This is a genomic window from Aquisalinus luteolus (genome assembly GCF_009712425.2).
GTDB lineage: Bacteria > Pseudomonadota > Alphaproteobacteria > Caulobacterales > Parvularculaceae > Aquisalinus > Aquisalinus luteolus.
Genome location: NZ_VCJR02000001.1, coordinates 924344 through 1151466, shown reverse-complemented (window position 1 = coordinate 1151466; position 227123 = coordinate 924344). Strand labels below are relative to the sequence as shown.

Annotated in this window: 221 protein-coding genes, 2 tRNA genes and 6 pseudogenes (1 of these 229 cut by a window edge); 107 read left to right on the top strand and 122 right to left on the bottom strand. The window is 59.7% G+C overall.

Annotation, left to right across the window (positions count from 1 at the left end; translation table 11 throughout):
- Both rpoC and rpoB read right to left on the bottom strand, forming a co-directional pair.
- Positions 1-1938: the beginning of a DNA-directed RNA polymerase subunit beta' gene (gene rpoC, locus FF098_RS05315; protein WP_155138164.1), read on the bottom strand. 2307 nt of this gene lie to the left of the window's left edge; only the first 1938 of its 4245 coding nucleotides appear in the window; it begins with the start codon at positions 1936-1938; its stop codon lies beyond the left edge, outside the window.
- Positions 1939-2048: 110 nt separating this feature from the next.
- Positions 2049-6125 carry a DNA-directed RNA polymerase subunit beta gene (gene rpoB, locus FF098_RS05310; protein WP_155138162.1) on the bottom strand — a complete coding sequence of 1359 codons (4077 nt, stop codon included), beginning with the start codon at positions 6123-6125 and terminating at the stop codon, positions 2049-2051.
- Positions 6126-6480: 355 nt separating this feature from the next.
- On the opposite strand from rpoB, the gene FF098_RS05305 reads away from it, so the two are divergent.
- The 4 genes from FF098_RS05305 to FF098_RS05290 all read left to right on the top strand — a co-directional run bounded on the left by FF098_RS05305 (position 6481) and on the right by FF098_RS05290 (position 11903).
- On the top strand, positions 6481-7041 hold the full coding sequence (locus FF098_RS05305) for a sigma-70 family RNA polymerase sigma factor (protein ID WP_155138160.1): 561 nt from the start codon (positions 6481-6483) through the stop codon (positions 7039-7041).
- 41 nt (positions 7042-7082) lie between these two features.
- Positions 7083-7793 (top strand): anti-sigma factor, encoded by a 711-nt coding sequence (locus tag FF098_RS05300; protein ID WP_155138158.1) that lies wholly within the window; start codon positions 7083-7085, stop codon positions 7791-7793.
- Between the two features lie 248 nt (positions 7794-8041).
- The gene (locus FF098_RS05295; RefSeq protein WP_155138156.1) at positions 8042-11353 is read left to right on the top strand and encodes a YadA-like family protein; all 3312 of its coding nucleotides are present in this window, start codon (positions 8042-8044) and stop codon (positions 11351-11353) included.
- 25 nt (positions 11354-11378) lie between these two features.
- Positions 11379-11903 carry a hypothetical protein gene (locus FF098_RS05290; protein ID WP_155138154.1) on the top strand — a complete coding sequence of 175 codons (525 nt, stop codon included), beginning with the start codon at positions 11379-11381 and terminating at the stop codon, positions 11901-11903.
- 76 nt (positions 11904-11979) lie between these two features.
- On the opposite strand, the gene rplL is transcribed toward FF098_RS05290, so the two are convergent.
- The 4 genes from rplL to FF098_RS05270 all read right to left on the bottom strand — a co-directional run bounded on the left by rplL (position 11980) and on the right by FF098_RS05270 (position 15988).
- Positions 11980-12360 (bottom strand): 50S ribosomal protein L7/L12, encoded by a 381-nt coding sequence (gene rplL / locus FF098_RS05285; protein ID WP_155138152.1) that lies wholly within the window; start codon positions 12358-12360, stop codon positions 11980-11982.
- A gap of 27 nt (positions 12361-12387) precedes the next feature.
- Complete coding sequence (gene rplJ / locus FF098_RS05280) at positions 12388-12903, bottom strand: 50S ribosomal protein L10 (RefSeq protein ID WP_155139418.1); 516 nt, start codon at positions 12901-12903, stop codon at positions 12388-12390.
- 343 nt (positions 12904-13246) lie between these two features.
- The gene (locus tag FF098_RS05275; protein WP_155138150.1) at positions 13247-14395 is read right to left on the bottom strand and encodes a fumarylacetoacetate hydrolase family protein; all 1149 of its coding nucleotides are present in this window, start codon (positions 14393-14395) and stop codon (positions 13247-13249) included.
- 24 nt (positions 14396-14419) lie between these two features.
- Positions 14420-15988, bottom strand: a complete 1569-nt coding sequence (locus FF098_RS05270; RefSeq protein ID WP_155138148.1) for an aldehyde dehydrogenase (NADP(+)) — start codon at positions 15986-15988, stop codon at positions 14420-14422.
- A gap of 184 nt (positions 15989-16172) precedes the next feature.
- On the opposite strand from FF098_RS05270, the gene FF098_RS05265 reads away from it, so the two are divergent.
- Complete coding sequence (locus FF098_RS05265) at positions 16173-17360, top strand: hydroxymethylglutaryl-CoA reductase (protein WP_155138146.1); 1188 nt, start codon at positions 16173-16175, stop codon at positions 17358-17360.
- A 98-nt stretch (positions 17361-17458) separates the two neighbouring features.
- Here FF098_RS05265 and rplA read toward each other — a convergent pair whose 3' ends face one another.
- Complete coding sequence (rplA, locus tag FF098_RS05260; RefSeq protein WP_155138144.1) at positions 17459-18157, bottom strand: 50S ribosomal protein L1; 699 nt, start codon at positions 18155-18157, stop codon at positions 17459-17461.
- Positions 18158-18161: 4 nt separating this feature from the next.
- A complete protein-coding gene (gene rplK, locus FF098_RS05255) occupies positions 18162-18590 on the bottom strand; it encodes a 50S ribosomal protein L11 (protein WP_155138142.1) in 429 nt (142 codons plus the stop codon).
- Positions 18591-18917: 327 nt separating this feature from the next.
- Here rplK and FF098_RS05250 point away from each other — a divergent pair, with 327 nt between their 5' ends.
- Genes FF098_RS05250 through FF098_RS05240 form a run of 3 tightly spaced genes read left to right on the top strand, consistent with a single transcriptional unit; the run spans position 18918 to position 21953 of the window.
- Positions 18918-19466, top strand: a complete 549-nt coding sequence (locus FF098_RS05250; protein WP_155138140.1) for a heme NO-binding domain-containing protein — start codon at positions 18918-18920, stop codon at positions 19464-19466.
- Positions 19463-20833, top strand: coding sequence for a PAS domain-containing sensor histidine kinase (locus FF098_RS05245; RefSeq protein ID WP_155138138.1), 1371 nt, complete (start codon positions 19463-19465; stop codon positions 20831-20833). Before FF098_RS05250 ends, FF098_RS05245 begins: the two co-directional genes overlap by 4 nt.
- Positions 20817-21953, top strand: a complete 1137-nt coding sequence (locus tag FF098_RS05240) for a sensor histidine kinase (RefSeq protein WP_155138136.1) — start codon at positions 20817-20819, stop codon at positions 21951-21953. The genes FF098_RS05245 and FF098_RS05240 overlap by 17 nt, the downstream gene beginning before the upstream one ends.
- A gap of 874 nt (positions 21954-22827) precedes the next feature.
- Here FF098_RS05240 and nusG read toward each other — a convergent pair.
- The 6 genes from nusG to FF098_RS05210 all read right to left on the bottom strand — a co-directional run bounded on the left by nusG (position 22828) and on the right by FF098_RS05210 (position 27345).
- Positions 22828-23361 (bottom strand): transcription termination/antitermination protein NusG, encoded by a 534-nt coding sequence (nusG, locus tag FF098_RS05235; protein ID WP_166426342.1) that lies wholly within the window; start codon positions 23359-23361, stop codon positions 22828-22830.
- A 21-nt stretch (positions 23362-23382) separates the two neighbouring features.
- Positions 23383-23679 carry a preprotein translocase subunit SecE gene (gene secE / locus FF098_RS05230; RefSeq protein ID WP_155138135.1) on the bottom strand — a complete coding sequence of 99 codons (297 nt, stop codon included), beginning with the start codon at positions 23677-23679 and terminating at the stop codon, positions 23383-23385.
- A 143-nt stretch (positions 23680-23822) separates the two neighbouring features.
- The gene (locus FF098_RS05225; RefSeq protein WP_155138133.1) at positions 23823-25598 is read right to left on the bottom strand and encodes a sodium:solute symporter family protein; all 1776 of its coding nucleotides are present in this window, start codon (positions 25596-25598) and stop codon (positions 23823-23825) included.
- A 4-nt stretch (positions 25599-25602) separates the two neighbouring features.
- The gene (locus FF098_RS05220; RefSeq protein ID WP_155138130.1) at positions 25603-25887 is read right to left on the bottom strand and encodes a DUF4212 domain-containing protein; all 285 of its coding nucleotides are present in this window, start codon (positions 25885-25887) and stop codon (positions 25603-25605) included.
- A gap of 119 nt (positions 25888-26006) precedes the next feature.
- Positions 26007-26082, bottom strand: a tRNA-Trp gene (locus tag FF098_RS05215).
- Between the two features lie 144 nt (positions 26083-26226).
- Positions 26227-27345: a peptidoglycan-binding domain-containing protein gene (locus tag FF098_RS05210; RefSeq protein ID WP_166426341.1), complete on the bottom strand. Its 1119-nt coding sequence runs from the start codon at positions 27343-27345 to the stop codon at positions 26227-26229.
- A gap of 251 nt (positions 27346-27596) precedes the next feature.
- On the opposite strand from FF098_RS05210, the gene FF098_RS05205 reads away from it, so the two are divergent.
- The 4 genes from FF098_RS05205 (at position 27597) to FF098_RS05190 (ending at position 31288) form a co-directional block, all read left to right on the top strand.
- Positions 27597-28799: a glycine C-acetyltransferase gene (locus FF098_RS05205; RefSeq protein WP_155138126.1), complete on the top strand. Its 1203-nt coding sequence runs from the start codon at positions 27597-27599 to the stop codon at positions 28797-28799.
- Positions 28800-28809: 10 nt separating this feature from the next.
- Entirely contained in the window at positions 28810-29838 is a 1029-nt protein-coding gene (tdh, locus tag FF098_RS05200; protein WP_155138125.1) for an L-threonine 3-dehydrogenase, read from the top strand.
- Positions 29839-29957: 119 nt separating this feature from the next.
- Complete coding sequence (locus FF098_RS05195) at positions 29958-30590, top strand: hypothetical protein (protein WP_155138123.1); 633 nt, start codon at positions 29958-29960, stop codon at positions 30588-30590.
- Between the two features lie 17 nt (positions 30591-30607).
- On the top strand, positions 30608-31288 hold the full coding sequence (locus tag FF098_RS05190; RefSeq protein WP_155138121.1) for a hypothetical protein: 681 nt from the start codon (positions 30608-30610) through the stop codon (positions 31286-31288).
- A gap of 53 nt (positions 31289-31341) precedes the next feature.
- Here the strand turns inward: FF098_RS05190 and FF098_RS17540 are convergent, their stop codons facing one another.
- The 3 genes from FF098_RS17540 to FF098_RS05175 all read right to left on the bottom strand — a co-directional run bounded on the left by FF098_RS17540 (position 31342) and on the right by FF098_RS05175 (position 34065).
- Positions 31342-31857, bottom strand: a complete 516-nt coding sequence (locus tag FF098_RS17540) for a J domain-containing protein (RefSeq protein WP_205967394.1) — start codon at positions 31855-31857, stop codon at positions 31342-31344.
- Positions 31858-31931: 74 nt separating this feature from the next.
- Positions 31932-32867 carry a division plane positioning ATPase MipZ gene (locus tag FF098_RS05180; protein ID WP_155138119.1) on the bottom strand — a complete coding sequence of 312 codons (936 nt, stop codon included), beginning with the start codon at positions 32865-32867 and terminating at the stop codon, positions 31932-31934.
- A 115-nt stretch (positions 32868-32982) separates the two neighbouring features.
- Complete coding sequence (locus tag FF098_RS05175) at positions 32983-34065, bottom strand: SPOR domain-containing protein (RefSeq protein WP_155138117.1); 1083 nt, start codon at positions 34063-34065, stop codon at positions 32983-32985.
- Positions 34066-34115: 50 nt separating this feature from the next.
- Here FF098_RS05175 and panC point away from each other — a divergent pair, with 50 nt between their 5' ends.
- The gene (gene panC / locus FF098_RS05170; protein ID WP_155138115.1) at positions 34116-35009 is read left to right on the top strand and encodes a pantoate--beta-alanine ligase; all 894 of its coding nucleotides are present in this window, start codon (positions 34116-34118) and stop codon (positions 35007-35009) included.
- 7 nt (positions 35010-35016) lie between these two features.
- Here panC and FF098_RS05165 read toward each other — a convergent pair whose 3' ends face one another.
- The 4 genes from FF098_RS05165 to FF098_RS05150 form a co-directional block, all read right to left on the bottom strand.
- The gene (locus FF098_RS05165) at positions 35017-35580 is read right to left on the bottom strand and encodes a hypothetical protein (protein WP_155138113.1); all 564 of its coding nucleotides are present in this window, start codon (positions 35578-35580) and stop codon (positions 35017-35019) included.
- 107 nt (positions 35581-35687) lie between these two features.
- A complete protein-coding gene (locus FF098_RS05160; protein WP_155138111.1) occupies positions 35688-36773 on the bottom strand; it encodes a serine hydrolase domain-containing protein in 1086 nt (361 codons plus the stop codon).
- A 70-nt stretch (positions 36774-36843) separates the two neighbouring features.
- Positions 36844-37260, bottom strand: a complete 417-nt coding sequence (locus tag FF098_RS05155) for a DUF1489 family protein (protein WP_205967393.1) — start codon at positions 37258-37260, stop codon at positions 36844-36846.
- A gap of 22 nt (positions 37261-37282) precedes the next feature.
- Positions 37283-38260, bottom strand: a complete 978-nt coding sequence (locus FF098_RS05150; protein WP_155138108.1) for a lysozyme — start codon at positions 38258-38260, stop codon at positions 37283-37285.
- 361 nt (positions 38261-38621) lie between these two features.
- On the opposite strand from FF098_RS05150, the gene FF098_RS05145 reads away from it, so the two are divergent.
- On the top strand, positions 38622-39818 hold the full coding sequence (locus tag FF098_RS05145; protein ID WP_155138106.1) for a hypothetical protein: 1197 nt from the start codon (positions 38622-38624) through the stop codon (positions 39816-39818).
- A gap of 73 nt (positions 39819-39891) precedes the next feature.
- Here FF098_RS05145 and mgtE read toward each other — a convergent pair whose 3' ends face one another.
- The 17 genes from mgtE to FF098_RS05060 form a co-directional block, all read right to left on the bottom strand.
- Positions 39892-41328: a magnesium transporter gene (mgtE, locus tag FF098_RS05140; RefSeq protein WP_155139415.1), complete on the bottom strand. Its 1437-nt coding sequence runs from the start codon at positions 41326-41328 to the stop codon at positions 39892-39894.
- A gap of 146 nt (positions 41329-41474) precedes the next feature.
- Entirely contained in the window at positions 41475-41723 is a 249-nt protein-coding gene (locus FF098_RS05135) for a DUF1467 family protein (RefSeq protein WP_155138104.1), read from the bottom strand.
- Between the two features lie 3 nt (positions 41724-41726).
- Positions 41727-43400 (bottom strand): ribonuclease J, encoded by a 1674-nt coding sequence (locus tag FF098_RS05130; protein ID WP_205967392.1) that lies wholly within the window; start codon positions 43398-43400, stop codon positions 41727-41729.
- Between the two features lie 19 nt (positions 43401-43419).
- On the bottom strand, positions 43420-44190 hold the full coding sequence (locus tag FF098_RS05125; protein WP_155138102.1) for a type III pantothenate kinase: 771 nt from the start codon (positions 44188-44190) through the stop codon (positions 43420-43422).
- Positions 44191-44245: 55 nt separating this feature from the next.
- The gene (locus FF098_RS05120) at positions 44246-44983 is read right to left on the bottom strand and encodes a biotin--[acetyl-CoA-carboxylase] ligase (protein WP_188544062.1); all 738 of its coding nucleotides are present in this window, start codon (positions 44981-44983) and stop codon (positions 44246-44248) included.
- Between the two features lie 7 nt (positions 44984-44990).
- Complete coding sequence (gene nuoN, locus FF098_RS05115) at positions 44991-46439, bottom strand: NADH-quinone oxidoreductase subunit NuoN (protein WP_155138098.1); 1449 nt, start codon at positions 46437-46439, stop codon at positions 44991-44993.
- 9 nt (positions 46440-46448) lie between these two features.
- Positions 46449-48002: an NADH-quinone oxidoreductase subunit M gene (locus tag FF098_RS05110; RefSeq protein WP_155138096.1), complete on the bottom strand. Its 1554-nt coding sequence runs from the start codon at positions 48000-48002 to the stop codon at positions 46449-46451.
- Complete coding sequence (gene nuoL / locus FF098_RS05105) at positions 47999-50173, bottom strand: NADH-quinone oxidoreductase subunit L (RefSeq protein ID WP_155138094.1); 2175 nt, start codon at positions 50171-50173, stop codon at positions 47999-48001. The genes FF098_RS05110 and nuoL overlap by 4 nt, the downstream gene beginning before the upstream one ends.
- An 8-nt stretch (positions 50174-50181) precedes the next feature.
- The gene (nuoK, locus tag FF098_RS05100) at positions 50182-50487 is read right to left on the bottom strand and encodes an NADH-quinone oxidoreductase subunit NuoK (RefSeq protein WP_155138092.1); all 306 of its coding nucleotides are present in this window, start codon (positions 50485-50487) and stop codon (positions 50182-50184) included.
- 2 nt (positions 50488-50489) lie between these two features.
- The gene (locus FF098_RS05095; protein WP_155138090.1) at positions 50490-51119 is read right to left on the bottom strand and encodes an NADH-quinone oxidoreductase subunit J; all 630 of its coding nucleotides are present in this window, start codon (positions 51117-51119) and stop codon (positions 50490-50492) included.
- A gap of 146 nt (positions 51120-51265) precedes the next feature.
- Entirely contained in the window at positions 51266-51754 is a 489-nt protein-coding gene (gene nuoI, locus FF098_RS05090; RefSeq protein ID WP_155138088.1) for an NADH-quinone oxidoreductase subunit NuoI, read from the bottom strand.
- Complete coding sequence (gene nuoH / locus FF098_RS05085) at positions 51754-52833, bottom strand: NADH-quinone oxidoreductase subunit NuoH (protein ID WP_155138086.1); 1080 nt, start codon at positions 52831-52833, stop codon at positions 51754-51756. Before nuoH ends, nuoI begins: the two co-directional genes overlap by 1 nt.
- Before the next feature lie 39 nt (positions 52834-52872).
- Positions 52873-53406, bottom strand: coding sequence for a hypothetical protein (locus tag FF098_RS05080; protein ID WP_155138084.1), 534 nt, complete (start codon positions 53404-53406; stop codon positions 52873-52875).
- Between the two features lie 51 nt (positions 53407-53457).
- On the bottom strand, positions 53458-55566 hold the full coding sequence (gene nuoG, locus FF098_RS05075; RefSeq protein ID WP_155138082.1) for an NADH-quinone oxidoreductase subunit NuoG: 2109 nt from the start codon (positions 55564-55566) through the stop codon (positions 53458-53460).
- Positions 55567-55923: 357 nt separating this feature from the next.
- Positions 55924-56577, bottom strand: coding sequence for an OmpW/AlkL family protein (locus tag FF098_RS05070; RefSeq protein WP_155139413.1), 654 nt, complete (start codon positions 56575-56577; stop codon positions 55924-55926).
- Between the two features lie 141 nt (positions 56578-56718).
- On the bottom strand, positions 56719-58053 hold the full coding sequence (locus FF098_RS05065; protein WP_166426339.1) for a GDSL-type esterase/lipase family protein: 1335 nt from the start codon (positions 58051-58053) through the stop codon (positions 56719-56721).
- Positions 58054-58088: 35 nt separating this feature from the next.
- Positions 58089-58628, bottom strand: coding sequence for a GNAT family N-acetyltransferase (locus FF098_RS05060; RefSeq protein ID WP_166426338.1), 540 nt, complete (start codon positions 58626-58628; stop codon positions 58089-58091).
- 163 nt (positions 58629-58791) lie between these two features.
- Between FF098_RS05060 and FF098_RS05055 the strand changes: the two genes are divergently transcribed.
- On the top strand, positions 58792-59376 hold the full coding sequence (locus FF098_RS05055) for a fasciclin domain-containing protein (RefSeq protein ID WP_155138076.1): 585 nt from the start codon (positions 58792-58794) through the stop codon (positions 59374-59376).
- A 65-nt stretch (positions 59377-59441) separates the two neighbouring features.
- Here FF098_RS05055 and FF098_RS05050 read toward each other — a convergent pair whose 3' ends face one another.
- The 15 genes from FF098_RS05050 to ndhC all read right to left on the bottom strand — a co-directional run bounded on the left by FF098_RS05050 (position 59442) and on the right by ndhC (position 71630).
- Positions 59442-59801, bottom strand: coding sequence for a bleomycin resistance protein (locus FF098_RS05050; protein WP_155138074.1), 360 nt, complete (start codon positions 59799-59801; stop codon positions 59442-59444).
- 56 nt (positions 59802-59857) lie between these two features.
- Complete coding sequence (locus tag FF098_RS05045) at positions 59858-60217, bottom strand: hypothetical protein (RefSeq protein ID WP_155138072.1); 360 nt, start codon at positions 60215-60217, stop codon at positions 59858-59860.
- 400 nt (positions 60218-60617) lie between these two features.
- Complete coding sequence (nuoF, locus tag FF098_RS05040; RefSeq protein WP_155138070.1) at positions 60618-61916, bottom strand: NADH-quinone oxidoreductase subunit NuoF; 1299 nt, start codon at positions 61914-61916, stop codon at positions 60618-60620.
- 100 nt (positions 61917-62016) lie between these two features.
- Positions 62017-62475, bottom strand: coding sequence for a PaaI family thioesterase (locus FF098_RS05035; RefSeq protein ID WP_155138068.1), 459 nt, complete (start codon positions 62473-62475; stop codon positions 62017-62019).
- A gap of 72 nt (positions 62476-62547) precedes the next feature.
- Positions 62548-63204 (bottom strand): class I SAM-dependent methyltransferase, encoded by a 657-nt coding sequence (locus FF098_RS05030; protein WP_166426337.1) that lies wholly within the window; start codon positions 63202-63204, stop codon positions 62548-62550.
- Between the two features lie 75 nt (positions 63205-63279).
- Complete coding sequence (locus tag FF098_RS05025; protein ID WP_166426336.1) at positions 63280-64263, bottom strand: polysaccharide deacetylase family protein; 984 nt, start codon at positions 64261-64263, stop codon at positions 63280-63282.
- Between the two features lie 59 nt (positions 64264-64322).
- Positions 64323-66404, bottom strand: coding sequence for a TonB-dependent receptor plug domain-containing protein (locus FF098_RS05020; RefSeq protein WP_155138062.1), 2082 nt, complete (start codon positions 66402-66404; stop codon positions 64323-64325).
- 134 nt (positions 66405-66538) lie between these two features.
- Positions 66539-67198, bottom strand: a complete 660-nt coding sequence (gene nuoE / locus FF098_RS05015; RefSeq protein WP_155138060.1) for an NADH-quinone oxidoreductase subunit NuoE — start codon at positions 67196-67198, stop codon at positions 66539-66541.
- Positions 67199-67315: 117 nt separating this feature from the next.
- Positions 67316-67747, bottom strand: a complete 432-nt coding sequence (locus tag FF098_RS05010; protein WP_155138057.1) for a hypothetical protein — start codon at positions 67745-67747, stop codon at positions 67316-67318.
- A 25-nt stretch (positions 67748-67772) separates the two neighbouring features.
- Positions 67773-68993 carry an NADH-quinone oxidoreductase subunit D gene (locus FF098_RS05005; RefSeq protein WP_155138055.1) on the bottom strand — a complete coding sequence of 407 codons (1221 nt, stop codon included), beginning with the start codon at positions 68991-68993 and terminating at the stop codon, positions 67773-67775.
- Between the two features lie 2 nt (positions 68994-68995).
- The gene (locus tag FF098_RS05000) at positions 68996-69598 is read right to left on the bottom strand and encodes an NADH-quinone oxidoreductase subunit C (protein WP_155138054.1); all 603 of its coding nucleotides are present in this window, start codon (positions 69596-69598) and stop codon (positions 68996-68998) included.
- A 6-nt stretch (positions 69599-69604) separates the two neighbouring features.
- Complete coding sequence (locus FF098_RS04995; RefSeq protein ID WP_155138053.1) at positions 69605-70378, bottom strand: energy transducer TonB; 774 nt, start codon at positions 70376-70378, stop codon at positions 69605-69607.
- On the bottom strand, positions 70378-70692 hold the full coding sequence (locus FF098_RS04990) for an antibiotic biosynthesis monooxygenase (RefSeq protein ID WP_155138051.1): 315 nt from the start codon (positions 70690-70692) through the stop codon (positions 70378-70380). The genes FF098_RS04995 and FF098_RS04990 overlap by 1 nt, the downstream gene beginning before the upstream one ends.
- A gap of 6 nt (positions 70693-70698) precedes the next feature.
- A complete protein-coding gene (locus FF098_RS04985) occupies positions 70699-71292 on the bottom strand; it encodes a NuoB/complex I 20 kDa subunit family protein (RefSeq protein WP_155138049.1) in 594 nt (197 codons plus the stop codon).
- Positions 71283-71630, bottom strand: coding sequence for an NADH-quinone oxidoreductase subunit A (gene ndhC, locus FF098_RS04980; RefSeq protein ID WP_155139412.1), 348 nt, complete (start codon positions 71628-71630; stop codon positions 71283-71285). The genes FF098_RS04985 and ndhC overlap by 10 nt, the downstream gene beginning before the upstream one ends.
- Before the next feature lie 222 nt (positions 71631-71852).
- Between ndhC and FF098_RS04975 the strand changes: the two genes are divergently transcribed.
- Positions 71853-73643, top strand: coding sequence for a B12-binding domain-containing radical SAM protein (locus tag FF098_RS04975; RefSeq protein WP_155138047.1), 1791 nt, complete (start codon positions 71853-71855; stop codon positions 73641-73643).
- Between the two features lie 14 nt (positions 73644-73657).
- Here FF098_RS04975 and FF098_RS04970 read toward each other — a convergent pair whose 3' ends face one another.
- Positions 73658-74065 (bottom strand): GFA family protein, encoded by a 408-nt coding sequence (locus FF098_RS04970; protein WP_205967391.1) that lies wholly within the window; start codon positions 74063-74065, stop codon positions 73658-73660.
- 188 nt (positions 74066-74253) lie between these two features.
- Here FF098_RS04970 and FF098_RS04965 point away from each other — a divergent pair, with 188 nt between their 5' ends.
- Positions 74254-75234: an LLM class flavin-dependent oxidoreductase gene (locus FF098_RS04965; protein WP_155138045.1), complete on the top strand. Its 981-nt coding sequence runs from the start codon at positions 74254-74256 to the stop codon at positions 75232-75234.
- A 76-nt stretch (positions 75235-75310) separates the two neighbouring features.
- A complete protein-coding gene (locus FF098_RS04960; RefSeq protein ID WP_155138043.1) occupies positions 75311-75559 on the top strand; it encodes an MJ0042-type zinc finger domain-containing protein in 249 nt (82 codons plus the stop codon).
- A gap of 8 nt (positions 75560-75567) precedes the next feature.
- On the opposite strand, the gene FF098_RS04955 is transcribed toward FF098_RS04960, so the two are convergent.
- A complete protein-coding gene (locus FF098_RS04955) occupies positions 75568-77451 on the bottom strand; it encodes a hypothetical protein (protein WP_155138041.1) in 1884 nt (627 codons plus the stop codon).
- Between the two features lie 102 nt (positions 77452-77553).
- Positions 77554-78531 (bottom strand): NAD(P)/FAD-dependent oxidoreductase, encoded by a 978-nt coding sequence (locus FF098_RS04950; protein ID WP_155138039.1) that lies wholly within the window; start codon positions 78529-78531, stop codon positions 77554-77556.
- 360 nt (positions 78532-78891) lie between these two features.
- Between FF098_RS04950 and FF098_RS04945 the strand changes: the two genes are divergently transcribed.
- Together FF098_RS04945 and FF098_RS04940 are read left to right on the top strand one after the other, a co-directional pair.
- Complete coding sequence (locus FF098_RS04945; RefSeq protein ID WP_155138037.1) at positions 78892-79200, top strand: type II toxin-antitoxin system TacA family antitoxin; 309 nt, start codon at positions 78892-78894, stop codon at positions 79198-79200.
- A complete protein-coding gene (locus FF098_RS04940) occupies positions 79190-79732 on the top strand; it encodes a GNAT family N-acetyltransferase (protein ID WP_155138035.1) in 543 nt (180 codons plus the stop codon). Before FF098_RS04945 ends, FF098_RS04940 begins: the two co-directional genes overlap by 11 nt.
- Before the next feature lie 436 nt (positions 79733-80168).
- On the opposite strand, the gene FF098_RS04935 is transcribed toward FF098_RS04940, so the two are convergent.
- Both FF098_RS04935 and FF098_RS04930 read right to left on the bottom strand, forming a co-directional pair.
- Positions 80169-81110, bottom strand: a complete 942-nt coding sequence (locus tag FF098_RS04935; RefSeq protein ID WP_013301472.1) for a nucleotidyl transferase AbiEii/AbiGii toxin family protein — start codon at positions 81108-81110, stop codon at positions 80169-80171.
- Positions 81107-81700 (bottom strand): hypothetical protein, encoded by a 594-nt coding sequence (locus FF098_RS04930; protein WP_084394437.1) that lies wholly within the window; start codon positions 81698-81700, stop codon positions 81107-81109. Before FF098_RS04930 ends, FF098_RS04935 begins: the two co-directional genes overlap by 4 nt.
- A 617-nt stretch (positions 81701-82317) precedes the next feature.
- Here FF098_RS04930 and FF098_RS04925 point away from each other — a divergent pair.
- The 12 genes from FF098_RS04925 (at position 82318) to FF098_RS04870 (ending at position 93124) form a co-directional block, all read left to right on the top strand.
- Positions 82318-82704, top strand: coding sequence for a hypothetical protein (locus FF098_RS04925; RefSeq protein ID WP_155138033.1), 387 nt, complete (start codon positions 82318-82320; stop codon positions 82702-82704).
- Positions 82705-82762: 58 nt separating this feature from the next.
- Positions 82763-84604 (top strand): copper resistance system multicopper oxidase, encoded by a 1842-nt coding sequence (locus tag FF098_RS04920; protein WP_155139408.1) that lies wholly within the window; start codon positions 82763-82765, stop codon positions 84602-84604.
- Complete coding sequence (locus FF098_RS04915) at positions 84601-85404, top strand: copper resistance protein B (RefSeq protein WP_034813580.1); 804 nt, start codon at positions 84601-84603, stop codon at positions 85402-85404. The genes FF098_RS04920 and FF098_RS04915 overlap by 4 nt, the downstream gene beginning before the upstream one ends.
- Before the next feature lie 9 nt (positions 85405-85413).
- A complete protein-coding gene (locus tag FF098_RS04910) occupies positions 85414-86508 on the top strand; it encodes a DUF2231 domain-containing protein (RefSeq protein ID WP_155138031.1) in 1095 nt (364 codons plus the stop codon).
- Between the two features lie 135 nt (positions 86509-86643).
- A complete protein-coding gene (locus FF098_RS04905; RefSeq protein ID WP_034798659.1) occupies positions 86644-86898 on the top strand; it encodes a hypothetical protein in 255 nt (84 codons plus the stop codon).
- A 53-nt stretch (positions 86899-86951) separates the two neighbouring features.
- Entirely contained in the window at positions 86952-89177 is a 2226-nt protein-coding gene (locus tag FF098_RS04900) for a copper-transporting P-type ATPase (protein ID WP_084419937.1), read from the top strand.
- 17 nt (positions 89178-89194) lie between these two features.
- Positions 89195-89695: a DUF411 domain-containing protein gene (locus FF098_RS04895; protein WP_034827461.1), complete on the top strand. Its 501-nt coding sequence runs from the start codon at positions 89195-89197 to the stop codon at positions 89693-89695.
- Positions 89692-91035 carry an APC family permease gene (locus FF098_RS04890; RefSeq protein ID WP_155138029.1) on the top strand — a complete coding sequence of 448 codons (1344 nt, stop codon included), beginning with the start codon at positions 89692-89694 and terminating at the stop codon, positions 91033-91035. The genes FF098_RS04895 and FF098_RS04890 overlap by 4 nt, the downstream gene beginning before the upstream one ends.
- A complete protein-coding gene (locus FF098_RS04885; RefSeq protein WP_155138027.1) occupies positions 91032-91481 on the top strand; it encodes an ion channel in 450 nt (149 codons plus the stop codon). The genes FF098_RS04890 and FF098_RS04885 overlap by 4 nt, the downstream gene beginning before the upstream one ends.
- A gap of 78 nt (positions 91482-91559) precedes the next feature.
- Positions 91560-92114 (top strand): DUF305 domain-containing protein, encoded by a 555-nt coding sequence (locus tag FF098_RS04880; RefSeq protein WP_155138025.1) that lies wholly within the window; start codon positions 91560-91562, stop codon positions 92112-92114.
- 115 nt (positions 92115-92229) lie between these two features.
- A complete protein-coding gene (locus FF098_RS04875; RefSeq protein ID WP_229714511.1) occupies positions 92230-92742 on the top strand; it encodes a rhodanese-like domain-containing protein in 513 nt (170 codons plus the stop codon).
- A gap of 106 nt (positions 92743-92848) precedes the next feature.
- Entirely contained in the window at positions 92849-93124 is a 276-nt protein-coding gene (locus FF098_RS04870) for a metal-sensitive transcriptional regulator (RefSeq protein ID WP_155138023.1), read from the top strand.
- A gap of 469 nt (positions 93125-93593) precedes the next feature.
- On the opposite strand, the gene FF098_RS04865 is transcribed toward FF098_RS04870, so the two are convergent.
- On the bottom strand, positions 93594-96143 hold the full coding sequence (locus tag FF098_RS04865) for an NAD-dependent epimerase/dehydratase family protein (protein WP_155138021.1): 2550 nt from the start codon (positions 96141-96143) through the stop codon (positions 93594-93596).
- A gap of 486 nt (positions 96144-96629) precedes the next feature.
- On the opposite strand from FF098_RS04865, the gene FF098_RS04860 reads away from it, so the two are divergent.
- The 7 genes from FF098_RS04860 to FF098_RS04830 all read left to right on the top strand — a co-directional run bounded on the left by FF098_RS04860 (position 96630) and on the right by FF098_RS04830 (position 104739).
- Positions 96630-97034 (top strand): hypothetical protein, encoded by a 405-nt coding sequence (locus FF098_RS04860; protein ID WP_205967388.1) that lies wholly within the window; start codon positions 96630-96632, stop codon positions 97032-97034.
- 72 nt (positions 97035-97106) lie between these two features.
- The gene (locus tag FF098_RS04855) at positions 97107-98321 is read left to right on the top strand and encodes a TolC family protein (RefSeq protein ID WP_166426335.1); all 1215 of its coding nucleotides are present in this window, start codon (positions 97107-97109) and stop codon (positions 98319-98321) included.
- Positions 98318-100180 carry an efflux RND transporter periplasmic adaptor subunit gene (locus tag FF098_RS04850; RefSeq protein ID WP_166426334.1) on the top strand — a complete coding sequence of 621 codons (1863 nt, stop codon included), beginning with the start codon at positions 98318-98320 and terminating at the stop codon, positions 100178-100180. Before FF098_RS04855 ends, FF098_RS04850 begins: the two co-directional genes overlap by 4 nt.
- Entirely contained in the window at positions 100173-103388 is a 3216-nt protein-coding gene (locus tag FF098_RS04845; RefSeq protein WP_155138017.1) for an efflux RND transporter permease subunit, read from the top strand. The genes FF098_RS04850 and FF098_RS04845 overlap by 8 nt, the downstream gene beginning before the upstream one ends.
- Complete coding sequence (locus FF098_RS04840) at positions 103385-103600, top strand: hypothetical protein (RefSeq protein ID WP_013301490.1); 216 nt, start codon at positions 103385-103387, stop codon at positions 103598-103600. Before FF098_RS04845 ends, FF098_RS04840 begins: the two co-directional genes overlap by 4 nt.
- Positions 103601-103694: 94 nt before the next feature.
- Positions 103695-104195 (top strand): copper-binding protein, encoded by a 501-nt coding sequence (locus FF098_RS04835; protein ID WP_013301491.1) that lies wholly within the window; start codon positions 103695-103697, stop codon positions 104193-104195.
- Between the two features lie 100 nt (positions 104196-104295).
- Positions 104296-104739, top strand: a complete 444-nt coding sequence (locus FF098_RS04830; RefSeq protein WP_158084498.1) for a copper-binding protein — start codon at positions 104296-104298, stop codon at positions 104737-104739.
- A 70-nt stretch (positions 104740-104809) separates the two neighbouring features.
- Here the strand turns inward: FF098_RS04830 and FF098_RS04825 are convergent, their stop codons facing one another.
- The 5 genes from FF098_RS04825 to FF098_RS04805 form a co-directional block, all read right to left on the bottom strand.
- The gene (locus tag FF098_RS04825) at positions 104810-105148 is read right to left on the bottom strand and encodes a YnfA family protein (RefSeq protein ID WP_013301493.1); all 339 of its coding nucleotides are present in this window, start codon (positions 105146-105148) and stop codon (positions 104810-104812) included.
- Positions 105149-105208: 60 nt separating this feature from the next.
- Positions 105209-106660: a mercury(II) reductase gene (gene merA, locus FF098_RS04820; RefSeq protein WP_084391407.1), complete on the bottom strand. Its 1452-nt coding sequence runs from the start codon at positions 106658-106660 to the stop codon at positions 105209-105211.
- Entirely contained in the window at positions 106617-106919 is a 303-nt protein-coding gene (locus FF098_RS17680) for an FAD-dependent oxidoreductase (RefSeq protein ID WP_255342009.1), read from the bottom strand. Before FF098_RS17680 ends, merA begins: the two co-directional genes overlap by 44 nt.
- 175 nt (positions 106920-107094) lie before the next feature.
- Positions 107095-107418: a heavy-metal-associated domain-containing protein gene (locus tag FF098_RS04810; protein WP_034798642.1), complete on the bottom strand. Its 324-nt coding sequence runs from the start codon at positions 107416-107418 to the stop codon at positions 107095-107097.
- 14 nt (positions 107419-107432) lie between these two features.
- Entirely contained in the window at positions 107433-107807 is a 375-nt protein-coding gene (locus FF098_RS04805; protein ID WP_034813607.1) for a mercuric transporter MerT family protein, read from the bottom strand.
- 80 nt (positions 107808-107887) lie between these two features.
- Between FF098_RS04805 and FF098_RS17535 the strand changes: the two genes are divergently transcribed.
- Positions 107888-108304, top strand: coding sequence for a MerR family transcriptional regulator (locus tag FF098_RS17535; RefSeq protein ID WP_158586664.1), 417 nt, complete (start codon positions 107888-107890; stop codon positions 108302-108304).
- 9 nt (positions 108305-108313) lie between these two features.
- Here the strand turns inward: FF098_RS17535 and FF098_RS18020 are convergent.
- The 3 genes and pseudogenes from FF098_RS18020 to FF098_RS04790 all read right to left on the bottom strand — a co-directional run.
- Positions 108314-108720 (bottom strand): annotated as a pseudogene (locus FF098_RS18020) (cation transporter); the annotation flags it as partial.
- Positions 108721-108792: 72 nt separating this feature from the next.
- Positions 108793-109041, bottom strand: coding sequence for a hypothetical protein (locus FF098_RS04795; RefSeq protein ID WP_034813609.1), 249 nt, complete (start codon positions 109039-109041; stop codon positions 108793-108795).
- Positions 109025-110275, bottom strand: a pseudogene (locus tag FF098_RS04790) (efflux RND transporter permease subunit); the annotation flags it as partial. The gene FF098_RS04795 and the pseudogene FF098_RS04790, both read right to left, overlap by 17 nt.
- Positions 110276-110316: 41 nt before the next feature.
- Here FF098_RS04790 and FF098_RS04785 point away from each other — a divergent pair.
- Positions 110317-110640 (top strand): hypothetical protein, encoded by a 324-nt coding sequence (locus FF098_RS04785; protein ID WP_155138015.1) that lies wholly within the window; start codon positions 110317-110319, stop codon positions 110638-110640.
- A gap of 75 nt (positions 110641-110715) precedes the next feature.
- On the opposite strand, the gene FF098_RS04780 is transcribed toward FF098_RS04785, so the two are convergent.
- From FF098_RS04780 to FF098_RS04770, 3 genes are all read right to left on the bottom strand, one after another.
- Positions 110716-111864, bottom strand: coding sequence for a UvrD-helicase domain-containing protein (locus FF098_RS04780; protein ID WP_166426333.1), 1149 nt, complete (start codon positions 111862-111864; stop codon positions 110716-110718).
- Positions 111861-113495 (bottom strand): ATP-dependent nuclease, encoded by a 1635-nt coding sequence (locus FF098_RS04775; protein ID WP_155138013.1) that lies wholly within the window; start codon positions 113493-113495, stop codon positions 111861-111863. The genes FF098_RS04780 and FF098_RS04775 overlap by 4 nt, the downstream gene beginning before the upstream one ends.
- Before the next feature lie 137 nt (positions 113496-113632).
- Positions 113633-114079 carry a hypothetical protein gene (locus tag FF098_RS04770; protein ID WP_155138012.1) on the bottom strand — a complete coding sequence of 149 codons (447 nt, stop codon included), beginning with the start codon at positions 114077-114079 and terminating at the stop codon, positions 113633-113635.
- A gap of 8 nt (positions 114080-114087) precedes the next feature.
- Here FF098_RS04770 and trbB (FF098_RS04765) point away from each other — a divergent pair, with 8 nt between their 5' ends.
- The 8 genes and pseudogenes from trbB (FF098_RS04765) (at position 114088) to FF098_RS04730 (ending at position 118096) form a co-directional block, all read left to right on the top strand.
- A complete protein-coding gene (gene trbB, locus FF098_RS04765) occupies positions 114088-115068 on the top strand; it encodes a P-type conjugative transfer ATPase TrbB (protein ID WP_155138011.1) in 981 nt (326 codons plus the stop codon).
- Positions 115069-115080: 12 nt separating this feature from the next.
- Positions 115081-115413: a TrbC/VirB2 family type IV secretion system protein gene (locus tag FF098_RS04760; protein WP_155138010.1), complete on the top strand. Its 333-nt coding sequence runs from the start codon at positions 115081-115083 to the stop codon at positions 115411-115413.
- A complete protein-coding gene (locus FF098_RS04755) occupies positions 115413-115667 on the top strand; it encodes a VirB3 family type IV secretion system protein (protein WP_084393370.1) in 255 nt (84 codons plus the stop codon). The genes FF098_RS04760 and FF098_RS04755 overlap by 1 nt, the downstream gene beginning before the upstream one ends.
- A 230-nt stretch (positions 115668-115897) precedes the next feature.
- A complete protein-coding gene (locus tag FF098_RS17675; RefSeq protein ID WP_308419372.1) occupies positions 115898-116830 on the top strand; it encodes a hypothetical protein in 933 nt (310 codons plus the stop codon).
- Positions 116806-117021: pseudogene (locus FF098_RS04745) on the top strand (TrbI/VirB10 family protein); the annotation flags it as partial. The gene FF098_RS17675 and the pseudogene FF098_RS04745, both read left to right, overlap by 25 nt.
- Entirely contained in the window at positions 117021-117257 is a 237-nt protein-coding gene (locus FF098_RS04740) for a DUF2274 domain-containing protein (RefSeq protein WP_084393364.1), read from the top strand. The pseudogene FF098_RS04745 and the gene FF098_RS04740, both read left to right, overlap by 1 nt.
- 2 nt (positions 117258-117259) lie before the next feature.
- The gene (locus FF098_RS04735) at positions 117260-117571 is read left to right on the top strand and encodes a DUF736 domain-containing protein (protein ID WP_013301538.1); all 312 of its coding nucleotides are present in this window, start codon (positions 117260-117262) and stop codon (positions 117569-117571) included.
- A 195-nt stretch (positions 117572-117766) separates the two neighbouring features.
- Complete coding sequence (locus FF098_RS04730) at positions 117767-118096, top strand: recombinase family protein (RefSeq protein ID WP_155138009.1); 330 nt, start codon at positions 117767-117769, stop codon at positions 118094-118096.
- Here the strand turns inward: FF098_RS04730 and FF098_RS04725 are convergent.
- Positions 118060-118452, bottom strand: a complete 393-nt coding sequence (locus FF098_RS04725) for a LysR family transcriptional regulator (RefSeq protein WP_155138007.1) — start codon at positions 118450-118452, stop codon at positions 118060-118062. The two genes, FF098_RS04730 and FF098_RS04725, sit on opposite strands and share 37 nt — an antisense overlap.
- A gap of 107 nt (positions 118453-118559) precedes the next feature.
- Here FF098_RS04725 and FF098_RS04720 point away from each other — a divergent pair, with 107 nt between their 5' ends.
- The 4 genes from FF098_RS04720 (at position 118560) to FF098_RS04705 (ending at position 122237) form a co-directional block, all read left to right on the top strand.
- Positions 118560-120203: a glutaredoxin domain-containing protein gene (locus FF098_RS04720; RefSeq protein WP_166426332.1), complete on the top strand. Its 1644-nt coding sequence runs from the start codon at positions 118560-118562 to the stop codon at positions 120201-120203.
- A 76-nt stretch (positions 120204-120279) separates the two neighbouring features.
- Positions 120280-120753, top strand: coding sequence for a hypothetical protein (locus FF098_RS04715; protein ID WP_155138003.1), 474 nt, complete (start codon positions 120280-120282; stop codon positions 120751-120753).
- A gap of 613 nt (positions 120754-121366) precedes the next feature.
- Positions 121367-121675, top strand: coding sequence for a type II toxin-antitoxin system TacA family antitoxin (locus tag FF098_RS04710; protein ID WP_155138001.1), 309 nt, complete (start codon positions 121367-121369; stop codon positions 121673-121675).
- Complete coding sequence (locus FF098_RS04705; RefSeq protein ID WP_155137999.1) at positions 121665-122237, top strand: GNAT family N-acetyltransferase; 573 nt, start codon at positions 121665-121667, stop codon at positions 122235-122237. The genes FF098_RS04710 and FF098_RS04705 overlap by 11 nt, the downstream gene beginning before the upstream one ends.
- Before the next feature lie 425 nt (positions 122238-122662).
- Here the strand turns inward: FF098_RS04705 and FF098_RS04700 are convergent, their stop codons facing one another.
- The 5 genes from FF098_RS04700 to FF098_RS04680 form a co-directional block, all read right to left on the bottom strand.
- Positions 122663-123358, bottom strand: coding sequence for a GSU2403 family nucleotidyltransferase fold protein (locus FF098_RS04700; RefSeq protein WP_166426331.1), 696 nt, complete (start codon positions 123356-123358; stop codon positions 122663-122665).
- Positions 123333-123665 carry a GSU2403 family nucleotidyltransferase fold protein gene (locus FF098_RS18015; RefSeq protein WP_155137995.1) on the bottom strand — a complete coding sequence of 111 codons (333 nt, stop codon included), beginning with the start codon at positions 123663-123665 and terminating at the stop codon, positions 123333-123335. Before FF098_RS18015 ends, FF098_RS04700 begins: the two co-directional genes overlap by 26 nt.
- A 248-nt stretch (positions 123666-123913) precedes the next feature.
- Positions 123914-124327 (bottom strand): hypothetical protein, encoded by a 414-nt coding sequence (locus tag FF098_RS04690; protein ID WP_155137993.1) that lies wholly within the window; start codon positions 124325-124327, stop codon positions 123914-123916.
- A 1-nt stretch (position 124328) separates the two neighbouring features.
- Complete coding sequence (locus tag FF098_RS04685; protein ID WP_155137990.1) at positions 124329-126290, bottom strand: conjugal transfer protein TraG; 1962 nt, start codon at positions 126288-126290, stop codon at positions 124329-124331.
- A 176-nt stretch (positions 126291-126466) separates the two neighbouring features.
- Entirely contained in the window at positions 126467-126733 is a 267-nt protein-coding gene (locus FF098_RS04680; RefSeq protein ID WP_155137988.1) for a metal-sensitive transcriptional regulator, read from the bottom strand.
- Positions 126734-126796: 63 nt separating this feature from the next.
- On the opposite strand from FF098_RS04680, the gene FF098_RS04675 reads away from it, so the two are divergent.
- The 5 genes from FF098_RS04675 to FF098_RS04655 all read left to right on the top strand — a co-directional run bounded on the left by FF098_RS04675 (position 126797) and on the right by FF098_RS04655 (position 131440).
- Entirely contained in the window at positions 126797-127210 is a 414-nt protein-coding gene (locus tag FF098_RS04675) for a DUF2946 family protein (RefSeq protein ID WP_155137985.1), read from the top strand.
- 89 nt (positions 127211-127299) lie between these two features.
- Positions 127300-129204 carry a copper resistance system multicopper oxidase gene (locus FF098_RS04670; protein WP_268235250.1) on the top strand — a complete coding sequence of 635 codons (1905 nt, stop codon included), beginning with the start codon at positions 127300-127302 and terminating at the stop codon, positions 129202-129204.
- Entirely contained in the window at positions 129204-130025 is an 822-nt protein-coding gene (locus FF098_RS04665) for a copper resistance protein B (protein WP_155137981.1), read from the top strand. The genes FF098_RS04670 and FF098_RS04665 overlap by 1 nt, the downstream gene beginning before the upstream one ends.
- Before the next feature lie 81 nt (positions 130026-130106).
- Positions 130107-130661, top strand: coding sequence for a DUF305 domain-containing protein (locus FF098_RS04660; protein WP_155137979.1), 555 nt, complete (start codon positions 130107-130109; stop codon positions 130659-130661).
- An 11-nt stretch (positions 130662-130672) separates the two neighbouring features.
- Positions 130673-131440 (top strand): MauE/DoxX family redox-associated membrane protein, encoded by a 768-nt coding sequence (locus FF098_RS04655; RefSeq protein WP_205967387.1) that lies wholly within the window; start codon positions 130673-130675, stop codon positions 131438-131440.
- 27 nt (positions 131441-131467) lie between these two features.
- Here the strand turns inward: FF098_RS04655 and FF098_RS04650 are convergent, their stop codons facing one another.
- Entirely contained in the window at positions 131468-132130 is a 663-nt protein-coding gene (locus tag FF098_RS04650) for an SOS response-associated peptidase (protein WP_166426329.1), read from the bottom strand.
- Between the two features lie 72 nt (positions 132131-132202).
- On the opposite strand from FF098_RS04650, the gene FF098_RS04645 reads away from it, so the two are divergent.
- From FF098_RS04645 to FF098_RS04635, 3 genes are read left to right on the top strand one after another with little or no spacing between them, the layout of a single operon-like run.
- On the top strand, positions 132203-132790 hold the full coding sequence (locus FF098_RS04645) for an ImuA family protein (RefSeq protein WP_166426328.1): 588 nt from the start codon (positions 132203-132205) through the stop codon (positions 132788-132790).
- Positions 132738-134198 (top strand): Y-family DNA polymerase, encoded by a 1461-nt coding sequence (locus FF098_RS04640; protein WP_166426327.1) that lies wholly within the window; start codon positions 132738-132740, stop codon positions 134196-134198. Before FF098_RS04645 ends, FF098_RS04640 begins: the two co-directional genes overlap by 53 nt.
- Positions 134195-137407 carry an error-prone DNA polymerase gene (locus FF098_RS04635; RefSeq protein WP_205967386.1) on the top strand — a complete coding sequence of 1071 codons (3213 nt, stop codon included), beginning with the start codon at positions 134195-134197 and terminating at the stop codon, positions 137405-137407. Before FF098_RS04640 ends, FF098_RS04635 begins: the two co-directional genes overlap by 4 nt.
- 245 nt (positions 137408-137652) lie before the next feature.
- On the opposite strand, the gene FF098_RS04630 is transcribed toward FF098_RS04635, so the two are convergent.
- Entirely contained in the window at positions 137653-138543 is an 891-nt protein-coding gene (locus FF098_RS04630; protein WP_155137971.1) for a LysR family transcriptional regulator, read from the bottom strand.
- A gap of 111 nt (positions 138544-138654) precedes the next feature.
- Between FF098_RS04630 and FF098_RS04625 the strand changes: the two genes are divergently transcribed.
- The 7 genes from FF098_RS04625 (at position 138655) to FF098_RS17520 (ending at position 144385) form a co-directional block, all read left to right on the top strand.
- Positions 138655-139725 (top strand): alpha/beta hydrolase, encoded by a 1071-nt coding sequence (locus FF098_RS04625; RefSeq protein WP_155137969.1) that lies wholly within the window; start codon positions 138655-138657, stop codon positions 139723-139725.
- A gap of 39 nt (positions 139726-139764) precedes the next feature.
- A complete protein-coding gene (locus tag FF098_RS04620) occupies positions 139765-140505 on the top strand; it encodes a carboxymuconolactone decarboxylase family protein (RefSeq protein WP_155137967.1) in 741 nt (246 codons plus the stop codon).
- A complete protein-coding gene (locus tag FF098_RS04615) occupies positions 140498-140986 on the top strand; it encodes a (R)-mandelonitrile lyase (protein ID WP_155137965.1) in 489 nt (162 codons plus the stop codon). The genes FF098_RS04620 and FF098_RS04615 overlap by 8 nt, the downstream gene beginning before the upstream one ends.
- A 4-nt stretch (positions 140987-140990) precedes the next feature.
- Positions 140991-142070 carry an alpha/beta hydrolase gene (locus tag FF098_RS04610; protein ID WP_155139401.1) on the top strand — a complete coding sequence of 360 codons (1080 nt, stop codon included), beginning with the start codon at positions 140991-140993 and terminating at the stop codon, positions 142068-142070.
- A gap of 100 nt (positions 142071-142170) precedes the next feature.
- Positions 142171-142662, top strand: coding sequence for a nuclear transport factor 2 family protein (locus FF098_RS04605; RefSeq protein ID WP_155137963.1), 492 nt, complete (start codon positions 142171-142173; stop codon positions 142660-142662).
- Between the two features lie 137 nt (positions 142663-142799).
- Entirely contained in the window at positions 142800-143465 is a 666-nt protein-coding gene (locus FF098_RS17525) for a carboxylesterase family protein (RefSeq protein ID WP_205967384.1), read from the top strand.
- Positions 143466-143473: 8 nt separating this feature from the next.
- The gene (locus FF098_RS17520) at positions 143474-144385 is read left to right on the top strand and encodes a carboxylesterase family protein (RefSeq protein ID WP_205967383.1); all 912 of its coding nucleotides are present in this window, start codon (positions 143474-143476) and stop codon (positions 144383-144385) included.
- A gap of 9 nt (positions 144386-144394) precedes the next feature.
- Here the strand turns inward: FF098_RS17520 and FF098_RS04595 are convergent, their stop codons facing one another.
- The 6 genes from FF098_RS04595 to FF098_RS04570 all read right to left on the bottom strand — a co-directional run bounded on the left by FF098_RS04595 (position 144395) and on the right by FF098_RS04570 (position 148417).
- Positions 144395-144643 carry a HipA N-terminal domain-containing protein gene (locus tag FF098_RS04595; RefSeq protein ID WP_155137961.1) on the bottom strand — a complete coding sequence of 83 codons (249 nt, stop codon included), beginning with the start codon at positions 144641-144643 and terminating at the stop codon, positions 144395-144397.
- Positions 144643-144987 (bottom strand): helix-turn-helix domain-containing protein, encoded by a 345-nt coding sequence (locus tag FF098_RS04590; protein WP_155137959.1) that lies wholly within the window; start codon positions 144985-144987, stop codon positions 144643-144645. Before FF098_RS04590 ends, FF098_RS04595 begins: the two co-directional genes overlap by 1 nt.
- Positions 144988-145081: 94 nt before the next feature.
- Positions 145082-145969, bottom strand: a complete 888-nt coding sequence (locus tag FF098_RS04585) for an AraC family transcriptional regulator (protein ID WP_155137957.1) — start codon at positions 145967-145969, stop codon at positions 145082-145084.
- Positions 145941-146924: a phytanoyl-CoA dioxygenase family protein gene (locus FF098_RS04580; protein ID WP_155137955.1), complete on the bottom strand. Its 984-nt coding sequence runs from the start codon at positions 146922-146924 to the stop codon at positions 145941-145943. Before FF098_RS04580 ends, FF098_RS04585 begins: the two co-directional genes overlap by 29 nt.
- An 18-nt stretch (positions 146925-146942) precedes the next feature.
- Positions 146943-147560, bottom strand: a complete 618-nt coding sequence (locus tag FF098_RS04575; protein ID WP_166426326.1) for an acyl-homoserine-lactone synthase — start codon at positions 147558-147560, stop codon at positions 146943-146945.
- 80 nt (positions 147561-147640) lie between these two features.
- The gene (locus tag FF098_RS04570; RefSeq protein ID WP_155137951.1) at positions 147641-148417 is read right to left on the bottom strand and encodes a helix-turn-helix transcriptional regulator; all 777 of its coding nucleotides are present in this window, start codon (positions 148415-148417) and stop codon (positions 147641-147643) included.
- Positions 148418-148664: 247 nt separating this feature from the next.
- Between FF098_RS04570 and FF098_RS04565 the strand changes: the two genes are divergently transcribed.
- The 4 genes from FF098_RS04565 to FF098_RS04550 all read left to right on the top strand — a co-directional run bounded on the left by FF098_RS04565 (position 148665) and on the right by FF098_RS04550 (position 152091).
- A complete protein-coding gene (locus FF098_RS04565; protein WP_166426325.1) occupies positions 148665-149309 on the top strand; it encodes a GntR family transcriptional regulator in 645 nt (214 codons plus the stop codon).
- 180 nt (positions 149310-149489) lie between these two features.
- Positions 149490-149636, top strand: coding sequence for a benenodin family lasso peptide (locus FF098_RS04560; RefSeq protein WP_155137946.1), 147 nt, complete (start codon positions 149490-149492; stop codon positions 149634-149636).
- A gap of 56 nt (positions 149637-149692) precedes the next feature.
- Positions 149693-150343: a lasso peptide biosynthesis B2 protein gene (locus FF098_RS04555; protein WP_155137944.1), complete on the top strand. Its 651-nt coding sequence runs from the start codon at positions 149693-149695 to the stop codon at positions 150341-150343.
- Positions 150340-152091 carry an asparagine synthase-related protein gene (locus FF098_RS04550; RefSeq protein WP_155137942.1) on the top strand — a complete coding sequence of 584 codons (1752 nt, stop codon included), beginning with the start codon at positions 150340-150342 and terminating at the stop codon, positions 152089-152091. The genes FF098_RS04555 and FF098_RS04550 overlap by 4 nt, the downstream gene beginning before the upstream one ends.
- Here the strand turns inward: FF098_RS04550 and FF098_RS04545 are convergent.
- The 5 genes from FF098_RS04545 to FF098_RS04525 form a co-directional block, all read right to left on the bottom strand.
- Entirely contained in the window at positions 152088-154118 is a 2031-nt protein-coding gene (locus tag FF098_RS04545) for an Atxe2 family lasso peptide isopeptidase (protein WP_155137940.1), read from the bottom strand. The two genes, FF098_RS04550 and FF098_RS04545, sit on opposite strands and share 4 nt — an antisense overlap.
- A gap of 28 nt (positions 154119-154146) precedes the next feature.
- Positions 154147-156810, bottom strand: a complete 2664-nt coding sequence (locus FF098_RS04540; protein ID WP_155137938.1) for a TonB-dependent receptor — start codon at positions 156808-156810, stop codon at positions 154147-154149.
- 170 nt (positions 156811-156980) lie between these two features.
- Positions 156981-158042 (bottom strand): FecR family protein, encoded by a 1062-nt coding sequence (locus FF098_RS04535; RefSeq protein ID WP_166426324.1) that lies wholly within the window; start codon positions 158040-158042, stop codon positions 156981-156983.
- Positions 158014-158613: an RNA polymerase sigma factor gene (locus tag FF098_RS04530; protein WP_155137934.1), complete on the bottom strand. Its 600-nt coding sequence runs from the start codon at positions 158611-158613 to the stop codon at positions 158014-158016. Before FF098_RS04530 ends, FF098_RS04535 begins: the two co-directional genes overlap by 29 nt.
- The gene (locus tag FF098_RS04525) at positions 158603-159172 is read right to left on the bottom strand and encodes a helix-turn-helix domain-containing protein (RefSeq protein WP_155137932.1); all 570 of its coding nucleotides are present in this window, start codon (positions 159170-159172) and stop codon (positions 158603-158605) included. The genes FF098_RS04530 and FF098_RS04525 overlap by 11 nt, the downstream gene beginning before the upstream one ends.
- A 53-nt stretch (positions 159173-159225) precedes the next feature.
- Between FF098_RS04525 and FF098_RS18010 the strand changes: the two genes are divergently transcribed.
- Positions 159226-159480 carry a helix-turn-helix domain-containing protein gene (locus tag FF098_RS18010; RefSeq protein ID WP_373291481.1) on the top strand — a complete coding sequence of 85 codons (255 nt, stop codon included), beginning with the start codon at positions 159226-159228 and terminating at the stop codon, positions 159478-159480.
- A gap of 172 nt (positions 159481-159652) precedes the next feature.
- Positions 159653-159886, top strand: coding sequence for a helix-turn-helix domain-containing protein (locus tag FF098_RS18005; protein WP_188544058.1), 234 nt, complete (start codon positions 159653-159655; stop codon positions 159884-159886).
- 105 nt (positions 159887-159991) lie between these two features.
- Here the strand turns inward: FF098_RS18005 and FF098_RS17925 are convergent, their stop codons facing one another.
- Entirely contained in the window at positions 159992-161716 is a 1725-nt protein-coding gene (locus FF098_RS17925; RefSeq protein WP_155137925.1) for an ATP-binding cassette domain-containing protein, read from the bottom strand.
- A gap of 551 nt (positions 161717-162267) precedes the next feature.
- Here FF098_RS17925 and hxsB point away from each other — a divergent pair.
- The 5 genes from hxsB to FF098_RS04480 are packed head-to-tail and all read left to right on the top strand — an operon-like array spanning position 162268 to position 167145.
- Complete coding sequence (gene hxsB, locus FF098_RS04505) at positions 162268-163656, top strand: His-Xaa-Ser system radical SAM maturase HxsB (protein WP_155137923.1); 1389 nt, start codon at positions 162268-162270, stop codon at positions 163654-163656.
- Positions 163653-164738, top strand: coding sequence for a His-Xaa-Ser system radical SAM maturase HxsC (gene hxsC, locus FF098_RS04500; RefSeq protein WP_155137921.1), 1086 nt, complete (start codon positions 163653-163655; stop codon positions 164736-164738). The genes hxsB and hxsC overlap by 4 nt, the downstream gene beginning before the upstream one ends.
- Positions 164735-165532, top strand: coding sequence for a peptidoglycan-binding protein (locus tag FF098_RS17515; protein ID WP_205967382.1), 798 nt, complete (start codon positions 164735-164737; stop codon positions 165530-165532). Before hxsC ends, FF098_RS17515 begins: the two co-directional genes overlap by 4 nt.
- A gap of 58 nt (positions 165533-165590) precedes the next feature.
- Entirely contained in the window at positions 165591-165902 is a 312-nt protein-coding gene (locus tag FF098_RS04485; protein ID WP_166426321.1) for a TIGR03982 family His-Xaa-Ser system protein, read from the top strand.
- Positions 165886-167145, top strand: coding sequence for a His-Xaa-Ser system-associated MauG-like protein (locus tag FF098_RS04480; RefSeq protein ID WP_155137917.1), 1260 nt, complete (start codon positions 165886-165888; stop codon positions 167143-167145). Before FF098_RS04485 ends, FF098_RS04480 begins: the two co-directional genes overlap by 17 nt.
- A gap of 251 nt (positions 167146-167396) precedes the next feature.
- Here FF098_RS04480 and FF098_RS04475 read toward each other — a convergent pair whose 3' ends face one another.
- From FF098_RS04475 to FF098_RS04415, 13 genes are all read right to left on the bottom strand, one after another.
- Entirely contained in the window at positions 167397-170012 is a 2616-nt protein-coding gene (locus FF098_RS04475; RefSeq protein ID WP_155137915.1) for a S8 family peptidase, read from the bottom strand.
- Positions 169981-170997, bottom strand: coding sequence for an AAA family ATPase (locus FF098_RS04470; RefSeq protein ID WP_155137913.1), 1017 nt, complete (start codon positions 170995-170997; stop codon positions 169981-169983). Before FF098_RS04470 ends, FF098_RS04475 begins: the two co-directional genes overlap by 32 nt.
- Positions 170998-171254: 257 nt before the next feature.
- The gene (locus tag FF098_RS04465) at positions 171255-173318 is read right to left on the bottom strand and encodes a DUF3363 domain-containing protein (protein ID WP_155137911.1); all 2064 of its coding nucleotides are present in this window, start codon (positions 173316-173318) and stop codon (positions 171255-171257) included.
- A gap of 193 nt (positions 173319-173511) precedes the next feature.
- A complete protein-coding gene (locus FF098_RS04460) occupies positions 173512-174045 on the bottom strand; it encodes a S26 family signal peptidase (RefSeq protein ID WP_155137909.1) in 534 nt (177 codons plus the stop codon).
- A complete protein-coding gene (locus FF098_RS04455) occupies positions 174015-174248 on the bottom strand; it encodes a helix-turn-helix domain-containing protein (protein ID WP_188544057.1) in 234 nt (77 codons plus the stop codon). The genes FF098_RS04460 and FF098_RS04455 overlap by 31 nt, the downstream gene beginning before the upstream one ends.
- A gap of 203 nt (positions 174249-174451) precedes the next feature.
- On the bottom strand, positions 174452-174775 hold the full coding sequence (locus FF098_RS04450) for a DUF736 domain-containing protein (RefSeq protein ID WP_155137905.1): 324 nt from the start codon (positions 174773-174775) through the stop codon (positions 174452-174454).
- A 500-nt stretch (positions 174776-175275) separates the two neighbouring features.
- Entirely contained in the window at positions 175276-177045 is a 1770-nt protein-coding gene (locus tag FF098_RS04445; protein ID WP_155137903.1) for a ParB/RepB/Spo0J family partition protein, read from the bottom strand.
- An 82-nt stretch (positions 177046-177127) separates the two neighbouring features.
- A complete protein-coding gene (locus FF098_RS04440) occupies positions 177128-177607 on the bottom strand; it encodes a hypothetical protein (RefSeq protein WP_155137901.1) in 480 nt (159 codons plus the stop codon).
- A 2-nt stretch (positions 177608-177609) separates the two neighbouring features.
- Positions 177610-178173, bottom strand: a complete 564-nt coding sequence (locus FF098_RS04435; protein ID WP_155137899.1) for an antirestriction protein ArdA — start codon at positions 178171-178173, stop codon at positions 177610-177612.
- A 533-nt stretch (positions 178174-178706) separates the two neighbouring features.
- On the bottom strand, positions 178707-179186 hold the full coding sequence (locus FF098_RS04430) for an EF-hand domain-containing protein (RefSeq protein WP_155137897.1): 480 nt from the start codon (positions 179184-179186) through the stop codon (positions 178707-178709).
- A gap of 23 nt (positions 179187-179209) precedes the next feature.
- The gene (locus FF098_RS04425; RefSeq protein WP_205967381.1) at positions 179210-180022 is read right to left on the bottom strand and encodes a DUF4198 domain-containing protein; all 813 of its coding nucleotides are present in this window, start codon (positions 180020-180022) and stop codon (positions 179210-179212) included.
- Positions 180023-180057: 35 nt separating this feature from the next.
- Entirely contained in the window at positions 180058-180714 is a 657-nt protein-coding gene (locus FF098_RS04420) for a PepSY-associated TM helix domain-containing protein (protein ID WP_155137895.1), read from the bottom strand.
- Positions 180711-182189 (bottom strand): DUF2271 domain-containing protein, encoded by a 1479-nt coding sequence (locus FF098_RS04415; protein ID WP_155137893.1) that lies wholly within the window; start codon positions 182187-182189, stop codon positions 180711-180713. The genes FF098_RS04420 and FF098_RS04415 overlap by 4 nt, the downstream gene beginning before the upstream one ends.
- A gap of 161 nt (positions 182190-182350) precedes the next feature.
- Between FF098_RS04415 and FF098_RS04410 the strand changes: the two genes are divergently transcribed.
- The 6 genes from FF098_RS04410 (at position 182351) to FF098_RS04385 (ending at position 187189) form a co-directional block, all read left to right on the top strand.
- On the top strand, positions 182351-184348 hold the full coding sequence (locus FF098_RS04410) for a TonB-dependent receptor domain-containing protein (protein ID WP_155137891.1): 1998 nt from the start codon (positions 182351-182353) through the stop codon (positions 184346-184348).
- A gap of 116 nt (positions 184349-184464) precedes the next feature.
- Positions 184465-185109, top strand: coding sequence for a MotA/TolQ/ExbB proton channel family protein (locus FF098_RS04405; protein ID WP_155137889.1), 645 nt, complete (start codon positions 184465-184467; stop codon positions 185107-185109).
- Complete coding sequence (locus FF098_RS04400; RefSeq protein ID WP_155137888.1) at positions 185106-185492, top strand: biopolymer transporter ExbD; 387 nt, start codon at positions 185106-185108, stop codon at positions 185490-185492. The genes FF098_RS04405 and FF098_RS04400 overlap by 4 nt, the downstream gene beginning before the upstream one ends.
- Positions 185489-185869: an ExbD/TolR family protein gene (locus FF098_RS04395; RefSeq protein ID WP_155137886.1), complete on the top strand. Its 381-nt coding sequence runs from the start codon at positions 185489-185491 to the stop codon at positions 185867-185869. Before FF098_RS04400 ends, FF098_RS04395 begins: the two co-directional genes overlap by 4 nt.
- Complete coding sequence (locus FF098_RS04390; protein WP_155137884.1) at positions 185866-186696, top strand: TonB family protein; 831 nt, start codon at positions 185866-185868, stop codon at positions 186694-186696. Before FF098_RS04395 ends, FF098_RS04390 begins: the two co-directional genes overlap by 4 nt.
- A 34-nt stretch (positions 186697-186730) precedes the next feature.
- Positions 186731-187189, top strand: coding sequence for a hypothetical protein (locus tag FF098_RS04385; protein WP_155137882.1), 459 nt, complete (start codon positions 186731-186733; stop codon positions 187187-187189).
- A 28-nt stretch (positions 187190-187217) separates the two neighbouring features.
- On the opposite strand, the gene FF098_RS04380 is transcribed toward FF098_RS04385, so the two are convergent.
- Positions 187218-187673 (bottom strand): Fur family transcriptional regulator, encoded by a 456-nt coding sequence (locus tag FF098_RS04380; protein WP_205967380.1) that lies wholly within the window; start codon positions 187671-187673, stop codon positions 187218-187220.
- A 165-nt stretch (positions 187674-187838) separates the two neighbouring features.
- Positions 187839-188672 (bottom strand): hypothetical protein, encoded by an 834-nt coding sequence (locus FF098_RS04375; RefSeq protein WP_155137880.1) that lies wholly within the window; start codon positions 188670-188672, stop codon positions 187839-187841.
- Between the two features lie 79 nt (positions 188673-188751).
- Between FF098_RS04375 and FF098_RS04370 the strand changes: the two genes are divergently transcribed.
- A complete protein-coding gene (locus tag FF098_RS04370) occupies positions 188752-189429 on the top strand; it encodes a Fe2+-dependent dioxygenase (protein WP_155137879.1) in 678 nt (225 codons plus the stop codon).
- A gap of 5 nt (positions 189430-189434) precedes the next feature.
- Here FF098_RS04370 and FF098_RS04365 read toward each other — a convergent pair whose 3' ends face one another.
- Positions 189435-190499 (bottom strand): Fe(3+) ABC transporter substrate-binding protein, encoded by a 1065-nt coding sequence (locus FF098_RS04365; RefSeq protein ID WP_373291480.1) that lies wholly within the window; start codon positions 190497-190499, stop codon positions 189435-189437.
- 77 nt (positions 190500-190576) lie between these two features.
- On the bottom strand, positions 190577-191608 hold the full coding sequence (locus tag FF098_RS04360) for an ABC transporter ATP-binding protein (RefSeq protein WP_205967379.1): 1032 nt from the start codon (positions 191606-191608) through the stop codon (positions 190577-190579).
- A 127-nt stretch (positions 191609-191735) separates the two neighbouring features.
- Between FF098_RS04360 and FF098_RS04355 the strand changes: the two genes are divergently transcribed.
- Positions 191736-193364, top strand: a complete 1629-nt coding sequence (locus tag FF098_RS04355) for an ABC transporter permease (RefSeq protein WP_205967378.1) — start codon at positions 191736-191738, stop codon at positions 193362-193364.
- Positions 193365-193676: 312 nt separating this feature from the next.
- Here FF098_RS04355 and FF098_RS04350 read toward each other — a convergent pair.
- From FF098_RS04350 to FF098_RS04340, 3 genes and pseudogenes are all read right to left on the bottom strand, one after another.
- Positions 193677-194965: pseudogene (locus tag FF098_RS04350) on the bottom strand (ISL3-like element ISPpu12 family transposase).
- A gap of 21 nt (positions 194966-194986) precedes the next feature.
- On the bottom strand, positions 194987-195499 hold the full coding sequence (lspA, locus tag FF098_RS04345; protein ID WP_004863699.1) for a signal peptidase II: 513 nt from the start codon (positions 195497-195499) through the stop codon (positions 194987-194989).
- A gap of 3 nt (positions 195500-195502) precedes the next feature.
- Positions 195503-196399: a cation transporter gene (locus tag FF098_RS04340; protein ID WP_004574643.1), complete on the bottom strand. Its 897-nt coding sequence runs from the start codon at positions 196397-196399 to the stop codon at positions 195503-195505.
- Between the two features lie 95 nt (positions 196400-196494).
- On the opposite strand from FF098_RS04340, the gene cadR reads away from it, so the two are divergent.
- Together cadR and FF098_RS17665 are read left to right on the top strand one after the other, a co-directional pair.
- Positions 196495-196902, top strand: a complete 408-nt coding sequence (cadR, locus tag FF098_RS04335) for a Cd(II)/Pb(II)-responsive transcriptional regulator (RefSeq protein WP_004364961.1) — start codon at positions 196495-196497, stop codon at positions 196900-196902.
- 110 nt (positions 196903-197012) lie between these two features.
- Positions 197013-198140, top strand: a complete 1128-nt coding sequence (locus FF098_RS17665; RefSeq protein ID WP_155137871.1) for an endo-1,4-beta-xylanase — start codon at positions 197013-197015, stop codon at positions 198138-198140.
- 52 nt (positions 198141-198192) lie between these two features.
- On the opposite strand, the pseudogene FF098_RS04325 reads toward FF098_RS17665, so the two are convergent.
- Positions 198193-199491: pseudogene (locus tag FF098_RS04325) on the bottom strand (alanine/glycine:cation symporter family protein); the annotation flags it as partial.
- Between the two features lie 413 nt (positions 199492-199904).
- The gene (locus FF098_RS04320; protein ID WP_155137869.1) at positions 199905-200777 is read right to left on the bottom strand and encodes a LysR family transcriptional regulator; all 873 of its coding nucleotides are present in this window, start codon (positions 200775-200777) and stop codon (positions 199905-199907) included.
- Positions 200778-200919: 142 nt separating this feature from the next.
- On the opposite strand from FF098_RS04320, the pseudogene FF098_RS18000 reads away from it, so the two are divergent.
- Both FF098_RS18000 and FF098_RS18080 read left to right on the top strand, forming a co-directional pair.
- Positions 200920-201738: pseudogene (locus FF098_RS18000) on the top strand (alpha/beta fold hydrolase).
- A 300-nt stretch (positions 201739-202038) separates the two neighbouring features.
- Complete coding sequence (locus tag FF098_RS18080) at positions 202039-202710, top strand: GFA family protein (RefSeq protein WP_229714509.1); 672 nt, start codon at positions 202039-202041, stop codon at positions 202708-202710.
- A 44-nt stretch (positions 202711-202754) separates the two neighbouring features.
- On the opposite strand, the gene FF098_RS04305 is transcribed toward FF098_RS18080, so the two are convergent.
- Together FF098_RS04305 and FF098_RS04300 are read right to left on the bottom strand one after the other, a co-directional pair.
- Complete coding sequence (locus FF098_RS04305; protein WP_155137867.1) at positions 202755-203003, bottom strand: hypothetical protein; 249 nt, start codon at positions 203001-203003, stop codon at positions 202755-202757.
- A gap of 146 nt (positions 203004-203149) precedes the next feature.
- Complete coding sequence (locus tag FF098_RS04300) at positions 203150-204097, bottom strand: helix-turn-helix transcriptional regulator (RefSeq protein ID WP_155137864.1); 948 nt, start codon at positions 204095-204097, stop codon at positions 203150-203152.
- Positions 204098-204194: 97 nt separating this feature from the next.
- Here FF098_RS04300 and FF098_RS04295 point away from each other — a divergent pair, with 97 nt between their 5' ends.
- Positions 204195-204950: an SDR family NAD(P)-dependent oxidoreductase gene (locus tag FF098_RS04295; protein ID WP_155137862.1), complete on the top strand. Its 756-nt coding sequence runs from the start codon at positions 204195-204197 to the stop codon at positions 204948-204950.
- Positions 204951-205129: 179 nt separating this feature from the next.
- On the opposite strand, the gene FF098_RS04290 is transcribed toward FF098_RS04295, so the two are convergent.
- Positions 205130-205972: a DUF2285 domain-containing protein gene (locus FF098_RS04290; protein ID WP_155137859.1), complete on the bottom strand. Its 843-nt coding sequence runs from the start codon at positions 205970-205972 to the stop codon at positions 205130-205132.
- Positions 205973-206293: 321 nt separating this feature from the next.
- On the bottom strand, positions 206294-207178 hold the full coding sequence (locus FF098_RS04285; protein WP_155137856.1) for a hypothetical protein: 885 nt from the start codon (positions 207176-207178) through the stop codon (positions 206294-206296).
- 486 nt (positions 207179-207664) lie between these two features.
- Here FF098_RS04285 and trbB (FF098_RS04280) point away from each other — a divergent pair, with 486 nt between their 5' ends.
- From trbB (FF098_RS04280) to FF098_RS04225, 12 genes are read left to right on the top strand one after another with little or no spacing between them, the layout of a single operon-like run.
- A complete protein-coding gene (gene trbB / locus FF098_RS04280) occupies positions 207665-208660 on the top strand; it encodes a P-type conjugative transfer ATPase TrbB (RefSeq protein WP_155137853.1) in 996 nt (331 codons plus the stop codon).
- Positions 208657-209028: a TrbC/VirB2 family type IV secretion system protein gene (locus FF098_RS04275; RefSeq protein ID WP_155137850.1), complete on the top strand. Its 372-nt coding sequence runs from the start codon at positions 208657-208659 to the stop codon at positions 209026-209028. The genes trbB (FF098_RS04280) and FF098_RS04275 overlap by 4 nt, the downstream gene beginning before the upstream one ends.
- Positions 209028-209282, top strand: coding sequence for a VirB3 family type IV secretion system protein (locus tag FF098_RS04270; protein ID WP_155137847.1), 255 nt, complete (start codon positions 209028-209030; stop codon positions 209280-209282). Before FF098_RS04275 ends, FF098_RS04270 begins: the two co-directional genes overlap by 1 nt.
- Positions 209276-212005 (top strand): conjugal transfer protein TrbE, encoded by a 2730-nt coding sequence (trbE, locus tag FF098_RS04265; protein ID WP_229714508.1) that lies wholly within the window; start codon positions 209276-209278, stop codon positions 212003-212005. Before FF098_RS04270 ends, trbE begins: the two co-directional genes overlap by 7 nt.
- Positions 212005-212715 carry a P-type conjugative transfer protein TrbJ gene (trbJ, locus tag FF098_RS04260; protein ID WP_155137844.1) on the top strand — a complete coding sequence of 237 codons (711 nt, stop codon included), beginning with the start codon at positions 212005-212007 and terminating at the stop codon, positions 212713-212715. The genes trbE and trbJ overlap by 1 nt, the downstream gene beginning before the upstream one ends.
- A gap of 5 nt (positions 212716-212720) precedes the next feature.
- Positions 212721-214157 carry a P-type conjugative transfer protein TrbL gene (trbL, locus tag FF098_RS04255; protein ID WP_155137841.1) on the top strand — a complete coding sequence of 479 codons (1437 nt, stop codon included), beginning with the start codon at positions 212721-212723 and terminating at the stop codon, positions 214155-214157.
- Positions 214158-214847: a conjugal transfer protein TrbF gene (trbF, locus tag FF098_RS04250; protein WP_155137838.1), complete on the top strand. Its 690-nt coding sequence runs from the start codon at positions 214158-214160 to the stop codon at positions 214845-214847.
- Positions 214848-214852: 5 nt separating this feature from the next.
- Positions 214853-215941 carry a P-type conjugative transfer protein TrbG gene (trbG, locus tag FF098_RS04245; protein WP_205967374.1) on the top strand — a complete coding sequence of 363 codons (1089 nt, stop codon included), beginning with the start codon at positions 214853-214855 and terminating at the stop codon, positions 215939-215941.
- Between the two features lie 2 nt (positions 215942-215943).
- Positions 215944-217293 (top strand): TraB/TrbI/VirB10 family type IV secretion system protein, encoded by a 1350-nt coding sequence (locus FF098_RS04240; RefSeq protein WP_155137832.1) that lies wholly within the window; start codon positions 215944-215946, stop codon positions 217291-217293.
- A complete protein-coding gene (locus FF098_RS04235) occupies positions 217290-217538 on the top strand; it encodes a DUF2274 domain-containing protein (RefSeq protein WP_155137829.1) in 249 nt (82 codons plus the stop codon). The genes FF098_RS04240 and FF098_RS04235 overlap by 4 nt, the downstream gene beginning before the upstream one ends.
- Before the next feature lie 5 nt (positions 217539-217543).
- Positions 217544-217858: a DUF736 domain-containing protein gene (locus FF098_RS04230; RefSeq protein WP_155137826.1), complete on the top strand. Its 315-nt coding sequence runs from the start codon at positions 217544-217546 to the stop codon at positions 217856-217858.
- 20 nt (positions 217859-217878) lie between these two features.
- On the top strand, positions 217879-218172 hold the full coding sequence (locus FF098_RS04225) for a hypothetical protein (RefSeq protein WP_155137823.1): 294 nt from the start codon (positions 217879-217881) through the stop codon (positions 218170-218172).
- Positions 218173-218201: 29 nt separating this feature from the next.
- Here the strand turns inward: FF098_RS04225 and FF098_RS04220 are convergent, their stop codons facing one another.
- Positions 218202-219203: a DNA/RNA non-specific endonuclease gene (locus FF098_RS04220; RefSeq protein ID WP_155137820.1), complete on the bottom strand. Its 1002-nt coding sequence runs from the start codon at positions 219201-219203 to the stop codon at positions 218202-218204.
- A gap of 401 nt (positions 219204-219604) precedes the next feature.
- On the opposite strand from FF098_RS04220, the gene FF098_RS04215 reads away from it, so the two are divergent.
- Together FF098_RS04215 and FF098_RS04210 are read left to right on the top strand one after the other, a co-directional pair.
- The gene (locus tag FF098_RS04215) at positions 219605-220198 is read left to right on the top strand and encodes a hypothetical protein (RefSeq protein WP_155137817.1); all 594 of its coding nucleotides are present in this window, start codon (positions 219605-219607) and stop codon (positions 220196-220198) included.
- Positions 220198-221130, top strand: a complete 933-nt coding sequence (locus FF098_RS04210; RefSeq protein ID WP_155137814.1) for a nucleotidyl transferase AbiEii/AbiGii toxin family protein — start codon at positions 220198-220200, stop codon at positions 221128-221130. Before FF098_RS04215 ends, FF098_RS04210 begins: the two co-directional genes overlap by 1 nt.
- 26 nt (positions 221131-221156) lie before the next feature.
- On the opposite strand, the gene FF098_RS04205 is transcribed toward FF098_RS04210, so the two are convergent.
- The 5 genes from FF098_RS04205 to FF098_RS04185 all read right to left on the bottom strand — a co-directional run bounded on the left by FF098_RS04205 (position 221157) and on the right by FF098_RS04185 (position 225324).
- Positions 221157-222566, bottom strand: coding sequence for a DUF6538 domain-containing protein (locus FF098_RS04205; protein ID WP_166426319.1), 1410 nt, complete (start codon positions 222564-222566; stop codon positions 221157-221159).
- A gap of 115 nt (positions 222567-222681) precedes the next feature.
- Positions 222682-222758: transfer RNA gene (locus FF098_RS04200), tRNA-Asp, on the bottom strand.
- 151 nt (positions 222759-222909) lie between these two features.
- Positions 222910-223953, bottom strand: coding sequence for an NADP-dependent oxidoreductase (locus FF098_RS04195; protein ID WP_155137808.1), 1044 nt, complete (start codon positions 223951-223953; stop codon positions 222910-222912).
- An 84-nt stretch (positions 223954-224037) separates the two neighbouring features.
- Positions 224038-224325, bottom strand: a complete 288-nt coding sequence (locus FF098_RS04190) for a hypothetical protein (RefSeq protein WP_155137805.1) — start codon at positions 224323-224325, stop codon at positions 224038-224040.
- A 54-nt stretch (positions 224326-224379) separates the two neighbouring features.
- Positions 224380-225324, bottom strand: coding sequence for an alpha/beta fold hydrolase (locus FF098_RS04185; RefSeq protein ID WP_155137802.1), 945 nt, complete (start codon positions 225322-225324; stop codon positions 224380-224382).
- Positions 225325-225666: 342 nt separating this feature from the next.
- Between FF098_RS04185 and FF098_RS04180 the strand changes: the two genes are divergently transcribed.
- Positions 225667-227097 (top strand): DEAD/DEAH box helicase, encoded by a 1431-nt coding sequence (locus FF098_RS04180; protein WP_155137799.1) that lies wholly within the window; start codon positions 225667-225669, stop codon positions 227095-227097.
- Positions 227098-227123: the final 26 nt, after the last annotated feature.

Genomic DNA, 227123 nt, shown 5'->3' with positions numbered 1-227123 from the left:
GATGACCATGTCGTCCTTGCCGAAGGAGATACCGGCCTTGCAGGCCTCTTTAAAACCAAGATCCATGATCTGGTCGGCGAAAATGACCGTCGCTTTCTGGCCGGTGTGGCGATAGACGACGTCGATCAGCGACTGGATCGTTTTCTTGGTCAGCAGCTGGTTGATCGCGTCGAACGGGATCAGCGAGGTGCGCGGCAGCAGGTTGGCAACCTTCATCCGGCCCGGCGTGGTCTCGACCAGTTCGGTGACCGGCTCGCCATTCTCGTCGACCGTCTTCCACAGGCACTTGACCTTGGCGTGCAGGGAAACGGCACCGGAATCGAGCGCGTGGTCGATTTCCGACAAATCGGAGAAGATCATCCCCTCGCCCGGCTCTTTTTCCTTCTCGATGGTGATGTAATAGAGACCGAGAACGATGTCCTGAGACGGCACGATGATCGGCTTGCCCGATGCCGGCGTCAGGATGTTGTTGGTCGACATCATCAGTACACGGGCTTCAAGCTGCGCTTCCAGCGACAGCGGCACGTGGACGGCCATCTGGTCGCCGTCGAAGTCGGCATTGAACGCGGTACAGACCAGCGGGTGCAGCTGGATCGCCTTGCCCTCGATCAGTTTCGGCTCGAACGCCTGGATGCCGAGACGGTGCAGCGTCGGCGCACGGTTCAGCATGACCGGGTGCTCGCGGATGACCTCGTCGAGGATATCCCACACTTCCGGACGCTCTTTCTCGACCAGTTTCTTGGCCTGCTTGACGGTGGCCGACAGGCCCTTGGCGTCAAGGCGCGAATAGATGAACGGCTTGAACAGCTCCAGCGCCATCTTCTTCGGCAGGCCGCATTCATGCAGCTTCAGGTCAGGCCCGACCACGATGACCGAACGGCCCGAATAGTCGACGCGTTTACCCAGAAGGTTCTGACGGAAGCGGCCCTGCTTGCCTTTCAGCATGTCGGACAGCGATTTCAGCGGACGCTTGTTGGTGCCGGTGATGACACGGCCACGGCGGCCATTGTCAAACAGCGCATCGACGGATTCCTGCAGCATGCGCTTTTCGTTGCGCACGATGATATCCGGCGCGCGCAGCTCGATCAGGCGCTTCAGGCGATTGTTGCGGTTGATGACCCGGCGATAGAGATCGTTGAGGTCGGACGTCGCGAAACGGCCGCCATCGAGCGGCACAAGCGGGCGCAGTTCCGGCGGGATCACCGGAACGACCGTCATGATCATCCATTCCGGCTTGTTGCCGGAGGTGATGAAGCTCTCGATCAGCTTCAGGCGCTTGGCCAGTTTCTTCGGCTTCAGCTCGGATGTCGTCTCGGAAATCTCGATACGGATATTCTCGGCGACCTGCTCCAGGTCCATGGAGGACAGGATATCGCGGATCGCCTCGGCACCGATGCCGGCGGTGAACGAGTCATCGCCATACTGCTCCTGCGCTTCGATGAATTCTTCTTCGGTCAGCAGCTGGTGCGGCGTCAGCGGGGTCAGGCCCGGCTCGATGACGATATACTGCTCAAAGTACAGAACGCGCTCGACATCCTTCAGCGTCATGTCAAGGAACAGCGCAATCCGGGACGGCAGCGATTTCAAGAACCAGATGTGAGCAACCGGTGCGGCCAGCTCAATATGGCCCATGCGCTCGCGGCGCACCTTGGACAGGGTCACCTCGACGCCGCATTTCTCGCAGACGACGCCTTTGTACTTCATGCGTTTGTACTTGCCGCACAGACACTCATAGTCCTTTACCGGACCGAAGATCCGGGCACAGAACAGGCCATCCCGTTCCGGCTTGAACGTGCGGTAGTTGATGGTTTCAGGCTTCTTGATCTCGCCATAGGACCAGGACAGAATCTTCTCCGGCGATGCCAGGGAGATACGGATCTGGTTGAAGGTCTGCGGCGCTGCCAGCGGATTGAATACGTTAGCAAGTTCCTGGCTCATAAAGCGTCTCCTTAAGACGGGTGCTGATCGCTCAGCAAAAACACTTATTTAAAAATGCCTTCCTCCGGGGAAGGCGGAAGGCCGGGAGCGCGCAGCCCCCGGCCCTGCCATTATCGGTTCTGCAGTTCCACGTTGAGGCCGAGGGAGCGCATCTCCTTGACCAGAACGTTGAAGCTTTCCGGGATACCGGCCTCGAACGAGTCGTCGCCACGGACGATCGCCTCGTAGACCTTGGTCCGGCCGGCGACGTCGTCGGACTTGACTGTCAGCATTTCCTGCAGCGTGTAAGCCGCGCCATATGCTTCCAGGGCCCAGACCTCCATCTCGCCGAAGCGCTGGCCGCCGAACTGCGCCTTGCCGCCCAGCGGCTGCTGGGTAACGAGCGAGTACGGGCCGATCGAACGGGCGTGGATCTTGTCGTCGACCAGGTGGTGCAGCTTGAGCAGATACTTGTAGCCGACGGTGACCGGACGGGCGAATTTCTCGCCGGTGCGGCCATCATACAGCGTGACCTGACCGGACTCATCCAGCCCTGCCTTTTTCAGCATCTCGACAATATCCGGCTCGCGGGCACCGTCGAAGACCGGCGTGCCGATCGGCACACCGCGCACGAGGTTCGAGCCAAGCTCAGCCAGCTCCGCATTGGTGCGCGGCAGCTCCTGATCCTCGCCATAGACCTCTTTCAGCTTGGCGACATACTCGTCCTTCTTGCCTTCACGCTCGAACGCTTCGAGCAGCTCGCCGATCTGGACGCCGAGACCACGGCAGGCCCAGCCCATGTGTGTCTCGAGGATCTGACCGACGTTCATGCGCGAGGGCACGCCCAGCGGGTTCAGCACGATGTCGACCGGCGTCCCGTCTTCCAGGAACGGCATGTCTTCCATCGGGGCGATCTTGGAGATGACACCCTTGTTGCCGTGACGGCCGGCCATCTTGTCGCCCGGCTGCAGCTTGCGCTTCACGGCAACGAAGACCTTGACCATCTTCATGACGCCCGGAGGCATCTCGTCACCACGACGCAGCTTGTCGACCTTGTCTTCGAAGCGTGCTTCGAGACGGGCACGGCTCTCGTCATATTGCTTCTTGAGCGCCTCGACCTCTTCCATGGCGGCTTCGTCGTCGAGTGCGATCTTCCACCACTGGCCTTTCGACAGGTCGTCCTCGAGGATCTCCTCGGTGACGGTGCCGCTCTCGAAGCCTTTCGGACCGGAGACGGCGTTCTTGCCGACGAGGATTTCCTTCAGGCGACCGAAGATGTTGCGCTCGAGGATCGCGAGTTCGTCGTCGCGGTCTTTTGCAAGACGCTCGATTTCCTCACGCTCGATGGCGATGGCGCGTTCGTCCTTCTCCACACCGTGGCGGTTGAAGACGCGGACCTCCACGACCGTCCCGGCAACGCCCGGCGGCAGTTTCAGCGAGGTGTCGCGAACATCGGAGGCTTTCTCACCGAAGATGGCGCGCAGGAGTTTCTCCTCCGGCGTCATCGGGCTTTCGCCCTTCGGCGTGATCTTGCCGACGAGGATATCGCCCGGGTGGATTTCCGCGCCGATGGCAACGATGCCGGCCTCGTCGAGGTTGCGCAGGGCTTCCTCGGAGACGTTCGGGATATCGCGGGTGATCTCTTCCGGCCCCAGCTTGGTGTCGCGGGCCATGACCTCGAATTCCTCGATATGGATCGAGGTGAAGACGTCATCGCGCACGATCCGCTCACTGATCAGGATCGAGTCCTCGAAGTTGTAGCCGTTCCACGGCATGAACGCGACAAGCACGTTCTTGCCCAGCGCCAGCTCGCCAAGATCCGTGGACGGACCGTCGACGATGATGTCGCCGCCCTTGACCTTGTCACCGATCTTCACCAGCGGACGCTGGTTGATGCAGGTGTTCTGGTTGGAGCGCTGGAACTTGCGCAGGTTATAGATGTCGACACCCGGCTTGGTCGGGTCTTTCTCTTCCGTCGCGCGGATAACGATACGGGTCGCATCGACCTGCTCGACGATACCGGTGCGGCGGGCTGTCAGCGCGGCCCCGGAGTCGCGGGCAACAACCGATTCCATGCCGGTCCCGACATAGGGTGCTTCAGCCTGCAGCAGCGGCACGGCCTGGCGTTGCATGTTCGAGCCCATGAGCGCGCGGTTGGCGTCGTCGTTCTCCAGGAACGGGATCAGCGCGGCGGCAACGGAAACGAGCTGCTTCGGCGAAACGTCGATATAGGCAACTTCCTCACGAGGCACGAGCAGCGCATCGCCCTGATAACGGCAGTTGACCAGCTCATTGGCCAGCGAGCCGTCCTCGTTCAGCTCTGCGTTCGCCTGGGCGATCGCGTGGCGCTGTTCTTCCATGGCGGACAGATAAACGACTTCGTTCGTCACCTTGCCGTCGATCACCTTGCGATACGGGCTTTCGATGAAGCCGTACTTGTTGACCTGTGCGTGGGTGGCAAGCGAGTTGATCAGACCGATGTTCGGGCCTTCCGGCGTCTCGATCGGGCAGATCCGGCCATAGTGGGTCGGGTGAACGTCGCGCACCTCGAAGCCTGCGCGTTCGCGGGTCAGGCCGCCCGGCCCGAGCGCGGACATGCGGCGCTTGTGGGTGATTTCCGACAGCGGGTTGGTCTGGTCCATGAACTGCGACAGCTGCGAGGAGCCGAAGAATTCACGAACGGCAGCGGCAGCCGGTTTCGCGTTGATCAGGTCATGCGGCATGATCGTCTCGATCTCTACCGAGGACATGCGCTCCTTGATGGCGCGTTCCATGCGCAGAAGACCAATGCGGTACTGGTTCTCCATCAGCTCGCCGACGGAACGGACACGGCGGTTGCCGAGGTTGTCGATGTCGTCGATTTCGCCCTTGCCGTCGCGCAGGTTCGCGAGCGTCTTCAGGACAGCCAGGATGTCTTCCTTGCGCAGGATGCGCGGCTCGTCTGTCGCCTCGAAGCCGAGACGCATGTTCATTTTTACCCGGCCAACGGCGGACAGGTCATAGCGCTCGTCATCGAAGAACAGGCCGGAGAACAGCGCCTCTGCCGTTTCCAGTGTCGGCGGCTCGCCCGGACGCATGACACGATAGATATCGATCAGCGCCATGTCGCGATTGGCGTTCTTGTCGGCGTTCAGCGTGTTGCGCAGGTACCCGCCGATATTGGTGTGGTCGATGTCGAGGGTCTCGAACTCGTCGATTCCGATTTCGGCCAGCTCTTCCAGCTTGTCGGCAGTGATTTCGTCACCGGCTTCGGCATAGATCTCACCCGTCTCGCGATTGACGAGATCCTTGGCGAAATAACGACCGATCATGTCATCATCGGTCAGCAGCAGGCTTTCGACACCTTTCTCGGCGAGTTGCTTGGCCGTGCGGGCCGTGACCTTCTTGCCGGCCTCGACCAGTACGTCGCCGGTCTTGGCATCGATAAGGTCGCGATCGGCCTTGACGCCCTTCATCCGGTCAGCATTGAACGGACGGGTCCAGCCTTCTTTTACTTTCGTGTGCGGCACGCGGTTATAGAAGGCCTCAAGGATGTCTTCCTGGTCCATGCCGAGGGCATAGAGCAGCGTCGTCGCCGGCAGCTTGCGGCGGCGGTCGATGCGGACATTGACGATGTCTTTCGGGTCGAACTCGAAATCGAGCCAGGAGCCGCGATACGGAATGATCCGCGCAGCAAACAGCAACTTGCCCGATGAGTGGGTCTTGCCCTTGTCGTGGTCGAAGAAAACGCCCGGCGAGCGGTGCATCTGGGAGACGATGACGCGCTCTGTCCCGTTGATCACGAAAGTACCGTTGTCGGTCATGATCGGGATGTCGCCCATATAGACATCCTGTTCCTTGATGTCCTTGACCGACTTGGCGCCCGTGTCTTCATCGACATCGAACACGACCAGGCGCAGGGTGACCTTCAGCGGCGCGGCATAGGTCATGTCGCGCTGCTGGCACTCTTCCACGTCATATTTCGGCTCTTCGAATTCATAGGAAACATATTCGAGATATGCCGTCTCGGTGAAATCGGTGATCGGGAATACCGACTTGAACACCGCTTCGAGACCATCCCTCACCCTGTCTTCCGGTTTGACGAAGCGCTGGAGGAAATTCTCATAAGAGTCTTTCTGCACCTGGATCAGGTTGGGCATGGTTGCCGCATCACCGATCCGGCCAAAACTCTTGCGAATGCGCTTTTTCTCGACGAAAGATTGGGCCATGTAGTCCTCACATTGAATGGAACGCCGTCCGGTTCGCCCGCTTGTGACTCTTGCGCAAATTGTCCATGCGCAAAAACACGCGGGTCACGCAAGCAGACCGCGTTCTTGGAATTCCAGATTTTATTTAACGAATAATTCTCGCACGTGCCGCAAAGCCTTTTCCCCCACGCAATCGCTCACGCAGGGAGATGGTGTTAATAATCACCTCGGCACAGCACCGCAACCCCCTGATGTGGATTTTTTTGCCCTAATTCGAGGGAAATCGTCACATAACATGATGGAACATGGTGGTCCGCCTCGCCGCGCGCCTTAAACTCCTCTACTCTATGGAAAAACCATCGAGGGGGATGCCTGCATGAGCGACCGTGAAACGATCGAGGCCCTGCTGTCACGCGTGACACTGAAGGACCGGCGGGCCTTCGACGAGTTATATTCTCACACCTCCGCGAAACTTTTCGGCGTAACCCTGCGTATTCTCCATGACAGGCAGGAAGCGGAAGAAGCACTGCAGGAATGCTTCATCAAGATATGGCGCAAGGCGGATTCCTACGCCGTGAGCAAGGCATCTGCCATGTCGTGGCTGATGGCGATTGCCCGGAACTCGGCTATTGACCGGCTGCGCAAGCGCCGCGAGGTGACCGGCGATGGCGAGTCGGAAAAGTATATGGAGGATGAGCGCCCGTCCCCGGAGGACAGCGCCGTGCTGACGGGAGAAGTCTCCCGGCTTCACCAATGCCTCGACGAACTGGATGCCGACCGGGCAGAAGTGATCCGTGAAGCTTATCTGGGCGGGCTGAAATACCAGCAGCTCGCCGACATGACCAAGCGGCCGCTCGGCACGATAAAGAGCATGGTGCGCCGCGGGCTGATGGCCCTGAAGCAGTGTATCGAGGCCGAGCCCGAAAACGCGAAGTAATCAACGCCGCATGGCATAACTGAAAAGACCCCGCGCACATCATGAGCGACACGACACAAGACATTCCTGAAGACGAAATCTTCGCCGGCGAATACGCCCTTGGCGTGCTCGATACCGATGAGCGCCGCCATGCCGAGGCCCGGCTGGAATCCGACGCAGGTTTCGCAGCGATGGTCTGGCGCTGGACGAATTACTTCGTGCCCTTCCTTGACGAGGTTGCCGCCATCGCCCCCTCACCACGCGTCAGGGAGCGCGTGATGGCCTCATTGTTCGGTGGCGAAGACCAGATTTCGGAGCAACGCGGCCTGTGGCATTCGCTGGCCTTCTGGCGTGGCGCGAGCATCGCGTTGGGCGCCCTCGCCGCCATCTTCCTGGCCGTCATGATCAGCAGCCCGCCGAGCAAGCCTGCTACCAGCGCGCCCATCCTGATCGCTTCGCTGACACCACCAGCTGTGGAGGGCATCCTGTCCGTGCGGATCGACCCGGCAACGGGGCTTGCTTCCATAGATGTCCAGAACCTCGCTGTGGAAGACCTCTACACCGAGCTGTGGGTGATACCGGCGGATGGCACGCCGCGTTCGCTAGGTGTCTTCCCGGCTGATGGCGGTACGATCACCCTGTCCGAACAGATCCTGCAATACCTGGAGGCCGGGGTCGCCCTCGCCGTCAGCCTGGAGGAGTTGCCGACGGGTTCTGCCAGCGGCCTGCCGTCCGACCGCGTCATCGCAATCGGCCAAGTCCGCACTTATTGATAAGATTCGCTCTTGTTACTATTGACCTGCTGCATATGCGCACTATTCGCGTGCGTACTTATTAGTATGGGCGGTATGCGCATCATTACGTCAGAATTACCGTAATCTGAATATTTTTTTAAAATTCTTTGCAACCCTTTTCGTCATGGACCCGTATCTCCCTAAGCCTGCCAAACAGGCTTGAGAGAGAAACTGCCCGTCATCGCAATCAAAGAGCGATGCTCTACGGGTGATCAGGAGGATTTTCCATGACTAGATTGAAACTGTCCGCCCACAAACGGGTGGGGCTTCTCGCTGCCTCGAGTGCACTCGCGCTTGCTGTCAGCAATGGCGCATATGCTGACGCCACGGCTGACTGTAATGACGGCACTGGTACAGGCGCGACCGAATGCGGCGTCAATGCCACGGCATCCGGTGAAGGCTCCACTGCCGTTGGCGGCGACGCCGACGGTGATGGTACCGGCGCTTCTGCAACTGGCGTCGATGCCACTGCCATTGGTGAAGACTCTGTTGCCAATGGCAACTCGACAACTGCCGTAGGCGGAGAAAGTGTCGCCGACGGTCTCGCCGCTACTGCTTTCGGCTGGCAGTCCATGGCGATGGGTGAACGTGCCCATGCCTTTGGTCACCTTGCCACGGCAACCGGCGACTTCTCGCTGGCTATCGGTGAAGCGGCCATGGCAACATCTGCCAATTCAACCGCCATCGGCAATGGTGCAATGGCTGACGGCGTCGATGCCCTGTCCATCGGTGACATGGCTTCGGCGACCGGCACTTCGAGCACGGCAGTAGGCGGCGAGAGCGTTGCCAATGGCACCGCAGCGACCGCGTTCGGCTGGCAGGCCAATGCCACCGGCGTTCGCGCCCATGCCTTCGGTCACCTCGCCACCGCTACCGGTGACTTCTCGCTGGCAATCGGCGAAGCGGCAATGGCTGCCTCGGCGAATTCCACCGCTATCGGCAATGGCGCCATGGCAGACGGCACCGATGCCCTGTCCATCGGCGACATGGCGTCTGCCACCGGCACGTCCACGACCGCTGTCGGTGGTGAAAGCGTCGCCAATGGCACGGCCGCAACTGCCTTTGGCTGGCAGGCTGATGCAACGGGCGAGCGCGCCCATGCCTTCGGCCACCTGGCTTCGGCACAAGGCGATTTCACCCTCGCCATCGGTGAAGCAGCCATGGCTGCCTCGGCAAACTCCACGGCCATCGGCAATGCTGCCATGGCTGACGGGGTCGATGCCCTGGCGATCGGCGACAGTGCCTCGGCGACCGGTACATCGACAACATCCGTAGGCGGAGAAAGCGTTGCAGACGGCATCGCCGCAACAGCCTATGGCTGGCGTGCTAATGCCACCGGCGAACGCGCCCATGCTTTCGGCCACCTGGCCTCTGCGCAAGGTGACTTCACCCTTGCCATCGGCGAAGCCGCGATGGCTGCCTCGGCGAATTCCACGGCTATCGGCAATGCTGCCATGGCTGACGGTGTCGATGCCCTGTCCATCGGTGACAGCGCAATGGCAACCGGCACCTCGACGACAGCAGTCGGCGGCGAGAGTGTCGCCAATGGCACGGCCGCCACAGCCTTTGGCTGGCAGGCCAACGCAACCGGCGAGCGCGCCCACGCATTCGGTCACCTTGCAAACGCCCAGGGCGATTTCTCCCTTGCCATCGGCGAGGCAGCGACCGCAATGTCGGCCAATGCGACGGCGATCGGCAATGGCGCGATGGCTGACGGCACGGATGCTCTTTCCATCGGTGACATGGCCTCGGCTGTCGGCACGTCAACGACCGCTGTCGGCGGTGAAAGCGTTGCAGACGGCACGGCCGCAACAGCCTTTGGCTGGCAGGCGACAGCAACCGGTGAACGGGCTCACGCCTTTGGCCACCTGGCCAATGCAGATGGCGACTTCACCCTCGCTGTCGGCGAAGCGGCAAGCGCGACCGGCAACAATGCCGTTGCCATCGGCTCGAACGTGACCGCCTCGGGCGACAATATGTTCGTGCTCGGCAATGCCGATCATCTGTACTACCTGACCGGCATGGGCAGCGGCGTCGCCACCGGCGAGCGCAACTATGTCACCGTCGACGAGAACGGCCAGCTGCGCTCCGTTGCCATGGCATCCGGTACGATGATCACCACGAATGGTTCCGGCATGGACTCCACCGCTATCGGTGACAATGCCGTTGCTGACGGTACCGGCTCGACCGCCTTTGGCGATGACAGCACGGCAACCGGTCAGGACGCTGTTGCGATCGGTAACGAGGCAAGTGCAACCGGCACATCGTCCACGGCCATCGGCGGCGAAAGCGTTGCGACGGAAGCCGGCACCACAGCTGTCGGCTGGCAGTCCTCTGCCACTGGCGTCCGCGCCCAGGCCTTCGGTCACCTCGCCGCCGCATCGGGCACCCGCTCGACGGCTGTCGGTGAAGCCGCAACCGCTGACGGCGCCTATTCCTATGCCGGCGGCGACAACGCCCAGGCCAATTCCGACGGCTCCATCGCCCTTGGCGGCAATGCCAATGACGATGACGGCATCGGCGCATCGGCAACCGGCGTAGACGCCATCGCCATCGGTGCTGACGCCATGGCCAATGGCACCTCCACCACTGCAGTCGGTGGCGAAGCCATGGCTGACGGCATCGCGGCAACGGCCTTTGGCTGGCGCTCCAGTGCCGTGGGTGAACGCGCCCACGCCATCGGTCACCTTGCCTCGGCAAATGGCGACTACTCCATGGCTGTCGGCGAAGCGGCCACGGCGATGAGTGCCAACTCCACAGCCATCGGCAACCAGGCCATGGCGGACGGCACGGATGCCCTCGCAGTCGGCGACAGCGCCTCTGCAACCGGCACATCGACAACCGCAGTTGGTGGCGAAAGCGTCGCCGATGGAACGGCAGCAACCGCCTTTGGCTGGCAGGCCAATGCAACGGGCGAACGCGCTCACGCCATTGGTCACCTTGCCAGCGCCAATGGCGAACGCACGCTCGCCGTCGGTGAAGCGGCAAGTGCCACGGGCCTGAATGCCACGGCAGTCGGCTCCAACTCCACCGCCGGTTTTGCCAACTCCATGGCCCTCGGTGCCGGTGCCACAACGACCCGGGAGAACCAGGTCGCTGTCGGTACGGCATCCAACACCTACACCATGGCCGGTATCACCTCGCAGGCCAGCCGCGACGCCCAGTCCGGCAGCGTGCAGGTCGTGACATCGGATGCCAACGGCAACCTCGCCACGGATGGCGGCATGATGTGGGACATGATCGGCAATAACGGCATGCGCATTGACGGTGTCGTCGCCTACACTGCCGAGAGCCGCGAAATGATCGAGGAGAACCGCCTCGGTGTCGCCATGGCGATGGCGATGGACACGCCGTATATCCCGGTCGGCAAGACATGGGGCATCTCCGGCGGTGTCGGTCACTTCGCTGACGAGAACGCCGTTGCCTTCTCCGGCGCCTACCGTGTCGATGACACGTGGTCCCTGTCCGCAGGTGTTGCCACTGGCTTCGGCTCCAACAGCGAAATGGGCGCCCGCGCCGGTTTCAACGCTGCCTGGTAGAGCGATCATGAACGGGTCACAGAAATTGACAGCACCTGCCACCACCCATGGCTGCCTCTCTGGCCACCGGGTGCTGTCAAAAGCGGCGAGCGCCTTCCCCCTGGCGCTCGCTGTCCTTTTCATGCTGTTGCCACTCAAGGCAGCAGCGCAAGACATGTCAAACGAGAACATGCCGGACGAGAACACCCTCGCCCGGCTTGTCTGGTCGACCATGATCACCCTTGACGATGCCAACGAGACCGGCAATTACGCCGTGCTGCACCAGAGCGGTGCGCCGGAATTCGTTCGCAGCCAGTCACCGGAAAAGCTGGCGGGGCTCTTTTCTGAAATAAGAAGCAAGAATGTAGACCTCAGCCGTACGCTGAGCATTTCCCCGACATGGGACATGCCACCGGCGATCAACGAGGCAGGCTATCTACGCCTGCGCGGCGGGTTCGAATTCCGCCCCCGTGCAGTGCGCTTCGATATTCTCTTCCGCCTGTCCGAGGGCGACTGGAAAATCCTCGGCCTGTCAGTGGTGGAGATGGACGCCTCTCCAGTGCCGCAATAAATCCTCCCCCGATCGAGCGGCACAAAAAAAGGCCCGCCAATATGGCGGGCCTTTTCCGTAACAGTCTCTAAAAAGACTATTTCAGTTCGACGGTTGCGCCGGCTTCTTCGAGCTTTTTCTTCAGCTCTTCGGCTTCGGCTTTGTTCACGCCTTCCTTGACCGGCTTCGGTGCGCCTTCGACCAGGTCTTTGGCTTCTTTCAGGCCGAGACCAGTGATGGCACGGACTTCCTTGATGACGTTGATTTTCTTGTCACCGGCAGAAGCGAGAATGACGTCGAATTCGTCTTTCTCTTCAGCGGCGCCAGCGTCGCCACCGCCAGCACCCGGAGCGGCAACGGCAACAGCGCCGGCAGCCGGCTCGATGCCGTACTCGTCTTTCAGGATGTTTTTCAGCTCGCCAGCTTCCAGCAGGGTCAGGTTGACGAGTTCTTCAGCAAGTTTCTTCAGATCAGCCATTGTAATGGTTCCTTGAGGTTAAAAGTGTTACGCGGCTTCGCGTTCTTCCAGAGTTTTGAGAATGGAGGCGATGTTGCTTGCCGGTGCGCCGATGGCCCCTGCAAGGTTGCTTGCCGGTGCGCCGAGCATGCCAGCGATGGAGGACAGGATCTCTTCGCGCGACGGCATGTTGGCGAGGGCCTGAACACCAGACTCGTCAAGCGGGGTTTCCCCCATGATGCCGCCGAGGATGACAACCTTGTCGTTACCCTTGGCATATTTGGTCAGCACTTTCGGCGCCGTTACGGGGTCTTCGGAGTAAGCAAGAACCGTCGGACCCTTGAACAGGTCGGAGATCTTCTCACCCGATTTGCCGCTGACGGCGATCTTGGCAAGGCGGTTCTTCACCACCTTCACGCCACCGCCTGCTTCACGCATTTGCGTACGCAGTTCGGCGACCTGGGAAACGGAAAGACCGGTATTGTGGAAGACCAGAACGACTTCGTTCGAGTCAAACACATTGCCGATCCAGTCGACCATTTCCGATTTCTGGCTTCTGTCCATTGGCATAAGTACAGACTTTCCAGGTTATGGCCCCGCCCATGATGGCCCGGGACCGGTTACAGGCGACACATGGACCATCCATGCATCGCGGCATCGAAATCGCTGGAATGATCGGGGCATTAAAAAAGGCCCGTCGCATCACAGCGAGAGCCTGTCCTGAACAAGGTCTGAACGCCAAAGGCTTGCGCCCGGCTGATCTTTCCCCACAGTCTATGCCGGAAATTAAGAGGAGAACCTCACCAGCAGTCTCGGACAGGGTGCGAGGTTGCCCTCGCGAAGTGGCGATATGGCTGAAAATCGCGCCGATGTCCACCCCCTGCAGGGGCAGAGGATGGAATTTCCCTTACGCGCTCTTCAAGAGACCGCGTGAAGCAAGATTACCCATCAACGCGCGGATACCGAATTCCCAGGCCGGTGCCTCCTTGCTGGTGGTCACGCGATTGACGAGTCTACCTAGACGCTCCGACGAGATCGAGACCACATCGCCCATGTGATGAGTAAAGCCCTGCCCCGGCCCGTCGCGGTCATCGGTCGGGGCGAACATGGTACCGAGGAACAGTGCGAAGCCATCGGGATAATGATGCTCGCTCATCGCCTGCGCCGCGATATCGGCGGGGTCGCGGCTGATCTGGCCCATGGAATTGACGCCCGATAGGGTGAAGCCCTCAGGCCCTTCGATCTCCAGAGTGATATCCATCTGCCGCACATCATCAAGGCTGAACCCATCATCGAACAGGCGGATGAACGGCCCGATGGCACAGGACGCGTTATTGTCCTTGGCCTTGCCCAGCAAAAGCGCCGAGCGGCCCTCGAAATCGCGCAAGTTCACATCATTGCCGAGGCTCGCCCCGACGATCTTGCCCGCGCCGGTGACGAACAGCACCACCTCTGGCTCGGGGTTGTTCCAGCGCGAATCCGAGCGCACGCCGATATCCTGCCCCCAGCCAACGCTGGACAACACCGGCCCCTTGGTGAAAATCTCCGCATCCGGACCGATGGCGACTTCCAGATATTGCGACCACAACCCATCGGCGATCAGCGCCTCTTTCAGCGCCATGGCGGCGGGCGAGCCGGGCTCGACGGTCTTCATCGCCCCGCCAACAACGCCTTCCAGCCGGGTACGGATATCGGCAGCGGCAGAGGCATCGCCCCGCGCCCGCTCCTCGATCACACGCTCCAGCGTTGACACGGCAAAGGTCACCCCCGCCGCCTTCAGGCACTGCAGGTCCGGCGGCGGCAACAAACGTGTGGAAGCATCAGCCGCAACCGAAAGGCCCAACTCTTCCAGCGGGCCTAGCGACTTGCCCGAAAGGCTCGCGGCGTCCACCTCCAGCAGATCTGCAACGGTCGGCACCTCGGCGGAGACATCGAACGCCTCGCCGCCGCGGATCAGAACCGGCATAGGCCCCTCACCCCTGTCGATGCGCCCGGCGAACAACCCCTCGCGCCAGTCAGCCGGCATGTGCGTGGCCGGATCGAATGTGAATATCATGGCCCTCTCCCTCTTGTTTTTCTCTCAGTACTCGCCGTTAACCCGGCGGTACAGACCTTGCGGATTGTCGTCGCGCAGCGCCTCCGGCAGCAGCTCTTCCGGGAAATTCTGGTAACAGACCGGCCGCAGGAAGCGATTGATCGCCAGCGACCCGACCGACGTCGTGCGCCCGTCGCTCGTTGCCGGGAACGGACCGCCATGGACCATGGCATGACAGACCTCGACGCCTGTCGGGAAGCCATTGACCAGCAGGCGGCCCGCCTTCTGCTCCAGCACCGGGATCAGGGGACGGACGGTTTCGATGTCGCTGTCTTCCATCTGCAGGGTGATGGTCAGCTGGCCTTCCAGCCCGGCCAGCACCGGCAGCGCCCGGTCGATGCTCTCACACCGCACGATCAGGGAGACGGCCCCGAACACTTCCGCCTGCAGCGCCTTGTCACCGGCGAAGGTGTCGAGATCGGTCTCGAACAGCGCCGCCGGCTGACCGCAGTCGGACGTGCCGCCTCTCGCTAGTTCCGTCACACCCTTATGCTCGGCAAGCGCGGCAATGCCGCTGGCATAGGCATCAGATATGCCACCGGTCAGCATCGTGCCCGGCGCGGCGTCCTTGATCGCGCCCGCCGCCGCATCACGAAACGCGTCATAGCCATCTTCGCCGAAAGCGAAGACCAGCCCGGGATTGGTGCAGAACTGGCCCGCGCCCATCGTCGTCGACCCGGCGAGGCCGGTGCCGATCTCGGCACCCCGCTCGCGCAAGGCACCCGGCATCAGCAGTACCGGATTGATGCTCGACATTTCCGCATAGACCGGGATCGGTTCAGGCCGTGCCGCCGCCCGCGCGGCGATGGCAAGGCCACCCGAGCGTGAACCGGTAAACCCGACCGCCTTGATGCGCGGGTTCTCGACCAGCGCGCCTGCACCGTCATTGTCCGTATGCACCAAAGCAAAGCAGCCATGGGGCAGACCGCATTTGGCGAGCGCCTTGACGATGGCCCGCCCGACCAGTTCCGACGTGCCCGGATGGGCGGGGTGCGCCTTGGCGATCACCGGGCACCCGGCGGCAAAGGCCGACGCCGTATCGCCACCGGCAACCGAAAAGGCAAGCGGGAAGTTGCTGGCGCCGAACACGGCGACGGGCCCGAGCGGCACCATGCGCTGGCGCAGATCAGGCCGTGGCAATGGTTCACGATCCGGCAGCGCATGATCGATCCGTACACCCTGCCAGTGCCCTGCCCTCACTTCCTCCGCAAACAGCCGCAGCTGGCCGCAGGTGCGCCCCAGCTCGCCCTCGACCCGCGCCTGCGGCAGTGCCGTTTCCTGCATTACCCGCCCGACCAGATCCTGCTTGATCGCCTCGAGGCCCTCCGCGATCGTCTCCAGAAGATCGGCCCGCGCATCCGGCGTCATCGCCGCCATGTGCCCCGCCGCCGAGCCCGCCAGCTGGCAGGCCTCCTCGATGTCTTCTTTTGTCGCGTGATGATATTCCGGTTGAAGCGTCTCTCCCGTCATCGGATCGACGGCAGCAAACGCCCCGCCCGCGCCGGCACGGGCCTCGCCCGCGATGAGATTGGCCCCTGTCAGTGTCTGGGTCATGACCGCTCTCCTTCCCTGGATTGCTTTATCGCTTATCGTTGGCAGCATGATAGCGCTCCCAGCGCCTTATGCCAATGTCGGTCCCGGACTGCCCGGAATATGCAGTTGCAACTGCATGCCACTGTGCACAGCACCGGAGGCTTTGGCTATGGTCGCGCTCGACAACGACGAAGGAGCGCCAGAAATGACCGAGAAACCGGACCGCAAATCGATCCCGCGCCTGTCGGGCAATGACTACGACCCCGGCATCATCAGGGAGCGGCAGGACTTCGTCGCGCGGGAGACCGGCGTCACCCTCGACCACGTCACGCGCTTTTCCTACGAGCCGGAAATCCTGAAAGGCAATATCGAGCATGCCCTCGGCGTGGCGCAGGTGCCGATCGGCCTTGCCGGGCCACTGGTCATCGACGGCGAGCATGCCAAGGGTGAGTTCTATGTGCCGATGGCGACGACGGAGGGCACGCTCGTCGCCAGCTATAATCGCGGCATGCGTCTGCTGGCCGAATGCGGCGGCATCAGGACGACCGTGCTGGAGCGCTATATGCAGCGCGCGCCTGTCTTCCATTTCGACAATGCGCTAGACGCCCGCAGCTTCGGCGCGTGGCTGGAGGCCAATCTCGACCGCGTCCGCGCCGCCGCCGAGGCGACCACCAGCGTCGGCAAGCTCTCCCATATCGAGCAATATGGCGTCGGCCCGCTGCGCTACCTGCGCTTCAACTACACCACCGGTGATGCCGCCGGGCAGAACATGTGCGGCAAGGCGACCTTCGCCGCCTGCGAATGGATCATGGAGGCCTATGACGGCAAGGTGCAGCGCTACACCCTGTCGGGCGCCATCGACACCGACAAGAAGCACTCCCAGCTCAACACGCTGCATTCGCGCGGCGCCCGCGTCGTCGCCGAGGCGGTCATCCCAAACGAGGTGTTGCAGCGGGTCATGCGTGTCGACACGGAGCGCGTCTATCGCCAGCGCCATATTTCGACAACGGGCAGCTATCTCGCCGGCTCGTCGAATAATGGTCCGCATGCGGCCAACGGGCTGACGGCGCTGTTCATCGCCACCGGCCAGGATGTCGCCAATATCGCCGAATCCCATGCGGGCATCACCTATGTCGACCTGCTCGACAATGGCGATCTCTACTGGTCGATCACCCTGCCCTCGCTGATCGTCGCAACCTATGGCGGCGGCACGGGGCTGGCGACCCAGAAGGAATGCCTCGACATGCTCGGCTGCTATGGCAAGGGCAAGGTAGAGAAGTTCGCCGAGATCTGCGCCGCGACGGTGCTGGCGGGCGACCTGTCGCTCTCCGCCGCTGTGCTCGCCGGGGACTGGGTCTCGAGCCACGACAAGTATGGCCGCAACAGACCCTGATCCCTTTAAAGGAAGATCATTGGCATAACGAAAAAGGCCGCGCACCCGGCGCGGCCTCATCATTCGTGTTCTGACGAAAATCCTTACGCGGCCCCTACCTATGCAGACAGCGCGTCGGACGTGTCGATCTTCAGGCCCGGGCCCATGGTCGAGGAAATGGCGATCTTCTTGATGTAGATGCCTTTCGCGCCAGAGGGCTTGGCCTTGTTCACGGCGTCGATGAAGGCGCGCACGTTCTGGGCCAGCTTGTCATTGTCAAAGGAAGCCTTGCCGATACCGGCATGGACGATGCCAGCCTTCTCGACGCGGAACTGTACCGCACCGCCCTTGGCGTCCTTGACGGCCTGGGCGACGTTCGGCGTGACCGTGCCGACTTTCGGGTTCGGCATCAGGCCGCGCGGGCCCAGTACCTTGCCGAGACGACCGACGAGCGGCATCATGTCCGGCGTCGCGATGACGCGATCGAAGTCCGACTTGCCGTTCTGGATCTCTTCGACCAGGTCTTCCGCACCGACAATGTCGGCACCGGCGGCGCGGGCCTCATCGGCCTTTGCGTCCTTGGCGAAGACTGCGACGCGCAGGGTCTTGCCCGTGCCGTTCGGCAGGTTGACGACGCCGCGGACCATCTGGTCGGCGTGGCGCGGGTCGACGCCGAGATTCATGGAGATTTCCACGCTCTCGTCGAACTTGGCGCTGGCATGTTCTTTCAGCGTGCTGACGGCATCAGCGACCGTATAGACCTTTTCGAAGTCGAGGGCTTCGCGGCGGGCAGCCATTTTCTTGGTGAATTTCGCCATTGGATCAGCCCTCCACTTTCAGGCCCATCGCGCGCGCCGAACCCTTGATGATGTTCGTGGCGGCGTCGAGGTCGTTTGCGTTCAGGTCTTTCATTTTCGCTTCGGCGATTTCGCGGCACTGGGCCTCGGAAACCGTGCCGGCGACTTCCTTGCCCGGGGCGGAGCCGCCCTTGGACAGCTTGGCTGCCTTTTTCAGGAAGTAGGACGCAGGCGGCGACTTGGTCTCGAACGTGAACGATTTATCAGAGAAGATCGTGATCACGGTCGGGATCGGCATGCCCTTTTCCATCTCCTGCGAGGCCGCGTTGAACGCCTTGCAGAATTCCATGATGTTCAGGCCGCGCTGACCGAGAGCCGGACCGATGGGAGGGGACGGGGTAGCAGCACCCGCCGGCACCTGAAGCTTCAGGTAGCCAGTGATTTTCTTAGCCATTATATAGCCTTCCGTTTGGCATGACGCCCAGCCAAGAGCGCCACAGATGAAGGGGTTGCGGTACGGCCCGGCTGGTCTTCAAACCGGAAACCTCCCGCATGTGAAGCGCGGCGTATAGCTGAGGATCAGGGTGAAATCAAGCGGGATGTGGGTGTGTCTCCCGGTCGTATCATATGCCATCCAGCTAAGCGCAGCGCGAACTAAATCGCTTTCGAGCAGCGCGCGCCCATCGAAACCCTACCTATGCTTAACAAGCGTTAAATAAAAAAATACACTTTTATTCAATTTTTCGGGGTCATTTTTAGCTCCATAAGCAAGGGGCGAACCATGAAGGGTGTTGTTTTTGTCGAGCTGTTCGAATTCATCGAGCAAAACTATGACACGTTCTTTCTGCAGGATGTGATCGAGGCCGCCGACCTGCCATCCGGCGGGGTCTACACGGCGGTCGGCACCTATCCGGGCTGCGAGATGGCGCGCCTCGCGGCGGCGTTTTCGCAGCGCACCGGCCTGTCGGTGCCGGAGATCATGAAGAAATTCGGCCAACACCTGTTCGGCCGGTTTGCAGTCAATTATCCGGGCTTTTTCGGCGAAAGCCAGGACGCCCTCGCCTTCCTCGCCTCGATCGAGGAGCAAATCCATCGCGAGGTCTACAAGCTATATCCCGACGCCGAGCTGCCGCGCTTCGACATCGGTGACCGCACCGAAGACGGCATGACGCTGATTTATCACTCGACCCGGCATCTCGGTGATCTGTGTGAGGGCCTGATCAGGGGCTGCCTCGACCATTTCGGCGGCCGGTTCACGTTGACGCGGGAGACCCTGAAGGTCGACCACGAATCGTCGGTCCGGTTCGATATACGAAAGGTCGCGGCATGAGTGACCTTGAAGACAGGATGAATGCGATCATCGCTCGAGAACGGGCTAGCCGGAAACAGGCAGAGGCGCTGCTGGAGTCGAAAAGCCTGGAGCTGTTCGAGAATAGCCGCAGGCTTCAAGCCTCGCAGGCGAAGCTGGAGTACTCGATATCGGTGCTTTCGGAATTTATGAACCACGCCCCTGACGGGGTCATCTTGTGCACTGATGATTTCAGGATTCATATCTGCAACAGGCACTCCTGCCAGTTGACCGGCCATGTGCATGATAGCCTGATCAACCAGTCGGTCGACAAGCTGGTGCATAATCTGAGCCTGATGTTGAACAGGACGAAGAGCGGGAATTTTACCTTTGACCGCCAGCTCTTGACACGCGCCGACGGGGAAACGCGGGTCGTGGACATCAAAGGATACAAGGGCCCGATCGGACGTGAATGCCACTACATCCTGATCATACAGGACATCACCGAGAAGCTGGAAGAAGAACGCCAGCACCAGAAGATGGCAAGCCAGATGGAGGAAGCCCGTCGCCTTGAAGCCATCGGCGCCCTGTCCAGCGGTATAGCCCACGAGATCAATACGCCGATACAGTTCATCGGCGACAATATCGATTATCTGGGCGAAGCCCTGCAGTTGATCAACCAATCCTATCAGCGCTATGAGAAACTGCGTGCCGCCGCCAGCGACATCGAACCGCTAAATGATCTCGTATCGGAAATTGACGCATTCAATTCGTCTGTGAACCTTGTGACGATGATCGGGGAAATCCGCGCTTCCCTTGACGATGCCCGCGCCGGTATCCGGCAAGTTCGCGACATTGTAAGGCTCATGAAGGAATTCGCTCACCCGGGCACGGGCGACAAGTCACCGGTCGACTTGAACGAAGTCGTGCGCAACGTTGTCACCATCAGTCGGAACCAGCAGAAAAACATTGCCACGATCAGCCTGCAGCTCGACGAGACCCTGCCTCCTGTCTTGTGCCGGCGAAGCCAGATCCAGCAGACCGTGTTGAACCTTGTGCTCAACGCGATCGACGCCGTGGCGGAGACACAGCAAGGAACGGGCGATGTCGCCATACGATCCTGTTACGACGAGGAACAGGCTCATCTGTTCATTTCCGACACCGGCAATGGCATCCCACCCGCTCTGCGCGAGCGCATATTTGATCCATTTTTCACGACGAAACCGGTCGGCAAGGGTACCGGTCAGGGGCTGGCGTTGGCGCAGGACTATATCGTCACTGGCCATCAGGGTCGCTTGAGCCTTGTAGAAATTGAGGGGTTCGCCACGACCTTCCGCATCAGCCTGCCACTGCACACCGCCGACATCACCCCATACCCTGAGGAGTTTGAGTATGAGTATGCCTCCTGAAAAAATCCTGCTTGTCGATGACGAACCTAGATTGCTCACCGCGCTAAAGCGCCGTCTTTCGTCCGAGTTCAGTGTCGAAACCGCCCTAAACGGCGAAGAGGCATTATCAATTCTTGAAAGGGACGGCCATATCGCCCTCATCGTTGCGGATATGCAGATGCCCGGCATGAACGGGATCGACTTGTTGAAGCAAACACGAGATCGTTGGCCGGATATCCGCCGTATCATGCTGACCGGCAATTCCGATCAGAACACTGCCATCGCCGCAATCAATGATGGCCACGTTATGCGTTTCCTGCGCAAGCCGACAGAATTCGTCGAATTGCGTCGTGCCATCGTCCATGCGCTGGAGGATTTTCGTTTTGCCAGGGATGGCAGCGAGATCGCGAATGACGAGAGTGTGGATGAAAAAGCGCGAAAGGCATTCATGTCCATCATTAGCCACGAACTACGCACACCCCTGACGCATATCATCGGCCTGTCCAGCATTTTGCAGGAACAGGCCGAGGCAGGCCAGAAGGATATCTCTACTGATTATCTGGGGCATATTCGCACCAGCGGTGAGGAGTTGCTCTCCCTCATAAACCGCGTTTTGTTCTATACACGGATTATCTCAAGCCCTACCCACGAAGCACCAGTCAGTGTTTCGGTCGCAGGCTGTCTGAAGGATGCAATACAACCCTGTCGCATGGAGATCGCGAAACGGAATATCACCCTGTCGATCGACGGTCAGAAAGACAACGTGGCATTCCTGGCTCGCCCGGACGAAATGGTCATGGCCTTGCGCGAAATCATCTCTAATGCCGTCAGATTCAATCGCGAAAACGGCCATATCTCGATCGGGATCCATCAAGACGCGACAAGCGTGTCACTGCGTATTGCCGATACAGGCTTGGGTATGTGCGAGAATACATTGGCGCGTGTGATGGAACCGTTTCGCCAAGGCGATGAGAAACTAAACCGTCAATTTGAAGGGATTGGCATGGGTCTATCATTAGCGCATGCGATCGCAATTCTGAATAGTGGTCAGTTGAACGTGCAAAGCATACCGGGCGAAGGCACGACAGTAATCCTCAAGCTGAATCGCGCCGATGCGCCAAGTCGAACGATAGCGGCATGAGGTTCAGCTGCTCTTCTTTACTTGGAAGCATCCCACCTCGACCGAATGGCGAGTCGGAAATCGATACGCAGGAGCCTGGAGGCCTGCCATTACTTGATAAAGTCCAACGGTTCCATGGCTCTTTGATAGCCGCATTCGGCGGCCCCGCCACCCTCCTTCTCGTCATGCGGGAGGCTGGCTCGGCAGACTTATCCCCGCGCCCTCGCCTGCCCCTATTCTACCGCCAAGCCGGGTGAGGACCCGGTGGTGGGGATGGGTCCCGCCGGTGACCTGCCGGCGGCCTGTCCTGTCAGGTTTCGGGAGGCCGACGTTCCGGTGGGGAACTGGCGAGGGTGTGCACAGCTTTGCATCGTCCTTTCGAACGGCGACCCGGGGTAGCCCCCGGGCGGGAGAGCTATGCAATCTGGCCCCGCATCGATCGCCGCCGTGCATGGCGAGAGCTATGCCAGTCATTTTTATTATTCAGAGGCGATGGCCGCCATGCACGGGCCCCCTCGATTGGTCAGACGCTCGCAGCCAGACGGCTGGCGGCGCTTTTGGCGCATGCCCTTCGTGGGCCGCTTCGCGGCCACCTCAGGGTGAGGAGGAAAGAGCCTCATCCTGAGGTGCTCCGAAGGAGCCACGAAGGACGAGGCGACATTGGTACAGGAAAAGTCTCGCCAAGTGCCTGTAAGGCACATTGTGCCTTACAGGCATTGCTGCCAATTGTCGTGCCGGTGTTTCGCTGTCAAGGCCGCGCCTTTGGCGCGTCGCGAAGCGGGTGCCGCCTTGACAGTGAAACACCGGTGCGGCACCGCCCAAAACAAGAACGCCGCAAGCGTCATGCTCGCGGCGTTCCTGAATTCTGCAGTGTGGCTCTTGGGGTAGCCCTGCCTCAGCTGCCCTTTTCGACCTGGGAGTATTCCAGCTCGACCGGGGTGGCGCGGCCGAAGATCGAGACGGCGACCTTCAGGCGGGCATTGTCCTCGTCGACTTCTTCCACAACGCCGGAGAAGGACGCGAACGGACCGTCGGTGACGCGGACATTCTCGCCGATCTCGAACAGGATCGTCGGACGCGGACGCTCGACACCCTCTTCCATGACGCCAAGGATGCGGTCGACTTCCTTCTGGCTGACGGGCAGCGGTTTCTTGCCGGTGCCGAGAAAGCCGGTGACCTTCGGCGTGTCGTTGACGAGGTGATAGGTGTCGTCATTGAGGATCATCTTGACCAGCACGTAGCCGGGGAAATAGCGGCGCTCGGTGTTGATCTTGCGGCCCCGGCGCACCTCGACCACTTCCTCGGTCGGCACCAGGACTTCCTCGATGTATTGCTCCAGGCCCTTCTCGGCGGCCGACATCTTGATCGAGTCAGCGACCTTCTTCTCGAAGTTCGAATAGGCGTGAACGATGTACCATTTATGTGCCACGGGCTTGATCCTGACTATTGGTTAGAGGCCGAGAATGAACTGGACGACGATGCGCAGCAGCTGGTCGACCAGGAGGAAGAACAGCGACATGATCACGACCATGATCAGCACCATGATCGTGGAGGCGAACGTCTCGTTGCGCGAGGTCCAGGTGACCTTCTTGCCTTCGCTGATCACCTGGTTCCAGAACTGGACCGGGCCGACGGATTTCTTCCTGGGCGCATTTTCCTGCGTTACCTTGATATCCGGATCGCGCTCGCGGCCCTTGTTGGCCTTGCCTGATGACGACTTGGTCGATTTGCCTGGTTTCTTGGCCATGTTTCCTGTCCAGCGTTGCGTCACTGAAAGATACGGTTTGATAGTGCCCTTACAAGGGTTTTGGCCGATCTTTCCTTTTGGGAGATGCGCTTCAATCGGTCATCTCGGATGATCTGTCAAGAATATTCCGCTTATACCTTTGGTCAGCCGGGCGGCATGGCGGCGTCGCCCTCCCCATGGCCGGTGCGGCTGCCCGGCACGCGGATATCCTCGACCAGGTCCTGGATTTCCTGCGACGGCGCCCGGGTCATGAGCGCGGTGACGATCCCCGCGATGAGCGCCACCCACATGAAGAGGAAGCCAATCCCCTCCGGCGAGATGCCGAACAGGTACTGGTCGGGCGTGCCGCCGCCGAACTTGAAGAAGTAGATATAACCGAAAGTGGTGATCAGGCCGGTCAGCATGGCGACGATGGCCCCTTCCTTGTTCATGCGCTTCCAGAAGATACCGAGGAAGATCACCGGGAACAGCGAAGCTGCCGCGAGCCCGAAGGCGAAGGCGACCACCTGGGCAACGAAGCCGAGCTTGTCGGCGAACAGCCCGACGAGGCCTGCGGCGAACACCGCCCCTGCCGCCGCGACGCGGGCGATCCTCAGTTCGGTCGTGTCGCTCATTCCCTTGAATAGGGTACGGCGGCAAAGGTCGTGACTGACGGCTGACGAGATGACCATCAACAGGCCCGCTGCCGTGGACAACGCGGCGGCCATGCCACCGGCAACGACGAGGCCGATAACCCAGCCGGGCAGCCGGGCAATCTCAGGATTGGCAAGCACGAAGATGTCATTATTGGCCGTCACCTCGTTCTCCAGCCCATCGGGCGCGTTCGGGCCGCGGATCTGCATCTGTCCGTCGCCATTCTTGTCCTCGAAGGAGACAAGCCCCGTAGGCTCCCAGTTCTTGAACCATGCCGGCACGGCCTTTCCGCCCTCTGCCTCGATCTCAGCGGAGCGGGTCTCGTAATCCTCGTCGCTCACATAGGTCGCTTCATTGACCGTATCGATGAAGTTGAGGCGGGCAAACGCACCAACCGCCGGAGCGGTGGTATAGAGGATCGCGATGAACAGGAGGGCCCAGCCGGCGGAGATGCGGGCCGCCTTGGCGCTCTTCACGGTGAAGAACCGCACGATCACATGCGGCAAACCGGCGGTACCGAACATCAGCGCGGCGGTGATGCAGAAAATGTCGATCATCGTCTTGTTGGTCGAGGTATATTCAGCAAAACCGAGATCGGTCAGTACACCGTTCAGTTTCGCCAGCATGGAGATATCCTCGCCCCGCACGTCTGAGATGAACCCGAGCTGCGGGAAGACATTGCCGGTGATCGTCAGCGAAATGAAGATCGCCGGTACGGTATAGGCGAAGATCATCACGCAGTACTGCGCGACCTGGGTATAGGTCACACCCTTCATACCGCCGAGCACGGCATAGAAAAAGACGACGACCATGCCGATGACGATGCCCCACTCGAATGGAATGCCGAGGAAGCCGGAGAAGGCAACGCCGACGCCTTTCATCTGCCCGGCAATATAGGTGAAGGAAACAAACAGTGCGCAGATCACGGCGACGATACGGGCGAAGGTCGAATAATACCGGTCGCCGACGAAATCAGGCACGGTGAACTTGCCGAACTCGCGCAGATATGGCGCCAGCAGCATGGCGAGCAGCACATAGCCGCCGGTCCAGCCCATCAGGTAGACAGATCCGCCATAGCCCAGAAAAGCGATGAGACCTGCCATCGACAGGAAGGAGGCCGCCGACATCCAGTCAGCCGCCGTCGCCATGCCGTTCAGCGTCGGGTGGACGTCGTGACCGGCGACATAGAAATCATTGGTGGACCCTGCCCGGGCCCAAATCGCGATACCGACATAAAGGGCAAAGGAAAGCCCGACGAAGAGATAGCTCCAGAATGCCTGATCCATGTCCCTACCCCTTGATGCCGTGCTTGCGGGCAATGCGGTTCATGCCGATGCAATAGATGAAGATCAGTACAACGAAGACATAGATCGCGCCCTGCTGGGCGAACCAGAAGCCCAGCGGTGCGCCGCCGATGGAGAACTGGTCCAGGAAGTCACGAAGCAGGATGCCTGCGCCAAAGGAAACGACGAACCAGACCGCCAGCAAGGACAGGGTGAGCGTCAAGGTCGCCCGCCAATAGGCGGAATGATCGGGGCGTGAGCCAGCGGCTACGGGCTTTTCCGTGTCAGACATATCGTTACCTCCCGGGCGCGCATGTTAGCGCTTGTCATTTTTTACAAGCGTAACCGCAACCGGCTGTAACACAAACGATTTTTCCGGAGATTTTCGCATGCCGGGCCGAAATGCCAAAATGGCAGGGGCAGCAGGATTCGAACCCGCGACCCTCGGTTTTGGAGACCGATGCTCTACCAGCTGAGCTATACCCCTATCGGTCCCGGCAAAGGGAGAGCTTCTGATACAGAAGCCACCCGTAATTCGCAATCCCGTTTTTCGCCTATTGCAGAAAACAAAAAAAAAACGGCCGGACGCTATGCCGGCCGCTTTTTCCCTCTGATGGCCTTCCGGCGTTTGTTACATCACGCCAAGGCTGCGCACAGTCGCCATAGTCAGCCCCCCTGTGCCCAAATTCTCGCGCCGTTGATAGGCTTCGATCGCCCTCATCGTACTCGGCCCGAGAACACCGTCAACGGTGACATCATACCCTTCGCGGCGAAGAGAGGTCTGGACGCGTCGAATTACGTCGGGTGTTGTATTTGTCTCACACAGCACTTCACGCCAGACGAGCCGTTCCTCACCAACCTTGCGCTGCTTGGTTACGGTCTTATAGGTCTCAGGGATCGGAATGCGGCGTTCGGATGCCGGGGCAACCTCACGACGAACACGGACCGTGTCATAGGTTGCCGGGATCGGCACCACACGAGTTGTGGCCGGTGTGTCGACAACACGTTTCGTCACCGTGCGGGTCACAGCCGGCACCTGGATCTGCTCGGTCCGGGCCGGTGATACCAGCACCTGCTTTTCGATCGTGTTGTACTCGGCCGGCACTTCGATCAGGCACATGATCTCGCCCGTCGGTGTACCGCGTACGTCCGTAACAGTACCGCCATGCATGGACTGGCCGATAATGCCCTGCCCCTGCACCCATTTGGTATAGCTCTCTTTTACCAGCACACGCTCGGTGCGGGTCTCGTAGCGGGCCGGAATGGTTTTCAGCTCGATGCGCGCCGGTTCGACAACCACCGTCTCGGTCACCATTCGATAGGTTGCCGGAACGACTTCGATACGCTCGCCGCCCTCGTTCACGACGACGCGTTCTTCCGCCCATTCATACTGGGCCGGGATGATCTCGACACGTTCTGATGCTTCGGAAGCAAGCAGACGGTCAGTGTAGGACTCATACTGCGCCGGGATCAGGATGCGGGCATAACACTCGCCCGGCTTTGCCGGCGGCAGGTCGGCATAAGCGCCAGTGCTGTCGGCCGATGACATGCTCGTCTGCGTTTCCAGCGATGATTGAAGGCTGGCGTTCTGCTGGCGAAGCGCAGAGTTCTGGCGCTCAAGCTCGCTCATCCGCTCGGAATCTACAGAAGGCGCAGCGATACTCGGTGCCGGTTCCATCGTGCTCTCGCACCCGGCCAGCATTGCCGCAACGGCCAAAGGCGCAATGGCATATTTGAATTTCTTCATCATGATACTAAACCCCACAACACTCTCCCCCGGGTCACTATGACCGGGCTGGCGGGTGGCCATGATCCCACCCGTTTAATCGAGGTTAATTTGAATTAACTATTTCACACAGTCAAACAAAATAGCGCGTTACTGCCATAAAGACCTGATTTCTCACAACTTTATGGCGTTCTTCTCAATTGCCCCTCCCTTGAGTGGGGCAAATATTGTTCGTCCCGGTCATTACATCTACATTCCCGCCAAAGGAGACCAGAATGTCCGACAGCTTTCTTTCCCGGATCAGCCAGACCCTGCAGGAAATCGAGGAGCAAGGCCTGTACAAGGTCGAGCGTGAGATTACCTCCCCCCAGTCTGCCGAGATAACGGTCAAGAAGGACGGACAGGAAAAGCGCGTCCTGAATTTCTGCGCCAATAATTATCTGGGCCTGGCCGACCACCCTGCCCTGATCCGCGCCGCCCATGATGCCGCCGAGAAATACGGATATGGCATGGCCTCCGTCCGTTTCATCTGCGGCACCCAGGATATCCACCGCGAGCTGGAGCACACCATTGCCGACTTCCTCGGCTATGATGACTCGATCCTGTTCGCTGCCTGCTTCGATGCCAATGGCGGCGTCTTCGAGCCCTTGCTGACCGCCGAGGATGCGATCATCTCGGATGAGTTGAACCATGCTTCGATCATCGACGGTGTGCGCCTGTGCAAGGCCAAACGCTATCGCTTCAAGAACAATGACGCGGATGACCTCGAAGCACAGCTGAAACAGGCCGATGCCGATGGCGCGCGGACCAAGCTGGTCGTGACTGACGGCGTTTTCTCGATGGATGGCTATATCGCCCATCTCGACCGGCTCTGCGAAGTCGCCAAGAAATACGACGCCCTCGTCATGGTCGATGACTGCCATGCGACCGGCTTTATGGGCGATGGCGGCCGCGGCACGCCGGAGCATCACGGCGTGATGGACAAGGTCGATATCCTGACCGGCACACTGGGCAAGGCGCTGGGCGGGGCCATGGGGGGCTATATCTGCGCGGCCCAGCCGGTAATTGACCTGCTGCGCCAGCGCGCCCGCCCCTATCTCTTCTCCAACGCCCTGACGCCCTCCCTCGTCGGGGCGTCGATCAAGGCCATAGAACTGGTGCGCGAGGGCGATGACCTGCGCAAGCAGCTGTTCGAAAACGCAAAACACTTCCGTACCGGAATGACCGATGCCGGGTTCGAGCTGTTGCCAGGCGAACACCCGATCATCCCTGTCATGCTGCATGACGCCGCCCTGTCGCAGAAGATGGCAAACCGCCTGTTCGAACTCGGCGTCTATGTCACCGGCTTTTTCTATCCGGTCGTTCCCAAGGACAAGGCGCGCATCCGTACACAGATGTCTGCCGCGCATACGCCTGAGCAGATCGACCGCACCATCGACGCATTCACCACCGCCGGCAAGGAACTCGGCGTCATCTGAGGATCAATCCATGAAGTCTCTCGTCAAGTCGAAGCCAGTGCAAGGCATCTGGCTGGAAGAGGTCAAGGCACCGTCGGTCGGGCACAATGATGTTCTGATCAAGGTCAGGAAGGCTGCGATCTGCGGCACCGACATACACATCTATAACTGGGATGAATGGGCGCAGAACACGATCCCCGTGCCGATGACTGTTGGCCACGAATTCATGGGTGAAATTGTCGAGCTGGGTTCTGAAGTGAAGGGCCTGTCTATCGGCGACCGCGTCTCGGCCGAGGGCCACATCACCTGCGGCCATTGCCGCAACTGCCGCGCCGGCAAGCGACACCTGTGCCGCAACACGGTCGGCATCGGGGTCTCCCGGGCGGGGGCCTTCGCTGATTACATCGCCGTTCCCGCCATCAATATCTACAAGCTGCCGGACGCCGTGACTGATGATCTCGGCGCGATCCTCGATCCGTTCGGCAATGCCGTGCACACCGCCCTCACCTATGATCTCGTCGGCGAAGATGTGCTGATCACCGGCGCCGGGCCGATCGGTGCCATGGCCGCTGCCGTCGCCGCCCATGTCGGTGCACGGAACATCGTCATCACCGATGTGAACGACTACCGCCTCGACTTGGCAAAGACCATGGGCGCGACCCGCACGGTCAATGTCGCCAAGGAAAACCTGCGCGACGTGATGTCGGAACTGGGCATGACCGAGGGCTTCGACGTTGGCCTTGAGATGTCAGGCGTGCCGTCAGCCTTTCAGTCTATGCTGGACACGATGAACCATGGCGGCCATGTCGCACTGCTCGGCATACTGCCGAAAGGCGCAGGCATCGACTGGGACAAGGTCATCTTCAAGGGCCTGCAGGTGCAGGGCATCTATGGCCGGCGCATGTTCGAGACCTGGTACAAGATGGGTGCCCTGCTCCAGAGCGGGCTGAACCTGAAGCCGATCATCACCCATCATGTGAAGGCGGATGATTTCCAGAAAGGCTTCGACGTGATGCGCTCCGGCCAGTCCGGCAAGGTCGTCATCGACTGGGCCGCCTGACGATATCAGGCAGGTATTCTGGCTCCTGACGAGGCTGCTTGGTCGCGTCATCGATTTAACTTGTCCGCCACCTCAACTCATGGTTACGTCCTCCCGGGCACGAATGAGGGACAGGGTAAGTGAATACTCGCGTTGGATTATTTCTGGCTGTTTTCGTGACAGCCTTTTTCGCGACTGCGTCAGCACAGGAAAAAGACGATCTGGGTGGCGTCGATATCAAGGCTCTCCATGTCGAAATGGAAGACGCCGTAGGCAACTACACAGTTATCAATGAACGCATGGACGAAACTGCGACGGCGGCCGTCCTCTTCGGCGTTGCCGGCGCTGTCGTCAATTCTGCACAGAACAATGCGCAGGACAACGAGACGGCAGATATCTGGCGGGGAACAGCGGAAGGCCTAGAAATAGGTGCGCTTATCGAGGCAGCACTCCTGGCCAAGCTAACGTCGAGCAACAGCGTTTCGCTTACTGACGATGCAAACGCCGCCAGCCACAAGCTTGTCATAGATCTGCAGGACTGGGGTCTGACGAGACGGTCGAAAGACTCCGAGGAATTGCGAGCCTTCATCAATGTCAACGTCAAGGTACTGGATGAGAAGGACCGCACCATCTGGCGGGATTATCCAAACCGGGTCGGCAAGTTCAGCTCCACCAACACACTCGACTTCACCGATGAGGTGTTTGCCAGCGAGCTTGAAGAGCTTGCCCGCAAGACCGGTGAATCCATCGCATACGGAATCATCTACCGTTAACAAGGAGATCACGGGGAATGAGACTTTTACTGATACTGGCCATGGCGCTGGGCATGTCCGCCTGCGCATTCGGGGATGAGGAACTTACCCTCGCCTATACCAGCGATGTTGCCAAGCCTGGCGTCATTTCCGAGGCACCGTCGACAGACATCATGATCGCAGATGTCACCGATGCGCGGCCGGACCGCAAACCCGTCGGCAAGCCGGAAACGGCAGACCCGAAACGGTCTTACCTGATCGGCTACAAGCGTAATGGCTATGGCCAGAACACCGGCAATATCGTCAACGACAAACCGGTCGAGGATCTGGTGCAGACAACACTGGAAACCATGCTCGCTGCGAACGGTCACTCCGTGGTTAGCGACAATGCTCCGTTCACGCTGCAAACCACGGTCAACGACCTGTGGTTCGACTACAAGACAGGCCTCGTCACGGTAGAATTCTTCGGCACTGTCGAAGCTGATGTTTCCCTGGTCGACAATACTACTGGCGAAGTCGTGTTCAGCGACTCCTTCACCGGCTACAACTCAGCCAAGACAGGCGGCGGCCTTAGCGGTACGTGGACGACTATCATGAATGCCGCCCTGGAAGATCTGGCGCGCCAGATCAGCTTCTCGACCGACCTGAAAGATGCGCTGGAAAGCGCCGACATGCCGGCCATGAGCCAGCTTCAGATGAGCATCACGACAGGCTCGTAGACCTGCATTCGAACAAGTAACTAGCAAAAGGCCGCGCATTGAACGCGGCCTTTTCATTTACCCGGGCTGCCCTTCAACTGGTGCCTCAGCACATCCCGAGCCTCGTTCAGCTTTGCAGCGAGATAGTCTGTACCGCCACGGTCCGGATGCAGCTGCCCGATGAGGCGCTTGTAAGCGTTATCCACTTCCTCGAGACTTGCCCCCTCTTTCAGGCCAAGTACCGAATAGGCTTCCGAGATTTCCATTGCCCCGCTGCGTGGCCGCCATTCAGCCCGGCTATTGCTGCTTTTTCCGGGCCTGGCGTCTTCGCGCAAGTCTTCATTATCCAGCAGCGCCTCGCGGATTCGCTCCATCACCATCACGCCGATGGCTATAACCCCCAAGATCAGCGCGAACGGTATGATTTTCAGGTAGAGCGCGATAGCGATCAGCGAGAAAAAGAAAACGCCCTGATAGAGGCGCTTCGTCTTGCGCGGCCGCGGCAGCTTTAAACCAAAACGGTCAGTGTACCGCGGTGGCAGCAGGAAAACGCCGGATATTGCGGCAATGATGATCAGAATGGCCAGCACGGGATGCCCTCGATTTAGTGACCCACATCATCGGGCCAGTGCAGGTCGCCTGTAAAGCCCGTTAAACCCGGCCCTCAGGCGACCTTCTTCAGGCCGCGCTTGTCTGGCAGGTTGAGCGAGGCCAGGAAGGTCCTGATCTCGAACCGCGCAGTGACATGGCTCATGGATGTCATGGATTTCGGCACGCCCTCAGCTCCAAGATCGAGCAGCGTCAGCCCCATCGGGAACAGCTCGCGATAGATCACCCGCTCACCGAAGCCTTTCGACAGGCGAAACCCGATCCGCTTGGACAGCTGGTCCAGCATCTTGCCGACGCGCTTCTTGTTGTTCGCGTTGACTGCGCCCATGCGGTTGCGCATCACGACCCAGTCTATGCCCCCCATGATCCCTGCGCGAGCACGGGTCTGGCGTGCTTCCCAGACCATCTCGGCATAGAGGCTCGGCCCCTCGATCTCGCCGGTCTGGCTGTCGATGCGCGCGAGCAGGTCGAAATCGACGAAGCTGTCATTCATCGGCGTGACGATCGTGTCCGCATGGGCATGTGCCAGACGGGAAAGATGCGTATCGGCACCGGGGCAGTCGATGACAAGGAAATCGCAACGGGCAAACTTCATCAGGATATCCTGGAAACCCTTTGTCTCAGCTGCATAAGCCTGCTCACGGCTGTCGAGCTTGCTGAAGGGCGGCGGCAATATCAGGGGTACAGGCAGCGCGGCCTGATCGACCTCGTTCTGGATCGCCCATTTGACCCGGTTCTCCAGATAGCGCGACAGGCTCTTTTGCCGGATGTCGAGGTCCAATGCGCCAACCTCGTAGCCCGCTTTCATCAGCGACACGATAAGATGCATTGCGGCGGTCGTCTTGCCGGAGCCGCCCTTCTCGTTACCGATGACGATCACATGGGTCTCGGCCTGCTGATCGGACCCGGTGTGATCACCTTCGCGCACAGCCTCGGCTGCATCGACAGTATCAGGCTTGTAGTCCGGAACGGATCTGAACGGGTTCGACATATAGAGTACCGATCTGGGTAAAACGCAACGGGAATGCAACCGACAGGTGCATGACGCAGAGCTTACGTTGATTCATGTGACAGGAAGTGATTTTCGCGAAGATGCGGAACCTGCGTCAGAGCGGCTCGCCATCGAACGCCATGACGGCGCAGTAGTCGCCACCGGCCTTGATCCGCTCACACAGGGATATCGCCTCTTCACGGGTGGCAAGCGGCCCTGCCTTGAGGCGGTAGTGAAGGCCCAGCCCGGGGATATCTTCTGCAGCGATGCGCGGCTCGAGTATGCCAAGTTCATCCGTATGCCGCCCGAGCAGGATATCCCAACCGGAATAGGCATTGTCGATGACCCGGTAAGACGCAAGGTGCAGACCATATCGTCCGCCCGGCGCGGGCATCACGGCTTGCGGGCTCACTGATTGAGGTACCGGTGGGGCGCTCCTTGGCGGCAGGGTATCTTCCTGCGTCTCGCCATAGACGGGCAATCCGTCGCTGCCACGTTGTGGCACAGCGCTCCGCCCGCCATAGGCCGGTGTAGAGACTGGTGCTTCCGGTATCTCATCACTGGCATAAGCCGGTTGGGAAGCAGTCGCCCGTTGTGGCGCCTGTTGCACCGGTGGTGGCGCCAGACCAGCCGGATCCGTGTAAGTTGTACCGGCATAGTGCTGGCTGCCATATCCCTGCACCTGTTGCTGCCCTTGAGATTGCCCCTGTTGCTGCCTTGGCCGTGAGGGCATTGCCGCCCCGTCTGTCACTACGAGCCCGTCGCGCTGAGCCCGGGCCAGATCACCGCCACTGGCGCTGCCCTCCTGCACGCTCTCCCAGTAATCGGGATACTGGCTGTCATAGCGCGGCGTCGACGTGTATGGCGCGGCGGGCACGCCCTGAGAGGAGCTGCCCTGAGATGAACTGCCCTGTGCCGTTGCCGTCCCTTGCGGCATTGTGCCTTGCGCAGGAGCAGTCCCTCGCGGCGGCGTACCCGCGTACTGGCCTTGCGTCGTGTACAGTTCAGTCGAGCGCGCCGTGCCCTGCATTGATGGTGAAGTGGCGGATATACTGACGGGGTCGGTCGGCGCCGCTGGCAGGTCATCGCTGAAGGATTCACAGCCTGTCAAAGCCAGCCCTGAGGCTATCAGGGCGGCCATCCCTGCCCCGCGCATGGCGCGTCGGCTGATAGGAGTTGGGTAGCGGTTCATCTTCATCTATATCACCCGTCAGGCGCAGAGGTTCAGCAGGTTTCCGGAACACGACAATGGCAGAGCAAGTAGAGAACGATTCTATCCCCGACAGCACACAAACGGTGGCTGGCCTGCGCGATCGCATCGCGCAGTACCGCCGTGCTGGCGAGTCTATCGCCTTCGTGCCCACCATGGGCGCCCTGCATGAAGGGCATCTTTCCCTTGTTCGGCTGGGCAAGCAACGGGCCGATCGCTGTGTCGCCTCCATCTTCGTCAACCCGAAGCAGTTTGCCGCCCATGAGGATCTGGGAACCTATCCGCGCCGCGAGACCGAAGACATGAAGATGCTTGCCGGCGCAGGGTGCGATTTCGTTTTCCTGCCCCAGCCTGAAGAAATGTATCCGGAGGGTTTTGCGACTTCCGTCAAGGTAGAGGGATTGTCGGAGCCGCTGGACGGCCAGTCACGCCCGCATTTCTTCGGTGGCGTTGCAACGGTGGTCGCCAAGCTGCTCAACCAGGTACGGGCTGACGTCGCCATTTTTGGCGAGAAGGACTACCAGCAGCTTCTCGTCATCCGACGCCTCAACGAAGATCTTGATATAGGAAGCGAGATTATCGGCGGGCCGATCGTGCGCGAGGAAGACGGCCTCGCCATGTCATCGCGCAATGCCTATCTTTCTTCCGTAGAAAGACGGATAGCCGGTCAGCTGAACAAGGTTCTGCGCCAGACAGCCCTCAAGCTCACCCAGGGCGGCGACGTTCTCGGCTCGATCGAGGATGGCCATGCCCTGCTCAAGCATGCCGGCTTCGGCGCTATCGATTATTTCGAGGCCCGCTCGGGCAAGGACCTGTCCCCGCTCGGCCCCGGGAAGCTGACAGAGGAGGAACTGGCGCACGCCCGGGTCTTCATCGCCGCGATGCTGGGCCGCACTCGGCTGATCGACAACATGAAAGTCACGGAAGCCTGAGAACTACTCAGGCTGTTTGTGCTGCCTCCTGCTCCAGCCGACTTACGATAGCATCCTTCAGCTGGCCGGCCCGCTCGCTTGTCGAGAGAACTTTCTGCTGTCCTGTCACCGGGTCATCCCAGATTTTCTCACTGATTTTCTTGAGCGCGAGCAGGCCCTCGATGTCATCACCAGGCGTCAGCATCAAAGCCAGATGTCCGGCAATGAGCCACTCCTGCTTGTGTTCGTCGGTGGAGATTTCTTTCGCAGCAGCCGACATGACACTGATATAGCTGTCGAAACGGTCGGCATCATTGGCGACACCCTTCATTGCTTCTGCGCCCAATTGCGGTTCGTACCGATCGCCGAAAAGCTCCTTGCCAACAACCTCCATTATGCCCGGCGCGAGGGAAACCGCCTCACCGCCCTGTAGAACGAGCATGCGATGAGCTACAGTCAGCCCGATCTCCACATGTGGCCCGCGCCCGTCAGCCAGCTGTCTTTCGACATGCTTCTTTCCGCCCGATGACAACAGTACAGCAGCGATGATGGCCGCGATGACAATTCCTGCGATGATGGCGATAAGTAACACTCGACGCTCCCGTTTCATGCCTGCTGAGATGCGGCACACTTTCCCTTTATCCGGCTATCAGGGGATCATCTGGCCGATTTGACAAGCAGTTTTTGTCGCTGGCTGGCTCAGTCCACATCGCCCGGCGCGCCATAGCCGAGCCAGTCGATTACCGGCGACAGGTCGCCAACCACCGGCCCCGCCAGAGGACCGATCAATTTCAGTCCGCCTTGGGCATTGGCAAAATAGACAACCCCATCGCAGCTGTCGCCACGAAACGCGACGAAGGCCTTGAACACATCATTGTCACCCCAATGGAAATAGATGGGCTTGCCACCATCTGGCACGACACCCCATCCCAATGCCCAGTAGACGGATGACTTTTCCTCGACAGGCCCTTGTGGCTTCAGCATCGCCCTGTGTGCCTCAGGACCAAGCCCCTCGCCCCGGCAGACGCGGGACACGAAGCGGGCGTAGTCGGCAGCAGATGTCAGCGCTGAATAGGCCCCACCCGGTGCAGAAGCGACATCGAGTGTCCTGCTGCGAAAACCTTTCTGGCCTTTCCCATCGTGGCCATAGGCTGGCACGGCACCATCAGGCACATGATCCAGCGCCGTGCCGTACATATCTCCGGCCAGCACGCAGTCAAAGAAGCCACCGAACGTCTCCCCGGTCTCCGCCGCCATATAGGCCTGCAGCAGCATGTAGGCCTCGCCGGAATAGCCGAAGGCCTCGCCCGGGGGCCATTTGAACGGGATAGCCTCCCATGTTTCCGGATCGCGCGGATCGCCCGCCCAATTCGGCATGCCCGTGCGATGGGAGAGGATGAGGCGCGGCGTCAGCATCGGATAATACTCCGTGTCCGTCACGCGCGGCGACTGCCATGTCTCGGCTAGCGGTCGATCGAGGTTTATCCGCCCCTCATCATTAAGACTGACCGCCATATATGCGAGCATCGGCTTGGTCAGGGACGCCGCCTCGAAGACCGTGTTGTCTGTCACTGGCTCGCCGAGGTCTATGTCGCTGACACCGTAGTAACGGACATCCACCACTTCCCCGCCTGTCAGCCACGCGATGGCGAGACCCGGAACATGAGCCTGCCGCATAAATTCTTCGACTTCCGCATCATCCGGTAGCTCAACGGCACTCGCCTGAGCGGCAATGAGAAGGGAGAAAAAAGTGGTGAGGATTGGGAGGATTCTGGCGAAAAGCATGGAAGGCTTTACTTCTGCTATCTTGATAGAAGAGATAGCCTACCGCTCCCTGCCGGCCGCGCAAGGTAAATCAGATCAGTCCCAGCTCAGCCAGGTCACGGGCCAGTTCCGGCTCCATGTTCTGTTCGCTGGCAGAGAGGTCACGCGGCGCCTCTTCGGGCTTCAGGTAACGCCATCCCTGAAACGGCCGGTGCGGGCGTGGGTCAACCTGGATCAGGTCCGGCTTGAGCAGGATACGGCAATAGCGGATGCCCTCCCCGGAGAAGCACTCCTCGAACCCGGCAATCGGCTGGCGCACGCACATCATGCCCTTTATGATCCAGAAGAGAGACCCGCCATCGAGCAACTCGTCCTCGCGTTTCGGCCACATGCGTGTTTCATGGGCATGGGTGTGCGACAGGCCGGCCTTTTTACGATGGGCGACGCGCTTGTCGATATAACGGGAAAGGTCGTCGATGCTTTCCGCACCAACGCAGAGTTTTCTCAAATGGATGGTCAATGTTTCCTGGTCAGCTTTGCAGGTTTACCCGGGCGACTTCCTTGGCCCGACGCTTTTTAAGGTCGTGGCGTGCGGCCCGTTTTACAAGCACATAAAGGATGAAGTAGCACATTGCCGCACCTATGGCCGCGAGCCATGCCGGCATGTTGTCGAGCAGCAGCGCCAATCGATCCGGGCTCAACCCCAACGCATCGGCAACGGAAGGCCAGCGCAGGCCCAGCATCAGCGCTGCGCCGAGAATGGTCAGCGTGAAAGCGAGAATGCCCGCCAGGGCGGCACCGATGGTAACACCGATATCCTCACGCTCTTCCGCCTTGGTGATGATCATCTTCGACGGGTCACCGGACAGGCTCTGCGAGGCAGCGAACAATGCGCGCATGCGCGAGGCCTGTTCCTCCTCCGACAATTCCTGGGACTTGCGGTCGCGGAATTCGTCAAAGTCGACGAGCGGCGTCGCCTTCAGCTCCTCATCGGATAGAAGCGCGCCATCGCATTCAGCTGCGGGCGCCACATCGGAGGTCGGCACGACCAGCGAGGCGTCAGTCGGCATCAGGAACAGCGACTTCTCGGCTGCCCGGCGGCGAACAAGCCCATCAAGCGTAACCAGCTCGCCGTTTACCTTGGCCTTTGTCCATTTTTCGAAAGCTTCCGCGGCGCCCAGCTTGTCGCCGGCATTCAGCTTGCGCAATACCGTGGAGCGTTTGAAATTCTCTTCGCCGATATTGAAAATCAGCGAGACCAGTGCGTCATGCTCGTTCTGGTTCAACGGCGCGCGCACGGTATTGCTGATGACCTGCTCGAGCGGCTTTACGTCATCCTTTAACAGGCGGATCGCGTCGCCCTCGGTCACGCTCATGCCGTGGCGCGCTGTCGAGCGGTGACCATAGCCGACAGACCATTCTTGGCTTGGCGTATACTGGGCAGACATACGCAGGCCCTCATAGGCCTTGATGAGATTCAGACCAGTCTCCCCGGTATTATTGGCCATACCAACCCCGTCCTTCGCACATCCACGACAATGAGCAAACTATAACCCCCGTTAACGTTGGTTACCAAGTTGTTTTTATGAGACGGGTCCGAGGAAATTCTGGTTACCGGTCTCGAACTTGCAGAACCGGTAGCGGGCACACACCGGACCGCTCTGGCTGTCCCGGGCTTGAAGTCGACAATATCAACTCATTGTTTCCAATGCAAAAATCGAGAATTTTCCATCTTTTACGGTCGTTTTTGGACAACTGGCATCAGATTTGTGTGGTTACCGATGAGTTTTCCATTTGTGGAGGACAGTTGCACCAATCCGGGACAATTCCGTTCCGCCATTGGGTAAAGGCAGCTGACAAGGTGAGAGTATGAACGGTCTTTTCAATCTTCTGGCGGCCCTGCTGATTGGTGGTGCTATCGTCGTCACCGGCTATGCGCTGACACGGGACGGCGATGATGAAGCGGATCAATCCCAGATCGAACAACTGGCAGACAAGACGCTTGCCGAGGCCGAGGAAAAATTCCGGCAGACTGCCGATGCAGCGGAAAACCTGCTCAGCGATGCCGATGATGACGGCCGCGAAGACCCTTACACGGCCGATGTCAACGGCAGTGCCGACGATGCCCGCGACGTAAGCAGCGATGACGCCGAAGAGGCGCCGGCTCGTTTCGCCTCGAGTGAAGATGCAGCAGAGCAAGGCGACGCTGCCACCTCACAGACCGCTGACCAGCCGGATGCCACCTCATCGCGCACGGAAAGCCGCACTTCGACACAAGCTGAAGGCACCGCAGAAGAAGCTTCGACACGGACGGCGCTGCGCGGCAGCGAGACCAGCCGGACTGCCAGCAATATTTCCCAGGCCAAGGAAGACAATCAGGACAGGGAAAACAATCAGTCTGCCACGGCGGGCATCAATACCACTGACCGCAAGATCGGTGTCGACAAGAAAGACACAAAGTCGTTCTACACGGAGAATGGCAAGCCGGTCGACAAGCCTGACACCCAGCGCTTCTACACCGAGAACAAGCCGATCGATAAACCGGATAGCCAGCGCTATTACACGGAGAACAAGCGTATCGACAAGCCGGACACGGACCGTTACTTCACGGAGAACCGTCGCCTGGACAAGCCGGACAGCCCGAACTTCTACACGGAGAACCAGCCCCTGCCGGAAAACCGTTATACGCCGCTGGACAATCCCTGCCTGCGTGAAGACGGCACCGTCTATACCGGCCCGGGCACTGTCGACAATCCGTTTGCCGACACCAATCCGTGCCTCGTCGAGCAGATCCCGCCGGTTCTGGTGACCGAACTGCCGCCGGAGCAACCGCTGATCCCGCGTGTCGACCTGCCGGAAACCCCGGTCACCCCGATCGTGCCGGAACAGCCGATCGTCGTTGCCGAGCGCTGCGAATATCGTCCGGGCCAGTACACGCAGAACCCTTATACCGATGGTTCGGGCTATGGCTGGCTGTCTGATGTCGGCTGCTACGGCACCTTCCCGTGGACCGGCTTCGGACCGCAGCCGTCGATCCCGCCGGGTGGTTCCGATTACATCATGTAAGGGTCATAGCCCTCACAGACTTGCACAAGAAAAAGCCCCGCCGAACCGGCGGGGCTTTTGCGCTTCGGTCCAGCTATCCGACGATGAAGATCGCTGCGAGCCCCAGAAAAGCGAAGAAGCCGACGATATCCGTAACTGTGGTCACGAATACGGCGGAGGAAACAGCCGGGTCAGCACCGGCGCGCTGAAGGACAAGCGGGATCAGGATGCCGGAAAGCCCGGCCATGATCATGTTGATGATCATCGCAGCAGCAAGAACCAACCCCAGCACCAGACCGGCATCGGCCCCGCCGCCGCCGCCAATGGTGCCATACCAGACACCTGCAATAGTCCCCATCAATACCGCAAAAGCGCAGCCATTGATCAGTCCGACCAAGGTTTCTCGCCCGACGATGCGCAAGGCATTGGCTGCCGTCAGTTCGCGCGTGGCCAGGTTCCTGACGGCAACGGTCAGCGTCTGCGTACCGGCATTGCCGCCCATGGAGGCAACGATCGGCATCAGGATGGCAACGGCCACCGCCTGTTCCAGCGTCGCGTCGAAAAAGGAGATGACGACAGAGGCAAGGATCGCGGTGAAAAGGTTCACCGCCAGCCATGAAAAGCGGGAAGATACGGTTGCCCGCAGGGAGCCGGAAATACCGCTCTGTTCAGCCTCGACACCGGCGAGAGCGAGCATGTCTTCGTGCGTTTCCTCATGGACGATTTCGACCACGTCATCGACGGTGATCATGCCGACCAGCCTGTCGCCCTTGTCGACGACAGGGGCGGAGATGAGATTGTATTTCTCGAACAGGTAGGCGACCTCTTCCTGGTCCATGTCGGCCGGGATGCGGCGCAGTTCCTCTTCGCCAACCAGGTCGCCGATGACCGTCTCGCGCGGATTGCGCAGGAACTGGGCCAGTGGCACCGAGCCGATGACCTTGAATGCCGGGTCGATGACGAAGACCTCGTAGAACGTCTCCGGCAATTCCTCGGGCGAGCGCAGCCGGTCGATGATCTGGCCGACGGTCCAGTAGGCCGGCGCCGCAAAAACTTCGCGCTGCATGAGGCGACCGGCGGTCTCGTCCTCGTAATCAAGGGCTGACAGGAGCGCCAGGCGCTCTGCAACAGGGACCTCGGCGAGGACCTCCAGCCGTGCCTCCTCGTCCATGTCTTCCAGAACGAAAGCGGCGTCGTCGGTATCGAGTTCGGAGACGGCGTCGGCAAGCTGGCCGGTCGGCATCGCCTCGATGATCAGGTCGCGCACATCCTCGTCGACCTCGACCAGCGTGACCGGGTCGAGCATCTGGCCGAGAATGCCAACCAGTGCCTTGCGCTGGTCATCGCTGATCTGTTCGAAAAGGTCGGCAACGTCAGCGGGGTGCAGTTCCTCGCAGAGCGACCGGACATGGGTTTCGTCGCCCTCGTCGATTGCCTCGCGAACCTCACGGATAAACTCCGCACTCAGATCATGCCCCTCGTCCTCGGCACGAGATTCATCAGGCTCCTGATCCGGCACGCCCGGTGGCATGTCCGGTTCATCCGGGCGTGTTTTCTCGATGGCGGACGGCTCATTCATGCCCGTCATCTCCCATGGGTGAGGATGAATAGTGGATATGGCGGCTCCAAAACGGGTGTCGATGGCAAAAACCTACCGACTTCAACAGGATAACAGCGTTAATCGCGGTAATCAATGATTCCGCTCTGGATCACGACAAAGACAACCAGCCAGACAATGGCGCTGATCCATGTCGTGCGGATGACCTTCTTCATCAACTGCGGGTCCTGCGGGGCACCCGGCTCCGCCCCGCGTGGCTGTGGCTTGTCGGGGTCTTCCCACAGTCCGCGCACGCCCCAGGGCAACACTGTGAACAGAACCGTCCACCATATAATCAGATATACAACGATGCCGCCCGCAATATTCATGGCCTAAACCCTGATGATCAGTACATTGATGTGGGCGGTCTTGCCCCAGTGCTCGTTGAGCAGGTTGCGGATAGCGCGGCGAAGCGATAGCTCGACCTCCCCGTCATCCTTCAGCCGCGACTTCGGCAGGCCGTCGAGCACCTCTTCCGCCTTGTCCTCCAGCAGGGCCTGCATCTCCTCGCCTTCGGCATCGGCGAGCGGCACGCCCATCATGGAGACCTCCGGCGGGGCGACGAGGCCGTTCCGGTCGAGCGCAGCGGCGATGACTACCTGCCCGCCCCAGGACAGCTTTCGCCGTTCCTTCACGGCGCCAGAGCCTTCAGGCAGCAATAGATTGCCATCGAGCATCAGGCGGCCGGACGGTACTTCGTCAGTTACGGCCAGTCGCCCGGGTGCCAGGCGGATAACCTCGCCATTGCGCGGTGCCAAAGTGTCCTCGACACCCAGTTCGGCAGCGAAGATAGCGTGCTCTTCCAGGTGGCGTGCCTCGCCATGTACAGGCACCGCCTTTTGCGGGCGCACCCATTTATACATCTGCTCCAGTTCGTCCCGGCACGGATGACCGGATACGTGGATATGCTCATCCTTTTCGGTGATCACCCGCACGCCCAGTTCGACCAGCTGGTTCTGAAGGTCGAATATTCCGCGCTCATTGCCGGGGATGATCTTGGAGGAGAAGATGACAGTGTCGCCTTCCTCCAGCACCAGGTCGCGGTGGTCGTCACGGGCGATGCGGGCAAGCGCCGCACGGGTCTCCCCCTGCGAGCCTGTGCAAAGGTAAAGCACCTTGCTGCGCGGCAGGTAGCCGGCCTCGTCAGGTTCGACGAAGGAGAGCTCGGGCGGCAGGATATCCGTCTCCCGCGCGACATCGATCATGCGCAGCATCGACCGGCCGAGCAGACAGACGGTGCGGTCATTTTGCATGGCCGCCTCGCAGATCGAGACCAGGCGTGAGACGTTGGACGCAAAGGTGGTGACAGCCACCCTGCCCGTCTGCTTGCCGATGAGCTCGATCAGGTTTTCGCGCACACCCATCTCCGAGCCCGACTCGCCGGTCGACAGGACGTTGGTGGAATCGCAGATCATGGCGAGCACGCCTTCATCGCCGATTTTCGCCAGGGTCTCGTGGTCGGTAACCGGACCCAGCGTCGGGTCAGTATCGATCTTCCAGTCGCCCGTATGAAGCACGGTACCGAACTCGGTCCTGATGATGATGCCCGAAGGCTCGGGGATGGAATGGGTCAGCGTCACGAACCGCATATCGAATGGGCCGAGCTCCAGCGCATCGCCCATGTCGAGGATCGTCATCGGTGGGTTGATGATGCCCTTTTCGGCGAATTTGCGTGCAACGAGACCAGCGGTGAACCGGGTCGCGTATATCGGGCATTTCAGGCGCGGCCAGAGCAGCGCGACAGCGCCGATATGGTCTTCATGCCCGTGCGTCAGCAACAGGCCTAGCAGCTCGCCGCCGCCTTGCGTGATCTCGTCGATTATATAGTCCGGATCAGGACAGATCAGCTCGATCCCCGGGTCCCGCTCATCAGCAAAAGAAACCCCACAATCGATCATGATCCATTGCCGCTTGTGGGCCGGGCCCACGGCATAGAGATTCATGTTCATGCCGATTTCGCCCGACCCGCCAAGGGGCAGGAAAACCAGTTCGCTACGTTCAGCCATCAATATCCTTCAATTCAGCTCAGGCCGCTTTCACGCGCCTGTAAATCTCGATCAGTCCCCGGATCGTCAGGTCCGGGTCGAAATGGTCTATCTTGTCGGTCGCGCCTTCGAAAAGCGAGGATATCCCGCCCGTCGCGACCACGGTCATTGCCTCGCCGCGCTCTTTCCTGATCCGGTCGATCAGCCCTTCGATCAGGCCGATATACCCCCAGAATATGCCCGACTGCATTGCTCCGACCGTGTCGGTCCCGACGACCTTGCCCGGATTCTCGATTGCGATGCGCGGCAGGCGCGCCGCCGCCTCGTGCAGTGCCTGCATCGACAGATTGATGCCAGGCGCGATTACGCCACCTTCGAACCCGCCATCCGCAGCGATGATGTCGAAGGTCGTCGCCGTGCCACTGTCGACCACGATGAGCGGTCCTTTGTAGCTGACATAGGCGCCAACAGCATTTACCAGCCGGTCAGCCCCCGCATCGGAAGGCTTGGTGATCCGCACATCGACGCCCGGTATGTTCGTCGAGTCGACAATATAAGGTTCAACCGAAAAATGGCGCCGCGACAGATTGCGCAGGTGAAACAGCGATTGCGGTACCACGGTGGAGATGATGCAGTCCTTCACCTCTTCCATCTTGTACCCGCTCATCGCCATCAGCTGATAGAGCCAGACCGCGTATTCATCTGCCGTGCGGGTGGTGGCCGTGGAGGCGCGCCACTGGGCGACGGGCTTTTCGCCTTCATAGAGCGCGAAAACGGTGTTGGTGTTGCCGACATCGATGGCGAGCAGCATGGCTTCCTCCCGGCGCGTGGCCTGATCATTATCGCGCGTTGCTAGCACAGGCCACTCAGAAAAACACGTCGCCAGTGTTGATACGGCTGATCACTTCCCCTTGACGCAGGATGAGAGCGCCGGTTTCGTCAAGCCCCTCGAAAACACCATGCAGGGTCTCGTTGGGAAGACGCACAGTGATCTGGCGACCAACTCCGCCCGCCCGTTCCAGCCAGGCATCTCGCAAGGGGGCAAAGCCCTGCCTCTCCAGCAAGGCCAGCCAGTGCTGGAAGGCCTCATCCAGACTGTCCAGAAACGCTTCCGGGTCGGGAGCTGAGCCGGTCGCTTCATTGACCGAGGCAGTCGGATAGTCGGGCAAATCCGGCTTGTAGGCGAGGTTGACCCCGACACCTACGGCAAGGAAAGTTTCGCCACCAACCATATGCCGCTCCAGCAGGATGCCGGATACCTTGCCACCATCGATCAGCACGTCATTCGGCCATTTCAGCTGGATGTCACGCGGCTTGACGCCCGATTGCTCCAATGCTGCCGCGAGTGCCAGCGACAGTGCGAACCCGGCGGCGGCCGGTTGCGAAGCAAGGTTACCGCTGAGCGGCATCACCAAAGTCGCGGCGAGATTGCCGGTCTGCTGCTGCCATGACCGGCCACGGCGGCCATAGCCTGCTGTCTGAAGCCGCGCGAAGATCCAGACCGGATCGCGCCCGCCGCCATCAAGATAACGCAACGCTTCCAGACTGGTTGAATCGAGACTGTCATGGACCTGAAGTGGCAGGCCTGAAGAGAGCGCCTTCACCGGCGCCCTAGAACAGGGTTGCTGCGGCTGCTTCCGCAGCGATGTTCAGGAACGGCATGATGACGACGATGCCGGCGACGATCAGGACCGTCGACAGGATTGCCACGCCTTTCACGCCAGGGCCTGCATCGCGTTCGAATTCCGGTGCCGGCTCGTCCATCCAGATGATCTTCACGACACGCAGATAGTAATAAGTCGCGATGACACTGCTCAATGCGCCAACGACGACGAGCACGAACAGGCCAGCATTCACCGCTGCCATGAAAACATAAAGCTTGGCGAAGAAGCCGAGGAAAATCGGGATACCGGCGAGAGAGAACATCAGCGCAGAGAACATGATGGCAAGGCCGGGACGTGTCTGGGAAAGGCCAGACAGGTCGGAGATATTCTCCGCCATGCCTTCCGGGCGTCGCATCATCAGGATGCATGCAAACGTGCCGATGGTCATGATCAGGTAGATGGTCATGTAGACGAGCACGGAGGAAATGCCCTGGCTGGTGCCCGCGGCAAGGCCCATCAGCGCATAGCCCATGTGACCGATGGACGAATATGCCATCAGGCGCTTGATGTTCTTCTGTGCGATGGCGGAAAACGCGCCGACGACCATGGACAGGATCGAGACGAGCACGATCACCTGTTGCCAGTCGGACAGTGCATCTGTTGCTGCCGGGAAAGCCTCGACGAGGACACGGGCGAAGATCGCCATGGCGGCAAATTTCGGTGCAGCGGCAAAGAAGGCCGTGACCGGTGTTGGCGAGCCTTCATAGACGTCCGGCGTCCACATGTGGAACGGCGCGGCGGAAACCTTGAAAGACAGACCGGAGATGAGGAACACCATGCCGAAGATCAGGCCGATGCGGTTGGCTTCGTCAGCGCCGGCAGCAATTGCCTCGAATGTCGTTGCGCCGGTGAAGCCATAGATCAGCGACATACCGTACAGCATCAGGCCGGAAGACAGTGCGCCGAGGACGAAATATTTCAGGCCTGCCTCGGTCGAGCGGCGCGAGTCGCGGTTGAAGGTCGCAAGGATGTAAAGCGCCAGCGATTGCAGCTCGATCCCCATATAGACCGAGATCAGGTCGGTCGAGGCAACCATCAGCGACATGCCCAGGACGGACAGCAGGATCAGCACCGGATATTCAAACCGTGCTAGCCGTTCACGTTCCATGAACCGGTCGGAAAGGATGATGGCAAAAATCGCGGCGACATAAATGACGGACTTTGAGAACTGCCCGAAACCGTCGGTCACGAATGCGCCGTTGAACAGCGAGGCATTCTCGCTAGCCGTGCCGAAATTGACGAGGAACAGCGCGACGAAGATCGAGAAGATCGCACCGAAACTGATGAACCGGTGATATTTGCTGTCGATGAAGACACCAATCATCAGCAGTGCCATCGCGGAGATGGCCAGCCAGATTTCCGGGAATGCAAAAGAAATATTGTCGCCAAGTTGCATTGGTTTTTCCTAGCGTCCTGCCGCCGCGAGAGCGGCATCATATCGTCCGAGCACGGAATCAACGGCCGGGCTGAATACATCGAGTGTCGGGGTCGGGTTCACACCCAGCCACAGGGCCATGAAGGCAAGCACGGCCAGCATGCCCCATTCGCGCCGCCCCAGATCCGGCATGGTCAGCACCTGTTCGTTGTGGACAGTGCCAAACACGACTTCCCGATAAAGCCTCAGGCCATAGGCGGCAGAGAAGATCAGGCCGAGCGCCGCGACCGCCGCCGTCCAGGTGGAAACCTTGTAGGCGCCGACCAGGGTCAGCATCTCCCCCACGAAACCGGAAACACCCGGCAGGCCGACATTGCCCATGGTGAAGAAGAGGAAGAAGAAGGCGTACCACTTCATGTGCTTCACGAGGCCGCCATAGGCCGCGATCTGGCGCGTATGCAGACGGTCATAGACCACACCGACGCACAGGAAGAGCGCGCCCGAGATGAAGCCGTGTGACAGCATCTGGAACAACGCGCCCTCGATGCCCTGCTCTGTACCTGTGAACAGGCCCATGGTGACGAAGCCCATATGCGCAACAGATGAATAGGCGATGAGCTTCTTCATGTCCTCCTGCGCAAAGGCGACGAGCGAAGTGTAAACGATGGCGATGACCGACAGGGTGAACACGAACGGCGCGAAGAAGTCGCTCGCGACCGGGAACATCGGCAGCGAGAACCGCACGAAGCCGTAACCGCCCATTTTCAGCAGGATCGCAGCGAGCACGACAGAGCCAGCCGTCGGTGCCTGAACGTGCGCGTCCGGCAGCCAGGTGTGTACCGGCCACATCGGCATCTTGACGGCAAAGGACGCAAAGAACGCGATCCACAGCCAGTTCTGCGCCCCGATCGGGAAGTCATAGGTCTGCAGCGCGACGACATCGGTCGTGCCGGCTTCCATGTACATCCACACGAGCGCGATCAGCATCAGGAGCGAGCCGAGCAGCGTGTAGAGGAAGAACTTGAACGTCGCATAGATGCGGTTCTTCACGATGGCGCCCATGAAAGTGCGCTCCCCCTCCGAACCCCAGATCCCGATGATCAGGAACATCGGGATCAGCGATGCTTCGAAGAAGACATAGAACAGCACGAGATCGAGCGCGCAGAATACGCCGATCATCAACGTTTCCAGTACCAGGAAGGCGATCATGTAGTCGGCGACGCGCTTGGTGACGGACTGCCAGGATGCCAGAATGCAGATCGGCATGATGAAAGTGGTCAACAGGACGAACAGGATCGATGCGCCGTCAACGCCCATCTTATAGCTGATGCCGGAGCCAAGCCATGCGATCTCCTCGACCAGCTGGAAGCCTTCCACACTAGTGTCATAGAAAACATAGACGATCAGCGACACGACGAAGGTGACGACTGTCGTCAGCAAGGCAACCCAGCGGGCAGCATTATCGACAAGTGCCGTCTCGTCACCGCGTGACAGCAGGCGGCGCAGCACGATGAACAGTGCACCGAGGATCGGCAGGAATGTTGTAAAGGACAGCCAGGGCTGGTCGATGAAACTCTCGGTCATTGTGCCCCTCCCAGCCGCACGATCAGAAGGATGACGCCGATGCCGACAAGCATCGCAAAGGCATAGTGATAGATGTAGCCGGATTGCAGGCGAACGATCAGGCGCGAGCCGAAGCCGGCAAGCCCGGACAGGCCGTCAGGCCCTAACCCGTCGATAATCCGCCCGTCCCCGATCTTCCACAGGATGCGGCCGAGACGGCGCGACGGATTGAGGAAGAGGAAGCGGTAGACTTCGTCGACATACCACTTGTTCTTCAGGAAGCTGTAGAGAATGCCACCTTCGCGCAGCAGGCCCGGGCGCAGCGGATCGCTGCCGCGCATGTAATGGGCGAATGCCGTACCGAAGCCAATGAGCATGGCGAGCAATGGTGCATAGAGGACCCAGAGCGGGAAGTGATGACCTTCACCCTCTTCGCCGTAACCTTCGGTATGCTCTTCTGCTTCGTCATGGGCAGCGCCGGCGGGATCTTCCGCAGAGGCAATAGCCGGTGTCTCGGCATGATCACCCTCGACTGGCGGTGTTGCTTCAGCGGCATAGGCCTCGACGGCGTGGCTCTCGCCACCAGCATGGGCATCACCAGCGATGTAGATCGAGTTGCCCCAGAAGGATGCAGCCTTGTCACCTACGAAGGATTTGTAGCCAAGCATGCCGGCAAACAGAGCACCGAACGCAAGGACGGCCAGCGGCAACAGCATCCAGTTCGGCGGGAAGTGCGGATGCTTCATGACATGATCAGGCGCGCGCGACTTGCCGTGGAAGGTCAGGAAGATCAGGCGCCAGGAATAAAAGGACGTGAAGACGGCCGCGATCAGGCCCATGGCAAAGGCATAGTAAGCCCCTGTCCGGCCCTCTGTACCAGCGGCATAGGCTGCCTCGATAATAGCATCCTTGGAAGCAAAGCCAGCCGTCCCGACCGGGAAATGGAAGATGTCGTAGAGGAACGGGAAGCCAACGCCGGTAATGGCAATCGTGCCGATAATCATCATCGCATAGGTAAACGGCAGGATGTGACGTACCCCGCCCATTTTCTTCATGTCCTGCTCGTGATGCACGGCATGGATGACCGAGCCCGCACCGAGGAACAGGAGCGCCTTGAAAAACGCATGCGTGAACAGATGGAACATGGCCGCGCCATACGAACCGACACCGGCAGCGAAGAACATGTAGCCGAGCTGCGAACAGGTCGAATAGGCGATGACCTTCTTGATGTCGTCCTGCAAGAGTCCGACTGTCGCGGCGAAGAACGCCGTCGTCGCGCCGATGAACGTCACGAGCGTCGCGGCATCCGGCGCGTTCTCATAGATGATCGAACAACGGCAGACGAGGAACACACCGGCGGTGACCATGGTCGCGGCGTGGATCAGCGCGGAGACCGGCGTTGGACCTTCCATCGCGTCCGGCAGCCAGGTGTGCAGGAAGAACTGGGCAGACTTGCCCATGGCGCCGATGAACAACAGGATACCAATCAGCGTCAGAGCATGCAGCTCAAGCCCAAGGAAGCCGACCGTCAGCTCGCTGATGGGCGCGCCATCGGCAGCGTTGAACGGCGTGACGACTGCATCGGTGCGCACGGCCTGGAAAACCTCTTCAAAACCGACCGAGCCGAAGATGAAAAAGATCGCCATGATGCCAAGCGCGAAGCCGAAGTCCCCCACGCGGTTAACGACAAACGCCTTGATCGCCGCGTCATTGGCAGACTTCTTGTGATGGTAGAAACCGATCAGCAGGTAGGACGCAAGACCAACCCCTTCCCAGCCGAAGAATAGCTGGATGAAGTTGTCGGCAGTCACCAGCGTCAGCATGGCGAAGGTAAACAGCGACAGATAGGCAAAGAAGCGCGGCCGCGACGCGTCGTCATGCATGTAGCCGACGGAGTAGATGTGCACGAGGCTGGAAACGGACGTGATCACGACCAGCATGATCACTGACATCGTATCGAGCTTCACCGCCCAGTCGGCGATGAAATTGCCGGAGCCTATCCAGGTGAAAAGCTGGATGGTGCGCGCATTATGGCCGACAGCGACATCGAAAAACAGGACCCACGCAATGAGGCAGGCCATCAGCACGAAGGCGATGGTGGTCAGTTCCGCCGCACGGGCACTGACCATCCGGCCAATGGGCATAGCCAGGAGCGCACCGAACAGGGGCAGCAAGACGACAAACGGTTCCATCGGGTCCCCTAGTTCTTCATCAGGTTGGCGTCATCGACCGCAATGTCCCCACGATTGCGGAAGAAGGTGACGAGGATGGCAAGGCCGATCGCCGCTTCGGCAGCGGCAACGGTCAGCACCATGAAGGCGAATACCTGGCCGACGAGATCACCCAGGAACTGGGAAAAGGCGACGAGGTTGATGTTGACGGCCAGCAGCATCAGCTCGATCGACATCAGGATGATGATGACGTTCTTGCGGTTGATGAAAATGCCGCACGCGCCAATGGCAAACAGGATGGCGGCAACCGTCAGATAATGGCCAAGTCCGATCATGATCAGATCCCCTTCCCGGTCTGTACGCTGACAACTTCCACGGCATCCTCGCGTTTCCGGGCAGCCTGATCGCCGGGGTTCTGCTTCTTGATCCCCTTGCGTTCACGGAAGGTCAGGATGATCGCGCCGATCATGGCAACAAGCAGCACCATGCCGGCGATCTGGAAGTAGTGAATGTAGTCTGTGTAGAGCACCATGCCGAGCGCCTCGGCATTGTTCGGCCCTTCGAGATTGGCGGTCATCTCCGCGCCTGTCAGATAGGGCTGGGCAAGCTGCGGATCCGTTGGCAACTGCCAGGCAGCAACGACGAGGCCGATATTGACCAGCAGCACCACGCCAACGATGACGCCATAGGGCAGATATTCGGCAAAGCCCGATTTCAGCTCGGCGAAGTCGACGTCCAGCATCATCACGACGAACAGGAACAGCACCGCAACGGCGCCGACATAGACGATAATCAACAGGAAGGCGAGATACTCCGCCCCCATCAGCACGAACAGCCCCGCGACCGAGATGAAGGTCGTGATCAGGCACAGGACCGAGTGGACAGGGTTACGCGCGAGGATGACCAGCAGCCCGAAGGTGACGGTCGAAATCGCGAAAGCCCAGAATGCAATACCGGCAAATGTCATGATCTAAAAACGCCCCAGTCGTCTAGCGTTGTGGTCTTTTGTTTGGCGCCATCAGCAGTGACGGCCGGATGTTTGACACAAGGCCCGCAGCGAGTGTGCGGGCCGGAAATTACAGCGGCCGGGTTAGTGGCCAGATTCGCGCCCTTTTAACGGTAAGGCGCATCCAGTTCCAGATTTTTCGCGATTTCCCGTTCCCACCGGTCGCCATTCTCAAGCAGGCGCGCCTTGTCGTAGAAAAGCTCCTCGCGTGTCTCGGTCGCGAATTCGAAATTCGGTCCCTCGACAATGGCATCGACCGGGCATGCCTCCTGGCAGAAACCGCAATAGATGCACTTGGTCATGTCGATGTCGTATTTGGTCGTACGGCGTGAGCCATCTTCGCGCGGCTCGGCCTCGATGGTGATCGCCTGTGCCGGGCAGACGGCCTCGCACAGCTTGCACGCGATGCAGCGTTCCTCGCCGTTCGGATAGCGGCGCAAGGCATGCTCACCGCGGAAGCGCGGGGACAGCGGACCCTTCTCGAACGGATAGTTCACCGTGAATTTCGGGCGCATGTAATATTTCAGGGCAAGCCAGAAGGCGCCAACGAAGTCGAGCAGCATGGCGCCGCGAATGGCCTGGGCGATACGGGACATTATGCAGCCCTCCAGGATTGGAACCAGTCGGCAAGGCCCGGGAACGCGATCAGCAGGCCGGCGACGGCGATGAGGTAAGCGATGGATGTCGGCAGGAACAGTTTCCAGCCGATCCGCATGAGCTGGTCATAGCGATAGCGCGGCACGATCGCCTTCACCATGGCGAACATGAAGAACATGAACACGACCTTGACGACGAACCACAGCAGGCCGAGCGCCGGTGCGTTGAGGATCGGCACGTCGATGGGCGAATGCCAGCCGCCCAGAAACAGGATGACCGTCATCGCGCACATCAGCACGATGTTCACATACTCCCCCAGCATGAACAGGAGGTACGGCGTCGAGGAATACTCGACCTGATAGCCGGCGACGAGCTCCGATTCTGCTTCCGGCAGGTCGAATGGCGGTCGGTTTGTCTCTGCCAGCGCCGAGATGAAGAACATAACGAACAGCGGGAAAAGCGGAATGAAGTGCCAGTTGAGAATGCCGAGACCACGGTCCTGCGAATTGACGATATCCGACAGGTTCATCGACCCGACCAGCAGCAGGACGGAGATGATTATAAAGCCGAGAGAGACCTCGTAGGACACCATCTGCGCGGCGGAGCGCAGAGAGCCAAGAAACGGATATTTCGAGTTCGACGCCCAGCCACCCATGATGATGCCATAGACACCTAGCGAGGAGACCGCGAAGAGATAGAGGATGCCGACATTGATGTCGGAAACGACAAGACCTGGCCCGACCGGCACGACGGCCCAGCCGATCAGCGCAAGCACGACAGTGATGAACGGCGCAAGTATGAAGACGATCTTGTCCGCCCCCGCGGGGATGACGATTTCCTTGAGAACAAACTTCAACAGGTCGGCAAAGGACTGCAGCAGGCCAAACGCGCCTACCATGTTCGGTCCCTTGCGCATCTGCACGGCCGCCCAGACCTTGCGGTCAAACAGCAAGAGGAACGCGATACCGACGAGCAGCACAACGACCAATGCCGTGATCTGCAGGAAGGTCGTCAGGGCGCCAACCCACCACACGGACCAGTCCCGGTTCACAAAGAAATCAAAAAAGCCGTTTTCCATGGAGCGCCTTCTAGCCTGCCCGTTTCAATTCGTGAAGCATTAGTAATCCCCCTGCGGCGAATTTTCTGAGGTTTTTTGCCCCTCTTCGTCCTGCATGGGAGGTTTCAGCGCTGCCGCGCGATAATCATTGAGCAAATCGGCAAGATGGTCGGGCTCCATATCATAGTTATGGCCGAATCCCTTGCCCGGATTGAACAGGTCGGTGACAGCTGAGAACATGTCAGGTTCCTCTTCACCAAGGCGGCGAAAGGCAACGACCTTTTTGGCGAACCCGGCAAGCTTCGGCCAGGTTTCGACGACGGCAAAGCCGCTAACCCCGCCCCACTCGAAGCGGTGTGTGGTGAACACGGTCTTCTTGGTGAACCCTGCCTCATCGAGAATCAGATACGCACTGCCGGTCGCGACCTTGAACGCGATCCACAGACCGACGATGGCCGCAAAGAAAAATACAAAAGTCAGCCAGAACCCCGCCCCTGCCGCGAGGCAGAAGATGGCGAGAACGATCAGCAGGACACAAAGGATCAGTTGCGCGATCCATGCTGCGGGTCCTGCTTTCAAGATGCGTTCGGGCACGGGCTGCCTTTCCGGCAGGCTGGTCGCGCCTGCCGAGATGATGGTTGTTGCCTATTCGGCGGCGAGCAGAGGCTTCTTCACGACGGTCGCCGAGCACTCCGCCATGGTTTTGGACGCACGGGCAATCGGGTTGGTCTGGAAGTAATCGGCCACTGGCGACAGGAACGGCGCGCTGTCGACAGAACCATCACTGCCCAGCTTGGACAGGTCGACTGAGGTTGGCTCCACCGCCGCATCGATACCCGCCAGCACCGGCGCATCGGCGATGACCGCCTGGCGCAGCGCGAACAGGTCGTCATACGGAAGGACCTTGCCAAGGCGCTCGGAGAACGCGCGCAGGATCGCCCAGTCTTCGCGGGCATCGCCGAACGGGAAGTAGGCGCGGTTGGCCATCTGCACCCGGCCTTCCAGGTTCACATACATGCCGTTCTGCTCGGTATAGGCCGCCGCCGGGAAGATGACGTCGGCCGCATGGGCACCGGCATCGCCGTGATGGCCCTGATAGATGACGAAAGCGTTTTTCAGCTTCGCCGCGTCCAGTTCGTCGGCACCGAGATTGTAGACAACTTCGATTTCACCGCTTTCGGCCCCGGCAAGGATCTCCGCCGTCGACTTGCCGCCCTCGCCCGGCAGAAAGCCGAGATCGAGTGCGCCGACGCGGGAAGCTGCCGTGTGCAGAACATTATAGCCGTTCCAGCCATCGGTCACGACACCCGTGTCACCGGCCAGCTTGGCAAGTTTCGCCAGCAGCGCCGGGGCATCGGCACGAGTCAGCACACCCATACCGACGATGATCGCCGGACGTTCTGCATTTTTCAGCGTGTCGGCAAAGTCGCCCAGATTGTCGAGGCTGTCAGGCCCGGCACCAAGATGCGTATAGTCATAGGTCAGGTCCAGCGCCTCGCCGATGACGGCGACGTCTACTGACAGGTCGTTCAACCATTTCTTGCGGATGCGGGCATTGACCAACGGCGCTTCCCAGCGCGGATTGGCACCAACGATCAGGATCGCATCGGCCTCTTCCAGACCGGCAATTGTCGAGTTGAAAAGATAGGACGAGCGCTCGGCGCGGGAGCCATCGGCGTTCACCCCGATATGGGCGCCATCCTGCCGGCAATCGGTATGCGGCGTGCCGATCAGGCCCATCAGGTCTTTCAGGCCTTTGATTGCTTCAACCGAAACGAGGTCACCGGCCAGCGCTGCGACTTTCGACGGGTCGGTCGCGTTGATCTTGTCGGCTGCGGCCTTGAAGGCCTCTTCCCAGCTCGCCGGCTTCAGCTTGCCATCGACGCGCACGTAAGGGCGATCGAGGCGCTGGTTCTTCAGCCCGTCCCAGATGAAGCGGGACTTGTCGGCAATCCATTCCTCGTTCACATCGGCATGCAGGCGCGGCAGGATACGCATGACTTCGCGGCCGCGCGAATCGACGCGGATATTAGAGCCAACGGCGTCCATCACGTCGATGGTTTCGGTCTTGCGCAGCTCCCACGGACGAGCCGTGAACGCATAAGGCTTGGAGGTCAGCGCACCGACCGGGCAAACATCGATGAGGTTGCCTGTCAGCTCGCTCTCAACAGCCTTCTCAAGATAGGTGGTGATTTCCGCGTTTTCCCCGCGGTTTACGAGGCCAAGATCATCGACGCCCGCAATCTCCGTCGCGAAGCGCACGCAGCGCGTGCACTGAATGCAGCGGGTCATGATCGTCTTGATCAGCGGGCCCATATATTTCTCTTCGACGGCGCGCTTGTTCTCGGCAAAGCGGGAATCGTCGCGGCCATAGGCAACGGCCTGGTCCTGCAGGTCGCATTCGCCGCCCTGGTCGCAGATCGGGCAATCGAGCGGATGGTTGATGAGCAGGAACTCCATCACCCCTTCCCGCGCCTTCTTGACCATCGGCGTGTTGGTGAACAGCTCAGGCGGGGCACCGTCCGGGCCCGGGCGCAGGTCTTTTACGTTCTGGGCGCAGGACGCGACCGGCTTTGGCGGCCCGCCAGCAACCTCGATCAGGCACATGCGGCAGTTACCAGCAACCGACAGGCGCTCGTGATAGCAGAAGCGCGGGATTTCCTCGCCAGCGACCTCGCATGCCTGCAGCAGCGTCAGCGCCGGATCGACGTCGATTTCCTTGCCATTGACCTTGATGGTGCGTGTATCGCTCATGCCAGCATCCGTCCTGCGATGTGATTCCCTGAATGTTCAGGCCGTCTTAGACAAGAACGCCCGGCATTTCCAGTGGGTTTCGGGTGCGCTTTTGCCGCAATGCAAACCGCCGAAAGAAAATGGACCGCCGAATGGATTCATCCGGCGGTCCGAAGCGGTCTGGTTGAGGGGGGAGAGAGAAATCAGAGCCGCCTCTATTGCCAAGGCAACTCAAGCCTTATGGCAGGTTTACACGTTATGGTTTTGATCTTGGTCAAATTTCAATTTCGCCAGAGAAAAAAGCCGCCTCTCCTCTGGAAAGGCGGCTACTGGAACGGCTGTGTGAGGTAACGAGGAGGGTTGCCGTTCCGGAGATTTCTAGAAACGACGACCGATACCGATACCGGCGACGACAGGATCGAGGTCGACATCGACCGTGTTGATCGAACCACCGGTGTTCAGCTTGGCAGTCGTATTGATGTCGATGTATTTGACATCGGCATTGAGAAACCAGGTTTCGTTCAGATCGACATCGACACCAGCCTGTAAGGCAAGGCCGAAACTGTCATCGAGCGAGATGCTGGTATCACCGATCGCGTTCTCAAGAGATGACGACGCATCCTCATTATAGAACATTGTGTAATTCAGCCCTACGCCTGCATAAGGGCGCAGCTTGCCGGCCGGGTTGAAGTGATATTGCAGTGTCAGCGTCGGCGGCAGGGCCATGGTGTCGGCAACCGTGCCCAGCGCAGCAAGATCGCCCTCTCCCGAAATGTCATGCGGGCTCGTCGCCAGGATAAGTTCCAGCCCCAGCCGGTCAGTTACAAAATACGTGAAGTCCAGCTCCGGCACCCAGGCATCATCGACCGAGACAGTCCCGCCCGGGAAAGCGGGCTCAACCGAGCCGGCATCGTCGGACGGCATAACCCCGATGACGCGGGCGCGCACAAGCCAGTCGCCTTCACCTGCATGAGCGGTCGAAAGAGATGCAAGCGCAGCAAAAGAAACGACCGCAACGGGCATTGTCAGCATACGAAACATAAAACTCTCCTTTTCGAGATTTATCGCATGCGGACAATCCTCCGTATTCGGCTATAATATTTGATCTGGATCAATTTTTTTGCCCCCTGCCGCGATTGTCGCAGCAGGGTTTTTTAGCTGTAACCAGCCCATTTACTGGCCGCTCAGCCACGGCTCCAGCAGGCCCTGCCAGCGGTCATAGCCAGCGGCAGTGAAATGCAGGCTGTCCTCGGTTACGGACGGATCGAGCTGATCATCGACGACGAAAGGATCGTAAATATTCAGCCAGTCGACGCCCTCCTCCGCGGCGATGCGCTCCAGTCTTGCGTTCAGCTCCAGCACTTCGGCGTTCAGGTCGGACCCACGCGGCGGCAGGCTTTCCAGCAGGATGTTTTCTGCCGGCACGAAGGTCTTGAACTGGCGAATCGCTTCCTGCGTATTTTCCGCCGCCTCGGCTGGTGTGCGGCCATTGCCGATATCGTTAGTGCCAATCATCAGCACGACGTGGGACGGCTCGGCCCGCTCGATCTGGCCCATGCGGTTCAGCAGTCCGCTGGTCTGGTCCCAGCCAATGCCGAAATTGACCGTTTCCATCTCGGGGAACAATGCCGCCCAGTCGCCGCCCTCAGTAATAGAATCACCGACAAAGGCGATGCGGCCCGGCTCGACTTCCCTCGCCTCGAACGCCGAGGCCCGGCGAACATAATGGGTCTTGCCACCCGGCGGGTAATGCGCGGGGATGGCGATGTCCGTGCCTGGCACGACAGGGAACTTGTCGAGATAGGGCTGCAGGAAGGCGACCCAGCGCTCATAGCCCGCCTCGTTCAGGTGCAATCCGTCATCGGTCACAACGGGGTCGAGCTGCGTCCAGCTGTCATCCCAGAACGCTTCGTCCAGATAGACGAACCACATGCCGCGCATATAGGCCTCGTGCATCAGGCGCTCGTTCAGCGCCCGCACACGGTCGGTGAAGCTCGGGTCGCGTGGCAGAACCGCCTGCACATAGATGTCGTCGGTATCCATGAAGGTCATCAACTCTTCCAGGATCGCTTCGACATTATCGCCGACCTGCTGCACCGGGATGTCATGATTGCCGAGATCATTGGTACCGATCATCAACAGCACCGTGGACGGCTGTGCTTGCTCGATCTGTCCCAGCCGCTTCAGCACGCCGCCGCTGGTGTCACCGCTGATACCGAAATTGACGGCATTCTCGCCCGGCATCAGCGTGGACCAGTCGCCGCCCTCGGTGATCGAATCGCCGACCATGGCGATGCCGCCCGGCTCTACCTCGCGCTGCGCGAACATGGCAGTCCTTTCCCGGTAATGATTGCTGACCCAGTCACCGAAGATTGGCAGCGGCTCGATCGCGCCGGTCATCTCGGATTTCTGTGCTTCAGTACCCTCTGACGCTTCGATAGTCGGCTCGACGGCTTCCGCCTCTTCCTGAGGCTCGGCGCAACCCGGCAAGACAATCATGCCAGCCATCAATATCCCCCACACCATTCCTGTCCTGCGCATGATCATCCCTCCATTTTCTTCCTGAAAATGAATTCAGGATCGCGATGTTCCCCGACGAGGAACTCATATTCCTTCACCTTGTCAAAGCCATAGCGCCGATAAAGGCGCTGTGCACCATGATTGTGGGCATAGACGCTGAGATAAAGACCTGACGGCGCACGCGCCTCGCACCATTCCAGCAACGGCTCCAGCAGCGCCTTGCCCAGCCCGGCATTCTGGTAGGGGCGGTCGACATAGAGCCTCTTGATTTCGATATCGTTGGGACCGGGGTCGTCCACCGGCAGGCCGCAGGGCCCGGCGACGGCATAGCCCGCCATGGCACCATCCGGCGCTTCGGCGACGAGAACATGACAATCATCGCTGGCGAGCAGCCGGTCATAGACCTGTCGGTCATGGTTTTCCCGCTGGAAACTTTCCAGATTTTCAGTCGAATAGAGATGGCCGAACGTCTCGTCGAACGTGCGTGCACCAAGCTGCGCCAGCGCATCGGCATCTTTCGGATCGGCCTGCCTGATTGAAAAGTCTTTCCCTGTCTCGCTCACGTTCTTCCTCGCGTCATTCTGCCGCACAAAACCTTCTACACCGCATACTGACTTCTGACATTCGATCACCTGCGCGTGAGAGTTGCGTGAGGCACTCATCTTCGCTCGCCCGCCGTCCGTTCCTGCCTAGGTAAGTGATCGCAACAACGGAAGGAGACTACCCATGTTCAAACGTCTGTCCACTCTCGCTGCCGTAAGCATTTCCACCGCGGCCCTCGCAACGGCAGCTTATGCCGACCATCATGGCGAAAAGAAAATGAGCGACAACCCGATGGTTGGCGGCGCTGAAATGTATGCCAGCAAGACCATCGTCGAAAACGCCGTGAACTCGGCCGATCACGAAACGCTGGTCACTGCCGTCACCGAGGCAGGTCTTGGCGAGACCCTGTCCGGTGAAGGCCCATTCACCGTCTTCGCACCGACCGATGACGCTTTCGCCAAGCTGCCGGAAGGCACAGTCGAGACGCTGCTGATGGATGAGAACCTCGAAACGCTACAAGGCGTGCTCACCTGCCATGTCGTCGACGGCAAGGTCATGGCTGACGCAGTTATCGGCATGATCGAGGAAGGCTATGGCAGCGCAGAGATCGAAACCCTCGGCTCCTGCGTCCTGACCGCCGCGCTCGATGGCGACAATGTGACGATCACGGACGAAAACGGTAACGTCGCCACGGTGACCATCGCCGATGTAAAACAGTCCAATGGCGTCATCCACGTCGTCGACACTGTATTGCTGCCGGCTGGCTAGTCTCTCTCCCCCGCATAGCCAACGGTAAGCTGCCCCGCCCCTGCGTTCCAGGCGGCGGGGTTCGGCTATTCAGGCAATGGCTGTCCGAGGCGCAGCAGATTGCCGTCGAGATCCCAGATATGAAACTCGCGCATGCCATAGTCGAAGTCCTTCGGCTCGGTCATCCGCGTTTCCGCTGAGCGTTCTCGAAATTCAGCATAAAGATCGTCGATGTTCTCGACATTAAAGTAGGCCGATGTGTTCTCGGCAATATGCCTGTCCTTGCACAGCCAGAAGTTCAGGATGATGTCGTCGCGGGAGATGATGCCATAATCGGGATATTCAAAGCGCTGGGTGAAGCCTAGCCGCTCCTCGTACCAGCGCATCGCTGCGCCAATATCCTGTGCCGCAAAAAGCGGGATGGCCTTGGCAAACTTTCCGGTCATATTTCTCTCCTCGATCGCAGTGTAACGGCACAATCGGGAGAGTAAATACTACTTTTCTAGTTAATAGCGCCCTTGCCGCCGAAACGACGCAGGGTGAAATAGGCCGCAGAATAGAACAGCCCGGAAAAGACGCACAGTATGAATAGCGAGATAAGCAGCCATTGGCCGAGCGGTGTTGCGCCCTGCTCGAAATAGAGCGCGCCGAGCACGGCAAAGAGAAACCAGCCGAAGATCGGCAGCAGGCTCCATGCGATGAACTGCCAGCCCCGGCCCCAGCCGACATGCGGTTTTCGGGTATACCAGATCGCAACGCCGGTGGAGATTGCCGTCACCGCCCAACCCCAGTTGAGAAGCCAGAAGAACAGCGACCAGGTCACGGCGTCCTTGAAGAGGAGATCGGTTAAAGCGTGGTCCATGGAAATTTTCTCATCCTGAATTCGAGAGGCGGAATATTCACAAGATGCAATTCAAGTTCAGGTCCTGCTTACTGACAAACGGACAAAATAGCCGATCCAGACTATCGGACCAGCCAGAATACATGATGCGAATATACCAAGCATCAACCATTCAAGTGGCTCAGTTGTGTCAATGTGAAAGAATTGCGCAAGTGCGGTCATTGCCAGAACATAAACTATTGGCGGCAGTATACTGAGCAATAGCATCCGAAGGCCGAATAATCGCCTGCCTTTCATGAACAGATATGATACCGAAGTGAAAACGCTTGCAGTTGTTATGAACCATCCACCGAACAGCACGAAAACGATGATGGCCAACGTCCGAGCATCCAGAAAAAGGGAGCCTACGGAGCCCACGTAATCACTCCGCTGCCGCCACCTGTACGTGCGGCTTGCCCGTGCGGTAATTGGTGATCTTTTCCTCGATCTCGTGGCGGAAGTGCTGGATCAAGCCCTGGATCGGCCAGGCGGCGGCATCGCCGAGGGCGCAGATGGTGTGTCCCTCGATCTGGCCGGCAACATCCAGCAGCTTGTCGATTTCCCACATCTCCGCATCGCCCTCGGCCATGCGGGTCAGCACGCGCCACATCCAGCCGGTGCCCTCGCGGCACGGCGTGCACTGGCCGCAGCTCTCATGCTTGTAGAAATAGGCGATGCGGGCGATGGCGCGGACCATGTCGGTCGACTTGTCCATGACGATGACAGCGGCGGTGCCGAGGCCGGATTTGTGCTCGCGCAGGGCATCGAAATCCATCAGCACGTCGTCGCAGATATCCTTCGGCAGGCAGCGCACCGAAGAGCCGCCGGGGATGACGGCCTTGAGGTTGTCCCAGCCGCCGCGCACGCCGCCGCAATGGCGCTCCAGGAGCGTCTTCAGCGGGATCGACATCTCTTCTTCGACATTGCACGGCTTGTTCACATGGCCGGAGATGCAGAACAGCTTGGTGCCGGCATTGTTGTCTCTGCCGAAACTTTTGAACCACCCTGCCCCGCGGCGCAGGATCGTGGGCGCAACGGCGATCGATTCGACGTTGTTCACCGTAGTCGGGCAGCCATAGAGGCCGGCACCCGCCGGGAATGGCGGTTTCAGGCGCGGTTGGCCCTTCTTGCCCTCGAGGCTTTCCAGCAGCGCGGTTTCCTCACCGCAGATATAGGCGCCAGCGCCATGGGCCAGATACAGGTCGAACGGCCAGCCGTGAATGTTGTCCTTGCCGATCAGCTTGGCCTCATAGGCTTCGTCGATAGCGCGCTGCAATTGCTCGCGCTCGAAGATGTATTCCCCGCGGATATAGATATAACAGGCATGGGCCTTCATCGCGAAGGAGGCGATCAGGCAGCCCTCTATGAACAGATGCGGGTCATGGCGCATGATCTCCCGGTCCTTGCAGGTGCCGGGCTCGGATTCGTCTGCGTTGACGACGAGGTAATGCGGGCGGTCGCGCACTTCCTTGGGCATGAACGACCATTTCAGGCCGGTCGGGAAGCCGGCACCGCCGCGCCCGCGCAAGCCGGAGTCCTTGACCTGCTGGATGATCCATTCAGGCCCCATCTCGATCATCTCTCTCGTACCGTTCCAGGCACCACGCTTTTTAGCGGCTTCCAGGCGGTAATCCTGCAGGCCGTAGAGATTAGTGAAGATGCGGTCCTTGTCCTGAAGCATGGGGCGTCCCGTGTCTGAATGCGTATAGGTCAGGCTCTCATAGGCCAGATTTTGCCGTCAGATCAACGGTAAAGCGGCGTCCCGCGTCAGTTTGCGCGGCCTATTTGCCGCCATTCGGGGCGAAGGGCAGCATCATGGCCGTCTGGATGGCACTGGCGACCTTCTGGCCCCGGCCATTGAACAGGTCGGCGCTGGTATAGCACAGGGTACGGCCCATCCGGGTCACCCGCGCCTCGCAGCGATAGGCCCCGACATCGCAGGGGCGGAAGAACTGGGTGTGGATGTCGGTCGTCGATGGCATCATCTTGCCACCGCTCATGATGTGCGCGAGAGGCCCCATCGTGTCGTCCATCATTGCCGTCAGGATACCGCCCTGCACTTTTCCGGCCGGGTTCAGCATGCGGTCGGTGGCGACGAAATCGATGACCATACGCTGGCCCGGCACATCGATTTCCACCGGCTCGAAACCCAGCAGCTGCGCGGAAGTCGGCCTGGGGAAATTCCTGAACGTCGCCGCATAGGCTTCGATCTCTTCTGTCGATGGCGGGCGCGTGACCATAAGGCTCTCCTGTCCGGTCAGAATAGCGGCAGTCACGAGAAAGGCGAAGACGAAATGCAGTCGGCGTCTGGCTCAGGCCTTTCGACGATATAGTTTTCGGATATGGGGTGATTCCGGGAGAGTAACTTCTTCCCAATTCGGATCTGGATCGAAAAAGATTTCACACACCAGACGAACCTGCTTGGTTTCCATCTGCTCATCAGTATAGTGATTGACCTGATGCGGCATGACCTTTGCGTTCATCGAAGGTGATCCTGCAAATGTCCAGTCATAATCATCAAACAGAATATAGCCCGATGGCTTCACAAGAACCTTGAGGGCACAGGCTGCTGGTGCATCCTGCCAATAGGCATGAGCGCCGTCGAGATAAACGAAATCATATATTCCGTCGGATCCGTTTTTGAGCGCTTCAGCTGCCAACAAGGCCAGGTTCCAAGCATATCCATCATAAGTGCGACGGGTGTTTCCGAATTTGCGGAAATTCGAAAACCCCATTTTTTCCAGATCTCCGGCCAGATCATTTACGCTGGCATGAAAATCGAAAATATCAAGCTTCCCCTTGTGATCCATCCATTTCAGCAATGCCAGTGTCGTGGCACCAATACCTACTCCAACTTCTGCTATATGAAGATCGTTTTGGGGCTGAAGGAGATTTTCCATTGCATGGACGACATCTGCACTAGGTTCGCTGACCCTGATAAATTTTGGATCATCAAGCTTTTCTAACAATGGTTGTCTCCTCGCTGTCATATTGACCAGTAAGGTCAATCTTGAAACACATTGGCGCGATTAACAATAAAAATACTATTCGCGGCGACCCGTTCCACACTCCCCATTTTCTACACCCAGAATTCCATAACTCTCATACAACGCCTCATCGATGGCCTCCTCCTCCACAGCAAGAAACGAGAATTCCGGTCCCGGCTTGCCGGCGAGGCTCGCCAGCGCGGCTACCCTGCCCATACCCAGAAACCGGGTGTCCGGCTCGACTTCAAAGATCGGGTCGGCATAGGCCGCGTCGGCCGTGACGATCTCCCAGCCATCGGCCTCAAGCGCTGCGACCAGATCGGTAATAAACATCGCCGCGATATCGTTCTCGTGCAGCAGCAGCGTATGGGCGACGGGGCGGCCCAGATACTCCCGCGATGCCTCATCGTAGAAATTCGCCGCATCGACAATCATGTCCGTATAAAGACGGCCAAGATTGGCCTCGCAGACCGCCTCGCCCTCCTTGCGAGCCTTCTGATACAGGCTGTCGAGATACCAGTCATAAGTGTCGACCGTGACATAGCCGTTCTTCAGTCCGCGCTCGGCCAGCCCTTCTCGCACGGCATTACGCTTTTCAAGGTCCGGCGCCTCGTTCAGGAACGGGAAACGGAACCATGGGCGCCGGTTCTCGAACACGGCGAGCATCATCTCCGCGGTATCGATATCGGCGAGATATTCATTCGGCGTCACCTCCCGCAGCCAGGGATGGGTATGGCTGTGATTGGCGATGACGTGCCCGGCTGCGGCATAGTTCTGAATGCGGGCAAGCCTCACTGGCGAATTGATGCCCCGTGTCGTCACGAAGAATGCCGCCTGCTCGACACCGGCCTCAGCCAGCCCGGCGGTGAGCATGGCTGCACGTTCCTCGCCACTCATATGACGATCCCCCATGGGCGCATCGTCATAGGTCAGGGCAATGCGCTTGCCAGTTCCCTCCTGCGCCATGACAGGCATGGCATATGCCAGTGCTGCAATTGCCAGAACTACGCCAAACCCAAAGGCTCTTTTCATCATTTCCATCCCGTTCTCCATTTTCGTCGAGGCTATCCGAACTCGCCTCGCTTGGAAACATAATGGCGTCAGAACGTGCCGGACAGGTTTACCCCGACAATCGGATTGAAGGCCCATTCGCGCGCTTCTCGCACCACGAACGTCGAATCGGCCCGCGAGCCTGCGTAGAGATCGCGGGTAAAGTCTTCGGTGTAATTCAGGATGTTGAAGACATAGACTTGGGCCGTTGCGCCGAAGAAGTCCTTGTGTTCGGCATAGATTTCTATCGTGGGCTTTGACTGGCTGAACTGGCTGATCTGGGAGCGGCGATAGACCGGCGACAGCTTGAAATCCTCGATCGATGCGCCATAGGCATAATCAGTATCGGGAATGTCGTGACGGTATTCGATCCGGTAGAACCATTTGGTCTGCTCGTTCAGCCGTCTGATATCACCCGTGAACGGGTCTGCAATCTCCGAGTCACGAAGACGGAAGTCATAGGTAATCTCGCCGCCCTTGATGCCGTAATTGGTCAACATCTGTGTGCCATTCAGTTGCAGGCGCGTCGAAGTCGCAGAAGGCACGTTGCCCGGGCCGTCGCCATCGCCGATCGGAATCTGCTGGACAATGTCCTCGATTTCTTCGTGGACGATGCTCAGCGTAATCTTGCTCTCGTCATCGAAGGTCCGCTCGATAGCGGCTTCATATATCCATGATTGCTGGGGGACCAGGTCGGTATTCCCCTCCTGCCCATTTTCTGACTCAAGGTTTATCGAACTGGTGAACGCGAAGAAGTCCAGCTGACCGACCTCTCGTTCGACACGCCCGCGCAGCTCGGTTTTCTCGCTCAGTTTGTATGTCGCTGAAACGAACCCCTTGGGCCGTGTAAAGGAGCGCTTGTTGGCAAACTCGCCCGATTGTTCGAGCTCGGAATATTCGATAGCCAATGAGCTTTGCAGGGCCAGCTTTTCGCCGAGCGGGAAATTATAGGTCGCCGAGACCTCGCCGCGGCGCTCCTCTACCTTGCTGTCGGCGCCATCGAAGTCGATTTCGGTCTGGCTGCCATCCTCGGCGAGCGTGTATAGCGCTGCTTCATTATCGACGAAGTTATAGGCGACCTCGCCGGCCAGTTCGAACGACCGGCCCTCGCCATAATCCCAGCTCTGCTCACCGCGCAGGATCGATTCCCCCTCATAGGTTTCCTGTTCATAGCGGTCGCCGCCGAGGTAATTATCGCCTTCATGGCTGACGACGGTCTGCCAGTAATCACTGTTCTCACGATAGTTGAAGCCGATCAGCTTCAGCCTGCCGCCGAGGAAATCGAACGCGTAATCCGCACCGAATTCGGAATTCCATTCATCTTCCGCTTCATTGAACCGGCGCAATTCCAACGGGTCCATGGGCATCAACGGATAGTATTCGGAGAAGATCGAGTTCTCGAAATCGAACACGCCAAGCTTCATGTTGAAGTTGGCCTCATTTCCAGCTTCACTCTTGTGACCGAGCGTGACCGTCAGCTCCGGTTGTTCGCCCTTTGGCTCGATCTCTTCGTAGCGCCGCTCCAGCCTTTCCCCGGCAGCATTGGTGACGAACTCGTCGCCCCACGCCCCATTGCGACGGGAATTGTTTTCAAGGCCAACCGTATACGTTACATTATTGCGTTTGCCACTGACCGATACCGACCCGCTCAACAGGCGCGACGTAAGACCCTTGCGGAATTGCGGATTGTATTCCCAGTTGCCGGTCGTCTTTTCCTGATTGAGCACAACATTGGCGACTTGCCCGGAAAGGCCGGAAATGCCCAGCGTTGCGCCGTCGACGATCTCGATACGGACAACAGCTTCGGCAGACGTCTGGCTCAGGATCGATACTGGATTGGTCGATTTGCCGGAGACACGGGCGCCATTGATCAGCACATTAAAACCGCCCTGGCCGAAGCCCCGGCGGTCATCACCCTCGCGGATCTGGAAACCCGGCACATTACGCAGCATGTCAGTTGCTGTCTGCGGGCCGAAGCGCTCGAAATAGCCGGGCAGAAAAACCTGCCTGCCGTCTTCAGTGTAGGCGAGTGGAGAGCCCTCCCTTGCTGATTCTTCTTGCGCGAATGCGCAGCCCACAGTCAGGGCGGCAAGCATGGCGAAAACTGATGCGGAGACTTTGACCTTGGACATCTACTAATTCCCTCGTTTATTTTGAGGGATAGCATCACCATTGGCCTGAATTTGCGACTAAATCTTTAGTAATAAGATCAGCACTCTCGAAGAAAGAGATAAATCGCCTCGATTCACCGTGTACGTGACAGGTTCTACTCTGTCTTGGCCGGCTCTGAATTCGGCAGCTTGTCGATGGGCCTGGCCATCGATCCATCATAGAGACTTTCATCCGTCAGCGTCGTGTTCTCGCCTTCCGGATCGGAGGTATGACGGTTCGGGTTCTGTGTGCCCGGCTCGACATGCTCACCGGCCTGCAGCTTGTCGAGGATGGCACCGAAATTCTCCGGCGTCAGGTCCTCGTAATAATAGTCGTTGATCTGCGCCATCGGGGCATTGCAGCAGGCACCGAGGCACTCGACCTCGAGCCAGGACAGCTTGCCGTTGATCGCCATTTCCGGACCGATCTTCTCGCGGCAAACCTCTTTCAGCTCTTCGGCACCGCGCAGCATGCAGGGCGTCGTGCCGCAGAGCTGGACGAAGAACTCGCCGACCGGCGCCAGGTTGAACATGGTGTAGAAGGTCGCGACCTCGTAAACTCGGATATAGGGCATATCCAGCTGTTTCGCGATCGTCTCCATCGCCGGGATCGAGATCCACCCTTCCTGCTTCTGGGCACGCCACAGCATGGGGATTACGGCGGAGGCCTGACGCCCGTCGGGGAACTTGGCGACCTGCGTTTCGCACCATTTCGCGTTCTCCTCACTCCACTGGAAGGAAGCCGGCTGGTTGGTCGCAGGTTTACGAGATGCCATGGATCGTCTCTTTCGCTTATGGTCGCGGGCAAGCAAGCCCAGATTGTTCAGCGACAGGCTCTAGCATATTTTGAGAAGATGGAAACCCTGCGGAAGAAGCCTTTGGGCCGCACCCTATTATGCTATTTCAGTCGAGGCAGGCTCTGTGCGCCCTGCCCGCATCGCTTCCATCTTTGCCAGGCGTTTTTCGGCCTGCGCAATCTGGCGGCGCAGGAGAGCCGAGCGATAAGCGCGGATCGGCGCACCCAGCAGCGGCAGCCGCGCGGTCACATCGGTCCGCAGCATCAGGATCAGGACGACCAGCGCCGGCAGATACCATTTGAGGTAATCAGCGGAGTACATCTCGATGCGCCCTTCGGTCACGGCTTGGCCCAGCGGCACCATGACAAGGCCGATGAAGCCGCCGAAAAGGAAACCGAAGATAAGCGCGCCAAGATGGGTCAGCCACGGCTTGCCGCCGCGGTGTTCAGGCCGGAACCATACGAAGGACAGGGCAAAGACTATAAGCGCCCACAGCACAGCGGTGACGCCCTGCGCCAGCAGCATCATCTCTGGCGTCAGCTGTTCCACAGGCCTAGCGGTCGATTTCGCCGAAGACGATATCCAGTGTACCGATGATCGCCGAAACGTCGGCCAGCATGTGGCCACGGTTCATCCAGTCCATGGCCTGAAGGTGGGCATAGCCCGGCGCGCGGATCTTGCAGCGATACGGCTTGTTGGTGCCGTCGGAGACGAGATAGACGCCAAACTCGCCCTTTGGCGCCTCGACACAGGCATAGACCTCGCCGGCGGGCACGTGCGGGCCTTCCGTATACAGCTTGAAGTGGTGGATCAGCGCTTCCATCGAGCCTTTCATCTCGCCACGGCGCGGCGGCGCGATCTTGCCGTCCTCGCTCATGACCGGGCCCGGCTCCAAGAGCTTGATGCACTGCTTGATGATCTTGACCGATTGCAGCATCTCCTCGACGCGGCACAGATAGCGGTCATAGCAATCGCCATTCTTGCCGAGCGGGATGTCGAATTCCAGCTCGTCATAAATCTCGTAGGGTTGCGACTTGCGCAGGTCCCATGGCACGCCCGAGCCGCGCAGCATGACGCCGGAGAAGCCCCAGTCGAACGCTTCTTCCTTGGTTACGACGCCGATATCGACATTGCGCTGCTTGAAGATGCGGTTGTCGGTGATCAGCTGTTCGATCTCGTCGAGCACTTTCGGGAAATGGTCGCACCAAGCGTCGATATCGTCGACCAGCTTTTGCGGCAGGTCCTGATGCACACCGCCGACGCGGAAATAGGCCGCGTGCATACGGCTGCCTGAGGCGCGCTCATAGAACACCATCAGCTTCTCGCGCTCCTCGAAACCCCACAGCGGCGGCGTCAGCGCGCCGACATCCATCGCCTGCGTGGTCACGTTCAGAAGGTGCGACAGAAGACGGCCGATTTCGGAATAGATAACGCGGATGATCTTGCCCCGGCGCGGCACCTCGATACCGAGAAGCCGCTCCGCCGCGAGGCAGAAGGCATGCTCCTGGTTCATCGGCGCGACATAATCCAGCCGGTCGAAATACGGGATCGCCTGCAGGTAGGTCTTGTACTCGATCAGCTTTTCCGTGCCACGATGCAGCAGGCCGATATGCGGATCGACCCGTTCCACGACCTCGCCATCCAGCTCCAGCACAAGGCGCAGAACACCGTGTGCGGCCGGGTGCTGCGGGCCGAAGTTGATGGTGAAGTTGCGCTCGCCGGCCTTGTCGGAGGCGGAGTCTTCAACGGTTACGACTTTGGTGCCATCTGCCATGACTATTCAGCCTTTTCATCGCCGGGAATGACGTACTCGGCGCCTTCCCACGGGGAGAGATAATCGAAATTGCGGTATTCCTGGGTCAGTTGCACCGGCTCGTAGACGACGCGCGACTGCTCGTCGTCATAGCGCACTTCGTAATGGCCGGTCAGCGGGAAGTCCTTGCGCAGCGGATAGCCCTCGAAGCCATAATCCGTCAGCAGGCGGCGCATGTCCGGGTGACCCTCAAACTGGATGCCATACATGTCGAACGCCTCGCGCTCGAACCAGTTGGCACACGGAAATACGTCGATGGAAGTCGGGATTGTCTGGTCCTCGCCAACGGCGACCTTGACGCGGATGCGCTGGTTCGCATGCAGGCTGAGCAGGTGATAGACGACATCGAACCGCTTGGTGCGTTCCGGATAATCGACGCCGCACAGGTCGATAAGCTGCAGGAACTGGCACAGCTGGTCATCGCGCAGGAATTTCAGCACCTGCAGAATCGTCGACGTACTGGTCGTCACCGTCAGCTCGCCAAAGGAGATTTCGGCGCCCATCAGCGCGTCGCCCAGCTGGGCTTCCAGATGCTCTTTCAGTTCTATCAGCTCTTCTTTGGTCATGAATGCCTAGCCTGCCGTGAAGGTAACGGTTACGGGAACGTCCCGCGTGATGACGAAATAGCCGCTTTGCACCGCCGGGTCAAAACGCCATGACGAGACGGTTGTCATGGCCGCCGGCGCGAGGCACGGATCGGTCGAATCGAGAATGCGGATATTGACCGGGTCGCCTGTGACGGAAACGTCGAACACCACCGACACCTTGTATTCTGGCGCGCCGCGGGCACACCCGGCGGGGAAACTCGGCGCGCGGGTCGAGACCGGCTTTATCGGGCGGTCCGGCAGGTCCGTCGGGATTTTTACGCCGGTATCGATTTCCAGCTCGTGGATCATCTGCTGGATCGTGTCGGAGGAGCCGTAAAGGCTGTCATGGTCGCGCAGGACTGAAAGCGCTTGTTCCGGGCGTCCCTGAAACACATACAGCTCTGCCAGCGCCTGCACGACTTCATCGCGTTGCCAGCCGGGCACACCGGGCAAGGCCAGGGCTGCTTGCAGGTCTGCCTCGGCGGCAGCAAGGTCACCACCCTCGCCCGCAGCATGAGTTTTCGCCCGCGCCAGCAGCAAGGCGGCACGGTCGGTATCATTCAGCCCGCGATCATCCAGCCTGTCATTGATGCGTTCCACTGCACCGGCGCGATTGCCCTCCTCAGACAGCTCCATCGCCTCGGCGATCTCGCGCTCCGTCTTGCGAGAGATGTCCTGCGCCATAGCGGGCGCAAAGGCGAACAAAGCACCGGTCAAGACTGACAGCGCGGTAAATTTCTTGAAGACCTTGAAAACCATTACTCTACTCCGTGACGTTCAGTCAGCAGATCGTCGGTCACGATCATGGTAATTTCCGGGCGGCGCTCCAGAACGACATCCTTCATCACATTGCTTGCATCGACATACGCTTCGGAAAGCCGGGCCTTGTCCCTCGTCTCCTCGTCAGGCCAGCGGGCATAGGCCGCCCACCAGCCGTCTTTCGTATGGTGAAGCCGTGAACCGAGGCCACCGCATTCCTCAATGAACCCCTTGGTCAGCTCGCGCCATGCCAGGCGGAAATCGGCGATCCGGTCTGGATCCACCTTCCATTGATAGAGGACGGCAAGGCTCATGGCTGGTTACCTGACGATCGAACCCTCGCGGCGGATCTTCTTCTGCAGCTGCAGAAGGCCATAGATCAGCGCTTCGGCGGTCGGCGGGCAGCCCGGCACATAGACATCGACCGGCACGATGCGGTCGCAGCCACGCACGACGGAATAGCTGTAGTGATAATAGCCACCGCCATTGGCGCAGGAACCCATGGAGACCACGTATCGCGGCTCCGGCATCTGGTCGTAAACCTTGCGCAGGGCCGGTGCCATCTTGTTGGTCAGCGTGCCGGCGACAATCATCAGGTCGGACTGGCGCGGTGAGGCACGCGGCGCCATGCCGAACCGCTCCATGTCATAGCGCGGCATAGAGGCCTGCATCATTTCAACGGCACAACACGCAAGGCCGAAAGTCATCCACATCAGCGAGCCGGTGCGCGCCCAGTTGATCACCGCGTCAGAAGACGTCGTGAAGAAGCCACGGTCGGCAAGCTCGTCTGACAGTTGCGTGAAAAACGGGTCCTTGTCGGTGGGTTGATAACCCTCGCCGCTGACCCGCGCAGCCTGGCCATAGGCCGGCTGGATGATGCTGCTCTGATTAGCGTTCTTGTTGTCTACCGCCATTCGAGCGCTCCTTTTTTCCACTCATACGCAAAGCCGATGAAGAACACGGCGAGGAACACGAACATCGACCAGAAGGCAAATATCTGGAAGTCGCGGTCCATACCCAGTTCCGGGTTGAACAGCGCCACCGCCCACGGGAACAGGAAGGCCACGTCCAGATCGACGATGATGAACAGGATCGCGACAATATAGAACTGAACGTCGAATTTCATGCGGGCATCGTCAAACGCCTCGAAACCGCATTCATAGGTCGAAACCTTTTCCTGATCGGGGTTCGACGGCGCCAGAAGGGTCGGCAGCACCAGAAAGGCGATGCCGATAATGGCGGCGAGGCCCATGAAGATGAGAATAGGCAGATATTCCAGGAGAAAGTCGGATCCGGCCACGGGTCATTCCTGTCGTTCGAGTCACTAGATTTCATGAGCATTTACGCGTTGCCGGTGGACCGGTCAAATGTTTGCGGCCCTGTTGCGGCAAAAAGGAGCGGGCTTATCGAGCCCTCACCGCCGCTTTACCGGTCGTCGCAATTTTGCGATAACTCAGGCCGAGGGGGATATATCATGACTGATACTGCAAAACGCACTTTCCGCCTGATCTTGGTGAAGCCGTCCCATTATGACGATCTTGGCTATGTCATCTCGTGGGTGAGATCGCCGATCCCGGCGAATTCCCTTGCCTGCGTCTATGGTATCGCCTCCGCCGCCGCAGCGGCTGGCCGCTTTGGCACGACTGAAGTCAGCATCGAGGCCTGTGACGAGACCAATACCCGCATCAAACCCTCGAAAATCGCCGAGGATATCAAGCGTCACGACGATGGCATGGTGATGCTCGTCGGCGTCCAGTCGAACCAGTTCCCCCGCGCCCTCGACATTGCCCGCCCCCTGCGCGAAGCCGGAATCAAGGTCGGGATTGGCGGCTTCCATGTTTCCGGCACGCTCGCCATGCTCGACCAGATCGCCCCGGGTGTGCAGGAAGCGCTGGATATGGGCTGCTTCCTCTTTGCAGGCGAGGCCGAGGAAGGCCGCCTGGAAGGCGTAATCGAGGATGCGCTCAACGGCACCTTGCAGGACACCTATAACTTCATGAACGCCCTGCCGGACATGACCGGCTCTGCCTCCCCCATCCTGCCGGAACCGGTCGTCAAGCGCACCTTCGGTGCCAATACCAGCTTCGATGCCGGACGCGGCTGCCCGTTCCAGTGCTCTTTCTGCACCATCATCAATGTGCAGGGCCGCAAGTCACGCTATCGCTCCCCGGACGACGTGGAAGCCATCATCCGCAAGAACGTCGAACAGGGTATCTGCCGGTTCTTCATCACCGACGACAATTTTGCCCGCAACACCAACTGGGAAGACATCTTCGACCGGCTGATCCACCTGCGCGAAGTCGAGATGGTGCCCTTCCGCTGTATCATCCAAGTCGATACCAGCTGCCACAAGATCCCGCGCTTCATCGAGAAGGCCGCCCGCGCCGGCGTGCGCCGTGTCTTCATCGGGCTGGAGAACATCAACCCGGAAAACCTAGTCGGCGCAAAGAAACGCCAGAACAAGATCACCGATTATCGCACCATGCTGCTGGAATGGAAAAAACACGGCGTGACGAATTACTGCGGTTACATCACCGGCTTCCCGACCGATACACGAGAGCGCATCCTGTCCGAGGTGAAACTGATCATGGAAGAGCTGCCGGTCGATATCCTGGAGTTTTTCTACCTCACCCCCCTGCCCGGGTCTGAAGACCACAAGAAACTGCAGGCGGCGGGAACGTGGATGGACCCTGACCTCAACAAATACGATCTTGATCACCGCGTCACCCATCACCCGAAGATGTCGGATGAGGAATGGGAGCAGACCTATCGTGACGTCTGGAAGATGTATTACTCGCGTGAGCACCGCCTGCGTGTCATCAAACGCAACGCCGCACACGGCATCTCGCCGGGCAAGACCGGCTTCCTAGTCAACTATTTCTGGTGCGCCTGGAATATCGAGCGGGTGCATCCGCTGGAGACCGGCCTGATCCGTCGCCGCTTCTGGACGGACAGGCGCCCCGGCCTGCCACGCGAAAACCCGCTCGTCTTCTTTACCCGCGAATATATCGGCGGACCGCTGAAGCTCGCCCGCTGGGTCGCTTCGTACCTGTCGATCATTCCCGCCTATATGCAGATCAAGGCAGAGATGAAAAAGAACGACAAGCGCCTTCCCTACACGGACAAGTCGCTCGAACCGGTTGTTGAAGATACGGAATTCGAGCGGGAGATGTATCAGTCAGAGGCTGCCAAGGCGGCCGTCGCGACGGAGACGCGCGTAGCCGCCATCGTGAAGAAAAAGGCAGAGACGAAAACCCCGGCCTGAAACCAGCCTGAACGTCAGTCAGCTGATTTATGCGCGAGAGCCGCTGCGTTCTTCTCCCAGTTGACGCCATCGAAGTGGTTAACGATCACCTCTTCGAAATCCTGCGGGTCGTCGAGACAAGCCCATGTCACCGCGAACCCGTCGGGATTCGAGCGCGGCGTGTAGAAGCTCTTTACCCCACAGACAGAACAGAATGTGTGCTGCGCCTTGTGGGTGTTGAAGGTATAGGTCGTCAGCCTGTCTGCGCCCTGCAGCCACCGGAACCGGCTTGCCGGGACGATAACGTGAGTATTGCGTACCATCGCGCAGATCGAACAGTTGCAGTCCTCGATCTCGATCCGCTCTGGCAATGCCACCTCGAACCGCACGGCGCCGCAATGGCACCCGCCCTGCCGCCAACGCATCGAGTTGTCATCAGTCATGCTGTTCTCCGCTTTTGTCATGACAGGGTTTGAGCATTCCGTCGAATGCTGGCCAATAGCATTATAACATTATCTTCGTGACTGCACCTTATAGCACCGGCGTTGGACGTGCTCCTATCCATCACTGGACATCTGCCAGCGACCCCTTACCTGTGAGGCCTGTCCAGTAACACAGGAAGGCTACAGCCTTGATCCCCCTCTCCGTCCTCGATCTTGCCCCCATCACCGAGGGCGGCACGATTGCTCAATCCTTCGAAAACACCGTCGCGCTGGCACAAGCCGCCGAGCGGCTGGGCTATCACCGCTACTGGCTTGCCGAGCACCACAATATCAGCGGCATCGCCAGCGCCGCGACTTCCATCCTTATCGGCCATGTCGCGGGAAAGACATCGACCATCCGTGTCGGTGCCGGTGGCATCATGCTGCCAAACCACGCACCACTCGTGATTGCCGAACAGTTCGGTACGCTGGAGACGCTCTATCCGGGCCGGATCGACCTCGGCCTTGGCCGCGCGCCAGGCGGGGATCAGGCCACTGCCCGCGCCCTGCGCCGGACGATGCAGGGCGGTGAGGACCGCTTCCCGCAGGATGTGAGTGAATTGCTGGACTATTTCTCCGCGCCGGACGCCTCGCGCCAGGTCAGCGCCATTCCCGGCGAAGGGCTGGATGTGCCTGTCTGGATCCTCGGTTCCAGCCTGTACGGTGCGCAGATGGCTGCCCATTTCGGCCTGCCCTATGCATTCGCCTCGCATTTTGCCCCTCAGGCCTTGCTACAGGCTGTAAGGGTCTATCGCGACAGCTTCCAGCCCTCGCATTATCTGAAAGCGCCGAAGGTCATGATGGCCGCCAATGCGATTGCCGCCGACACTGAAGAGGAAGCCGACTTCCTCTTCACTTCGCTGCAACAGGCCTTTGCCAATCTGCGCCTCGGCAGGGCCGGCCCCCTGCCCGCCCCGCGCCGCGGGCTGGACTTGCCGCCGCATATCCGTGCCAGCCTCGAACAGGCGCTCGCCTACAGCGCTGTCGGCGGGCCTCAGCGCGTCGGAGAGCAGTTGCGCGATTTCATCGACCACATAGCACCCGACGAAATGATCATAGCCTCGTCGATCCACGACCCGGCGGCACGCCAGCACTCGCTGGAAATCGTCATGGATGTGATGAAAGACTGACGCCAAACGGCCAAACATCTTTGCAAACAGCCCGGTTGGTGACAGGGTGCGGTTCCATCAGATGCGGAGACACCGAATGCCACAGTTCAACATGATCGTTCTTTCAGAAGAGCAAGCACAGGGCGCCGACATCATCGAGCACACAGCCGGTAGCCCGGCCAGGGAAGGTGGCGGCGACGAGACCTATCGCTGCGGCGGCTGCAAGACCAAGCTGCTAGTCAATGTCGCCCATCACGACGCCCATGGCGTCGTCGTAAAATGCGGCAAGTGCGGCAAGCTGAACACCGAGCCACATCATGGCCACGGCCATCACCATCATCACTAAGGCGATTATTATTGCGTAGGCGCAGCGCAGTGGGGCATGTTGACCATCGACCAGCGCGCGCAGACGGCATCGTCCGGCCTCGTCAGATCCATCTCGCGATAATCCTGAACCTGCCCCCTCATCACCCTCTGCTGCTGCTCGTAGCGTCGCGCCTTGTACGCCGCGACGGTATTGAACTCGCCCGGCTTGAGCTGAGCGGCTGAACTTCTCGATGCCATGTCCATGTCCCAGTCGTACTGGCGATCGATCGCCGCCATCAGCTCGAGATTGCTGCCGAAGGTCGGTTGCGAGTAATAACGCGGATCGGCATTTTCGCGACGAGCCTGAATGCCGTCATAGACCGCCTGGCGCCGGCGGTTTTTCTCTTCGACGGCCAGCGAATCCTCAAGTCTTTGAAATTGCTCGATAAGTCCGGAAGGCTCGGGATAGAAATCAACCTCGTCCGTAACGCCCCATGCCGCATAGACCGTTGCAAGGCAGGTCTTCCAGACACTGAACTGTTCGAAAAGCGAAGACTGGGAATAGGCAGAGGCAAGGCAGCTTTCAGCTGACTTGGCCAGTTGACCGGCGCCGATACGGTTTTCCAGCTGGGCTATATAGCTTAACGTTGTCGGCGAGATGACATCCATCGTACTGCCGAAGGCAAGGATCGTATCCGCGACGCGCTCATCCTTCTTCGTGGTGGTTCCCCACCCATCAGAATTCTTTACACGGATTTTCAGCCCAAATTTGTAAATCAGCGCAGCGCTGTCGAAATCAGACAGCCCGCCCGACTCAAGGGACCAAAGCACGAAACTGTTGGCGACGGAGGGCGAGATATCATGCTCCCTTGTCGTCCTGCCCATTACCGCATTGATGATCGCCGGTGCATAACGTCCGTGCGCCTCGTGATTTAACAGCAACGACACCGCCTCGACAGTCTTGCCTTGCATCATCCGCTCTTCGGCCTTGCGGAAACTGTCTGGGATCAGTCCTGATCTGACGCGCTGCGTAACGACATAGGGCAGCGCGACGCTGGTGATGTTCTGCCCTGTAAGCTGGCGCGCGGTCTGTCGGATATCGGCGCCGAATGGCGATGCGTCGTCGATATCCTTGAAGTCGAAACCGTCATAGCCACGCCCCATGACGGCTGCATCGGCCAGCAGCCTGTGGCCACTGGGATCACCGATCTCCACCGCAAAGGCGGCGACCTTGATGCGTTCATCCCAGCTCAGGACGTCCCTGAACTCATTTGCACTCGTATCGCCATTGCCGGTCCTCAGCATCTTGTCGACACTGAAACGACCTTTCTTCTCTGCATATACCTGTGCATGGTAAAGCGGCCAGGCACAGCCATGGCAACCGCGCGACAGCCCCTTGCTCCAGTAATGCCATCGCATCTCCTGGGTCTCGGCAAGTTGCGCGAGCCACACGTAATAGTTCGGGCGCTTCTCCGCTGCCCGTTCAGCCCAAAGGATCGCTTCTGCCCGATCCACAGGAATGCCGCCATAGCCGTTGGAATAAATCGACGAGATTTCGCTCTCGGCAAACCCTTCCGGCAGACCATCGATATTTGCCGTCAGATAATCGATCGCCGTCTGTCCCTGACCGGCATCACGCAGCCGCCTGCCCTCATCGAAGATCGTTCGCGCGGATGCAGGCAATTCGCTCAGGAAGGAATCCGGCACGAAGGTGCTGAGAGGCTCGTAGCGCATCTCGGGAATCCATATCTCCCCCCTCGGAACATCCGGGAAAGGGAAGACGTCATAGGGCACGGTACCTTCCATCTCCGTGAAGGGTCCCGGCAGCGTCTGAAGTTCATCTTCAAACAGCTGGTCCTGGGCTGAGACCGATGCCGTCAGGCTTGCAAACAGACCGACCAGACCGGTCACAAAACGCTTTACGATACGCACACTCGTCTCCCGCCGGCGTCGGACCATTCGACGCGATGGGATACTATGATCGATGCGCGCAAGAAAAGGCATCCCCCGTTTGCGGGAGACAGCCGATAATCGCTACAGGCGCTCTTCCAGATAGTCGGCGAGCGCCATGCCGCTTTCAAAGCCCCCTTCGACCTTGCCTTCCAGACACCAGTCACCGCAGGCGGCAAGGCGCTGTTTTTCGTCGGCGAGGAACGGCTCACCCACGGGGGTCTGCACTGCGGCATAACGCCAGCGATGGATGGCAGTGTGTACCGGCTGGGGCAAGGTCACGCCCATCAGCTTTTCAGCCTCTTCTCGCAAATGCGCGGTGATCTTGTCCTTGTCCTCTTCAAGAAATTCATCGGCCCATTCATTCGTGGACTGAATGACGATACTGGTCCCGGCCTCCCTCCCCGGCTTGGCCGAGTTCACGGCGATCCAGCCTATGGATGAATAACGTGTCCTTGCACCGTCCCAGTCGATTGGCAGGTCCGTGTCGAAGCCGAGCATGAGGGTGAAATTCCCGCTCATCTCTACCCTGGCAATGTCGTTCTGATGCACGAAACCATCAGGCAGGATGGCCGATGCCTGCGGCGAAGGAATCGCCGTCACCACCCAGTCGAAACGTCCGAGGTCACGGCCGTCGTCGCTGACCAGCTGCCAGCCATCGCCATTAGGCACCACCGCCTCGACCCGGGTCTGCAGATGCACGGTTTTGTCTTCCGCCAGCGCCTTGGCGAGAGCATTCATCTTCGGCACGCCGACATAGCGGACATGGTCCGTGTCCATCGGTTCAGGCGCCTGCCCCTCCTCGAGCATCGCCATGCGCAAAGGCCATTCGGCGACGACGCCGCCTTTCAGATAAAGCTGGAGAAAGTCCCGGAAGCGATGTCGCCTGACGGTGAAATACTGGGCGCCATGATCGAACTGGAACGGGTCGGCATAGCGCGTCGCCATGCGCCCGCCAACGCCGCGGGATTTCTCGAAAGTCTCGACATCGGCAAGCTGGTGCAGACGCTCGGCCACCACGAGACCTGACAATCCGGCACCGATGATTGCGATTTTCGTCATGATGAATATCCCGCTCAGCCATTGCTTCACGGTATCATATAAACGGGATCGCCCGGTCGGCGACCTGCGCCCGATATATCCGATTATTGAGGGAAAAGGAAAATGTGAAATGGCGCGAGTGACGGGCGTCAAAATAAGGCAATATTACCTTATATATCAATTGGTTATGGGTCTTTATTCATGAAAATGTATCCCATTTTGTATCCATTTTGTATCCCAGTAAAAAGTCATTTTCTGGCTCATGTGTGGCGTGGGCGAAGGGCGATTGTTGGAGCAGCCATGTTGCCAATAGTTGGTTTGTCGGCGGATCTTGACATGTAATGCATACTGCACTACTTTATACGGAAAAGGAGTCCCGCCATGCTTGACCTGCCGATGAATGATCCCGATGAGGGCAAACAGACCCGTACCACCCAGATCCGCCACGGGGACAGTCTGGGCGACCTGATCGCGCGCGCCGCCGCCTCGCTTGGCGTCGACAAGTCGGTGTTTCTTCGCACCGCCATTGCCCGGGAAGCGTCCCGTGTGCTCGAGGCTGGATCGCGTCATGTCCTGACGCCCGAGGATGCCGCGCGCTTTGCCGCCGCGCTCGATACGCCACCGGCTCCGACGCCGCGGGCGCGCGCCGCGGCAAAGGCCTATCGCCGGCGCGTCGTGCATGCCGACTGACACCGGCGATCTGCGCATCGAAGTCTTTGATCCGGCGCGGCATGACCGCGCCGGATTCTCGTGTGGCGTGGAGCGCCTCGACAATTATCTGAAACTTTCCGCAAAAAAGCAGCAGAAGGACGACATGACCCGGGTCTATGTCGCTCTTGAGGATGGCCAGGCCACGATCCTCGGTTATCACGCTATCAATCTGGGTATGATGAATATCGATGCGCTTGCCAGACGCCCGCGCGGCGCGCCCGACCACGGGGAATTGCCGATCCTGTTTCTCGGCCAGGTCGCTGTCAGTGAAACCGCGCAGGGCCAGGGAATCGGTTCGATCCTGATGCATCATGTATTCGAGAAGGCCTACAGGATCGCCGGGCAAGCCGGCTGTTTCGCAATCGTGCTGGATGTCATGGCCGATGGCGGCGAGACGATCTTCCAGCGCCGGAAGAGCTGGTATGAGGCATTCGGTTTCCAGTCCTTTGCCAGCAATCCCGCGCGCATGTTCATGACCATGAAACAGGTGCGCGCGATCCGCGGCGAGTAGGCGGACGCCAATCAGGATGAAGACACTTGGCTGCTATGACGCCAGCGTCTCGGCAAGGAGATCAGACATGTGAGAAATCGGAAAGGACCCCCGGCTTCGTCAATGATCACTGCGATTCTTATGGCTTCTCACTATGCCCGACCTCCCGCAGCCTAGGCTGCTTGTCCGCAAGATCTCCGGCTTCTGTCGCCTCCGCGTGGCTCCCGCATTGGCACCGGAGGACGCCATGCGGGTCAGGAACTATCTCATGACCTGATCTCCAGGTCACAAATGCCGCCCCGCAAGGCACGCGGCTATGATCGGAACGACATCGCCCGTCGATGCGGCCTCAACAGGGATGTTCTTGGGGGTGCGAGAGGGCGCACCCAACAAAAGAGTAAGCTGATAATTCCTTTTATTTCAGAGGGTTAGAGATTTCCCTGCGAGCAACGATCATTCAAAGTTCCGGCAGGCGCCGGCTGATGCGTGCCAGAATATCGTCAAAGAGTGCAGGCTCCCTGTAGTAAAGCGCTCGTGACTTCGCATAAGCGTCCGCGTACGCCTTTCGCGTTTCTGCGTCGCTCAACAGAAAGGCTTCGTTCCTGGTGAGGTCCGGTTCATCTGCCTTGCGGAACCTTTTGGCCTTGTGGTCCTTGTACGCGTCTGTTCCGATGAACTCTTTCACTGAGGCGTCAGCGAGCAGGCAGTACACGTCATAATAGTGGCGCATGAAATTGACAGGCATGTCGCCGTCCGCCTGCTGCTTTCGGAATTTCGTTGAGATGGTCTGGAGCTTTTCGACAAAAGTATAGCCCGGCTCATAGCAAGGCACATCGACCGCGCGGGTGTCGGTCAGGTCTGCAATCCCACTCTCGACTGCAAGTTCGTAAGCCCAGGACGAAATCGTACATGGCCGGTTCGGCGCCACCTGGTCGAACCCGACTTCGAGCAGGATGCCTGCCTTCAGCCCTTCTGGCAGTGGATTCACCGACTCATACTTCAATCGAATGCCTGCGCCGCGATAGTGGCGTGTGTCGTCGAACTCTTCGTCGCGGACCACTTCGATAATGCCAGGAATTTTGATGGCTTCGGCCAGACCGTTGAAGAATTCGAGACGCGCCTTTACCTGCGCAGGCTTGTTGTGGTTTGGGCCATACTGGAGGTCGGTCTCTGGGTGGATCAGGATGTCGATGTCTTCCGAAAAACGGTCGATGAGGCCGTATCCCTTTGACAGCGAAGTTCCGCCTTTCAGCTCAAACTTATAGTCAAGCTGCTGCAGTCCCCAGAGGCAGTGCATCAACCAGTAGTCTTTTTCGATGAGGCCCGGATCGATAGTGTTGTTTCGCGCAGCAACAGCGATGAGGTCGGCAAAATCAGGCAGTGCGTGCAGGAGGGTCACGCGGCGGTTGCCTGATCAGGGTTCAATACAGGCTTGAGGAGCCTTGCAGCCCGCGCCGATCCGAAATCCTTCACCGCACGTGACAGTCGCGCGCGGTCCATACGTCGCGCACGCCTAAGTGCCTTGGGAAGCACTGCTGCCTTTTCCTCGGGAAGCCGATCGAGGTTGTGCAACAGATCCACCAGGAGGAATTCTTCGCTGAGGTTTGAAGGAACAGAGGTCCGCATGCGGAAGTCATAGCGTCGGCCATCCAGCTCGAAATGGCCGTGCCGTTTGCGATTATAAACTACCGGCTCATTGTAGAGCTGCGTCGTTCCCAATTCGAGGCTGTTATAGGCGTTTGGCGAAACCATAAGAAACCGGTCATCCCCCAGGAATGACTCAACCAGCTTCTCCGGCTTGGCGGGTGCCTGCCCGAACCGAGTTTTCTTCGGAGCCATATAGAGCCCTGCCCCAACCTTTTCGAGGCGTCCTTCGTCAAGCAGCTGTCCAACATGTCGATCGACAGCGTTTGACCAGGTCGCAAGCTCCTTGCGCCGGTACACCTGTCCGGGGCGCAATTTCCTTTTTAGTTTTGCAAGCGCGGTCATGTTCTGTCTCCATCACCCACAATATAGGGGTCATGCTCCATATTATGCAACATTTCTTATTAAAAAGTCATGCACAACAAAGACAATAAATACTCTCGACACAGGTGCAAGATATTGATTTTACGATGTTTTATAGAATGAGGAAGCAGGTCTCTTAATCACCGGAATGGCACAATCTGTACTAAACAAAAGGGTCTGGGGTCCAATTTATTTATGAATTGAAGCTCGTACGCAGCGAAACCAGGTTGCCCTTTCGCCAAGAGCCGACAATGGATTCCGAACCGCGAGTGACGCGCCCGGTAATCGTGCTTGAAATTAAATTAATTCAACGCACTATGGCGCTCGAAACTTCGCTTGTTGTGCAGATTGTTTGCAATTTGTAGTGCAAACTGTGGTGCAGCCCTTTCGTGTTGTCAAAGTTCGACGCTGCCTATCAGCGACATTCGCATCGCTAACATGATTTGCTGGCCGTTCAAATTCGCGCTGGAGCGTAGCCATGCAACTTTTCGCTCGGGACTGACCCGCGGGTCTGGGTTGATCCTGCTCCGTTACGACAAACCTTGAGTGCTCAGAGGTTCTTTCTTGATTTAAATCCTTATGGGGTATAAGTGGTAGTCATGAACTTTGTTGTCGCAACTCTCGTGACGGTATTTTTCAGCCTGTCGCAGGTGCTCTGCGCGTGTCCCGTCGATATGTCGGCGACGAACAGCATGGCAACCGAGTTCACCGCTCATTCTCACCAGGCGCCCGCCGATGGGCCTGAGGCGCCCTGCGATGATGAGACTGATCACTGCAAGCTTCAGACAGCAACGGTCGCCCAAGCCGACAAGACGGCGAACCCGGTCCGGCACGTATTAGGCGATACGACGCCCATCGGGCTTGCTACACCCTCATGGCAACACGCATGGAAGCGCGTCGTCAATGTCCGCACGCCCTGGCCTGAGGTCCGAAGTTACCTGCTGCAACAAACGCCAGTCACATTAAAGGTGCGTTCCCTGAGCTGATTTCGTGCGTCGCTGCATTAGCAGCCCGATTGCACAAATTCACCTCACGGAGACGATTATGTTGAACAGACGACATATGCTGCAGACGGTGCTCGGCACCGGCGCAGCCTGGGGGGCAAGCAGCCTCCTGCCCGCTTGGGCAAAATCTTCCAGCAACGGAAACCTTGGTGTGCCCTCACTTTCGGGCACGCGCTTTGACCTCGAAATCGGGCAGTTCCCGGTCAGGCTCAACGGCAAAGTCGGTATGGCAACCGGAATCAATGGCACACTTCCCGGTCCGCTCTTGCGGTTGCGCGAGGGCGATGACGTTACAATGAACGTCACCAACCGGCTTGCCGAAGACACTTCGATCCATTGGCACGGACTGCTTGTCCCCTTCCATATGGACGGCGTGCCGGGCGTCAGCTTCCCGGGCATCAAACCGGGCGAAACGTTCAAATATCAGTTCAAGGTGCCGCAAAATGGCACTTACTGGTATCACTCCCATTCTGGTCTGCAGGAACAACTCGGCCATTACGGTCCGATCGTCATAGATCCGGCAGGTACAGACCCAGTGGCTTATGACCGGGAATATGTTCTCGTCCTCAGCGACTGGAGTTTCAAGCATCCGCACCGGATCTTCGACAAGCTCAAGAAGAATGCCGAGAGCCTGAATTTCAACCGCCCGACCCTGTCGAACCCAACCGGACTTGGCGGCATGTGGGGGCAGATGCGAATGAGCCCGCGCGATCTCGCAGACGTGACCGGCGAAACCTACACCTACCTGATCAATGGCCATTCGACGGCCGATAATTTCAATATGGTCTTCCAGCCGGGCGAGCGGGTTCGCCTGCGCATTATCAACGCCTCCGCCATGACCCTCTTCAATGTCCGCCTCCCGGGCTTGCCGATGACGGTGGTCCAGGCCGACGGTCTGAATGTCCAGCCGGTTGAGACCGACGAGTTCCAGATGGGCGTGGCCGAGACGTATGATGTCATCATCGCGCCGACCGAAGCGCGCGCCTACGCCTTTGTTGCCGAATCGATCGACCGCTCCGGCCAGGCCGTCGCCACGCTCGGCCCGCGTGCCGGTATGCGGGTCGATGCGCCTGCGCTTCGAGCTGTGCCGATGCTGACCATGCGGGACATGGGAATGGCCCATGGAGACATGGCGGGCATGTCAGGCATGGGGAGAATGGATCATGGTCCGGACACCGCGACGGCCGGGGACGACATGAAAGGCCACGACATGGGTGCCATGTCGATGATGCCCGATCCTCATGGTCCGGCGGTCCAGCCCGTCAAGATTGAAGCAGATATAGAGCGCGGCCCCGGTGTCGCAAAAGTATCAGGCATGACGATGAGCCGCTTGGGCGAACCCGGTCTCGGGCTTGATGATGTCCCCCACCGCACGCTCACCTATAACCAGCTTCGCGCGCTCGACATGAATGAGGACCATCGCCCGCCTGGCCGCGAAATTGTCATTCATCTGACGTCGAACATGGAACGCTACATGTGGTCGTTCGACGGTGTAAAATTCTCCGAGGTAACCGAGTCAATCAAGTTCTACGAAGGTGAACGTGTTCGCCTGACGCTCGTAAACGATACAATGATGCCACACCCGATCCATTTGCACGGCATGTTTTTCGATCTCGTGAATGGCGGTGGTCATCACATGCCTCGAAAGCACACAGTAACGGTCAAGCCTGCAGACAGGGTCAGCGTCGACATCACCGCAGAACATGTCGGTGACTGGGCGTTCCACTGCCATCTGCTTTACCACATGCACGCTGGCATGATGCAGGTCGTCAGCGTCATTCCGCCAGCAGACGATACGACACCAGCTGAAAAAATGCCGGCAGGTCAGATGAATATGCCCATGGACCATCACGGCATGAACCATGGGGAGGGAAAATCATGATGAAACCGAATTTGGCAGCCCCTCTCCTCCTCGGCTTCGCGCTCTACGCGACCGGCAGCGCGTTCGCGGAAGACACAAATCAAACCCCGCCCTGGGATCAGGCCGACGCCATCTACGGCGAGGATGCAATGGCGGACGCTCGCCGGGACGTTCTTGCGGAAGGCGGAGACCAGAAGAGCTTCTACATCCTCTTCAACCAGCTCGAGGCTCAGATGTCTGACGAGGGCGACAGTTTGTACTGGAACGGACAGGCTTGGTATGGGGGCGATATCAACAAGCTCTGGTTCAAGAGCGAGGGCCGCGCCTCTCTGAATGGAGAGGGCGTGGATGATGCCGAGATCCAGGCGCTCTATTCCCGCGCGGTTGCGCCTTTCTGGAATGTTCAGGCGGGCGTTCGCTACGACATCGAACCGGATAGTCTCGCGCATGGGGTCGTCGCACTGAATGGTCTGGCGCCCTACTGGTTCGAAGTCGACGCTTCCGCCTTTCTCAGTGAAAAAGGCGATGTAACGGCCCGCATCGAGGCTGAATATGAGTTGCTCCTGACCCAGCGGTTGATCTTGCAGCCTCGGATCGAAGCAAATCTTTCCGCGCAGGACATACCGGAAAGGGAAACGGGCGCGGGACTTAGCACACTCGATGCCGGCTTGCGGCTTCGTTATGAAATCAGGAGGGAGTTTGCGCCTTATGTCGGCGTCGAATGGCAAAGCGCCTTCGGTGAGACACGCGACATGATCAAAGCCGCAGGCGGTGAAGGCGACGATATCGTCTTTCTCGTGGGCCTGCGGACCTGGTATTAGGAGAACAAAATGGGCGGTTTCATAGAACCCAATATTCACCCCGTGCTGGTGCATTTTACCTATGCCCTCGGCACATCTGCAGCCTTGGCATATGTGGCTGGCCTCCTCGTACTTGCAGGCCGCTGGCGCGACAGCCTTCGACCGGCCGCCGACTGGATGCTGGCATTGGCTGCCTTGGCGGTTCTGGCCACCATCGCGGCCGGGTTTCAGGCCTATTACAGCGTTGCTCACGATGCGCCGTCCCATGAAGCGATGACAACCCATCGCAACTGGGCTGTTCCCACGGGCCTCGCATTACTGGCCCTCGCCGGTTGGCGCTGGCTGAGAAGGGCCTCGTCGCCCGGCCCGGTATTTGCGATCAGTGCCCTGGCGGTGGCAGGTCTTTTGACGGTTACAGCGTGGTGGGGAGGCACAATTGTCTACAAGTACGGACTTGGCGTGCAGACCCTTCCTGAAGCCAGCGGGCCAGGCCACGATCATGATCATGGCGGCGGAGCCGGTCATGGCGACCAAGGCACCGTAAATTCAACAGACGATCATCAAGACGCTCACGGAGCGCCTCCATCCGACACGATGGATGGATCATCGGCGAGCGGCGATGGACATGATCACGACCATACCGACGGTGCAGCTGATCGAGAAATGTCAGGCACGGTCCCCGCCGGACACGACAACTCCGACGGCCATCACGACACCAAACCGGTCTCGACTGATGAACAGGCGATCCTGGATATCATGGCCGCGATCGAAACCGGTTGGGAGACCGGCGATGGCGAACTGTTCCGACAGAACTTTCTCGACTGGTCAGGCGCCCGGTACTTTGAGTCAGGCGGCGAGAATACTGGCCTGCTCGACCTTGTCGAAAATCATGTCGAGCCCGAAAAAGATACCATTCCGGATCTCGAACTCGACTTCTCGAATATAGACGTGCAATTCGAGGGAAGTGACTTTGCATGGGCTGTCGCGGACACAGCGATCAGTGGAACGTTCAGCTCCAATGGCGAACGCCTGGAGCGTATCGGGAAACAAACGGTGCTGTTCCGCAAGGTCGCCGGCACCTGGCAGGTCATTCACACGCACTCGTCCTCCCGTGCGCCTCGATAAGGAGGAAATCCAAACTGCCGCTTGCCGGCCAAGTTGAAAAGCAACCGGCAAGCGGCGATGATATTGAATATACCCCCTAGGGGTATTATACTATGACTGTCCTACTTGCTCTTGCCTGGACCGCTGGAGGTCAGAATGAAAATTATCCCCGTCGGACACTCGCTGTCTCTGTTCCTGCTCGTCAGTTATTTGCTGTGCGTCGGCTGGGGGAGTGTGACGCCGTCCAGCCTTCACATGCATCCAGCATGGCAGGATCTACTGCCCGGATTTGAGTTTGGAACGCTGACTGGTTTCCTGATCGGCCTTGTCGAGAGCTATCTCTATGGCTGGTACATCGCCCTTCTGTTCGTTCCCTTGTTCAACTTCTTCAACCGAAACAGCAGCGCATAAAAGTGATGCATACCCTCATCCTGTGAAGCACTCCTGCTGAAAGAGTCAGAGCCATGACCAACGACACTTCTCACGCCCATTCCGGACATGCGTGCCATCACAACGATCAGGCCGCTCCAGAGAAGCCCGATGATGCCTATGACAAGGTTCCGATCGGCTATGCCGGCACCGTCTGGACCTGTCCCATGCATCCGCAGGTACGCGAAACTGCCAATACAGGCTGCCCGATCTGCGGCATGGCGCTCGAACCGGAAACGGTGACGGCCGAGCAGGATACCAGCGAACTGGATGACATGACGCGGCGCTTCTGGGTCGCCCTTGTCTTCTCGGCGCCACTGCTCGCCTTTGTCATGGGCGAAATGATTCCCGGCAGCCCGCTCAGGCACTGGATTGATCCGACATGGAGTGTCTGGCTTCAGGCCCTGATCGCGACTCCCGTTGTCGTTTGGGCCGGCTGGCCTTTCTTCGTGCGCGGCTGGCAATCCGTGAAGCGACGCAACCTCAACATGTTCACCCTGATCGCGATGGGCGTCGGCGTGGCCTATATTTATTCCCTGGTCGCAACATTCGCGCCCGGCATATTTCCCGATTCATTCCGTGGGCATGGCGGCGCGGTAGCAGTCTACTACGAGGCGGCCGCCGTCATCGTTACGCTGGTTTTACTTGGCCAGGTGCTCGAACTGCGCGCGCGCAACGCCACCTCAGGAGCCATTCGTGCACTGCTGGAGCTTGCCCCTGCTACTGCGCGCAGGATTGCTGACGATGGCAGCGAACAGGATGTCGATCTCGCGGATGTAAAGTCTGGCGACAAGCTGCGGGTCCGGCCAGGTGAGAAGATCCCGGTCGATGGCGAGGTCGTCGACGGCCATGGGTCGGTTGACGAGTCCATGGTCACCGGCGAACCCCTGCCCGTCGAAAAAGCCGCTGGCGCCCGTGTGACCGGCGGCACGGTCAACGGAACCGGGTCGCTCGTTATGAAGGCGACACATGTGGGCGAAGACACGCTCTTGTCCCAGATTGTCCGAATGGTTGCCGCCGCTCAGCGGTCCCGAGCTCCAATCCAGCGGCTCGCTGATCTCGTCGCTGCCTGGTTCGTTCCGGCTGTTATTGGAATTGCAATCCTGACCTTTGTCGTGTGGGCCGTGTTCGGACCCGACCCGGCGATGGCTTTTGCGATCGTGAATGCCGTTGCCGTCCTGATCATCGCATGTCCCTGTGCGCTAGGTCTGGCAACCCCGATGTCGATCATGGTCGGCACGGGCAAGGGCGCGTCCAACGGCATCCTGATCAAGAATGCTGAAGCGTTGGAGACGCTTGAGAAGGTCGATACGATCGTGGTCGACAAGACCGGGACGTTGACGCTCGGACGCCCCGAACTGGTACGCGTCCAGCCAGGCGAAGGCTTCGACGAAGCCTCGTTGCTTAGTCTCGTAGCCGCGGTGGAACGTTTGAGCGAGCACCCACTTGCCGACGCGATCGTGCGTGGCGCAAAAGGCAAGGGCGCGCCTCACAAGGATGCGCACGGATTTGAATCCGTCACTGGCGAAGGTGCGCAGGCAAGCGTCGACGGCCAAACCGTCGCCATCGGCAACAGAAAGATGATGCAGCGGATCGGGGGCTGGTCTGACGACCTCGGGACACGCGCTGACCAGTACCGCACCGAAGGCCAGACGGTTATGTTCGCCGCCGTCGACGGAAAACCGGCAGGCCTTGTCTCTGTGGCGGACCCGATCAAGGAGACGACACCGGAAGCCATCAGACGTCTTCATGCCGAAGGGTTGAAGATTGTGATGTTGACAGGTGACAATGAGACGACAGCACGCGCGGTCGCCGACAAGGTCGGCATCGATGAGGTTCACGCCGACGTCTCGCCTGAAGACAAGCATCGGATCGTGTCCGAACTCCAGAAGAACGGTGCCCGCGTGGCCATGTGCGGTGACGGCATAAATGATGCGCCCGCGCTCGCTCAGGCGGATGTCGGAATCGCCATGGGAACCGGAACCGATGTGGCCATGGAGAGTGCCGGTGTAACGCTTGTGAAAGGCGATCTGATCGGGGTCGCAAAGGCCCGGGAGCTCAGCCACGCCACGATGCGCAACATCCGCCAGAACCTGTTCTTCGCGTTCTTCTACAATACGCTTGGCGTGCCGGTTGCCGCTGGCATTCTGTATCCCTTCTTCGGCTTGTTACTGAGCCCGATGATCGCGGCGGCCGCCATGAGTTTCAGCTCCGTATCTGTTATCGGCAACGCCTTGCGGCTGAGAACCCTTAAACTCTAATTTTCCGGAGCACAGACATGTCCAGACCACTTGCTATGAGCGCGCTCGGTGCGCTGATGATTGCAGCCCTGATAGCGGGCGTGATGCTCTTCTCCGCGTCACCCGCAGCCAACGCGCAAACAGTCACTGTACACAAGACGCCATGGTGCGGTTGCTGCGCCGCCTGGGTGGACCACCTGCATGACGAGGGTTTCTACGTCATCGTGAAAGAGGAAGAGGACCTGACACCCATTCGGTCACGGCTTGGTGTTCGGGATGAACTGATGAGTTGCCATACCGCAGAAGTCGACGGATATGTCGTTGAAGGTCACGTTCCCGCTCGGGAAATACGACGCTTGCTCGAAGAAAAGCCTGACGTCAACGGCGTCTCGGTGCCCGGCATGCCGCAAGGCTCTCCCGGCATGGAAACACCGAACGCGCCAGATCGGTATGATGTCATCATCTTCTCTGGAGAGGATGCCAGGACATATGCCTCCTATCGGGGAACGCAATTGGTCTCCGAACAGGCAAGACCATGAGTGAGGATGACTACAAGCAAGGGTCACTGACGCTGGCGGGCACCGTCGCCATGGGGACGGGCGTGATGATCGGTGCCGGCATCTTTGCCCTGACCGGTCAGGTCGCTGAATTTGCCGGCGACCTGTTTCCGCTCGCCTTCCTCACGGCAGCCATCATCAGCGGCTTCAGCGCCTATTCCTATATCAAGGTCTCCAACAAGTATCCTAGCGCCGGCGGCATCGCGATGATACTCCGCCGCGCTTACGGCCCGTCTACCGTGACCGGAAGCGCCGCCCTGCTGATGGCGTTCTCGATGATCATCAATGAAAGCCTGGTCGCCCGCACGTTCGGTACGTACACGCTGCAGCTGTTTGGCGTCGAGGGCGGCATATTCGTCCCCTTGCTGGCAATCGGACTGATTATCCTGGCTTTCGTGATAAATATTGCCGGTAATCAGGTGATCGGCGGCGTATCGAAGGTCACGGCTATTCTCAAGATTGGTGGCATACTGATTTTCGCGCTTATTGCGATCTGGGCTGCCGGATTCAGCTTCCAGCCAGCAGCAGATGGTTTCGCTGACAGCACATCTGCCGGTGGATTCCTGGCCGGCGTCGCGCTCGCCATCCTGGCCTATAAGGGATTCACCACCATCACGAACAGTGGCGACGAGGTGAAGGAACCGACCCGCAATGTCGGGCGGGCCATCATGATCTCGCTTGCGATCTGCACTTTCATCTATCTCCTTGTCTGTTTCGCTGTCGGATCAACCCTCACTGTCTCGGAGATTGTTGCGGCGAAGGACTATGCTCTCGCCGAAGCGGCCCGGCCAGCACTTGGAAACTATGGATTGTGGTTCACAGTAACGATTGCGATCATCGCGACAGCTTCAGGCCTGCTTGCCAGCTTGTTTGCCGTCTCCCGCATGCTCGCCATGCTGACCGACATGAACCTGATTCCGCATAGACATTTCGGCATGCCCGGAACGGTACAGCGTCATACGCTCGTCTATACGGTTGTGGCTGCCGGATTGCTCGCGGCTTTCTTCGATCTCAGTCGCATCGCTTCGCTTGGCGCAATCTTCTATCTGGTCATGGATATCATCATCCATTGGGGCGTCTTCCGGCATTTGAGACGGGATGTCGGCGCCGCACCCGCAATCCTTATCTGTGCGATGGCACTCGATGCCGTCGTCCTGATCGCCTTCATCGCCCTGAAGTGGCAAGCCGATCCAGTCATCATCATGATCGCGGCTTTCGGCATGGCTGCAGTCTTTTTATTCGAGCATTTCTTCCTGAAACGTCTTCGCGACAATCCTCCCGGAGAGGAGTCCGGAAACGACCAGCACAAAGCCCACTCATGATCATCGCAACCTTGATCGGACTGCTCACTTTCGTGCTGGCAAGCACGGTGCATTATCTCGCACTGGCGCATCTGCACCGACGCCTGAACCATGAAGCGCGTTCAGGTCTCCCGATCGTTGTTTCGGGTATCGTAGGTGCAGGCCTGGCGCACCTCGCTGAGGCAGCGCTCTATGCAACCAGCTTTACGCTACTGGATGCCTTTGACTTGGGTGGTTTCAAGGGCGGCGAAGCGGACGGGTTCATGGACATATTCTATTTCTCCCTCGTCAACTACACATCGCTTGGGCTGGGCGATATCTATCCAACCGGACATTCGCGGTTCCTGGCGGGACTGGAATCACTCAATGGTTTCCTGCTGATTTCGTGCTCGGCATCCTTCATTTTCCTCCTGATGCGAAACCAAATGGATGGTCCAACTTCGGGCGGAATTCAAAAATCGGATTAACTCGGAACCTGTTCACACACTTCTCCGTTAGTCGTGGAAATACCCCACCACTGTATAAGGAGGATGTTGAAAGTGGATATGAAGAACAGTTATTGGCGGTTTGGAGCAATGATCATCACATCGGTGATCGTGATGTTTGGACTGATGTACCTCAACACCTATGCGTGGGAGCATGTTCGCTGGAGCGAAACGCGCTTCTCCATGGCCTTCATCATGGGCGCCGCGATGGCCGTCGTGATGCTGAGCTTCATGCTCAACATGTACAAGGACAGCCGGATCAATTTCGGCATTTTCATTGGCGCTGCGGTCGTGTTCGTCCTGGCCCTCTGGCTGGTGCGCAGCCAGAGCACTGTCGACGACCGGTCCTACATGAAAGCGATGATCCCCCACCACTCCATTGCCATCATGACAAGTGAACGCGCCGGCATCGACGATGTCCGTGTGCGCGAGCTTGCCGACGAGATCATCACGGCGCAGCGCCGCGAGATCAAGGAAATGGAATGGCTGATTTCCGACATCGCGGAAAATGGACCGGCATCGACGGAAAGCGAGGCGGCGAGCCGCCCCGTCCCCCCCTTCGAAGGCACGCTCAATCCAGACGACGCTGCCGGGGCAGCCATCGCGGAGGACTAACGCGCCTTCCACGTCCAGTCAGACCCGTTCGATCCCGAAAAGGAGCGAAACAGAACGAGACTCGAAAAGATCAAGACACAGGGCCTTGCCCACCTTTCCTACTTCCTTAGCGCCGATGGCGAAGCTGCGGTCATTGATCCGCGGCGCCTTCGCGGGCTGGTTGCTGCCAGGCGACAAACCGGTGCTGCTGGTAGCGCGCGATGACGACCAGGCGGTCGATGCGGCCACCACGCTTCAGCGGATCGGCTTCGACAATGTGAGCGGATTTGTCAGCGGCGCCATGCCCGTGGCGGTCCAGAACGGCCCGCTCGACACACTCGACTTCGTCGATACCGAAACCGTCGCCGCGCGCGTAGACAACCCGCCGGCTGGCTGGACCCTGCTCGATGTCCGGGCCATCGACGAATATGAGAGCGGCCATATCAAGGACAGCAAGCACGCTTATGTCGGCAAGCTGCCTGATGCGGCCAGTGACCTCGACCCGGACAAGCCCGTCACCGTCATGTGCGGAAGCGGCGCCCGGGCCACGATTGCCGCCTCGCAGCTCATGCGGAAGGGCTTCTCGGACGTCGATGTCTATATCGGCTCGATGAAGGCGTGGACCGCAGCTGGAAATGCCATTGAGTGATGACTGTCAGTCCATCTTGGGCTGAACCTTTCGTTCCTGACGCATAAAGAGACTGGAAATTGCTTCACGAGGCCCCCATATGTATACCCTGTATGGGGTATTTGCCATGAAGACTGAAACCAAAGAGGCCGCGACCCGGAGGCTTGCCCGCATCGAGGGACAAGTGCGCGGCATCACGAAGATGGTGGCCGACGACCGGTATTGTATTGACGTCATTCGTCAGGTGCAGGCTGTGAAGGCCGCGCTTGTCGGCCTCGAGGCCGTTATCCTGGATGACCATATCGCAACGTGTGTGGATCATGCCCTGACCGGAAGCAATGTCGATGACCGGCGTGAAAAGGTCGAGGAACTTGTTGCTGTGCTTGGTGGCCGCAAGAAGTAGCGGCCTCACAGTTTGGTGAAATGAAAGTTTTAATTTTTTCACGTATTTGAACAATGATGCAGTTTGTGACCCGCCTCCTGACACTGTTTGCCGCTGCCTTCATGGCGGCTCATCCGGTCATGGGTGCTGTCATGTTTGGACGGCCCCGGTTCTGCAAGCACAAAATCAAGCGAGTGATGATCTGAGGTGACGTTTTGTAATAACGAAATGGATTTCGGGGCATCCAGCGACGCTAACCGACGTGACCTGCCCGCTCAACTAATCAGTTGCACTGACAAAACCTCGCGGCAGCCGCCATGAGCCTCAGCTCAGTCTCGGTGATCGGTAATGCGCTCAGACTACGGAGGCTGAAGCTTTGATGTGAGGCGGTCGACTATGTCCATAAGGCTGCACGCCGTGAACTCGTGGTTTGGCCATTCAAGCACCGTCGCGAACTCCCGGCGAATAGGGCTACGAACACGTTCGGCAGTCAGAGGATTACCCGGTCCCAGCTGCCGTAATGTTCGTCGCTGCGCTGTCCTCTCGGAAGGCTAAGCAAGACTATTGCCACCCCTGCAGCCATACCGGAGAGCGTGCCTAGGATTGTGCCGCCCTTTAAGATGACAGGCGCAACAATCAGCCACAGGCCGAAACCGATATTCAGGAACCTCAATGGACGCGCTACCTCCGCCAGAGCAATCACGGCGACGGTCAGCACCAGGGCACCGGTCAGGTGGTCGCTGTCTGCGAGCGGCACCTCATTTCCGAAAACCGGGCGCGACAGCATCAGAAGGACGCCGAGGGCTGCGCTTGCCAGGAGCGTCCAGGGAAATGTCACACCTCGGGCGCTCTGCTTCAGAATATTGATCGGCGCTGCATCAAAGGTCATCGCCTCGCCTTTGGTACCACCGGGGAGCGCATCGCCGCGAAAGAAAGCCCTCCAGAAAGGCCGTCCCCGTCGGGTATTCCAGATCATGAACTGGACCATCGCCACAATCTCGTCGAGCGAGAACGGGATCATGATCAACATGGCCAGTGCCGCCAGCAGGCAGATGGTGCAGTAGGTACCGATCGCAATCGGTTGAATGATGATGAAGTAGATACTTATGACGCCAAGCGGTCCGACCACGATGCCGAACAGGGCGACCATCCAGGGCATGGTTCGCCAGCGCAGACGGCTCCCCATCACCCCCATGAGGATCTCAAACATATAGCTCATCGCACCGAGACCTCCGTCGGCAATCGGCCAGGCTTTTGAAACATCTGAAGTGACAATATACTCGGTGCCGTTGAGCTCTGATGACGACGAAAAGAATGGCTCCCAGACGCCATCGACGTGTCCAAGCTGATAGGCAGAAAGGATGCGCGACAGGATAAAGCCCACGACCCCGAGAGCAATGATGGGTAATCGCTGAACATAGGTCGACGGACAGTATGTCCAGCCGGGAGGCACATCGCGATCATCCATCATACCTTCCCGGGCCATGCCTGGCATCATTGGAATGAGGATCGTCAGGGCAATCACGAGAGCCCCGATCAGTGTATCGTTTGCGTAAACCGCTGCATTCGGGGTCCAGAAGACCAACGGCGCGGCCAGCAACCAGACGCCAAGCGCCGCATTGGCCCATTGTGCCCAGCCGTTGCCGGGGCGGAGCGACAGCGCAGCAAACATCATAATGGCAAGCCCGGTCACGACATCGTTCCAAGCCGTCAGCCAAGTGCGCGTTTCTGCGGGCCAAAGACCGCGCTCCTCAGTCACGCGCTGGACTGCAGCACTGAACACGTCTTCATCGAAGGTGCCGAACACGGACGGCGCCGTTGCCAGCCAGAGGCCCAGAGCCATGACCAGCCAGTGCACCCACAACATCGAAAAATGCATCTGGCGCATCTTCGAATCGTGATTGCGCTCGGACGCATTCGCTTCGGCTGAAGACGTGTTCTCTGCGGCCTCGATAGTCGCGGCCTTATCGACCTTGGTGGCCGAGACGCGCGACGCGTTCAGGCCATTGGTCTCGTACCAGCCATAGGGGTCTTCTTTCAGGGTTGCGATAATGTTCGGTACGTCCTCGCGCAGGCTATGGTGCGGAGACCAACCGAGCTTTTCCTTCGCCGCCGAAAGGTCGAGTTCATAGTGATCGCTGGAAATATCAACCATCCACGCGCGGATGAACGCGTCTTCGCCAAGGAGGTGGTTCTCCGCCCACACCCCCAGCTTTGCGAGCTTTGGGGGGACGTTCCACGTGATCCAGTCCTCTCCATGCAACTCGCGTCCGATCAGGCGCTGCAGCTCACCGAAAGCCAGCGGTTTTTCTTCACCTAATAGCACCGGGAATACGTCAGGCAGTGTGGCGCGGTATTCTACGACGCGTTCCACAGCGTCCAGAAGATCGTTTAGATGCAGGAAGGCTTGGCCGCGCGACAGATCCCCTGGATAGACTTTTCCGCTTAGTCGCTTTTCATGGATCCGGGCGATCTGATGGGCGAGAAAAGTGGAATGGCCAGCGTCGTCGTAAATGCCCGCGGGTCGTAAAAATACCAGCTTTTCTCCGCCCCTCTGTTCCGCCAGCATCCGTTCCGCGCGGACCTTGGACGCACGGTAAGGCAATTTCGGATCAAATGGGTCATTTTCACTAATTGGGGAGCCGGGATCGGTTGGTGCGTGCGCCAGCATTGTTGAAGCGAACACGAACTGCTCAAGTTCAAACTCCTCCAGCCCTTTTTGAAGACGTTTGGTGCCGTCGACTGTTACCGCTTCGTAAGCAGCGTTCTCTTCGCCTGTGAGATCGAAATAGGCCGCGAGATGGATGCACGCAGCAATCCGGTCGCCATAGGCGAACCGCACCCGCGCAAGCGCCTTGTCCACGCTCGCCTGGTCAGTAATGTCGAAACATACACATTCCGCCATGTGTGGAGGATGAGGCGGGGTGTAGCGGTCAAGCCCAACAACCTGGTATCCACTGTACAGCCGGTTCACGATAGCTGCGCCGAGATATCCACTGGCTCCGGTAACAAGGATGACTGGCTTTTCCGTATCGCTCAATTTTTTCCTCCAAATACCGGAGATGAATTGCCTCGCTACGCATCGAGGGCTCAATGATCAGCGCCCAGAAAGCTCAGAGATGATTTACGTCCTCGTTAGACCTTTCCTGCTCTTACACGAACCAACTGATCCTCCCTCGGGTTCCAAAGCCGTGCCAACGCTTGATGCAAGACGCGCCGAACGTATCGGCATTCACTGGCTCTCACTCTGGTGCTGGGCCGGCTTCAGCCACTCCTGCGGCAGTCAGCGGACTTGCGCTGCCCGCCGAGGGTTCCGTCTGCTAGATGTGCGGAGGAGTGGGTGCGCTGCCGATTGCGATCCAGCTTAGACAGTGAGGGAGCACTCACGGGTACGGATGTGAATGACCGGCGAGAGAAGGTCAGTGAGCTGGTCGCCGTGCTTGGAGGCCGCAAGAAATAGCCGCATACCCCTTGAGGGGTATTGAATTGTTAATTCCGGTGAGTTATATCTCCGATAATGCGACCTATGACGCGTCTTCTTGCCATTTTTGCGATCGTCTTCCTGACGGTGCAGCAGGTGTTGGCGTGCCCACTCATGGTTGGCGATACAGTCAATATGGCCGCGGTCGCCGAGGGCGACACGCCTTGCCATCAAATGATCGCCGACAATTCCCTTCGCACCCCGTCTGAGGATCATCACTCCGGTGAATGCCCAGCGGGTGACGATTGCGCCCCGATGTTGTTGCAGGCCCAATCCGATGCAAATCCCCCTGTTCTGACCACCGCACCTGATCTGGTTTTCGCCGCCATCCTGGCTGATCCGCCCGTCAATTTTCCGCCGGAGCGCCAGACGTTCAAGACCGGTCCTCCTCCGGCTCCCGATCTTCCTCTTTTTACTCCCGTTACCCTGAAACAGCGCTTCCTGAATTGAGAGCGATGACCTGCGGCTGCCACAGCAGCCCGTCGTCATCGTCTCACACAATTCAGAAGAGCCCGTTTTATCATGCCCCACATTTCAAGAATGCTGCTGGTCGCAGCGTTTGCCGCTGTGCCCCTGGCGGCGGTTGCCAACGCTCAGAGCTTTGCCGAGCTTGAAGCCCGTCTCGAGGCCCATCCAAGCCTCTCCGCTCTCGGTTACGATGCCGAGGCCGACCGGGAGCGTGCTGTCGCCTCAACCGCACTCCCGGACCCCGTCGTATCCCTCGGGATCAACAACTTTCCGATTTTCGATCCCTCGTTCGACAGTTACTTGCCGACCAATAAAGCCGTTGGTATCCGGCAACAATTTCCGAGCTTCGCGGGCCGTGAAGCCCGCGCCGGTGAAGCCCGGGCGATGTCAGCACAGACCGAGGCGGTTCGCGATGCCCGTTATGCGGCCTTGCGCGCCGAACTCATCGCTCTTCTCGCTGACAAGACTAGACTGACCAGGCAGAGATCCCTCGCCGAAGCGCGAAACGCCAAATATGACGAGCTTGTCGACATTGTCGAGGCCGAGATCGACGCGGGCCGCCCGGCCGTCTATCGCCTTGCCGAAATTGAAAGCGAACGGGCAGAAGTTTCCCGGACGCTTGTTGATCTCGATCGGCAGGAAGCCGAGACCGATGCGCGCCTGATCGACCTCGTCGGACTGGTCCCTTCGACCGGCCTCCCTCCCCTGACTGAAAGAGACTGGTCCGGCGCAGCGCTTGAGTTCCACACCGTACGCATTGCCGACGCGGCCGTCCGCGTTACCGATTACGGTATCGACGAGGCCCGCGCGGCCTGGAAGCCAGAATGGGGGGCCCAGCTCACTTATCAACAGCGCGATGAAGGCGCGATGTTCGCGGGGGATGACTGGGTCTCCGGTATGGTGACTTTTACGGTTCCGCTCTGGGCCGAAAGGAAGCAGGCACCGAACTTGCGCGCCGCAAAGGCCGAGCGGGCCGGCGCCGAGCAACGCTACCAGGCCGCCGCGCGAAATGCAGCGGCGCAGTATGCGTCCAGAGACGCGATTATCAGGTCAGCCGCTTCCAGTATCGAAGTCCTGCAAGGCAAGATCACCGCTGTAGAAGACGAGGTCCAGGCCCAGCTGATCACCTATGAATCCGGTGTTGGCGGTTATGCGCCGATCATCGACGGCGAGATCGCCATTCTCAAACTCCGGGCGGAAATCGAAGCTGAAACGGCCCGCAAGGCCGCTGCGATCGCACGCCTGAATGCCCTCCTGGTGACACAATGAAAAAGACATTCCTGATAATGGGCACCGCATCTGCCGCCCTCTTGCTCGCCGCATGCGGCGCACCGGGCGGATCACCGGGCGGCCAGGGTGAAAAGCCGAACGCCTCGAGCGAGACGCAACGATACACCTGCCCCATGCACCCTCACTATATTTCGACCGATCCGGACGGCACCTGCCCGATCTGTGGCATGGACCTGGTGCCTGCCGACAAGGCCCAGGAACCAACGAGCTCAGCAGGCGAAATCCTTTACTACAAGCATCCCATGGGCAAGCCGGACACCTCGCCCGTTCCGAAAAAGGATTCCATGGGCATGGATTACATCCCGGTTTATGCCGATGACACCGGATCGGGCGTGGCCGTCTCGCCGGAAATGATCCAGACCATGGGGATCCGGACAGCACCTGCCGAGACCGGGGATTTCAGCCGTGTACTGAGAGCCTTCGGCACGGTCGAGACCAATGAACGGCTCGAAAATGTTACCGTCTCGCGGCTAGAAGGCTGGATTGAGAATCTGGCGGTCAATGCCGAGGGCGACACCGTCCGCCCCGGCAGTCTCCTCTACCGGATCTACAGTCCGGACCTGATCGCCGCGCAGAAAGATTATCTGAACTCGTTCAAGATCGGCAACGAAGCGCGCATCGCGTCGGTTCGCCAACGCCTGCGCTCCCTTGGCATGCAGAATGCGGCCATCGACCGGCTGACCGAAACCCGCCAGGTCATTGAACGTGTTCCAGTTTACGCAGAAGCCGGCGGCACGGTTGCCGAGCTTCAGGTCCGCAATGGCGACTATGTCAAACCCGGTACACCCATACTGCGCCTGCAATCCTATGCCGATGTCTGGGTCATTGCCTCTGTGCCGGAGAGCGACCTGCCGCTAGTGCAGGCAGGCATGCCGGCCGAACTCGATTTTCCGAGCGCGCCCGATGCCCCCGGTAAAGGCCAGGTCGACTATATCTATCCGACAATCGACCCGAAAACCCGTACAGCCGACGTCCGGATCGAAGTGGACAATGTGTCGGGCTATCTTCGCCCGGGCGCCTATGCGGACATAAGGCTGAATATCGGCGGCCGACCGCGTCTTTCGGTTCCAAGTGAAGCCATTCTGCTTGGTAGCGAGGGCGCCCGTGTCGTCATCGCCGAAGGCAATGGCCGCTTCTCCGGACGCGCCGTGCAAACCGGGATTTCGGCCAACGGCCGGACCGAAATCCTGTCGGGTCTGGAAAGCGGCGACATGGTCGTCGCCAGCGGGCAGTTCCTGCTCGATAGCGAAGCCAACCTGAAAGAAGGCCTTACTAAGCTGGAAGCTCCAGATGCGAGTGCGGCCAGTCCGGAAACACCGCTCTTCGATATACCGATGGACAGTAAAGCCCTCGCCGAAATCGATCACTTCACTGACATGGCGCTCTACTTCCACGAGGCCCTGACAGACGGGTATGACATCGATCCGCTATTCGTGGATCCGGCGCTCGCCCTGGTGCCAGTGCTGCGGGACCGTTACGCGAACACGAAACTGGCACCGGTCATGGATGCTACGCAAACCGCTCTCGCCGCCGCGCAAAACGCCACGGACCGCGAAGACCTTGCCACGCAACTCTCAGACCTGGTCGAGGCCTTGAAACCCTGGCTGCTGGAAGGCGCACCTCAGCATTACAGCGAGGCTGGTCTGGTGCTCTACCGGGACATGGCAACGGGCCGGTACTGGCTGCAGGAAGAAGCCAAACCGGCCAATCCGTACAGCGCAGATGGGGCCGAACGGATTGACTGGCCCAGGCCGATGGCCGGCATGTCGATGACGACCAATGACAGCGAGACTGGCGCTGACCAGGCCCCTGGGCATTCGGGGGACGGTCATGACTGAACGAAACGACAGAGACCTCGCGGGGCAAGACCCCTCCAGATCATGGGTGGCAAAGCTGATCTCCTGGTCGGTTTCCAACCAGCTCATCGTCCTCATGCTCGCCGCTGCACTGGCTGTGACCGGGTGGATGGCGATCCAGCGCACGCCGCTCGATGCAGTGCCGGACCTGACAGATACCCAGGTCATTATTCGTACCGATTTTCCGGGCCAGAGCCCGCAGATTGTCGAGGACCTCGTCACCTATCCACTATCGACGAACCTTCTCGGTCTGCCGAAGACCAAGGATGTGCGCGGCTCCTCAATGTTCGGCACCAGTTTTGTCTATGTCATATTTGACGATGATGTTGACCTCTACTGGGCCCGCTCGCGCGTGCTCGAAGCCTTGTCCCGGCTGGGGTCTGAACTCCCGGAAGGCGCCGTACCGCAGATAGGACCGGATGCGACCGGCGTTGGCTGGGTCTATCAGTATGCCTTGGTCGACAAAACCGGCAAGACCGATCTCGCCGAGCTGCGTTCACTCCAGGACTGGTTCCTGAAACTCGAATTGGCCGGTGTGGAGGGGGTCTCTGAAGTCGCCTCGGTCGGCGGTTTTGTCAGGGAATACCAGGTTCTCCTCGATCCCAATCGCCTGAGAAGTTACGACCTGTCGATCACCCGTATCCGTGACGCGGTCCGCGCAGCCTCAAGCGAAGTCGGTGGCCGCGTGCTCGAACAGGGCGAAACGGAATATGTCATCCGCTCATCAGGCTATGTCGATGAGAAGCTTGATCTCGAACAGGTCGTGGTCAAGGCAGAGGATGGCACCCCCGTCCAGCTGAGCCATGTCGCCCGGATTGTCGAAGGCCCGGCCCTCCGGCGCGGCATTGTCGAACTCAATGGCGAAGGCGAAACGGTGTCCGGCATCGTGGTGATGCGCGATGGCGAGAATGCGCTGTCGGTGATCGAACGTGTGAAGGAGAAACTTGATAGTCTCCAGCGCGGCCTGCCGGAAGGTGTCGAGATTGTCACTGTGTATGACCGCGCGCCACTCATCGAGGGTTCGGTCGATTATCTGAAAGACAAGCTGATCGAGGAAGGCATCGCGGTTGCGCTCGTCATCCTGATCTTCCTCCTCCATGTAAGGTCGTCTCTGGTTGCCATCATCACCTTGCCGCTCGGAGTGCTCGGCGCGTTCCTGATCATGTCCTGGCAAGGTGTCACAGCGAACATCATGTCACTTGGCGGGATCGCCATCGCGATCGGCGCCATGGTCGACGCCTCGATTGTGCTTGTCGAGAATGCCAGCCGGAAACTGGCGGATCTGGGACCGAAACCCGATCCGAGCGTGCGCCGCCAGGCGCTGGTCGAGTCGGCTCAGGAAGTCGGCTCCGGCATATTCTTTTCACTCCTCATCATCACGGTCTCCTTCCTGCCCGTCTTTGCCCTGACCGGTCAGAGCTTCAGGCTCTTCAGTCCTCTTGCCTATACCAAGACCTATGCGATGGCCTTCGCGGCCATTCTGTCGGTGACACTTGTCCCGGTTCTGATGCTGTACCTGATGCGGGGTCGGTTCCGGCGCGAGGAAGCCAATCCCCTGAACGCCTTCTTCGTCTGGGCCTACAAACCGCTGCTCCATCTAGCCCTGAGGTTCAAATGGATCACGGTCGCCCTAGCGCTCGCGCTGACGGCCACCGTCATCGTGCCGGTCCAGAGGATCGGCTCGGAATTCATGCCGGCCCTTTATGAAGGCGAGCTCCTCTACATGCCGACCACCCTGCCCGGCGTGTCATCCACCAAGATGCGGGAGATTCTTGGCCAGACAAACCGCGTCATCAAGACCGTGCCAGAAGTCGATCGTGTCTTCGGCAAGGCCGGGCGCGCCGATACCGCAACCGATCCAGCGCCACTCACCATGATCGAGACCTGGATCAAGTTGAAACCGAAGGAGGATTGGCGGCCAGGTGTGACGGTCGAGGACATCACCGATGAGCTCGATGCCAAGCTGCAAATGCCCGGCCTCGTGAATTCATGGGGCTATCCGATCAAGATTCGCATGGACATGGTTTCAACAGGAGTGCGCACGCCCATTGGCATCAAGGTTACGGGCGATGATCTGACAGAGATTGAGACCATTGCCCGGGACATAGAAGCGGCCATTTCGGACGTACCCGGAACGCGCTCGGCCTTCGCCGACAGGGTCATGGGCGGCAAATATCTCGAGATCACGCCGGACAGGGGCGAACTCGCCCGGCGGAATATCGACATGGCAGCCTTCCAGTCCGTGATCCGAACCGCCCTGGGCGGCATGACACTCTCCCAGTCTGTCGAGGGCCGGGAACGCTATGACATCATCCTGCGCTATGATCGGCCATTTCGTGAGAGCGCCACAGACCTGGAAGAGATACTCGTGCCCGCCCCGTCCGGCGCCCATATCCCTCTCAGCGAACTGGCGGACATTTCCTATACGGAAGGCCCGCCAATGATCCGATCGGAAAATGCCAGGCTGACTGGCTGGGTTTTCGTCGATATCGCGGACCGGGACATGGGCAGCTATGTTGCAGACGCCGGACAGGTGATTGCCAACGCCGTCGACCTGCCTGCGGGATATGCGGTGGAGTTCTCCGGACAGTATGAACAGATGCAGGAAGCGAATGCGCGGCTGAAGATCGCCATTCCAGCTGCGATTGCACTGATCTTCCTGCTGCTGATGCTACATTTCGGTCGGCTCGACCGGACCCTGATCATCATGGCCAGCCTGCCATTCGGCCTGGTCGGCGGAATGTGGGCCGTCTGGTTGGCAGGCTACAATCTGTCAGTAGCCGTCGCGGTCGGTTTCATCGCCCTGGGCGGCATCGCGGTCGAGACAGCCGTCGTGATGCTGCTCTATATCGACGCGGAAGTCCGCAAGGCGAACCCGTCTGACAGGAGCCAGCTTTTCGCAGCTGTTAGCAAGGGCGCGGCCATGCGCGTCAGGCCGAAGTTGATGACGGTCACGACCATTTTTGCAGGTCTTGCCCCGATCTTCCTGACCGACGGCCTCGGATCGGACGTCATGCGCCGGATTGCCCTGCCCATGCTTGGCGGCATGGCCTCAACCCTCATCCTCTCCCTGATCGTGATCCCGGCCATCTACTACATCCGGGTCGGGCTGCAGATTCCATCAGATTTACCCCGGGCCGAACCGGATAACCGGGCCGGCTCATTCACCCCCGAAGGAGAAAAACCATGACGAGACACCTGTTGAAAATTCCGCTTTTGTTTCCACTGCTTCTGAGTAGCGCCATGCTGCCGGCGGCCGCGCAGGATCGCTCATCAGGCAGAATGATGATCGACGGCGGCATGATGGGTGGCGGCCTGTTTGGCACGGTGTTCATGCTGCTTGCTGTGCTCCTCCTCCTGCTCGGGATCGCTGCCCTCATCAAATATCTGAGGTCGAAATAATAGTCCCGTGTCCATCCACCCTATTCCCCCGTCCCGGCGCGCATCGGGGGCCTCTGTTGAAAGCCGCGCCTGACAATCAAAAAGGAAGAAAACGATGAAAACCCTCGTCAGAAAGACAGCAGTCACAGGCGCAATCCTCGGACTGGCCCTGATTGGTCCGGCGCTCGCCCAGGAGGCCGGCATGAAAATGGACAGCATGAAAGACATGGACATGTCCGGCATGAGCTGCTGCGGCGACATGGCGCCCGGCTTTGGCGTCATTAACGGCGTCGATCTGGATGCCCGAACCGTCAATATTTCACACGATCCGATCAAGAAGATCGGCTGGGGTGAAATGACAATGGACTTCGAGGTCGGCGGAATGGTTGCGCTCGACAAATTCGAGAATGGCGACAACGTCCATTTCATGCTCAAGCAGGACGACAGCGACAATTATGATATCGCCATGATGATGCCGATCGGCGGCGATCCGGATGCTTTCAAACTATCCATGATGTCGATGATGAAAGGCAAAGGCATGATGGACTGCAACATGGGCGGACACGGATCCATGTCCGGCATGTCAGGCAAGGATCATGACGACACCGATCACTAGCCGGTCCTCTGTTTCAAGCAAAAAATTCGTAAATCAGGTTCCGGCCGCGTTCCGCGGCCGGAATGCCTGCGTCTCCCGATTAGTTCACCAGGAAATCCCAATGACTCAAAGAATTCTGATTACCGCCTTCTTGTTAGGTTCCGCTTCCCTGACAGCCTGCAGTGACCCCGAAAGCCGAACGCCGCCAGCATCCGGCCCTGCAGACCAGACCAGGCCTGAACCGTTCGAACAGGCAGATGAAGCTATGCCCGGCGATACTGGACGGGCCACGGGCAGGATCACATCCCTTGATCGCGACGACGGCCGGGTCACCATCGACCATGGCCCCTTCGAAGGCATCGCCATGGGCGCGATGACCATGAGTTTCGCTTTAATGGGCGATCTTGAGCTGACTGACCTCTCTGAAGGCGATGACGTGATCTTCCAGGTCAAACGGGGCCGGGACGGTTCTCATCGCATCATGGAAATTTGCAGCATTCCCGCGAATGGCCGCGACTGCCCGGACCAAGAAACAGTCTATCCGCACAACCCTCCAGATCAGTAAGGCGGCATACTCCGGCACTGTCCCCGATCGAGCTAAAGGGAAGACGATAAAGACCCGTTTCGCCATAGTGTCAAACTGGCATGCGCGGACCAAAAAGAATAACCGCAGCCCCGATCAGACAGGTTACAACCCCTATCAGATCCCAGCGGTCGGGACGAATCCCCTCAATGGTCCATAGCCAGATGAGCGAGGAAGTTATGTAAACCCCACCATAGGCGGCATAGGCGCGCCCGGCTGCAGACGCTTCCACCAGTGTCAGCAGCCAAGCGAATACAACAAGGGATATCATCCCCGGAACCAGCCAGAAAGCGGACTTTCCAAGCCGCAGCCAGGCCCAGAATGCAAAACAACCGGCAATTTCGGCGGTTGCCGCGCCAGCATAGATCAACAACGTCGCGCGAATATCCATGGCTGGGACGTTTCCTGATCTGGCTGGACTGGCGAGGCCCCGTTGCGGTTAAAATTGGTTTCAGCCTGCGCAGCATGAAAGCTTCGCCACGTCCTTGTCGAACGTCTGTGCCGCCAATTTTAACCCTTCAACAGTTGTCAGGTATGGAAAAATTGTCTCGCCAAGCGCCTTGCTCGTCATGCCGAACTTCAACGCCATAGCCAGCGTCTGAATCGCATCAGACCCTTCGGGCGCCGCGATCTGTCCGCCCAGGAGGCGGTCGGTCTTCGCATCCGCGACCAGCTTGATGACGCCGCGGGTATCGCGGGCGGCGGCGGCGCGTGCCACGTGGTCCAGCGTCAGCACGCTGGCCTTGACGTCATGACCGGCTGCCTTCGCCTGCACCTCGGAAAGGCCGACGCCGGCGACCTGCGGATCGGTGAACACGACCCAGGGCATGGCCCCATTGTCATAGCGCAAATCCTGAAGCCCGAGCGCATTGTTGGCCGCCACCTTGGCCCCATAAGCGGCCATGTAGACGAACTGGTCGCGATCGGTGACATCACCCGCTGCCCAGACGCCAGGCCGCGTTGTGGCCATGTCGGCTCCGACCTTGATCGATCCACGCGCATCGGTCTCGATGCCGAACTCGCGCAAGCCGAGGTCTTCGGAATTGGCCACCCGGCCTGTGGTGGCCACAAGCCGCTGAGCGGAGAGGGTCACAGGCTTTCCACCCCGTTCGATTGTCAGCGTGACGCCGCCGTCACTCCGTCTCACCGATCGGTAGGACAGGCCGGTCTCGACCGCGACCCCCTCAGCCTTCAACGCGTCGGTCAACGCCTTGGCCACTTCCGGTTCCACGCCGGGCAGAAGGCGCGAACGCGTGACCAGTGTAACCTTGACGCCCAGCCGCGACGCCATCTGCGCCAGTTCACAGCCAATATAGCCGCCGCCCAGTACCAGGATGCTTTCGGGCTGATCGGGCAGGCTGAGAAGGTCCCAGGAATCCAGCGCCTCCACGGTCTCGATCCCGTCAATTTCCGGCAAGAAAGGGCGCGAGCCGGTGGCGATCAGAACCTTCGGTGCAGCGATGATCCGCCCGCCGACCTCAATCCCACCTTCGATCAGGCGTGCGGCACCTTCCTCGATATAGGTGACATTCTCATAGGAAGGCAGCAGGTCGATGTATTTTTTCTGGCGCATCTCGTCGACCAGATCGGCCGTGCCCTTGACGACCGCCGACCAGTCCACGCTCTGCGCACAGGGCTCAATGCCCGGAAACCGTGCCGCCGCTGTACCAGCATGCACCGCTTCACCGGCCCGTATCATCGCCTTGGACGGCACGCAGCCGACATTGACGCAGGTGCCGCCGATGGTGCCATGCCCAACCATGGCCACGCGCCTGCCGGCCTCGGCCGCGCTAATCGAAGCCGAAAACCCGGCCGAGCCAGCACCTATGACGATGAGGTCATAGCTGTCGTCGCCGTTTTTATTGACGGAGCAGCAATCGCCTGTCTTTACGGTTTGATTCATTATTTCTTCCTTGGCTTGTGACCAGGCATGGCGACGCGGCCTCGATCAAGTATTCAAAATCACACCATCGACCCGATGTCGGAGGCGTGGCCGGGATCAGGTTGAGGCCGCTGTCGCCGCATTCGCCTGCGGCGAAGACCGCGGGATCGCTCGTACGCATCGATGTGTTCACCTGGATGCCCCGCCGAGTGCACTCGGCGCAGGCAGCTTCAAGGTTCAGCCTGTCCATTTTTGGTACCCGGCCGGGGCTGAGGCACATGCTCATTGATGCAAAACAAGAAGGTGTCGCAATGACGGTACCGGCCAGACCCGTTATCAGCAGTTTTCGGTCAGTCCATTTTGACATCAAAGTGAAAGCCTTGTGTAAAAATCTGACGATGTATGCGAACATCGACTGGCAGGTGCCTCATCAGGATATTCCAGATGCTGCGTGTTCAACCGTCCGTAACGCTTGCCGGGTATCCTACATCGGTTGAAGCCGCAGCGATCAGCTCAGGCGTTGTCGCCGCCGTATCGTAAACCACTTCTGCGGTCCTGGCCGCATAATCGATATCGACAGATTTAACGCCCTCGACACGCATCATCGCTTTCCTGACAGCAATCGGACATGTCGCGCAGGTCATGTTTCCGATCGTAAAACGGGCTGTCGCCTGTTCGACCTCCACCGAGGCATCCGGAGCATTCTGCGCGCCGGCGACTGCGAGCCCCCCCGCGAGTGCCAGACCTGCCAGTCCGGCGATCATCCATGTGCGTTTCATACTTGTCTCCCTGGCTAGTAAAATAACGGTGCCCATACATCGATGGTCAAGGCCGCCAGCACGACAAGCGCGCCGCTCCACAGGGCGACCTGCTTGACGACTGACGACTGCAAACGGGCGCAATAGCTACCATCCTCGCAGACACTGGTTTTTCGAAAATAGACATCCCAGAACCCAGCCGCGAGAAATCCGATCGCGACCAGAAGAAAAAGGGGCTTGTAGGGTTCCAGCGCCGTCAACTGGCCAATCCACGCTCCGGAAACACCGAGACTGATCAGCACAAGCGGCACGATGCAGCAGGATGATGCAAGGAATGCCCCCAGCATGCCACCGGCAACAAGCCACCTTGAGCGACGCTCATTTGCTGGGCTGTTTTCCGTACCTGCCATGACCAGCTGTTCCCATTGCTTTATTGATCATGATCACGTTACGCTCTGTAGTTGGTACAGACACAAGTGGGTATTTCATCATGGCCATCACATCGCCGCGAGCAGCACTCAAACGGGCTGAACTGGCCGGGCGGCTCGGCTGCAATCTTGAAACGATCCGCTATTATGAAAGGATCGAATTGCTGCCCGAACCAGCCCGCACGGCAAGTGGCCACCGGCTGTATTCGAATGAAGATCAGGTACGACTGCGTTTCATATTGCGAGCCCGCAGCCTCGGCTTCTCCGTGGAAGATGTACGCTCGCTACTTGGCATCAATGATGGCAGGCCGAGCTGCGCGGAGGTCAGGGCGCTGGCAGAAGCACATCGGGGCGATATCCGTAAACGCATCGCCGATCTGAAGCAGATGGATCGACGGCTCGGCGAGATCATGGCTGGTTGCACCGGCGCTGAAACACCCGATTGCGCACTCACCGACAAACTGTTCGAAGATAGCTGACAAAAGGGGCTCCTGCATCTGCCGGAGATGCAAATGATGGACATCCACGACACCATCACCGCTCCGCATCGCTTCAATGACGGTACCGATGTCAATGTCCGGAGGACTGGCTAGCCACAACATGTGGATCGGCCCGCCGATTTCGCGGAACGACAGGCAGAGAATGTTACCGCGATACCGATCGTCACGAACGGATCGAACAGTATTCAGTCATAGATGAGGATGAGCGCGTCGCCCGCAACCACGGCTACAGATGCGAGTGCGTCGGACAGATTGTGAAGGAGGAGCGCCCGGATATTCACGCTCCCATTCTGCACCGAATAGATCAGGAGGGCTGTAAGCTCTGCAATGACCAGCGCAACACCGCCAAGAATAACGATCGTCCAGCCACCAACGGCGGGCGGATCAGTGATCCGTATGACAGTCTTATTGACCAGATGGCAATGGAGACCCGACGATCATCGCTCGCGGGATCAAGATCGTCATGATCATGTGCGTGGCTCAGGATCGGCCTCCTCTTCCAGCACCTTGCGCTTGCACTCGAGATACGCGCGTCGCCGCGCGTGTACCGCGTTTTTTACGCGGCTCTTTGGTGGTATCAGGCCGCATTCCTCCTGCACCTTGGCCGCCTGCTCACTTGAAAGGGCCCCCATCACGTTGTCGAGACTCTCGCAGCCGGCCAGGGCTGCGAGAGAAACGGACATGACCGCGAAGCGAAGTTCACGATGGATGAACATGCTCGGCCTCCAACAAGGAATGGTGCGCGTCGGGCTTTGGTGCGAACCAGCGGTGAAGGGCGGGTAGCACCAGCAAAGTTAGCACGGTCGAGGAGACCAGCCCGCCCATGACCACCGTGGCCAGTGGCCGCTGCACTTCAGCACCGACACCACTTGCGAAGAGCAGCGGCGCAAGGCCGAGCGCCGTCGTAAGGGCGGTCATCAGCACAGGACGTGCCCGCAAGCCTGCCGCCTCGACGGCAAGTTCATCGCGACCACGGCCCTCCCTGGCAAAATCATCCATGAAACTGACCAGCACCATGCCATTGCCGAGCGCGATACCGAACAGGGCAATAAAGCCGACCGTCGCAGGCACCGAGATCGGCAGGCCTGCAATCCAGAGCGCCATCGCCCCGCCGGTCAGCGCCAGCGGAATGTTGAGCAGGATCAGGATGGCCGATTTCATGCGCCCGAACGTCAATAGCAGGATCAGGAATACGATACCGAGCGTGATCGGGATCACGACCGCGAACCGCGCATTCGCTTCCTGCTGGAGTTCGAACTGTCCGCCCCATTCGACGCGATAACCAGCCGGCAGGTCGAGCTGGCTGGCGACCGATTGCTGCGCATCAGCGACATAGCTGCCAATATCGCGTCCTCTCACATTGAGCTGAACGGTGATGAATCGCTCACCATTCTCGCGCGTGATCTGACGTGGACCGACAATCTCCCTGATGTTTGCCACGCTTTCGAGTGGAACCCGTGCGCCGCTGGACGATTCCAGAATAATCCGTCCGATGGCCGCGGGCGTGTTGCGGTCCTCTTCGGCATAGCGCACGATGACGGGAAACTGGCGCACTCCCTCAAAAACGGCACCAGCCTCTGCCCCGCCGACGCCGGAACGCAAGGCATCGAGCGCCTCCTCCACGCTCAGTCCATACCGGCCGAGCGCAGGACGGTTGAGCGAGACCACAAGCTGCGGCGCGCCGGTGATCTGATCGGCCTGGACGTCGGTCGCCCCAGGAATTTCCTGAAGAATGGACTGCAAGTCCTGCGAGCCTTCGAGCAGGACCTCCGTATCCGGACCGAAGATCTTGACCGCCAGCTGCGCCTTTGTGCCGGTCAGGAGCTCATCAACCGACATGGCGATTGGCTGGCCGACATTAACCCTGACGCCTGGAAAGCCGCCGAGATTCTCGGAGATCGACGCCCGGAGTTCATCCGGGCTGATGCCATTGCGCCATTCGCTTCGGGGTTAGGCTTCATATCCGTGTCTCCGAGACGAACCATCGCAAGGTGAAGCAGTTCGCTGCCGAGCATGGTGTCCACGTCGGCACGCTGATCGACGAAGCCCTGACCCTTCTGTTTACACCGCCAGAAGACCGGCCCGATGCGGCGATCATCCAGCGGCTGGAACGCGTCGAAGACCAGATCGAGAAGCTAGAGACCGGCACAGCGTTCCAGACGGACCTACTCATAGAGTTCATTTTCGAATGGCTGCGGCAGCGACCGGGTATAAGCCCGTTCGAGACGCCGGCGGATGCAGCGCGGGCCCGGGCGGAATTGGAAGCGTTGACCAAGCGCGTCGTCGAGCGCTCTAACCCGCATATTTGGAACTAGGCCTATTCATTGTTCCCCCCTCAGCTCAAAAAATTGAACAGCAATACAAACTAACTTGCGTACATGTACGGGTAGTCAATCTCCCCGTTCGTATAATGCAAATCCTTCTGGAAGCGGTTGGTCATTCCAGTTCATCGCAACGGCCACGCTGTGGCGCGCGCGGGTGAGCGCCACATAGAACTTAGCGCGGCTTTGAGGCTTCAACTGAGTATCAGAGTTCTTTAGCCAGTCACGCATGGGTTTGGTGGGGAGTATCACAACGTGATCAAATCCTCGGCCTTTTGACGCTCCGATATTCATGGCCGGAAAGTTCGGATCCACACCGGCGCTACTGATGTTGTCTCGAAGCTGCATTGGCCTGACTTTCGATAGATAGTGCGCAAAGTCGGCCTTGCGCACGATAAAGAGACCCAAATGCTTTTCAGGAGATGCCCTACAGACGGCACAATCGCATGCGCGACTAACAGGCAATTCGGGATAGAGGCGAGACGATACTACGCACAGTTCTTGATTGTTTCGATGGGAATTTCTCAGCGTCTCCTCGTCAATTTCCACTGAGACTTTTTTCGGAAGCTTTTCGCGCATAAACGCAGATATTCCTCCCTGGGCGTACTGCCGGTGCCGCAACTCATGATGGGTCAAGTACGTAACTTGGCGAGGATCTCCAACCATTAGCAATCGTATTGCGCTGCGAGCAAACACCGCCAAAATGTCGAGATCGTACCCGGCCAAATCCTGAACTTCGTCCACAAAAACATTCGGGAAAATCCGGCTTATTCTGTCGACTACCGCGTCACCGCTAACTTTGTTGCAGCGAATGACCAGTTTGGGAAGTTTGTCAGAATAAACATTTCGCCTTCGGTCGAAATAATACCGATCGAAATCTGCCTCTCCCCAGTAAACGGGCTTCCCCACATTGTTCACGTACTTAAGTCCAGACCGCTGTGCGACAAGCACCATGCCCGCGACCTGATAATTGAACAGCCCACCTTGGAATGGCTTCACACCGTGAGTGATCAAAAAGCTAAACCAAGTCATGATCACTACATTGCTGGGAACACAACCGTGCATCCTAATGAAGCGCTGTCGTATTTCCTCCGCACTTGATTCCGTATACGTTGTAATGAGCACTCGTTCGTCGCCGATCTTCAATGCCTCATTTACAAGAAACGTTGTCTTGCCTGAGCCCGCCGCCGCAACGATAAGCTTATTATCGCCGATCACGGCGCTATCGCCTGCCGAATATAGTCTGGATAGGCGATTGGTGCCTTAGAATTGAAAATGGCCAATGCGCAATCAGTCTTGTTGGCCCGCATATAGAGATGGAGTTCTTCTTCAGTCTCTGCTGATGTGCCAAAGACTGAATTTAGTACTTTGACACTGTTAGCTTTCAAAATCTTTGGTTCCAAAGTGTTGTAATTGAATGGCTTATCTTTGACCCTCAAAGGACCGGTGTCGATTACCGGGTCAAAGCATATTCTAATGAACCCCGAGTCATTGTACGGCTCGTATTTCCGCTGAAGAGCTGCAGAATCGCCGTCGGTGTCGGTGACTACAGAGACAGGGACTTCAAGTGCATTCGCCAACTCCAGAAAGCGAAGGAAGGCAGTTCCGACCGAGATAACCTCAATACCGTCTTGGATAGGAAGTCGACCATCATTTGCGTCCATGTAAGCGCGTTGAACAATCAACTCATCGGAGTCGCCTTCGACGAGAATTACTCTGCTTGCAAGTGTGAGGCGCAAAGTGTCGTACCCGGCTAATTTCTTGAAAAAATCCTTGGCGTCGAGTTCCGAAATTCGAGCTATGGCACCATTGCGAAGCACCAAAAGATTATCGAGGCCAAGCTTATTTGCCACGAAGCTGCTGTGCGTTGATACTATTACTTGTTTCTGTTCACGCTGATCAACAAGGCCAGCTACTAACTCGTTCAACCGCACATGCGATAGATGATTTTCTGCCTCTTCCAACAAGATAGCCGTGGCCTCAGCATTCTTCTTTCCACTAAGAGCGAGTTTCGTTTTTATAGTGCATTGCTCACCCTTTCCAATGTTCTGAAAAGGGATGAGATCTATGTACGTCATCAGACTACTTTCCCACGCAGTCTGTGAAGATAGATCAACCGAAATAGTTACCGCTTTGTCGCTGATGCTAGCGGCTCTAGTAATGCGGTCATTTATTAACTTGACGTTTGGATCGGCGGCAAACTCTTCCTTCAGTTTACGGTGAGCTTGCGAAATCGAGGCCCGCTCGCCCTCCTCAAGCGTATCGCGGATAATCCGAGATACATAAACGTCCGATCCATTCCGGAGGCGTGTATTGGACGAGTCTATTAGCGCCGACTTAATCGGAATACTGCGAGGAGTAATACCCTTCCTAGCGAAGGAGCGCATAGTGGCAGTGTAGAACTCTACGGGTATCGAATTGAGTTCTCCAGCCTTTAACAGTTCCTCATACGGCCCTTTATAATTTTCCTCATCAAATTCTATCTTGTAGACAACGCCACTGCATTTGGCCTTCTCCGAATTTCCATCGCCCTCAAGCTCCGCAAACTCGCTTCCGTTTCCAGCGAAAAACAGCTCAATGGATATTTCAGGAGGCGGCAAAGGCACCGGTGCTTTCAGGCCTTCCAAGTACTTTATTTGTGTTTCGAGGTTGAATAGATAACTCGTCAAGTCGTACTTGATCTGTCGACCGTGCAGCTGGCCTGTCAGGGCCAAGTGTATCGCCTCTAATATTGTTGTCTTGCCCGACTCGTTCTGCCCAACAATGACATTCAATCCGTCCGCCAAACCGAGTGAAAATGTCTGTCCATAGCACTTGAAGTTCGTAATTTTGACTTTGGCGATCTTCATAAGGGCTTCCCGCTGGGCGTGCTTATATTCTGGAGATATTTTCGCACTATAGTTGATAGTATGCGAGTGCCAAATCAGGCAAATTCCGAGCATATGGATGGCCGAAAACACACTCTCCTAGAGAAGATCACAGACCTCTATTCGAACTCGCCGTTCAAAGCCTCGCTGAACCGAACTGCTTCGTCGTGTCGCCTGAACATATAGAGAGCTGTGTCCTCGCCCCTCTCCAGATGACTGTGTGAGCGCCAGTCGGGACCGATATTGGTGTTGAACCAGGCTGCGATGATGTCGAGGCGCTTGCCGAGGCCGAAGGGCGGGATCGGCAGTTCGACATGATGTGGGAAGTCCCGCGCATCCTTCTCGGCCATGAGAACGGATTTGTAACGACCCATAGGCTTCTGCTTATTGTTTGCGTTTTGTTCTTTTTCGCTTTCCGGTTTGCTCTCAATCTCTGCAGCGCGATTTTCGGTGAGTTGCCCCTCTGCGTCCTCGTAGGTCCCGTAGGCGCCTTTCGTGTCCTCCAGCCCCAACTGGGCGGCGCCGTTTGATGCCTTGATGCTTGTCCCATCACCGATGAGGACCACGCCCTGCCATGTCTGCCCTGCCCCAGTCCAGCGAAACCGAGACCCGCCGAACGGCGATGCTCCGCACGGCCTTTGACGGGCCGGTTGGCGCCGCACTGGCAGCACCTGACACGATCGAGATCCTCGCCAATCCCGACGGATCGGTCTGGGTCGAGAAGGCAGGCTTTGGTCTGCAGCGGGCTGCGGAGACTCTAGGCCGCGCCGAGCGCGAGCGGATCATCCGGCTGGTCGCTTCCTCCGTCGGTGAGGCCTGCGACCGGGCCTCACCCATTGTGTCGGCCGAACTGCCAGGCTCCGGCGAACGGTTCGAAGGCATCCTGCCGCCCGTCTCGGAAGCGCCCTGCTTTGCCATCCGCAAACCGGCTGGTCAGCCTATCGCGCTCGATACCTATGTCGAGACCGGTGCGCTGACGCCGGCGCTGTGTGTCGCGCTCAGGCAGGCGCTGGAAGACCGGCTTAACATTGTTGTCGCGGGCGGAACCTCGTCGGGCAAGACGACCTTCACCAATGCGCTCCTGTCTGAGCCCGCTCTGGCAGACGACCGGATTGTCATCCTGGAGGACACCCGCGAACTCCGTTGCTCAGCAGAGGACGTGACTCAGCTCAGGACGCACCGGTCCGGCATCACACTCCGCGATCTCGTGCGCTCAACCATGCGGCTCCGACCTGACCGGATCATCGTCGGCGAGGTGCGCGGCGGCGAGGCGCTCGATCTCCTCAAGGCCTGGAATACCGGCCATCCAGGCGGAATCACCACGCTTCATGCAAACTCAGCCTCCGGCGCACTCACGCGGCTCGAACAGCTGGTCGAGGAAGCGACGACTGCCCTTCCCCATGCCCTGATTGGCGAAGCGGTCGACGTGGTCGTCTTCATGTCCCGCGCGAGCGGCGCGCGCCGCGTCGAGCAGGCACTCCGGATTACCGGCTTTGACGGCGCCGAATACCGGACCGAGCCGCTGGCTGCCCCTTTTCTCAACATTGTCAATTAAGGAGACCGACCGATGTTCTACGACCAGATAAAGGCCCTCAACCGATCGCTTCACGCCGGCGGACTGCTGGCTTCGGTGAGCGTGTTATCGCTCCCCGCCCATGCCGCGGGCACGGGCATGCCCTGGGAAGGCCCACTCGACCAGATCCTGCAATCGATCGAAGGCCCTGTCGCCCGGATTGTCGCGGTGATCATCATCACGCTGACCGGGCTGACGCTCGCATTCGGCGAGACCTCTGGCGGATTCCGCAAACTGATCCAGATCGTGTTCGGCCTGTCGATCGCCTTTGCGGCCACATCGTTCTTCCTGACCTTCTTCAGCTTCTGCGGCGGCGCGGTGCTCTGATGCTCGATGGCTACGAGATCCCCCTCCACCGCTCGCTCGCCGAACCCATCCTGATGGCCGGCGCGCCACGTTCGGCCGCCATCGCCATCGGGACCCTCGCGGCAGCTTTGGCCCTCGGCCTCCGGCTCTGGATACCGGGGCTTGTGGTCTGGGTGGCGGGACACTCGCTAGCCGTCCTCATGGCCCGGTCCGATCCGGATTTTCTCCCCGTCGCAATCCGGTCTGCCCGTCACAAGGAACATCTTTCATGCTGAACCTTTCCGAATACGCGGCGAAACCGGCACACCTCTCAGACTACCTCCCCTGGGCGTGCCTCGTCGCGCCGGGCGTCGTCCTCAACAAGGACGGCGCCTTCTAGGCAAGCTTCCGCTATCGGGGCCCCGACCTTGAAAGCTCGACAGAAGCCGAACTCGTTGCAGTCACTGCACGGGTCAACAATGTTCTCCGCCGGTTCGGGTCCGGCTGGGCGCTCGTCTTCGAAGCGGTGCGGGCGGAAGCCGTATCGCTAGAGGAAAGCTCTTTTGAATGCCCGGCAGCCTGGCTGATTGAGCAGGAACGACGCGCAGCCGCCGAAGAGACCGGCGCCCAGTTCGAGAGCGCCTATTATCTCACTCTGCTCTGGCTCCCGCCGGCCGATGCGACGGGCCGGGCCGAGAAGGCGCTGATCGAGCGGCCCGAGAAGCGGGATGGTGAGGACTGGCGCCAGCGGCTCGAACATTTCCAGACACGCGCCGCGCAGACGCTCGATCTTCTTGCGACGGCCCTGGATGAGATCCATCCGCTCTCGGACGAAGAGACGCTCACCTATCTCCATGCCTGTATATCGTCGAAACGGCACAACGTGTCGGTTCCGGAACTGCCAGTTTTTCTCGATGCGGTGCTCGCCGATGAAAGCTTTGCAGGCGGGCTGGAGCCGCGGATTGGCGAGGCGCACCTCGCGACGCTGACCTTGCTGGGCTTTCCGGCCTCGACACTGCCCGGCATGCTGGATGAACTCAACCGGCTTGGCTTCGCCTATCGCTGGACAACGCGATACATCGCGATGGACAAGGCCGAGGCCGAAAAGCTCCTCGCCAAGAAGCGGCGACACTGGTTTGCGAAGCGGAAATCCGTCGGCGCGGTCCTGCGGGAGACACTGTTCAACGAACAGGCCGCACTTCTCGACAATGATGCCGACAACAAGGCCGCCGATGCCGATGCAGCGCTGCAGGAACTCGGCTCGGATCTTGTCTCCTATGGCTATGTCACGACCACGCTGACCTTGATGGGGTCCTCGCGTGAAGAAGTCGAAGAGCGCACACGCGCCGTGGAGCGCGTGATCAATGGGCGCGGGTTTCTGACCGCACAGACCATCACTGGGACCGGGTATTTGTCGCCGCTGGTCTTGCGACCGTTCTCGGCATCGGCGCGGAACTAGGATCAGACGAGGATGATATCGAACGTGCCATACGGCGCGGGTTCGGCGACAGCGTGTCTGAGGCCGGGGAGCGCGTCGTTGATCGCAACCTCGGCATCCAGCCGACCCTTCGTATCCGGCCCGGCTGGCCGGTGCGGGTCATCGTGACGCGTGATCTCGTGCTGCGGCCTTATTCTCAGGGAGGCCGCTGATGAGCCTTCGCATTGCCCAACTGCCGGATCGCACGCCGGTCAAACTGACCCTCTCTGTTGAACCCGATCTCGCGTCCGCGCTTGCCGACTATGCGGCGATCTATGCCGAGACCTATGGCGCCGAAGAGAAACCCGAAACCCTGGTTCCTGTCATGCTGGAAACCTTCCTCGCATCGGATGCCGGGTTCAAGCGGGCCCGCAAGGCCCTTCATGCCAGAGCCAGCAAAGGAGAATAGCAATGGCGACAATTGGCACCTTCAGCCAGAAGGATGGCAAATGGACCGGGACGATCCGGACCATGACAATCAATGTGAAAGCCCAGATGGTCCCGGTGACCGAGAAAGCCGAAGGCGGCCCGGACTACCGGATCTTCGCCGGAGGCGCAGAACTCGGCGCCGCTTGGCGCGAGGAAAGCAAGGATGGCGAAACTCCATACCTGGCCGTCAAGCTGGATGATCCGGGGTTCGAGAAGCCACTGAGAGCTGCCTTTTTCGAGAAGGAAGAAGATGGCAGCGGCGTGCTGGTCTGGAACCGTCAGAAGCTGAACTAGATCAGCTTCTGCCTATCGGACCGTGAACCGCAAATACCCCAAACTCGTGTCTCGCGGTCGCCTTCCAAAGGCGATCGCGAAGCCAACTGAACCTCCCGAGGACGAATTTTCTGGGGAAATAGCCCCATCTTGGGCGATTGATCTCGCCGAAGCGCTTGCGCGATATCATGCGAGGTTGGCATATCGGAAAGGGTCATGACCCTAAAAGCCGCCATCTACGCCCGCTACTCGTCGGACCTTCAGTCTATTCGTTCAATCGAAGACCAGATTGCTCTTTGCCGACAACACCTAGAACAGAAATCCTGGACCGAAACCGTCGTCTATTCAGACCGCGCGATCTCGGGCGGCGCAATGGTTACGCGCCCCGGAATACAGGATCTGATTAGGGGCGCCGCGAACGGTCACTTCAATGTCGTTGTATCAGAGGCGCTCGACCGCATTTCCCGCGACCAAGCCGACACAGCCACAATCTACAAGATCCTCGCCTTTCACGGCGTGTCGATCGTCACGCTTACCGCCGGATAGCGCTCGGCAAGCCTGGCGAGCACGGGCGCAAGCAGCTTCTGTCCCGAAAGCGCGCTGGCCGCGATGCGCAAGCGTCCGCTCGGTTCGCTCTGCCCAATGCGCACGGCTTCCTCAGCCGTCGATAAAAGCGTGAGCGCCTTTTCGGCAGCGGGCAAGAGGCTTTCCCCAAGGGGCGTCAAGCGCAGCCCCCGCCCCACGCGGTCAAACAACGGCGCCCCTGCGGCAGTCTCGAGTCTGTGCAGGGCGCGCGAGAGGGTCGCCTTGGGCACGCCGAAGCGGCGCGCGGCCGGGCTCAGCCCGCCGGCGCTCGCGATAAGCCCGAAGCCGTGAAGATCGGTCAGATTGAAGTCGCTCACAATTATCGTTCCGTTTTCCGAACGCTGTGTTCAAGAATGATCGGTTTTCGGTCCGTCTGTCCAGAGTCATCCTGTAGCCAATGACAGCAAATGGATGGAGACGCGCGATGAGCGAGAATCTGCAAATTTTCACCAAGCCGGACTGCCCGTATTGCACTGGCGCCAAGCAGACTCTGGCGCGCGCCGGCATCGACTATGAAGAGCGGGATGTGAGCGCATCGCAGCGGGCCAGCGATCTCAGCATCTATTTATCCGGCGTCTCGACCGTACCGCAGGCCTTTGCCGGCGAGATACATATCAACGGCTATCGCGATCTTGCCGCACTCGACGCAGCCGGTCGGCTCGCACCGCTCATAGAAACCGCGACCGGCGCAATCGATACGGACGATCTTTCCAACGTGGCCATCGCCCGGGGTGCCGAGGATATCCCTCTCAAGGATCATATACCGGAGAGTGACGGGACGCATACGGAAGACCCGGAACAATGGGCAATACTGCGTTTCTACAAGGATTTTTTCGGTTTCTGGCCCAACTGCTTTTACTTTCAGCATCATTGGCCGGAAAGCTACAAGCACTTCGTATATGCCCATAATGTCGGGGCCATCGGGATGGGCCGGCAAATATTGGGCGAGCCGGTGATGATGGCCACCGGCTTTGCCGCGTCGCAGGCGTCCGGGTGCAATTACTGCCAGGTCCATATGACCGCCGCCGCCGGCGAAAAATCGCTCGGCATGCCAAAGCTGATCGAGGCGGCGCGGCAGGGGCGCGCGGAGCATGCATCGCCGATCGGTCCCTTCGAAGCAGCGCTGGCCGACCTTGCCGCGGCCGCGACGACGAATACAGTCACCGAAGACGTGCTTGCGCGTGTGCGCGCGCATGACACCGAAAAGCGCGTCTCGCATGATGATATCGAGGCCAATATTACCGGCACGGCAATGATTGCCTCGGCCTTCGGCTTCCTCAACACGTTCAACGACCTGACCGGTGTCGACATCGAAGCGGAATGGGCAAGTCAATCCGCCGAGAAAGCGGGCATCGAAGCCGGCCGTCACGGGGTGAGCGAAGATCGCGCCTTGAACAATCTCGATCACGCCCTGCGCGACGGGGGGCCCTCTATCGAGGAGATGATCGCCGACTATGACCGGACCGTGGCAGAGGCAGGTGGGCCGGCGGCTTATGCCGAGCGTGAACTCGGGCTGTTTCCCGACTGGATGCGTCTATGGCCGGAACCTCTGCGGGCGCGTCACGTCCTCTTCTATGCCGAGATGATGCAGGATCGCGCGCATTCGCCGATCGCCTCCGACCTCAAGCATCTGATGGCGCGCGTCTGCGCCATCGCCAGGGGCCATGATTATCTGGCTGCGGTCGAGGGGTTTCTTGCCTTCAAGGCAACCGGCGACGATCCGGCAGCTATAGACCGTGTACGCTATTGTTTTGATGCCGCCAAAGCGCGCCCGGCAGGATCCGGCTTTTTCACCCAGAAAGAACGCGCCGCCCTGACCGTCGCCTGGCTCGCCGGTCAGGCGCCGATCACGACACCCCGCCGGTTCATCCAGCCAGCAATCGACCACTGGTCCCCGATCGAACTCGTTCATCTGTTCAGCATATGCGGCATCGCCAACCTCGTGCAGCGTTTCTCGGCCATCGCCGGGCCTCAAATGGAACCCCCCGTGCGCGCTTTTCTGGCGCGGCACGACTTGTCTTCAGATACGCTCGCCCTGCGCTATCCGATGCCCGGCGAGCGCCGCTAGTCTAGGCGGGGCGACAGCCTCGCCTCATCGAGCTCCTGCCGCCAGGGAGACTCATTTCACAAAAGGCCCTTCCTTTATGATCGATACTATTTCAGCGCTCGCCACAGCCTGCTTTGCTTTCGCCTGCGGCATATTCCTGACATTGTCCTATATTGAAAGTCCGGTTCGGGCCGTCATGGGCAATCCGATGACCCGCACCGTGCCGGATGAAAAGGCACGGACCATCCACGCGACATTGAACCGCCTGATCCGGCTCCTGCCGCCGACGATGATGACCACGATGGGGACCGGGACGATATTGCTGGTCGCGCAAGCCTGGCAGCTCGACTTTGCCTGGGAGCCGCTCACCGTACTGATCGTTCTGTTACTATGTCTCGGTTACATGTTAAGCCGACTCTTCGGGCGTATCGAGGCCGTAAAAGACTATCCTTCCGACGGCGATATCGAGATCGTCCGTGAGGGCCTCGGCAAGCTTGCCGCCCTTCATCATGTCGGTCTGGTCTCGTCGGCGCTCACCCTCTTGCTGCAGGTCACGCTCGTTTGCGCGTGACTGCACAGCCATGCCCTTGACCCGGCAAGGGGCAGACTCATGCCGTCTGCAACGCCCTCCTCGTATTCGTCTGTATAACGATCTGAAAAGCCGTAGCGGTTCGCAGATCCAGCCTCTCGATACGAACATATCCGCGCCGCACGGGACGGGGCAATAACACCCACTTCAATCATCGTATCAGTCCCAAGAGACAAGATCGTCTTTGGAAATGATCATTCCTCCTGGATAAGCGACAAAGGCAATTTGGCCGACCCGATCTTTCAGGACGACCAAATCACGCTTTTCGAGTGCGGGAGATCTCTCCGACCGTCTTGAGTGTAGGAGAAACAGATCGCTCGCCAGCCGATACCTCCCTTACCCGGAAATTCGCGTCATAGACATAATCCGCCCCGCAGCGCCGGCGATCCACCGAAATACGATGGCAGGGCCCGGCCTGCTGCGCGGCCTTGCCGTCCCAAACTCGCCTGGCGCTGCGGCAGATCCATCCGGCCCCTGCAATACGTCTTTCCATCCCCACTCTTGCCGCCCCCGCAGGCATGTCGCGCTCGACTTGCCGACGGATATTGACATGTAATGCATACCGCACCACATTATGCAGGAAAGGAGTCCCGCCATGCTGGACCTGCCGATGAATGATCCCGATGAGGGCAAACAGACCCGTACCACCCAAATCCGCCATGGCGACAGCCTGGGCGAGTTGATCACGCGCGCCGCCGCCTCGCTTGGCGTCGACAAGTCGGTTTTCCTTCGCACCGCCATTGCCCGGGAAGCGTCCCGTGTGCTCGAGGCGGGATCGCGTCATGTGCTGACGCCCGAGGATTCCGCGCGCTTTGCCGCCGCGCTCGATACGCCACCGGCTCCGACGCCGCGGGCGCGCGCCGCGGCAAAGGCCTATCGCCGGCGCGTCGTGCATGCCGACTGACACCGGCGATCTGCGCATCGAAGTCCTTGATCCGGCGCGGCATGACCGCGCCGGATTTTCGTGTGGCGTGGAGCGCCTCGACAATTATCTGAAACTGTCCGCCAAGAAGCAGCAGAAGGACGACATGACCAGGGTCTATGTCGCTCTTGAGGATGGCCAGACCACGATCCTCGGTTATCACGCTATCAATCTGGGTATGATGAATGTCGATGCGCTTTCCAGACGCCCGCGCGGCGCGCCCGACCACGGGGAATTGCCGATCCTGTTTCTCGGCCAGGTCGCTGTCAGTGAAACCGCGCAGGGCCAGGGAATCGGTTCGATCCTGATGCATCATGTATTCGAGAAGGCCTACAGGATCGCCGGGCAAGCCGGCTGTTTCGCAATCGTGCTGGATGTCATGGCCGATGGCGGCGAGACGATCTTCCAGCGCCGGAAGAGCTGGTATGAGGCATTCGGTTTCCAGTCCTTTGCCAGCAATCCCGCGCGCATGTTCATGACCATGAAACAGGTGCGCGCGATTCTCGGCGAACAGCCGGATGGGGCACTGGATGACGATGCCTGACGGAGCGACGCCGCCAGCGCCTCGGCGATCAGACATGCGGCGAATCGGACAGGACCCCGGCTTCGTCGATGATGCCGACCGTCTCATTGCCTCTCACTATGTCGGACCTTCCGCAGACCAGGCTGCTTGCCCGCAATATCTCTGACTTCTGTCGTCTCAGCGTGGATCCCAAGCTGCCCCCGGAGGACGCCATGCGGATCAGGCACTATCTCCTCGGCCTGATTTCCAGGTCGCACCCGTCAAAAGAATAAATACGCTATTCCTTTCATTACAAAGGGTTAGATAGAGAATAGTGCGGGATTAGCTGGAATTCTTCGCGATCTCCGCGACGTGTCCACGCAAGGCATAGCCGCTCTCATTTCGACAAAAGAACAACGCGCGAGGGATATACATCCAACTCTATCGAATATCTCAATCTGGTTTTGTCAGTCAGTTTTGGCGTTGCCTGGATAAGCTGTACTCAGCATTTCCACGAACTTGTCCTTATGCTCATTGCCCAATCGCTCCGCCCCCGTCTTAAGTCTCTTTCGCCAATTTGGCCCGCGCGCGGCAGCTTCGACTATTGCGTCGTGAAGGTCGGCGCTGCGGCGTTTCAAAATCAAAGTGTCAATCAGCATGCCCGACTGAGCAATGTCCTTGTCCGCCTTGGCTGCGCTTTCCCCTGAGTCCTTGCGCATTGTCGAAACAATCAACTTGTGGACAGCGTATCGCTCAGGCGCAGGCACATTGACGAGCGTGCCATAGCGCGAGAGCGCCGCCACCTCGATCGTCTCGCGCAAAAGATAATCAAGGAAACGGAAGGCGGCGGCGTCGGACTTCAGGCTTGGTAAATTGACGGGTGCATCGCGATTGGCGCCGCGATTTGTCGTCAGGACATCCACTCTGAAACCACCCGGTCGGGTGTAGGCCGTGTCGACATTCGGTGCGGCAAGCGAAGGAACGGGTCGAAATTCGGCGTCGACAGATTTCAGGACATCGATGAGCGGCGCTGTGATCGATTCATTGAGCGCAACCGATATGCCATAATCCTGCGCAAGATCGATATCGCCAGTGCGGATAGCGGCACCAGGGAGTTTTACGCCAAGCAAGCCGGCATTAAGTCTGAAACGCGACAGTTCCAACAAGGACGCCGCGCAGCCGAAACACGCCGGCGGCGGCGAGCGCCTCGATTATCGCGCCTGTCAAACCGTCGGGCTCCGGCAAACCCGCCGCTTTCAATGCACGGATGATGGCTTTCCCGGCTATTGGCGTCGGTTTTCGCCCTTTGGCCGTCTTCGATCGCTTTGCGGCGCTCAGGCGTATCGGTGCCAAGGTAGCGTTCAGCCGGCCGGCCGGCTGGGCCGGTCGGCTCCTGAATGTACCAATAAACCTTGCCTGAAATCGTGCGCTTTCTGAAGGTAGAGCCCTTCGGAAAATCGGACGCCGCATCGATACGCAGTTGATCGATCAACTCTGCATAGCTGGTCTGAATGACAAGAGGCAGTTCTGAAATCGGCATTTACCGGCAAAATAAAGAAATGCCGGTAAATTTCAAGTGGCAATTCGCCTATCCGGTAGACAGACTCGCCTCTTCGGAAAGCCGGTCTCGCCTAGCGTATTGTAGCACGATTACCTGATCCCGGTATGGAACGACGTGCTGATGAACCCGAAACTCGGTCCTCTGAGAAATGCGATGGTCAACCTGCCGCCCTGTCGGATCCCTCAAGCCTGGCCGCGACGCCCCGTTCGTTTCCCAGCTTTCTTGCCACCTGCCGGATGAAGTGATCGAACCGCCGCTGGCCGAGCGCGTGTGCGGCATCGCGCTCGCCTTCCGGGATAGGCTCGGTGCGCGTCAGCCAGTAAAGGACGAACTGCGCCAGCGTCTCCAGACACAGCGCGGTATCTCGCTCGATCTCGCCCTGCCGGCGATCGAAGGCATCCATCCGGCGCAGCAGGCGTTCCTCGAGGACCAGATTGGCCTCCGGGTCGAAAAACCGGCCAAGCGCGTCCTCGACGATCTGCGTCTTGGTGACCCCTTCCCCAGATGCTCGTCGTTCCAGCTCGGCATGCAGCTTCCAGGAGAGACGAAGATTGACGCGCGGCTTTCCCATGTCAGAAATCCGGCAATGTGTCCGGATCGGCAAGATCGAGCGCCGCGGCGCGCCGGACCGTCTCCAGCTCCTGGTCGCCCGGCGCATCGCCGGCATCCTCGATCTCCATTTCAGGCGCTGGCGGCTCATTCTCCACCAACTCCTGATCGGGCGAATCCAGCTCCGGCACGATCTGTCTGCCGCCTTCATCGACAGCTCCCCGCCTCGCAGCGGACTGCTCTCCATCAGCACCGAGACGATTGTTCCAGTCGCCGATGACAGCCGGCAGCCCAAGCACCCTGCCCGCCTCCGGCAGCATACGGGCCGTGAAATTCGCGTCCTCGAAATAGCGCAGCTTCTTTGCCAGGATCGGCGGGGTCCCGGAGACCATCACCACTTCCTCGCCGGGCGCCATCTGCATGATTTCGCCCGGCGTCATCAGGGCCCGCTGGGTTTCCTGGCGCGAGACCATCATGTGGGAGAGCCAGGGCGCCAGCCGGTGGCCGGTATAGTTCTTCTGCGAACGCAATTCGGTCTTGGCCCCGAGCGCGTCGGAAATCCGCCTCGCCGTGCGCTCGTCGTTGGTGGCAAAGGCGATACGCAGATGACAATTGTCGAGGATCGCATTGTTGGGCCCATAGGCCTTCTCGATCTGGTTCAGCGACTGGGCGATCAGATAGGCCCGCACGCCATAGCCCGCCATGAAGGCGAGCGCGCTCTCGAAGAAATCGAGCCGCCCCAGCGCCGGAAATTCATCGAGCATCAGGAGGAGCCGGCGCCGCTTCCCGTCCGGCAGTGCTTCGGTCAGCCGGCGCCCGATCTGGTTGAGGATCAGCCGGATGAGCGGCCTGGTACGCGACAGGTCGGATGGCGGCACCACCAGATAGAGCGAGACGGGCCGTGCCGCGCCGACAAGATCCGTGATGCGCCAGTCGCTTGCCGAAGTGACCGCGGCGACCACTGGATCGCGATAGAGGGACAGAAAGCTGAGTGCCGTGGACAAGACGCCGGACCGTTCATTGTCCGCCTTGTTGAGAAGCTCGCGCGCCGCCTGCGCGACGACGGGATGAACCTCTCTCGCACCATCGGGCCCGCGCAGATGGCGGGTCTTCAGCATGCGCCCCAGCGTCTTCTCGAAGGGACGCGAGGGGTCGGACAGGAAGCGCGCGCAGCCGGCAAGGGTCTTGTCGTCCTCGGCATACAGAACATGCAGGATGACACCGACCAGCAAGGCGTGGCCGGTTTTCTCCCAATGGCTGCGCCGTTCGAGCGAGCCTTCCGGGTCGACGAGGATATCGGCGATGTTCTGGACATCGCGCACCTCGCCCGGCCCTTTTCGCACTTCCATCAGCGGATTGAATCGCGGCGAGGCCGTATCGGTCGGATCGAACCTGATGCAGGCCGAAAAGCGCGAGCGCCAGCCGGAGGTCAACGTCCAGTTCTCGCCCTTGATATCGTGGATGACCGCACTGCCGGTCCAGGACAGGAGTGTGGGGACCACGAGCCCGACCCCCTTGCCTGACCGTGTCGGGGCGAAGGCGAGCACATGATCGGGTCCGTCATGGCGCAGATAGCGCCCCTTCCAGCGTCCCAGAAAGACGCCGTCAGAGCCCAGCAGCCCGGCCTTCTCGATGTCGCGCCTTTCTGCCCAGCGCGCCGAGCCATAGGTGGTGACCCGCCGCTCCCAGCGCGAGCGCCACAGCGAGCCCAGAACCGCCGCGAGTATACCGAGCAGACCACCGCTCGCCGCGATCGACCCGCCACGCGCGAACACACCCGGCGCATAGGCTTCATAGGCATACCACCACTGGAACAATCGCCAGGGCCGATAGACCGGCCGGCCTTCCAGCACGAACCATGGCCGCCCGAGCCCGGGCTGATAGGCCAGCTCATGGGCCACCCATTGGGTCGCGCCCCATAGTGTCAGCACAATGATGAAGAGGACGATCAGGAACTGGCCGATTAGGATCCTGGATGGTGACATGAGCGCTGGCTCCGAAAACAAGTGCTCCAGTCTCTCGCACCGCCTCGTCCTGAACCAGTGTGCATGGCGGCAAATGGCGGCTTGCTCGGGATCGATAAACCGCAAAGCAGAACCTGGTCTTCCTTGGAACCAGCAGGAAAAATATCGCTGGCAGAAAAATGCCGCGGCAACGGCGATTAGCGCTTGAGCTTGTCGAAAAGGTCGATGAGTTCGGATACCTTTTCCCGCTGTTCATCGGCATTGCCGGAAGCTATTGTATCATCCACGCAATGGGCGGCGTGATCTTTCAAAATATCACTTTCGGCCCGCGCCAAGGCAGCTTTGACTGCTTGCATCTGGTGCAGGATATCGATGCAGTAGCGGTCTTCCTCCAGCATCTTCGTTATGCCACGGACCTGCCCTTCGATCCGCTTTAGTTTGGTGATCGTACGCTGTGATTTCATCGAGTTGACCTTATACCGGGAGGGGGTATATCATTCGAAGGTGCAAGGAGCGTCAAGCACCTGATGAAAAACGTCGGCCAGCGAATTCTGATTGCGATAGTCGCGCTAATTCTCGGGATCGGTCAGGCCTGTGCGTGCCTGTCACATGCCGATGGCTCAACTAGCGACAACTCGGCCCAGTCAAATGCTGACCATTCGGCGCATGGCGGCCATCATGGCGTAATGAATGCCGATCATGCGAAGACACAGCCTGGTGATGAGCCTTGTGGGCATTGCGTGGCGGTTGCTGCCGGTGCCGTTCAGGCGAACCTAACTACCCCTGTATTGACCACGCCACCGGCAACGGCGATCCTTGTGAGTAAGGTGGGCCCTTTGGTCCCGCATTGTTATCATATCCTGCGTCATTATCGTGCGCTGAACTGGCTTGACCCTCCGGCAGATACTCCAGTCTCCCTGAAAATCGTCATGCGTGATTAGGCAACGTTGATCCGAAGTGTCGCGCTTCGGGTCAATGACACATCCGTGTCCGCAATTTGCCCTTCACCCTGACGAGAGAGATGACCCTCATGGTTTCCAGAAGACAATTCCTATCCACCTCCCTGCAGGCAGGTCTCGTGCTTGGTGCGACGAGCGTGCTGCCCGCCTGGGCTTTGCCGGCCAGCCGGGGCAATACCGGGCTCAACGCACTTTCCGGCAATCGCTTCGATCTTGTCATCGACCGTTTCCCGGTCAGCGTCGATGGACGAACCGCCCTTGCGACAGGCGTAAACGGCACGCTGCCCGCTCCGCTGCTGCGATTCCGTGAAGGCGATGAAATCACGATCAATGTCGCCAACAGGCTGGACGAGGACAGCTCCATACACTGGCACGGCCTGCTGGTGCCTTTTTACATGGACGGCGTGCCCGGCGTGAGCTTCCCGGGCATCCGGCCCGGCGAAACGTTCCGGTATAAATTCGCGGTGCCGCAAAACGGGACCTATTGGTATCATTCCCATTCCGGCCTGCAGGAACAGCTTGGCCATTACGGCCCGATCATCATTGACCCGAGGGATGCCGATCCGGTCGATTATGACCGGGAATATATACTCGTCCTCTCCGACTGGAGCTTTGAGGGTCCGCACAGGATCTTCAAGAAGCTCAAGGCGATGAGCGAAAGCTACAATTTCAATCACCGAACTGTCCCGGACTTCGCGCAAGACGCCGCGGAGGAAGGCTTCAACGCCGCCTTCGAGCAGCGCGCCATGTGGGGCGGAATGCGCATGTCGCCGCGTGATATTGCGGATGTCACGGGCGCGACCTATCATTTCCTGATCAATGGCCATGCAACCGCCGATAACTGGAATGCTGTTTTCAGTGCCGGGGAAAGGGTCCGCCTGCGGATCATCAACGCATCGGCCATGACGATCTTCAATGTCCGTATTCCGGGCTTGCCCATGACCATCGTGCAGGCGGACGGCCTGAATGTGCAACCGCTGGAAGTCGATGAATTCCAGATGGGCGTTGCCGAAACCTATGATGTGATTGTCCAGCCGCAGGATGAGAAGGCTTATGCCTTTACGGCAGAATCCATCGACCGCTCGGGACAGGTCGTCGCCACGCTCGGTCCTCGCCCGGGAATGAGAGCACAAGCACCGGCGCTGCGCCCCGTCCCGACGCTCACCATGAAAGACATGGCCATGGATCACGGGGCCATGGACATGGGGGGCACGGATATGGGCGGCGGCATGTCGATGGACGGTACCAAGAACGATACCGGCATGGCTGACATGGATCACGATATGAGCGGCCACGACATGCAGGGCCACGATATGGCGTCGATGGGTGGCGGCGGCGATGTGAAACGCGGGCCCGGCGTGACCAAGCTCGCTGCCATGCCGAGCGGCCGTCTCGATGAACCGGGTCTCGGGCTGGAAGATGTGCCGCACCGGACCTTGCGCTATTCGCAACTGAGAAGCCTTGAACCCAACCAGGATACAAGGGCCCCGGAACGGGAGATCGAGATTCACCTGACGAGCAACATGCACCGCTATATGTGGTCGTTCGACGGGGTAAAATTCTCCGAAGTCACCGAGCCGATCATTTTCCATGAAGGCGAGCGTGTCCGGATGACAATGGTCAACGACACGATGATGAACCATCCGATTCACCTGCATGGCATGTTCTTCGATCTCGTCAATGGCGGCGGCAACCACCTGCCGCGCAAGCACACCGTCATCGTCAAACCCGGCGAAAAGCTTTCGGTCGATATCTCGGCGGAACATGTCGGAGATTGGGCATTTCACTGCCATCTGCTTTATCACATGCATGCAGGCATGATGCAGGTCGTCTCGGTCTTGCCGTCCGGCAAAACCGAGCATTCGATGTCGCATGACGGCCATCCACCACGCCATAAGACGCCGATGCAGACGGACGGTATGCAAGACCCGAACATTCAAGGCCACGACCATCACAAAATGGGAGGGGAGCACTGATGAGACAGGTAATCAGAACACTGAGCCTATCCGCCTTGACGGCGAGCCTGCTCGCCGGAACTGCCGCCTATGCCCAGGACCATCATCATGAAGGCGAGGCAGGCAACGCCCCCTGGTCCCAGGCAGATGCCTATTACGATCCACAGGACATGGCCGAGTCCCGCAATAAGGCCCAGCATCATGCAGGCGGTCAAACCTTCTGGTTCGTCATGGCCGACCGGTTTGAACTCCAGTTTACGGACGATGAAGAAACCGGCGTCTGGGAGGCCCAGGGGTGGCTCGGCGGCGATATCAACAGGCTGTTCGTCAAGACCGAAGGCGAATACAGTCTGGAGCACGACGAAATCGAGGATGCCGAAATTCAGGCGCTGTGGTCACGGGCCGTCTCTCCTTACTGGGATATTCAGACCGGCCTTCGCTACGATATCGAGCCAGACGGCAAGGCCCATGGCGTGTTCGGCGTACAGGGCCTTGCGCCATATCTGTTCGAGGTCGATGCCGCCACGTTCGTTAGTGATGACGGCGATGTCACCGCGCGGGCGGAAGTCGAATATGAGTTCCTGCTGACCCAGCGCCTGATCCTGCAGCCACGAGTGGAGGCGAATTTTTCCTTACAGGATATTCCCGGGCGCGGACTCGGCAGTGGCCTGACCGGGGTCGATGCCGGGATGCGATTGCGCTACGAAATCCGCCGTGAATTCGCGCCTTATGTGGGCGTCGAATGGCAGGGTTCATTCGGCGATACCGCCGATATTATCGAGGCGGCTGGCGGCGATGCGCAAGGGACTGCGCTGGTTGCCGGGATAAGGGCGTGGTTTTGATCACATCGTCACCAGACGGAACCCCTCGCGGGCTAATCCGTTGTCGGGATACCCCGGTCCCGTATCGGAAAGGAGACAAAAATGGATAACAATTCGCATTACTGGCGCTTCGCGGCGATGATCGGCACCTCCATGGTGGTGATGTTCATCCTGATGTATTTCAACACCTACGCTCTCGAGCATGTGCGCTGGAGCGAAACGCGCTTTTACATGACATTCATCATGGGCGCGGCAATGGCCTTGGTCATGCTGAGTTTCATGCTCGGCATGTATAGCGACAAGAGGATCAATGCCGGTATTTACATCGCCAGCGTCGTCGTCCTGATTGCCGCCTTGTACCTGGTGCGCAGTCAGGCAACTGTCGGGGAGCGCTCTTACATGAACGCGATGATCCCGCACCACTCGATTGCCATCATGACCAGTGAACGCGCCAATATCGAGGATGTCCGCGTGCAGGAACTGGCCGACAAGATCATCCGTGCCCAGCGCCGTGAAATCAAGGAAATGGAGTGGCTGGTCTCGGATATCAGCCGTAACGGCATAGCGGCCACGCGAGACGAGGCTGATGCGCGCCCGGTCCCGGCGTTCGAGGGAGACCTTGCCCCCGATGAGCCCTCGGGCTCGCAGATAGAATGAGGAACCGATTTATGCTTCACAAAATCGATGACAGTAATGCAAAGACCGCCACTCTCTATCGCATGGTCATGGCGGAGCATGTCTGCCCCTACGGACTGAAATCCAGATGGCTGCTGGAGCGCAACGGCTTCACGGTGGAAGACCATCACCTGACAAGTCGCGCGCAAACCGATGCCTTCAAGGAAAAGCATGGCGTCAAGACAACGCCCCAGACCTTTATCGGCGGTGAGCGCATCGGCGGCTACGAAGCGCTGAAAGCCCGGCTGACCGGAAAGACAGAAGACAAGGACAAAACGACCTATACGCCCGTGCTGGTGATTTTCGGCGTCTGTGCGCTGATGGCCTGGGCCGCCAGTTACTGGGCAACCGGCAATATAATATCGCTGCGCGGCATCGAATGGTTCGCAGCCTTTTCCATGTGCGCCCTGGCGATCCAGAAACTGCGCGATGTCGAGAGTTTCTCGACCATGTTTCTCAATTACGACCTGCTCGCCAAGCGATGGGTGCCTTATGGCTATGTCTATCCTTTCGGCGAAGCAATTGCCGGTATACTGATGATTGCCGGGGGCGTTTTCGGCCTGATCGGGGCGCCGATTGCTATTTTTATTGGCACGGTCGGCGCGGTCTCTGTCTTCAAGGCGGTCTATCTCGACAAACGCGAGCTCAAATGCGCCTGCGTCGGGGGACAGTCCAACGTGCCTCTTGGTTTTGTTTCCCTGACTGAAAACCTGGTCATGATGGCGATGGGGCTCTGGATGATCATCAAATGGCTCCTGTAAGCCCCGCCCACGATGGAAAGCTGTCGCTTAAAGTACCGGCTCAATAAGATCGGGAGAATTGTTCCTGACATTTCCCACGTCGCTGCTCACGGTATAGGTTCTCAGGAAGTCAGACTGTACACGGATGGCCAAACCTTGAGCTTCATCCCACGCCGCATCCAGCCAGCGATCGACATCCTCTCGCTCCAGGATCACCGGCATTCGATTGTGAATTTCCGCCATCAGATCATTCGGCTGTGTCGTCAGGACGGTATAGCTGTCGATCCCGAGCATGCGGTTCTGCGTCCACAATCCCGCCAGCAAGATCGGTTCGCCGTTCTGCCGCCTTATCGCGAAAGGCTGCTTTGACTTGCCTTTCCGCTTCCATTCGAAAAATCCCGATACCGGGATGACGCATCTATGGGCCTTCAGGAGTGGCGCGAATGAGTTCTTCTCCTCGACTGTCTCAGCTTTGGCATTGATCATCGAATATCCGATCTTCACGTCCTTTGCCCAGGACGGCAGAAGTCCCCAGCGCAGCGGCCGGAGCACCTTCTCGCCATCCTCCATGAAACAGACCGGCACCATATGGGTCGGCGCTATATTGTAATTGGGCGCAAAGTTGCTCGCTGGCGGCGCCGTGAACAGCTTCAACTGCTCGCGATACATCGACCAGGACAGGCTTTCATCCGAGAATTTGCGTCCGCACATATGAAGCTCCGATGATATTCTATCACATATGATGCTTGACGCGCGCCTTGGCAAAATCAGATCATGGGTGTGATGAGCGATCTTGCCGGCACCGATATCATCTACCCTGAGCGCGGCCGCGTGCATGAGCTGAGCGGCATGAGCGCGGACATGGTCGCGCTGTTGGCGGCCGGTGAGGGACAGAAACTGCTTTGCGGCCCGCCCGGCTGGATCGCCTCCATCCACCCGGAAGGTCTCTCTCTTTATGCCGATCCGGCACAATTCCTCCAAATATCGTGCCCGCTCAAGGCCGACGCCCTGTGGTCCACTGAGACGGCGCTGCGCTCTGGCAGCGTCGATAGTGTCATTGCCTGGTTCGATTCGACCCCGGATCTGACCAGCTTCCGTCGACTTCAGCTGGCCGCCAGGGAGGGCCATAGTCTGGGCCTCCTGATCGTCGCCAGACCCGCCGTCAGCAGCGCCGCCGAGACGCGCTGGCACTGCCTGCCGGCGCGGCCCGAGAACAATGACTCGACTCTGATCCATCTGTCCCTGCACAAGAACAAAAAGGGAACAATTGGAAGCTGGAACCTGCATGTTAAAAGGGCAAAGAGTCATCTCGATCTGGATGCCGCGCCTGCCGGTGAACCGCGCAGGCCGGACCGGCATACCGGTCGATGACTGGCTGTTCGCGCTGACGCAGGAGGAAAAAGGCGCCGTCCGTCTGTCCTGCGTGAACCATCATGCCAGCAAGGCGGGTCTCGCCGCGGGGATGAGCCTGACCGATGCCAGGGCCATCGCCCCGGCGCTGGTGACATTGCCCGCCGAGCCGCGCAAGGATGCTGCCTTCCTGTCCGCGCTACAGCGATGGGCCGAGAAGTTCTCGCCCTGGACGGCCTGCGACGGCGCGGACGGCCTGATCCTCAACATCACCGGCTGCGCGCATCTGTTCGGCGGCGAAGAGGCGATGCTCGCCCTGATCCGCCAGGAGCTCGCGGACTTCTCCATCGACGCGATGGCAGGAATTGCCGATACAAAGGGCGCGGCGCGCGCCGCCGCGAGGTTCGGGGGCACGGGCCGGACCATCATTGCCCCCGGCGAGGCGCGGGCCGCGCTTGCCCCCTACCCCGTCGAGGCAATGGTCGCCGATGACAAGACCCTGTTCGATCTCAAACGGCTCGGCCTGACATCCATTGGCGATCTCTATGGCCTGAAAAGCGCCGAGCTTGCCCGAAGGGTCGGCTTCGGCTTCGTGCGCGGGTTCGAAAAGCTGTTCGGCAGCGCCGCCGATCCGGTGATCGCGCAGACCGCGCGCCCCACCTATTCGGCGCGCATGTCGTTTCCCGATCCTATCGGGCTGATCGATGATGTCGAAGAAGCGCTGCGTCGCCTGACCGCTCAAATCTGCAAGCGTCTGGTCGAACATGATGACGGCGCGCGGGCTTTCGAGCTGACATTTCAGCGCACCGACAAAACCGGGACGATCCTGTCGATCGGGCTGGCGCGGCCGTCACAAACACCGGACCTCGTGATCCGGCAATTTGCCCAGAAGATTACCAGGGTCGATGCCGGGCTCGGCATCGATGTGATGCGCCTGCGGGCAACTGTCACGGAGCCTTTCAGGCCGGTCCAGCAGAGCTTTGCGGGCCCGCAGAAGCAAAGCGAACTGGAAGAGCTGATCGCCACGCTCGGCAACCGGCTGGGCTTTGACAGGGTGCTGCGCTGGGAGCCGGTCTCCAGCCATCTGCCCCGCCGGTCGTTCCGCCTGGTCTCTGCCGCCGGCAAGGCCAGGTCGGTATCCTTCGAGCCGCCAGCCTCTTTGCGCCCCTTGACGATGGTCGGCCCTGATCTGGTCGAGATTACCGCGCCCGGCAGGCCGCCCAAGGGCTTCGTCTGGCGCGGTGAGGGTTTTCAGACGGCCAGCGCAAAAGGCCCTGAGCGGATCGGCCATGAATGGTGGCTGGGCACACAAGGCGATGCGATCCGCGATTACTGGTCGGTCCAGACCTGCCAGGGTCCGCGCCTGTGGCTGTCGACCCGCCCCGACCTGAAGCCATCCATATGGGAGGTGGCGGGAGTGTTCCCGTGAGCTATGCGGAACTCGGTGTCATCTCAAATTTCACCTTCCTGACCGGGGCCTCTCATGCCGAGGAACTCATCGAGCGCGCCTGCGAGCTTGGCCTGCCGGCGATTGCCATTGCCGATACCAACTCCTTTGCCGGTAGCGTGCGCGCCCATGCCGCCGCGCTCGAAGCCGGTATTCAATTTATCGTCGCAACACGGATCGTCCTCGCAGGCGGCGAGCAATTCATCGCCCTGCCGCAAGACCGGGCGGCCTATGGGCGGCTTTGCCGGCTGCTGACCGTGGGCAAGCGCCGCGCGAAAAAAGGCCATTGCACGCTGCATCTGCATGATCTGCTGGAATGGGCTCAAGGCTCGGTGCTGATCGCGCTGGAGGCGGGTGAAGACAGCCTGCGCCAACTGATCGAGAGATTTCCCGATCATCTCTATTTGGCGCTCAGCCCCGCCTATGACGGCAATGATCCGGCCCGCTTTGCCGAAAGGGCCGCGCTCGCCGACACTCTGTCCCTGCCGCTTGTCGCCACCGGCAATGTCATCATGCACCGGGCCGCGCGGCGGGCGGTCGCCGACATACTGACCTGTCTGCGCGAGAAGACCAGTATCGACAGGCTCGGCCGCCGCGCGCTCCTCAATTCAGAGCGCCGCCTGAAAAGCCCGTTCGAGATGCACCGTCTGTTCAAGGCCTTTCCCGAGGCGCTTGCGAACACGATGCGGGTCGCGCAAAGCTGCCGTTTCTCCCTGGCCGAACTCAAATATGAGTATCCGGATGAAGTCACGGACGGAAAGCCCGCCCTTAAAAAGCTGCGCGAGCTGACCGATGAGGGGTTACATCAGCGCTATCCCGACGGCGTGCCGCTGGAGGTCCAGGAGACGGTCGAGCGCGAATTCTCGCTGATCGCCCAGCTCGACTATGCGCCCTATTTCCTGACCGTGCATGACGTGGTCGCGTTTGCGCGCACTCGCGGCATTCTGTGCCAGGGACGCGGCTCGGCGGCCAATTCGGTGATCTGCTATGCGCTCGGCATCACCTCCGTCAGTCCCGAGATCATTACGATGGTGTTCGAGCGGTTCGTGTCCGAGGCGAGGAACGAACCGCCCGACATCGATGTCGATTTCGAGCATGAACGCCGCGAGGAAGTGATCCAGCATATCTATGACAAATATGGCCGGCACCGTGCCGGCATCTGCGCGACCGTCATTCATTTCCGCTCCAAGGCCGCGATCCGCGAAGTCGGCAAGGCGATGGGCCTGTCCGCCGATGCGCTCATGGCGATCTCCTCGCAAATCTGGGGCTGGTCTGACGCGGCGCCCGCCGAAGACAGGCTGCGCGCGGCGGGCCTCAACCCTCACGATAGGCGCCTCCGCCTGACGTTGAGCCTGATCCGCGAGATTATCGGCTTTCCCCGGCATTTGTCGCAACATGTCGGCGGCTTCGTCATCACGCGCGACCGGCTGGACGAGCTGGTCCCTGTCGAGAATGCCGCCATGGACGATCGCACCATGATCGAATGGGACAAGGACGATATCGATGTGCTGGGCCTGCTCAAGGTCGATGTGCTGGCGCTGGGCATGCTGACCTGCATCCGCAAGGCCTTCGATCTTCTGGAAGACTGGAGGGGGGTGCGCTATTCCCTTGCCAGCCTGCCGCAGGAAGATCCCGCCGTCTACGCGCAGATATCCCAAGGCGACACGACTGGCCTGTTCCAGGTCGAATCCCGCGCGCAGATGTCGTTCCTGCCGCGCATGCGCCCCAACTGTTTCTACGACCTGATCATCGAGGTGGCGATCATCCGGCCCGGCCCGATCCAGGGCGATATGGTGCATCCCTATCTGCGCCGACGCCGGGGCGAAGAAGAGATTGTCTATCCGTCTCCTGAACTCGAAGAGGTGCTTAAACGCACGCTCGGCGTGCCGCTGTTCCAGGAACAGGCGATGCGCATCGCGGTGGTCGTGGCCGGCTTTACCGCCGGCGAAGCCGATGCGCTGCGCCGCGCGCTCGGGGCGTTCCGCAAGATCGGCAATGTCTCGGATTTCCAGGACCGCTTCATAGCGGGCGCGATCAGCCGCGGCTATGAGCCCGAGTTTGCCGAGAAGTGTTTCAAGCAACTGGAGGGCTTTTCCGGATACGGATTTCCCGAAAGCCACGCGGCCTCCTTCGCCCTGCTCGTCTATGCCTCGGCTTGGCTGCGTCATCATCATCCGGAAGTCTATTGCGCCGCGATCCTCAACTCCCAGCCCATGGGCTTCTATGCGCCCGCCCAGCTGGTCGCCGATGCGCAGCGTCACGGGGTTGAGGTCCGCCCGGTCGATATCAATGCCAGCAGCTGGGATTGCGCGCTGGAGCCCGATGGCAAGGGCGGGCTCGCGGTCCGGCTCGGCTTTCGCCAGATCAAGGGCTTCAAGGAAGATGATGCGCTCTGGCTGGTCGCGGCGCGCGGCAATGGCTACCGGGATGTCGCCGCGCTCTGGCGGCGCGCCGGGCTGCTGCACCCCGCTATCGAGAAACTGGCGATGGCCGATGCCTTCGCCTCCATCGGCATGAACCGGCGCGAGGCGCTCTGGCATGCCAAGGCCGTCGATACGGGCACGCCGATGCCGCTCCTCGGCGATCCCCCGGATGAAGACAGGCAAGCCTCGGGCCTGCCGCTCATGTCGCTGGCCGAGGAGGTGTTCGAGGATTTCGTGTCGGTGCGCCTGAGCCTGAAGGATCATCCGGTACGGCTGGTCCGGGACAAGGCCGGGGGCAATCTGACCCATGCCAGAAACTTGCGCGATGTGCCGCAGAACAGCCGCGCCACAATCCTCGGCGCGGTGATCACCCGCCAGCGGCCGGCCACGGCGAGCGGCGTGATCTTCGTCACGCTCGAAGATGAGACCGGCTCGGCCAATATCATCGTCTGGCCAAAGACTTTCGAGCGCTACCGCCGCGAGGTGATGCAAGGCCGTCTGTTACGCATTACCGGCAAGGTGCAGAAGGAAGGGCTGGTCGTCCATGTCATCGCGGACAGGATCGAGGACCGGTCCGATCTGTTCGACAATCTCGGCCAAAGCGGCCAGTCCCACATCGACATGACCTGGTCCTCGGCCGATGAAGCAAAGCGGCAGATCCCGGACAGCCGCCAGAGTTCGCGCCATCAGGAAAAGCCCGACCCCGCCCCGGCAACGCATCCGCGCATCCAGGCCAGGAGGCTGTTTGCCAGCCGGGATTTCAAATGACCGAGATGCTTCCCCATAGCTTGATAAATTGTCGATTGCAGGAAGGATATCATCCATATCCAATATACAGCTCCCCCAGGATCTGAGGGGGTATAGTGATGCCTAAGAGTAAATGCTGTTCCGCGTTATTTGATATGGTAGCATCCTTAGGCTGATGAGGCGTGAAACAGAAAAACAAGCCAATTTGCCCAAGACACTTAAGACAACCAGGAAACACCTCGCCCGGCTCGAAATTGCCATATACTTCACTTGCACCGAAGTGCGTTTAATACGAGCGAAAAAGCCGGCGTAGGTTGGCGGCGGCTCGGGTAGTAGAGATGGAATCCGGGGAACGAAGGACACCATTCATTCAGCACTCTGATTAGTTTTTTCTCAGCCAGGAGATTTTCTACATATGGCTCAGCAATGTAACCGATGCCCATATCCTCTAGCGCCGCATCCAGAACCAGTGATGGCGTATTGAAGACTATACCGCCATCCGTGCGGAAGTTGATTTCCCGACCGTTTTTTTCAAACTCCCAGGTAAATAAGTCACCATGGGTCTGCGTACGTCTGTTGATGCAGCGATGATTCGTCAAATCATCTGGCACTTTTGGCTTTCCGTGTTTTGCGAAATATGCCGGTGAACCAACGACCGCCATTCTCAATTCAGGCCCTATCCGTACAGCGATCATATCCTTTTCAATACTCTCCCCCAATCTGACACCTGCATCGAAGCGCTCTGCCACGATATCGACCATTCGCCCCTCGGTGATTAATTCGAGTTTGATATCAGGATAGTCCTTCAATAGCGGAACCAGCTTTGGCCACAAAATGGTATCGGCTGCGAGCTGGCTGGAATTGATACGGACCGAACCCGCAGGTTTTTCACGAAAACTCGAAAGTGCCGCGAGTTGGCCCTCGATTTCGGCAAAAGCTGGTCTGAGGGTCTTGGCAAGTTGTTCACCAGCCTGAGTGGATGAGACGGTTCGGGTTGTACGCGTCAACAAGCGTACACCGAGACGTTCCTCAAGCCGTCTTACCGTATGGCTGAGCGAGGACTGGGAAACACCAAGCCTTGCCGCGGCGCGTGTGAAGCTCGCCTCTTCCTCGACGGCAAGGAAAGCCAGTAAATCCCCAAGCTCATCCCGCTTCATTCATGACTCCTATTAATAGGTCCATGCGTTTTTAGCCTATAGTACGGCATAATCGCAATTGTTATCCTTCCATAGCACGGACGATCAATACCCAATCGCCAGGAGAGATGAATGGCATTATCGGCACTAAAAGCGATCATTGTAGGAGGAATTTTTGCGCTGGGTTTCGGCAACGCAGGCGCTGAAAACAAACCAAACAATTCACACGGGCTGGTTTATCGGAATGCGATCTCCGAGAACGTTCAAGGCAATGTCAATATTCATCCGGTTTCCTATCAACTGAACGGGCTCAATATCGCGGCCAATGTCTATACTCCGCCCGGTTATGACGCCGAACACTCCTATCCGGCTATCATTGTGGCCCACCCCAATGGCGGCGTGAAAGAACAGGTAGCGGGCCTTTACGCGCAACGCCTGGCCGCAAAAGGGTATGTGACCATAGCCGCTGATGCTGCCTATCAAGGTGCAAGCGAAGGCCAGCCCCGCAATGTGGACAAACCTGCATTTCGTATCGAAGACATTCGCGGAATGGCGGACTTCATCAGCCAGTATGATGGCGTCGATAGCGCCAATCTTGGTCTTTTCGGAATCTGTGGCGGCGGCGGATACTCTTTGGCGGCAGCACAGACAGACAAGCGTTTCAAGTCCGTGGCGACACTGAGCATGTTCAATAGTGGGCTTGTTCGGCGGAACGGGTTCATGGATTCGCAGATTTCGACGATTCAGGAGCGATTGACGGCAGCCTCAAGGGCCAGAGCGCAGGAGGCTGCCGGAGGAGAAATCCAGTATAGCGCTGACGCAACGCCAACCGATGAGGAGATCGCCGCCCTACCGTTCGAGCTCTATCGAGAGGGCTATGTCTATTACGGAAAGACACACGCCCATCCGAATTCGACCTTCCGGTATACGACCAGCAGCCTGATCGACTTGATGCAGTCCGATGCGCGCGACCAGATCGAGCTGATCAATCAACCGCTCCTGATGATCGCCGGCGATTCCGCAGACACGCTCTATATGTCGCAAGACGCCTTTGCGCTTGCGACCGGCACGTCTGACAAGGAGCTGTTTCTCATCGAGGGTGCCTCGCACATACAGACCTACTGGAAGCAGCCTTATGTCGATGCCGCGATGGAACAGCTGACAAGCTTTTTTGGTCGCACGCTTGCCACGGGGCAGCAGTAATAGACCGTACTGGAAACTCCTGCATAAGGAAAATTGAGAATGCGCATAATCACTGTTTTGATTTCAACGATCATCCTCATATGTCCGGCACACGCCGGAGCAGCAGACCCGGCCAAGTCCGGCCTATCTGAAGAGCAGACACATATTGTGCCGATCGCTGCCTTTACTGCGGCCGGGGATATTGAAAAGCTGGAGGCGGCGATTACAGAGGCCCTGGATGCTGGCGTGCCAGTATACGATATTCGGGAGGTCCTTATACAGATGTATGCCTATGCTGGGTTTCCCAGAAGCCTGAATGCATTGACCGCTCTGGCAGACATTCTGGAAACGCGCGAGGCCAGTGGAATTGAAGACAGGCTCGGCGAAGACGCCACCCCTTTGCCTGAAGATACCGACATGAATGCCCTCGGCAATGACGTCCGCAATCAGATTACCGGGCGTGATATGACAACCAATTCTGCAAAGTATGCACAAATCGCCCCTGTCATCGATGTCTATCTCAAAGAGCACCTGTTCGGTGACATTTTTTCCAGAGATGTCCTTACACATCAGGAAAGGGAACTTGCAACCATCAGCGCCCTCGCCGCCATGAGCGGCGTTGAAGCTCAATTGAGAGGGCACTATCGTGTCTCGCTGACCACCGGGTTGACGCCGGAGCAACTATACCATTTCACCGATATCCTGCGTGATCGTGTCGACCCGCAAACGGCGGCAAAGGCACAACGCATACTTGAAGAAGTCCTGCAAGCAAGGACTGAACAGGGAGCGAGCAATGAATAACTCGGTACTTCCATCGATTCTGGCAACGCTCGTTTTCGTCAGTGCCTGCTCAGCGCAAGAAGTCTCTGCTGATGAGAATGGCCTCAGCGTTACGCGCTATGCGGCACAGAACACCACCGTCGCCCCTACTGAAAACTTTACCGGAACAGCCAAGGTCTCTTCCCGTTTCTCGTCAGGTCGCGACAATGGGTATGGCGGCGCAATAGTCGAGTTCGAACCGGGGGCGCGCACAAACTGGCACACACATCCGATGGGCCAGACACTGATCGTAATTTCCGGCACCGGACGTGTGCAGTCTGATGGCGAACCATCAGAGGTCGTTCAGCCCGGAGACGTGGTGTGGATACCGCCCGGCGAGCGCCATTGGCACGGAGCGTCGCCCGATAGCCCGATGTCCCATGTCGCCATAGCAGAACCTCTCGATGGCGTTCGCGTTGAATGGATGGAGGCAGTCAGTGAAGACGAATATCTCGGTCGCTAGGATCATGCCTGATCGCACCCTTTTGGCTCTGTTCCTGGTTAGCTGCCTCGCGGCAGTGACTGCCTGTTCGAGTGCAGAACCACGCGAGCAAGAGAGCCTTGTAATTGCGGAACAAGGGAGTTTCGCCGCAGGCGGAACAGTTCGAACAGAACCGGGCGAGTTCAATCCGCTCGATCCGTCATTGCCGGCTGGTCAGACGTATCATGGGGATCATGCCTTTGTGTCGTACCAGCTGCCAGCAGATGCACGCCCCCTGCCCATCGTGATGTGGCACGGGTTTGGTCAATTCTCGCGCACCTGGGAAACGACACCGGATGGGCGAGAAGGGTTTCAGACACTTTTCCTGCGCCGTGGGTACGGCGTTTACCTGATAGATCAACCACGAAGGGGCGATGCCGGGCGCGGCATGGAGGGTACGACAATAACCCCCACGCCGGACGAGCAGTTCTGGTTCAACGTTTTCCGCGTCGGCGTGTGGCCAGACTATTTTGATGGCGTTCAGTTCGCGCAGGATGAGGAAACGCTCAACCAGTATTTCCGGTCGATGACTCCGGACACAGGCCCTATTGAGCCGGACGTCGTGACAGACAGCGTCTCTGCCCTGTTTGACAGGATCGGTTCCGGCGTTCTGTTTACGCATTCCCATTCAGGCGGTTTTGGCTGGCTGGCCGCAACCAGGAATGAAAATATTCGCGGGATCGTCAGCTTTGAACCCGGCAGCGGGTTCATCTTTCCTGAAGGCGAAGTGCCTGAACCGATTCCGAGTTCGGCTGGCGAGCTTTCCGCAGCTTCCGCGCCGATGGCCGAATTCATGGCTCTCACCCGCATTCCGGTCATCATCTATTACGGCGATAATATTCCTGCCGAGCAAAGCCCGCTCCCCGGCCAGGATGGGTGGCGCGCTCGTCTAGAGATGGCCAGGCTCTGGGCAGACACGGTCAATCGCCATGGCGGTGATGTGACGCTCGTGCACCTTCCGGAAATCGGAATCCACGGCAATACGCACTTTCCGTTCTCCGACCTGAACAACGTAGAAATCGCTGATCATGTTTCCAGGTTCCTGACGGATAAGGATCTGGATTAAAAAAGGACGAAGCTGAACCTTCGGTATGAGAGCCAGAAGCCTGACTTTTCAGATCGTCATTAAGAAGAAAAAAAACGAAACGCACAAAAGGAAAATGACCATGTCAAAAATTCATTTCGTCGCCTATGCCTTGCTGATCATGGGAACGCTTATCCCAAACGCCTCAGCTCTGGGGGCGGACAATCAGTCCAACGTCGCAGACGTTGATAGCGAGCAACAGGCGCTGCTCGAGCTCTCAAGCCAGAAATGGGACTGGATGGCGGAAAAGGACGTCGGGAAACTGGAAACGCTGTTCGATGCGAATGCCAAGTTCGTCCATATGAGTGGCACCTGGAAGACCGAAGCAGAACTCGACATCATTGAATCGGGTAGAATTTGGTACAAAAATGCCGATGTTCACGATGTTGCAGTCGAAATGTTCGGGGATACGGCAATAGTCTGGAGCCGCATCACGTTGGTGGCTGTGGTTGGCGGCAATGAAGTCTCCAATGAGTTCACCGTGACCGAGGTCTATCAGCACAAAGATGATATCTGGAAAATGCTTGCCCTGACATTCAGCAGTGTCAGGGATACACACAGTATTTCCCACTAAGGATAAACGTGAAATTCCCTCAGGGGTTTCGGCGCATCCACACTTCGTCCACAGGTCTGCAGGCGCAGTCCTGGATTGGACCAGAGCCTGGTAGCAAGTCATCGACAACGATAATTATCAAAAAGACAGGAAATGACATGGTCCGATTTGCATCAATCCTCACGGTCGGCATTGTACTTGCCGTCGCCAGTGCCGCCGCACAAACCGTCAATGTTTCATCAGGAACACTTCATGGTGCGACTGAAGGAAATGTCTCCAGCTTCAAGGGCATTCCCTATGCGGCGGCCCCAACTGGCGACTATCGCTGGCGCGCACCTCGACCCGTCCAACCATGGGACGGGGTAAGAGATGCCACAGCTTTCGGATCTGATTGCCCACAACGTTCCTTCGGCCCGCCTCCTGCGGAAGGCGAAGCGACTAACTCAGAGGATTGCCTGTTTCTCAATATCTGGAAACCAGCTGACATTGAGCCTGAAGCAGAACTTCCTGTCATGGTTTGGATACATGGCGGGGCGTTTGTCTTCGGTTCAGGTGCGCAAGCCTCGTTCTCAGGGGAGCAATTTGCGCAACGGGATGTGATCCTGGTCACCTTCAATTATCGGCTGGGACGTCTGGGCTTCTTCGCTTTTCCCGCGCTGAGCGAAGAAAATCAGGACCGCCCGACTGGCAACTTCGCCTATATGGACCAGATCGCCGCGCTGGAATGGGTGCAACAGAACATCGCAGCTTTCGGTGGCAATCCGGACAATGTTACAATTTTCGGCGAGTCCGCTGGGGGGGGGTATCGGTACACACACTGCTGACAATTCCGATGGACCGTGGCCTGTTCCACAAGGCAATCAGCCAGTCCGGTGGCAGCCGGGACGGCGTCCTCACTGGCCGACCGCTCAGCGAGGACGGTATCGACACGCATTACCCCGTGTCTGCGGAAACGGCAGGCATCAATTTCGCCCGCCGCCACGATATTGTGGGTGAGGATGCGGCGGCGCTTGAAAAGCTGCGCGCTCTTTCGGCGGAAGAGATTGTTGATAATGGTCAGGAAACTGCAGGACCTGGCGGTCCCATCACCTATTCAGGACCGATCCTCGATGGTCGTCTCGTCGTTGAAACGGCGCAAAGCGCCTATGAAGCTGGCAGGCAGGCGAACGTACCGCTCATTATAGGCGCCAATAGCGCGGACTTTGTCGGATTCATCAGTGCCGATACAAAAGACGAACTTTTCTCACAGTTCAGCCACGCGGAAAAAGCTGCAGAAATCTATGATCCGGAAGGAACAACGGAACTGGCCACCCTGCTGGTCATGGCCGGGACAGACAAGGTTCAGGCTGAGCCTGCCCGTTTTGCCGCACGCGCATTCGAAGACAAGGGTGCTCCGGTTTACGTTTATCGCTTCGGCTATGTGCCGGATGCGATGTCGGAACGCTGGCAGAACGGTGCACCTCACGGGTCGGAAATTGCTTATGTCTTCGACACGCTCAACGCCTGGCCGGGATCGACTCCATCGCCGGAAGACGAGGATGTAGCGCGTGCTCTCAACAGTTACTGGGCCAACTTTGCCAAGTCCGGTAATCCCAATGGGGAAGGTCTACCGGTCTGGCCTCAATATCAGCGAGAACGCGAAGAAATTCTCGTAATCGAGGCAGACGGTGAATTCATTGGCCGGGAAGACCCGTGGAAGGCACGGCTCGATGTAAGCGAAAGGGCAGCGGATGCTCAGCCATAGGTGTTGGTTTCAGCGACCCCATGGGTCGGGAGCCGAATCCCCGATCGCGCCGAACATTTCGCATTCCTGATCGGGATAGAACCGTCCCTTGCCGACAGCCAGCGCCGGCTCAAGCGCAAATCGCTCCTCATTGGCAAGCCAGCCTTCATGATATTCGAAGCTGACCGTCTCGCGACCCCGGGACGGCGCGCGATGGAGCGTTCCGACGCGATGGGTGCCGCTCGGCAGGCTGACATGGACCTCCACGGGATCGGCCATTATGTCTCCTGCCCGCGACGCGCGCCGGCACGGCGCCTGGCCGACGGGCTTGTCAGCTCCAGCCCGAGCCTGTCGCGTGCGGCATCGGCAAGCTCGCCGACACCGCCCGGAAGGCCAAGCGCATTGAGCACCGAGGCATAGATACCGATACTGACAGCCGGATCACCCTCCTCGGTGCGCTTGAGTGTATTGCGCGACGTAAGCGCTAGCTCCGCTACCACCTGAGCGGAGAGTTTTCTGCGCTTCCGGGCGTCGAATATATCGTCCCCGCGCTTTTTCAGTGCCCGGCGAAGCGCTAGGGGCGGACAATGAGCGTCGGCATGATTGCTACCTTCATTTATCATTTAACCCATAATATGCTCTACGAAGGTTACATTCCGAACCGGCTCCCGGGCACTCCGGCAATCGCCCTGTTCGATGAAACGACGAGTCGGCCCGCTATCGTCTGCGTTCCCGGTACCGTGACGGCGTAACCCCGACCATCCGCCGGAAACTCTCCGAGAAATGCCCATGACTGGCAAAGCCGAGCCCATGGGCAATCGTCGTGATGGTCGCCTCGGAACCGGCCAGCAGCGCGCGAGCGTGGGCGATGCGGCGCTCCAGAACATAGCGATGCGGCGCGACACCGGCCGATCGGCGAAAGGCACTCGCGAAATGATGGGGGCTCAGCGCCGCAAGCCCGGCGAGCTCTGCCTGGTTGATCTCGTCACCCAGATGGGTCTCGATGAAACCAGCCACGCGGCGCAGGCGGCGATCCGAGAGCCCGCCGCTTGTGTGGGCAGGTCTGCCGCCGCGATAGTGTCTCAACAAATGGACAGCGAGCACGATCCCGATCGAGGCGAGAAAGCCGCGTCCGGACCATCCGCCAAAATCAAGCTCCAGGCGCAGCTTGGCAATGATCGTGTCGATATCCGGGTCGCGCAGACCCAATCGCGAGCCGACGGGCGTTTCATCCTGCAGACCGGTCTCAATGCGCAACTGCTCAATGAGGGCGTCATCGAAGGCGACGGCGAGAATGGTCGGCCTGCCGGCCCAACGTGACCGGCAGGGACGCCCCGCCGAAAGGATCTGCGCCGAATTCGGCAAGAGAAAGTGACGCTGCGGATCCGTGCCTGGAGGATACCATTCCAGGGAAACGCAAGCGCTTTCGATCACGGCGATGGTGATCTGCGCCGCGCCGAGCGCGACGCCGTCATTGGCCGCCAGCTGCCCGCGGGCGAGCGTCACGCCGCCCGCCTCAAGCCGGGCCGAAGGCACAAACCCGCGCGAAGATCCGGTGCCGGCAAAGTCGATCAGCTCATTGTCCCGCCAGCGATGGCCCGCCATGATCGCGGTCTCCAATTGCGGCCCGGCCCTCGCTTGGCGGATTCTTCGACGCCAGGGCCTCGTCGTCCAGGGCGGCGTAATAATCGCGCATCAGAGCGTAATGCTCCTCCTTCAGCGCGTCGGTGAAGGCAAGATGATCCGGCACCGGACCGTCCTTGAGCAGGACGCTCGGGCACTGACCTTCATAATTGCCGAGGCTGGGCAGATGCTGGCGGTAGCCGACAAGCGCCGCCAGTTCGGGCTCGAAATGCCGCGCGATGGGCGGCGGATAGGCGAGCCACTGATTTTCCCAGGGCTTAAGCCAGCCGAGGCAGTAGGACATGATCAGTCCGCGCCGGGGCTGTGCGCTGCGATTGGCACCGCCCGAATGAAGTGTCGAACCCAGAAACAGGCAGGCCGAGCCGCGCGGCATGATCGCCGACACGGCCTCCCCGTCCGGCAGCAACGCCTGCGGGTCGGCGCGATGGCTGCCCGGCCACAGCCGTGTCGCGCCATTCTCGTGGGTGAAGTCGTCGAGCGCCCACATCACATTGACCATATATTCCATTTCACCCTTGGGCCCGGCCCACATGTCCTGGTCGCGATGCGGGGCCTGGACCCGGGCGCCTGGATGGATCTCGATCGCCTGGGTCAGATTGAGCTGAAGGCACTGACACCATGATCCCAGAACACGTTCGGCGACGGCGAGGACCGCCGGATGGAGGGCGAGAAGCTGCGACTGGCGCGAGCGCTTCAACAAACCGCCGAAGCGTTTGGTCTCGGCGCCGTAGAACAGGCCCCGCCCGAACGCCGCCGCCTCGAAATGAACATCGAGGTCGGCGCAAAGAAGGTCCGTCGATCCCGGATCGAGCAATCCCGGCACGATCAGATACCCCTCGGCGAGAAGCCGGGCAGCGAGCCGGTCGACATTGATGTCGGCCGCAAGATTCTCGTCTATGCTGGTGATGGATGGCATGTGACTATCTCCCATTGATCAGGCGGCAAGCCGCGATCCGGACAGGGACAGGCGCGGCGCCGCTGGTTCGCACTGCCATTTGCGATCCAGCAGGGACGGCGTGTCGTCATCCATGTGAATCTGGACAGCGCCGGCCATCGCGTCATCGATCGTGGCGGGCATGCCGAGCAGCGTGCAGCGCCAGCCGGCCGACAGCAGGTCGGTCATGAAGGCGATGTGGCAGACGGCCGTATAGCTCGTCACACCGGCGCTCGCGGCGTAATCGATAATGCCGCGCGCCAGGATATTGCGCGCCTCGACCCGTTCGCGTTGGCGCAAGGGCAGGCATAGCCGCGTAATCTCCCGCACCCGCTCGCCGCGCGGTATGGCGTTCTTGCACAGTTCCGGGAACAGACTATCGAGAAGATGCGCCCGGTCCGTGCGCAGGAGACGCAGCGAGGCGACATGCCGGTCGGCCTCGTCGGAAAGCAGGAGATATTCCGCGTCTCCGTCGTCGAAACCGTCACGCTCCTCGCCATTCTCATGGGCGAGGTCCCAGTCGAAAATGTCGACGAAGAGTCTCTTGCGGTCGCGATGCATCGATCGCAGGAGTTCTGTATGATTGTCGGCATTGTGCCGGTCGATGAGGCGAAGCATATGGCCCTCCATGTTTTACCCCATGGAAGGTCGCTTGTTCAGGGCGCCGCGTCATTGTGCCGATCGGCACATTGACGGTCCTAGCGCAGGGCGTCGACAAGCCCGATCCGGCCTTCGAACAGTACCCGCATGACGACCTGCATGCGGCTGCCGACCTCGTAATGCTCACGCGCGGCCTCGATGTGACGCTTCACCGTCCCCTGCGAGATTCCCAATATCCTGCCGATTTCCCAATCGGATTTGCCCTTCGCGGCGAGCAGCACGCAATCGAGCTGACGCTGCGTCAACGCTCCCTTGTCCGATAGTCTTGCGTCCGGACAGGCGTTGACGACCATGGCGCGCGCAGCCTGGAAGGCAAAACCGCCGACGAGCTGGGCCATCCCAAGATTGGCGCCCGGCAGGTCGCGGCCTGTCGCCATCGCGAAATTGCAGCTGCCATTGGCCTCGCCCGGTACATGGGCCGGTACGGTGAAGCCATCATCGATCCCGGCCCTGATCGTCTGCTCACGGATGTCGATATGAGCCGGGGTCACCGGAATGAGTTCGGGGATCTCGGACCAGCAAAAGCCGATATTGGTCCGCTGGCTCGCCAGCAGCACCGGGTCATTGGCGACAATATTGCCGGCAATATACTGCTCGACCCAGCTTTCGGGATAGGTGGCGAGCGCGACCAGCCTGCCCTCCTCCATATGCGTCAGTGCCTGGCTGTAACCGGTCAGATCGACATGATGGATGAGCGCGAAATAGTCGAACCCCATCTCCATCGTGATACAGGCCAGCAGCGCGCGCAGGTCGGATGGCCGGCGCAGGTGTCTTGCTTCATCCACGAAGGCCTGGACGGTTTTGAGTCGGGACATCTGTCGCTCCTCTTTTCCGGCGGCTTGAAACGGCGCCGCGCCAAGGAATGATCGCAATGAAGACGGAACCGGATACAACGCGAGCGGGAAGTCAGGAGAGCCCTTTGAGCGCACACAGTACCTATCTTCGGTAGAATCTTGAAGCGCTAATACAAACTACCGGTTAATTTTCGCCATCACCGGACAGACGCTGCCGGCGCAAAACAGACCGATGGCAGGTCAACGGCACAGCAACACAGTGAGGCCGATGGCAGGGCGCATATCGATAACCGAAAGCCTGTATGGCACGCTCATGGATCGCGTCCTGACAGGCGCGTTCAGTCCCGGCAGCCGGATCGACGTCAACGAGATCGCCGCGAGGGACGGCGTCAGCCCGACGCCTGTGCGCAACGCCCTCAACCGGCTGGTCGGCGCCGGGCTCATCGTCTCGCAGTCAAATGAAGGCTTCTTCGCGCCATATCTGAGCGAGCAGGAGCTTCGCGAGTTCTACGACGCCAGTGCAGCGCTGCTCGGGCTCGCCATTGCGCGCGGGCCAGGCGCAAAAAAATCGCCCGCCCCCTCCCCGACCACTCCGGCACATGAAGAGCACACACTCCGGCAACGCACCGAGGCGGCGTTCCTGGAGATCATGCATCTGGGCAACAATGGCCGGCTAAGCGCGGCGCTCGCCGACATCGCCCTGAGACTCAGACCGGTGCGAGCCCATGAAAGCGCCCTGATCGCCAATGGCGAGGCAGAGCTGCGCCGCATCCTCCAGGCGCATGGAGCCTGCGACTACACCGAGCTGGACCGCCTCATCGGCGCCTATCACCGCCGCCGCATCCGCCTGGCGCCGAAATTGCTCACACGCCTGCACCATCGCGAGACCGGCCCCCGCACTGACCACCCGTGACCGCCCCCAAATCCGCTATACGGACAATATCTACAAAGAATATTCTCAGCACAGACCAACCATCTGAATCTACAGGACAATATTCCGGCGATTATCCGACGATTGCTTAGGAATAGTCGTCCCCGGCGCATAGACTCGATCCTGCCATGATCCCCATGGCGACACTGAAAGGAGAAAGTCATGAAGGAGTTCAACACACACGACCACACCATCGAGGATGATGCCGACATCATCGAGCTCGGCGTCGCCAGCGTCGAAACCAAGGGACGGGCGAACCTTCCCGAGGAGATCGATCAGTTCCAGGTCGACAGCTCGCTCGTTGAATAAGCAGGCTCGAGAGGGCGCGGGTGACACCCGCGTCCTCCTTCCGCCGGGAAACGACCATGCACCACATACTGCGCGACCAGCTGGCTTTCTGCTTTTGCGACAATCATGCCGTCTTTCTTGACGAGCGTCATGACCGGTACTTTCAACTGAGCGCCAAACTGTCCAAAGCATTCCGGCAATTCACCGACACTGGCGCTTGCGACCCGGACAGTACGGACACCCTTGTTGAGCGCGGGATCATTGTTGAAGGAGATTGGGGCGCAACTCCCCTCACGCCCGCTTCGATTGACGTCCCCAAAAGAAGCGTGATCGAGAGCCCGGAGAGAGGCGCGACCAAAGGCTGCAGTTTGTTGGGCGTCGCCGTTACAATGCATCGCTGTCGACGAAAAGTCGCGAGTCTGCCCTTGTCGAAGCTGCTGAATGCCCGACGCAAGGCGCGCGCAAGATTGCTGACTGAACCGGAAAAAGCGATCGCACTCGCGGCACGTTTCAACCGGCTCCGCCGGCGCCTGCCCTTCTCGCCGGAATGCTTGCCGGATTCTCTCGCGCTATTGGCAATATTGGACGGTCAGTCCATAGCCGCTGATCTTGTTATCGGTATAAAGCTCAATCCGTTTGAAGCGCATTGCTGGGTACAATCGGCCGATTGCTTGCTGAACGAGGCAGTTGATCACGCCCGGACGTTCACGCCTGTGCAGACCCTATGACCGTCGCTCAGTACCTTGCTCTGACCTGGTCAGAAGGCAATCAACCGGCCCGCCGCGTCGACGAGTTTGTACATACCGCAGCACATGAGATGAACATGCTGCCGATCTGTAAATCGTCGTCCTTCGTGCTTCTCGCCAATGACGGTTTTCCGGCACTATCCCTGCCGTGCAATAGAGGCGCCGTCCTGGGAACGGTGTTCGAGCGTGGCAGTCGAGGCCCGGTGTCGCCAGACCGGATCGCTGACATCGCCGCCGCCTATGGCAAGACTTTCATCTCGAAATACTGGGGAGGCTATCTCGCCTTCGTCACCGACCCGCCTCAGACAGACCTGCTTGTCGTGCGCGATCCGACAGGGACGATCCCATGTTATGTCGTCGAATTGAATGGTGTTACCGCATATTTCTCCGACGTGGAAATAGCGTTGGCAGTTCGATTGTTCAGACCAAAGATCGACTGGCGGCAGGTTGCCCATCAATTGGTCTTCGACTCCCTGCGCACCGAACAGACCTGCCTTGAAGGCGTTCAAGAGCTGATGCCCGGCACAAGCGTCTCGCACAAGAGCGGGTCGCGAACAGTGCATTCGGTCTGGACACCCTGGCCGTTCGCAGCGCCAGAACAGCAACTTGGATGTCGGGACGAGGCAATCACGCGCCTGCGCGAAGGAACAATGGACTGCGTGGCGTCCTGGTCTTCAATGGCATCGAAAATTCTGCTCGAGCTTTCAGGTGGTCTCGACTCCTCCATCGTTGCCGCCTGCCTGGCGCCGGGAAGTTCTGAGGTTATTTGCGCGACCCTGGTAACGCCGGATCCGAATGCGGATGAAAGCCGGTATGCAAGGCGTGTTGCCGATCACATCGGGGCACAACACGAAATCCTGCCGCTGAGCGTCGAGAATGCCGACATCGCGCATCTGCCGCAACAACGGTTCCCGCGGCCAAGCTGGCGGGTCCTGCAGCGTCTGGCTGACTCCGCATTCGCGAAAGCCGGCCGGGCCCACGATACACAAGCATTTTTCGCCGGAAGCGGCGGGGACAACATCTTTGGATATTACGGAACATCAGCTCCCGCCGCCGATCTGTTGCGCGCGCAGGGCCCGGGCCGGTCGTTTTTCCGCACTCTCGACGATTTGGCGGCACTGCACCAGACCAGCGCATGGTCTGCCGGAAAGCTCGCAATTCGCAAGTCCTTGCGTCGAAACACGCCAGTTTGGAAACGAAGCGAGGATTTTCTTTCAAAAGACGTCATCTTCGACAAGCCAGACTTTCACCCCTGGCTCGAGCCGCCAGAAGGCGTCTGGCCAGGAAAGCTGGAAACGGTGATCTCCCTGGTCATTTCTCACGACGGCATTGAAGGAAAGGATCGCAGCCATGTCGCTCCTGTTCGTCAGCCGCTTCTCTCACAACCGCTTGTAGAGCTCAGTCTCAGGACACCCAGCTGGATGTGCGTTTCCGGCGGACGAAACCGTGCGGTCGCGCGCGACGCATTTGCAAACCTCCTGCCCCCCGATATTATCGGGCGGACGACGAAGGGCGATTTTCGTAGTTTCAATGCGATGATTTTCGAACACAACCGGGCTGCTCTGAAGGACATGCTCCTTGATGGCGTGCTCGCCAGCAAGGGGCTGTTCAATGTGAGTCTGATCGAAGACTATCTCAGTTCGCCCATTCCACCGCGCGACATCTCGTTCAGTAGGCTGTTGCGCCTTGCTTGTGCAGAGGCGTGGGCGCAGCAATGGACCGCAACCTAACCGGGGTTTTCCGGCTCTGCAGCATCCGTTCCCACGCGCTCACGCAGATGCTCCCAGCGCAAATATTGGTCGCGTCGCTCCGGTGAAGGATCAATCCGGTCCAGAAGCCAGTACCGAAACCAGTCAAGATTGCGTTGATAGATTGCCAGCTTGTGTCGAGGCTGGAACTTGATATGCGGCTCGTGGGGAAAGACATACATTTCTGCGGCTCCTCCCGCATTCAGAATACGAGCGAAATACTCGAACGCGCCAAGATATTCCTGCTCCGCCATATGCATCAATAGCGGCGCCTGGAAGGCCTCGGCATGAAATACCGGTGACAGTTCCCGCCACAATGGTGACGCGTCGTCAGGCGATGACAGATGCCAGGAGCGCTTCAAACGATCGGCGAAGTCCGGCTGCAACGAATGCATCCAATAGTAGATCGGCGTCACCGCCGAAGACGAAACCGAAGCGGCAGCGAGGAGATCGGAGTGACCGCTGATATAGGTGACGACTTCGCTACCGAAACTCATGCCGCCCATGCCGACGCGCTCAGGGTCGATGTTATGCGTCCGCGCCAGGTCTCTAATGATTGCCTCGACACCGCTCTGGGCCATCCGATAGTCGTCCAGCTGATCCCTGTTCTCATAGTCAGGAGCAGGACGATTGATACAGAGACTCGCAATTCCGTTCGCGGCGAGAGATGCCAGCGGCCATTCATCGCCAACCCCGCCACGCAAGTGCCCCCGGCAGACATAATAGGTGATGAAAAGCGGCGTGGGACCCGCACCCTCCGCCACCGCGGGAAAAAACTGCCCCGAGAAGCGATTCCCGCCAGCATCCCGCCATGTCAGGAATTCGACCTCCGGCAGACCGGCTTCGATCAAGCCGGTATTCGGTTCAAACAGGATCTGGCGCGCACCGGTATCCAGATCGATGCGCTCGATGCGGGGTGGGACCGCCGCGGAGGCTGTCGTGCATAGAGCTACCTCCGCTGCAAGGGCGCATGGGCGATCCAGCGAATAGCCGTCATCGCCGACAATACCTTTCGTGTGAACCACAAGACGCGTCGCATTGGCCTCTATGTCCCATGCGTAGAGCGACTGGGCATAACCCCGTTCCCTGTCGGTGACGGTGAAGATCACCTCACTGCCGCCGGGCCGCCAGGCCAGGGCGTCGATGTCGCTTGATGCACAAATCGCGTCGGTGCACCGAACAGAATCACGCGTTCCACCCTCGACTGACAAGACCCCGTCCTCGTCCAGGAAAGCGACTTCGCCCTCCCGTGAAACGGCACGCACTCCAGTCTCTCGCGTCACGCCCTGTGGCTCGGCAGCAGCTGGTGGCGGCGCCGCCCGGACCCGGCCGGTGACAAGATCGAGCGACTGGTAGGAAAGCGCCTCATCGGCGAGGAGACCGCGACGCTCCATCCAGTTGCCAGTGTAACGCTGCGTCGCCAGACGGCCATCGACTTGAGCGTATCTGAAGAGCGGCTGTCCGACCGGGATCGTGCCGTCGATCAATATGCCGCTGTCATATTCCGCCCGTTCCGCGGCTCTGATGTCGGCTCGGGTCGCTCCGGCGGCATAGGTCAGAGACTGGCCATCAGGCGCGATCGAAAAGGAGACGACATTTGCCGGATCATCGGTCATCCGCTGCGCCGTTTGAGCGCCAATATCGGCCCGCCAGACCTGGACTTCTTCCTCCGAAAGTCCGCGGAAATACAGATATCGACCATCCGGGGACCACACCGGTGGCTCTGGTACCGTCACACCGACCTGGTTGCGGATCGCCTCACCGCCATCGGCCACAGCCACCGGCGGGCCGGACCCGTTAACATCCTGCACATACCAGGTCGTGAAATATCGATTGTCGGCGATCGACGCCTGCTCGGTCCGAAACGCGACCCTGTTCAGGTCAGGACTGACCGCAAGACTGGTGATGTCAACGACTTCAACCAGCATTTCCGGGGTGGGCTGGGCGACGGCAGCTGCCCGCAAAAACGCAATGGCTGCACAGATGGCGGCAAAAACAATACGGGACATGTGAACTTCCTGTTGGATCCGGGGCAAACTAGAAAGATTGACGCAGCGAAACGGCCACAAACCGTCCAAGCACAGAGCTATTGGCACTGTCGAAAGTGATGCCCTGATAGAGCCGGGACGGACTTTCAGCGTAAGGCGGATCCTGATCGAACAGATTGGTGACCGACAAAGAGAGCGCCGTACCTCCCTCCTCGCGTCTACCGGCAAATCGATAGGCAATGGTGAGATCGGCGGTCGTCCATGACGCGATCTCCCGGGACGGCGTCACGCCGACATCCATGGACCCGTCGACATAGTTGACGATGCCGGTCACCGAAACGCCGCCACGCTCATAGGTCACGCCGGCGCGGCTGCGCAGTTCGGGCGCATTTGAGATCGTGCCGGAAATCTGCCGCTCCGGCAGGTCGGGCAGCGTGCGCTGGGTGATGTCGAGCCAGCTCGCATTGGCGAACAGGTTCAACGAATGTTTCGAATAATCCAAAGTCTGACGATAGGACAGGTCAAATCCGTCGATCTTCTGGGCGGCCACATTGGCGTAGCGGTTCATCAGGACCGCCACGACCGTCGCAGGGTCGTATGGCGCACCCGTTACATTATTGAATGTCGTGGAGTTGGAAATGATCTCGTTCAACTCATCCGGCGTCGGATCCCACAGAACAAAGGCATCAAATTCCGGATTGGCGAGACCGCGCGATGCCGGCTGGACCGGAAGAGCGATGCGCCCGGTATAATCGATATTGAAATAGGTCGCGGAAATCCGCGGCCCGTCGCCGCTGCCCGGGGTATAGTCCGCCCCCAGCGTCCAGGACGTCGCCTCTTCGGGCGAAAGATCCGGGTTGCTCCCGGTCGCATAGATCGCCGTTCCGCCGCCCCCATAACCCAGAGCAGAGGACGGATAGAGTGAGGCAGGCCGTGTCGCATAGAGCTGGACGAAGCTGGGGGCCTTGAAGGATTCGCCCCATGTCCCGCGCAGGACGAGGTTCGTGAAAGGGAGATAGCGCAACCCGATTTTCGGATTGAAGGAGGTGCCAAAGTCGCTGTACTCCTCATAGCGTCCCGACAGATTCACACTCAGCTCATGCGCGCCGACCCGTGTGTCGGAAGGCCGGATCAGCGGCGCATACGCCTCGCCGAACAGATAGTGCACCGTCCGGTCGCCAGCTATGGTCGTCGTGCTCGTACGGCTCGATTGATCGTAATTCTCGGCGCGCCACCCGCCACCAACCGCAATCCTTATATTGCCGCCGGGCATGGCGAACGCATCGCCCCGCGCCGTTGCCTCCGCATAGACGATATCGTTCTCATTACGCGTATGGCGTCGCGACGATGTCTCGGTCCACAGATCATGCTGACTTGTAGCCGCGCCCGCCGTAACGTTAAGGTCCCATTCCGGCGTGACCTCAATATCGAGCGCACCAGCGATGCTACCCGAGGGCGACGTCGATTTTGAAACCGATTGCGTGCCGGCGGTGTAGCTCTGATTGACATACCGATTCTCGCGCCGACTCGCGAGCGCGTCCAGGGACGCGGTCATGCGGGGCGTGAGATCCACACCCGCTTTCACGAAGAGCGAGGTCCGTTCCTCCGGCCGCAGAAGGTCGACTTCCGGGACCGCATCCGAGGTCACGTCCCGCTGCCCCGCCGTGACCCCATCGTGATCGGCATATTCGAGGTTGACCAGCGCGTGCCAGTCCTCACGCGCGACCCCCGCAAGGCCGGAATAGGTCTGTTCGAATCCGCCGCCCTGGGTCGCGCCGCCAAGCCGCGCGGCAAGCTCAAGACCGTCAAAGTCGTCACGCAGGATGAAATTCGCGACCCCGGCCACGGCGTCGGAGCCATACAGGGCGGACGAGCCGTCGGTGACGATTTCGATGCGTTCGACGGCCCCGAGCGGTATCCCCGAGATGTCCGGCGACTGGAACTGGGCGTCGCTGGGCAGGCGACGTCCATTGACCAGCACCAGCGTGGCATCCGGGCCGAGACCGCGCAGATTGACCGACGAGGCGTTGGTCAGGTTCTGATTGGCCTGATTGTTCGCCGACGCGCCGATAACATTCGGATTCTGCCCTCCGCCGAACACTTCCGGCAGGCTTCGCACGACATCGCCGATCTGACCGTATCCGGAGCGTTCGATTTCCTGGCGGGTGACGACGTGAACCGGCGCGGTCGGCGGCGTGCCGCGAATGCGCGTGCCGGTAACGACGATCTCGTCGGCCATTGCCGAGGCGTCCTCTTCCTCTCGGCCCCGATCCTGCTCGGGACGATCCGCCCTTTCCTCGACCCTATCGACCTGCCGGGAAGAACGCGCGCCGAGGGCAATGCCGCTGTCGACGGGCAGGGTCATGGACGCGGTCTGCAGCCGGGGCGTGACGATGAGTGTGCCATTGTCTTCGATCCTGTAGGCAAGGCCGCTGGCAGCAAGCAATCGCTCCAGCGCTTCGCGGCTCGTATAGGCACCGGTCAGCGCCGGGCTCTGCAGGCCCGCGGTCAGGTCATCCTCAATCAGAACGACAAAGTTCGAGCGCGCCGACCAGGCGATCAGCGCGTCGGTCAGTGGCTGCGCCGGCATGTCCCATTCGATGGCGACGGTGTCTTCGGCTGCCGCATGGGCCGTGTCGATGCCTGCGCCGGCCCAGGCCAGCGCGAGTGCCGAAGCCGATGCGGCGATGGCGGTTCGAAATTTGTTGTTCATGTGATCCCCTCTCGATGCTCGACCGCAACGCGCCAGCCGTCTGGCCCGGCCGCGACATGTCGTTTCCAGCCTCGTTGTCGTTCCATGCGACGAAAACGTGACAGGCTGTGCCGAGAAGAATGTTCGAAAAGGCGGCCCTCGCCGTCAGGACCCGGAGCAAGAAAGAGCCGTCAGGGGGTCTCTTCCGGGGCGGGCCGCAACATGACGCGATCGCGCCGCGAGCGGTCGACTTGCAGCGGCAGGATCTCCGGCAGGCTGTCGATCGTCGCATCAATCTGGTCGGTGCGCAGCGAAGCGATCAGCGGCAGGTCCAGAAGGCGCTCATCGGCCACGATCTTCACATCCGTGTACCGGTTCGCGTCGGCGATGAATTCACGCAAGGGGTCGCCCTTGTAGCTGAGGCGCCCGGCCCGCCAGGTGGCGATGCTCGCCGGCGGCGCCTCAACGATATCGCCGAGCCTCGCGCCGTCCACCGGTGCCACGACCTGTTCGCCCGCAACAAGCCGCTCCAGCATGGCGCCGCGCCCGTCCACGCTACCAGCCGGCGCCCGCCGCTCGACCTCGACCGCGCCTTCGGCAACGGACACGGTTACACCGGCCGGTCCCTGGCGCACATTGAACTTCGTGCCCGTCACACGCACTTGCGTGGTGCCGGAAGCGACGATGAACGGGCGCGCATCGCCCTTGCGCACATCGAAGTAGCCCTCCCCGCCCTGCAGGTGGATCCGCCGTTCGGCGTTCGAATAGGCGACCCTGAGCCTGCTCTCTGGCGCCAGTTCCGCGAGGCTGCCATCCGGCAATTCGATCCGCGCTGTCTCGGCCGTGCGCGTCGCGTGGACATGGGGAAGCAACCAGGCGGGCTGCATGTACATGATCGCGGGCAGGATGACGGCCAGGAAGATGGCCGCCGCCAGCGCGCCAAAAGCGACCAGGCGCCGTGACGGGCCGCGCCGATATCCTGCTCCGGCCCCGGCCTCCGGCTTCAATTGCGGCGCCAATTCCGGCTCAAGGTCCCCGACCGATACGAGATCCTTCAGATCATCCAAAGCCCCGACGTCCTCCCAGATGGACAGCGTGTTCTCATAGGCAGCCGCATGGCGCGGATCTGCGCTGAGCCATGCCTCGAAGGCCCGGCGATCATCGTCGGTTGCCGCGTCGCTGCGCAGCAATGCGAACCATTTCGTCGCTTGGTCGATCACGGCGTCATCGCCGCCGCTGCGCGGCTTTGCCATCAAGCTTCTCCGCGGGTCTCTCATCCGCCCGCTCTTCAAATATCCGCGTCATCGCCGTCTGGCAATCGCGCATTGCCCTGGAGACATGCTGGCGCACCGCCTCAGGTCTCATGCCGAGCCGGGCCGCGATCTCGGTCTCGGTCAGCTCGTGAAAACGCGCCAGGACGAATACCGTCCGGCGCTTGACCGGCATGGCTTCGATGATCGCGCGCAGCCGCCTGAGCTTGTCCTGCCGGATCGCCTCGGCCTCGGGCGAGACCGCCTCCTCGCCGGCCGCCTGCGCCAGGTCAGCCGCGTAGCGCTCGGTGCCGGCACTGCGCACGCCTTCTCGTCGATAGTAGTCGGCAAGCTGGTTGCGCGCCGCACGAAACAGATAGCGGCGCACATCTCGCACCGAGTACAGGGAAGGCCGCGCCGCCAGGGAAGCAAACACCGTATGGGCAATGTCGAAGGCGATCGCGCGTTCGGGCAGCCGTTTGCTCAGAAAGGACACCAGCGGCTCGTGATAGGCGCGATAGGCCTCTTCGAGATCGAACACCCCGGCGGCGGAATAACCATCATCAGGCGCCATCGCACCGCCCCTCCTCCAGAGGATCGCTCTCGCACGACCCGCCTCCCCCAGGATCACATGACAGGCGCCGCACAATCCGGCGCACCGAGGCGCGCAGCGATGTATCGGTAATACCCTGATAGGCCCCGACCAACTCGATCAGCTCGGCCTTACGCGCCGGTGCCGACCCATCACCAAGCGGGATGACCATGACAGGCCTGGCAACAGCCTCGCCCCCGTCATCCCGGTGCAAATCGGCATAGAACGCCGCGACCTCCACGCCCAGAATCCGGGCAGCCCGATAGACCGTCGAGGCCGCCATGCGATTGCGGCCGCTTTCATATTTCTGGACCTGCTGCAGGCTCACCCCGAGCCCCTGCCCCAGCTCTGCCTGGGTCAGCCCCCGCGACTGCCGCAACTGCTGAAGGGCTGCACCGAGAGCTTCGTCAATCGAACCAGACGGTAAGCTCGACTTCGGTCTTGCTTCGTAACATGCCTCATTGAGTTGTGTTGTTGCCGGAATACTGGCGTCACTGGTCGAAGGCCGTTTTGCTCTTATTTGATCCTGTTTCCGGCCCATCGTCCCGCCACTTGCCCGGCTTCAAGGCCAGATGAAATGCATATGTGCATTTTATGCATATGTGCATTTCGGTCAATGACACTCTTTTGGGCATGGCGGATCTAAGAGAGAATTTGGCCAAGAGTCTCCGCGCCCGCCGTGGAAAGAAGACTCAAGCTGCATTTGCAAAGCGCATCGGATTGCATCAATCGTCCGTCAACAGGATTGAGACCGGCCGTCAGAATGTCACTATCGATACACTGCAAGCGCTCTGCGACAGATTGCGATGCCGTGCAGGTGATCTCCTGGATAATTCTGAAGAAAAATAAGCATACACAGTATGGCCGCCCACTCAGACAACTCCCTGTGCGTTGCAAATTCTTCCCCTATCAAAGGGAAGCGATATTTATGGCTACCTACAAAACGAACTGCATGGGGAGGTTTCCTTTGCCGACCACGGTTCATTGAATGCGTTGATGCGTAAATGCATTTTATGCACATGTGCATTACGCACTATGGCACGCGATTTGTGTGCCAAACTTTCGGAACAATCTAGCCAAAAATATTCGCTCGCGACGCGGAAACCTGACGCAAAAGGAATTCTCCCGAAAACTCGGGATCGATCAGGCATCTGTGAACCGGATCGAAATTGGCGAACAGAACATCACAATCGACACGCTACAGCTCATTTGCGATAGACTGAAGTGCAATGCTGGCGACCTGCTGGATAGTTGATTCCACTGCAGCAAAATGTGAACTCCATCTCCAGTGCATCTCTATACGTATTATCGTGCGATGTTTCCCGAAAGGTTAGATGCATGGTTTGGTCTGGCTTGAAGATCAACCGAGTGAGCCGCAAAAGCGTACGTATCCCTCGTGTTCGCGCATAAGCATCTCATGCCGCCCCGCATGAAGGCGACCACCCTCGAGAAACAACACCGTATCCGCCTCACGCGCCATAGCGACGCGGTGTGTAATGAGGATGAGCGTCGTGCGCCCGCGATAGCCTTCTCTCAGTGTCCAGATGGCGCGTAGCTCGCTTGCCTGATCGAGCGCCGAGGTCGTCTCATCCAGAATCACGGTCGGGACGGATACACGCGCCAGTCGCGCCAGCTCAAGCTTCTGCGTCTGTCCGCCGGAAAGGCGCGCGCCCTGCTCGCCGACTTCAAGATTGAGGTCGACCGGACGTCCGGATTCATAAAAGCCCCAATCAGTCAGGATGGCAGCAAGCTCGGCCTCGCTCGCGAGGGTCGGCGGATACAGCGCATTCTCGCGAAGCGTCCGGTTGAACAGGCCAATGGTTTGCGGCGCATAAAGAACGAGTCCGTGGCGTTCGTCGGAGTCAACATCACAAAGGGGCCGGCCATTAATCGAAACGTCGCCCTCCTCCGGTTCGATCAATCCGGCAATTATCTGAGCCAATGTCGACTTCCCCGACCCATTGGGCCCGACGAGCACCACAAACGAACCAGAGGCGACATGCGCGGACGCGCCGCGCAGCACCCATTCTTCGCCATAGCGAAAACCGACGCGATCAAGCACGATCTCAGCAGGTCCGGTCGACACCGACGCCGGGAGCTGCGTTTCCGAGCGATCTTGTTCACCGAGTGCAAGCGCCTCGCCGATATTGGCGATGGAGACACCGGCCTGCCGGAGCATATAGGCAAAACCGCCGAGCGGCAGCGCGAGCCGAAAGGCGTAGGCCTGGAGAAGGACGAAATCACCGACTGTCAACTGTCCGGCTGACACATCGTTAGCAGCGACTACAAGGAGCACGCACAGGCCAAGCGCAAGAACGACGGACTGCATCGACGCCGTCGCGGCGATGAGCCGTGACACACGTTCATTGGCGCAACGCCGATCGGCAATACGCGAAGCAATGATATCGAGCTCGGCAGCCAGATTGCCGTTAAAGATGACGCGCCGCGCATTTCGGAGAACATCCCCCAACGTCTGCGCCTGCGCGCCGGCGGCTTCATTGGCGCCCCGTGCGGCGTCCTGGAATCGCCCTGTCCCCTTCCCTGTCACAATGAGATAGGCGCCGAGCACGACAGCCATCATTGCCACATAGCGTGGCGGCACGAGTACGGCAACAATAGCGAGGCTGACGAGGGTTTGCACCAAAAGCGGCAACGCTCTCCAAAGGAGGCCATCGATCACCACCTGAAGACTGAATGGCAGGCGCTCCAGGATGCCCTGAAGACGCGCGCTGTCACCTTCCCCGTTCCGGGCCAGATTGGGAAGCTGCGAGTCCGCGGCATCCAGCACGATGCGTCGCGCGAGAGTATCTATAATCCGTATTGTGAAAATGTGCTTCAATGCCGTCGTCGCGTTCGTCCCGGTCCAGGCAATGACAAATCCCGACACATAGAACATTACAAGGCTGGATGGCGCCGAACCCTCATCCAACGCATCCACCGCGAGCTTGAGCAGCACCGGCGCTGAGACTCCCAGCCCGACAGTGGCAAGCTCGATCACTATTGCACAAAAACCGTCCCCGCGAGCGCCGAGCGACCGCCGGCCAATCATTAGAATAAGCTGCCTGATCACGTCGAAACTGGTCACGAGATCACTTGTCGCTCCCCGATATGCTGAGCCTCAAGGATCGACTTTCTTCAGCAGCATGCTTCCAGATTCGACTTATGATTGATCAGCAATTCCAGGTTGGCGGTAAATCCGCTAACAGGGCTAAGAACCAGTTCACATAGAGATATCACGCATCGGAGTATGATAGGCGTTCATGCCTTTTTATTGACGCGCGCCTTGACCTGCGCCCCAAGCATTTTGTCCATAATAAAACGCTGGACAATCTAGAGATGTGAAAAGTACACTTTTCCCCGACTCGGGGAGGGGATCATTTCACCATCACACACCACACTGCCGGTCGCGCCACCTTTGCGAAACGTGATTCCTTTTGCAATCGCCAGAGCCGGGTATCTGTATCCGGAACTGACGCTAGAGGAAACGGAAGCAGGAATCGCCATTAAAGGAATAACTCCAAAGGATCTGGACACGGTCCGCAAAGATCTCAATTACCTCCTCTATCGGGAACATATCCGCATCCGGTTCGAACCCATCCGCCAGCAAGCGTGGCAACGTCTAGTGGGAGGCACAGCTTGATCCCGTTGCGCTTCACGGAATTGGACAGCGAGAAAGGTAGTCTCCTTTTCGTCGCCGACTCAGGTCGCGCCTTTCTCGGCTCTAGTGACTTCCTTGAACGCTACGTTGCCGATAATCTGTCGAACCGCGAGCGTGGCTATCTCTCTCTCTTCGATTACAATGACGGCCCTGCCGCCATCGGACAGCTGTTTGAACTGGCACGCCGCCATCATGTCAGATCATCGCCAAACTATTTCATTCTCGTACCGACACTGCGATGCGACCTAGACTGCTCATATTGCCAGGTTTCGCGTGTGAATCAGGATTCCGGCGGCCATGACTGGAACGACCAGACCACTGAATCCGCAATCAGGCTAATTCAGGACCTGGCACCGACTAACGTCAAACTAGAATTTCAGGGCGGAGAGCCAAGCCTACGTCTCGATCTAATCGAGCAGGTGATGAACAGGCTGGAACAGGCCGGAAAGAAACTCGACGTCGTGATCTGCACCAATTTAAACACAGTTGGTGAGGCGATGCTGAGACTCATGGACCGGGGGAACGTGTCGATCAGTACCTCGATCGATGGCGCCGTCGCAAGGCAGGCCAGGCAACGCACACGAGAAAAAACAGCTGCTCACAGGGTCTACCGGAATTTTCAGATTCTGAGAGAGCGCTATGGCGCCGAACGTCTGTCGGCGATTGCCACAGTGGACCTTGAGGACCCACCGTCATACGAGGAGATCACTGACACGTATCGCGATCTCGGCCTAGACACGGTTTTTATCCGGCCGATCAACTATCAGGGTTTTGCGCGCAAGCGGCATGCGAGCTCCCGTGACGCGGACGCGGCATGGCTGGCATACTATACGGGATTAGTCGATTACCTTATATCTCATGGCAACGGGATCAGCGATTTTTATACAACCCATCTGCTGAAGCGGATATTTCAGGCTGGAGCGAATGGCCATACCGATCTCAGAAACCCCGCCTATATGGGAACTGACTTTTTGGTCATTGACTATGACGGACGCCTCTTCCCTACAGATGAGGCGCGGATGCTCGACAGAATCGGTGAGGCGGACTTTTCGCTAGGCGATGTCTTTGAGGGCATAGATGAAGAAAGACGCGCGCTCTTAAATCAGACTGCTTTCAATGAAGCCGATCCCGATTGTCAGCATTGCCCGTTTCAGCCGTATTGCGGTACCGACATCATTGATACCATCTCCCGATACGGCAGACTGGACCTGCCGCGCGGCGAAACGTCTTTCTGCAGGACACATTTCGGGCTTTTCAGCCATATCTTTCAACTGTTGTCGGACGATGCCATCGAAGCGAAGACAACGCTCAGCCAGTGGCTAGGTTTGCCTCAGCCACCCAGGCAGTTTCTCGAGCGGCTGACATGACACCACTGGCGCTGTCTTGCGACATTGTCGGCGGAACTGGCGAACCGTTCGTCGCTCTGCTGGCTGAACCGGGCAAACATAACGTCAATGTGTCCCACGCTGTCCTGACTGGACAGGAAGGTCCGAGCCGCTTTTACCAGTTCGGCGAATGCACTTTCCGGATCAAGGCGATGGACGGCGAGTCCCTGACGGGCGACATTATCTACGTCGATCCACACAAGGGGCGCGCAGAGAGATGGATTCGCGCGGGATCGAACCACAACACCCTACTGGTCACGGAGCAATGCGATCAGCTTTGTGTGATGTGCTCACAACCGCCTAAAAAAACACACCACGACCAGTTCGCGTTTTTCGAGCAGGCGTGCCAGCTGGCACCGCCTGCCAAGACTATTGGCTTGTCCGGTGGCGAACCGCTGCTGCACAAAGCGCCGCTATTCGCGATGCTCGAGCGGCTGCATACATGTCGTCCCGACCTTCGCTTTCACGTTCTAACCAACGGTCAACATTTTACGCCTGCGGATCAGCGGCAACTGAAAAAACTCACGGGAGTATGCTGGGGCATTCCCCTTTATGCCGCCGACGCCATATTACACGACCGACTTGTAGGCAAAGACGGTGCATTTTCCCGCTTAATGGAGTCGTTGCCCGTACTTGCCCGATCCGGAGCAGCCATTGAATTGCGCACTGTACTGATGGAGCCAAATTCGCAAGCCTTGGACAGTCTTGCACGCTTCATCACGAATTCGGTGCCCTTTATCGACGTCTGGGCAATCATGCAACTTGAGAACATCGGTTACGCCCGCAATAGCTGGAATGAACTTTTTCACGATCATTCTGATGATTTCTCAGCCCTCGGTGAAACGCTCGCATTTGCATTGCTGCACGGCATCGAGGTAGCCCTCTACAATTTCCCCCGGTGCACGCTTCCCTCTGCCTGGAGACCCTATGCGCCGCGATCGATATCCGACTGGAAAAATCGCTACGCCCCGACCTGCAGCACCTGCCGCGAGCGTGACGCTTGCGCGGGTTTTTTTGAGTGGCACCCGGACGACCGCGGCTATAAAAGGATCACGCCACTATGAATAAACGGCGATATCGCAACACTCTTGCATCATTCGGCCTGGTCGGACTTGCGCCAGGACTCGCCACTGCGGCGGAGCAGTTGACGCCGGCGCTTGGGTCTTCCCTGGACGCCCTTTCTCCCGAACCGTCAGCGCTAGTCGACGTATTCAGACTAGATCACGCGTACACTCTGGCTCAACATCGCTCGCATTCGAGCCACCGCTCCCATCGCAGCCACCAGAGCCATCGTTCAAGTTCAGGAGGCAAAAATACAGCACCGCAAAGCGCGGTCCCCTCAAGAAATTATAACTCAACGCCGAACAGTTCGGTACTACCATCGTCGCCCTATGTGGCACTTCTTCTTAATGCGGAAAAATTCGAAGAACACACCGAAGTTGTGAAACGGGTTCAGGCAGCTCTGTATGTAAAGGACCTGTATTCCGGCGAATTTGATGGAGCATCAGGAACCGAAACAAAAGCGGCTATCGGAAAGTTCGAAGCCGAAACAGGCCGAGCCATCACCGGAAGGATTACCGCCGACCTTCTTGTAGCGCTTGGTATCCACGACGCCACCATCTTCGATGAACCAAAGTATCTCAAAACGCTTCCAGGCAACACGGAGACCTTTAAGCGGATCGTCCAGGAAGTACAGGTGATCCTTTACCTCTACGGCTACTATGATGGAATGATTGACGGCATTGTTGGCGGCAAGAGCCGAACGGCTCTGTTAAATTATCAGACCGACCATGGGTTGGAAGCGACTGGAACAATCACACCGCAAACGCTGGACGCACTGCATGTGGTTGCACGCTAAATTTTCGTTAGCATTGGCTTTTGTTCTTGGACTGACAGTTGGTGTCATGGCGTCTCCCGTGAAGCGTACGGTTCTTATCGCGCTATTCCAGTCTGATTACAGCGACCATGTCTTTGCGTGCGATATTGCCATGAAAAGCCACCTGATCGCAAAGCTGACCGTCGATCAACAGCCGAGCGCCCAGTCAGTTAATCGACTAAAAGCCGCGGAGATCGGCCTCCTTGATTGCCAGGATTACGACCTCTTTCAGAAACGATTACTTCGATGGGGTTTGACTGAAACGGATCTCGGCACGATGCGGCTGGAGGCGATCGAAGCGCAAGGCCAATCTCTCAAGGAGGTCGTCCGCGAACATGAATTCCGTTATTAGACTACTTTTTTCCCTTATCATCTGTTCGGCCTGCGTAACGGCAGCGGTCGCAGCGCAGGATCTCCGGCAGCGCGTCCTGCGCGACGCTGCGCTAGAGGCAGGCCTGACACCGCCTGACGCCGTTAACGCACCATTCGATCCAGAAAAGGCGGCGATCGGTGAAGCGCTTTTCGCATCCGACACTCTGAGCCTTAATTCGGATATGTCATGCCGCACATGTCATTTGCCGCAATTCTCGAGCGGCGACGGGCTACCGAATGCCGTCGGTACCGGTGGTATCGGCGAAGGTCCTGCGCGCCTTGCCACCGAAGGCGAAATCGTCCCGCGAAATGCATTGCCGCTCTGGGGACGTGGGGGTATCGGTTTTGATACCTTCTTTTGGGACGGAAAAGTTCGCCGCGACACGGAAACCGGGGCGATCATCAGCCAGTTCGGGATGGCCCCGCCTGCGGATGATCCTCTCCTTACCTCAGTTCATCTACCTTTCGTTGAAATTGACGAGATGGTCGATGAAACGCAAAATGTATCTGATCTCTATAAGACTGAAAGCGTCGCGTCAGCGGAGACCATTTTTGAGGAGCTTGCCGGCAGGGTTCGTTCTGATGAGAACCTTGCAGTTCCTTTGGCCGCGGCTTTCTCCATGGATCCAAGTGAACTCTCCTTCGATCAAGTGGCCGATGCGGTCGCCCATTTCATCCGGCGCGAATTTCGGATCCGTGAGACCGATTTTCACAAGTTTGTGTTCTCTGGCGATTCCTTTACGAATGAACAACTTCGGGGCGGGCTTCTCTTCTACGGAAAAGGCGGTTGCGTGGCCTGTCACAATGGACCTTTTTTCACGGATTTCGAGTTTCATGCGATTCCCTTTCCCCAAGCGGGCTTCGGCAAGAACGGTTTTGGCCTGGACTACGGTCGGTACAACGTGACTTTCGACCCTCGCGATCTCTACAAATTCCGCACCCCACCATTGTATAATGTCGAACACTCAGCGCCCTATTCACATTCCGGCTCGGTCGCTACGCTGGAAGATGCGATACGCGCTCATATCGACCCCTTGGCGTTAGATGCTTTCCGGCACCACAATCCAATCGAGCGCCAAGAATATTATCGCAGACTCAAGGCGTGGGCCAGCGAGCCAATGTCGCCCGCCGCGCTCACTGAAGATGACATCACCTCGATTACCGTCTTCCTCAATTCCCTCACGTATTGCGAACCCGGACGCACCGCGTACTGCCAGGAGTGACGCTACTGGAGACACCAAATGGTTACATACGCACCTTGGCATCGCTAGAGAGGTCGCACATTTCAACTCCCCGTAACGATTGACATAGCACCTGTAATAGGGTGCACACCTACAGTTGAAATGGAAAGCTGAACAAGACTCGGCACAGCTGAGAAATCCACTGCCACTGGCAACTGAAAAGACGCTTTGTACGCCTATCTATCTTACTTCGGTCAATCACCGATCATTGCGTTACGAACGCCCTAGAAGAACTATCCTCGTCTAGCAACACGTAGCCTGATCGCTTCTTTTATTTCTTCGTATACGTCAAATCGAATATCGCCTTCGACTTCAAAACTGGCCGCTATGGCGAACCGTATATCGTCGTCAGGACTTAATCCCCCGCTTCCCACCTCACGACATTGAACACGTATGGGAATGAAAGCATCCGCACCATACGCCGGTGTGGTATGGATTGACTTCTCAAGCCTCTTAGACCAAACCGTCCCGCGCTTCATCATATTCTCATCTGGTCCGACACCTTTCAAACGCACAAACCATTCTTTCGGCTCTTCGCCATCTTCATTGATACAAGCCGCCTCTAGTGCAGCGCACCGATAGAGTGCGCGTGTCGGGGCGGCGGGAGAAAACCACGCAAGTGTCACCCGCAACATCCTTGGTAATTTCTGCCCCGAAAGACTGGGCGGGAGCGACAATTCAAACTGACGGGACTGATCCTTGCGGATGGTACCAAACCCGATCAGTGTTGCACCATTGGCCGGCCCATCAGCCATCCGGACAGGCTCGAGAACACCATAACCAAAAACCTTCGCTACCTGATCTTTGACTGGCGTAGAGGTTCTATCTTTACCGAGACGTTGCTTGGCATCCTCTTCAAAAGTGTCCCACCCGTTAGGCCAGATTGCTCCGTTCACAGCCAACGCTCGGGTCGCTAGAGCGAGGTCAATGCGAGGCAATTCCAAGCCAGGAAAAGGTCCCTCGTCCTCTGTTAGTGCAGCTGCGGCCTGAAGAATTGCTCGCGTCGTCAACGCAGCGGCAGGACTCGTCCCTCGGCTTCGAGTACGCGGAGATATTTCAAGTGGACCGATGGATGCTGCCACAAGTCCCGTCCGTTGCGTCTCCGAAGACCGAACCCGGCAGTCATTTCCGGCAGGCAAAACCCTAAGTTCCTGTATCCCGCCAGGCATCAGAAGATCAGGCTTTAATGCCTTTGCAGGTCCAAGGCCGATAGCTGAACTAACTTGTGGCCGTATTACTTCATCTGAACCATATCGCCGTAACCCGTCTTGCTCAACAAAAGGCTCTGGTGCCAAATCTGTCGACGTCGCACCTACGGTTAGGACATTCAATGCTTCCGAAGGCGACAACAGTGTTCGACCGAATGCCGCCTCGGCTAGCGCACGTCGAATCGCCTCATCGTGCGTCTCAACATCAGCATCTTCTAGCACCATTGCCGTCTGGTTACGGAGGATTAGATCATCGGAAATGTTTCCAGCGGACACAACAAAAAGTACGCCATGATGATAGGACCACCAATCAAGTAATCTAGCCAAAGCACTAATTCTTCCTCCAAATCGCTGTTCGGAGACGCCAAGTGACAGATTAACGACGAACGCATCGGGTGAGAGCGGTTCATCACCTAAAAAACATTCCGCCAGCGCAGTATGAATAATATCCACAAAGAGCCTATCTTGGGGGGATCTAGATCCATTTGGTCCATCGATAAGTACTGGCACTGACAGGATCCGACTATCTCTTACGGGAACGCCGTCAGCCTTGAGGTCTCCCCTAAGAATCAACGACGCCATCGCTGTACCGTGGCGTCTCTCCGCAACCGGCGACACTCTTTCAATGTCATGCACATCCTCAACAACAACGCCCCCATCCAAGTCCGGGTGGGCGGCTACCGGCACCCCGTCGAGTAAAACAGCCCGTAAAGGTGCGTCTTCGTCAAACGCTTCCCCTTCCGCTAATTCCTCTTCCTCTTGAAGTAACTCATTCGATATCGGTTCAGTCTGAGCTATTGTCTGTGGCAGGATAAATTGTAGGCCATCCACACTCGCCAGCCCTCCGGCCAAGTATGGGTCAGCGATAAGTCGTCTCAGTTCTCCAGCGGGAACCGCCACCAGCACGGCTTCATAGATAAAGCCTTCAAGCCTAATCGAACTCCGATCAAGCACGCGACCGCCCATCACGGCTGTCGTAGCCTCTACTTCTTCTCGCCACTGCCTGCGTTGGTGATCGTTTGCCGATGGCCAAACCTCCAATTCCAAAAAGGCATCATCATCGTCATTAAATGGTATCCGATCTTCGATTGCGCCTCTTATATCTGTGGGCAGACGGTCTTCTGGCCCCCATGGGCGAAGATCGATCAGCATCTCAAACATATCCCACCAGGGTTTGAGTCCCTCCGGCTCGTTCTGCCCTCGCTGGTACTGCCTCCATAATTGCCGGAACCGTTCAAGGACGGGCATACTTGGCATGGTTGCATAGAGGACTGGCGAAATTTTATCCTCCCCCTCTGCCGGTTCAAAGCCATCAGGCGCGGCAATCGCTTCCCCCTCTTCTTCAGCGTAAATTTCCAATCCGATAGTCCGGGCAGCTCGCGCAAAATTTTGTATGCTCGCACTCGTTTCAAAGACAAGCGCTCGCTCTGGGGCAATACTACGTGGATCAGCTTTCAACTCGATTGCCGGTTGGTCACCATCCAATGCGCGCACAAGTGGATCAATGCGTGACGCAAGGCGCTGGCCTTGGCGTGTGTAACCTGGGGTAGACTTTGGCTTTTTAGGAATGTTTCGTCGCCCACTTGGCGTTCTTTGGCCGCGACTTACTTCAGTCCATCTGAGGAGTGGGCGGTCCGTCATGATTTTCTTCCTCGCCAAGATTATTGCGGCGCTCGTGCCAAGCTTTTACCCGATCATCGATCAGGCTTCTTATTGTTTTTTCAGACATGCAAAGAATGGACCGGCGTCTCAAATCGAGAAAGAAGTCTTCCGCCTCTGAATAGCTGGTCGGTTGCACGCACTCCCATAGGCGTTTGGCCGAATACCCGGGACTGTCAAATCCCTTTAGCCTATCCGCGAAATACGCGATCATTCCATCTGCTTGAGGTCGGTCTATGGACAAACGTAGTTCAAACCGACGCCAGGCGGCTTTATCAAGTAACTCTGAATGATTGGTTGCCCCAATGATCACGCAATATGATGGCAGATCATCAAGCTGCAGGAGGAGGGTTGTGACTAGCCGCTTTATTTCTCCTGTTTCATGAATGTCTCCACGCTCTTTACCAATTGCGTCAAATTCGTCGAAGAATAAAACACACGGTTCCGTCCGTACGTAATCAAAGAGCCGTTTCAATCGTTGGGCAGTTTCCCCGAGATAACTTGTCACAACCGCATCATAACGTACAGCGAAGAGTGGCAAAGCCATCTCATAAGCCAGTGCCTCCGCAAGCGACGTCTTACCATTTCCTGGCGGCCCAACTAGTAGAACTCGATGCCTGGGCTCCATGCCATGGGCGCGCAAAACATCGGCACGTCTCTGCTCTTCGATCAGTTCTGTCACAGATGCCAGTACCGCGTCGTCAAGATAGAGGTCGGCAAGCCGACGGCGAGCCTCCTTTCTCAAAATACCCCCAGAACCATCTCGAACACGAGGTCGAGCACCATTCACCGCCATGGAGCCTTGTGCCGGCGAAGTTTCGAGAGCTTTGGTGATCCGATCGGCGACGCCTGTATGACGTTTAGCCCGTTCATCGGCGGCGATCGCTTCGGCAGTCGCGCGTAAACCGGCACCATCACCGCGAACACCGGCCTTAACCAAGTCAATGATTAGATCGCTTCTTGCCATTAAGGATCGATCTCCGATGATATTAATGATACTATCGACACCACGAGAGCAGATAGATTTACAACGGATAACGCCGTTTTTCGACGGATTTCAAGTTTATAATACGGCAGGCCGCTTTTTTCTACCGCTGAAGCGATTAACATCGCATCAGGGATGCGTCTTTTCGAGTGCTTTGCATCACCTGTTCTTGGATGCTAGCAGACCTCGGATACAGCTGTCCTCAAAGCTCCGTCGTGCGCTGCCAGTCCAGCAACCCCTCAACGCGATATCCCTCTTCCCCGTCCACCATCCAGCGTCCAGCTAACCCCGCGTTTATGCGCCTCTACGACCAGCGACCGTCCCCGCTGACGCTCCAGATCCGCCCGCCACGGGATCAACGCAAAGGCTTTCGCATTGCCGATAACCGCCATGCGCCCCCGGGCGAGATCGATCCACCGCTCGACTTTCCCCTCGAACCGGTCCCCTGCCGCCATCGCCTGAAATGCCCTGCCGGACCGGCCGCTTTCCGCCTGAGCCGCCCGCCGCAATTCCTCGCCCCGCAGACGCTGCCGGACCACGTCGCTCAAGACCTCCTCGCCTTCCGGCAGCAGTCCCACACGCCTCAGAAAGGCGAGCCGCATTGCCCGCGCCTGCGCCAGCCGGTTGTCACCACCGCCAGCACCCTGCACCGCGTCTCCATCGAGCCAGGTGTCCGCCCGCGCCTCGATCTGGGCCTCGAGCGCCATCCAGGACCGCACCCGCAGCGCCACGCTTGTGCCCCTGCCCGCCTCGAAACCCGCCGCCCGGTCCAGGTAATCGTCGCCTACCCGCCAGACACCAGAGCTATCCCGCTCGACAATCCCGGCCCGGCGCAGCGCTTCCAGCCGCCTCTTATGCGCGAGGCGATAGGCGCTCGATGCGGATGGATCGGCGGCGGCATGAAGCGCGTCCGAATAATACCCGCCGCTGCGCTCCGCGATATCAGCGATCACATGGTCCGCGCGCATTGGTGCGGCCCGCCGCCGCGCGATCTCCAGGACGGCGCCTCTCGGCGGCATCCCGGCGTCTCGCTCGTCGCCGGCCGGTACATGCCATGGCATTCCGTCAAAATCCTCCACCAGAACAAACCGCCGGTCGGTCAATTCATCCTCCGGCCCGTGGCCGATCAGCGTGCCGGTGAGCGGACCCGCATCATCCGGCCGCTCGTCGAAGAAGCGCAGCCTCGAGACATCGGGGCCATCCTTGCCCGGCGTGATGCCGGCGGCGAGCATACGGATGATGTCACCCTTGCAGCCCATCGCCTTGAGCGCCCGGTCCCAGCCGGGCTTCAGCCGCCAGACATCAGGCCCCTGCTGCTCGGCGAGATGCAGGCCCTTGAGATGGGCGAGGCGCTGCCGTTGCAGGCTGCGCTCAAAGCGCGCCACGGCGCCTGACACGGGGCCCGACACGGCGCCGAGCTCGATCCGGCCCTCCACCGCCCGTCTTTCCAGGGCGTGATCGATCCCCGTGAACCGGTCGAGGGAGACTTCCCGGTAGCGCGCCCGGGCAATCTCGATATCGCGGCGCGGGCCGAGTTCCTGGGTAAGGCCTTCCTCGGCCCGCGCGCGCAGGCCCTTCATCAGATAGTCGCGGGCGATGACGAGATCCTGGCCCAGCGCATCCTTGCCGCGAATGACGATATGGGTATGCGGATGGCCGGTATTGTGGTGATCGACCGCGACCCAGTCGAGCCGCGTGCCGAGATCGCGCTCCATGTCCATCATGAGCGACCGCGTGGTCGCCTTCAGATCGGCAATCTCCTGCGCATCCTCCGGCGATACGATGATCCGGAACTGGTGGCGGTCCTCCCGGCTGCGTTCGGCAAAGGCGCGGCCGTCGATTGTCTCTCCATCGCGGCCATAGAGTTCGCCGCCCGTGCCGTAGCGCTCGACACCGTCGCGCTGGATATAGGCCAGGTGTCGCGAGAACGCCCTGACACCGGCGCCGCCCCGTGCCCCCGCTCCTGCGCCCGCGCCTGCCTTGATCCCTGCCCGTGCTGCTCCCCGTGTTCTGGCGCGGGCAATATGGACCTTGACCACGACGCGGCGCATGCGTGCGCGCGGTAGACGCCCCGCCTTCCGGACCGCCTGCAGCCCGGCCGCCCCGCCCCGCCCGATCCGCGCGCCGGTAAAGCCCGGGCCGGTTGGTTTCGAGGCCAGCCGTCCGGCGGCCTTGAGCACCCTGGCGCGGAACCGCCTCGATGCGCCCGCGCCCCTGTCCCCGGGCCTCCCGAGGCGCGGCGTGAAGTCATTCTCGTCAGCCATGGCGGCGCCCCTGCCCCATGCACCTGAAAGTGTGAGCAATTCCGGGGCGCGGGAACAATTCCGTGCACCACATTTCGCGGCACGGGGCGCCTAAAAATAGACGTGCAGACAATATCTTATGCGCCGTCTGGTGCATGAGCTTCAATCTTGCCCTGCCGGGTTCGCCGGCCCTCCCCCTGTCCACCCGCGCCGCAAGACGCCGCCTCATGCCAGACCCCGCCGCCATCACGGGTCACTCCCATTCGACAACAAGCCGGGCGACACCGGCGATATCGCGCCTGTCGACCGGCCCGAAATAACGCCCGTCAAGGGAATCGGGGTGCGGTGACATCAGGAATAATTGCTCCGGCCCGAGCACGACACAGCCCTCCCAGACGGGCAATTTTCTGCCGCGCGAATCCACAAGCCGCGCAGCTCCCGCCGTCTTTCCATTGATCGAAATATCCGTCCCGAGACGGCAGATTTCATCGCCTTGCATGCCGGCAATCTGCTTGATCAGCGGCCAGTCCCGCCCGACGAACCCATGCGCCGCGGCCCATCGCGCCTCGGCGCTGTCGGCTGCGACCACGACCCATTCTCCATGGGCCAGAGGCGCATGGGTGAGCCGGTAGAGACCTGCCGGCGCGCTGCCGGTCCGGTTCCAGATCAGGGGCTCGGCGGGCGCAAACACCAGCCCGAACAGGCCAAGACCGGCACCGGCAATCGACGCGGCCAGAACGCGGATGCGCCCGCGCATCATTTGAGCCGTTCGGCGGTCGAGGCCCATCGCTGATCCTCCGACCAGGCGACGAGATCGGGCTTGGCGTAATAGACCCGCCAGCCATGCTTGCGATAGATGGGCCCGCGTCCCTGATAGCGATAATGGCTGAGCGTGATCGGCGAGAGGCGCAGAAATTCCGCCGCTTCGACCGCCGTCAGCAATTCGGGAAGCTCGTCCTTGCGAGCCGGTTCATGGTCGTCCTTTGCCATTGCCATTCTCCTTTCCGGGGGCTTCAAGACACAATTACAAGCATGCCGACAGAGGTCGCGCTGTGTAGCCGCAAAAAGAGGCTTCCCGTTTTTTTACCCCCCCATTCCGGTGCAAAATCGCGTGAAAATTCCCGTAGCTCGGACGCAAAAAACCGCCCCGGAGGCATCTCCGGGGCGGGTCTCCCGTTGGGGATCGGCAGGGCCTAGTCCCGCGGGTTCCACAGGATCACGTGACGGCCTTTCTTGCCTTTCACCGGGGCGAGGTTCGCGTAGATCCGGCGCGGCCCGATCTGCGGATCGGCCAGGGTGATCGAGACATATTCGCGTCCCGATGCCTTGGCTTTTCTCAGCCATCCGCCGCCGATTTCCGTGGCGGTCTCCCCGGCGAAGATGCGGTAGTCCGGCTGGCCCTTGGCGGCTTTTTCCGCGTTCTTCTCGATGCGGATCGCCGCGGCGAGGTTCATCATTGCGAGGGCGCCGGAAAAGCCGGTTGCGGTTTCGCTGACATATCCGAGTGCGTTAGCCATGGTGTCGTTCCTTTCGTTTGTGATCATGTCCCGGGGACCCCATGTCCCCGTCGACGCCGGACCGCCCGGGCGGCGCGAGGACGGGTCCGAACCCTTCTTTGGGGGGCGTAACGCCAGTGAAGCACCGGGCAGCGCTCGGAATTTTGGTGCGCGAGGAGCCGCGCATTCGGGGTCCCCATGGCGGGGCGCCATGGGGCAAAGCGGCGGGGAAAATTCCGGGCGCGGACCGGTTTCGGGCGCGCTTTCGCGTCGTCCAGGTCACGCGGCATGAGACGGGACAAGGGGGACCGGCGGCATGATCTTCGGGCAAACGGAACGAGGCCCTCGGCCGGCCACGACCATGCCCGGCGAGCCCCACAGACGGGCGATTTTTTTCGGGCGCGCCTCATCGATGCCCTGCCCTCGCGCAGCGTTGAACCCCTCGTCATAAACGCGGAAAAACCGCCCGATGCCAAAGGCACCGGGCGGCTCCCCATCCGCCTGACCGGGAGACTGGAATGTCAGGCGGCGTGAGTGGGGGACGACTGCGGGGCATCGGGAGAAAGTGCTTCTTCGGGCCCCCGGAACAGTGCCGCGATGCGCGCCCAGTGATCGGCGGGCGGCGAGCCCGCGCCCTCGACAAGGCGGCGCGGCGGCACCTGCATCCAGCCCGGACGCCAGGCGGGATCGGGCGCGCATCCCTCCCCGGCGATCCGGTTGACGATGATCTCCTTTTGCCGTTTGGCGGTATCGGTGCTGCAGGACTTGGCGAGGGTCTGCGAGCCGATATGGGCGAGCATGGCGTTGATCGCGCGCTTGTCGCGGGCAAGCTCGAAAAAGGCAGGCTCCGGCTGCCAGAAGGCGGACAGATCGGTCCCGCAGACATGCAGCACCGCCTCGACCACCGGCCCGCCCGCCTCCAGAGTCCCGGCCATGGTCACGGCCAGCACCTCCATGACCTGGGCATCCGGCATGGCGAGCAGCACCGCGAAAATCTCGCACAGCCCATAAGCATCGCCATTACGGCGCGGCTCGCCCTGCAGGCCCGCCGCTTCGAGAAGCGAGGCCATGCGCCTACGGGCCGCATCCAGATCGCTGGCGGCTTTCGAGGCCTCGAGACTGGCGCGCGTGGCCTCCCGGCGGCTTGCGCAGTCATGGGCGCGGACTTGCCACAGCGCACTGCCGGTCATGGCATGGGCGACCATCAGGCGAAGCGCGATGGACGGCCGGGCGGCGAGGCTTGCCTGCGCTGCGCCATGGCGATGCAGCAAAATATAGTCGGCAAGCGGCCCGGACATTTCGGGTCTGGCGGACGCGTCCGTCCCGTACTGTCCCCTCTTTGCCTTTTCGCGGCGGCGCGCCTCGGCCCGGCAGAGATAGCCCTCATGAAAAATCACGCTGCCATCATGGCGGCATTCGACGAACACCTTCCCGCCCTGTCGGCGTGAGACGCTGTCATGCTCCCAGCGCTGAAAATACGCGCCGCGGTCCAGACAGACCACATCCGTCCAGCCTGCGGCGATGTAAGTCTCGATGCGCCCCGCGATCGCCGCCGATTGCGCCTGCCAGAACATGTCGGGATCGGCGAAGACGCCATGCTCGCCGAACAGATCGGCGGTGACCTGGCCCTCATAATCGGTCAGGTCGAACAGTGCCTTGTCGGTGGTGATGCTGGAGCCGCCGGTGATCCATGCCCGGCAGGCGCGCCCGCGCGGGGCGCGCTCGTCCCGGCTTTGATGGAGCCGCAGCCATTTGCCCTGCTGATCGGCTGTCGCCAGCGTCAGGGCGCGGATCGTCTCGCGGTCGATCTCGTCTTTTTCATAGAGTTTCCGGATCGGCGCGGCGAGCGAGGCGAGCGCGAGAACGCGCCGCACCCGCAGCTCGGTGACCCCGAAGAAGGCCGCTATCTCCTCAACGCTGCGCCCCTGCCCGTGCAGCTTCCTGAAGGCGGTGTATTGCTCCATTTCCGTCGCGGGCAGACGACCGACATTCTCGATGACGGAGGCGGCGATGGCGCTGGCGGCGTCCGTCTCGGGCATGATCGCGCAGGGCACAAGGGGGCACTTGCCGGTCTCCTTCTCGATCTGTTTGAGGGCGAAGTATCGCCGCCGTCCGGCAACGATGCCATAATGGTCTCCCTCCTTGCGGACCAGCAAGGTCTGCCGGATGCCGCTTGCCCGGATCGACGGCACTATGTCGGACACGTCCGGTGCCTTGCGGCCATGGCGCATATTGAGGCGGGAAATCCGCAGCTTGGACAGGGGAAGCGATTTGAGAGTGGGCTGGGCCATGATCTGGTTCCTTTTCGATTGAGGTGGGTACTGGGTCGGGTGCGCGCCTTTCCGGTTTCTGGAGGCGCGCGCCTTTGCGATCTCAGGGAATACGCGCCCCGGTGCTCTTGAGCGCCGCGCAGACGCGGCGGGCGGCGGCGCGCCCGGCATTGACCGCGTCCGGCAGGAGTTCGGTCGCGACTGCGGTCAGATAGACGTTGTCGCTGCCGGGATAGTTGGCCTCGATGCCCCACAGGCTCGCCGCATGAGTATCGAGCGTCACGCCCTCGAGCGAGACCGACAGAACGATGCCGCAATAGAACCATTCATCCCGGCGCCATGCTTCCATGATTGCTTCGGCCCGCTCCAGCGCCTCGGCAAAGCGCTGGCGGTGGTTCGGGCCCGGCCCGATAAAGCCCGGCGCGTCCTTGCATAGCGAGGGCCAGAATCCGTCCTGGCGCTGGTCGGGCTCGTCGGAACAATCGTCCCGCACGATATGCGCGGTGATGTCGTAGCAGGCGACCCTGCAGGCAATGCTGTCGCCGTCGCACACGGAGTCTGTGAAGTGTTCGGTGAACCTCATGATCAGCGGCTCCAGAAGATATGGGCTTCATCCGGCCCCGTCTCGAACACCAGAATGTCGCCGGACATTTCCATGTCGCGGGCCAGCGCCTGCCAGTCGATATAGTAGCGAAGGCTATCGGGAATCTCCGTACCGGCATCATCATGCAGCTGCTCGGCAAAATCCGCCGCGCTGGCATATTCGCCTGCATAATCCTCAAAGGCCGCGCGCGCCTCGCATAGGTCGTCCCCGAAATGACGGTAGAGTTTCGCACCGAGCTCCCCATGCTCCTCGATGAAACCGGCGAGCGCGCAGACGGTCTTAAATGAGGCATATTCGGCAATATCCGCCCCCTCGAACCCCTCATAATCGTGGATTGCCCATTCCTCCGCATCCGGCACGGGCGAACCGGCCAGCATGGCGCGAACCGCGTCCATGATCTCCTCTTGCGTGGTCGCGTCGATCCACTCTCCGTGCAGATAGCCATTATTGTAGGCCGCGAGGCAGGCCACATATATTCGCGGCCGCTCGTGTCGCGGCGGCGCGGATGGTGCCGCATTGGCAATGGGGTCAAGCTGGTCAGTCATGTCAGTCTCCTTCCCCGCCCGCGTTCTTTTCCCGACAGTCGGGTGGGCGGCGAGACGGAGCTCGGCCGGAGCGCACAAGGGCGCCGCACAAGGGGAAAGCCGTAGGTAGGAGACCCGGGGACGATCAATCACGACACGGACCCGCCCCCTTGCGCGGCGACCGCGCTCCGGCAGACGCACCGTCCGCCCACCTGACTGCGGGAAAGAGATATTGAGGCGGAGACAGGCAGAACTGGGCTCGCGCGGCCCCGCGGGTGACAGATATGTTGTTCCTGACCTCGCCGTCGCGACGATTGAGAACTGACCTCGCGCGCGCCCGCGGAGACAGATCCTGCTCAATCATCGACTGCGTGGTGACCGGGGGTCAGAGGGCATTTGGCGGAAAAGCAACGCTGGCGGAGCAAGAAAATGCCGGATCTCACACGCACGGACTAATTGCCAAGGATCGCGATCGCTGCCCTAGGGATCATGATAAAGAGAACCGGGTCATCTTCCTTTTGACCTGAAAGCTGTCCCGGTCGGTAGAGGGTTGATCAGTAGCGCTGGGTTGTATCCGTCTCATCAACGATACCATCACCATTGTCATCGAGGCTGCCAAGCATTCTCGTTCCGGAGGCGCCGAACTCTTCACGGGTCATTGAGCCGTCTTCATCGGTGTCCAGCGCATCAAACCGGACATAGGCCTGTTTGAGTTGACGGTCGCGTTGCGCCGCCAGTTGTTCGTCCAGTCGCTTTTCATACTCGCCGACATATTCATCCGGCGATACGGTGCCATCGCCATTGGCGTCGCGCCGGGCATAGCCCTCATCCCGGGCCTGCCGGAATTCCGCTTCGGTGACGATATTGTCGCCATTCGTGTCATAGGTCTCGAAGAAGACGTCCCGGCCATGGCCGCCACCGCCCCTTGAGGATCGCTCGCCCCCACTCTCGGACACAGTGACCGGCTCGCTCGTTGCACAGGCGGCAAGCGTGGCCGCACTGGCCACAACACATAGAAGATACAGGTTTTTCATGGCTTGAATTCCTCGTTCCGTTTCTAGCGGGTTACTTCAAAAGTGATGGAGGTCGTGTAGCTGCGGATATCGGTTTGCGCGCCTTCCGGCGCATTGGCCTGGTGCCGTGTCATCAGCATGTACATGCCGGGCTCGGCGAACGAGATTGTCGTGACACCATCCCCTGCAATGACCTCGCTTGCGCCCTTGTCATCGTCATAGGCGCCGCCGTCGCGATAAAGCGTCATGACCTGGCCCGGCATCGGCGCGCCATCGAATGTCAGACGGAAGTCAAACCCCTCATCGAGATAGATCTCGTTGGGATGGGTAACAGGTTCTATTCGCAGGCGGCCGATTTTTATATCCACCGCCGTGCGGGTTGGCGCGCCCCTGGTGACATAGACATCGGCGACAGTAGCGGTCTGGCTGGTGACGACAGTGGCGCCTTCAGGTACCGGCCTTTCCTCACGATCCTCGCCAATGGCAAGCTCAAAGCTGCCATCCGGCATAAGAAATCTCTTGCCTGTTCGGCCCAGCCGCTCGCCGGTTGAAAAGCGGAACGTTCCTTCCTGCTCGAGGGATTGCTTGATCACCGTGACCTGCTTCAGCTCCACGATATTGTCGTAGCCGGCGCGCGACCCGTCAGGAAGATAGAAGTGCCAGTCCTGCGATGTCACCCCGACTTCCGGATTCGAGAAGTTCTCGGTGAAGGACACTTCCAGCGTGACCATGTCCGCACGCGAGGTAGAAAAGACATTGGGCTTTACATAGGAGGTGTGCGCGACAGCCTGTCCGAAACCGGCAATCGAGACAACGGCCAGGGCGGCCACTTGTTTCAGCATTCTCTTCAATTTCACGGGATTCCCCTTTTCTGGATGTTCCGGAGTTTTGATCAGTAGACAAAATAGACATAGGCGATTGCCAGCAGGGCAAGGCTGCTTCCGCAGGCAAGCAGACTCTTGCCAAGCCGAAAGCGCATCATGAAAAACAGCAGGAACCCGGCCAGGGAGAGCAGCAGGATGATAATGGCGGCGATGTCGATGACGAAACGCCATGCCTTGCCGGTATCCTTGCCCGTATGCAGGGCATTCATGGCGGAAACGATCCCGGCCCGTTCATTTTCGACCAGCACCTCTCCCACCGACCGGTCAATGGTCACGAAGGAGCGGCCTTTCGACCCCTTGAACCGGATCAGGATTTCATCACCCAGATCCTCCACCCCTTCCAGCTGACCAATCACCCTGAACCTGTCACGCACCAGTTTTTCAACATCCTCCGTAATAGGATTTTCCAGCCGTCCCAGATCCGCCTGGGAGAGTGCACCCGTCTGCGCATTTTCGCTGGCCGAATAGCCGCCCTCGAACCACTGCGGATGATTGAGCAGTATGCCGGTCAGGGCGAACAGTATCAGCATGAGGAAGGCAAAGGCCGACAGGTAGTTGTGTACGATCCTCGCCAGACGCATCAGGCGTCCCTTGCGCGGCGGCCTGGACTTCCTGCCTTGCCTGACAGTGACGCCGGCAGCGTTTGCGGAAACTACCCTGGTCATCGGCCATACCCCACCTCGATGGTACCGAGTTCATTGCCCGGCCCGATCGATTCCGCAAAGGCTCTGTCCCCGAGATTCACCTCGAAGCTTTCATACTGATGTCCGCCATGTTCCCGGGACGCCTCGATATGAATGATGTAGGATCCCTTCGACACCGGATTACCGGTCAGGTCCTTGCCGTCCCAGCCGAGTGAATAGTCCCCTGGCGGGCGTGTTGGTTCGGCGATGGTATCGACAATGGCCGGCTGCTTGCGCCCATACCGGCGCCAGAACACGTAGTTTTCCTCGACCCAGAGCGGGATATCGCCAAGAAGCTGCAGGCCCCGGACCAGGTTCTTCTCCGCATCGGTCACCCAGATCACGACATAGGGATACTCGTAGCTCGCTGTATCCTGCGCCGGTATCGTGTAGTCGAGCGTAACCCTGTATCCGTCAGGCCAGGGATTATCGGCCTGCATGGTCGGTTCGATATCTTCCGGCGGCACGACCAGTTCCGCCCAGCCATTGCTGGTGAAGCGTGCGCCGCCTTCCGTGCGCAGCATGGTTTCAATACCGTCGCGAGTGTTGGCATATTCAAGTGCTTCACCGATCCCCATCACCATGAACGCTGTCGCCAGGGCATCTGCCGTTGCTCCGTCCGGCGCGACGACTGTCGCTTGCGCCATCCTGTCTTGCGGCATCCCTGTGCGGGGCGAGATAATATGCGAGTAGAGCTCTTCCCCGACGACAAGATCGCGCCCACCACGACCGCTGGAAGCGATCGCTGCATCGACGAGCCTGACGATTTCGGCCGGGGTTTCATTCATACCCTCAGCGCCGGTGGCCACACCGACCCGGAACTGGCGTACCGAAAAATCACCTGCTACCCGGAGATCGCCACCGATATTGACCATGACGCCCGTCACCAACGGTGATGCCGCCAGGGCGTCTTTGACCGCCGCATCGATGATCCAGCCCTTGGCCACGGCATTGACGTCAAATTTGACATTGGCAGGCTTCTGTACGATCCGCGTATCGGCATCCAGGCCGACCGTTGCCCTGGCGATGGCGTCCGCCATGCCCTGCATGGTGATCGCCAATGGGGCAACACCGGATTGTTCGGCTTCCCGCCAAGCGGTCATCAGTGTACCGACACGGCAGCTGAAAGCGTTTCCCGATGTCTCCAGAAACTGCTCGCAGAGGAAAAGAACGTTGAACAGATCCTCGGAGACGCGGCTTTGGGTCGCGTCGTTCATACCGGCGATTTCGCTGTCATTGCGCCACGTACTCAGAACGGCATCCAGATCGCGGATACGCGCCAGCGCCGCCTCTTTCGCCAGACTGGCCGAAGACTGATTCTCTGCGGCGACTTTCATGTGAAATGTCGTGCCGAGAACGCGGTCTTCGCGAAACTCGTAGGTGTCGGCGCCAGCTGCCTCGACACTTGCCAGACCGACTGCAACAGCGACCAGAACCCTTGAAACACGCAACAGCATTTTAAAATTCCTCGATATCCTATCCCGCCTCTTATGGTTGCGAATGAATTTCAATGTCAAGATATAATGATAACGATTCTTATTTGCATATTTCAAACCCCCATGCTAAGCAGCCGTCGCTATTGCGAGTAATTATCATTTACAACAACGAAGGGGCACATATGTACAAAATTCTTTCAAGATCCATCCTCCTGGCTGGCGTATCCACGCTTGCCGCCATCGCCACAGCGAGCGCCCAGGACGAATCCTCCGGCGAGGAGGACAGTGAATTTCTCGGCACGATCACGCTGGGCGAGAGCAAGCGCGCCGTTCAGACAGATACCGCCACACCGGTGACGGTCATTGACCAGGAAGAAGCCGATGACCGCCAGGCAAGCACGATTGCCGAACTCATCGATTCCGTTCCCGGCGTCGCCCTTGTCAACGGCTCCACACCGTCAGGGTCTGGCATCAATATCCGCGGCTTCGGCGCCAATGGAACCTATGGCACGGACCAGAAGGTTGCCATCATCGTCGATGGCGCGACGACAGGCTCAGAAGAAATCTACCGTGTCGGCAACCAGCTGTTCACGGATCCCTATCTCTACAAGAGCGTTGAAGTCATCCGCGGTACCGTTGGCAGCTTCGAATACGGGTCAGGCATTGTCGGCGGCACCGTCCGCCTGGAGACCAAGGATGCTGCTGATTTCACTGGCGGCGACCCTGGCCTGAAAGCCGGCGGCACCCTCGGCGCGGCTTCCAATGGCGATGGCTTCAATACTTCCCTGATTGCCGCCCGGCAGCCAACCGAAAACATCGAGCTGCTCGCCAATTATGCGTATCGCGAACAGTCACTGCAGAAAGATGGTGACGGCAACGAGATCGGAAACTCTGCGTTCGAACTGCCGTCCCTCCTGCTGAAAGGCCGCTATTCCTTCGGTACGGCCCACGCGATCACCGCCAGCTACACCCAGTCCGAAGCGGCTGACCGCGACGTGCCCTATGACACGTTCGAGACCACCGGCGGTTCCTTCGGCAATGTGGACCGGGATACGAAAACCCAGACCGCTTCCCTCGCCTATAATTTCAACCCGCTCGACAATGATCTGGTCAATATCGATGCCTCTCTGGCTTATGCCAACCAGGAGATCGATCAGACCTGCTTGCCGGCAAGCGCCCCGTTCGGTTGCTTTGCCGTCGTGGACGCAGATCACCAATATGAGACGACCACGGCAACGCTGAAAAACACCGCTTTTGCCGACACCGGGATCTTCTCCCATGAATTGCGCACCGGCCTGCAACTGATCCGCAAGGAGCGTCTGGATGCCAACTCGGCGCCGGGCGGCACGGATGACCGCGTCGCGGTGTTTGTTGTCGATCAGATCGATTTCCTCGAGGGCTGGACCTTCACACCGGCACTACGCTGGGAAACTTCCGAAATCGATGGCGAGACGGAAAGCTATCAAAATGACGCCGTGATGGGCGGCGCCTCCCTGCGCTACCAGTTCCGGAATGGCCTCGCCCTGTTCGGTAGCCTTGCGCATACCGAAAGCCTGCCGATCATCGACGATCTTGGCACACCGCTCTATATGGAACAGCCGGAAGTCGCAGACACAGCCGAGTACGGTTTCTCCTATGACCGGATCGGCCTGTTCGGCGAAGGCAATGCGGCTGCGTTCAAGGTCAACTATTACGAGACGGCGCTGAGTGACATCACCTCCTATTCCGGTGTTACTGATGTCGATCAGACGGGCTTCGAGATCGAAGCCTCTTTTGCCGCAGCGATCGGCTTCTACACCGATATCAACGCCAATATCGTAAACGGCCAGGAGACCCGGTCCAACGGCCAGCATCTCGACTGGCGCAACACGCCGGCCAACAACTACCGGATTACCGTTGGCCAGCGCTTCTCCAATTTTGCCGATGTCAGCTTCGAAACCGTCAGCAATCTTGACACGGAGCGCTCCAACCTCACTGGCGGAGCCGCTGTATATGACGAGACCGAAGGGTTCACCATATATAATTTGCGCCTGACCCTGAGGCCGCAAAACGGCATTCTTGAAGGGACACAGTTCCGTATCAGCGCCGAGAATCTGTCGGACGAACTGTATACCCCGTTCCTTGCAACCCGGGCCGCAACGGGCCGCAATCTGAAGGTGGCCGTCTCCCGCATGTTCTGACAGGACGCCTCCCCTGTTTCGGGGAGGAGTCAACCGGCACTGCCGCGCATATGACGCGGCAGTGCCCTTATCGGATTACCAGGCCGTCGGGGCCGCATTCATTCAGGAGACATGGAATGCCATCATTCAGCGATTTTTACGCATCCGCCTGTGAGGCGATCGAGACTGGCGGGCCGGTCTTCGTGATCCTGCTGATCACGTCGATCTTCACACTGGCCCTGGTCATCTACAAGATGCTCCAATATACCGGCGCCCGGGTCGGACGCCATGACCGGATCGAGGAAGCCATCGCGCATCTCGACAAGGGCGATCCGGACGGTGCCCGGGAGATTTTTGCCTCTGCCCGGCATTTTCTTGCGCCGGTTTTCCTCCTCGGCTTGAATGTCGATGACCAGGCAGGAAAGCTGTCCCGGCTTGAAGCCGAGGCCGAGAAGAGATTCCTGCCGCTTGAAAAGGGGTTCCGCATTCTCGATACCGTTGCCCAGCTCGCTCCATTGCTGGGCCTGCTCGGCACCGTTCTGGGCATGATTGAAGCCTTTCAGGCGCTACAGACCGCCGGGTCACAAGTTGATCCGGCTCTCCTTGCCGGCGGGATCTGGGTGGCCCTGCTGACCACCGCGGCCGGGCTGTCCGTTGCCATGCCGACATCGATTGCCTTGTCCTGGTTTGAATCGCGTATCGATCACGAACGCGTATTTGCAAGTCATGTCCTGACCGTCATCACCGCGCCCGCACGGGGCAACGGGGGCCACAGGGCATGAATCTGAGGCGACCGACAAGACGGCGGCGCGCGTCAATCACATCGCTCATCGATGTGATTTTCCTGCTGCTGCTGTTTTTCATGCTTACCTCGAGTTTTACCCGGTTTTCAGAAATCGAGCTGACCGCTTCAGGAGAGACCGCCGCCGTCACGACAGCCGATGCGGTGTTGATCCGGCTGGAAATCCTCGAAAACGGCGTCGTCCTCGACGGGGCTGCGCTGGCAGATGACCAGATCGCCCCGGCCCTGATGCTCGAAAGGAAAGCCCGAACAGGCATTCTTGTCGGCGTGGCGCAAGAGGCGACGACCCAGCGGCTGGTCGACATCCTGTCAATTATCGGCGCCTTACCCGGTAGCGAAATCCAGCTGGTGGAGGCCCTGTGAACCGGATAAAGCGCACAAGCAAGGGCGATTCCATCATTCCCCTGATCAATATCGTCTTCCTGATTCTGATCTTCTTCATGATAACAGGCACACTGACCCGGACCGGCAGCGGCATCCGGTTCGTTCAATCGAGCGGTCTTGACTGCTGTAGTGATCCGGATGCGCTCGTCATTACCAGCGACGGGGCCCTGCTGCATAATGACGAGCCGGTGCCATCAATCGGAGTCTGGCTCGCCGGCAGGCCAGACCCGGATGCGGATGTAAAAGTCCTGCCAGACCAGGCCTTGCCTGCACGCGCCCTGATCAGCGTCACCAGGGAATTGCGCTCGGCTGGCATCAAGCGGGTTGTCGTTTTGACGCAAAGCGCCGGCCAATGAGCACTCACGACAGGCTTCACATAGTCCTGGCCCTGGGCGTGGCTCTTGTCATCCACATTGCCCTGTTTCTTGTTTTGACGATGATATCTGACGGACCCGATATACGAATCGAGGGCGGCGCGATTTCCGTCACCCTGGGCGCCGCTGCCCCGGCGGCGGCCACCCCTCCGCCGACAGACCGTACCCCGGACACCGGAACCGAGACTTCATCCGGGACCGAGACCATAACACCGCAAGAAAACACCACACCGGCACCTCGCGAAACGGCGGCGCCCCAGCCGTCAGACCCGGACGACATACCCGCTTTGGACAGGATGGAACCGGAGCCGGCCGCAGCCCCGCCGGAAAGGGACATCCCGGCAAGCAAAAAGCCGGAACCCAAACCATCCGTATCCGATTCTTCCAGTCCGCCGCGTAAAGAAGACATCCAGAACCAGAACGCCGCCGCAGAAGACAGTGCGAAAACCGGTATGGGACCGCAGCCCGGCAGCGATCAGGAGGTGAACATGAGCGCCGGTGCACCAGACTCCTCAATCGAACAAGCCGATAACGCAACCCCCGGCAATGCTGCCTCCGACAATTATGCCGGCGAGGTCATGCGGCACCTGTCGAGGTTCCGCCGCCCGCGCGCCTCGGGGCCCGGATCCGCCATCATCGTGTTCACGCTTACCGGCACCGGCGAGATAGCCTCAATCGAGATTGAGCAGAGTTCCGGCTCGCCCAGATTCGACCGGGACGCGCTGGGCTTTGTAGAAGATGCCGCTCCCTTCCCGCCACCACCGCCGGATGTGAACAGAACCTTCACCGTGAAGATCGAAGGACGATGAGCGGCATCAATTCATCGACAAGAAAGCCAGTTCAATGAATGCCATGCCCGATCACGATGATATGCCGCCCCTCCCGGACCTTATCGTGAGCACATACCCGGCCTGGAAACCAGACAGCACGGCATCAGATAACTATACAGGCCGGCTGGTATCGGTCTGGCGGATTGCCGATGAGTATGGTGCCGGCCTTCTGGCACCGGCCATTGAAGGATTGTTTCGCGCCGTATCTCGTCACACAACAGGGGACGATTACATTGTGACAACATGCCTGCGCCTGATATCGGAAGAACGAAACAGGGAAAACGCTCAAGTCTTATTCACGGATGAGACGATACTGCCTCCCCTGGATATCCCGCCAGACGATCCCTGCAGGGTAGCCGCTCGCTCGCTGATCGTCCTCCTGATCACAATGGGGATGGACCCTGACCCCTTCGTCGATTCAACAAGCGCCAATCCGGGCGGCAGGAAGGAGTGGCAGATTTTCAGGACATAGCGTCTGTATGCCCGGCTGGTCTCGCCCCCTACTTCCTCTTAATCGGCACACAGTAAAGTTCCACTTTCTGGCCGATGAGTTTGTACCCGAATGATTTTGCGATCTTTTCCTGCAACTTCTGTATCTTTTCGGAATGAAACTCGAGAATGTTACCCGACTCGACATCTATAAGGTGATCATGACCGACGTCCATGGCCTGTTCGTAACGAGCGGTACCTTCGCCGAAATGGTGCCGCTCGATGATGCCATTATCTTCAAGCATATGTAATGTTCTGTAGACCGTGGCTACGGCAAGGTTCTTATCATATTGACTGGCGCGCGCATGAAGCTTCTCCGCATTCGGATGATCAGTCGATTCTGAAAGAGCCTTTAAAACGAGACGGCGAGGCTGCGTCAGTCGAAGCCCGGCTTCCTGACAGCGCCTTAGAAGGCTTTCCATTCTCTGCTCAGGACAAGGTTTCTCCTGACGGCTGGTGGGGGACATACCGTTCTCCTTACCCTTTCCTCAGGTGCGCATGCCCCAAAAAGCACACCGTCGATACGCGCATGCAAGGCAGGACGAATAAGGATCGCCGCTGCAACACTATCCTGAACCGGTCCTGCGAAACTGCGGCCAGGACGTATTGTTTACCGGCAGACCCTGCATCTATCAGTCTCGCGGCAGTTTCAACATGATGACGGATGTCTGGGCCGTCACCTGTCCGACAGGGGCCGGCTCTGCCGGCGGAACAGGCGCGGTCCCCGGCCACAGCGCAAGCAATGTGTCGATTTCGGAAATTACGTCAGCAGAGATATCTGCCGGCAGGGACGCCGCGTGATCGCGGGCGACGATGACGAAGCCCCAGGCATCCTGATACTCGCCGGCATCGGAGACGGCGCCATCCGTGATGGCCACTGTGTACTCGTCCACAACAGTATCCATCAGGAAACGGATAATATCCGATGGATCGCCACCCGCCTTCTCGCCCATCATGGCCATATTCTCCTCAGCGGCACGCAATTGCGGCTCGATTTCAGAAGCCGGCCGGCCTTCTTCCAGGGCCTGCGAGACGGATTCGAAGATTTCCGGCTGAAAGCCCAGCTCGTCGAGCCCGGCCCGTTCCGCCTGATGGGTTTCCGAGACGGGATGCAACAGATGGGGTGCCGCCATTTCCGGCTCGCCGGCACGGTAAAGGGCAAGCCCCGCCTGCACATGCCCGGACATGAATGCCAGACGATGGGGTACAGACAAGGTCGTCATATCGTGCCCGGCTTCACCGCCTTCGCCTTCACCGCCTTCGCCTTCACCCCCTTCGCCTTCACCACCTTCTCCCTCGCCTTCGCCCATTTCGCCTTCACCCGCAAAGGGGGTCGGGGAAGCAGTATCCTCGACGGGTGCCTCGCCTGCCTCACCATTCTCGCCGCTGCAGGCGACAAGCGCGGTCGATCCCACCAGGGCAGCGGTCAGCCCGAGGCCGGTCCATTTCTTGAAAGTGTTTTTCATTGCGCGTTCCCTTGCATGTCCAGTCATGAGACGATAACGATATGCTCCCGCTCTTGCAAATCATTATCAGTCTGACTTCATGCTTTTGACCGTTTCTTCACTGCTGGATCCTGCCGAACTCGCCGACGTCACCAGCGCGCTGGATGGCCTTGAATGGAAAGACGGAACCGCCACCGCGGGTCGCAGCGCCCGGTCCGTCAAGCAGAATCTCCAGGCCGATCTTAGAGGCCGGGCCGGACAGGATCTCCATGAGCAAATCCTGCGCAAGCTTACCGGCCATCCGGTCGTCCAGGCGGCGGCCCGGCCGAAGAAATTCTCCCGGCTGGTGATCAGCCAGACCGCGGATGGCGGACATTATGGCAACCACACCGACAATGCCATCATGGGCAAGGGAACCGGCCGCTTACGGACTGATATTTCCTTCACACTATTTCTGTCACCGCCGGACAGCTATGAAGGCGGTGAGCTGGTCGTCGATCTGCCAGGCTATACACAAACACTCAAGCCAGATGCGGGCGACCTCGTGCTCTACCCCTCAAGCAGCATTCACCAGGTCGCGCCAGTGACAAGCGGTATACGCCTTGCCTGTGTCGGCTGGATCGAGAGCCTGGTCCGGGATTCCTTCCAGCGCGAGATTTTATTCGACCTCGAGAACCTGCGCGCCAAGATGCGCGGGCAATATCCTCAAGGATCGGCGGAGCTGCTGACGCTGGACAAGTCCATTGCCAATCTCATGCGGGTCTGGGCCGAGACCTGATCGGCCTACTGCCAGCCGGCCCGGTCAAAGATGCGAATTGCCTCGGCCTGGTTCTGCCCCAGCTGGGCGGCATTGAGTTCATCTTCCCTGAAACTGCCCAGACTGACGACCGTCGATGACGGCGCCGCGCCCTCAATCACAGGGTACTCATTATTGCCGTTTGCGAAATATTCCTGTGCAGTTTCTTCCGTCAGATATTCGATAAACCGGATAGCGTTGTCCTTGTTGGGCGCGCCTTTCACGACACCGGCGCCACTGATATTGACATGGGTGCCATAGCCCTCCTGGTCAGGAAACAGGACAGCAACTTTCTCGCCAATCGTTCTCGTGGCCGGATCGTCCGATGCCAGGTATCTGGCCAGGTAGTAGGTGTTGATAATCGAAATACCGCAGGTTCCGTTGGCGACCTCTTCGAGTTGACTTGTATCCGTACCCTGCGGGCGGCGCGCAAAATTCGCGACAACGCCGCGCGTCCAGTCTTCGGCCTGCTCGGCGCCGTAATGGCTGACGATCGATGCCAGCAGCGAAATATTGTAGATATTCGAGGAAGACCGTACACAGATTTGTCCGCTATAGGCCGGATCGGCAAGATCCATATAGCTCGACAGCCCTTCCGGCTTGCCGGCTTGCCGGTTGTAGATAATCACCCGCGCGCGTTTTGACAGACCGAACCACAGGCCGTCCGGATGGCGCAAATTGGCCGGAATGCGGCTTTCGAGAACATCGGAATTGACGCTGTCGAGAATACCGGCTTCCTCGGCCCGCCAGAGCCGCCCCGCATCGACCGTGATCAGGATATCGGCAGGGCTGTACTCACCCTCGCTGACGATCCGTTCGATCAGCGCGTCGGCACCGGCTTCGATCAGGTTGACCCGGATGCCGGTCTGCTCGGTAAAATCGTCATAAAGGGCAAGATCCGTGTCGTAGTGGCGCGAGGAATAGACATTTACATCGCCTGTGATTTCCGGGGCGGCAGCTGCTGCCGTGCCGCCGGCAGCCGGTTGCTCCGCCTGCCCGCATGCGCTGGCCAGGCCAAGAACCAGAATGGTGGCCGCAAACTGTTTTCTCATCATACTCCCGCTTTCATCGCTCGTGATCAGATTTGGACGAGCATACTGATAGTGAATGTCATTCGCAATGATTGTCGTCAGGCTTCACTTCGCGCAAAAGCGAAAATACCGGCCGGAACGGGCATTGGCCGCACCCTTTCGCCCGGCTCGATCCCGGCGGATCTTGCGACCGAGACCCGCAGGCCCTCGCCGCCCGGCGCCTCGACATGGACTGTCATCGTGACCCCGGCCAGCCGCACATCGACGACCGGATATCCGTTTGCGTCCTTTACCAGCTCCAATGCATCTGGGCGTACAACGAGTGAGACAGGCCCGGGCACAGGTTCCGGGCCCGACAGACATGTGGCGGACCAGTCACCGAAAACATGCCTGAACGCCCCATCCGAATAGTCAGCCGGCAGCAGCTGGCCATTGCCGAACATCGCCGCAATTTTCTCTGTCGCCGGTTGGTCGTGGATTTGCGCGGGCGAGCCCGATTGTCGCAGCCTGCCCTCTTCCAGAACGACGATGCTGTCGGCCATTTCCAGCACCTCTTCCGGATCATGGCTGACCACGATCCCGATTGTCCCGGTCCGCCGGATCATGCGCCGCGCCTGTTCGCGCAAGTCCCGCCGCAATTGCGTATCGAGACTGGCATAGGGTTCATCGAAAAGGAGCACGCGCGGTTCCGGCGCCAGTGCCCTTGCAAGGGCCACACGTTGCTGTTGCCCCCCCGACAATGTGTGCGGATACCGCTTCTCAAAACCGGCAAGACCGACAAGAGCGAGCAGTTCTGCAGCTTTCGCCTGCTTGTCAGGTCCGCTCAGGCCGAAGGCAACATTCTTTGCCACGGTAAGGTGGGGAAACAGCGCCCCTTCCTGAAACACCAGGCCGACAGCGCGTTTCTCCGGGGCAATATCCCTCCCCTTGCCACCGATCAGCTCGTCATCCAGCAGGATCTCTCCAGCCTGTACCGGCATCAGGCCGCCGGCAAGCCGCAACAGGGTCGTCTTGCCGCACCCGGACGGACCGAACAGACAGGTCACCTCCCCGGCCCTGGCCTTGAGGGACACATTCTCAACTGCCAGCCTGTCACCATAGGCATGGCTGATATTCCGGAACTCAAGCACGCCCGACCCAGCCCTCACTTGCTTCGTATGTTTGTCAGCAGGACTAAAGCTGATACAGATGCAATTGAAAAGCATAATCAATGGATTTCAGGAACGGGCAGAACGGATGACGCAATTGAGGAGGCACTTGTCGCCGGCCCGGCTCGCCGGCCATGCACCGGCATTTCTCGTGATGGGGCTGGTCGCCGTACCGTTGGTCACGGTTCTCGCGGCCCTGTTTGTCGGGGATACATCCGGTACATGGCGGCATCTCTTCCAGACCGTCCTGCCCGGCTATGTGACAAACTCCCTGCTCCTGATGGTGATGGTCGGCCTGCTATCCAGCCTGATCGGGATCTCCACTGCCTGGCTGGTCGCGGCGACCGATTTTCCGGGGCGCAAGATGCTGGGCTGGCTGCTGGTCCTGCCGCTCGCTGCGCCGGCCTATATCATCGCCTATACCTATACCGACCTGCTCGCGCCCTACGGCCCAGTCCAGACCTGGCTGTACGGCCTGCCTGGAGTCTTCGGCAGCCTCACAATGCCGTCGATCCGGACCCTGCCTGGCGCTGCCCTGCTCCTCAGCCTGGTCCTGTATCCCTATATCTACTTGCTCGCCCGGGCCAGTTTCGCCTCGCGCGCCGGCACGCTTTTCGAAGCGGCACGAATACTAGGGGACAGCCCGGCCCGCGCCTTCTGGCGAATCGCCCTGCCGGCCGCGCGCCCTGCCATTGCCGGCGGCCTTGCCCTGGTCCTGATGGAAACGCTGGCTGATTTCGGCGTCGTCGAATATTTCTCCGTCCCGACGCTCTCCACCGGCATCTACCGGACATGGATCGGCATGGGCGAGAAACTCGCCGCGATGAAGATCGCCGGCGTTATGCTGCTTTTCGTCCTCGCCCTAATCAGCTTCGAAAGCCTGACCCGCGGCGGGCGTACAGATACCAGCCGGGGGGGCAGGCCCGCCCGACTGATGTTGTCACCGGTCCACCAGCTTCTCGCCATTGCCACCTGCGCGTTGCCGGTCCTGTTCGGGTTTTTGCTCCCCGCTATTGTCCTTGCCGGATACACGATTGAAAGTGGCGACAGCCGGATCGGTGATTTCCTGACCTATGCCACAAACAGCATCAGCATCTCGTGTATTGCGGCCATACTGGCGGCAGGTCTTGCCCTCATGCTTGCCTACGCGCAACGTCTGAGCGGCAACTGGGCGACCAACGCCGCCATTCGCTTTGCCACGATGGGATACGCGCTGCCCGGCATTCTCATCGCCATCGGGATATTGGGCTCGCTCGCAGGCTTTGACCGCACCCTGACCGGCTTCGCCAGCGCCGTCTTCGGGTATAATGGCGGGCTGATCCTGTCCGGCACGATCATCCTGCTGACCTATGCCTATGTGATCCGTTTCCTGACCGTTTCCTTTAACAGCGTCAATGCAGGCCTGGCCGCCATCGCGCCGAATATGGATGATGCCGCACGCAGCCTCGGTGCCTCCCCCCGTGCGGTCATCAGACGCATTCACGCACCGATGATGGTGCGCAGCCTGGGGGCCGCCCTGCTCCTGGTTTTCGTCGACAGCATGCGCGAACTGCCCGCGACGCTGGTTCTCAGGCCGTTCAATTTCGAAACACTGGCAACCAGGGTCTACCGCCTCGCCAGCGACGAACGCCTGATGGAAGCCTCGACGTCAGCTCTGGCGATCATCCTGATCGGGATCGTACCCGTCCTGCTGCTCAGCCATATCGGGTCAGCAGAAGAGACTACGCCGCGGAGCTGACCAAGTGTGGTGCCTCAACATGTTGGCCCAGTCAGCCCGAATGGACAACCTATTGAAAGCCCACACCTAGCTGCTCTGCGATTTTCTACATCACTGCCGCAGGCGAATAGAAGCCAGAATCAAACCGCCTCTTGCCGTTACTCCAATACCGGTTGCTGAAGAGTGAGCAAGCTTGCGGGCATCCCTGCCCGCAAGCATTCCAAGAAATCCCTTCACAATTATCCATAATATGAGATTATGTGCCATATAATAATGGGTATACGGATTTAATGGTTGATGGGGCACCTTCACCCCATCAATCTGATACCACCCTCAGATGGTTGATAGATCGACTCCGTAGTTGAGTTCCTCTGCGAAGTCCGGCAGTCCGTAACCGATGGTTTTCTTGTAGAAAGGAGAGACCTTCGCAGTCGGTGCCTTCTTCTTGTGCTTCGTGGTGTAGAGCATTCGTGCCCGCATCACCTCGAAGGAGTAACCGCGCCCTTCACGGTTCTTGTCCTTGGCCAGTCGGTTGATGGACTCCGTGTAAGCGTTGGTGACGGGCATGTCCGTCTCGAAGTAGGTCATGGTCTCTTCGCGCCAGTTTCCCACTGCCCTGACCAGATCGCTCCAGACTTCCTTTTGGCCCTTCGGGATGGTGGCTATCCACTCGTCCAGGGCGGCTTCTGCCTGGAGCCGTGTGGTGGCGTCCCAGATGCCGTAGAAGCGCTCCTTGTGCTCGTAGGCGGCCAGCAGTTGCGGGAACGCGCCTGTCCAGGTCTCCATGATGAGGCGCTCCCGGTCTGAGACTTCGTGAGCGCGTTTCAGCAGGATTTTCCGGTCTCCCTTGAGAGTCCGGCTCTGGGACGGTTTCAGCTCCTTTCTGAGGCCCTTGCGCACTCTCTCTAGGGCATCGTTGGCCATGCGCACCACATGGAACTTATCGACCACGATACGGGCCTGGGGCAGCACAGCCTTGACCGCTGCCCGGTAGGGGTTCCACATGTCCATGCTGACGATCTCGACCTTCTGCCGGTCTTTCAGCTTCATCAGGTAGTTGGTCACCACGTCCTGGCGGCGGGTGGCCAGCAGGTCGAGCAGGGTTCGCTCCTCAATGTTGGTCAGAATGCAGCGGTAGCGCTTGTTCAGGTATAGCTCGTCAATGCCCAGGATGCGGGGCGTCTCGAAGCGGTGCCAGCGCCCCAGGAACTCGGCGCGGGCGTTGAAGATGTCGCGCACCGTCTTCTCGTCCAGGCCGGTCTGTGCCGCCACAAAGGTGTAGGGGTGGTTGAAGGATTCCTTCTCCACGTACTCATGCAGCCGCAGTGTCATACGGAATCCGTCCACCATCTCCGGTAGCTGGGGCCTGAATGTTGTCTTGCAGGCCCGGCAGGTGTATCGGCGGCGGACCACCAGAGAGTGACCCGCTTGCCGTGGATGGGCAGATCACGATAGGGAACGTCACGCTTGCCGAACCGTACGAACTCACCCTGCACGCCGCATTCCTCGCAGGCGATGGGATCGGGCACGTCCACCTGGAAGTGCATTTCGTCGTCGGTTGATTTGCAGCCCAGTACTTGGTATTGCGGCAGGTGAAGGATGTTGTCGGGAAGTTCGGTCATGGTGTTGTATAGGCGTAGGTGTCAGTCAGATCCATCCGGCTCGGCATTGGTGTTTGCTTTTTTACCCAACAAGCTGCTGGAAACGAAAAGTAAGGCACCGAGGACAATTGCAATATCAGCCAGGTTGAAGGCCGGCCAATGCCAGTCTCGCCAATAGAAATCAAAGGAATCCACAACATAGCCGCGAAAGACCCGGTCAATCAGGTTGCCCATGGCGCCACCGAGGATAAGACTGTAAGCGATGGCTTCTCCTTTATGACGATTTTCAAGGATCAGCTTGATCAGAAAAATCGAGACCACTACCGCGATTCCGATAAAAAAGTAGCGCTGCCAGCCTCCACCATTCGCAAAAAGACTGAATGCGGCACCGGTGTTCCATAGGTGCACCCAGTTAAAGAACGGGGTCACCGAAACATACTCGCCATAGGCCATTGATTGCTGCACCAGCCACTTTACAGCCTGATCAGACGCTGCCAGCAGGCCCGATATGGACAATAGGGCATACGGCGAGAGCTTTTTGCCAATAATGAGCATTATTTAACCCTTCAACGCCAAAATGCGTCTGGCACCGTTAAGTACAATGCCCCCCGCGATGGTGCCGATAATCAGATCCGGATAATTGGAACCGGTCCACGCGACCAGGGCGCCGGCGGTGATGACCCCCAGGTTGATCACCACGTCGTTGGCCGAGAATATCCAGCTTGCCTTCATGTGCGCCCCGCCTTCCCGATGTTTGGATATGAGCAGCAGACAACTGGTATTGGCAATCAATGCGACGAATGCGATAGCCATCATCACCAGCGATTCAGGCTCACTACCGAATACAAAGCGTCTCACCACCTCTACGAGCACGCCCACAGCCAAGATCAGTTGCAGTACACCAGCAAGATGCGCGGCACGTACCTGCATTTTCACGCTATGTCCAACCGCATAAAGGGCAAGCCCGTACACCGCCGCATCGGCAAAATTGTCCAGGGATTCTCCAATCAGGCCGGTGGACTGGGCGATCAGACCGGCAGTCATTTCCACCACGAACAGAAGTGCATTGATGCCGAGCAACCAGCGCAGGGTCCCGGATTCTTGCTTAGCAGAAGCTGCCGAAAACTCGGCGGCCTTGATGGTCTCCGGATTTGCAGCGACGGTTTCCTGAAGCGAGGCGCCTAGCCCCAAGGTCTTCAGTTTCGAGGTGACGGGCTCGACCTCGCCGTCATGCACGACCTTCAGCCGGCGGTTCGACAAGTCGAAGGACAGCGCCCGAATCTCCTCAAAGCCGTTCAGGGCTAGGCGAATCATTCGTTCTTCTGATGGACAGTCCATCTTCGGCACGGCATAAACACTGACCCATCTCCCTGGCGCCTCGGAGGAGGCCTGTATATCGGTATCCGCTGCGGACGTTGCATCACCGCCACAGGCGCCACCACAGGATTTGCTCATGATACGACTCCACTTGAACAATGTTGTGGTACCATTTAAAACTATAAAGCTACTATAAGGTCAATAGAGTAAAGAATCCGTTGGGGAGGAGGCTGATGCGCATTGGTCAGTTGGCGCAGTTGGTAGGGGTCGAAACACAGACGATCCGCTTCTATGAACAGCAGGGCTTGTTGCCGCCGCCTGATCGGCAGGACAACGGTTACCGTGTCTATACCGAGAAGCATGGTGAGGGGCTGGCCTTCATCCGTCGCTGCAGAATCCTGGGCCTGTCACTGGCTGAGATTCACGAACTACAGAGCTATCAGGACGACCCTCATCAGCCTTGTACCGCCGTCAACGCCTTGCTCGATGATCACATCTCTCATGTGCGGTCGCAGATAACCGCTCTGCAAGCGCTTGAGAAACAACTCGTTTCACTGAGAGCGAGTTGCAACGATGACCGGGAAGTTGAGGCGTGTGGGGTTCTTGCTGGAATTAGCGAAGGAAACATGCACCAGCAGTAGGTGAAGCATCAACCAGATAATCCGATGAGATGCCGGTCTGTCTCACTCTCATGCAAAGGTAAGATCAACCATTTAATCCGCTTACCCATAATATATAATCAGGAGGAATCATGTCCCGGATCTCACGTCGCAATATGCTCGCCCTGCTCGGTGGCACGGCACTCATGCCGGTGCTGGACGCCACCGCACGGTTTAGTCCGGCAAGCGCCAATATGGACTTGCCAGGCCCGCCCCTGCGCAGCCTCGCCTCAGAGAAAGGCATTCTCTTCGGGTCCGAGATCAATTTCGACCAGCTGATCGATCAATCCTATATCGACATATTCACCCGGGAATGTGCGATTATGGTGCCGGGCAACGAGCTCAAGATGTATACGATCGAAGATGAGCCGGGAGAATGGAATTTCGCCCCGGGCGATGCTTTGGTCGATTTCTCCAAAAAGCATGACATCGGCATGCGGGGCCACACGCTGCTGTGGAATTATCCGCGCTGGCTGCCGGACTGGGTCAACGCACAGGAATTCAACAGCGCCGATGAAGCGGCGCAATTCCTGACCCGCTATATCAGCCGGGTCGCGTCCCACTTCTCCCCGCATATCTATTCCTGGGACGTCATCAACGAAAGCTTCAACGACGAAACGGGCGAAATACGCGAGTCGGTTTTCAATAACGCCATGGGCTGGGACGTCGTCGATCACTGCTTCCATGTCGCCAGGGAACATGCACCGCAGGCGCAGCTGGTCTATAATGACTATATGTCCTGGGAGGACAAGAGCGCGAACCACCGCGACGGCGTGCTCCGGTTGATGGAACGGTTGCTGGCCAGAGACGTCCCCATCGACGGACTTGGCATCCAGGCTCATATCATGCTCGATCCGGAGATTCCCTTCACGACGCAGAAACAGACCGCCTGGAGTAACTGGCTCAAGGAAATTTCCGATATGGGACTTGATCTTCTGTTCACCGAGTTCGACGTCAATGACAGGCTTTATGAGTCAGATGATGCCACCAGGGACGCCGCAATGTCCGCCTATGCGAGAGACTATATGGATATCGCCTTCGAGAACCGTAATACGAAGGAATTCCTGCTCTGGGGCATGGCAGACCATTATAGCTGGCTGCAGGCGTTTCGCGATCCCGGACAACCGCCGGCGCGTCCCCTGCCCTATGATGCTGCCTACCAGCCCAAATTGTTGCGCGAAACCATCGCCGATGCCCTGCGGGCAGCACCTGTACGATAAAACAACCCGGAACAGAGTACCCCATGGCTGACACTCCCCGCACGTCGCCTGAAAGCAGGTACAGGCCGATCACGTTCGGCACCGCCAGCAGGAAGAAAAGCGAGTCGATGAGATTCACGGCCGTGGTGATGTCGATTACCGCCCCGACCGGCAAGGCAAGACAGAAATAGACCAGGAAGATCCTGTCCCTGAATGGCGATTTCCCGACAAGATAGTTCCAGGCTTGGAGACCATAATAACCAGTCGAAAGGATCGTGGAGAAGGCAAACAGGAAAACCGCCATCGCCAGCACTACCGGGAACCATCCGCTGACGGACTCAAACGCCAGGGACGTCATCGCTATATCGCTTTCTCCGGATTGCCAGGCGCCGGAGACGACGATCGCAAGCGCCGTAGCACTGCAGACCACGACCGTATCGATAAAGGGCTCGAGCAGGCCAAGCAGGCCTTCGGAAGCCGGATCACGGGTCCTGGCGACGGAATGCGCGATCGCGGCCGATCCGATACCGGCTTCACTGGAATAGACCGCCCGGCGCATGCCCGCCACGAAAGCGCCCAGTACCCCGCCTGTAGCAGCGGCCGGATCGAATGCCGATGAAACGATAATCTGGATCGACGGCCAGATCGATCCGGCATTTGCCACCAGGATCACGGCGACACCGGCCAGATAGAGAACACACATGAGCGGCACAAGGCGCGACGTGATCTTCCCGATCGTCCGCACACCGCCAACAAGAACCAGCCCGGCAAGCAGCGCTATACCGATCCCGTAGATCAACTGGTCTGTTCTCGTTCCTTCCATCCCCGATACTGTGACGATCTGCGAGAAGGACTGATTGACCTGGATGATCTGTACAAACGCAAACAGGGCAAACAGGGCATAGAGACCGCCGAGCCATCGGCCCAGGCGGGGTTTTCCACGGGCCGCCAGCCCGTTCCTCAATGTCCACATCGGACCGCCCGATATATGGCCGTCAGGATGGGTCTGCCTGTACCTAACAGCGAGTAGGACTTCGGCATATTTGACGCTCATCGCGAAGAACCCGATGACCATCATCCACAGCGCCGCGCCGGGCCCGCCCATGGCAATGGCAATCGCAACGCCGGCAATATTGCCGAGCCCGACCGTGCCGGAAAGCGCTGTCGCCAGGGCGGTAAACTGTGAAACCTCGCCGGGTGCATCCGGATCCTTGTAGCGCCCCGCAAGCACGGCAATGGCCCTGGGCATGCCCCGGACATTCAGGAAACCAAGGCGGACCGTGAAATAGATCATCGCCGCAGCCAGCCAGAGCACGATTATCTGTACGTCAACGCCCAGCACCGGGACGCTGAAGAACACCAACTCGACCATGCCCTGTGAAAGATCTTCCATACCTGCTCAAATACGCCGCTGCAGGCTTCTGGCTTACACGCGTACCGGTTTTCCAGCCAGCAGCCATCCCGCTTCCGGCCTGTTCTGGCAGATTTCTGGCCCGGAAACACAATCCGGGGCAGCCGAGCCAATCACCGGCAATCGACCGAGCCCGCCAAACACACAGGACGATGCGGCAAAAATGGAAATGCGCGCGGTGAGTCGTGATAAATGCGGCTTTCCGGGCATATTGCGGGGTGCCGGATTGATCGAATAGTTCGCGGCACGGGGGCGCCCGACGAATCTCGCGTCAGCGAAACGTAGCGCGGTGGCTTCGGAACCCCTTTTGCGTTCGCTCGTTATGGGAACTGAATTGATGAGTTCATGACAAAGCCAGTATCAGTAGCGACGGCTCACCGAGCTGACTTGCGAGGCGCTGGATCGGCAATTTGGTGGAGGAACGCCAGTGCTGTTGGACCCGGATTGGGCAAATGCGCAACGGCGAGGGTCCGCGGTACGCGGGGTTCAAGCGGTCGCCGGACCACACCGTGTAGTTTGGACGGAAGGCCCAGAGTCGGCATGATACTGACGCCTAATCCTTCGGCCACCATCGCGAGAATTGCGGCTTGTTCGCGGGCTTCAAAGGCGATACGCAAATGCGTGCCGGCATTGCGTGCGGCCGCCATTATGAGCGGGCCGCATCCTCCGGTAGGCAAGACGAAGTCTTCACCAGCAAGCGCATCGATGCTGATCGCAGCTTTATCGCTCAAATCGTGACCACGGGGCAGCAGGACGACAAACTCGTCGCTGCCCAGAGGCACAGTCGAGAAACCGGCAGCGGGGAGAGTAACGACCCCCAGCTCCGCAGCGCCCTGAGTGATCCAGTCACGCACCTCTTGGTCGGTTCCCTCGATAAGGCGAACGTGGACCTGTGGATGCTGCTGCGTGAAAGCGCGCACCTGGGCGGCGATGAGTGTTCCCGTTGCGCTGGGAAGACTGGCGATCCGCAATGTCCCCGTGAGATGTCCCGCGGCCGCAGCCACGTCCGAATAGAGCAGATCGAACTGCCGGAGGGCCTCGCGGGCTCGCAAGACGGCGAGCCGACCCGCTTCCGTAAGCAGCACACCATCTCTGCTCCTCACCAATACCGCTACCTCAAGATCTTCCTCGATTGCCGTGATGGCGCGGCTGACCGCAGGTTGCGACATCCCGAGGTGCACCGCCGCAGCCGTGAACCCGCCATGATCGACAACGGCCAACAGGGCTCGCAACTGGGAAAGTGTCATGCGGCAGGCTCCTTCGACGTGGTGACGGGCATAACACTAACTGCATATCATCCATAACTCTATCGGTATTTGACAGTCTCAGTCCATAACCCTTTTATTATCAATAACGTTACTGGAGGATCAAAGCGTGATACAGAAATCAGTGGAAAGAGTTTCGATAGACGTAGACGGCCGCGCCGCCAGCTACCTCACTGCCGGTGAGGGCCCCACAGTCTTGTTGTTGCATGGGACATGGTGGAGCCGGGTGTGGCTGCCGGTTATCGAGCATTTGGCCGCCGCCGGCCTGCGGCCTGTCGCTGTAGACCTGCCGGGATGCGGCTGCTCAGAAGGCGAGCTGTCTCACCAGTCGGCGTCCGTTCCCGAGCTCGCGGCTTGGCTGGTGCGCTTTCATGCGGCGCTCAACGATGCCGGGCCCGTAGCGGTTGCCGGGCATGATATCGGCGGCGCGATTGCCCAGCATGTCCTTGCCTCCTAGGGCTTTGACATCACGCGGCTCGCGCTGGTCAATTCCGTGACGTATGATTCTTGGCCAGTATCGAACGTTGCCCACTTTCGTGACCCAGATGTGATCGCCACCACCACCGCACAGGATATTGTTGCCTCGCGTCGACGGACCTTGCCCGCTGCGCTCGCCCGCCCTGTCACAGAAGACGAGTTCTCGGCCTACCTTGCTCCCTGGACCGATCCCCGGGTCGCACGTTCCTGGATGGCTCTGGCTGGTGCTGCTGACAGCCGCTACACGCTCGAACTTCTTGATCAGCTGCGCGCCTCGCAAACGCCGAAGCTGCTTGTCTGGGGTGAGGACGACTCGTTTCAACCCGTGACCTACGCGGAGCGGTTTGCCGCTGAAATGCCACATACTCGCCTCGTCCGCATTCCCGATGCCGGGCACATACCGATGGAGAACGATCCTGCAATGGTCGCCGAAGCGCTATCGGCCTTCTTCAATGAAGATCAGTAGCCGGATTGTTAGATTCCGGAAACCTTCAACGGCACTGACGTTCGCAGGTTACAGCCACGCCTCCGGCGCAGGGTGGATCAAGCCAAAGGCGCGATCCACCCTTTCTTGTCTCAAGCAAGGGCACGGCCAGGCCACGCTGCGCCTGACCGGCCCCGGCTGGTTCCGTTGCGCCCACACCTCGCAGCCCGACGCGCACCCCGCCCGGGTATAGTCGATCATCGACAAGGAAGGAATTGGCACAAGGCAACCGGGCGCGTGGCCCCGGGCGTCAATCATCGGTGATCACTGACCGAGACGGCCATGCACGCCATGCGCCGCAGCGCGAAATACCGGGAAATACTGACGGTGGAAGGGCGCGCGATCGAAAGGGTCTCCTGCGAGCTTTCACTGAAAGCCGAGAAAATACAGGGATTTTCAGGTTTTTCCGGCAGACGGTCTGCTATTCGCTCGAGAGAAAGGACCGAAGCTCAGAGAGTTGGCAGAAAATTCCCTGTATTTTGTAACAGGGAAATCGAAACTAATATCAGGGAAACCCCTTTTGGCGATCAAGGACCAGTCTGCATCATAGGCGACGCGGAACCCGATATGGGAGGCGGAAAAGTCCGCTTCCTGATCGTGCCGTGTTGCGGGGCGATAGCAGCGACAGTAATTCGGCGCGCACAGATAGGAGCCGCCCTTTACCCTACAGACCCGGTCATCGGCAACAAGCCGCCGATATCGCTCACCAATCACGTCGGCGTCACCAACCCGCCGACCTGCTTCACGGGGATCTGCAACCGAAACAGCATGCTGCCCGGCACACTTTTCCTGCGCGCAGGGACCCTGTTACGAAGCCAGGGTCTCGTACCGCTCGCTCACCTCTGGACCAAGCGAAAGCAGCCCTGGATCAACATCCCCGATGATGTCCCATCCTTTCCGGAATCACCAACACCCGAACAGCTCTTCGCCATTATCTCCACAGCAGAGCGATGAACCACTGATTATCCGAGGCCCGCCTCTACGTCTGAGCCGGGCTCCTAATCGCGGATCGGTATATGGGCGATTGCGGGCTGTCGCACCTGCTCTTTCGGCCAGGATCTTCCCAAGAGGAAGCCAAGGACGATTTCCGCCGCCTCCTGCAGGAGATCGGCCTGCTGGATGAAGAGAGAACCTGCAGAATCAGTGTGGTCCGATCCAATTGCCGGGCGGGCTTGAGCCGCCCGGATCACCCAGTCGAAACCGGCCATACGTACACGAATAAACTCCGGAGAACAGATGGCGGGCATCAGGCGGAGCCTGGGGCCCCGCACAGCGGCGGGTGGTTCCCGGACTGTCCATTGTTAGTCGACAGCTCGAAAATACGGACCCATGGGCGCCTGACGCCCCCAGGATGCCAGTACGGTTGAAAACGCCCCGCGGATCCCAAGCCTCATCAGGCGATTGCGCCTTCGAATTCCTCTGCCGCCAGGCCGGGCAATGCCGCGGCCTTCTCGCGCCTATATCGTGCCGGGGACACACCCACGCTACGCGCGAAGGCGACGCTGAAGGCACTGGCGGAGCTGTATCCGACTTGCCGGGCGATCGCGCTCACACTCAGCTCCCGCTTGCGCAAGAGATCCTTGGCCAGAGTCAGCCGCCATGCCGTCAGATATTCCATTGGCGCCATGCCCACCGCGCTCTGGAATCGGTCATGGAAGCCCGATCGGGACAATGCCGCTGCACGCGCCAGTTCTGCCACTGTCCAACCGCGCCCGGGATCTGCATGCATGGCCCGAATCGCCACTGCCAGTCGCTCGTCCGACAAACCGCGCAGCAACCCCGGATTATCGCCAAGTTCTACGGAAGACCGCATCGCCTCGATCAACAGCACTTCCAGCAAGTGCTGCAATACCACTTCCCGCCCCGGTTTGCTGCCCAAGGCCTCTTCGCCCAGCAACTGCATCAGCATGGGAAGGCGATGCTCCCCCCGCACAACCACCAGTTCAGGCAGCAGGGACGATAGCAAAGCCGCATCGTCGGACTGGAAAATGCAGTATCCGACCAACGCTCGCATATCGATCGGGCCGTCAATGCTGCCGACGCGATACCCGCCTCCGGGCAGGATGACAGGATCTATCACCATATCATTGTCGCTGCTCGGCACATCGCTTCCCATCATGAAGTCCTGCGCCGAAGGGATGAGGATGAAGTCACCTGCATTGACGATGACCTCGCCACTCTGATGATCCCAATAACGCACGCTCCCTTTGAGCACTGCGACGTAATAGGGATTGGGCGACTGAGTCCGCCGCACTCGCCAGGGGCCCGATCCGGTGACGCATTTCGAAAACGGTGCGCCCGGCTGCAGCAGGCTGACGATTTGGGCTAAAGGATCGGCCATTCTGGACTCACACGAAATTCTCCTGGACCATCGAATATAGAACGTCCAGCTTTCCATGGCCATGTCTTGTTGGTCCAAACAGCAACAGGATCACATCATGACCTCAAACTCACGCATTGCCTTCGTCACCGGCGCCAATCAAGGCATCGGGCTCCAGATCGCAACCGACCTCGCCGCCAGCGGCCTTACAGTGCTGCTCGCCTCGCGCAATCCCGAGCGGGGCCAGACAGCCGCGCAAGGCATTTCCGGAGACGTCCATCCCATCCAGCTCGACGTGACGGACAAGACCTCGATCGATGCCGCCGTCGCACAGGTCGAACAGCAGTTCGGCCGTCTCGACATCCTCATCAACAATGCCGCGATTTCCCGGGCCAACGGGCAGGAATCTGAGACCATGGAACATTATATCCAGCGCTCCCGGGCCTCCCTCATCCCGGTGGACGAGGTCCGGACCATTTGGGAGACCAATGTGTTCGGCGTCCTGGAAGTGACCCAGGCCTTCCTGCCGCTGCTACGCAAGTCGAAAGCTGCACGGATCGTCAACGTCTCGAGCGGCCTCGGCTCACTCACCATCAACTCCACGCCCCATCCCTACCGGGCGACATTTAACCCTGGCTATGGCGCATCCAAGACCGCGCTCAATGCCATCACAGTCGCATTTGCGATCGATCTTGAAGCCGCGGGCATCAGGGTCAACGCGGTGACGCCCGGCTTTACCAGCACGGCGCTCAACAATTACGAAGGCACCGAGACCGTCCAGCAAGGGGCTGCCGAAGCCGTTCGTGTCGCCCTCAGCAGCGAACACCCGACCGGCACCTTCACGGGGTCAGTCAACGAACCCTGCCCCTGGTAGTTGTAGCACGTCCGCCGGCCAGGGCCGGCGGACCGACTCCGGGATGGTTCACTCAATCTGATCATCCTCATCTTGCAGCACGCGCCCTTATAGAGTGACGAAACAGAACCCGCCCGCAGTTCAAGCCGGACCCGCCGATGCCCGTCAACGCCGCTCCGGCATTAGTCCCATGCCCAGGCTCACGAAGCCTTGCGGTAAATGCCGAGTTCCGATCCCAGAAGCTCGACCAGATAGCCGCCATCACGCAAGCCTTCAGCCTTGCGGACCAGATAACGCATGGCGTGCCTGAGCGACGGGCCATTCCAGTCGGCTGCTACGCGGTCCTTGCCGTGGAGCAGCTCGGCGATCTCGCGGCGCGACAGGCCGGCCTTGAGACCGTCAATCGCAATCAGGCCATTGCGCAGGATCTGCGTGCGCTTGGTCCATTGCGGTGGCTGGCTTTCGGGATCGTCGCCCAGAATGGCGAGCGCGGCCTTCTGGGCCTTCAGCTTGCGCTCATAGGCGCCGATATCCGAAATCGAGAGGTTCATCATGACGGGCTCCATACCAAGCAGCGACAGGCCCGTGCAGCGCACCTGTACGACGCAGCCCTTGCCGTGGATAAGCAGATATTCGCGGCCAATGGAATCGGTGACATGGGTGATGTCAAAGGCCGAAACCATCCGCTCCCGGAGGGCACAGTGCCGGCCGGGCCCCAGCGCGCTACAAAAGACTTCGACCTGATCGGGATAGGCCTGCCGTGTCCAGACAACATCGGCCTCCAGGCCGTTCATGGCCGGATCGGGCATGAACACGAAGCCGAGCCGCTCGGCCATGGTCTGCGGCACCCGGGACCTGAGCAGCCTGACATCCGCGCACGGCGCTTTCATTTCCGAAATGTCATTGGCCCCGCGGCTTTCGGCATAGCGGTTTACCTTCTCGCTGCGCCGTGCATATTCCCAGGCCCAGCGGTCATCAGACAGCCGCCACAGATAGTCATATTTGGCGGTGACGCTGTTTGTTTCGATTGCAAAGTTCTTCATCGGCCCATACCCCCGGAAGGGGAATTCGCAAGATCCATACCAACCCGCGGTAGGTTTCAATATTCGGTGCCGTTATCAGTCGCGTGACACGGTATCTTCCTGGCGCACCAAAGTCGCAGCCCAGCACATGCCATTCCGTGCAAGCTGACCCGGCACCGAGGGGCTGGAACGATGGGGTCAAGAACGGCAGGTTGGGCGCGGGAAGGATCTGGCCCGCGCTGGTCCGGGATGACCGAAGGGCAATGCGAGTCATGGGCCGCCCGTCAGAAGCAAGTCAGTTCGGGACCTACCAGCAGCAGACGAAAGTACGCATTTTTCATATCACCGCCATTCTGCAAATCCGATCTCGCACAGGATGGCCCCGACACACTGAACGGCGAACTCGGCATCCTGCTCTCTGATCGCGGGCAATTGCCGGCGCTCCTGCTCCGATGGCTTTGCCCGAGCATGCAACCGCGCGATGATATGCGCCGAATTCGCTGCGATGACCAGACGTTCCTCCTCCAGCCGCTTGGCCAAATCTCCGAGGTCTCTGGCATCGGCCTTTCTCAGATCAAAATACGCCAGCAATGCCAATGCCGCGACATCCCGCGCTCGATCAATCACGGATATCGGAGAGGCCCTGTGCACCTCATCAATGAAACGATCCAGAGTTTCATTCAGCCTGGCGCGAAAACCTTCGGGTATCTTGCTTTCATCAATATGCGGCAGAATACCAAAGCTGTTGCGCGCCTTCAGCGTCACCAGTTCCTCGCCCGTTGAAATAAATTCCACACTGACGATACTCCAGACCGAATAACGCTCATCGACGCCAAGAAGCACCAGGGGAAGCTCTCGGCGCTCCCTGATATATTTATACCAGATCGCGGTACTCTGAAACGTGTCGAGACGTTTGCCGACCTCCTGTAGACGGGAACCATCTGGCCCCAGAGATTTTTCAGAATATCCCCGCAGCGTCCATTCCTGGGGTTGCTGTCCTCCTCCTGAATAGAATCTGCCTCTGCGAATACGGGAGACAGGATCAAACGAGTCTTCCCGGAATCGATAGCCGAACTCATTCGCCAATTCGTGGGCTTTGAGATTGCCTTCCGAGGCATAGACAAATGTCGCGGGCGTAATCACCGGTGCCGGCCAGACGCTGCGGCCATTAGTTCCGCGTCCCTCATAGACAAGGCCTTCATCCTTATCGATTCCAATGTCCACCATGCCACGTTCCTCCTCGTTTTGCTTGCCGACCCCGCTCGTATCCGAACCAGCCCGCCAGAAACCCTGTGCATAGCTTCACATTTCCCGCGCCATCACAACCTGGTTTTTCATCGCCTCGACCAGATTGGCACAAATCACCCTGCCTGAAAAAAAACACGAAGTCGGAGGCAGCAGATCAAATAACTCCCTTCCTCAACCCCGAGAGCCGAGGCGATCCACCGTACAACATGCGAAAGCCACGCACGGCAATCACCCCAGAAGACAGCCGCGCGCTCCCTCGCCACGCCGCGCCCTTGCCTTGCCCTCTTCCACCTGCGGGCCCCCACGGATCTCAACCATCGCCTCACCCTCTCCAGCGCCTCACCGCGCTGCCTTGCGCCGCCGCCCGCCGCGGCCGGCCGTCATGTGCCGCCATTCCCACTCCCGTAGCCTTCATCCGTCTGCGATCCTTTGCCCCATCGAACAGGAACAAGCGGAGCGAGGGCCATGTCCCGTCGGGACCACCAGCAAGAGACACAAAGCCGCCGCAGCACCATGCTGCGCTCCGCCTTTTGCGCGGTGGTCCGCGAAGCGCTCGCAGACCCCGCGACCATCGAGATCATGGCCAATCCCGATGGCCGTGTCTGGATCGAGACAGCCGGGGTCGGGCTTGCCGCGTCCGACCATCGCCTCGATCCGGCAGACCGCGAGCGCGCCATCCGCCTCGTGGCCTCCGGGGCGGGAGAAGGTGTGGACCCGCACTCCCCGATCGTCTCTGCCGAATTGCCCGGCAGCGGCGAGCGGTTCGAAGGACTTCTCCCGCCCGTCTCGACGGGCCCGTGTTTCTCGATCCGCAAGCCGGCGGCGACGCCCTTCAGTCTCGATGATTATGTTGCCCAGGGTGCGCTTTCGCCGGTGCTGGCCAAGGCGCTGCGCGAGGCGCTCGCCGATCACGCCAATATCCTGATCGCCGGCGGCACCTCGTCGGGAAAGACCAGCTTTACCAATGCCCTGCTCGCCGAGCCCACACTTCAAAATGATCGCATCGTCATTCTGGAGGACACACGCGAGCTTGCCTGCGCGGCGCCCAACAGCCTGGCCCTGAGAACCCGCCGCGACAGCGTTACCCTGCAGCAGCTTGTCCGCTCGACCCTTCGTTTGCGGCCTGACCGGATCATTGTCGGCGAGGTGCGCGGGCCAGAGGCGCTCGACCTGCTCAAGGCCTGGAACACCGGCCATCCAGGCGGGATCACCACGCTTCATGCCAATTCCGCGCTCGGCGCGCTCTCACGGCTCGAACAGCTCGCCCTGGAAGCAACCACGCGCGCGCCGGTCCGGCTCATCGCCGAGGCCGTCGACATCGTCATCCATATGAGCCGCGCGGGCGGCCGACGCCGCATTGCAGAAGCGCTGCGCGTCACCGGTCTCGATGATGGCGGCTACCGGACCCGGCCGCTCGCCGCGCCCGGCTTGTCCCTCGTCCAGCCAGGAGAAACATCATGATATCCCACCCCTGCCGCAATCGCCTGACCGCCATGGCCCGGAACGGCGCCAGTCGCGCCGCCCGCCCCGCCGCGCTGCTGGCCGCGTCTGTCACCGTCAGTCTGCTGATCGCCGGTCCGGCGCAGGCGGCCGGCTCCGGCATGCCCTGGGAGGGCCCGCTCGACCAGATCCTGGCCTCGATCGAAGGTCCGGTGGCGCGGATCGTCGCGGTGATCATTATCACCATTACCGGGTTGACGCTGGCCTTCGGCGAGACCGCCGGCGGGTTTCGCAAGCTGATCCAGATCGTGTTCGGCCTGTCGATCGCCTTTGCGGCGACCAGCTTCTTCCTGACCTTCTTCTCCTTCGGCGGCGGGGCGCTGGTGTGATGGTCGAGGGTTACGAGATCCCCCTGCACCGCGCGCTGAGCGAGCCGATCCTGCTGGCGGGCGCCCCGCGCATGGCCGCGATCGCCATCGGCACGCTCGCCGCCGCCATCGGCCTCGGCCTGCAGCTGTGGATCGCGGGGCTGGTCCTGTGGGTCGCCGGCCATTCGGCGGCGGTGTTCATGGCCCGCAGCGATCCGGATTTCATGGTGGTCGCGGCGCGCTCGGCCCGGCACCGGGAGCATCTGGCATGCTGAATTTGCGCGAATATGCCGACCGCCCCGCTTTGCTCGCCGACTATCTGCCCTGGGCCTGTATCGTCGCGCCCGGCATCATCCTCAACAAGGATGGCAGCTTCCAGACCGGTTTTCGCTATCGCGGCCCGGATCTGGAAAGCTCGACAGAGGCGGAACTGGTCTCGGTCATGGCGCGGGTCAACAATGTGCTGCGCCGGCTCGGCTCCGGCTGGGCGCTGTTCTTCGAGGCGCAGCGCGCCGAGGCGCATGACTATCCGGAGGCTGACTTTCCCGACCCGCTGTCCTGGCTGGTCGATCAGGAACGCGCGCTGCAGGCCGAAGAGTCCGGCAGCCGTTTTGTAAGCGAATATTATCTGACGCTGGTCTGGCTGCCGCCCGCCGATGCGACGGGACGCGCCGAACAGGCGCTGATCACCAGGGCGGACACGCAGGAGGCCGCAGGCTGGCGCGACCGGCTGGAGACTTTCGAGGCGCAGGCGGCACGAATCTTCGACCTGCTCGCAACCTGCCTTGCCGAGATTGCCAGGCTGTCCGACGAGGAGACGCTGACCTATCTGCATTCGACGGTCTCGACGCGCGCCCACAGGGTCGCCCCGCCGGAGCTGCCGGTGTTTCTCGATGCGATCCTGGCCGACGAGCCCTTCACCGGCGGGCTGGAGCCGATGATCGGGGCAGCGCATCTGCGTGTACTGACCATTCTGGGATTTCCCGCCTCGACCCTGCCCGGCATTCTCGACGAGCTCAACCGCCAGGGTTTTGCCTATCGCTGGGCGACGCGGTTCATCGCAATGGACAAGGCCGCGGCCGAAAAGGTACTGGCGCGCAAGCGCCGCCACTGGTTCGCCAAGCGCAAGTCGATCGGCGCGGTGCTGCGCGAGACCATGTTCAACGAACAGGCCGCCCTCACCGATCATGATGCCGACAACAAGGCGGCCGATGCCGATGCGGCGCTGCAGGAGCTGGGCAGCGATCTCGTCTCCTATGGCTATGTCACCACCACGATCAGCGTCGCCGATCCCGATCCGCGCCGCGTGGAAGAGCATATCCGGATCGCCGAACGCATCGTCAATGGCCGCGGCTTCACCGCGATCCGCGAGTCCCTCAATGCGGTCGAGGCCTGGCTCGGCTCGCTGCCCGGGCATATCTATGCCAATGTCCGTCAACCGATCCTGCACACGCTCAATCTCGCCCATATGGTCCCGCTCTCGGCGGTCTGGGCCGGCGAGGAGACCAACCGGCATCTGCGCGCGCCCGCGCTGATCCAGGCCTGCACGGACGGCACCACGCCGTTCCGGCTCAATCTTCATGTCGGCGATGTCGGGCACACGCTGGTGGTCGGACCGACCGGGGCCGGCAAATCGGTCCTTCTGTCCCTGATCGCGCTGCAATGGCGGCGCTATCGCGGCGCGCAGATCTTCCTGTTCGACAAGGGCCGCTCGGCCCGCGCCGCGACGCTGTGCATGGGCGGGGTCCATGTCGATCCGGGCGGGGACCGCGCCCCGAGCCTGCAGCCGCTCAAACATATCGACACAGAGGCGGGCGCGCGCTTTGCCGCCGACTGGCTCGCCGGACTGTGCACCCAGGAAGGCGTTGCCATGACCCCGGCGCTCAAGGCGGGTCTGTGGGAGGCGATCGAGGCACTGGCAAGCGCGCCGCGCCCCGAGCGCACACTGACCGGGCTGACGCTGATGCTGCAGGATCCGCTGCTCAAATCCGCGCTCCATCCCTTCACGCTGGAAGGCCCGCATGGCCGGCTGCTCGATGGTGATCATGAATCGCTGGCGCTTGCCGATATCGTCTGTTTCGAGATGGACTCGCTGATGCAGTCGCCAGGCGCGGCCGCGCCGGTGATCACCTGCCTGTTCGACAGGCTGGAAGCGCGCTTCGACGGGCGCCCGAGCCTGCTCATCCTCGACGAAGCCTGGCTGTTTCTCGACAATCCGCTGTTTGCCGCGCGCATCCGCGACTGGCTCAAGACCCTGCGCAAGAAGAATGTCGCGGTGATCTTCGCTACTCAAAGCCTTGCCGATATCGCGAACTCCCCGATCGTGCCGGCGCTGGTCGAATCCTGTCCCACACGGATATTCCTGCCCAACCGACAGGCCCGCGAGCCGCAGGCAAGCGAGGCCTATCGGCGCTTTGGGCTCAATGCCCGCCAGATCGAGCTGATCGCCAATGCCACGCCAAAGCGCGACTATTACTATCAGTCGCCGCTCGGCTGCCGATTGTTCGAGCTGGGGCTTGGCCCGATCGGGCTTTCGGTCTGCGGCGCCGCCGCGCCGGAAGACCAGCACCGCCTCGACCGCCTGCTCGAGGAGACCGGGACAGAGCCCCTCGCCGGCGCCTGGCTGCCCGACAAGGGCCTTGGCTGGGCAGCCGAGCTGCTCGCCCGCTGGCCCGGACCCGGTCCGGAAAAATCCGAGCGGGATAGCCCCGCCCCGGAAAGTCCCGACACGGAAAGCACTGACACGGAAAGATCCGCCCCGGATGGATCAGGCCCGGAACGTACGGACACGAAAAGACCCGGCTTCGACAATACCGCCGCCGGGAATTCAACCGTTGAAGATGCAGGCCCCGAGGAGGCAGACCCCATGAATACCGGTACCGATTATTCCGCCTCCGGCGATTCAGGCGCTGACTATACAGGGGCCAACTATTCAGGCTCCGGCGATGCGCCCTTGCCTGCCTCTTCGGCCAGCCACGCCGATCAGGAGCTGCCCTGATGAGACGCCTTCTTGCCTCTCTGGCGCTTGCCGCCCTGCCGATCTGTACACTGAGTGCTCCTCCGGCACAGGCGCAACTGTTCGGCGGCGGGATCGTCTATGACCCGGCCAATCATGCCGAGAATATCCTGCAGGCGGTCCGCGCGCTGCAGCAAATCGACCAGCAGCTGCGCCAGCTCGGCCACGAGATCGAGATGCTGGAGAACATGGCGCGCGATCTGGAGCGTCTGCCGGACTCCGTTGCCGGCGAAATATTGGTCCGCCTGGAGCGCATGGAGGATCTCATGGGCCGGGCCGAGGGGATCGGCTATCGCGTCGAGGAGATCGCGCGGGCCTATGACGCGGCCTATCCGGAGGACTATGGCGAGACGCCGCCGCGCGGCGCGGTGCTGGTCGCGGAGGCCCGGGCTCGCTGGCGCCAGTCGCGCCTTGCCTATCGCGACAGCCTGGAAGTGACCGCCGGGATCGTCTCCTCGGCCGGCGCCGAAGCCGACACTCTCGACGGGCTGATCGCCGGCAGCCAGTCGGCCGTCGGCAATCTGCAGGCGGCCCAGGCCGGCAATCAGATCGCGGCGCTGCAGGCCGCCCAGCTCATGCAGATGGAAGCGATGATGGCCGCCCGCTACCGCGCCGAGGCGCTGGAACGCGCGCGCGAGCTTGCTGAAGCCGAACGCGGGCGCGCCCGCACGCGCGCCTTTCTGGGGAGATAGGCGCGATGGATGTGATCGACAGATTTCTCGAGGTCTTCATCGCCTATATCGATTCAGGCTTCGGCCTGCTGGCGGGTGATGTCGCCTATCTGACCACCACGTTGATCGCCATCGACATCACGCTGGCCGGCCTGTTCTGGGCGCTCTCGCCCAATGCCGACGTCATCGCCGGGCTCCTCAAAAAGGTGCTCTATGTCGGCTTCTTCGCCTTCATCATCGGCAATTTTCCGCTGCTGGCCGACATCGTCTTCGACAGTTTCGCGCGGCTCGGCATCACCGGCGGCGGCGGCACGATGAGCCCCGATGACCTGCTGCGCCCCGGCTTCATCGCCGGGGTCGGCCTCGAGGCCGGCCAACCCTTGCTTGAAGAGATAGCCGACATGCTGGGGCCGGTCAGCTTTTTTTACAATTTCATCATGATCGCGGTCATGTTCGTCGCGTGGGGCGTGATCATGGCGGCCTTCTTCGTGCTCGCCGTGCAGCTGTTCATCACCATCCTGGAATTCAAGCTGACGACGCTGGCCGGTTTCGTGCTGGTGCCCTTCGCATTGTGGAACAGGACGAGTTTTCTCGCCGAACGGGTACTCGGCAATGTCATTACCGCCGGCATCAAGCTGATGGTTCTGGCAATCGTCATCGGTATCGGTTCGACCCTGTTCGGGTCGGTGACGGACGCCTTCCGCACCGGCGAGGATGTCACCCTTGCCCAACTCATGGGCACGGTGCTGGCCTCGATCGTCTTCTTCTGGATGGGGGTCTTCGCGCCCGGCATCGCCGCCGGGCTGGTCACGGGCGCCCCGCAGCTGGGCGCTGGCTCCGCCGCGGGCGCCGCGGCGGGGGTCGCCGGCGGCACGCTGGTCGCCGGCATGGGCACACGAGCCGCCATCGGCGCCGCGGCGAGCGGCGCGTCCGGCGCGCTCAGGGCCGGCGCCTCCATGGCGCAAGCGGGGCGCAGCGCCTACGCGCTCGGCGCGGTCTCTTCCGGTGCCGGTGGCGCCGGCGCCATTGCTTCCGGGCTTGCCGGCATGGCGCGCGCCGGCGGCGATGCGCTGCGTCGTTCGTCATCGGCTCCCGCCAATGGTCCGCGCGCAGGCAGCGCCGGGGACACTTCCCGGACAAGTACCGGCGCATCGGCCGGCGCCGGCCAGGCGTCCTCATCTGCCTCTTCGCCGTCCCCGTCCCCGTCAGCTTCCCCTTCCGCTTCTCACGGCCCGGCATGGGCCGACCGGATGCAGGCCCGCCAAGGCCCGGATGCCGATTCCGGTGGGAAATCCGCACACGGCGCTCTCGGGAATACCGGCCAGAAAGCTGAACAGGGAGCCAGCCGGCATGTCGGCCAGGCGGGCGGGATGGCACTGCAGTCTCTTCGCGACGGCGAACGCGGCGCATCGGGCGCATCGCCGAGCCTGCGGGACGCCGACAACAAGGAAAGGGACGACTAGATGTTCAGACGCTCTTCAACCTCCTATGGGCCATCGCCCTTTCCCGAGACGCCCTACCAGAAAGCCCGACAGGTCTGGGACGAGCGCATCGGCGCTGCGCGCGTGCAGGCGAAGAACTGGCGGCTGATGGCGCTCGGACTGCTCGGCTTGTGTTTTGCGATCTCCGGCGCGCTCGTCTGGCGCTCGATGCGTTCCACCGTCACGCCCTATGTGGTCGAGATCGAGGCGAGTGGCGCGGCGCGCGCCGTCGCGCCGGCCCTGGAGCGCTATGATCCGAGCGATGCCCAGATCGCCCACCATCTGGCCGGCTTCATCGAGCATGTACGCGGGTTGTCCGTCGACCCGGTAGTCGTGCGCGAGAACTGGCTGCGCGCCTATGATTTCGTGACCGACCGCGCCGCGACCACGCTCAGCCAGTATGCCGAGGACAACGATCCCTTCGCCGATATCGGACGGGTCTCGCGCACCGTGAATGTGATCAGCGTGGTGCGCGTTTCCGATGACAGTTTCCAGGCCCGCTGGATCGAAAAGACGTATGAGAACGGGGCGCTGATGCGGACCGAGCGCTTCACCGGCAATTTCACCATCATCACGCAGGCGCCCCGCGATGTCGCAACGCTGCGCGCCAATCCCCTCGGCCTTTACGTCCATTCCCTGAACTGGGGACAGGACCTCGTGACAGGAGAATGATCCCCATGCGCCCTATTGAAATTTCCGCCTGCGCCCTCGCCATGCTGACGGCCTGCGCCAGCGCCGACCCCGAGCCGATCGATCCGGCCGGTTTCATCGCCGCCACACCGATCGAAGCGCCGGACCCGGACGATCCGGGACTGCCGGCCCGCATCGTCGAGACCCCGGTCCCGCTGCCCCTGCCCGGCCAGATGAAGGCGATCGGCGTGGCCGCGTCGCTCTCTTCCGAGAACGGGACCGTCAGGCCGGCATCCACCGCGACGGGCTCGACGGCGAAGAGCTCAAGCGCGCCGGCATCCACCGCGACAGGCCCGGCAACGCCGATCGAGGCCATTGCCGAGGGGCGCGAGGGCGCGCTGATCGAGCCCTCGGTGGACGGCTTCGTCAATGCGATCCAGGTCTATCCCTATATGGAAGGGGCGCTTTATCGCCTCTATGGCAGTCCCGGCCAGATCAGCGACATTGCCCTGCAGCCGGGCGAGGCGCTGGTCTCGGTCTCCGCCGGGGACACGGTGCGCTGGGTGCTAGGCGACACGCTTTCCGGCGCCGGCGAGGCGGCGCGCGCCCATGTGCTGGTCAAGCCCGTCGCGCCCGATATCCGCACCAATCTGATGATCGCCACCGACCGGCGGACTTATCATCTCGATCTTGTCAGCACCGGCGAGGGCTATATGGCGGCGCTGTCCTGGCGCTATCCCGCCGATGCGCTGGCGACCATGGTCGCGCAAAACGAGCGCGCCAGGGCCCGCGAGGCCGGCACGATCACGCGCGGGCTGGCCCTCGATGCGCTCGATTTCGACTACCGGCTTTCCGGGGACAGTCCCGACTGGAAGCCGGTGCGCGTCTTCGATGACGGCAGGCAGGTCTTCATCCAGATGCCGCGCGACATCGCCGCGAGCGACATGCCGCCGCTTTTCGTGCTCGGGAGCGACGGCGAGGCGGAACTGGTGAACTATCGCGTGCGGGGCCGGTATTATGTCGTGGACAGATTGTTCACCGCCGCCGAATTGCGGCTCGGCGAGAAGGACCAGACCGTCGTCCGCATCAGCCGGCCGGCGCGCCAATCCGCCCTTGCCGCCCTGTTCGGGGGCTGAGCATGAGTGATCCGATCCCCTTCGACGAGCATGCAGAGCGGCTGAAGATCCGGACCGCGCCGAGACCGGTCGCCCGTCTTAACCGAAAGGTCCTGATGGCCGGCGCCGGGCTCGGCGCACTCGCCCTGCTCGCGGCGACCAGCATCGCGCTGCAGCCGCCGAGGGCGACCGATCCGGACACCTCCCCGGCGCTCTACAACACCGCCAATACAAGCAAGCCCGAGGGGCTTTCCAGACTTCCGGCGGGTTATGGCGATCTCCCTCAGGGCGCGGGCAGCGGCGCCGGTGCCGGTGCGCCCCGTCTCGATACCCCTCGACTTGGTCCCCCGCTGGCGGGCGATCTCGGCGCCACCATGCTGCGGGCCGAGCGAGAGCTGGGGCTCGAGCCCGAACGGATCACCAGTCTGGAAGATGATTTCCGGCCGAGCCCGGCCGAGGAGGCCGAACGGGCACGGCGCATGCGCGAGGCCGCGCTCGCCGAGGAAGCCGCCGGCGCGCCCGTCTTCTTCACCCTCGACACGCAAACAAGCCAGGCCGCCGCCGGTACCGCCTCCGGACCCCGAATCGCGGAACCGGCGCCGGCGCGCATGCCGGACAGGGAGCTTCTGGCGCTCGCCGGCCTGTCGGCACAAGCCCCGGGTCTTGCCGCGCCGCCGGGTCTTGGCGCACAATCAGGGCTCCGCGTTCCCGCCGAGCCCAATCTGCAAGCGCGCAAGCTGGCCTTTGCCGGCGAGGCGCCGGGTACCGACATCTACAATCCCCATGGCGTCGAGGATCCGGTCTCGCCCTATCAGATCATGGCCGGCACGCTGATCGCGGCCAGCCTCGTGACCGGCATCAATTCCGATCTTCCCGGCACCGTCATCGCCCAGGTCACCCAGCCGGTCTATGACACGGTGACGGGACGCCATCTCCTGATCCCGCAGGGCGCGCGCCTGATCGGCCGCTACCAGTCGGAAATCTCCTTCGGCCAGGACCGGGCGCTGGTCAGCTGGGAGCGGATCATCTTTCCGGACGGATCGTCCATCGTCATCACCGCGCCGGGGGCCGATGCGCAGGGTCAGGCGGGCCTTGCCGACCGCACCGACCATCACTGGGACCGGGTGTTCCAGGCGGCGGGTCTGGCCACGCTTCTGGGGATCGGCACCGAACTCGGGAGCGAGGATGAGGACGCCGTCACCCGTGCCATCCGCCGCGGCACGGGCGACACGGTCGATCAGGCCGGCCAGCGCGCGGTAGAGCGCAATCTGGACATCCAGCCGACCATCAGGGTGCGTCCCGGCTGGCCGGTGCGCGTGGTGGTGACCCGCGATCTCGTCCTGAGACCCCATGACCAAGGAGGCGAACAATGACGCTGCGACTGGAACGCTTGCGCGATCGCACACCGGTGCGCATGAGCATTTCGCTCGATCCCGAGCTTGCCGCCGCGCTGACCGATTACGCCGAAATCTATCGCCAGGTCTATGGCACGCAGGAAAAGCCCGAAACGCTGATCCCGGCGATGCTCGAAAGCTTTCTCGGCGCCGATGCCGGGTTCAAACGGGCGCGCAAGGCACTCGGTGCCGGCAAGCCCTCCACTGCCAGAAAGGAAAGGTAACTGACATGGCACAGATCGGAAGTTTCACGCTCAAGGATGGCCGCTATACCGGCACCATCCGTACCATGACCATCAACGTCAAGGCGCAACTCGTGCCGAACAAGGACAAGGCGAATGACGATGCGCCCGACTATCGCCTCTATGCCGGCGGCGCGGAGCTCGGCGCCGCCTGGCGCGAGGAATCCAGGGATGGCGAGACGCCCTATCTCGCCGTCAGGCTGGATGATCCGGCCTTTGCCGCGCCGATGCGCGCGGCCTTTTTCGAGAATGAGGAAGACGCTACCGGGGTGATGGTCTGGAACCGGCCTAAATCGGGCTGACCCTCGGGACTGTCATCGCCATGCAGTTCGACCCGAAAAGATCCTATTCCGATGACGACATCGAACGGGCAATGGCAACCGTCGCCCGTGTCATCGAACTGCATGGCGAGGCCTATTGGCCGATCCTCGAAAGGCTGGAGGCCGAACTCGAATCGCGGCGTGCCCGCTCGGCGCGCCTTGCCCGCCATCTGAAACGGTTTGCCCTCGCGCAAGGCCGCCGACGGATCGCGAGTCCGCGGGGCCGTCCGCCGTGCGATCCGGCTCCGTGCGCCCATGAGGTGGATGGCAGCTGTCAGACGACGGGGCCATACTGACTCCCTCAATAATACCGGGCCGTGAGCCGTCATGACCGCCCGGCTGACCACGACCTCCAAGCAGCAACGCCATTCGCATTCTCGATGCGCTGTTCGCGAGCGTCGGAAAGCCCGGCCAGGAAGTCGAGCCCGGTTAGACGCTCGATTTCGGCGATGGTGGTGATACAGTCTTCCAGGACAGCGTCCAGCGCACAGGCGTCTTCGGAAAGCCGGCGACGATGGGCGAACAGAAAGGCGACGGCTTCCTCATTCTGGATGATGATCTTGTAGAACATGTCCGGCACCGCGATATCCTGGTCCGGCCCGACCCTTTGCGGCGCGTCGGCGTAGATGGTCCCGGCAAACAGGTGCAATTCCGTGCCCTGATCGACCAGCCCTCGGATCTCGGTTTCCAGCTGGTACCACAAGCCCGCCTGCCCGCCGTCCCCGGTGCCGTTGAAGGCGGCATGATATTGCGGCGCGATATTGGTCATGTAATTGATCTCATAGACCGCACAGGCATCATCAGGATCGGACAGAGTGACCCGGTCCGAGGCCAGCGCCGCAAGAAGCTCGTCGCCATCGCGGTCGCCGCCGGAAATGTAATAGGGCGCAAGATGGCCGCGGGCAAAATTGTCTGGCGAGGCATACTGCCCGACATAGTCCCTTGTGCCGACCGGATCCTCGACATCCGGATCGCTCCGGAAACTCGACCATCGTCCCTCCCGTTTCGGGGTCTCGCGATAGGACGGCGCCGCATGCCACGCGGTCCATCGCGGCGTCCGGTGGGCCGCGTCATATTCGGTGACATAGGCCCGGCGCACCAGGACCGGTCCGTCGGACGGGACACCGCCAAATGCATGCAGGCCGAGAGCCCGCTCGCGCGCCGGGCCGCTTAGGCTCTCGCAGCGCAGCGGCCCGGTGAACGCCGCTTGCGCAGGCGCGGCAGCAACTTCGCGCGCTGCCGGCGGCGGCGCCTGCGTCTCAATTCCATGGCTGCAAGCCGACAGGACAAAGATCGCGCACAGGCTTAGCAAGTGTCGTGAAATCATGTTTTCCCCCAAGTTACCGCCCGCCGCGCCAAACCGCGGCGCCCATCAACGCGGTACAACTGTGATATTCCACTTGCCACGAGTCGCGCTGGCGGTGATCCGTAATCGCGCGACGAGCATGACGCCGTCGTTCGCGACTGCCGCCCACGTTCGGCCCTTCAGTGAAAGTCCGCAGGACGGCCGATAGCGGCAGCATCGTCGCCGTCATGTCCAAATCGCCCACCCAGCACGCCCCTGACGCGGAGACTGTACCCAAGAACCGTTACGCTCCAGAAATATGTAAATGTTATTTAATTCCCGTAACTTACACCAGCTTCAGGCGCCATGTTTTGCATGAATTTTACAGTATAATACTTGCATTTTTTGGGCTATGGGCCTAAGTTTGGCCAAAGGAGGACGCCATGACGGCCTTGAGTGATTTGAAAAGGAAGCTTCGGCCTGGCCAGGTTTACCGGCGCGCCGATCTCGCGCGCTGGTCCAAGTCCGTTGACCGCCATCTGCGCCAGCTGGTCGAGGAAGGGCGGCTGGTGAAGGTATCGGCCGGTCTTTATCGGACGCCCCGGAAAACCCGCTTCGGCGATGCGCCCGCAGCGCCGGACAAGCTCGTGGAGCGTTTCCTGAAGGATGATCGTTTCCTGATGGTCTCGCCGAATGCCTATAATGGTCTCGGCGTCGGTGCGACGCAGCTTTACAATGAGACAATTGTCTACAACGCCAAGCGGCATGGCCGTCATGAGCTCGACGGACGCAAATATGATTTCCGCCAGAAACCCTGGTTCCCGACCAGGGTCACGCCGGAGTTTCTGCTGGTCGATCTGGTCGACAATCTCGGCCGGCTGGCCGAGGACCAGGATGCGCTTGCAAGCCGGGCGAAGGAGCGCGCAAGGCAGATGGACAGGCAAGCTCTCAAAAAGGCGGTCCGGGACTATGGCGGTCAGCGGGCAAAACGCCTGCTCGGCCCCGTGCTCGCCGACGACGCGCACGCGGTAGCCTGATGTTCCTGCACGAGGCACCCGATTTTCCCGACCTTCTCGCGGTCGCCGGTGGCGAACTCGACATCGACCCCGCCCTCGTGGAAAAAGACTACTGGATCATGCATTGCCTCCACGGACTGCAAAGGGCCGGCTACGCGTTCGAACTGAAGGGCGGCACCTCCCTGTCCAAGGGGTACCGTCTCATCCACCACTTCTCGGAAGATATCGACATCAAGATCATGCCGCCGGATACACTGGCAGTCGGCCGGAACCATAGGAAGCAGGCCCATATCGAGGCGCGCCGCGCCTATTTCGACGCGCTGGCCGACGACATCCGTATCCCCGGCATCACGGTGCAACGCGATCTCGCCTTTGACGACGAGCGCATGCGCAATGCCGGCATCCGGATGAACTATGACAGCGTCAACGCGGTGCCGGAGGGCGTAAAGCAAGGCGTGCTGCTTGAAGCCGGCTTCGACGAGACAGCACCGAACCGCCCCTGCGATATCTCTTCCTGGGCGTTCGAGCGCGCGCGCCAGAGCGACCTTTCCGATATCGAAGACAATCGCGCCTTCGGTGTGCCCTGCTATGAGCCCGGCTACACTTTCGTCGAAAAACTGCAGACGATATCGACAAAGTTCCGGAAGCAGCAGGAAACCGGCTCGCTGCAGCAAAACTTCATGCGCCATTATTACGATGTGTACTGTCTTCTGGACTGCGCCGATGTCCGGTCCTTCATCGGCACCGATGACTACATCGCCCACAAGGAAACGCGCTTTCGGCAGGCAGACGAACAGCGCATCTCGCGAAACGAGGCGTTTCTCCTGAGCGACGACCAGACCCGCGAGATTTACGAAAAGGCGTATCAGGCAACCAGCGCGCTCTATTATCGGGACATGCCAGACTTTTTAGCCATTCTGGATCGGATCGCCGAGCACGCCGACCGGCTATAGCGAGCTGGCGCCAAAAAGGTCGCTCTTTACCGCGGCGTCCTGATCCCGCCGAACAGTCCCGCCTCGAAGGGATGAGCGATTTTCATCAGTTCCTTTCCCCGGTATTCGAGCGAACCGCCAATGCCATATTCGGGCCGGTTGTTCTTGTGCCCCATCAGGGCGCAGCGAAGCCCGTAATCGAGCCCGCCCTCGAGCATGCGGTCCTCGAAGGAATGCCGGAAGGAATAAACAACGTGGTCTGACGATGGCAGAAGATTGCGCTGGCGGAACGCCTTCATGAGATTGGCCGAGACGAGCGTGCTCTTGTCGCGATAATGGGCAAACCCCTCAGGACAGGCCCGCATGGCGATCTCGGCAACACCGACCAGCGGGATTTCGCGGCGGGAGTCTTCCGTCTTCAGTTCGCGATTCTGCTCGGGCCGGATCGCTATATGCGGAACCCCGGCGCCCAGCCGGATGTCCTCGGCGCGCAGGTTCACCAGTTCGCTCAGGCGCGCGCCGGTCTCGATCAGCAGATAGATCAGGACGCGCAGCTCCAGCCGGAGCCCGTCGAAGAGGCCCGGCACCAGGATACGAGTGCGCACCCAGTCATCACTGAAGGAGGCGCGCCTGGCCTCGGTCTTCCCGGAGAAAAAGAACCCCCGGAACGGATCCTCGAAATCGGTGGCGCCAACATGCTCGTGATAACGCTTCAGCAGCGAGCGGATATTGCCGATATGGCGATTGGCGGTATTGGGCGCGACCGGCCTGGCATCGCCAGCGCGCGGCTGCATGCGCTCCATCCACCAGTCGCGATATTCCAGCGCCTTGTCGCGGGTAATCTCGCCGAGCGGCAGGTCGCCCATCTGTTCGATGAAATAGGCGATCGAGGTGCGCTTGGTCTTTTCCCAGGAGCGGCGCTGGGTCTGGGACTTGTTGAACTGATCGTCGAAGGCGATCCGGCTGACATAGAGCTCGAAGGCTTCCGACACCGTGATGCCGGTAGCCGGGTCGGGCGTGCCGCCGAGCAATGCTTCGCTATCGGCGCGGCGCGGGTCGCCGGACCTGTCGGCATTGGCCTCGAGCGTGCGGATGCGCTCCATGAGTTCGGCGATGCTCCGGCCCTCGGCCAGCGGTTCGGCCGGCGCGTAGGAAAAGCCGAAAGCCATCGCCCGGGCGATGGCCGCCTTGTAGCGGTGTTCGAGCGCGGTTCTCACGGTCGGCCCCTGGCCGCCCGGACTTGCCGCCTCGGCGGCCAGCGCCATCCAGTATTGATCGTCCGCCTCTGCGAGCTGGTCGCGTCGCAGCCGGGCAATCTCGAGGGATCCTGTCTTCAGCGAGACCTTCGCAAAGCGGCGCCCGTCGAGATGCGAGAACTGTCCGGGGACGCGGCGCTGATAGTACCAGCGCTTGCCGCGCCGGAGCAAAAACCGGTCGGGATCGGGGGCTTCCTGCATGCGCCCTTGTATCCCATTTTGTATCCAATTTGTATCCCACTTGGACGCAAAACGGCGCACGACGCCTGCCGTTTGCCTGTAAGTCATTGATTTTATTGGATAATATTTTTTGAAATGGCGCGAGTGACGGGGCTCGAACCCGCGACCTCCGGCGTGACAGGCCGGCACTCTAACCAACTGAGCTACACCCGCGCATTTCACTTGGATCGCCTTGCGGCGAGAAGCGTTTGTCTAATAGGCGCCCGATGCGTCGTCAAGCACTATCGGGTGCCGATGGCAGAAAAAAAGCCAGAAAAAATTGACCCTGCTTTTCCACAGACCTGCAGGGTCAGAACGGCGGGCCTCAGGCCTTGTCAGGGCCTACACGCACGACGGCTTTACCGGTATTTGCGCCCTCGAACAGGCCGTTGAAAGCCTCTGGCGCTTTCTCCAGCCCTTCATAGACCGTCTCGCGGAAATGGATCTTGCCGCCCGCCAGCATCGGCCCGACCTCCGCATAGAAGTCCCGCGCCAGATGCATGAAATTGGACACGATATAACCCTGCATCTTCACGCCGCGCCCGATCAGGTTCGTGAGGTTGTAGGGCCCCGGCTCGGGCTTGGTATCGTTATAGTTGGAGATCATCCCGCACAGGGCGATGCGACCGCCAAAGGCGATGCAGTTGATCGCCGCCTCCAGATGCATGCCGCCGACATTCTCGAAATAGCAGTTCACGCCGCCCTTGCCTGCGGCCTCGGACAGCGCCTTGGTCAGCTCGGTCGAGTTTGCGTAGTCCTTGTAGTTCAGCGCGACATCGAAGCCGAGCTCGCCGGTCAGCCAGTCGCATTTCTCTGCCGACCCCGCAGACCCGATGACCTTGCAACCCTTGATCTTGCCAAGCTGGCCGACCATGGACCCGACCGCCCCTGCAGCCCCGGAGACGAACAGCACATCACCCTCTTTCGGCTCGAGGATCTGGCTCATCCCTGCCCAGGCGGTAAAGCCCGGCATGCCGAGGACGCCGAGATAGGCAGACAATGGTGCCAGTGACGGGTCCACCTTGTTAAAGCCATCCGTCGGCCCCGTGTAATATTCACGCCAGCCGCCATTATAGCCGACGACATAATCGCCTTCGGCGAACTTCTCGCTGTTCGACTTGATCACCTGCCCGACCGCGCCGCCATCCAGCACCTCGCCCTTCTGGAACGGTGGAATGTAGCTTTTGACATGAGGGTTCATGCGCCCGCGCATATAGGGGTCGACCGACATGAATACGACCCGCATCAGGATCTCCCCCTCACCCGGCTCGCGAACCGGCGCATCGACAACTTCATAGATGTCAGCAGTCGGCTTGCCCTTGGGGTAGTCGACGAGATGAATTTCTTTCGCGGTTTCGGGGATGCTCATGGCTGGCCCTTTCCTGTTCGTTTCAAATGTTGGGCGTGAGGATAAGCCTCTCATGCCAGCCGCCAAGGAAAAGGTGCAGTTGGACTATTTGCGCTTGCCGCCGGATTTAGCAGCAGATTTACCCGCTGCCTTGCGCTCCTCGCGCAGTTCGGCGAGCGCGATCAGCGTCAGCGTCGGCACGAAGCCGTCGATCTGGTCGGTGAAATCCACAACCTCCCAAAGCTGGGCAAAGCCCTTCCACCCGAACATGGCAAAGCCGACCAGCGCCAGCACGAAATCGAACGCTGTGCCCCAGCCGGGAATACGCCCGATGAAGAAGTCGGCAAGATCGAGAACGATCGCAATGGCGAGCTTGACGTGAATGGCTTTCATGAAGGCGTTCCTCTTACCTCGCAGCTTACCGGGCATCAAACTGACTGCAAGAATTTACTCCGCCAGAAAAGTCTTCACGTCACCGATGAACGCGTCGAACCGGTCATGGTGCAGCCAGTGACCGGCCTTGTCATAGTTGATCAGCCGTGCATTCTTGAAGGCTTTCATGCGGCCATCATTTTGCGGGTCGGAGGCCCAGGAGTCCTCGCCGCGCATCAACAGAACCGGACAGGTTATCTCGGCATAAACCCTTGAATATTCCGCAGGGGCAGTCATGCGCGGGCTTGGCCAGATGCCGGTCAGCGGATCATGCTTCCAGCCCCACCCGTCAGAGTATTTGCGGGCGGCATGCAGGGCGAGATGACGGGCCTGTCCCTCTTCGAGGTTCTTGTGTACACCGGCCATGCGGGAGACCATCTCTTCCGGTCCATCGAAACGGCGCTGGTCGATGGCGTCCTGCTTCAGCCGCCGGTCGATCCATGAGCGATAACGGTCAGCCGGGCTCTTCTCCATAAACTCCGTATAATGCTTTTCGGAGGCGCCGAGCCCTTCCAGCGCGATCAATCGCGTGACCTTGTCCGGATAGATCGCGGCATAGTTCAGGACGATATTGCCGCCCAGCGAATGGCCGATCAGCGGCATCGGCAGCGTGAACCCTTCGCGTTCCAGATGCGCCATGAAACCGGCGAAGTCGGAGATGAAGTACTCGCCCTCATAGCCACCACCGCTCGCCCGGCCCGAATCGCCATGGCCGCGCAGGTCCGGCACGATCACGCACCATTCATTGATCAGCTCGGCGACTGTCCAGTCCCACATGCGGCCATGATCCTTGCCGCCATGGACCAGCACGATGGGCGGCTTTGCCTCATCGCCCCAGACGAGATAGCTAAGCTCCAGCCCATTTACCGGGCAGACACGGCGTTGCGGCGCGACCGGCACGACTGGCGGATAATCGAGGTCGGCGGGGGTAAAAACACGGGTGGGATCGTCTATACTCATACCCCATTCCTGCCAGAGGCCGCGCCGCCTGTCGCTATCGGAATGCAGTCGCAACGCATGCGCCCATTGCGTTGCACAAAGAGCACACTTATCTGGTAATCAGGCGGAACCCGGGGCGCAGCTTGACGTGCAGGCCGATTTTGCCTACTTCCCGCTTACTCGCGCTGGTGCAGCCGTGCCTTTTGGCATGCGAAAAGTAAGACGCCCGCGCCGGGCCATTTCCGGCTGACATCCCGCCTGGCGGGATCCATTCACGCAATGGCGCATCGTTTGCATCTGGCGGCAACGGGGCGTTGAGATAAACCAGACCCGCCAAGTACAGACAAAGCAACCAGGACCCTCATGCGTTTTGAAGACCTTGGGCTTGAGCCCAAAATTCTGAAAGCCCTTACCGAAGCGGGCTATGAATCCCCCACGCCGATCCAGGAAAAAGCCATCCCTGAGGCGCTCGCGGGCAAGGACGTGCTCGGCATCGCCCAGACCGGTACCGGCAAGACGGCGGGCTTCACCCTGCCGATGATCCACCGCCTGTCCAAGGGCCGCTCGAAAGCGCGCATGCCGCGCTCCCTCGTCCTGTGCCCAACGCGCGAGCTTGCCGCCCAGGTGTCCGAAAGCTTCGAGAAATACGGCAAGTACCACAAGCTTTCCATGGCACTCCTTATCGGTGGCGTTTCCTTCGCCGAACAGGACATGAAGCTGACGCGCGGCGTCGATGTACTGATCGCGACCCCGGGCCGCCTGCTCGACCATTTCGAGCGCGGCAAGCTGCTGCTGACCGGCGTCGAGGTGATGGTCGTCGATGAGGCCGACCGCATGCTCGACATGGGCTTCATCCCCGACATCGAAAAGATCTTCAAGCTGACACCGTTCACCCGCCAGACGCTGTTCTTCTCGGCGACCATGCCGGCGGAGATCCAGCGAATCACCGACCAGTTCCTGTCGGCCCCTGCCCGCATCGAGGTTTCGCGCCCGGCGACGACCGCAGATACGATCACGCAGAAGATCGTTCGTGTACCGGCCCGCGACGACAAGCTGAAACGCGCTGCCCTGCGCAAGCTGATCGACGATCACGACGTGCAGAACGGCATCGTCTTCTGCAACCGCAAGACTAATGTCGATATCGTCGCCAAGTCGCTGCAGAAGCACGGCTATAATGCCCGCCCGATCCATGGCGACCTCGCCCAATCCTTCCGCATGGAAACGCTGGAGAAATTCCGCAAGGGCGAGACGAGCCTGCTGATCGCGTCTGACGTTGCCGCCCGTGGCCTCGACATCCCCGCTGTCAGCCACGTCTTCAATTTCGACGTGCCGGTCAATTCCGACGACTATGTCCACCGGATCGGTCGCACCGGTCGCGCAGGACGCAAAGGCGCGGCCTTCATGCTGGTCACGCCTGCGGACGGCAAGGCCTATGACGCCGTCCTGAAAACCATCGGTGCCGACGCGATCGAAGAAGAGGATTTCGGCGATTTCTTCGAGCATAACAAGCCGGAGAAGAAATCGCGCGGCAGTTCCCGAAAGAGCGCCGACAAGGGCGATACCTCCGACAAAAGCGACCAAGACGACAAAAAGGAAAAGCCGTCTCGCAAGCGCACACCGAAAAAGAGTGACCAGCCTGAAGAAGCGGCAAACGCGTCCGGCGGCACTGTTGCCTCGCCCGACGACACAGCCAGAAAACCGTCTCGCGGTCGCGGCAAGAAAAAAAGCGACGATGATTCGGTCGTCGGCATGGGCGATCACACGCCTGCCTTCCTGCTGCGCCCGGGTCTGTAGCCCCTTTCTGCTGGCATCAGCCGCCC

What these genes read in the sequence shown, in the direction of transcription:
- rpoB (WP_155138162.1), bottom strand. Translation starts at nt 6,125, where the DNA reads ATGGCCCAATCTTTCGTCGAGAAAAAGCGCATTCGCAAGAGTTTTGGC.
- FF098_RS05305 (WP_155138160.1), top strand. Translation starts at nt 6,481, where the DNA reads ATGAGCGACCGTGAAACGATCGAGGCCCTGCTGTCACGCGTGACACTG.
- FF098_RS05300 (WP_155138158.1), top strand. Translation starts at nt 7,083, where the DNA reads ATGAGCGACACGACACAAGACATTCCTGAAGACGAAATCTTCGCCGGC.
- FF098_RS05295 (WP_155138156.1), top strand. Translation starts at nt 8,042, where the DNA reads ATGACTAGATTGAAACTGTCCGCCCACAAACGGGTGGGGCTTCTCGCT.
- rplL (WP_155138152.1), bottom strand. Translation starts at nt 12,360, where the DNA reads ATGGCTGATCTGAAGAAACTTGCTGAAGAACTCGTCAACCTGACCCTG.
- rplJ (WP_155139418.1), bottom strand. Translation starts at nt 12,903, where the DNA reads ATGGACAGAAGCCAGAAATCGGAAATGGTCGACTGGATCGGCAATGTG.
- FF098_RS05275 (WP_155138150.1), bottom strand. Translation starts at nt 14,395, where the DNA reads ATGATATTCACATTCGATCCGGCCACGCACATGCCGGCTGACTGGCGC.
- FF098_RS05270 (WP_155138148.1), bottom strand. Translation starts at nt 15,988, where the DNA reads ATGACCCAGACACTGACAGGGGCCAATCTCATCGCGGGCGAGGCCCGT.
- FF098_RS05265 (WP_155138146.1), top strand. Translation starts at nt 16,173, where the DNA reads ATGACCGAGAAACCGGACCGCAAATCGATCCCGCGCCTGTCGGGCAAT.
- rplA (WP_155138144.1), bottom strand. Translation starts at nt 18,157, where the DNA reads ATGGCGAAATTCACCAAGAAAATGGCTGCCCGCCGCGAAGCCCTCGAC.
- rplK (WP_155138142.1), bottom strand. Translation starts at nt 18,590, where the DNA reads ATGGCTAAGAAAATCACTGGCTACCTGAAGCTTCAGGTGCCGGCGGGT.
- FF098_RS05250 (WP_155138140.1), top strand. Translation starts at nt 18,918, where the DNA reads ATGAAGGGTGTTGTTTTTGTCGAGCTGTTCGAATTCATCGAGCAAAAC.
- FF098_RS05245 (WP_155138138.1), top strand. Translation starts at nt 19,463, where the DNA reads ATGAGTGACCTTGAAGACAGGATGAATGCGATCATCGCTCGAGAACGG.
- FF098_RS05240 (WP_155138136.1), top strand. Translation starts at nt 20,817, where the DNA reads ATGAGTATGCCTCCTGAAAAAATCCTGCTTGTCGATGACGAACCTAGA.
- secE (WP_155138135.1), bottom strand. Translation starts at nt 23,679, where the DNA reads ATGGCCAAGAAACCAGGCAAATCGACCAAGTCGTCATCAGGCAAGGCC.
- FF098_RS05225 (WP_155138133.1), bottom strand. Translation starts at nt 25,598, where the DNA reads ATGGATCAGGCATTCTGGAGCTATCTCTTCGTCGGGCTTTCCTTTGCC.
- FF098_RS05220 (WP_155138130.1), bottom strand. Translation starts at nt 25,887, where the DNA reads ATGTCTGACACGGAAAAGCCCGTAGCCGCTGGCTCACGCCCCGATCAT.
- FF098_RS05210 (WP_166426341.1), bottom strand. Translation starts at nt 27,345, where the DNA reads ATGATGAAGAAATTCAAATATGCCATTGCGCCTTTGGCCGTTGCGGCA.
- FF098_RS05205 (WP_155138126.1), top strand. Translation starts at nt 27,597, where the DNA reads ATGTCCGACAGCTTTCTTTCCCGGATCAGCCAGACCCTGCAGGAAATC.
- tdh (WP_155138125.1), top strand. Translation starts at nt 28,810, where the DNA reads ATGAAGTCTCTCGTCAAGTCGAAGCCAGTGCAAGGCATCTGGCTGGAA.
- FF098_RS05190 (WP_155138121.1), top strand. Translation starts at nt 30,608, where the DNA reads ATGAGACTTTTACTGATACTGGCCATGGCGCTGGGCATGTCCGCCTGC.
- FF098_RS05180 (WP_155138119.1), bottom strand. Translation starts at nt 32,867, where the DNA reads ATGTCGAACCCGTTCAGATCCGTTCCGGACTACAAGCCTGATACTGTC.
- FF098_RS05175 (WP_155138117.1), bottom strand. Translation starts at nt 34,065, where the DNA reads ATGAAGATGAACCGCTACCCAACTCCTATCAGCCGACGCGCCATGCGC.
- panC (WP_155138115.1), top strand. Translation starts at nt 34,116, where the DNA reads ATGGCAGAGCAAGTAGAGAACGATTCTATCCCCGACAGCACACAAACG.
- FF098_RS05160 (WP_155138111.1), bottom strand. Translation starts at nt 36,773, where the DNA reads ATGCTTTTCGCCAGAATCCTCCCAATCCTCACCACTTTTTTCTCCCTT.
- FF098_RS05150 (WP_155138108.1), bottom strand. Translation starts at nt 38,260, where the DNA reads ATGGCCAATAATACCGGGGAGACTGGTCTGAATCTCATCAAGGCCTAT.
- FF098_RS05145 (WP_155138106.1), top strand. Translation starts at nt 38,622, where the DNA reads ATGAACGGTCTTTTCAATCTTCTGGCGGCCCTGCTGATTGGTGGTGCT.
- mgtE (WP_155139415.1), bottom strand. Translation starts at nt 41,328, where the DNA reads ATGCCACCGGGCGTGCCGGATCAGGAGCCTGATGAATCTCGTGCCGAG.
- FF098_RS05135 (WP_155138104.1), bottom strand. Translation starts at nt 41,723, where the DNA reads ATGAATATTGCGGGCGGCATCGTTGTATATCTGATTATATGGTGGACG.
- FF098_RS05130 (WP_205967392.1), bottom strand. Translation starts at nt 43,400, where the DNA reads ATGGCTGAACGTAGCGAACTGGTTTTCCTGCCCCTTGGCGGGTCGGGC.
- FF098_RS05125 (WP_155138102.1), bottom strand. Translation starts at nt 44,190, where the DNA reads ATGCTGCTCGCCATCGATGTCGGCAACACCAACACCGTTTTCGCGCTC.
- nuoN (WP_155138098.1), bottom strand. Translation starts at nt 46,439, where the DNA reads ATGCAACTTGGCGACAATATTTCTTTTGCATTCCCGGAAATCTGGCTG.
- FF098_RS05110 (WP_155138096.1), bottom strand. Translation starts at nt 48,002, where the DNA reads ATGACCGAGAGTTTCATCGACCAGCCCTGGCTGTCCTTTACAACATTC.
- nuoL (WP_155138094.1), bottom strand. Translation starts at nt 50,173, where the DNA reads ATGGAACCGTTTGTCGTCTTGCTGCCCCTGTTCGGTGCGCTCCTGGCT.
- nuoK (WP_155138092.1), bottom strand. Translation starts at nt 50,487, where the DNA reads ATGATCGGACTTGGCCATTATCTGACGGTTGCCGCCATCCTGTTTGCC.
- FF098_RS05095 (WP_155138090.1), bottom strand. Translation starts at nt 51,119, where the DNA reads ATGACATTTGCCGGTATTGCATTCTGGGCTTTCGCGATTTCGACCGTC.
- nuoI (WP_155138088.1), bottom strand. Translation starts at nt 51,754, where the DNA reads ATGTCCCGTATCGCCCAGGCCATTCGCGGCGCCATGCTGCTCGACTTC.
- nuoH (WP_155138086.1), bottom strand. Translation starts at nt 52,833, where the DNA reads ATGGAAAACGGCTTTTTTGATTTCTTTGTGAACCGGGACTGGTCCGTG.
- nuoG (WP_155138082.1), bottom strand. Translation starts at nt 55,566, where the DNA reads ATGAGCGATACACGCACCATCAAGGTCAATGGCAAGGAAATCGACGTC.
- FF098_RS05070 (WP_155139413.1), bottom strand. Translation starts at nt 56,577, where the DNA reads ATGCTGACAATGCCCGTTGCGGTCGTTTCTTTTGCTGCGCTTGCATCT.
- FF098_RS05065 (WP_166426339.1), bottom strand. Translation starts at nt 58,053, where the DNA reads ATGGCTGGCATGATTGTCTTGCCGGGTTGCGCCGAGCCTCAGGAAGAG.
- FF098_RS05055 (WP_155138076.1), top strand. Translation starts at nt 58,792, where the DNA reads ATGTTCAAACGTCTGTCCACTCTCGCTGCCGTAAGCATTTCCACCGCG.
- FF098_RS05050 (WP_155138074.1), bottom strand. Translation starts at nt 59,801, where the DNA reads ATGACCGGAAAGTTTGCCAAGGCCATCCCGCTTTTTGCGGCACAGGAT.
- FF098_RS05045 (WP_155138072.1), bottom strand. Translation starts at nt 60,217, where the DNA reads ATGGACCACGCTTTAACCGATCTCCTCTTCAAGGACGCCGTGACCTGG.
- nuoF (WP_155138070.1), bottom strand. Translation starts at nt 61,916, where the DNA reads ATGCTTCAGGACAAGGACCGCATCTTCACTAATCTCTACGGCCTGCAG.
- FF098_RS05035 (WP_155138068.1), bottom strand. Translation starts at nt 62,475, where the DNA reads ATGGTCACGCGCCCGCCATCGACAGAAGAGATCGAAGCCTATGCGGCG.
- FF098_RS05025 (WP_166426336.1), bottom strand. Translation starts at nt 64,263, where the DNA reads ATGGAAATGATGAAAAGAGCCTTTGGGTTTGGCGTAGTTCTGGCAATT.
- FF098_RS05020 (WP_155138062.1), bottom strand. Translation starts at nt 66,404, where the DNA reads ATGTCCAAGGTCAAAGTCTCCGCATCAGTTTTCGCCATGCTTGCCGCC.
- nuoE (WP_155138060.1), bottom strand. Translation starts at nt 67,198, where the DNA reads ATGGCATCTCGTAAACCTGCGACCAACCAGCCGGCTTCCTTCCAGTGG.
- FF098_RS05010 (WP_155138057.1), bottom strand. Translation starts at nt 67,747, where the DNA reads ATGATGCTGCTGGCGCAGGGCGTCACCGCTGTGCTGTGGGCGCTTATA.
- FF098_RS05005 (WP_155138055.1), bottom strand. Translation starts at nt 68,993, where the DNA reads ATGGCAGATGGCACCAAAGTCGTAACCGTTGAAGACTCCGCCTCCGAC.
- FF098_RS05000 (WP_155138054.1), bottom strand. Translation starts at nt 69,598, where the DNA reads ATGACCAAAGAAGAGCTGATAGAACTGAAAGAGCATCTGGAAGCCCAG.
- FF098_RS04995 (WP_155138053.1), bottom strand. Translation starts at nt 70,378, where the DNA reads ATGGTTTTCAAGGTCTTCAAGAAATTTACCGCGCTGTCAGTCTTGACC.
- FF098_RS04990 (WP_155138051.1), bottom strand. Translation starts at nt 70,692, where the DNA reads ATGAGCCTTGCCGTCCTCTATCAATGGAAGGTGGATCCAGACCGGATC.
- FF098_RS04985 (WP_155138049.1), bottom strand. Translation starts at nt 71,292, where the DNA reads ATGGCGGTAGACAACAAGAACGCTAATCAGAGCAGCATCATCCAGCCG.
- ndhC (WP_155139412.1), bottom strand. Translation starts at nt 71,630, where the DNA reads ATGGGCCTCGCCGCCATTATCGGCATCGCCTTTCTGGTGCTGCCGACC.
- FF098_RS04975 (WP_155138047.1), top strand. Translation starts at nt 71,853, where the DNA reads ATGACTGATACTGCAAAACGCACTTTCCGCCTGATCTTGGTGAAGCCG.
- FF098_RS04970 (WP_205967391.1), bottom strand. Translation starts at nt 74,065, where the DNA reads ATGACTGATGACAACTCGATGCGTTGGCGGCAGGGCGGGTGCCATTGC.
- FF098_RS04960 (WP_155138043.1), top strand. Translation starts at nt 75,311, where the DNA reads ATGCCACAGTTCAACATGATCGTTCTTTCAGAAGAGCAAGCACAGGGC.
- FF098_RS04950 (WP_155138039.1), bottom strand. Translation starts at nt 78,531, where the DNA reads ATGACGAAAATCGCAATCATCGGTGCCGGATTGTCAGGTCTCGTGGTG.
- FF098_RS04945 (WP_155138037.1), top strand. Translation starts at nt 78,892, where the DNA reads ATGCTTGACCTGCCGATGAATGATCCCGATGAGGGCAAACAGACCCGT.
- FF098_RS04940 (WP_155138035.1), top strand. Translation starts at nt 79,190, where the DNA reads ATGCCGACTGACACCGGCGATCTGCGCATCGAAGTCTTTGATCCGGCG.
- FF098_RS04930 (WP_084394437.1), bottom strand. Translation starts at nt 81,700, where the DNA reads ATGACCGCGCTTGCAAAACTAAAAAGGAAATTGCGCCCCGGACAGGTG.
- FF098_RS04925 (WP_155138033.1), top strand. Translation starts at nt 82,318, where the DNA reads ATGAACTTTGTTGTCGCAACTCTCGTGACGGTATTTTTCAGCCTGTCG.
- FF098_RS04920 (WP_155139408.1), top strand. Translation starts at nt 82,763, where the DNA reads ATGTTGAACAGACGACATATGCTGCAGACGGTGCTCGGCACCGGCGCA.
- FF098_RS04915 (WP_034813580.1), top strand. Translation starts at nt 84,601, where the DNA reads ATGATGAAACCGAATTTGGCAGCCCCTCTCCTCCTCGGCTTCGCGCTC.
- FF098_RS04910 (WP_155138031.1), top strand. Translation starts at nt 85,414, where the DNA reads ATGGGCGGTTTCATAGAACCCAATATTCACCCCGTGCTGGTGCATTTT.
- FF098_RS04905 (WP_034798659.1), top strand. Translation starts at nt 86,644, where the DNA reads ATGAAAATTATCCCCGTCGGACACTCGCTGTCTCTGTTCCTGCTCGTC.
- FF098_RS04900 (WP_084419937.1), top strand. Translation starts at nt 86,952, where the DNA reads ATGACCAACGACACTTCTCACGCCCATTCCGGACATGCGTGCCATCAC.
- FF098_RS04895 (WP_034827461.1), top strand. Translation starts at nt 89,195, where the DNA reads ATGTCCAGACCACTTGCTATGAGCGCGCTCGGTGCGCTGATGATTGCA.
- FF098_RS04890 (WP_155138029.1), top strand. Translation starts at nt 89,692, where the DNA reads ATGAGTGAGGATGACTACAAGCAAGGGTCACTGACGCTGGCGGGCACC.
- FF098_RS04885 (WP_155138027.1), top strand. Translation starts at nt 91,032, where the DNA reads ATGATCATCGCAACCTTGATCGGACTGCTCACTTTCGTGCTGGCAAGC.
- FF098_RS04880 (WP_155138025.1), top strand. Translation starts at nt 91,560, where the DNA reads ATGAAGAACAGTTATTGGCGGTTTGGAGCAATGATCATCACATCGGTG.
- FF098_RS04875 (WP_229714511.1), top strand. Translation starts at nt 92,230, where the DNA reads ATGGCGAAGCTGCGGTCATTGATCCGCGGCGCCTTCGCGGGCTGGTTG.
- FF098_RS04870 (WP_155138023.1), top strand. Translation starts at nt 92,849, where the DNA reads ATGAAGACTGAAACCAAAGAGGCCGCGACCCGGAGGCTTGCCCGCATC.
- FF098_RS04860 (WP_205967388.1), top strand. Translation starts at nt 96,630, where the DNA reads ATGACGCGTCTTCTTGCCATTTTTGCGATCGTCTTCCTGACGGTGCAG.
- FF098_RS04855 (WP_166426335.1), top strand. Translation starts at nt 97,107, where the DNA reads ATGCCCCACATTTCAAGAATGCTGCTGGTCGCAGCGTTTGCCGCTGTG.
- FF098_RS04850 (WP_166426334.1), top strand. Translation starts at nt 98,318, where the DNA reads ATGAAAAAGACATTCCTGATAATGGGCACCGCATCTGCCGCCCTCTTG.
- FF098_RS04845 (WP_155138017.1), top strand. Translation starts at nt 100,173, where the DNA reads ATGACTGAACGAAACGACAGAGACCTCGCGGGGCAAGACCCCTCCAGA.
- FF098_RS04840 (WP_013301490.1), top strand. Translation starts at nt 103,385, where the DNA reads ATGACGAGACACCTGTTGAAAATTCCGCTTTTGTTTCCACTGCTTCTG.
- FF098_RS04835 (WP_013301491.1), top strand. Translation starts at nt 103,695, where the DNA reads ATGAAAACCCTCGTCAGAAAGACAGCAGTCACAGGCGCAATCCTCGGA.
- FF098_RS04830 (WP_158084498.1), top strand. Translation starts at nt 104,296, where the DNA reads ATGACTCAAAGAATTCTGATTACCGCCTTCTTGTTAGGTTCCGCTTCC.
- FF098_RS04825 (WP_013301493.1), bottom strand. Translation starts at nt 105,148, where the DNA reads ATGGATATTCGCGCGACGTTGTTGATCTATGCTGGCGCGGCAACCGCC.
- merA (WP_084391407.1), bottom strand. Translation starts at nt 106,660, where the DNA reads ATGAATCAAACCGTAAAGACAGGCGATTGCTGCTCCGTCAATAAAAAC.
- FF098_RS17680 (WP_255342009.1), bottom strand. Translation starts at nt 106,919, where the DNA reads ATGTGCCTCAGCCCCGGCCGGGTACCAAAAATGGACAGGCTGAACCTT.
- FF098_RS04810 (WP_034798642.1), bottom strand. Translation starts at nt 107,418, where the DNA reads ATGAAACGCACATGGATGATCGCCGGACTGGCAGGTCTGGCACTCGCG.
- FF098_RS04805 (WP_034813607.1), bottom strand. Translation starts at nt 107,807, where the DNA reads ATGGCAGGTACGGAAAACAGCCCAGCAAATGAGCGTCGCTCAAGGTGG.
- FF098_RS17535 (WP_158586664.1), top strand. Translation starts at nt 107,888, where the DNA reads ATGGCCATCACATCGCCGCGAGCAGCACTCAAACGGGCTGAACTGGCC.
- FF098_RS04795 (WP_034813609.1), bottom strand. Translation starts at nt 109,041, where the DNA reads ATGTTCATCCATCGTGAACTTCGCTTCGCGGTCATGTCCGTTTCTCTC.
- FF098_RS04775 (WP_155138013.1), bottom strand. Translation starts at nt 113,495, where the DNA reads ATGAAGATCGCCAAAGTCAAAATTACGAACTTCAAGTGCTATGGACAG.
- trbB (WP_155138011.1), top strand. Translation starts at nt 114,088, where the DNA reads ATGTCTGCCCTGCCCCAGTCCAGCGAAACCGAGACCCGCCGAACGGCG.
- FF098_RS04760 (WP_155138010.1), top strand. Translation starts at nt 115,081, where the DNA reads ATGTTCTACGACCAGATAAAGGCCCTCAACCGATCGCTTCACGCCGGC.
- FF098_RS04755 (WP_084393370.1), top strand. Translation starts at nt 115,413, where the DNA reads ATGCTCGATGGCTACGAGATCCCCCTCCACCGCTCGCTCGCCGAACCC.
- FF098_RS04740 (WP_084393364.1), top strand. Translation starts at nt 117,021, where the DNA reads ATGAGCCTTCGCATTGCCCAACTGCCGGATCGCACGCCGGTCAAACTG.
- FF098_RS04735 (WP_013301538.1), top strand. Translation starts at nt 117,260, where the DNA reads ATGGCGACAATTGGCACCTTCAGCCAGAAGGATGGCAAATGGACCGGG.
- FF098_RS04730 (WP_155138009.1), top strand. Translation starts at nt 117,767, where the DNA reads ATGACCCTAAAAGCCGCCATCTACGCCCGCTACTCGTCGGACCTTCAG.
- FF098_RS04720 (WP_166426332.1), top strand. Translation starts at nt 118,560, where the DNA reads ATGAGCGAGAATCTGCAAATTTTCACCAAGCCGGACTGCCCGTATTGC.
- FF098_RS04715 (WP_155138003.1), top strand. Translation starts at nt 120,280, where the DNA reads ATGATCGATACTATTTCAGCGCTCGCCACAGCCTGCTTTGCTTTCGCC.
- FF098_RS04710 (WP_155138001.1), top strand. Translation starts at nt 121,367, where the DNA reads ATGCTGGACCTGCCGATGAATGATCCCGATGAGGGCAAACAGACCCGT.
- FF098_RS04705 (WP_155137999.1), top strand. Translation starts at nt 121,665, where the DNA reads ATGCCGACTGACACCGGCGATCTGCGCATCGAAGTCCTTGATCCGGCG.
- FF098_RS18015 (WP_155137995.1), bottom strand. Translation starts at nt 123,665, where the DNA reads ATGCGGCGTCCGATTTTCCGAAGGGCTCTACCTTCAGAAAGCGCACGA.
- FF098_RS04690 (WP_155137993.1), bottom strand. Translation starts at nt 124,327, where the DNA reads ATGGGAAAGCCGCGCGTCAATCTTCGTCTCTCCTGGAAGCTGCATGCC.
- FF098_RS04685 (WP_155137990.1), bottom strand. Translation starts at nt 126,290, where the DNA reads ATGTCACCATCCAGGATCCTAATCGGCCAGTTCCTGATCGTCCTCTTC.
- FF098_RS04680 (WP_155137988.1), bottom strand. Translation starts at nt 126,733, where the DNA reads ATGAAATCACAGCGTACGATCACCAAACTAAAGCGGATCGAAGGGCAG.
- FF098_RS04675 (WP_155137985.1), top strand. Translation starts at nt 126,797, where the DNA reads ATGAAAAACGTCGGCCAGCGAATTCTGATTGCGATAGTCGCGCTAATT.
- FF098_RS04670 (WP_268235250.1), top strand. Translation starts at nt 127,300, where the DNA reads ATGGTTTCCAGAAGACAATTCCTATCCACCTCCCTGCAGGCAGGTCTC.
- FF098_RS04665 (WP_155137981.1), top strand. Translation starts at nt 129,204, where the DNA reads ATGAGACAGGTAATCAGAACACTGAGCCTATCCGCCTTGACGGCGAGC.
- FF098_RS04660 (WP_155137979.1), top strand. Translation starts at nt 130,107, where the DNA reads ATGGATAACAATTCGCATTACTGGCGCTTCGCGGCGATGATCGGCACC.
- FF098_RS04655 (WP_205967387.1), top strand. Translation starts at nt 130,673, where the DNA reads ATGCTTCACAAAATCGATGACAGTAATGCAAAGACCGCCACTCTCTAT.
- FF098_RS04650 (WP_166426329.1), bottom strand. Translation starts at nt 132,130, where the DNA reads ATGTGCGGACGCAAATTCTCGGATGAAAGCCTGTCCTGGTCGATGTAT.
- FF098_RS04645 (WP_166426328.1), top strand. Translation starts at nt 132,203, where the DNA reads ATGAGCGATCTTGCCGGCACCGATATCATCTACCCTGAGCGCGGCCGC.
- FF098_RS04640 (WP_166426327.1), top strand. Translation starts at nt 132,738, where the DNA reads ATGCCGCGCCTGCCGGTGAACCGCGCAGGCCGGACCGGCATACCGGTC.
- FF098_RS04630 (WP_155137971.1), bottom strand. Translation starts at nt 138,543, where the DNA reads ATGAAGCGGGATGAGCTTGGGGATTTACTGGCTTTCCTTGCCGTCGAG.
- FF098_RS04625 (WP_155137969.1), top strand. Translation starts at nt 138,655, where the DNA reads ATGGCATTATCGGCACTAAAAGCGATCATTGTAGGAGGAATTTTTGCG.
- FF098_RS04620 (WP_155137967.1), top strand. Translation starts at nt 139,765, where the DNA reads ATGCGCATAATCACTGTTTTGATTTCAACGATCATCCTCATATGTCCG.
- FF098_RS04615 (WP_155137965.1), top strand. Translation starts at nt 140,498, where the DNA reads ATGAATAACTCGGTACTTCCATCGATTCTGGCAACGCTCGTTTTCGTC.
- FF098_RS04610 (WP_155139401.1), top strand. Translation starts at nt 140,991, where the DNA reads ATGCCTGATCGCACCCTTTTGGCTCTGTTCCTGGTTAGCTGCCTCGCG.
- FF098_RS04605 (WP_155137963.1), top strand. Translation starts at nt 142,171, where the DNA reads ATGTCAAAAATTCATTTCGTCGCCTATGCCTTGCTGATCATGGGAACG.
- FF098_RS17525 (WP_205967384.1), top strand. Translation starts at nt 142,800, where the DNA reads ATGGTCCGATTTGCATCAATCCTCACGGTCGGCATTGTACTTGCCGTC.
- FF098_RS17520 (WP_205967383.1), top strand. Translation starts at nt 143,474, where the DNA reads ATGGACCGTGGCCTGTTCCACAAGGCAATCAGCCAGTCCGGTGGCAGC.
- FF098_RS04595 (WP_155137961.1), bottom strand. Translation starts at nt 144,643, where the DNA reads ATGGCCGATCCCGTGGAGGTCCATGTCAGCCTGCCGAGCGGCACCCAT.
- FF098_RS04590 (WP_155137959.1), bottom strand. Translation starts at nt 144,987, where the DNA reads ATGATAAATGAAGGTAGCAATCATGCCGACGCTCATTGTCCGCCCCTA.
- FF098_RS04585 (WP_155137957.1), bottom strand. Translation starts at nt 145,969, where the DNA reads ATGGCGGGCCATCGCTGGCGGGACAATGAGCTGATCGACTTTGCCGGC.
- FF098_RS04580 (WP_155137955.1), bottom strand. Translation starts at nt 146,924, where the DNA reads ATGCCATCCATCACCAGCATAGACGAGAATCTTGCGGCCGACATCAAT.
- FF098_RS04575 (WP_166426326.1), bottom strand. Translation starts at nt 147,560, where the DNA reads ATGCTTCGCCTCATCGACCGGCACAATGCCGACAATCATACAGAACTC.
- FF098_RS04570 (WP_155137951.1), bottom strand. Translation starts at nt 148,417, where the DNA reads ATGTCCCGACTCAAAACCGTCCAGGCCTTCGTGGATGAAGCAAGACAC.
- FF098_RS04565 (WP_166426325.1), top strand. Translation starts at nt 148,665, where the DNA reads ATGGCAGGGCGCATATCGATAACCGAAAGCCTGTATGGCACGCTCATG.
- FF098_RS04560 (WP_155137946.1), top strand. Translation starts at nt 149,490, where the DNA reads ATGAAGGAGTTCAACACACACGACCACACCATCGAGGATGATGCCGAC.
- FF098_RS04555 (WP_155137944.1), top strand. Translation starts at nt 149,693, where the DNA reads ATGCACCACATACTGCGCGACCAGCTGGCTTTCTGCTTTTGCGACAAT.
- FF098_RS04550 (WP_155137942.1), top strand. Translation starts at nt 150,340, where the DNA reads ATGACCGTCGCTCAGTACCTTGCTCTGACCTGGTCAGAAGGCAATCAA.
- FF098_RS04545 (WP_155137940.1), bottom strand. Translation starts at nt 154,118, where the DNA reads ATGTCCCGTATTGTTTTTGCCGCCATCTGTGCAGCCATTGCGTTTTTG.
- FF098_RS04540 (WP_155137938.1), bottom strand. Translation starts at nt 156,810, where the DNA reads ATGAACAACAAATTTCGAACCGCCATCGCCGCATCGGCTTCGGCACTC.
- FF098_RS04535 (WP_166426324.1), bottom strand. Translation starts at nt 158,042, where the DNA reads ATGGCAAAGCCGCGCAGCGGCGGCGATGACGCCGTGATCGACCAAGCG.
- FF098_RS04530 (WP_155137934.1), bottom strand. Translation starts at nt 158,613, where the DNA reads ATGGCGCCTGATGATGGTTATTCCGCCGCCGGGGTGTTCGATCTCGAA.
- FF098_RS04525 (WP_155137932.1), bottom strand. Translation starts at nt 159,172, where the DNA reads ATGGGCCGGAAACAGGATCAAATAAGAGCAAAACGGCCTTCGACCAGT.
- FF098_RS18010 (WP_373291481.1), top strand. Translation starts at nt 159,226, where the DNA reads ATGCATATGTGCATTTCGGTCAATGACACTCTTTTGGGCATGGCGGAT.
- hxsC (WP_155137921.1), top strand. Translation starts at nt 163,653, where the DNA reads ATGACACCACTGGCGCTGTCTTGCGACATTGTCGGCGGAACTGGCGAA.
- FF098_RS17515 (WP_205967382.1), top strand. Translation starts at nt 164,735, where the DNA reads ATGAATAAACGGCGATATCGCAACACTCTTGCATCATTCGGCCTGGTC.
- FF098_RS04480 (WP_155137917.1), top strand. Translation starts at nt 165,886, where the DNA reads ATGAATTCCGTTATTAGACTACTTTTTTCCCTTATCATCTGTTCGGCC.
- FF098_RS04475 (WP_155137915.1), bottom strand. Translation starts at nt 170,012, where the DNA reads ATGACGGACCGCCCACTCCTCAGATGGACTGAAGTAAGTCGCGGCCAA.
- FF098_RS04470 (WP_155137913.1), bottom strand. Translation starts at nt 170,997, where the DNA reads ATGGCAAGAAGCGATCTAATCATTGACTTGGTTAAGGCCGGTGTTCGC.
- FF098_RS04460 (WP_155137909.1), bottom strand. Translation starts at nt 174,045, where the DNA reads ATGGGCCTCGACCGCCGAACGGCTCAAATGATGCGCGGGCGCATCCGC.
- FF098_RS04455 (WP_188544057.1), bottom strand. Translation starts at nt 174,248, where the DNA reads ATGGCAAAGGACGACCATGAACCGGCTCGCAAGGACGAGCTTCCCGAA.
- FF098_RS04450 (WP_155137905.1), bottom strand. Translation starts at nt 174,775, where the DNA reads ATGGCTAACGCACTCGGATATGTCAGCGAAACCGCAACCGGCTTTTCC.
- FF098_RS04445 (WP_155137903.1), bottom strand. Translation starts at nt 177,045, where the DNA reads ATGGCCCAGCCCACTCTCAAATCGCTTCCCCTGTCCAAGCTGCGGATT.
- FF098_RS04440 (WP_155137901.1), bottom strand. Translation starts at nt 177,607, where the DNA reads ATGAGGTTCACCGAACACTTCACAGACTCCGTGTGCGACGGCGACAGC.
- FF098_RS04435 (WP_155137899.1), bottom strand. Translation starts at nt 178,173, where the DNA reads ATGACTGACCAGCTTGACCCCATTGCCAATGCGGCACCATCCGCGCCG.
- FF098_RS04430 (WP_155137897.1), bottom strand. Translation starts at nt 179,186, where the DNA reads ATGAAAAACCTGTATCTTCTATGTGTTGTGGCCAGTGCGGCCACGCTT.
- FF098_RS04420 (WP_155137895.1), bottom strand. Translation starts at nt 180,714, where the DNA reads ATGACCAGGGTAGTTTCCGCAAACGCTGCCGGCGTCACTGTCAGGCAA.
- FF098_RS04415 (WP_155137893.1), bottom strand. Translation starts at nt 182,189, where the DNA reads ATGCTGTTGCGTGTTTCAAGGGTTCTGGTCGCTGTTGCAGTCGGTCTG.
- FF098_RS04410 (WP_155137891.1), top strand. Translation starts at nt 182,351, where the DNA reads ATGTACAAAATTCTTTCAAGATCCATCCTCCTGGCTGGCGTATCCACG.
- FF098_RS04405 (WP_155137889.1), top strand. Translation starts at nt 184,465, where the DNA reads ATGCCATCATTCAGCGATTTTTACGCATCCGCCTGTGAGGCGATCGAG.
- FF098_RS04400 (WP_155137888.1), top strand. Translation starts at nt 185,106, where the DNA reads ATGAATCTGAGGCGACCGACAAGACGGCGGCGCGCGTCAATCACATCG.
- FF098_RS04390 (WP_155137884.1), top strand. Translation starts at nt 185,866, where the DNA reads ATGAGCACTCACGACAGGCTTCACATAGTCCTGGCCCTGGGCGTGGCT.
- FF098_RS04385 (WP_155137882.1), top strand. Translation starts at nt 186,731, where the DNA reads ATGAATGCCATGCCCGATCACGATGATATGCCGCCCCTCCCGGACCTT.
- FF098_RS04380 (WP_205967380.1), bottom strand. Translation starts at nt 187,673, where the DNA reads ATGTCCCCCACCAGCCGTCAGGAGAAACCTTGTCCTGAGCAGAGAATG.
- FF098_RS04375 (WP_155137880.1), bottom strand. Translation starts at nt 188,672, where the DNA reads ATGAAAAACACTTTCAAGAAATGGACCGGCCTCGGGCTGACCGCTGCC.
- FF098_RS04370 (WP_155137879.1), top strand. Translation starts at nt 188,752, where the DNA reads ATGCTTTTGACCGTTTCTTCACTGCTGGATCCTGCCGAACTCGCCGAC.
- FF098_RS04365 (WP_373291480.1), bottom strand. Translation starts at nt 190,499, where the DNA reads ATGAGAAAACAGTTTGCGGCCACCATTCTGGTTCTTGGCCTGGCCAGC.
- lspA (WP_004863699.1), bottom strand. Translation starts at nt 195,499, where the DNA reads ATGCTCATTATTGGCAAAAAGCTCTCGCCGTATGCCCTATTGTCCATA.
- FF098_RS04340 (WP_004574643.1), bottom strand. Translation starts at nt 196,399, where the DNA reads ATGAGCAAATCCTGTGGTGGCGCCTGTGGCGGTGATGCAACGTCCGCA.
- cadR (WP_004364961.1), top strand. Translation starts at nt 196,495, where the DNA reads ATGCGCATTGGTCAGTTGGCGCAGTTGGTAGGGGTCGAAACACAGACG.
- FF098_RS17665 (WP_155137871.1), top strand. Translation starts at nt 197,013, where the DNA reads ATGTCCCGGATCTCACGTCGCAATATGCTCGCCCTGCTCGGTGGCACG.
- FF098_RS04320 (WP_155137869.1), bottom strand. Translation starts at nt 200,777, where the DNA reads ATGACACTTTCCCAGTTGCGAGCCCTGTTGGCCGTTGTCGATCATGGC.
- FF098_RS18080 (WP_229714509.1), top strand. Translation starts at nt 202,039, where the DNA reads ATGCACGCCATGCGCCGCAGCGCGAAATACCGGGAAATACTGACGGTG.
- FF098_RS04305 (WP_155137867.1), bottom strand. Translation starts at nt 203,003, where the DNA reads ATGCCCGCCATCTGTTCTCCGGAGTTTATTCGTGTACGTATGGCCGGT.
- FF098_RS04300 (WP_155137864.1), bottom strand. Translation starts at nt 204,097, where the DNA reads ATGGCCGATCCTTTAGCCCAAATCGTCAGCCTGCTGCAGCCGGGCGCA.
- FF098_RS04295 (WP_155137862.1), top strand. Translation starts at nt 204,195, where the DNA reads ATGACCTCAAACTCACGCATTGCCTTCGTCACCGGCGCCAATCAAGGC.
- FF098_RS04290 (WP_155137859.1), bottom strand. Translation starts at nt 205,972, where the DNA reads ATGAAGAACTTTGCAATCGAAACAAACAGCGTCACCGCCAAATATGAC.
- FF098_RS04285 (WP_155137856.1), bottom strand. Translation starts at nt 207,178, where the DNA reads ATGGTGGACATTGGAATCGATAAGGATGAAGGCCTTGTCTATGAGGGA.
- trbB (WP_155137853.1), top strand. Translation starts at nt 207,665, where the DNA reads ATGTCCCGTCGGGACCACCAGCAAGAGACACAAAGCCGCCGCAGCACC.
- FF098_RS04275 (WP_155137850.1), top strand. Translation starts at nt 208,657, where the DNA reads ATGATATCCCACCCCTGCCGCAATCGCCTGACCGCCATGGCCCGGAAC.
- FF098_RS04270 (WP_155137847.1), top strand. Translation starts at nt 209,028, where the DNA reads ATGGTCGAGGGTTACGAGATCCCCCTGCACCGCGCGCTGAGCGAGCCG.
- trbE (WP_229714508.1), top strand. Translation starts at nt 209,276, where the DNA reads ATGCTGAATTTGCGCGAATATGCCGACCGCCCCGCTTTGCTCGCCGAC.
- trbJ (WP_155137844.1), top strand. Translation starts at nt 212,005, where the DNA reads ATGAGACGCCTTCTTGCCTCTCTGGCGCTTGCCGCCCTGCCGATCTGT.
- trbL (WP_155137841.1), top strand. Translation starts at nt 212,721, where the DNA reads ATGGATGTGATCGACAGATTTCTCGAGGTCTTCATCGCCTATATCGAT.
- trbF (WP_155137838.1), top strand. Translation starts at nt 214,158, where the DNA reads ATGTTCAGACGCTCTTCAACCTCCTATGGGCCATCGCCCTTTCCCGAG.
- trbG (WP_205967374.1), top strand. Translation starts at nt 214,853, where the DNA reads ATGCGCCCTATTGAAATTTCCGCCTGCGCCCTCGCCATGCTGACGGCC.
- FF098_RS04240 (WP_155137832.1), top strand. Translation starts at nt 215,944, where the DNA reads ATGAGTGATCCGATCCCCTTCGACGAGCATGCAGAGCGGCTGAAGATC.
- FF098_RS04235 (WP_155137829.1), top strand. Translation starts at nt 217,290, where the DNA reads ATGACGCTGCGACTGGAACGCTTGCGCGATCGCACACCGGTGCGCATG.
- FF098_RS04230 (WP_155137826.1), top strand. Translation starts at nt 217,544, where the DNA reads ATGGCACAGATCGGAAGTTTCACGCTCAAGGATGGCCGCTATACCGGC.
- FF098_RS04225 (WP_155137823.1), top strand. Translation starts at nt 217,879, where the DNA reads ATGCAGTTCGACCCGAAAAGATCCTATTCCGATGACGACATCGAACGG.
- FF098_RS04220 (WP_155137820.1), bottom strand. Translation starts at nt 219,203, where the DNA reads ATGATTTCACGACACTTGCTAAGCCTGTGCGCGATCTTTGTCCTGTCG.
- FF098_RS04215 (WP_155137817.1), top strand. Translation starts at nt 219,605, where the DNA reads ATGACGGCCTTGAGTGATTTGAAAAGGAAGCTTCGGCCTGGCCAGGTT.
- FF098_RS04210 (WP_155137814.1), top strand. Translation starts at nt 220,198, where the DNA reads ATGTTCCTGCACGAGGCACCCGATTTTCCCGACCTTCTCGCGGTCGCC.
- FF098_RS04205 (WP_166426319.1), bottom strand. Translation starts at nt 222,566, where the DNA reads ATGCAGGAAGCCCCCGATCCCGACCGGTTTTTGCTCCGGCGCGGCAAG.
- FF098_RS04195 (WP_155137808.1), bottom strand. Translation starts at nt 223,953, where the DNA reads ATGAGCATCCCCGAAACCGCGAAAGAAATTCATCTCGTCGACTACCCC.
- FF098_RS04190 (WP_155137805.1), bottom strand. Translation starts at nt 224,325, where the DNA reads ATGAAAGCCATTCACGTCAAGCTCGCCATTGCGATCGTTCTCGATCTT.
- FF098_RS04185 (WP_155137802.1), bottom strand. Translation starts at nt 225,324, where the DNA reads ATGAGTATAGACGATCCCACCCGTGTTTTTACCCCCGCCGACCTCGAT.
- FF098_RS04180 (WP_155137799.1), top strand. Translation starts at nt 225,667, where the DNA reads ATGCGTTTTGAAGACCTTGGGCTTGAGCCCAAAATTCTGAAAGCCCTT.